199 protein-coding genes, 2 tRNA genes, 3 pseudogenes and 1 riboswitch (2 of these 205 cut by a window edge) are annotated in these 228388 nt (G+C 72.0%); of the genes and pseudogenes, 88 read left to right on the top strand and 116 right to left on the bottom strand.

The genetic code is table 11. From position 1 onward, the window contains the following. On the top strand, window positions 1-1359 hold the 3' portion of the coding sequence (locus DC008_RS29905) for a hypothetical protein (protein WP_244221442.1). Its footprint begins 63 nt before the window's first position; the window shows 1359 of its 1422 coding nt (coding positions 64-1422); its start codon lies off the left edge, out of view; its stop codon occupies window positions 1357-1359. A gap of 44 nt (window positions 1360-1403) precedes the next feature. Here DC008_RS29905 and DC008_RS29900 read toward each other — a convergent pair whose 3' ends face one another. Both DC008_RS29900 and DC008_RS29895 read right to left on the bottom strand, forming a co-directional pair. Beyond that, entirely contained in the window at window positions 1404-2177 is a 774-nt protein-coding gene (locus DC008_RS29900; RefSeq protein WP_108709634.1) for a sulfite exporter TauE/SafE family protein, read from the bottom strand. A gap of 102 nt (window positions 2178-2279) precedes the next feature. Continuing rightward, window positions 2280-3467 carry a thiolase family protein gene (locus DC008_RS29895; protein WP_108709633.1) on the bottom strand — a complete coding sequence of 396 codons (1188 nt, stop codon included), beginning with the start codon at window positions 3465-3467 and terminating at the stop codon, window positions 2280-2282. Window positions 3468-3766: 299 nt separating this feature from the next. Here DC008_RS29895 and DC008_RS29890 point away from each other — a divergent pair, with 299 nt between their 5' ends. The 8 genes from DC008_RS29890 (at window position 3767) to galE (DC008_RS29850) (ending at window position 11221) form a co-directional block, all read left to right on the top strand. Next, entirely contained in the window at window positions 3767-4249 is a 483-nt protein-coding gene (locus DC008_RS29890) for a Dps family protein (protein WP_108710929.1), read from the top strand. 77 nt (window positions 4250-4326) lie between these two features. After that, window positions 4327-4659 (top strand): DUF3140 domain-containing protein, encoded by a 333-nt coding sequence (locus tag DC008_RS29885; RefSeq protein WP_108709632.1) that lies wholly within the window; start codon window positions 4327-4329, stop codon window positions 4657-4659. A gap of 357 nt (window positions 4660-5016) precedes the next feature. Continuing rightward, on the top strand, window positions 5017-5874 hold the full coding sequence (locus DC008_RS29875; RefSeq protein ID WP_108709630.1) for a hypothetical protein: 858 nt from the start codon (window positions 5017-5019) through the stop codon (window positions 5872-5874). Between the two features lie 132 nt (window positions 5875-6006). Continuing rightward, window positions 6007-6816, top strand: coding sequence for an SAM-dependent methyltransferase (locus tag DC008_RS29870; RefSeq protein ID WP_108709629.1), 810 nt, complete (start codon window positions 6007-6009; stop codon window positions 6814-6816). 53 nt (window positions 6817-6869) lie between these two features. Continuing rightward, window positions 6870-8273 carry a type I glutamate--ammonia ligase gene (locus DC008_RS29865; RefSeq protein WP_108709628.1) on the top strand — a complete coding sequence of 468 codons (1404 nt, stop codon included), beginning with the start codon at window positions 6870-6872 and terminating at the stop codon, window positions 8271-8273. Window positions 8274-8313: 40 nt separating this feature from the next. Continuing rightward, window positions 8314-9471: an amidohydrolase family protein gene (locus DC008_RS29860; protein WP_108710928.1), complete on the top strand. Its 1158-nt coding sequence runs from the start codon at window positions 8314-8316 to the stop codon at window positions 9469-9471. Between the two features lie 16 nt (window positions 9472-9487). After that, entirely contained in the window at window positions 9488-10015 is a 528-nt protein-coding gene (locus DC008_RS29855) for an NUDIX hydrolase family protein (protein ID WP_164492474.1), read from the top strand. A gap of 123 nt (window positions 10016-10138) precedes the next feature. Continuing rightward, the gene (gene galE / locus DC008_RS29850; RefSeq protein WP_108709626.1) at window positions 10139-11221 is read left to right on the top strand and encodes a UDP-glucose 4-epimerase GalE; all 1083 of its coding nucleotides are present in this window, start codon (window positions 10139-10141) and stop codon (window positions 11219-11221) included. On the opposite strand, the gene DC008_RS29845 is transcribed toward galE (DC008_RS29850), so the two are convergent. After that, window positions 11160-12938 (bottom strand): glycoside hydrolase family 15 protein, encoded by a 1779-nt coding sequence (locus DC008_RS29845; RefSeq protein WP_108709625.1) that lies wholly within the window; start codon window positions 12936-12938, stop codon window positions 11160-11162. The two genes, galE (DC008_RS29850) and DC008_RS29845, sit on opposite strands and share 62 nt — an antisense overlap. Window positions 12939-13096: 158 nt before the next feature. Here DC008_RS29845 and DC008_RS29840 point away from each other — a divergent pair, with 158 nt between their 5' ends. The 3 genes from DC008_RS29840 (at window position 13097) to DC008_RS29830 (ending at window position 17534) form a co-directional block, all read left to right on the top strand. Further along, window positions 13097-13804, top strand: coding sequence for a TetR/AcrR family transcriptional regulator (locus tag DC008_RS29840; RefSeq protein ID WP_108709624.1), 708 nt, complete (start codon window positions 13097-13099; stop codon window positions 13802-13804). Between the two features lie 323 nt (window positions 13805-14127). Further along, on the top strand, window positions 14128-16332 hold the full coding sequence (locus DC008_RS29835; protein ID WP_108709623.1) for an RICIN domain-containing protein: 2205 nt from the start codon (window positions 14128-14130) through the stop codon (window positions 16330-16332). Window positions 16333-16412: 80 nt separating this feature from the next. Continuing rightward, the gene (locus DC008_RS29830) at window positions 16413-17534 is read left to right on the top strand and encodes a chitinase (protein ID WP_108709622.1); all 1122 of its coding nucleotides are present in this window, start codon (window positions 16413-16415) and stop codon (window positions 17532-17534) included. A gap of 64 nt (window positions 17535-17598) precedes the next feature. On the opposite strand, the gene DC008_RS29825 is transcribed toward DC008_RS29830, so the two are convergent. The 11 genes from DC008_RS29825 to DC008_RS29775 form a co-directional block, all read right to left on the bottom strand. Beyond that, window positions 17599-17672: transfer RNA gene (locus DC008_RS29825), tRNA-Pro, on the bottom strand. 81 nt (window positions 17673-17753) lie between these two features. Beyond that, window positions 17754-19085, bottom strand: a complete 1332-nt coding sequence (locus DC008_RS29820; RefSeq protein ID WP_108709621.1) for an MFS transporter — start codon at window positions 19083-19085, stop codon at window positions 17754-17756. Between the two features lie 81 nt (window positions 19086-19166). After that, window positions 19167-19526, bottom strand: coding sequence for an MmcQ/YjbR family DNA-binding protein (locus DC008_RS29815; RefSeq protein ID WP_164492397.1), 360 nt, complete (start codon window positions 19524-19526; stop codon window positions 19167-19169). 30 nt (window positions 19527-19556) lie between these two features. After that, window positions 19557-20090 carry a GNAT family N-acetyltransferase gene (locus DC008_RS29810; RefSeq protein WP_244221441.1) on the bottom strand — a complete coding sequence of 178 codons (534 nt, stop codon included), beginning with the start codon at window positions 20088-20090 and terminating at the stop codon, window positions 19557-19559. Beyond that, window positions 20087-20665 (bottom strand): helix-turn-helix domain-containing protein, encoded by a 579-nt coding sequence (locus tag DC008_RS29805; RefSeq protein WP_108709619.1) that lies wholly within the window; start codon window positions 20663-20665, stop codon window positions 20087-20089. Before DC008_RS29805 ends, DC008_RS29810 begins: the two co-directional genes overlap by 4 nt. Before the next feature lie 46 nt (window positions 20666-20711). Continuing rightward, on the bottom strand, window positions 20712-21611 hold the full coding sequence (locus DC008_RS29800; RefSeq protein ID WP_108709618.1) for a LysR family transcriptional regulator: 900 nt from the start codon (window positions 21609-21611) through the stop codon (window positions 20712-20714). A 71-nt stretch (window positions 21612-21682) separates the two neighbouring features. Then, window positions 21683-22876, bottom strand: coding sequence for a glycine C-acetyltransferase (locus DC008_RS29795; RefSeq protein WP_108709617.1), 1194 nt, complete (start codon window positions 22874-22876; stop codon window positions 21683-21685). A gap of 19 nt (window positions 22877-22895) precedes the next feature. Then, window positions 22896-23924 carry an L-threonine 3-dehydrogenase gene (gene tdh / locus DC008_RS29790; RefSeq protein WP_055619124.1) on the bottom strand — a complete coding sequence of 343 codons (1029 nt, stop codon included), beginning with the start codon at window positions 23922-23924 and terminating at the stop codon, window positions 22896-22898. Between the two features lie 200 nt (window positions 23925-24124). Next, entirely contained in the window at window positions 24125-24499 is a 375-nt protein-coding gene (locus DC008_RS29785) for a YybH family protein (RefSeq protein ID WP_108709616.1), read from the bottom strand. 33 nt (window positions 24500-24532) lie between these two features. Further along, window positions 24533-25246: an SDR family NAD(P)-dependent oxidoreductase gene (locus DC008_RS29780; protein ID WP_108709615.1), complete on the bottom strand. Its 714-nt coding sequence runs from the start codon at window positions 25244-25246 to the stop codon at window positions 24533-24535. 142 nt (window positions 25247-25388) lie between these two features. Next, window positions 25389-26336, bottom strand: a complete 948-nt coding sequence (locus tag DC008_RS29775) for a LysR family transcriptional regulator (RefSeq protein WP_108709614.1) — start codon at window positions 26334-26336, stop codon at window positions 25389-25391. 225 nt (window positions 26337-26561) lie between these two features. Here DC008_RS29775 and DC008_RS29770 point away from each other — a divergent pair, with 225 nt between their 5' ends. Then, entirely contained in the window at window positions 26562-27191 is a 630-nt protein-coding gene (locus tag DC008_RS29770) for a GPP34 family phosphoprotein (protein ID WP_108709613.1), read from the top strand. A gap of 32 nt (window positions 27192-27223) precedes the next feature. Here the strand turns inward: DC008_RS29770 and DC008_RS29765 are convergent. From DC008_RS29765 to DC008_RS29740, 6 genes and pseudogenes are all read right to left on the bottom strand, one after another. Next, window positions 27224-27611, bottom strand: a pseudogene (locus tag DC008_RS29765) (TetR/AcrR family transcriptional regulator); the annotation flags it as partial. Window positions 27612-27666: 55 nt separating this feature from the next. After that, on the bottom strand, window positions 27667-28245 hold the full coding sequence (locus tag DC008_RS29760) for a GAF domain-containing protein (RefSeq protein ID WP_108709612.1): 579 nt from the start codon (window positions 28243-28245) through the stop codon (window positions 27667-27669). Window positions 28246-28306: 61 nt separating this feature from the next. Then, complete coding sequence (locus DC008_RS29755; protein ID WP_108709611.1) at window positions 28307-28906, bottom strand: GTP-binding protein; 600 nt, start codon at window positions 28904-28906, stop codon at window positions 28307-28309. Continuing rightward, complete coding sequence (locus DC008_RS29750; RefSeq protein ID WP_055619132.1) at window positions 28884-29255, bottom strand: DUF742 domain-containing protein; 372 nt, start codon at window positions 29253-29255, stop codon at window positions 28884-28886. Before DC008_RS29750 ends, DC008_RS29755 begins: the two co-directional genes overlap by 23 nt. Before the next feature lie 2 nt (window positions 29256-29257). Beyond that, the gene (locus DC008_RS29745; RefSeq protein WP_055619133.1) at window positions 29258-29692 is read right to left on the bottom strand and encodes a roadblock/LC7 domain-containing protein; all 435 of its coding nucleotides are present in this window, start codon (window positions 29690-29692) and stop codon (window positions 29258-29260) included. Window positions 29693-29784: 92 nt separating this feature from the next. Next, window positions 29785-32112 carry an ATP-binding protein gene (locus DC008_RS29740; RefSeq protein ID WP_108709610.1) on the bottom strand — a complete coding sequence of 776 codons (2328 nt, stop codon included), beginning with the start codon at window positions 32110-32112 and terminating at the stop codon, window positions 29785-29787. Window positions 32113-32715: 603 nt separating this feature from the next. On the opposite strand from DC008_RS29740, the gene DC008_RS29735 reads away from it, so the two are divergent. Then, on the top strand, window positions 32716-33405 hold the full coding sequence (locus DC008_RS29735) for a YoaK family protein (RefSeq protein ID WP_244221439.1): 690 nt from the start codon (window positions 32716-32718) through the stop codon (window positions 33403-33405). A gap of 42 nt (window positions 33406-33447) precedes the next feature. Here the strand turns inward: DC008_RS29735 and DC008_RS29730 are convergent, their stop codons facing one another. Continuing rightward, window positions 33448-34641 (bottom strand): MBL fold metallo-hydrolase, encoded by a 1194-nt coding sequence (locus DC008_RS29730; protein WP_108709609.1) that lies wholly within the window; start codon window positions 34639-34641, stop codon window positions 33448-33450. A gap of 273 nt (window positions 34642-34914) precedes the next feature. Here DC008_RS29730 and DC008_RS29725 point away from each other — a divergent pair, with 273 nt between their 5' ends. Both DC008_RS29725 and DC008_RS29720 read left to right on the top strand, forming a co-directional pair. Beyond that, complete coding sequence (locus DC008_RS29725) at window positions 34915-36093, top strand: Glu/Leu/Phe/Val dehydrogenase dimerization domain-containing protein (RefSeq protein ID WP_108709608.1); 1179 nt, start codon at window positions 34915-34917, stop codon at window positions 36091-36093. Between the two features lie 71 nt (window positions 36094-36164). Further along, window positions 36165-36776, top strand: coding sequence for a TetR/AcrR family transcriptional regulator (locus tag DC008_RS29720; RefSeq protein WP_108709607.1), 612 nt, complete (start codon window positions 36165-36167; stop codon window positions 36774-36776). Window positions 36777-36842: 66 nt separating this feature from the next. On the opposite strand, the gene DC008_RS29715 is transcribed toward DC008_RS29720, so the two are convergent. Both DC008_RS29715 and DC008_RS29710 read right to left on the bottom strand, forming a co-directional pair. Then, window positions 36843-37628: an SGNH/GDSL hydrolase family protein gene (locus DC008_RS29715; protein ID WP_108709606.1), complete on the bottom strand. Its 786-nt coding sequence runs from the start codon at window positions 37626-37628 to the stop codon at window positions 36843-36845. Window positions 37629-37931: 303 nt separating this feature from the next. Continuing rightward, window positions 37932-38852 (bottom strand): LysM peptidoglycan-binding domain-containing M23 family metallopeptidase, encoded by a 921-nt coding sequence (locus DC008_RS29710; protein WP_108709605.1) that lies wholly within the window; start codon window positions 38850-38852, stop codon window positions 37932-37934. A 4-nt stretch (window positions 38853-38856) separates the two neighbouring features. Continuing rightward, a riboswitch (cyclic di-AMP (ydaO/yuaA leader) is annotated at window positions 38857-39018 on the bottom strand. A gap of 569 nt (window positions 39019-39587) precedes the next feature. Between DC008_RS29710 and DC008_RS29705 the strand changes: the two genes are divergently transcribed. After that, a complete protein-coding gene (locus tag DC008_RS29705) occupies window positions 39588-40385 on the top strand; it encodes a tyrosine-protein phosphatase (RefSeq protein ID WP_108709604.1) in 798 nt (265 codons plus the stop codon). Between the two features lie 37 nt (window positions 40386-40422). Here DC008_RS29705 and DC008_RS29700 read toward each other — a convergent pair whose 3' ends face one another. The 20 genes from DC008_RS29700 to DC008_RS29610 form a co-directional block, all read right to left on the bottom strand. Next, window positions 40423-40545: a DUF6126 family protein gene (locus DC008_RS29700; protein WP_108709603.1), complete on the bottom strand. Its 123-nt coding sequence runs from the start codon at window positions 40543-40545 to the stop codon at window positions 40423-40425. Beyond that, window positions 40542-41177 carry a helix-turn-helix domain-containing protein gene (locus tag DC008_RS29695; RefSeq protein ID WP_108709602.1) on the bottom strand — a complete coding sequence of 212 codons (636 nt, stop codon included), beginning with the start codon at window positions 41175-41177 and terminating at the stop codon, window positions 40542-40544. Before DC008_RS29695 ends, DC008_RS29700 begins: the two co-directional genes overlap by 4 nt. Before the next feature lie 72 nt (window positions 41178-41249). Continuing rightward, window positions 41250-42635 carry an aspartate aminotransferase family protein gene (locus tag DC008_RS29690; protein ID WP_108709601.1) on the bottom strand — a complete coding sequence of 462 codons (1386 nt, stop codon included), beginning with the start codon at window positions 42633-42635 and terminating at the stop codon, window positions 41250-41252. Beyond that, window positions 42632-44605 (bottom strand): 1-deoxy-D-xylulose-5-phosphate synthase, encoded by a 1974-nt coding sequence (gene dxs / locus DC008_RS29685; protein ID WP_108709600.1) that lies wholly within the window; start codon window positions 44603-44605, stop codon window positions 42632-42634. The genes DC008_RS29690 and dxs overlap by 4 nt, the downstream gene beginning before the upstream one ends. A gap of 31 nt (window positions 44606-44636) precedes the next feature. Next, window positions 44637-45812 (bottom strand): flavodoxin-dependent (E)-4-hydroxy-3-methylbut-2-enyl-diphosphate synthase, encoded by a 1176-nt coding sequence (gene ispG / locus DC008_RS29680; protein ID WP_108709599.1) that lies wholly within the window; start codon window positions 45810-45812, stop codon window positions 44637-44639. Between the two features lie 4 nt (window positions 45813-45816). Continuing rightward, window positions 45817-46839 (bottom strand): adenosyl-hopene transferase HpnH, encoded by a 1023-nt coding sequence (gene hpnH / locus DC008_RS29675; RefSeq protein WP_055619147.1) that lies wholly within the window; start codon window positions 46837-46839, stop codon window positions 45817-45819. A 5-nt stretch (window positions 46840-46844) separates the two neighbouring features. Continuing rightward, entirely contained in the window at window positions 46845-47486 is a 642-nt protein-coding gene (locus tag DC008_RS29670; protein WP_108709598.1) for a 5'-methylthioadenosine/S-adenosylhomocysteine nucleosidase family protein, read from the bottom strand. Further along, window positions 47483-49501, bottom strand: a complete 2019-nt coding sequence (gene shc / locus DC008_RS29665; protein ID WP_108709597.1) for a squalene--hopene cyclase — start codon at window positions 49499-49501, stop codon at window positions 47483-47485. Before shc ends, DC008_RS29670 begins: the two co-directional genes overlap by 4 nt. 143 nt (window positions 49502-49644) lie before the next feature. After that, the gene (locus DC008_RS29660) at window positions 49645-50709 is read right to left on the bottom strand and encodes a polyprenyl synthetase family protein (protein ID WP_079033398.1); all 1065 of its coding nucleotides are present in this window, start codon (window positions 50707-50709) and stop codon (window positions 49645-49647) included. A gap of 71 nt (window positions 50710-50780) precedes the next feature. Continuing rightward, entirely contained in the window at window positions 50781-52208 is a 1428-nt protein-coding gene (gene hpnE / locus DC008_RS29655) for a hydroxysqualene dehydroxylase HpnE (protein ID WP_108709596.1), read from the bottom strand. Next, window positions 52205-52345 carry a DUF6380 family protein gene (locus DC008_RS36360; protein ID WP_341867304.1) on the bottom strand — a complete coding sequence of 47 codons (141 nt, stop codon included), beginning with the start codon at window positions 52343-52345 and terminating at the stop codon, window positions 52205-52207. The genes hpnE and DC008_RS36360 overlap by 4 nt, the downstream gene beginning before the upstream one ends. After that, the gene (gene hpnD, locus DC008_RS29650; RefSeq protein ID WP_108709595.1) at window positions 52345-53295 is read right to left on the bottom strand and encodes a presqualene diphosphate synthase HpnD; all 951 of its coding nucleotides are present in this window, start codon (window positions 53293-53295) and stop codon (window positions 52345-52347) included. The genes DC008_RS36360 and hpnD overlap by 1 nt, the downstream gene beginning before the upstream one ends. Continuing rightward, window positions 53292-54191 carry a squalene synthase HpnC gene (gene hpnC / locus DC008_RS29645; protein ID WP_108709594.1) on the bottom strand — a complete coding sequence of 300 codons (900 nt, stop codon included), beginning with the start codon at window positions 54189-54191 and terminating at the stop codon, window positions 53292-53294. The genes hpnD and hpnC overlap by 4 nt, the downstream gene beginning before the upstream one ends. A 384-nt stretch (window positions 54192-54575) precedes the next feature. Beyond that, window positions 54576-55355 carry an ABC transporter ATP-binding protein gene (locus DC008_RS29640; protein WP_108709593.1) on the bottom strand — a complete coding sequence of 260 codons (780 nt, stop codon included), beginning with the start codon at window positions 55353-55355 and terminating at the stop codon, window positions 54576-54578. Continuing rightward, on the bottom strand, window positions 55348-56277 hold the full coding sequence (locus tag DC008_RS29635; protein ID WP_108709592.1) for an ABC transporter permease: 930 nt from the start codon (window positions 56275-56277) through the stop codon (window positions 55348-55350). Before DC008_RS29635 ends, DC008_RS29640 begins: the two co-directional genes overlap by 8 nt. A 94-nt stretch (window positions 56278-56371) precedes the next feature. Further along, window positions 56372-57244: a glycosyltransferase family 2 protein gene (locus tag DC008_RS29630; protein WP_108709591.1), complete on the bottom strand. Its 873-nt coding sequence runs from the start codon at window positions 57242-57244 to the stop codon at window positions 56372-56374. 5 nt (window positions 57245-57249) lie between these two features. After that, the gene (locus DC008_RS29625) at window positions 57250-58029 is read right to left on the bottom strand and encodes a CDP-alcohol phosphatidyltransferase family protein (RefSeq protein WP_079033399.1); all 780 of its coding nucleotides are present in this window, start codon (window positions 58027-58029) and stop codon (window positions 57250-57252) included. Continuing rightward, window positions 58007-59068, bottom strand: coding sequence for an iron-containing alcohol dehydrogenase family protein (locus DC008_RS29620; protein ID WP_108709590.1), 1062 nt, complete (start codon window positions 59066-59068; stop codon window positions 58007-58009). Before DC008_RS29620 ends, DC008_RS29625 begins: the two co-directional genes overlap by 23 nt. Beyond that, entirely contained in the window at window positions 59056-59808 is a 753-nt protein-coding gene (locus DC008_RS29615) for a phosphocholine cytidylyltransferase family protein (protein ID WP_108709589.1), read from the bottom strand. The genes DC008_RS29620 and DC008_RS29615 overlap by 13 nt, the downstream gene beginning before the upstream one ends. Continuing rightward, window positions 59805-61658, bottom strand: a complete 1854-nt coding sequence (locus DC008_RS29610) for a DUF5941 domain-containing protein (protein ID WP_108709588.1) — start codon at window positions 61656-61658, stop codon at window positions 59805-59807. The genes DC008_RS29615 and DC008_RS29610 overlap by 4 nt, the downstream gene beginning before the upstream one ends. A 280-nt stretch (window positions 61659-61938) precedes the next feature. Here DC008_RS29610 and galE (DC008_RS29605) point away from each other — a divergent pair, with 280 nt between their 5' ends. The 3 genes from galE (DC008_RS29605) (at window position 61939) to idi (ending at window position 64723) form a co-directional block, all read left to right on the top strand. Next, complete coding sequence (gene galE, locus DC008_RS29605; protein WP_108709587.1) at window positions 61939-62910, top strand: UDP-glucose 4-epimerase GalE; 972 nt, start codon at window positions 61939-61941, stop codon at window positions 62908-62910. 156 nt (window positions 62911-63066) lie between these two features. Next, window positions 63067-64002, top strand: coding sequence for a cation diffusion facilitator family transporter (locus DC008_RS29600; RefSeq protein WP_108709586.1), 936 nt, complete (start codon window positions 63067-63069; stop codon window positions 64000-64002). Window positions 64003-64129: 127 nt separating this feature from the next. Continuing rightward, complete coding sequence (idi, locus tag DC008_RS29595; protein WP_055619163.1) at window positions 64130-64723, top strand: isopentenyl-diphosphate Delta-isomerase; 594 nt, start codon at window positions 64130-64132, stop codon at window positions 64721-64723. 29 nt (window positions 64724-64752) lie between these two features. Here idi and DC008_RS29590 read toward each other — a convergent pair whose 3' ends face one another. Beyond that, a complete protein-coding gene (locus tag DC008_RS29590) occupies window positions 64753-65268 on the bottom strand; it encodes an ATP-binding protein (RefSeq protein ID WP_108710925.1) in 516 nt (171 codons plus the stop codon). 280 nt (window positions 65269-65548) lie between these two features. Here DC008_RS29590 and DC008_RS29585 point away from each other — a divergent pair, with 280 nt between their 5' ends. Beyond that, window positions 65549-66304: an enoyl-CoA hydratase/isomerase family protein gene (locus DC008_RS29585; protein WP_108709585.1), complete on the top strand. Its 756-nt coding sequence runs from the start codon at window positions 65549-65551 to the stop codon at window positions 66302-66304. Here the strand turns inward: DC008_RS29585 and DC008_RS29580 are convergent. Beyond that, entirely contained in the window at window positions 66291-66926 is a 636-nt protein-coding gene (locus tag DC008_RS29580; RefSeq protein WP_108709584.1) for a DJ-1/PfpI family protein, read from the bottom strand. The genes DC008_RS29585 and DC008_RS29580 overlap by 14 nt on opposite strands. A gap of 27 nt (window positions 66927-66953) precedes the next feature. Next, window positions 66954-67913, bottom strand: a complete 960-nt coding sequence (locus DC008_RS29575) for a GlxA family transcriptional regulator (RefSeq protein WP_108709583.1) — start codon at window positions 67911-67913, stop codon at window positions 66954-66956. Between the two features lie 112 nt (window positions 67914-68025). On the opposite strand from DC008_RS29575, the gene DC008_RS29570 reads away from it, so the two are divergent. From DC008_RS29570 to DC008_RS29565, 3 genes are all read left to right on the top strand, one after another. Next, window positions 68026-68895 carry an SCO6745 family protein gene (locus DC008_RS29570; protein ID WP_108709582.1) on the top strand — a complete coding sequence of 290 codons (870 nt, stop codon included), beginning with the start codon at window positions 68026-68028 and terminating at the stop codon, window positions 68893-68895. 98 nt (window positions 68896-68993) lie between these two features. Continuing rightward, window positions 68994-69125, top strand: a complete 132-nt coding sequence (locus tag DC008_RS35550) for an LPFR motif small protein (protein WP_256959483.1) — start codon at window positions 68994-68996, stop codon at window positions 69123-69125. Window positions 69126-69223: 98 nt separating this feature from the next. Then, window positions 69224-71611 carry a Tex family protein gene (locus tag DC008_RS29565; RefSeq protein WP_108709581.1) on the top strand — a complete coding sequence of 796 codons (2388 nt, stop codon included), beginning with the start codon at window positions 69224-69226 and terminating at the stop codon, window positions 71609-71611. A gap of 46 nt (window positions 71612-71657) precedes the next feature. On the opposite strand, the gene DC008_RS29560 is transcribed toward DC008_RS29565, so the two are convergent. The 5 genes from DC008_RS29560 to DC008_RS29540 form a co-directional block, all read right to left on the bottom strand. Beyond that, entirely contained in the window at window positions 71658-73298 is a 1641-nt protein-coding gene (locus DC008_RS29560) for an ABC-F family ATP-binding cassette domain-containing protein (protein WP_108709580.1), read from the bottom strand. Between the two features lie 61 nt (window positions 73299-73359). Continuing rightward, window positions 73360-74382 carry an oxidoreductase gene (locus DC008_RS29555; RefSeq protein WP_108709579.1) on the bottom strand — a complete coding sequence of 341 codons (1023 nt, stop codon included), beginning with the start codon at window positions 74380-74382 and terminating at the stop codon, window positions 73360-73362. A gap of 154 nt (window positions 74383-74536) precedes the next feature. Further along, a complete protein-coding gene (locus DC008_RS29550) occupies window positions 74537-76243 on the bottom strand; it encodes a BCCT family transporter (protein ID WP_108709578.1) in 1707 nt (568 codons plus the stop codon). 88 nt (window positions 76244-76331) lie between these two features. Further along, the gene (locus DC008_RS29545; RefSeq protein WP_108709577.1) at window positions 76332-77591 is read right to left on the bottom strand and encodes a M14 family metallopeptidase; all 1260 of its coding nucleotides are present in this window, start codon (window positions 77589-77591) and stop codon (window positions 76332-76334) included. Next, window positions 77588-79543 (bottom strand): Xaa-Pro dipeptidyl-peptidase, encoded by a 1956-nt coding sequence (locus tag DC008_RS29540; RefSeq protein ID WP_108710924.1) that lies wholly within the window; start codon window positions 79541-79543, stop codon window positions 77588-77590. The genes DC008_RS29545 and DC008_RS29540 overlap by 4 nt, the downstream gene beginning before the upstream one ends. A gap of 226 nt (window positions 79544-79769) precedes the next feature. Here DC008_RS29540 and DC008_RS29535 point away from each other — a divergent pair, with 226 nt between their 5' ends. Next, a complete protein-coding gene (locus tag DC008_RS29535) occupies window positions 79770-81260 on the top strand; it encodes a M1 family metallopeptidase (protein ID WP_208646026.1) in 1491 nt (496 codons plus the stop codon). Window positions 81261-81264: 4 nt separating this feature from the next. Here DC008_RS29535 and DC008_RS29530 read toward each other — a convergent pair whose 3' ends face one another. Both DC008_RS29530 and DC008_RS29525 read right to left on the bottom strand, forming a co-directional pair. Next, window positions 81265-82203: a PfkB family carbohydrate kinase gene (locus DC008_RS29530; protein WP_108709576.1), complete on the bottom strand. Its 939-nt coding sequence runs from the start codon at window positions 82201-82203 to the stop codon at window positions 81265-81267. Window positions 82204-82242: 39 nt separating this feature from the next. After that, entirely contained in the window at window positions 82243-83679 is a 1437-nt protein-coding gene (locus tag DC008_RS29525) for an amino acid permease (protein ID WP_108709575.1), read from the bottom strand. Window positions 83680-83951: 272 nt separating this feature from the next. Here DC008_RS29525 and DC008_RS29520 point away from each other — a divergent pair, with 272 nt between their 5' ends. After that, on the top strand, window positions 83952-84683 hold the full coding sequence (locus tag DC008_RS29520) for a MerR family transcriptional regulator (protein WP_108709574.1): 732 nt from the start codon (window positions 83952-83954) through the stop codon (window positions 84681-84683). 69 nt (window positions 84684-84752) lie between these two features. On the opposite strand, the gene DC008_RS29515 is transcribed toward DC008_RS29520, so the two are convergent. From DC008_RS29515 to DC008_RS29495, 5 genes are all read right to left on the bottom strand, one after another. Beyond that, entirely contained in the window at window positions 84753-86933 is a 2181-nt protein-coding gene (locus tag DC008_RS29515) for a 3-hydroxyacyl-CoA dehydrogenase NAD-binding domain-containing protein (RefSeq protein WP_108709573.1), read from the bottom strand. A 44-nt stretch (window positions 86934-86977) separates the two neighbouring features. Then, window positions 86978-88192, bottom strand: a complete 1215-nt coding sequence (locus DC008_RS29510; protein ID WP_108709572.1) for an acetyl-CoA C-acetyltransferase — start codon at window positions 88190-88192, stop codon at window positions 86978-86980. Between the two features lie 23 nt (window positions 88193-88215). Continuing rightward, window positions 88216-89358, bottom strand: coding sequence for an acyl-CoA dehydrogenase family protein (locus tag DC008_RS29505; RefSeq protein WP_055619181.1), 1143 nt, complete (start codon window positions 89356-89358; stop codon window positions 88216-88218). Beyond that, on the bottom strand, window positions 89355-90503 hold the full coding sequence (locus DC008_RS29500; protein ID WP_108709571.1) for a CaiB/BaiF CoA transferase family protein: 1149 nt from the start codon (window positions 90501-90503) through the stop codon (window positions 89355-89357). The genes DC008_RS29505 and DC008_RS29500 overlap by 4 nt, the downstream gene beginning before the upstream one ends. Before the next feature lie 140 nt (window positions 90504-90643). After that, window positions 90644-91024, bottom strand: a complete 381-nt coding sequence (locus tag DC008_RS29495; RefSeq protein ID WP_208646024.1) for an MmcQ/YjbR family DNA-binding protein — start codon at window positions 91022-91024, stop codon at window positions 90644-90646. 91 nt (window positions 91025-91115) lie between these two features. On the opposite strand from DC008_RS29495, the gene DC008_RS29490 reads away from it, so the two are divergent. Beyond that, window positions 91116-92294 (top strand): saccharopine dehydrogenase family protein, encoded by a 1179-nt coding sequence (locus tag DC008_RS29490; protein WP_108709569.1) that lies wholly within the window; start codon window positions 91116-91118, stop codon window positions 92292-92294. 3 nt (window positions 92295-92297) lie between these two features. On the opposite strand, the gene mmpA is transcribed toward DC008_RS29490, so the two are convergent. The 4 genes from mmpA to DC008_RS29475 all read right to left on the bottom strand — a co-directional run bounded on the left by mmpA (window position 92298) and on the right by DC008_RS29475 (window position 94893). Continuing rightward, on the bottom strand, window positions 92298-92444 hold the full coding sequence (gene mmpA, locus DC008_RS35545; protein WP_164492396.1) for a morphogenic membrane protein MmpA: 147 nt from the start codon (window positions 92442-92444) through the stop codon (window positions 92298-92300). 116 nt (window positions 92445-92560) lie between these two features. Further along, the gene (locus DC008_RS29485) at window positions 92561-93256 is read right to left on the bottom strand and encodes an endonuclease V (RefSeq protein WP_108709568.1); all 696 of its coding nucleotides are present in this window, start codon (window positions 93254-93256) and stop codon (window positions 92561-92563) included. 182 nt (window positions 93257-93438) lie between these two features. Next, on the bottom strand, window positions 93439-93762 hold the full coding sequence (locus DC008_RS29480; protein ID WP_108710922.1) for a plasmid stabilization protein: 324 nt from the start codon (window positions 93760-93762) through the stop codon (window positions 93439-93441). Between the two features lie 45 nt (window positions 93763-93807). Further along, on the bottom strand, window positions 93808-94893 hold the full coding sequence (locus DC008_RS29475) for a WD40/YVTN/BNR-like repeat-containing protein (protein ID WP_108709567.1): 1086 nt from the start codon (window positions 94891-94893) through the stop codon (window positions 93808-93810). Window positions 94894-95133: 240 nt separating this feature from the next. Between DC008_RS29475 and ssgD the strand changes: the two genes are divergently transcribed. The 4 genes from ssgD (at window position 95134) to DC008_RS29455 (ending at window position 99633) form a co-directional block, all read left to right on the top strand. Continuing rightward, entirely contained in the window at window positions 95134-95550 is a 417-nt protein-coding gene (ssgD, locus tag DC008_RS29470; RefSeq protein ID WP_108709566.1) for a spore wall synthesis regulator SsgD, read from the top strand. Between the two features lie 321 nt (window positions 95551-95871). Continuing rightward, a complete protein-coding gene (locus tag DC008_RS29465) occupies window positions 95872-97497 on the top strand; it encodes an ABC-F family ATP-binding cassette domain-containing protein (RefSeq protein ID WP_108709565.1) in 1626 nt (541 codons plus the stop codon). Between the two features lie 164 nt (window positions 97498-97661). Beyond that, a complete protein-coding gene (ddaH, locus tag DC008_RS29460) occupies window positions 97662-98438 on the top strand; it encodes a dimethylargininase (protein ID WP_055619188.1) in 777 nt (258 codons plus the stop codon). A 220-nt stretch (window positions 98439-98658) separates the two neighbouring features. After that, window positions 98659-99633 carry an acyl-ACP desaturase gene (locus tag DC008_RS29455; RefSeq protein WP_055619189.1) on the top strand — a complete coding sequence of 325 codons (975 nt, stop codon included), beginning with the start codon at window positions 98659-98661 and terminating at the stop codon, window positions 99631-99633. Between the two features lie 46 nt (window positions 99634-99679). Here DC008_RS29455 and DC008_RS29450 read toward each other — a convergent pair whose 3' ends face one another. Then, the gene (locus DC008_RS29450; RefSeq protein WP_108709564.1) at window positions 99680-99949 is read right to left on the bottom strand and encodes a WhiB family transcriptional regulator; all 270 of its coding nucleotides are present in this window, start codon (window positions 99947-99949) and stop codon (window positions 99680-99682) included. Window positions 99950-100176: 227 nt separating this feature from the next. On the opposite strand from DC008_RS29450, the gene DC008_RS29445 reads away from it, so the two are divergent. Further along, a complete protein-coding gene (locus tag DC008_RS29445; protein ID WP_108710921.1) occupies window positions 100177-100962 on the top strand; it encodes a VOC family protein in 786 nt (261 codons plus the stop codon). A gap of 160 nt (window positions 100963-101122) precedes the next feature. On the opposite strand, the gene DC008_RS29440 is transcribed toward DC008_RS29445, so the two are convergent. Beyond that, window positions 101123-102157 carry a LacI family DNA-binding transcriptional regulator gene (locus tag DC008_RS29440; protein ID WP_108709563.1) on the bottom strand — a complete coding sequence of 345 codons (1035 nt, stop codon included), beginning with the start codon at window positions 102155-102157 and terminating at the stop codon, window positions 101123-101125. A gap of 95 nt (window positions 102158-102252) precedes the next feature. Continuing rightward, on the bottom strand, window positions 102253-103248 hold the full coding sequence (locus DC008_RS29435; protein ID WP_108709562.1) for a multicopper oxidase domain-containing protein: 996 nt from the start codon (window positions 103246-103248) through the stop codon (window positions 102253-102255). Window positions 103249-103426: 178 nt separating this feature from the next. Between DC008_RS29435 and DC008_RS29430 the strand changes: the two genes are divergently transcribed. Both DC008_RS29430 and DC008_RS29425 read left to right on the top strand, forming a co-directional pair. Next, window positions 103427-105904, top strand: coding sequence for a ThuA domain-containing protein (locus DC008_RS29430; RefSeq protein ID WP_208646023.1), 2478 nt, complete (start codon window positions 103427-103429; stop codon window positions 105902-105904). Between the two features lie 35 nt (window positions 105905-105939). Further along, window positions 105940-108099, top strand: a complete 2160-nt coding sequence (locus tag DC008_RS29425; RefSeq protein ID WP_108709561.1) for an OmpL47-type beta-barrel domain-containing protein — start codon at window positions 105940-105942, stop codon at window positions 108097-108099. Here DC008_RS29425 and ligD read toward each other — a convergent pair. After that, entirely contained in the window at window positions 108086-109135 is a 1050-nt protein-coding gene (gene ligD / locus DC008_RS29420) for a non-homologous end-joining DNA ligase (protein WP_108709560.1), read from the bottom strand. The two genes, DC008_RS29425 and ligD, sit on opposite strands and share 14 nt — an antisense overlap. Window positions 109136-109209: 74 nt before the next feature. On the opposite strand from ligD, the gene DC008_RS29415 reads away from it, so the two are divergent. After that, window positions 109210-110280, top strand: coding sequence for an ATP-dependent DNA ligase (locus tag DC008_RS29415; protein ID WP_108709559.1), 1071 nt, complete (start codon window positions 109210-109212; stop codon window positions 110278-110280). A 22-nt stretch (window positions 110281-110302) separates the two neighbouring features. Here the strand turns inward: DC008_RS29415 and DC008_RS29410 are convergent, their stop codons facing one another. After that, window positions 110303-111493, bottom strand: coding sequence for a zinc-dependent alcohol dehydrogenase (locus tag DC008_RS29410; protein WP_108709558.1), 1191 nt, complete (start codon window positions 111491-111493; stop codon window positions 110303-110305). A 239-nt stretch (window positions 111494-111732) separates the two neighbouring features. Between DC008_RS29410 and DC008_RS29405 the strand changes: the two genes are divergently transcribed. Beyond that, complete coding sequence (locus DC008_RS29405; RefSeq protein WP_425276557.1) at window positions 111733-112707, top strand: DUF3048 domain-containing protein; 975 nt, start codon at window positions 111733-111735, stop codon at window positions 112705-112707. A 23-nt stretch (window positions 112708-112730) separates the two neighbouring features. Here the strand turns inward: DC008_RS29405 and DC008_RS29400 are convergent, their stop codons facing one another. Further along, window positions 112731-113195, bottom strand: coding sequence for a MarR family winged helix-turn-helix transcriptional regulator (locus DC008_RS29400; protein ID WP_055619198.1), 465 nt, complete (start codon window positions 113193-113195; stop codon window positions 112731-112733). Between the two features lie 245 nt (window positions 113196-113440). On the opposite strand from DC008_RS29400, the gene DC008_RS29395 reads away from it, so the two are divergent. From DC008_RS29395 to DC008_RS29365, 7 genes are all read left to right on the top strand, one after another. Continuing rightward, window positions 113441-114223: a CoA transferase subunit A gene (locus tag DC008_RS29395; RefSeq protein WP_108709556.1), complete on the top strand. Its 783-nt coding sequence runs from the start codon at window positions 113441-113443 to the stop codon at window positions 114221-114223. Then, a complete protein-coding gene (locus tag DC008_RS29390; RefSeq protein WP_108709555.1) occupies window positions 114223-114882 on the top strand; it encodes a CoA transferase subunit B in 660 nt (219 codons plus the stop codon). Before DC008_RS29395 ends, DC008_RS29390 begins: the two co-directional genes overlap by 1 nt. Beyond that, window positions 114879-115652 (top strand): protocatechuate 3,4-dioxygenase subunit beta, encoded by a 774-nt coding sequence (gene pcaH, locus DC008_RS29385; RefSeq protein WP_108709554.1) that lies wholly within the window; start codon window positions 114879-114881, stop codon window positions 115650-115652. Before DC008_RS29390 ends, pcaH begins: the two co-directional genes overlap by 4 nt. A 3-nt stretch (window positions 115653-115655) precedes the next feature. Next, window positions 115656-116261 (top strand): protocatechuate 3,4-dioxygenase subunit alpha, encoded by a 606-nt coding sequence (pcaG, locus tag DC008_RS29380; RefSeq protein WP_108709553.1) that lies wholly within the window; start codon window positions 115656-115658, stop codon window positions 116259-116261. Next, a complete protein-coding gene (pcaB, locus tag DC008_RS29375) occupies window positions 116258-117556 on the top strand; it encodes a 3-carboxy-cis,cis-muconate cycloisomerase (RefSeq protein WP_108709552.1) in 1299 nt (432 codons plus the stop codon). The genes pcaG and pcaB overlap by 4 nt, the downstream gene beginning before the upstream one ends. Then, entirely contained in the window at window positions 117553-118686 is a 1134-nt protein-coding gene (gene pcaDC, locus DC008_RS29370) for a bifunctional 3-oxoadipate enol-lactonase/4-carboxymuconolactone decarboxylase PcaDC (RefSeq protein WP_108709551.1), read from the top strand. The genes pcaB and pcaDC overlap by 4 nt, the downstream gene beginning before the upstream one ends. A 63-nt stretch (window positions 118687-118749) precedes the next feature. Next, window positions 118750-119541: an SDR family NAD(P)-dependent oxidoreductase gene (locus DC008_RS29365; RefSeq protein ID WP_108709550.1), complete on the top strand. Its 792-nt coding sequence runs from the start codon at window positions 118750-118752 to the stop codon at window positions 119539-119541. Between the two features lie 7 nt (window positions 119542-119548). On the opposite strand, the gene DC008_RS29360 is transcribed toward DC008_RS29365, so the two are convergent. Beyond that, on the bottom strand, window positions 119549-122218 hold the full coding sequence (locus tag DC008_RS29360) for an ATP-binding protein (protein ID WP_108709549.1): 2670 nt from the start codon (window positions 122216-122218) through the stop codon (window positions 119549-119551). Window positions 122219-122534: 316 nt separating this feature from the next. Between DC008_RS29360 and DC008_RS29355 the strand changes: the two genes are divergently transcribed. After that, window positions 122535-123485: a DUF2510 domain-containing protein gene (locus tag DC008_RS29355; protein WP_108709548.1), complete on the top strand. Its 951-nt coding sequence runs from the start codon at window positions 122535-122537 to the stop codon at window positions 123483-123485. Between the two features lie 156 nt (window positions 123486-123641). On the opposite strand, the gene DC008_RS29350 is transcribed toward DC008_RS29355, so the two are convergent. Beyond that, entirely contained in the window at window positions 123642-124256 is a 615-nt protein-coding gene (locus tag DC008_RS29350) for a TetR/AcrR family transcriptional regulator (RefSeq protein ID WP_108709547.1), read from the bottom strand. Between the two features lie 233 nt (window positions 124257-124489). Here DC008_RS29350 and DC008_RS29345 point away from each other — a divergent pair, with 233 nt between their 5' ends. Both DC008_RS29345 and DC008_RS29340 read left to right on the top strand, forming a co-directional pair. Further along, window positions 124490-125296: a phosphatase PAP2 family protein gene (locus DC008_RS29345; protein ID WP_108709546.1), complete on the top strand. Its 807-nt coding sequence runs from the start codon at window positions 124490-124492 to the stop codon at window positions 125294-125296. Beyond that, window positions 125293-126258 carry a DMT family transporter gene (locus tag DC008_RS29340; protein WP_108709545.1) on the top strand — a complete coding sequence of 322 codons (966 nt, stop codon included), beginning with the start codon at window positions 125293-125295 and terminating at the stop codon, window positions 126256-126258. Before DC008_RS29345 ends, DC008_RS29340 begins: the two co-directional genes overlap by 4 nt. Before the next feature lie 35 nt (window positions 126259-126293). On the opposite strand, the gene DC008_RS29335 is transcribed toward DC008_RS29340, so the two are convergent. Then, complete coding sequence (locus tag DC008_RS29335; protein WP_108709544.1) at window positions 126294-128345, bottom strand: phosphocholine-specific phospholipase C; 2052 nt, start codon at window positions 128343-128345, stop codon at window positions 126294-126296. Between the two features lie 251 nt (window positions 128346-128596). Between DC008_RS29335 and DC008_RS29330 the strand changes: the two genes are divergently transcribed. The 3 genes from DC008_RS29330 to DC008_RS29320 are packed head-to-tail and all read left to right on the top strand — an operon-like array spanning window position 128597 to window position 130769. Beyond that, a complete protein-coding gene (locus tag DC008_RS29330; RefSeq protein ID WP_108709543.1) occupies window positions 128597-129667 on the top strand; it encodes an aromatic ring-hydroxylating oxygenase subunit alpha in 1071 nt (356 codons plus the stop codon). Then, window positions 129664-129834, top strand: coding sequence for a hypothetical protein (locus DC008_RS29325; RefSeq protein WP_107096642.1), 171 nt, complete (start codon window positions 129664-129666; stop codon window positions 129832-129834). Before DC008_RS29330 ends, DC008_RS29325 begins: the two co-directional genes overlap by 4 nt. Next, complete coding sequence (locus DC008_RS29320) at window positions 129831-130769, top strand: PDR/VanB family oxidoreductase (protein ID WP_108709542.1); 939 nt, start codon at window positions 129831-129833, stop codon at window positions 130767-130769. The genes DC008_RS29325 and DC008_RS29320 overlap by 4 nt, the downstream gene beginning before the upstream one ends. Before the next feature lie 15 nt (window positions 130770-130784). Here DC008_RS29320 and DC008_RS29315 read toward each other — a convergent pair whose 3' ends face one another. Further along, the gene (locus DC008_RS29315) at window positions 130785-131573 is read right to left on the bottom strand and encodes an IclR family transcriptional regulator domain-containing protein (protein WP_108709541.1); all 789 of its coding nucleotides are present in this window, start codon (window positions 131571-131573) and stop codon (window positions 130785-130787) included. A gap of 157 nt (window positions 131574-131730) precedes the next feature. Here DC008_RS29315 and DC008_RS29310 point away from each other — a divergent pair, with 157 nt between their 5' ends. Genes DC008_RS29310 through DC008_RS29295 form a run of 4 tightly spaced genes read left to right on the top strand, consistent with a single transcriptional unit; the run spans window position 131731 to window position 135095 of the window. Continuing rightward, complete coding sequence (locus tag DC008_RS29310; RefSeq protein ID WP_108709540.1) at window positions 131731-132699, top strand: ABC transporter substrate-binding protein; 969 nt, start codon at window positions 131731-131733, stop codon at window positions 132697-132699. Window positions 132700-132712: 13 nt separating this feature from the next. After that, on the top strand, window positions 132713-133486 hold the full coding sequence (locus DC008_RS29305) for an ABC transporter permease (protein ID WP_108709539.1): 774 nt from the start codon (window positions 132713-132715) through the stop codon (window positions 133484-133486). Then, window positions 133483-134262, top strand: a complete 780-nt coding sequence (locus tag DC008_RS29300; RefSeq protein ID WP_108709538.1) for an ABC transporter permease — start codon at window positions 133483-133485, stop codon at window positions 134260-134262. Before DC008_RS29305 ends, DC008_RS29300 begins: the two co-directional genes overlap by 4 nt. 20 nt (window positions 134263-134282) lie before the next feature. Continuing rightward, window positions 134283-135095, top strand: a complete 813-nt coding sequence (locus DC008_RS29295; RefSeq protein ID WP_108709537.1) for an ABC transporter ATP-binding protein — start codon at window positions 134283-134285, stop codon at window positions 135093-135095. Here DC008_RS29295 and DC008_RS29290 read toward each other — a convergent pair. From DC008_RS29290 to DC008_RS29230, 13 genes are all read right to left on the bottom strand, one after another. Continuing rightward, window positions 135064-137241, bottom strand: coding sequence for a discoidin domain-containing protein (locus DC008_RS29290; RefSeq protein ID WP_108709536.1), 2178 nt, complete (start codon window positions 137239-137241; stop codon window positions 135064-135066). The genes DC008_RS29295 and DC008_RS29290 overlap by 32 nt on opposite strands. Before the next feature lie 48 nt (window positions 137242-137289). After that, window positions 137290-138891, bottom strand: a complete 1602-nt coding sequence (locus tag DC008_RS29285; RefSeq protein WP_108709535.1) for a glycoside hydrolase family 13 protein — start codon at window positions 138889-138891, stop codon at window positions 137290-137292. A 55-nt stretch (window positions 138892-138946) separates the two neighbouring features. Further along, the gene (locus DC008_RS29280) at window positions 138947-139807 is read right to left on the bottom strand and encodes a carbohydrate ABC transporter permease (RefSeq protein ID WP_108709534.1); all 861 of its coding nucleotides are present in this window, start codon (window positions 139805-139807) and stop codon (window positions 138947-138949) included. Continuing rightward, a complete protein-coding gene (locus DC008_RS29275) occupies window positions 139804-140760 on the bottom strand; it encodes a carbohydrate ABC transporter permease (RefSeq protein ID WP_108709533.1) in 957 nt (318 codons plus the stop codon). Before DC008_RS29275 ends, DC008_RS29280 begins: the two co-directional genes overlap by 4 nt. A 6-nt stretch (window positions 140761-140766) precedes the next feature. Continuing rightward, on the bottom strand, window positions 140767-142116 hold the full coding sequence (locus DC008_RS29270; protein WP_108709532.1) for an extracellular solute-binding protein: 1350 nt from the start codon (window positions 142114-142116) through the stop codon (window positions 140767-140769). Between the two features lie 143 nt (window positions 142117-142259). Then, window positions 142260-143258 (bottom strand): LacI family DNA-binding transcriptional regulator, encoded by a 999-nt coding sequence (locus DC008_RS29265; protein WP_208646021.1) that lies wholly within the window; start codon window positions 143256-143258, stop codon window positions 142260-142262. Window positions 143259-143346: 88 nt separating this feature from the next. Continuing rightward, window positions 143347-144051: a GntR family transcriptional regulator gene (locus tag DC008_RS29260; protein WP_108709530.1), complete on the bottom strand. Its 705-nt coding sequence runs from the start codon at window positions 144049-144051 to the stop codon at window positions 143347-143349. A gap of 76 nt (window positions 144052-144127) precedes the next feature. Next, entirely contained in the window at window positions 144128-145129 is a 1002-nt protein-coding gene (locus DC008_RS29255; RefSeq protein WP_108709529.1) for a proline racemase family protein, read from the bottom strand. A gap of 6 nt (window positions 145130-145135) precedes the next feature. Further along, window positions 145136-146032 carry a dihydrodipicolinate synthase family protein gene (locus DC008_RS29250; protein WP_108709528.1) on the bottom strand — a complete coding sequence of 299 codons (897 nt, stop codon included), beginning with the start codon at window positions 146030-146032 and terminating at the stop codon, window positions 145136-145138. Next, a complete protein-coding gene (locus DC008_RS29245) occupies window positions 146029-147468 on the bottom strand; it encodes an FAD-dependent oxidoreductase (protein WP_108709527.1) in 1440 nt (479 codons plus the stop codon). Before DC008_RS29245 ends, DC008_RS29250 begins: the two co-directional genes overlap by 4 nt. Next, window positions 147461-147763, bottom strand: coding sequence for a (2Fe-2S)-binding protein (locus tag DC008_RS29240; RefSeq protein WP_108709526.1), 303 nt, complete (start codon window positions 147761-147763; stop codon window positions 147461-147463). Before DC008_RS29240 ends, DC008_RS29245 begins: the two co-directional genes overlap by 8 nt. Beyond that, the gene (locus DC008_RS29235) at window positions 147760-148911 is read right to left on the bottom strand and encodes an NAD(P)/FAD-dependent oxidoreductase (protein ID WP_108709525.1); all 1152 of its coding nucleotides are present in this window, start codon (window positions 148909-148911) and stop codon (window positions 147760-147762) included. Before DC008_RS29235 ends, DC008_RS29240 begins: the two co-directional genes overlap by 4 nt. A 113-nt stretch (window positions 148912-149024) precedes the next feature. Further along, window positions 149025-149687: an MmyB family transcriptional regulator gene (locus DC008_RS29230; protein ID WP_164492394.1), complete on the bottom strand. Its 663-nt coding sequence runs from the start codon at window positions 149685-149687 to the stop codon at window positions 149025-149027. 223 nt (window positions 149688-149910) lie between these two features. Between DC008_RS29230 and DC008_RS29225 the strand changes: the two genes are divergently transcribed. From DC008_RS29225 to DC008_RS29215, 3 genes are all read left to right on the top strand, one after another. Continuing rightward, complete coding sequence (locus DC008_RS29225; protein WP_108709524.1) at window positions 149911-150561, top strand: helix-turn-helix domain-containing protein; 651 nt, start codon at window positions 149911-149913, stop codon at window positions 150559-150561. A 38-nt stretch (window positions 150562-150599) separates the two neighbouring features. Then, window positions 150600-151124 carry a toxin-antitoxin system, toxin component gene (locus DC008_RS29220; RefSeq protein ID WP_108709523.1) on the top strand — a complete coding sequence of 175 codons (525 nt, stop codon included), beginning with the start codon at window positions 150600-150602 and terminating at the stop codon, window positions 151122-151124. Between the two features lie 129 nt (window positions 151125-151253). Next, on the top strand, window positions 151254-151478 hold the full coding sequence (locus DC008_RS29215; protein WP_108709522.1) for a hypothetical protein: 225 nt from the start codon (window positions 151254-151256) through the stop codon (window positions 151476-151478). 184 nt (window positions 151479-151662) lie between these two features. Here DC008_RS29215 and DC008_RS29210 read toward each other — a convergent pair whose 3' ends face one another. Together DC008_RS29210 and DC008_RS29205 are read right to left on the bottom strand one after the other, a co-directional pair. After that, window positions 151663-152337 (bottom strand): 4'-phosphopantetheinyl transferase family protein, encoded by a 675-nt coding sequence (locus DC008_RS29210; RefSeq protein ID WP_108709521.1) that lies wholly within the window; start codon window positions 152335-152337, stop codon window positions 151663-151665. Continuing rightward, window positions 152334-153203 carry a metallophosphoesterase family protein gene (locus DC008_RS29205; RefSeq protein ID WP_108709520.1) on the bottom strand — a complete coding sequence of 290 codons (870 nt, stop codon included), beginning with the start codon at window positions 153201-153203 and terminating at the stop codon, window positions 152334-152336. Before DC008_RS29205 ends, DC008_RS29210 begins: the two co-directional genes overlap by 4 nt. Before the next feature lie 262 nt (window positions 153204-153465). Between DC008_RS29205 and DC008_RS29200 the strand changes: the two genes are divergently transcribed. Together DC008_RS29200 and DC008_RS29195 are read left to right on the top strand one after the other, a co-directional pair. Next, on the top strand, window positions 153466-154593 hold the full coding sequence (locus tag DC008_RS29200) for an ATP-grasp domain-containing protein (RefSeq protein WP_108709519.1): 1128 nt from the start codon (window positions 153466-153468) through the stop codon (window positions 154591-154593). Window positions 154594-154704: 111 nt separating this feature from the next. Beyond that, window positions 154705-155112, top strand: a pseudogene (locus tag DC008_RS29195) (glycoside hydrolase family 18 protein); the annotation flags it as partial. A 241-nt stretch (window positions 155113-155353) separates the two neighbouring features. Here DC008_RS29195 and DC008_RS29190 read toward each other — a convergent pair. The 3 genes from DC008_RS29190 to DC008_RS29180 are packed head-to-tail and all read right to left on the bottom strand — an operon-like array spanning window position 155354 to window position 160541. Next, window positions 155354-158401: an alpha-mannosidase gene (locus DC008_RS29190; protein WP_108709518.1), complete on the bottom strand. Its 3048-nt coding sequence runs from the start codon at window positions 158399-158401 to the stop codon at window positions 155354-155356. 35 nt (window positions 158402-158436) lie between these two features. Continuing rightward, window positions 158437-159780 (bottom strand): 6-phospho-beta-glucosidase, encoded by a 1344-nt coding sequence (locus DC008_RS29185; RefSeq protein WP_108709517.1) that lies wholly within the window; start codon window positions 159778-159780, stop codon window positions 158437-158439. Next, on the bottom strand, window positions 159777-160541 hold the full coding sequence (locus DC008_RS29180; protein WP_108709516.1) for a DeoR/GlpR family DNA-binding transcription regulator: 765 nt from the start codon (window positions 160539-160541) through the stop codon (window positions 159777-159779). The genes DC008_RS29185 and DC008_RS29180 overlap by 4 nt, the downstream gene beginning before the upstream one ends. Window positions 160542-160695: 154 nt before the next feature. Here DC008_RS29180 and DC008_RS29175 point away from each other — a divergent pair, with 154 nt between their 5' ends. The 7 genes from DC008_RS29175 (at window position 160696) to DC008_RS29145 (ending at window position 170331) form a co-directional block, all read left to right on the top strand. Then, complete coding sequence (locus DC008_RS29175; RefSeq protein WP_108709515.1) at window positions 160696-161715, top strand: carbohydrate kinase family protein; 1020 nt, start codon at window positions 160696-160698, stop codon at window positions 161713-161715. A gap of 62 nt (window positions 161716-161777) precedes the next feature. Next, window positions 161778-163064: an extracellular solute-binding protein gene (locus tag DC008_RS29170; RefSeq protein WP_108709514.1), complete on the top strand. Its 1287-nt coding sequence runs from the start codon at window positions 161778-161780 to the stop codon at window positions 163062-163064. Continuing rightward, complete coding sequence (locus DC008_RS29165; protein ID WP_108709513.1) at window positions 163064-164023, top strand: carbohydrate ABC transporter permease; 960 nt, start codon at window positions 163064-163066, stop codon at window positions 164021-164023. Before DC008_RS29170 ends, DC008_RS29165 begins: the two co-directional genes overlap by 1 nt. A 12-nt stretch (window positions 164024-164035) precedes the next feature. Next, complete coding sequence (locus tag DC008_RS29160; protein ID WP_108709512.1) at window positions 164036-164875, top strand: carbohydrate ABC transporter permease; 840 nt, start codon at window positions 164036-164038, stop codon at window positions 164873-164875. After that, window positions 164872-167799 (top strand): glycoside hydrolase family 2 TIM barrel-domain containing protein, encoded by a 2928-nt coding sequence (locus DC008_RS29155; protein WP_108709511.1) that lies wholly within the window; start codon window positions 164872-164874, stop codon window positions 167797-167799. Before DC008_RS29160 ends, DC008_RS29155 begins: the two co-directional genes overlap by 4 nt. Before the next feature lie 152 nt (window positions 167800-167951). After that, window positions 167952-168713, top strand: coding sequence for an IclR family transcriptional regulator (locus DC008_RS29150; RefSeq protein WP_108709510.1), 762 nt, complete (start codon window positions 167952-167954; stop codon window positions 168711-168713). Between the two features lie 220 nt (window positions 168714-168933). Further along, a complete protein-coding gene (locus DC008_RS29145; RefSeq protein WP_108709509.1) occupies window positions 168934-170331 on the top strand; it encodes a glycoside hydrolase family 16 protein in 1398 nt (465 codons plus the stop codon). A 57-nt stretch (window positions 170332-170388) separates the two neighbouring features. Here the strand turns inward: DC008_RS29145 and DC008_RS29140 are convergent, their stop codons facing one another. After that, entirely contained in the window at window positions 170389-170787 is a 399-nt protein-coding gene (locus tag DC008_RS29140) for a GerW family sporulation protein (RefSeq protein WP_108710918.1), read from the bottom strand. 94 nt (window positions 170788-170881) lie between these two features. After that, window positions 170882-171751, bottom strand: a complete 870-nt coding sequence (locus DC008_RS29135) for a helix-turn-helix transcriptional regulator (protein ID WP_108710917.1) — start codon at window positions 171749-171751, stop codon at window positions 170882-170884. A gap of 363 nt (window positions 171752-172114) precedes the next feature. Between DC008_RS29135 and tkt the strand changes: the two genes are divergently transcribed. The 7 genes from tkt to DC008_RS29100 all read left to right on the top strand — a co-directional run bounded on the left by tkt (window position 172115) and on the right by DC008_RS29100 (window position 181943). Next, the gene (gene tkt / locus DC008_RS29130; protein ID WP_108709508.1) at window positions 172115-174190 is read left to right on the top strand and encodes a transketolase; all 2076 of its coding nucleotides are present in this window, start codon (window positions 172115-172117) and stop codon (window positions 174188-174190) included. 18 nt (window positions 174191-174208) lie between these two features. Beyond that, window positions 174209-175357 (top strand): transaldolase, encoded by a 1149-nt coding sequence (gene tal / locus DC008_RS29125; RefSeq protein ID WP_108709507.1) that lies wholly within the window; start codon window positions 174209-174211, stop codon window positions 175355-175357. Next, window positions 175354-176883 (top strand): glucose-6-phosphate dehydrogenase, encoded by a 1530-nt coding sequence (gene zwf, locus DC008_RS29120; RefSeq protein WP_108709506.1) that lies wholly within the window; start codon window positions 175354-175356, stop codon window positions 176881-176883. Before tal ends, zwf begins: the two co-directional genes overlap by 4 nt. Beyond that, window positions 176880-177815: a glucose-6-phosphate dehydrogenase assembly protein OpcA gene (gene opcA / locus DC008_RS29115; RefSeq protein WP_108709505.1), complete on the top strand. Its 936-nt coding sequence runs from the start codon at window positions 176880-176882 to the stop codon at window positions 177813-177815. The genes zwf and opcA overlap by 4 nt, the downstream gene beginning before the upstream one ends. Further along, window positions 177808-179490: a glucose-6-phosphate isomerase gene (pgi, locus tag DC008_RS29110; RefSeq protein WP_108709504.1), complete on the top strand. Its 1683-nt coding sequence runs from the start codon at window positions 177808-177810 to the stop codon at window positions 179488-179490. The genes opcA and pgi overlap by 8 nt, the downstream gene beginning before the upstream one ends. A 1-nt stretch (window position 179491) precedes the next feature. Then, entirely contained in the window at window positions 179492-180367 is an 876-nt protein-coding gene (gene gnd / locus DC008_RS29105; RefSeq protein WP_108709503.1) for a phosphogluconate dehydrogenase (NAD(+)-dependent, decarboxylating), read from the top strand. A gap of 109 nt (window positions 180368-180476) precedes the next feature. After that, window positions 180477-181943, top strand: a complete 1467-nt coding sequence (locus DC008_RS29100; RefSeq protein ID WP_108709502.1) for a membrane-associated oxidoreductase — start codon at window positions 180477-180479, stop codon at window positions 181941-181943. 4 nt (window positions 181944-181947) lie between these two features. On the opposite strand, the gene DC008_RS29095 is transcribed toward DC008_RS29100, so the two are convergent. Further along, window positions 181948-182358 (bottom strand): VOC family protein, encoded by a 411-nt coding sequence (locus DC008_RS29095; RefSeq protein ID WP_108709501.1) that lies wholly within the window; start codon window positions 182356-182358, stop codon window positions 181948-181950. A gap of 121 nt (window positions 182359-182479) precedes the next feature. Here DC008_RS29095 and DC008_RS36110 point away from each other — a divergent pair, with 121 nt between their 5' ends. Together DC008_RS36110 and DC008_RS29085 are read left to right on the top strand one after the other, a co-directional pair. After that, window positions 182480-182764 (top strand): hypothetical protein, encoded by a 285-nt coding sequence (locus tag DC008_RS36110; RefSeq protein ID WP_425276556.1) that lies wholly within the window; start codon window positions 182480-182482, stop codon window positions 182762-182764. A gap of 64 nt (window positions 182765-182828) precedes the next feature. Next, on the top strand, window positions 182829-184061 hold the full coding sequence (locus tag DC008_RS29085) for a serine hydrolase domain-containing protein (RefSeq protein WP_108709500.1): 1233 nt from the start codon (window positions 182829-182831) through the stop codon (window positions 184059-184061). A gap of 7 nt (window positions 184062-184068) precedes the next feature. Here DC008_RS29085 and DC008_RS29080 read toward each other — a convergent pair whose 3' ends face one another. The 4 genes from DC008_RS29080 to ribA all read right to left on the bottom strand — a co-directional run bounded on the left by DC008_RS29080 (window position 184069) and on the right by ribA (window position 188204). Further along, window positions 184069-185226, bottom strand: a complete 1158-nt coding sequence (locus tag DC008_RS29080) for a saccharopine dehydrogenase family protein (protein ID WP_108709499.1) — start codon at window positions 185224-185226, stop codon at window positions 184069-184071. Next, window positions 185219-186280: a saccharopine dehydrogenase gene (locus tag DC008_RS29075; protein WP_108709498.1), complete on the bottom strand. Its 1062-nt coding sequence runs from the start codon at window positions 186278-186280 to the stop codon at window positions 185219-185221. Before DC008_RS29075 ends, DC008_RS29080 begins: the two co-directional genes overlap by 8 nt. Next, window positions 186277-187422, bottom strand: coding sequence for an NAD(P)/FAD-dependent oxidoreductase (locus DC008_RS29070; RefSeq protein ID WP_108709497.1), 1146 nt, complete (start codon window positions 187420-187422; stop codon window positions 186277-186279). Before DC008_RS29070 ends, DC008_RS29075 begins: the two co-directional genes overlap by 4 nt. A gap of 113 nt (window positions 187423-187535) precedes the next feature. After that, window positions 187536-188204 carry a GTP cyclohydrolase II gene (gene ribA, locus DC008_RS29065; protein ID WP_108709496.1) on the bottom strand — a complete coding sequence of 223 codons (669 nt, stop codon included), beginning with the start codon at window positions 188202-188204 and terminating at the stop codon, window positions 187536-187538. A gap of 41 nt (window positions 188205-188245) precedes the next feature. On the opposite strand from ribA, the gene DC008_RS29060 reads away from it, so the two are divergent. Continuing rightward, the gene (locus DC008_RS29060) at window positions 188246-189034 is read left to right on the top strand and encodes a creatininase family protein (RefSeq protein WP_079033403.1); all 789 of its coding nucleotides are present in this window, start codon (window positions 188246-188248) and stop codon (window positions 189032-189034) included. A 152-nt stretch (window positions 189035-189186) separates the two neighbouring features. On the opposite strand, the pseudogene DC008_RS36105 reads toward DC008_RS29060, so the two are convergent. The 5 genes and pseudogenes from DC008_RS36105 to DC008_RS29035 form a co-directional block, all read right to left on the bottom strand. Continuing rightward, window positions 189187-190134 (bottom strand): annotated as a pseudogene (locus tag DC008_RS36105) (lysylphosphatidylglycerol synthase transmembrane domain-containing protein); the annotation flags it as partial. After that, the gene (locus DC008_RS29050; RefSeq protein WP_382107142.1) at window positions 190131-191084 is read right to left on the bottom strand and encodes a class I SAM-dependent methyltransferase; all 954 of its coding nucleotides are present in this window, start codon (window positions 191082-191084) and stop codon (window positions 190131-190133) included. The gene DC008_RS29050 and the pseudogene DC008_RS36105, both read right to left, overlap by 4 nt. Before the next feature lie 116 nt (window positions 191085-191200). Continuing rightward, complete coding sequence (locus tag DC008_RS29045) at window positions 191201-192400, bottom strand: glycosyltransferase family 4 protein (protein ID WP_108709493.1); 1200 nt, start codon at window positions 192398-192400, stop codon at window positions 191201-191203. Then, window positions 192397-192795, bottom strand: coding sequence for a 6-pyruvoyl trahydropterin synthase family protein (locus tag DC008_RS29040; RefSeq protein WP_055619267.1), 399 nt, complete (start codon window positions 192793-192795; stop codon window positions 192397-192399). The genes DC008_RS29045 and DC008_RS29040 overlap by 4 nt, the downstream gene beginning before the upstream one ends. Window positions 192796-192946: 151 nt before the next feature. Further along, the gene (locus DC008_RS29035; protein WP_108709492.1) at window positions 192947-193927 is read right to left on the bottom strand and encodes a zinc-dependent alcohol dehydrogenase; all 981 of its coding nucleotides are present in this window, start codon (window positions 193925-193927) and stop codon (window positions 192947-192949) included. A 108-nt stretch (window positions 193928-194035) separates the two neighbouring features. Here DC008_RS29035 and DC008_RS29030 point away from each other — a divergent pair, with 108 nt between their 5' ends. Together DC008_RS29030 and DC008_RS29025 are read left to right on the top strand one after the other, a co-directional pair. Next, window positions 194036-194809 carry a CDP-alcohol phosphatidyltransferase family protein gene (locus tag DC008_RS29030; RefSeq protein WP_108709491.1) on the top strand — a complete coding sequence of 258 codons (774 nt, stop codon included), beginning with the start codon at window positions 194036-194038 and terminating at the stop codon, window positions 194807-194809. Between the two features lie 42 nt (window positions 194810-194851). Then, on the top strand, window positions 194852-195457 hold the full coding sequence (locus DC008_RS29025) for an HD domain-containing protein (protein ID WP_108709490.1): 606 nt from the start codon (window positions 194852-194854) through the stop codon (window positions 195455-195457). Window positions 195458-195471: 14 nt separating this feature from the next. Here the strand turns inward: DC008_RS29025 and betT are convergent, their stop codons facing one another. Genes betT through DC008_RS29010 form a run of 3 tightly spaced genes read right to left on the bottom strand, consistent with a single transcriptional unit; the run spans window position 195472 to window position 200733 of the window. After that, on the bottom strand, window positions 195472-197595 hold the full coding sequence (betT, locus tag DC008_RS29020; RefSeq protein WP_108709489.1) for a choline BCCT transporter BetT: 2124 nt from the start codon (window positions 197593-197595) through the stop codon (window positions 195472-195474). A gap of 45 nt (window positions 197596-197640) precedes the next feature. Further along, complete coding sequence (locus DC008_RS29015) at window positions 197641-199203, bottom strand: GMC family oxidoreductase (RefSeq protein WP_108709488.1); 1563 nt, start codon at window positions 199201-199203, stop codon at window positions 197641-197643. A gap of 48 nt (window positions 199204-199251) precedes the next feature. Further along, window positions 199252-200733, bottom strand: a complete 1482-nt coding sequence (locus DC008_RS29010) for an aldehyde dehydrogenase family protein (protein WP_108710916.1) — start codon at window positions 200731-200733, stop codon at window positions 199252-199254. Between the two features lie 233 nt (window positions 200734-200966). Here DC008_RS29010 and DC008_RS29005 point away from each other — a divergent pair, with 233 nt between their 5' ends. From DC008_RS29005 to DC008_RS28985, 5 genes are all read left to right on the top strand, one after another. Continuing rightward, window positions 200967-201314 carry a hypothetical protein gene (locus tag DC008_RS29005; RefSeq protein WP_244221437.1) on the top strand — a complete coding sequence of 116 codons (348 nt, stop codon included), beginning with the start codon at window positions 200967-200969 and terminating at the stop codon, window positions 201312-201314. 59 nt (window positions 201315-201373) lie between these two features. Next, a complete protein-coding gene (locus DC008_RS29000; protein ID WP_108709487.1) occupies window positions 201374-201766 on the top strand; it encodes a WXG100 family type VII secretion target in 393 nt (130 codons plus the stop codon). 106 nt (window positions 201767-201872) lie between these two features. Beyond that, on the top strand, window positions 201873-203468 hold the full coding sequence (locus tag DC008_RS28995; protein WP_108709486.1) for a peptidoglycan-binding protein: 1596 nt from the start codon (window positions 201873-201875) through the stop codon (window positions 203466-203468). 12 nt (window positions 203469-203480) lie between these two features. Beyond that, complete coding sequence (locus DC008_RS28990; protein ID WP_123954042.1) at window positions 203481-203954, top strand: protease inhibitor I42 family protein; 474 nt, start codon at window positions 203481-203483, stop codon at window positions 203952-203954. Further along, complete coding sequence (locus DC008_RS28985; protein ID WP_108709484.1) at window positions 203951-204364, top strand: hypothetical protein; 414 nt, start codon at window positions 203951-203953, stop codon at window positions 204362-204364. The genes DC008_RS28990 and DC008_RS28985 overlap by 4 nt, the downstream gene beginning before the upstream one ends. 272 nt (window positions 204365-204636) lie before the next feature. Here the strand turns inward: DC008_RS28985 and DC008_RS28980 are convergent, their stop codons facing one another. Further along, entirely contained in the window at window positions 204637-205224 is a 588-nt protein-coding gene (locus DC008_RS28980) for a hypothetical protein (protein WP_164492393.1), read from the bottom strand. Between the two features lie 461 nt (window positions 205225-205685). Between DC008_RS28980 and DC008_RS36100 the strand changes: the two genes are divergently transcribed. Beyond that, window positions 205686-205814 carry a DUF6408 family protein gene (locus tag DC008_RS36100; protein ID WP_108709483.1) on the top strand — a complete coding sequence of 43 codons (129 nt, stop codon included), beginning with the start codon at window positions 205686-205688 and terminating at the stop codon, window positions 205812-205814. 54 nt (window positions 205815-205868) lie between these two features. On the opposite strand, the gene DC008_RS28970 is transcribed toward DC008_RS36100, so the two are convergent. The 6 genes from DC008_RS28970 to DC008_RS28945 all read right to left on the bottom strand — a co-directional run bounded on the left by DC008_RS28970 (window position 205869) and on the right by DC008_RS28945 (window position 214972). Further along, complete coding sequence (locus DC008_RS28970; protein WP_164492472.1) at window positions 205869-207983, bottom strand: DUF2075 domain-containing protein; 2115 nt, start codon at window positions 207981-207983, stop codon at window positions 205869-205871. A 177-nt stretch (window positions 207984-208160) separates the two neighbouring features. Continuing rightward, the gene (locus DC008_RS28965; RefSeq protein WP_108709481.1) at window positions 208161-210071 is read right to left on the bottom strand and encodes a DUF2075 domain-containing protein; all 1911 of its coding nucleotides are present in this window, start codon (window positions 210069-210071) and stop codon (window positions 208161-208163) included. A 297-nt stretch (window positions 210072-210368) separates the two neighbouring features. Further along, window positions 210369-211733 carry a GH1 family beta-glucosidase gene (locus DC008_RS28960; protein ID WP_108709480.1) on the bottom strand — a complete coding sequence of 455 codons (1365 nt, stop codon included), beginning with the start codon at window positions 211731-211733 and terminating at the stop codon, window positions 210369-210371. Window positions 211734-211780: 47 nt separating this feature from the next. Then, complete coding sequence (locus DC008_RS28955) at window positions 211781-212620, bottom strand: carbohydrate ABC transporter permease (RefSeq protein WP_055619272.1); 840 nt, start codon at window positions 212618-212620, stop codon at window positions 211781-211783. A 37-nt stretch (window positions 212621-212657) separates the two neighbouring features. Then, on the bottom strand, window positions 212658-213647 hold the full coding sequence (locus DC008_RS28950; RefSeq protein ID WP_108709479.1) for a carbohydrate ABC transporter permease: 990 nt from the start codon (window positions 213645-213647) through the stop codon (window positions 212658-212660). A 5-nt stretch (window positions 213648-213652) separates the two neighbouring features. Then, window positions 213653-214972 carry an ABC transporter substrate-binding protein gene (locus DC008_RS28945; RefSeq protein WP_108709478.1) on the bottom strand — a complete coding sequence of 440 codons (1320 nt, stop codon included), beginning with the start codon at window positions 214970-214972 and terminating at the stop codon, window positions 213653-213655. Window positions 214973-215179: 207 nt separating this feature from the next. Between DC008_RS28945 and DC008_RS28940 the strand changes: the two genes are divergently transcribed. Together DC008_RS28940 and DC008_RS28935 are read left to right on the top strand one after the other, a co-directional pair. After that, window positions 215180-216979, top strand: coding sequence for a coagulation factor 5/8 type domain-containing protein (locus tag DC008_RS28940; protein ID WP_108709477.1), 1800 nt, complete (start codon window positions 215180-215182; stop codon window positions 216977-216979). 143 nt (window positions 216980-217122) lie between these two features. Beyond that, the gene (locus tag DC008_RS28935) at window positions 217123-218985 is read left to right on the top strand and encodes a TerD family protein (RefSeq protein WP_108709476.1); all 1863 of its coding nucleotides are present in this window, start codon (window positions 217123-217125) and stop codon (window positions 218983-218985) included. A gap of 98 nt (window positions 218986-219083) precedes the next feature. On the opposite strand, the gene fusA is transcribed toward DC008_RS28935, so the two are convergent. Continuing rightward, on the bottom strand, window positions 219084-221132 hold the full coding sequence (gene fusA / locus DC008_RS28930; protein WP_108709475.1) for an elongation factor G: 2049 nt from the start codon (window positions 221130-221132) through the stop codon (window positions 219084-219086). Between the two features lie 550 nt (window positions 221133-221682). Here fusA and DC008_RS28925 point away from each other — a divergent pair. Beyond that, on the top strand, window positions 221683-223116 hold the full coding sequence (locus DC008_RS28925) for an MFS transporter (protein WP_108709474.1): 1434 nt from the start codon (window positions 221683-221685) through the stop codon (window positions 223114-223116). Between the two features lie 142 nt (window positions 223117-223258). Beyond that, on the top strand, window positions 223259-224137 hold the full coding sequence (locus tag DC008_RS28920; RefSeq protein ID WP_235073123.1) for an ABC transporter substrate-binding protein: 879 nt from the start codon (window positions 223259-223261) through the stop codon (window positions 224135-224137). An 18-nt stretch (window positions 224138-224155) separates the two neighbouring features. Here DC008_RS28920 and DC008_RS28915 read toward each other — a convergent pair whose 3' ends face one another. The 3 genes from DC008_RS28915 to DC008_RS28905 all read right to left on the bottom strand — a co-directional run bounded on the left by DC008_RS28915 (window position 224156) and on the right by DC008_RS28905 (window position 227295). Further along, entirely contained in the window at window positions 224156-226882 is a 2727-nt protein-coding gene (locus DC008_RS28915) for a SpoIIE family protein phosphatase (RefSeq protein WP_244221436.1), read from the bottom strand. Between the two features lie 84 nt (window positions 226883-226966). After that, the gene (locus DC008_RS28910) at window positions 226967-227206 is read right to left on the bottom strand and encodes a hypothetical protein (protein ID WP_108709471.1); all 240 of its coding nucleotides are present in this window, start codon (window positions 227204-227206) and stop codon (window positions 226967-226969) included. A gap of 4 nt (window positions 227207-227210) precedes the next feature. Then, a tRNA-Leu gene (locus tag DC008_RS28905) sits at window positions 227211-227295 on the bottom strand. A 140-nt stretch (window positions 227296-227435) separates the two neighbouring features. Here DC008_RS28905 and DC008_RS28900 point away from each other — a divergent pair. Then, window positions 227436-228388, top strand: partial view of a DUF2254 domain-containing protein gene (locus DC008_RS28900; protein WP_108709470.1) — the 5' portion only. It continues 382 nt past the right edge of the window; the window shows 953 of its 1335 coding nt (coding positions 1-953); its start codon is at window positions 227436-227438; the stop codon falls past the right edge of the window.

The following is a 228388-nucleotide window of genomic DNA, read 5'->3' as shown; positions in this document are numbered from 1 at the left end:
CTGGCCGGGGCCTCCCAGGCGCGCGGGGAGACCGCCGCGCCGGTCCGCGCCGCCTGCCCGGACGAACTCGCCGGGCGGGCCGACTGCTACACCGGCAGGGACGCGAACGGCGCCCACTACGCCCTCGCGGTGCCCACCGACTGGAACGGCTCGCTGGTGGTGCACGCGCACGGCGGCCCCGACCTCGGCGCGGAGTCCGACCCGGCGCGCAGCCTGGACGACCTGGGCCGCTGGTCGGTGATGGTGAAGGAGGGGTACGCCTGGGCGGGCTCCTCGTACCGCCGGGGCGGCTACGGGACGCGGATGGCGGCCGCCGACACGGAGAGCGTGAGGAAGGTGTTCGTCGGGGAGTTCGGGCGGCCCCGCCGCACCTTCGTGCACGGCCAGTCGTGGGGCGGCGACGTCGCCGCGAAGGTCGTGGAGACGTACGGCCGCCGGGGCGGCGCCTACGACGGGGCGCTGCTCACCAACGGCGTCCTCGGCGGCGGGTCGCGCGGGTACGACTACCGGGTCGACCTGCGCGTCGTCTACCAGTACTACTGCGCCAACCACCCCCGCCCGACCGAGCCGCAGTACCCGCTGTGGCAGGGGCTGCGGGCCGGGTCGACCATGACGTCGGCGGGGCTGCGCGCCCGGCTCCAGGAGTGCACCGGGTACGCCTCCGCGCCGGCCGAGCGCACCGCGCTCCAGCAGCGCAACCTCGACGACATCCTCGCGGTCACCGACGTCCCGGAGCGCACGCTGGAGTCGCATCTGCGGTTCGCGACCTTCACGTTCCGCGACATCGTGCACGAGCGCCTCGGCGGCCGTAACCCGTTCGGGAACCAGGGGGTGCGCTACTCCGGTTCGCACGACGACGCGGCGCTGAACGCCGGCGTGGAGCGCTTCTCCCCCGACCCGACGGCCGTACGCGATCTGTCGTACGACAGCGATCTGACCGGGCGGGTCGGGGTGCCGGTGCTGACGATGCACGCGATCGACGACCCGACGGCGTTCGTGGAGCACGAGGCGGCGTACCGGGACACGCTGCGGGGCGCGGGACGGGACCGGTTCCTGGTGCAGTCGTTCACGCGGGAGCACGAGCACAGCGCGCTGAGCGACGCCGAGTACGCCACGTCCGTCACGGCGCTGGACGCCTGGGTGCGTACGGGGCACCGGCCGACGCCCCGGTCCCTGGCGGCGTCGTGCGCGGCGTTCGACCGGACGTACGGCACGGGCTGCTTCTACGATCCGGCCTTCCGTCCGGGGCCGTACGCCTCGCGGGTGGAGCCGCGTCCGGGCGGTCTGCGGTGGCCGGCCATGACGGCGGCTCAGGAGCGGGCGTGGAGCAGGGTCGAAGGGGTCGGAATCGCGCCCTGAGCCCCTGGGCCCCTGAGCCAGCCCCCTGGGCCGACGGGCGGGCGTCAGCGCAGCAGCAGCTGGAGCCCGCCCACGACCGTCGCCGCGATCACCAGCTGTTCGAAGAGCCGCTGGTTGATCCGGCCGACGGCCCAGGTGCCGAGCAGCGCGCCGGGGACGACGAACAGCACCAGTGCGGCGTCCAGCAGCAGCGAGGAGCCGTCGATCAGGCCGAGCCCGGCGCTGAACGGCACCTTGGAGGTGTTGACGATCAGGAAGAAGAAGGCGGAGGTGCCGAGGAAGCCGAGCTTGCGGAAGCCGGCCGACAGCAGGTACATCGACATCACCGGGCCGCCCGCGTTGGCGACCATCGTGGTGAAGCCGCCGAGGACACCGTAGGAACGGGCCTTGAGGCGGCCGGAGCGGGTGGTGACGGCGTCGGGGTCGGCCTCCCGCTCGGCGGCGCGGCGGCGCCACACGGTCACGGCCGCCATCATCAGCAGGATCACGCCGATCGAGGTGCGGACGGCGCCGTCGTCGGCCCACACCAGGAACAGCGTGCCGCACACGACGCCGGCCGCGACCGCCGGGAACAGGCGCCACAGCGTGGGCCAGTGGGCGTGCCGCCGATAGGTGAGGACGGCGAGCACGTCACCGGCGATCAGGATCGGCAGCAGGACCCCGGTGGAGGCGCGGGCGGGCAGTACGGCGGCGAAGATCGCCAGACTGACCGTGTTGGCGCCGCTCACGGCGGTCTTGGAGAAGCCGACCAGGAGGGCCGCGCCGGCGAGGGCGGCGAACTCCCAGCCGGTGATCTGCCACAGCGTCATCGTGTCCATGCGGGGACCGATGGTATGTGCGGACATCAGGTCCTGGTAGTCCGTCTCGCCTGCTGGGAGACCGCTTGCCGGGAGACCGCCGGCCGGGAGACCCGGGCCGGCTCAGTGCCGTTCGACCAGTACCGCGCTGCCCTGGCCGACGCCGACGCACATCGTGGCCAGGCCGCGCTCGGCCCCGGTGCGGCGCATCCGATGCAGGAGGGTGGTCAGGATGCGGGCGCCGGAGCAGCCCAGCGGGTGCCCGAGGGCGATGGCGCCGCCGCTCGCGTTGACCAGGTCGAGGTCGATACCGAGGGCGTCGACACCGGCCAGGGCCTGTGCGGCGAACGCCTCGTTGAACTCGGCCTCCTGGACGTCGGCGACGGTCCAGCCGGCCCGGTCGAGGACCTTGCGGGTGGCGGGGACCGGGCCGATGCCCATGACGTCGGGGTGGACGCCGGCCGAGCCGCCGGCGACATAGCGGCCGAGGGACTCCAGGCCGAGGTCGTTCAGCGCCTCCTCGCTGACCAGGAGGAGTCCGGCGGCCCCGTCGTTCATCGGGGAGGCGTTGCCGGCGGTGACCGTGCCGTCCGCGCGGAAGACGGGCTTGAGCCGGGACAGCTTCTCGTAGGAGGTGTCCTCGCGGATGCACTCGTCGCTGTCGACGACCACGCCGTCGGGGCGCTCCACGGGCTGGATCTCGTCGTCGAAGTGCCCGTTCTTACGGGCCTCGGCGGCCCGCTGGTGGCTGCGGAGCGCGAACTCGTCCTGGCGTTCGCGGGAGACGCCGTGGCGCCGGGCGACCTCCTCGGCGGTCTCGCCCATGGACAGCAGTCCGTGCAGGTCCTTCATGGCCGGGTTGACCAGCCGCCAGCCGAGGCGGGTGTCGACGGTCTCGATGCGGTGGGGCAGCGCCTCGTCGGGGCGGGGCAGGACGAAGGGGGCACGGCTCATGGACTCGGAGCCGCCGGCGAGCACGATGTCGGCCTCGCCCGCCGCGATGGTCCGGGCGGCCGTCGTGACCGCCTCCAGTCCGGACGCGCACAGACGGTTCACGGTGGCGCCGGGCACCGAGTCGGGCAGTCCGGCCAGCAGGGCCGCCATCCGGGCCACGTTGCGGTTGTCCTCACCGGCCTGGTTGGCGGCACCCCAGTACACGTCGTCGACGCGCGCGGGGTCCAGCGCGGGGACGTCGGCGACGATGCCCCGGATCACGGCGGCGGCGAGGTCGTCGGGGCGGACGGACGACAGGGCTCCGCGCAGTTTGCCGATGGGGGTGCGGCGGGCGGCCGCGAAGTGGACGGGACGCACGACTGGACTCCTGACCGGGCGGGTGGCAGCGGCACCCCGTTAATTAGCACCGCTAGTTTCGGACTATAGACCGACTGTCGCCCCGCTGGGAAGATACGCCGCCCCGGGGCCGTACGACCACGATGGGCGGCCCGCGCGACCACCGGGCCGTCGTACGTTTTGCACCGGTTCGCTCGGGGCACCCGCGCACGCAGGGAGTGGTCGCGGCATCGCTGTGACGGAAGGTGCCGCACCGCTCCGCCGGCCGCACCGCTCCGCCGGCCTCGACCACGCTCGACCACGCCAGAGAGGGGCTCGACATGGCCATGGTCACCAGCACCCTTCCGGAGGCGGCCCGCAAGGTCGCCGGGGACGCGCTCCAGGACACCCTCGTCGATCTTCTCGGACTCTCCCTGATCGGGAAGCAGGCGCACTGGGCCATCGTCGGCCCGCGCTTCCGCTCCATCCACCTCCAGCTCGACGAGGTGGTGACGCTGGCCCGGACGCACGCCGACACGGTCGCCGAGCGCTGCGCCGCGATCGGGGTGGCTCCCGACGGCCGCCCGGAGACGATCGCGGGCGCCTTCGCGCTGCCCGGTCCCGAGGCGGGCTGGCTGCGGGACACCCGGGTCGTGCAGCTGGTCGTGGACGCCCTCGGCTCGGCCGTCACACGGCTGCGCGAGCGCGTCGCGGCGACCGCCGAGCCGGACCCGGTGACCCAGGACCTGCTCATCACCGTCACCGGCGACCTGGAGAAGCAGCGCTGGATGTTCGACGCCGAGAACTGGCCGAGCGACGGCTGAGACACCCGGCAGGCGTCGGCTGAGACAGGCGACGAACGACGGCCGGGACAGGCGACTCAAGGAGAAAGGAACACCCCGTGACGGACGCCCTCGAACTCGACGCGCTGTGGGAGGACTTCCACCGCGTCGTGAACATGACCTCGCAGGAACTCGCGGCCTGGCTGCGGGTCAGCGACGCGGGCGAGACGGCCGAGCCGCTGCCGGACCAAGCGGGCAACCCGACCGGGCAGCATGTGCTCGCGATCCTCCAGAAGCGCCGCACCGACCTCACGGACGACGACATCCAGGTGATGTACGACGTCGTGGACACCGTGTCCGAGCGCACCGACCTGGAGAACGAACCCGAGCCGGAGCAGACCCGGCATCGGCACGAGCTCATGACCATCGGGCACGACCCACTGAAGCCCTAGGTGTATCGATCACGAGCGTTGCCGAAGCCGCTAGGTCGTGTCCGTAAAGTCGCGTCGTCCGCCCGGAGGGCGGGCCGAGCGGCGTCCGGTGCGTGCTCTCGGCGCGCCGGACGGGCTCCCGCGTACTGGTTGTACGCGGGTGGCCGGCCGGTGCGGCGAGTGGGGGTCCCCCCTGCTCGAAGAGCTTGGGGGAGTGCCGGGCGTCGAACGGCAGGCGGGACTTTGCGGACACGGCCTAGGAACTGATCACGGCCCGTCCGGGTGCTCTCACCCGAACGGGCCGTGGCCGATGGTGGGTGTGCGGGGCCGGTGATGGGCTGAACGGGACACGCGTCCCGACTTCAGGAGGCACTCCCGATGACCCGTCGTACCGTCCGACTCGCCCACGTCCTGTCGTCCACGGCCCTGACGGCGGGCACCCTGCTCGCCACCGCTGCCTGTGCCCAGGAGGGCGGCCGGGATGCGGGGGCCCCGGGCGTCAGCGCGTCACCCGCCGCCCGGCAGCAGACGGAGTCACCGACCGGTTCCCCGACGGGCTCGCCGTCCGGTTCGCCGACCGGCACCCTCACCGAGTCCGGCGCCGAGACCGCGCTGATCACGGCGGCGGACATCGAGGACGACTGGACGCAGGTGAAGGACACGGAGGCGGAGAACTGGCACGACGGGCTGCTGATCGGCAAGGTCGACGTCTCCGACTTCCTGTCCGCCAAGACGGACGCCGCCGACTGCCAGCGGCTGATGGACTCGCTCTTCGACGACGACCTGCTGGGCAAGCCGTCCGGCGCGAACGCGCTGCGCGGCTTCACCGAGGGCGACTCACGGCTGCTGTACCAGGTCGCCGCCTACGACCGGACGGACGTCCAGGACTCCCTGAACTGGATGGCCAAACTGCCGCAGGAGTGCGACCGGTTCACGATGACCGAGAACGGCGAGGAGCGGACCGTCCAGGTCACCGAGAGCTCCCTGCCCTCGGTGGGCGACGCCCGTGAGGGCCTGCGGGTCACGGTGCGCGGCCCGGTCGACGGCACGGACGCGACGCTGACCCTGGACGTGGCGGCGGTCCGGGTGGGCGACAACGCGATCACCGTCACGGCGGGCGGCCTCGACGGCGACGAGGACGACTCGGTGCGGTCGGCGGTGCAGCTGGGCACGCAGCGGCTCCAGGACGTCCTGGCCGGCAGGTCCCCGGCGGCCTCGCCCAGCCAGTTCGACTGACGCGTCGACGGCGCCCCGCCCGCACGCCGACGACGTACCGGCTGTGCCGATTCCCGGGACAACGTGATCAACGGAGCGGCACAATGGCGGTGATGGCCGGTTTCGGTCGTGCGTGCGAGGAGAGGACGAGTCGTGAGCGATGGCCACACCCCGTCGGGCGGGTCGGCGAGGCTGAACACCGGTGTGGCGCACAACGCGCGTGTGTGGAACTACTGGATCGGCGGCAAGGACAACTACGAGGTCGACCAGCAGGTGGGCGAGCAGGTGGCCGGGATGTTCCCGATCATCCGTGACATCGCGCGCGCGGACCGCGAGTTCCTCGGCCGGGCGGTCGCCCACGTGGCCGGGGAACGCGGCGTACGGCAGTTCCTCGACATCGGCACCGGGCTGCCGACGGCCGACAACACGCATGAGATCGCCCAGCGGATCGCCCCCGAGTCCCGGATCGTGTACGTCGACAACGACCCGATCGTGCTGGTGCACGCCCGGACCCTGCTGACCGGCACCCGGGACGGCGTCACCGCGTACATCGACGCCGACGTGCACGACGCGGACGCCATCGTGGAACGGGCGGGTGAGACGCTGGACTTCACCGAGCCGGTCGCCGTGATGATGCTGGGCATCCTCAACTTCGTGCTGGACTACGACCGGGCCCGGGACATCGTGCGGCGCGTCATGGCCGCCGTCCCCTCCGGCAGCCTGCTGGTGCTGACGCACCCCACGTTCGACGCGGAGCTCGGCGGCGAGGGCCAGATCCCGGCGATGAAGTTCTGGAACGAGAACGCCACCCCGCCGATCACGGCCCGCAGCGGCGAGGACATCGCCGCGTTCTTCGAGGGACTGGAGCTGCTGGAGCCGGGCATGGTCTCCTGCGCCCAGTGGCGGGCCGACGGCTCCCCCGCCCCGGTGCCGCAGTACGGCGCGGTGGCCGTGAAGCCCTGACCCGCCCCACCGCACCGCCCGCCCCCGGCGGCCGAGTTCGTCGAGGAGACCGTATGACCACCCTTGCCGACCCCGTCCCGGGAGGGCGTCCCGGGGACGTCGAACGGGCCACCGCACTGAGCGGCGAGCTGGCGGGCCGGGGTGTGCACGGGGTCGTGCTGGTGTACGTGGACACGGCGGGGATCGGCCGGGTGAAGACGGTCCCGACGGCCAAGCTGCCCTCGACGGCGGCCTGGGGCGTCGGGATGTCGCCCGTGTTCGACACGTTCCTCGCGGACGACTCCGTCGTGACCACGGACGTCCTCGGCTCCCCGGACGGCGATCTGCGCCTCTACCCGGATCTCACCGCGCTGGTCGAGCTGGCCGCGCAGCCCGGCTGGGCCTGGGCTCCGGTCGACCGGATCACCCAGGAGGGCGAGCCACACCCGGCGTGCGCCCGTACGTTTCTGCGTCGGACGGTCCGGGAGGCCGCCGAGCGGCACGGGGTGACGTTCCGGGCGGGCATCGAGATCGAGTGGGTCTTCGCCCGCCCGCCGGGCCCCGACGGGGCCTTCGTTCCCGCGGTCACGGCACCCGCGTACGGCGCCGCCCGGCAGGTGGAGCTGAGCGACTGCGCGGCGGAGCTGCTGGCGGCGCTGGCCCGGCAGGGGGTCGAGACCGAGCAGTTCCATCCCGAGTACGCGGCCGGGCAGTTCGAGCTGTCGGTGGCCGCGCTGGACCCGGTCGCGGCGGCCGACCGGAGTGTGCTGGTGCGGCAGACGATCCGCGCGGTGGCGCGGCGCCACGGACTCGCGGTGTCGTTCGCGCCCGCGCTGCTCGGGCGGGGCGTCGGCAACGGCGGTCACGTCCATCTGTCCGTCTGGCGCGAGGGCGTCAATCTGCATGCGGGAGGCGACCGCCGCCACGGGATGCGCGCCGAGGCCGAGGCGTTCGCCACCGGGGTGCTGGGCCGGCTGCCGTCGCTGACCGCGGTGACCGCGCCGAGCCCGGCGAGCTATCTACGGCTGCGGCCCTCGCAGTGGGCGGGCGCGTTCACGGCGTGGGGCAGGGAGACCCGGGAGGCCGGGCTGCGCCTGGTGACCGGCACCGTGGGCCGGCGCGAGCAGACCGCGAACATCGAGGTCAAACCGGTCGACCTGGCCGCCAACCCGTATCTCGCGCTGGGCTGTCTGATCGCCGCCGGCCTGGACGGCATGACGTCGGACGCGCGGTTGCCCGAAGAGGTCACCGGCGATCCCGCGCACCTGGACGCCCGGGAAGCGGCGACGCTCGGGGTGCGCCGGCTGCCCGTCTCGCTCGGCGAGGCCGTCGGGGAGTTCCGTACCGACGAGGTGCTGCGCGGCGCGCTCGGGCCGGTCCTCGCCGACGCCGTGACGGCCGTACGGGAGGGCGAGATCGCGCGGGTCGACGGGCTGGACGACGACGGGGTCGCGGCGGCCTACCGGTGGGTGTACTGACGTGGGCGGCACCGGACCGGTCCACGAGGCGCTCGCGGCCATGCCGCTGGTCGACCACCACTGCCACGGGGTGGTCACCGGGGACCTGGACCGTGCCGGCTTCGACTCCCTGCTCACCGAGGGCGAGCCGGGGCCCGGCGGCTCGGCCTTCGACACCCCGGTGGGGCTGTCCGTACGCCGGGACTGCGCTCCCCTGCTCGATCTGCCCCGGCACGCCCCCGCCGACGCCTATCTGGCCCGGCGCGCCGAGCTGGGCGCGGCGGAGGTGAACCGGCGGTTCCTGCGGGCGGCGGGTGTGGCGGCGCTCTGTGTGGACACCGGCTACACACCGGTGCCGCTCACCACACCCGGGCAGCTCGCGAAGGCGGCCGGGGCCACCGCACATGTGGTGGTCCGTCTGGAGGCCGTCGCCGAGTCGGTCGCGGCCTCGGGGGTCGAGCCCGACGAGTACGCCGACGCCTTCCACGCGGCCGTCGAGGACGCCGTCCGCCGTCCCGAGGTGGTGGCCGTGAAGTCGGTGGCCGCGTACCGCACCGGCCTCGACCTGGAGCCGGCCCGGCCCACCGACGCGCTGGTCACCGCCTCGGCCCGGCAGTGGCTGACGGACGGCGGACGCCTCTCCGACCCGGTGCTGACCCGGCACCTGCTGTGGACGGCGGTCGACCTCGGCCTGCCCCTGCAGCTGCACACCGGGTTCGGTGACGCCGATCTGCGGCTGCAGCGGGCGAACCCGGTCCTGCTGACCGACTGGCTGCACCTCATCAGGGGCGCGATCCCGGTGCTGTTCCTGCACTGCTGGCCGTACCAGCGCGAGGCCGCCTATCTGGCCGCCGTCCTCGACCATGTGTACCTGGACGTGGGGCTCGCCCTGCACCATGTCGGCCCGGCCCGGGCGCGGGCCGTGCTCGCGGAGGCGCTGGAGATCACGCCGTTCCGCAAACTGCTCCACAGCTCCGACGCCTACGGCCTGGCCGAGTTCCACACCCTGGGGGCCCTGGCGTTCCGCCGCGGCCTGGGTGAGCTGCTCCAGGACCGGGTGGACAGCGACGACCTGAGCCTGCCGGACGCGCTGCGCATCGCCGCGTGGACGGCCGGCGACAACGCCCGCCGCCTGTACGGTCTCTCCTCCGCCGAACCGTCCGCCGACCCCTCCGCCCACCCGACCACGACCGAGCGTCCGCACTCCCGGAAAGTATGATCAAGCAATGTCTGACATGACCGAAACCACGCCCGGCTGGCTGTCCACGGACGACCTGGAGCAGGCACGCGCCCGCATGCCGATCCTGTACGTCGAGGCGGTGCCCGTGCGCGTCGACGACAGCGGCGAGGTCACCAGCATCGGCCTGCTGCTGCGCATCGGACCCGACGGAACGGTCAGCCGGACCCTGGTCTCCGGCCGCGTGCTCCACCACGAGCGGGTGCGGGACGCGCTGCTGCGCCACCTGGAGAAGGACCTCGGACCGGTGGCGCTGCCCCGGGTGCCGACCGCGCTCCAGCCGTTCACCGTGGCCGAGTACTTCCCCACGCAGGGCGTCACGCCGTACCACGACCCGCGTCAGCACGCGGTGTCCCTCGCGTACGTCGTCCCGGTCAGCGGAGACTGCCGGCCCCGGCAGGACGCCCTCGACCTGGTCTGGTTCAGTCCTCAGGAGGCCCTGTCCCCGGCGGTGCAGAGCGAGATGCCGGGCGGGCACGGCGTGCTGCTGAAGCAGGCGCTGGCGCACGTGGGCTGCGTGGTCTGACGGGCGGGACGGCGGCCGCCGGGCGCGGTCGCCGGTTCGTTTGACGCTAACGGACGCGAGGCGCATAGTCGAGGTATACGTCGTAAATGTACGACGTTGTGAGCGATCCGGGAGCGGCTGCCCATGACGCGCGGCGTGCCGGTGAGTAAACCGTCGACGGTCCTCGTCACCGGCGGTGCGGGGTTCCTCGGCAGCCACGCCTGCGTCGATCTGCTCGACCACGGCTACGAGGTGATCGTGGTCGACGACTACTCCCACGGCAGCCCGCGGGTGCTGCAGCGGCTGGAGCGCATCGCCGGCCGGTTCGTCGGCGCCGTGTACGAGCTGGACGTCCGGGACCGCCGGGCGCTGTCGGCCGTCTTCGACCGGCACGCCGTGGACGCCGTGGTGCACTGTGCCGGCCTGCGTTCGGTGAGCGCGTCCACGCGCATGCCCGTCGAGTACTACGACAGCAACGTCGGCGCCACCACCTCCCTGTTGCAGGCCATGGACGAGCACGGGGTGCGCCGCCTGATCTTCTCGTCGTCGTGCGCGGTCTACGGCGACGCCGGCCCCGGTCCGCTCGACGAGTCGACGCCGGTGCGGCCGATGAGCCCGTACGCCGCGTCGAAGTGGGCGTGCGAGCAGATCCTGGCCGACGTGTGCCGCAGACGGCCGGACTACACGGTGCTGTGCCTGCGGTACGCCAATCCGGCGGGCGCCCACCCCAGCGGTCTGCTGGGCCCCGATCCGCCCGGTGAGCCCGACAATCTGCTGCCGTCGCTCGCACGGGTCGCCGGCGGCCGGCGGGAGCTGCTGCGGGTGTTCGGCGGCGACTATCCGACGCGTGACGGGACGACGGTCCGCGACTATCTGCACATCATGGACGCGGTCGGCGCGTACCGGCTGGCGCTGGACCACCTCGGCGACGCGACGGGCATGCACGTGTTCAACCTGGGCCTGGGCGAGGGCCGTTCCGTCCTGGAGGTCGTCGCCGCGTTCTCGCGGGCGACCGGCTGGCGGGTGCCGTACGAGATCGGGCCCCGGCGCCCCGGCGACGTGGCCGAACTGGTCGCGGACGCGGGCGCGGTGACGCGTGCCTGGGGCTGGCGGCCGACCCGCGGCCTGGACGACATGTGCCGGGACGCCTGGCGGTTCCAGCAGCTCAATCCGTACGGGTACGGGGAGTCAGGGCGGACGCCGTCTCCACCAGGGCGATGTGACTGAACGCCTGGGGCGCGTTGCCGAGTTGGCGGCCGGCGTCCGGGTCCCACTGCTCGGCGAGCAGACCGACGTCGTTGCGGATGGCGAGGACCCTCTCGAACGCCTCACGGGCCTGCCCGGTCCGGCCGGTCGCGGCGAGGGCGTCGGCGTACCAGAGCGAGCAGGCCACGAAGGTGCCCTCGGGGCCGTCCTCGGCGCCCCGGCCGGGCGTGTAGCGCCGCACGAAGCCGCCGTGGCCGAGGGAGCGCATCGCGGAGACCGTGCCGCGCACCCGTGGGTCCTCGGGCGGCAGGAAGCCGAGCCGGGGGATCAGCAGCGCGGAGGCGTCCAGGGTCGGGGAGCCGTAGGACTGGGTGAAGGTGCGGCGGGCGGGGTCCCAGCCCTCCCGGCAGACCTCGCGGTGGATCTGGTCGCGCATGGCCCGCCACCGTTCGCGCGCGCCGTCGCGGCCGAGCATCCGGCCCATCCGCTGCGCCCGGTCGGCGGCGACCCAGGCCATCACCTTGGAGTGCGTGAACTGCCGCCGTGGTCCGCGCAGTTGCCACAGGCCCTGGTCGGGTTCGCGCCAGTGCCGCAGCAGATGGCCCATCAGGGCCTCGACGAGGCTCCACACATGGCCGGGCAGGTCGATGCCGGCCCGCAGGGACAGACACAGGGCGTCCAGGACCTCGCCGTAGACGTCCAACTGGTACTGACCGGCCGCGGAGTTGCCGAAGCGGACGGGCTGGGAGCCCTCGTAGCCGGGCAGCCAGGGCGCCTCGGTCTCGGGCAGCAGGCGCTGGCCCCCGACCCCGTACACGGTCTGCAGATCGGCGGGGTCGCCCGCGACGGCGCGCACCAGCCAGTCGACCCAGGCCGTGGCCTCCTCGCGGTAGCCGTTGCGCAGCAGGCAGGACAGGGTCAGGGCGGAGTCCCGCAGCCAGCAGTACCGGTAGTCCCAGTTGAGGTCGCCGCCGATCCGGCCGGGCAGGGATGTCGTGGGCGCGGCGACGACCCCGCCGGTGGGCGCGTAGATGAGTGCCTTCAGTGTGATCAGGGACCGTACGACGGCGTCCCGCCAGGGGCCCTCGTAGCGGCACTGGGCGGTCCAGCGCCGCCAGAAGTCGGCGGTCTCCTTGAGCATCGTCTCGGCCGGGACGGCCAGCGGCGCGGGCGGTCCGGGCCGGTGGGACGGCGACCAGACCAGGGTGAGGGCGGCGCGCCGGCCGGCCGTGACGGTGAAGTCGTGAACCGTACGGTCGTCGGCGCCGGACCGCTCGACGGGGCCTTCGGTGCCGAGCCAGACGGCGTCCGGTCCGGCGATCGCCACCGAGCAGCCCTCTACGGCGCGGATCCAGGGCACGACCCGGCCCTGGTGGAACCGCAGCCGCAGCTCGCTGCGCAGGGAGACGGTCCCCGACACCCCTTCGACGAGGCGGACGACGCAGGGCAGCCCGGTGCGGGGCGGCATGAAGTCGGTGACCCGCACGGTGCCGGTGGGTGTCGTCCAGCGCGACTGGAGCAGCAGGGTGTCGTGCCGGTAGCGCCGGCCGGTGCAGCGGCCGGCGCCGAGCGGGGCGAGCCGCCAGGTGCCGTTGTCCCGGGTGCCCAGCAGGGCGGCCAGGGAGGCCGGCGAGTCGAACCGGGGCAGGCACAGCCAGTCGACCGAGCCGTCCCGGCCGACCAGGGCCGCTGTCTCCAGATCACTGATGAGGGCGTAGTCCTCGATGGGTGCGCTCATGACGGTCACTCGCCCATGTGTTTACGACACCCGTTTACGGCGTATATGTACATGTTACGCGGCCGTTCGGGCCCGGCAACCGGGCCGGACCGCCCCGGATCGCGTACGTTGACGTCGTAACCGTACGGTCGCCCGGGGTGACGGCGAGGAGGTCGGCCATGGCGAAGGAGCCCGGACCCGGACCGGCGCGGCGTGCCAGCGACCGGGGCCGCTACGGGCGGCTGAACCGCGAGCGCGTCCTCGGCGCGGCCCTGCGCCTGGTCGACCGGGAGGGCCTGTCGGCCCTGAGCATGCGCCGGCTCGGTGCCGAACTGGGCGTCGAGGCGATGGCCCTGTATCGCTACGCCTCCTCGAAGGACGCTCTGCTGGACGGCCTGGTGGAGGCTCTGCACGCGGAGCTGGAGGAGCGGCTGAGCGCCGGGGAGGCGGCCGACGGCTGGCGGGCCGAGCTGCGCCGGGTGGCGCTGGTGACGTACGACATCTGCCTGGACCATCCACAGGTCGTGCCGCTGCTCTCCACGCGGATGCTGGCCGTGCCGCTCGCCCGGCGCCCGGCGGCGACACTGCGGCATCACGAGCGGGTGCTGACGCTGTTCGAGGAGGCCGGGCTCGACACGGCCCGCTCGGCGCGGCTCTTCCGCGCCTTCACGGGGTGGGTGCTCGGCTATGTGTCGGTGGAGCTGCAGGCCATGGTGGACAACCCGCAGGAGCCGGAGTCCGGGTTCCGGCTGGGGCTGCACCACATGGATCCGCGGGAGCTGCCGCGGCTGCGTGCCACCGCTCCCGCGCTCGCCGAGCGGGCCGGGCGGGCGGATCTGACGGACGGCCTGGACGCGTTGATGGACCGGTTCGCGGGACCAGGCTGAGCGGATATCGCCACTTCCGCGCCCCCACTCCCTTCCGCCTGCTTCAACTCCCCCGCACGCATGCTTACTTCATGTCTTGACGAAAGTGGTCCATACCTTTAGGTTCACGGGTCAGCCAGACCGGCGCGTGCCGCGTTCACCGTTCACGGCATGAACGCGGCCATGGCCGCACACCCCCCCACGGAGGGCCACCCGCATGCCCGGAATCCCTGACCCCCGCACCGGCTGAGCCGCCTTTCCACCAGCGTCGGAACCACCCGGACCCCCGGCCCGGGACCCCCCAACCCGCCTTCGCCCGGCAAGGAGAGCCCGTGCACACCTTGATGCCCCGCGCCCTGCGGCGCCTGCGCAGATCCGGCGCGGCCACGCTCGTCACCGTGGCCGCCGCCTCGCTGCTCGGTTCGGCGCCCGCGCCCGCGAGCGCGGCGGCCGGCGCCGCCGCCGCGCTGCCCACCCAGTTCGCCACCGTGATGAACGCCGCGAGCGGCCGGTGCCTGGACGCCCGGGCGGCCGCCACCACCAACGGCACCGTCGTGCAGCAGTACGCCTGCAACAACACCACGGCCCAGCAGTGGAGTTTCACGACCACCAGCGACGGCTACGTCCGCATCAACAACCGCAACAACACCGCACAGGTCGTGGACGTCGCCGACGTCTCCACCGCCGACGGCGCGCCGGTGCATCTGTGGGCCTACGGGGGCGGCGCCAACCAGCAGTGGCTGCCGGTCGAACTGGGCGGCGGTGCCTACCGGTTCGTCAACCGGCACAGCGGCAAGTGCCTGGACGACCCCGGCGCATCCCTCGCCGACAGCGTGCAGTTCGTGCAGTACACGTGCAACGGCAGCGCCGCCCAGCGCTTCCAGGTGGTGCCGGTGAACCAGTCGACGGCGGCCCCGGACCTCGGTCCGAACGTCGCCGTGTTCGACCCGTCGATGTCCGCGTCCGCCATCCAGAGCAAGCTGAACTCGATCTTCCAGCAGCAGGAGACCAACCAGTTCGGCACCCAGCGGCACGCGGTGCTGTTCAAGCCGGGCTCCTACGACGCCGACGTCAACGTCGGCTTCTACACCCAGGTCGCCGGTCTGGGCCTCAGCCCGGACGCCGTCAACGTCAACGGCGCGGTGCATGTCGAGGCCGACTGGTTCCCGCCGCAGAACGCCACCCAGAACTTCTGGCGCGGCGCCGAGAACCTGTCCGTCAACCCGGCCGGCGGCCGTGACCGCTGGGCGGTCTCGCAGGCGGCCCCGTACCGCCGGATGCATCTGCGCGGCGACCTGGCGCTGGACGACGGCGGCTGGGCCAGCGGCGGCCTGTTCGCCGACACCAAGGTCGACGGGCAGGTCGACTCCGGCAGCCAGCAGCAGTGGCTGACCCGCAACTCCCAGCTGGGCAGCTGGACCGGCTCCAACTGGAACATGGTCTTCGTCGGCAGCCAGGGCGTACCGAACACCACGTTCCCCAGGCCCCCGTACACCACGGTCGCGCAGTCCCCGGTGACCCGCGAGAAGCCCTTCCTGTACGTCGACGGCGACAACGCCTACAAGGTGTTCGTGCCGTCGGTCCGGTCCAACTCCTCCGGTGTGAGCTGGGCGAACGGTGCGCCGTCCGGCACCTCGCTGTCGCTGGACACCTTCCACATCGTCAAGCCGGGCGCCAGCGCCTCCTCCATCAACGCGGCGCTGGCCGCGGGCAGGAACCTGCTCGTCACGCCGGGCGTCTACCACCTGGACCAGACGCTCCAGGTGAACCGGCCCGGCACGGTCGTCCTCGGCCTGGGTCTCGCCACCTTCGTCCCGGACAACGGCGTCACCGCGATGAAGGTCGCCGACGTCGACGGCGTGAAGGTCGCGGGCATCCTCTTCGACGCGGGCACCACCAACTCCCCCACCCTCATGGAGGTCGGCCCCGCGAACTCCTCCGCGTCGCACGACGCCGACCCGACCTCGCTGCACGACGTGTACTTCCGGGTCGGCGGCGCCGCCGTCGGCAAGGCGACCACCAGCCTGGTCATCAACAGCGACGACGTCATCGGCGACCACATGTGGATCTGGCGCGGCGACCACGGCAACGGCATCGGCTGGAACAGCAACACCGGTGACACGGGCCTGATCGTCAACGGCGACGACGTCACGGCGTACGGCCTGTTCGTCGAGCACTACCAGAAGCACCAGACCATCTGGAACGGCAACGGCGGCCGGACGTACTTCTACCAGAACGAGATGCCGTACGACCCGCCCAACCAGGCGGCCTGGATGAACGGTTCGACCCAGGGCTACGCCGCCTACAAGGTCGCCGACTCCGTCACCAGCCACCAGGCGTGGGGCCTCGGCAGTTACTGCTTCTTCAACGTCAACCCGAGCGTGACCGCCGAGCGGGCCATCGAGGCGCCGAACCGGACGGGGGTGCGCTTCACCAGCATGGTGACGGTCTCCCTCGGCGGCACCGGCACCATCCGGCATGTCGTCAACAACACGGGCGGCCCGTCCAACTCCACGACGAACGTGGCGAATCTGCCCAGCTACCCGTAAGGCGTGTTTCGAGACTCCGGCCGCCCCTCGTCCGAAGGGCGGCCGGTCCACCCCCCGACACCCGAGGAGTGTGCTCACCCATGTCCTCTTCCGTGCACAGACCCCGTCTCGCCGTCCTCACGGTGCTCGCCGCCGTGCTGGCCGCCCTGCTCACCGCGGCGCCCGAAGCCCGGGCCGCCGCGGGCTCGATCACCGGCCTCGCCGGGAAGTGCGTCGACGTGGCCGGCGCCAACAGCGCCAACGGCACGCCCGTCCAGCTCTACGACTGCAACGGGACCAACGCCCAGATCTGGTCCAACTCCGGTGACGGCACCCTGCGCGCGCTCGGCAAGTGTCTGGACGTCTCCGACCGCAGCACCGCGGACGGTGCCGCCGTCCACCTGTGGGACTGCACGGGCGGCTCCAACCAGCAGTGGGTGGTCTCCGGTGCCCGCGACATCGTGAACCCGGCGGCGGACAAGTGCCTGGACGTCCGGGGCAACAACAGCGCCAACGGCACCCCGCTGCAGATCTGGACCTGCACGGGCGCGGCCAACCAGAAGTGGAACGCCCCGGCGAGCGGCGGCGGAGGCGGCAACCCGTCCGGATTCGTGGTGAGCGAGGCCCAGTTCAACCAGATGTTCCCGGGCCGGAACTCCTTCTACACCTACAGCGGCCTGGTCGCGGCGCTCAGCGCCTACCCCGGCTTCGCGAACTCGGGCAGCGACACGGTCAAGAAGCAGGAGGCGGCCGCCTTCCTCGCCAACGTCAACCACGAGACCGGCGGCCTCGTCCACATCGTCGAGCAGAACACCGCCAACTACCCGCACTACTGCGACTGGGGTCAGCCGTACGGCTGCCCGGCGGGCCAGGCCGCGTACTACGGACGCGGCCCGATCCAGCTGTCCTGGAACTTCAACTACAAGGCGGCCGGCGACGCCCTCGGCATCGACCTGCTCAACAACCCCTGGCGGGTGCAGAACGAGGCGGCCGTCGCCTGGAAGACCGGCCTGTGGTACTGGAACACCCAGACCGGCCCCGGCTCCATGACCCCCCACAACGCCATGGTCAACCAGGCCGGCTTCGGCCAGACCATCCGCTCCATCAACGGCAGCCTGGAATGCGACGGCAAGAACCCCGCCCAGGTCCAGAGCCGCGTCGACGCCTACCAGCGCTTCACCCAGATCCTCGGCGTCACCCCCGGCGGCAACCTCTACTGCTGAGCACGCGCCGCAACACAGAGAAGGGCTTCCGTGGGTGTGAACCCGCGGAAGCCCTTTCGCACCGTCGGGACGACAGGATTTGAACCTGCGACCCCTTGACCCCCAGTCAAGTGCGCTACCAAGCTGCGCCACGTCCCGGTGCCCCGCTGACCTGGGGTTTCCCCTGGCCGAACGTGCAGGGAAACTCTACCGCACTCGGGTCGGTGGTCGCGCACCCGTTTACGGCCGCGGGCCCGGCTCCCCGGGGGCGTCGGCCCGGACCAGACCGCGGATCGCGGGTACGCAGAGCAGCGAGGCGGCTACGACGAAGCTCATGCCGCCCGCCGCCAGCAGCACGTGGTCCGGCCCGAACACCCCGGCGGCCGGACCCGCCAGGGACTGCCCGACCGGCATCATCGCCAGGGAGCCCGCAACGTCGTACGCGTGGATGCGGTTCAGGACGTCCGCAGGGACCTGCGTCTGCACGCTCGTCGCCCACATCACGCTCCAGAACGCCATGCCCACGCCGGCCACGGCCGCTCCGGCCGCCATGGCGGCGACGGACAGCCCCGCGCCGACCGTCACCGGGAAGGCCGCGAACGCGAAGACCCCGAACGCGCCGGCGCGCAGCATGCGGCGGGGACGCAGCCGCAGGGCGAGGAGACCGCCGACGACGGTGCCCGCGCCGAGCGCGGAGTTGACCAGGCCGTACGAGCGGGCCCCGTGGTCCTGGACGATCTCGGCGGCCACCAGCGGGGTCGTCGGGCCCCATACGGTGATCATGTAGAGGCACCACACGGCGATGACGCCCCAGAGCCAGGTACGGGACCGGAACTCGCGCCAGCCCTCGACCAGATCGGCCCGGAAGGCGCGGCCGCCCTTCAGGGCCCGGGCGGCGCCCCTCCGGACCCGCGGGGGCAGTCGCAGCAGCAGGAGGCAGACGGCGCTCACCGTGTAGGTGGTGGCGTGGGCCGCGAACACCCCGCCGGGCGAGGCGAATCCGACCAGTACGCCCGCGAGGGCCGGGCCGGCCAACTGGGCCACGGCCTCGGCGATGCGTATGGCGCCGTTCGCGCCCTGGACGTCGGTGGCGAGACGGGGCACGGTGCCGGCGACGCCGGGCTGGAACACCGCGCCCGCCACACCGTTGACGAAGCCGATCACGCAGATCTGCCAGAGCACGACGTGCCCGGAGAAGAACAGCGCGGCGGCCAGGGACTGGGTGCAGACGCGGACCAGGTCGGCGCCGATCATCAGCCGGCGGGTGTCGAAGCGGTCGGCGATGACCCCGCCGAAGACGATCAGCCCGGCGAAGGCGGCGGACGTCGAGGCCAGGGCGGCACCGACGGCACCGGCTCCGTGTCCGTGCTGGAGCAGCCCGGCCGCGAGGGCCACGGGCAGCATGGTGTCGCCGAGCTGCGCCACGGCCCGGGCGCCGAAGAACAGTGCGAAGTCACGGGACCAGACCGGCCGCTGCCGACCTCCGCCCGGCTCCTTCCTCGCCCCCGGTGACGGAGTCCGCGTCCCGCCCTGTGCCCCGCCCGGCGGTGTCCGCTGCGGCGTCCCGCGCATCCCCTCGATCCCTCCCCGAACCGCTTCCCCGTCCCCTCTCCGGATGATCGCACGCGGGACCGGCGACGCGGCAGGGCGATCTCATTCCCCCTGCGGCAGTCCCAGCTCCGGGTGGGCGTCCAGGAGACGCGTCGGGGCGGCCTGGCGCCAGGAGTCGGCGAGGATGGCGCGCAGTTCGTCCTCGTCGTCGAGGGCTGCGATACGGGCCCGTACCCATGCGAACTGGGCCTCGTGGTCGGCGATCCAGAACTTGTCCGGTTCGGCCAGGACCAGTTCGTCGCGCTCCTCCTTGGGGCAGCGCACGGCGAGGGACGTCTCGTCCTCGGGCAGCGTGGCGAACATCTTGCCCGCGACCCGGAACGTGGGCATGCTCCAGGCGATCTTCTCCGTCGTGTCCGGCAGGGACAGGGCGATACGGCGTACGTCTTCGGCGTCCGGCATAGCCGGAACCGTAGCGGCTGCCACTGACACTCAGCTGGTGGGAGCGGGTACGCCCAGTCGCTTGTAGTAGAGGGTCGTCGGCCGTGGCTCTCCGTACGGGGTCGTCGCGTAGTCGGGGATGACGCCTGCGCGGGTCCAGCCCGCCGAACCGTAGAGGCGCTCGGCGGGGCTGCCGGTCTCGGTGTCCAGGTGGAGCAGGGTGATCCCGGCGTCGGCGGCGGCCGTCTCCGCGGTCGTCAGCAGGGTGCGGCCCAGACCCCGGCCGCGGGCCCGGCCGTGCACCATCAGCTTGACCACTTCGGCCCGGTGCCGGCTGTTGGGCTTGTCGGCGAAGGCGAGGCCGATGGTTCCGACGACCCGCTCGCCGTCGCGGGCCACCCAGACGGCCAGGTCTCCGGCGGCCACGGCGTCCGCCCGGCCCGTCCACCAGGTCCGGGCCGCCGCGAGGTCGAGTGAGGAGAGGAAGCCGACCGAGGCTCCGCCCGCCACGGTGTCCATCAGCAGGGCAGCCAGGTCCCCGGCGCACTCGCGCAGCCGGTCGGCGTCCAGGCGGGTCACGATCACGGCAGCACCACCGCCAGCAGATAGCGGACCTCGCCGGGGCCGGGGCACCGGAAGCGCGTGGGCCCCCACACCCGGGTCCGCAGGCAGTCCCCCGCCTCCAGCCGGTATTCGCTCTCCTGCACCGTCACCTCCAGAACGCCGTCCAGCACCCACAGATGCTGCTCCAGGCCCGGTACGGGCGGCCGGTCGTAGGCGATGTCGGCGCCCGGGCCGAGCCGTCCCTCCACCAGTTCCGCCCGCAACCCCGTGTGCGGCGGCGACACCGACCGGCGTACGAAGCTCGAGGTGTGGTCGCGCCACACATGCTGGTCGGCCACCCGCACCACCGGGGCCGGGGCCGACTCGAACTCGACCTCGCCGAGCAGGCGGGACATGGTGCGGCCGTACACCTGGCACAGCCGGTTGAGCTGGGTCGCGGTGGGGCTGGTCTCGCCGCGCTCGGCCCGGGACAGGGTGGAGCGGCTGACTCCGCTGCGGGCCGCCAACTCCTCCAGGGACCAGCCGTGTTCGGCCCGCAGTTCGGCGAGCCGCGCGGCCAGCCGGGTACCGACCGCGTCTTCGGTCGTCTCTCTCATGTGCGGGACGATATCCCGGGGATGAGACGGCCGTGTTACGGCGGGCTCACTCCCGGGCGGCCGCGCCGAGCGCGTCGAGGACCGGGCTGATCAGAGGGTGCTCCTCCGCGCCGCGCCGTACGGCCGCGAAGACCCGGCGGGTGGGCGCGACGCCGTCCACGGGGCGGACGACGACCCCGGTGAGGTCCATGCCGCGCAGTGCCGAGCGCGGGACGAGCGCCACTCCGGCGTCGGCCGAGGCGAGGGCGACGACCGCGCGGAAGTCGTCGGAGGAGTGGTCGAGGCGGGGCTGGAACCCGGCGCTCTCACAGGCCAGCACGACCACGTCGTGGCACGGGTTGCCGGGGTAGGGGCCGATCCAGGTGTCCTTGGCGAGCTCGGCGAGCGGAACGACGTCGGCGCCGGCCAGCCGGTGGGCGACCGGGACGACCGCGTCGAAGGGCTCCGCGTACAGCGGAACATGGGCGAGCCGGGGGTCGTCGGCGGGCGCCCCGCGGTACTCGACGGCGACGGCCACGTCGATCTGCCGGTCCAGCAGCATCGGCAGGCTGGCGTCGCCCTCGGCGTCCAGGACCCGCAGGCGGATGCCGGGGGACGTGCGGGCGAGGTGGGCCACCGCCGGGGCGACGACCAGGGCGATGCCGGTGGCGAAGGAGGCGACGGTGACCGTGCCGGCCGCGCCGGAGCTGTAGGCGGCGAGCTCCGCCTCGGCCCGCTCCAGTTGGGCGAGGACGGCGTTGGTGTGGCTGAGCAGGATCTCCCCGGCCGGGGTCAGCCGCACGCCTTTGGCGCCGCGCTCCACCAGGCGGTGCCCTGTCTCCTGCTCCAAGGCCGTGAGCTGCTGGGACACCGCCGAGGGGGTGAGATAGAGCGCGGCGGCCGCCGCCGTCACGGTGCGGTGGTCGGCCACCGCACGGAGGATGTGGAGCCGCCGCGCTTCGATCATGGGATCGATTATCGCAAGATGTCGGACGCGCGCCGGACGCCGGTCTTCCGGCGCGCACCGGCAGTCCGGCGTCAGTCCTCCAGTTCCGCGCGTGCGGAGACGAAGGCGTCGACGGCGCGGTTCACGTCGTCCGTCGAGTGCGCGGCGGACAGCTGGACGCGGATCCGGGCCTGCCCCTGGGGCACGACCGGGTAGGAGAAGCCGATCACGTAGACGCCGCGCTCCAGCAGCAGCTCCGCCAGCCGGCCTGCCTTGGAGGCGTCGCCGATCATCACGGGTGCGATGGCGTGGTCGCCGGGGAGGATCTCGAAGCCCTCCTCGCCCATCCGGCGGCGGAACAGTTCCGTGTTCTCGCGCAGCCGCACCCGCAGGTCGTCCGCCGACTCCAGCAGGTCCAGGACCTTCAGGGAGGCCGCCGCGATCACCGGGGCGAGGGTGTTGGAGAACAGGTAGGGCCGCGAGCGCTGGCGCAGCAGGGCGACGATCTCGGCGCGGGCGGCCACATAGCCGCCGGACGCGCCGCCGAGGGCCTTGCCGAGGGTGCCGGTGATGATGTCGACGCGGTCCATGACGCCGTGCAGCTCGGGGGTGCCCCGGCCGCCGGGGCCGACGAAGCCGACGGCGTGCGAGTCGTCGACCATGACCATGGCGTCGTAGCGGTCGGCGAGGTCGCAGATCTCGCGCAGCGGCGCCACATAGCCGTCCATGGAGAACACGCCGTCGGTGACGATCAGCCGGCGGCGCGCGTCGGAGGCGTCCTTCAGCTGGGCCTCCAGGTCCGCCATGTCGCGGTTGGCGTAGCGGAAGCGGCGGGCCTTGGACAGGCGGATGCCGTCGATGATGGAGGCGTGGTTGAGGGCGTCGGAGATCACCGCGTCCTCGGGGCCGAGCAGGGTCTCGAAGACACCGCCGTTGGCGTCGAAGCAGGAGGAGTACAGGATCGTGTCCTCCTGGCCGAGGAACGCGGAGAGCCTGCCCTCCAGCTGCTTGTGCACCTCCTGGGTGCCGCAGATGAAGCGGACCGAGCCCATGCCGTAGCCCCAGCGGTCGAGCGCCTCGTGGGCGGCGGCGATCACGTCGGGGTGGTCGGCGAGGCCGAGGTAGTTGTTGGCGCAGAAGTTGAGGACCTCGCCGGGGCGGCCGCCCGCGGTGACGTTGACGGTCGCGGACTGCGGGGTGTCGATCACCCGCTCCGGCTTGTGCAGGCCGGCGGCGCGGATCTCGTCGAGGGTGGCGCGCAGGTCGTCGCGCACGGAGTCGAACATGGGACAGGCTCCTAGGGGGTTACGCGGTCCAGTCGAGGATGACCTTGCCGCCGCGGCCACTGGCGGCGTCGGCGAACGCCGCCTCGTGGTCGCGGTAGCCGTAGCGGCCGGTGATCACGGGGGCGAGGTCGAGGCCGCCCTCCAGCAGCACCGACATCGCGTACCAGGTCTCGAACATCTCCCGGCCGTAGATGCCCTTGATGGTGATCATCGAGGTGACGATGCGGGCCCAGTCGACCGGGAACTCCTCGGCGGGCAGGCCGAGCATGGCGATCCGGCCGCCGTGCGTCATGTTGGCGATCATGTCGCGCATCGCGACGGGGTTGCCGGACATCTCCAGGCCGATGTCGAAGCCCTCGCGCAGGCCGAGGGCGCGCTGGCCGTCGGCGATCGTGGAGCCGGCGACGTTCAGGGCGAGGCTGACACCGATCTTGCGGGCCAGCTCCAGGCGCTCCTCGCTGACGTCGGTGATCACGACGTTGCGGGCGCCGGCGTGCCGGGCCACCGCCGCCGCCATGAGCCCGATGGGGCCGGCGCCGGTGATGAGGACGTCCTCGCCGACCAGCGGGAAGGACAGCGCGGTGTGGACGGCGTTCCCGAACGGGTCGAAGATCGCGGCGACGTCCAGGTCGACGGGGACGCGGTGCACCCACACGTTGGCGGCGGGCAGGGCGACGTACTCCGCGAAGGCGCCGTCACGTCCTACGCCGAGACCAATGGTGGCCCGGCACAGATGGCGACGGCCGGCCAGGCAGTTGCGGCACTTCCCGCACACCAGGTGGCCCTCGCCGCTGACCCGGTCGCCGGGCTTGATGTCGGCGACGTCCCGGCCGGTCTCCACGACCTCGCCGACGAACTCGTGGCCGACGACGAGCGGGGTGCGGATCGACTGCTGCGCCCAGCCGTCCCAGGAGCGGATGTGCAGATCGGTGCCGCAGATACCGGTGCGCAGCACCTTGATCAGCACGTCGCCGGGCCCGATGGAGGGCTCCGGAACGTCCGTGAGCCAGAGTCCGGGCTCCGCCTTCTCCTTGACCAGCGCCTTCACGCGACGGCTCCTGAGGGTGAGTCCCGGACGCGGGCATGCCGAGAAGGCCCGGGCCCGGGAAGAGGGGTGGAATCGCGTAGCAATCTGCCGCACCGCGGCGCGCGGGTCCATCGAGGATTTCTTAAGCGGCGCCACAGCTCTTCTTCACACCCCCATGGGGGCGCGGCACATGTGCCGCGCCCCCATGAATTTGGGTCGTCTCACTGCCCCAGGCGGGAGACCTGGTAGTGCGCGAGGGACCAGCCGTCGCCCTGCCGCCGTGCGAGGACGGCGAGCTTGACGGCGACGGGGTCGCGGTCCGTGAAGGTGAACTCGACGTCCAGGTATCCGAGCACCAGGTCGTCCGCGAATCGCCGGGTCTCCAGGATCCGGTAGGCGGCGCGCATCCCCAGGGGCTGCGAGTCGTAGTACGCGGCGACCGCGTCCCGGCCCACGCCGTAGGGGTGCAGTCCCTGGAAGATCGCGTCCTCGGTGAAGACGGCGGCCACGTCCTGCGGCCGGTGGGCGTCCACGGCCGTCCGCCAGCGCTCCAGGACGTCGTGCAGGGCGGTCTCGTCATCGATGGTGCTTGGCATGGTCCGATCCTCTCCCGGTGTGCCGTCGGCCGCTCAGTGACCGGCGCTCATGCCGCCGTCGACGTGCAGGATCTCGCCGGTGACGAACGGCGCCGACTCCAGGTAGAGCACGGCGTCGACGACGTCGCTCACCTCGCCCATGTGGCCGACCGGGTGCAGTGCGGAGAGGAACTCGTGCGTCTCCTCCGGGTGCATCGGCGTCTTGATGGTCCCGGGCGACACGGCGTTGAAACGGATACCGCGGGTCGCGTACTCCACGGCGAGGGACTTGGTGGCGGCCTGGATGCCGCCCTTGCTCAGGGACGCCAGGACGGACGGGACGCGGGAGTCGGCGTTGTCCACCAGGCTGGTGGTGATGCTGACGACGTGCCCGCCGCCCTGGGCCAGCAGATGCGGTACGGCCTGCTGGGTGAGGTGGAAGACACCGTCGAGGTTGATGCCGGTCACCGCGATGTAGTCCTCCTCCGTGTAGTCCGTGAACGGCTTGGCGACGAAGATGCCCGCGTTGTTCACCACGGTGTCGATCCGGCCGAACCGCTCCAGGGCGGCCGTGACGACCCGCTCCGCGGTGGCCGGGTCGGCGATGTCGCCCCGTACGGTCACGATATCGGCGTCGCCGGACGGTTCGATCGTGCGGGAGGTGGCGACGACCGCGTAGCCGAGCTTGCGGTAGCCGTCGACGAGGGCGGCTCCGATGCCCTGCGAGGCGCCGGTGACGATCGCGACCTTCTGGATGCCTGCGCTCATGATGGGGACCTTCCGGGGTAATGACCGGTTACTAGCCGACCGGTCGACTATTTGCCTGTGTCTGGAAGGTAGGACGGGCGCACAGCCAAGTCAAAGGATCGGAGGGGGTTTCGCGGGACCCGTTCTCTCCCGCCTGGGAGGCTCAGGCTCCCAGTGCAGGCCGGCCGGGGAGCGCGTGCGGATCGTTGCCGGGCAGCCAGGCGTCCGGGGCGTGGACGCCGAGGTCCCCGACCCCGTCGCTCAGGGCCTCCACCACGCCCAGCACACCGGGGCGGACCTCGTTATCCCGCCACACCAGGGACCACGTCCAGTAGACCTTGGGGCCGACGACCTCACGGCGGACCAGATCGGACGGCAGCGGATCGGTCTGCCCCTTGGGCGAGTTCAGCACCGGTCGGGTGCAACGGCGTACGTGGTCGAAGAAGGCGGGTCCGGTGATCGCCCCGTCCGCGATGCGTACGGCGCGGGCCCCGACCTCCCGCGTCAGCCGCTCGGCGTACGCGTTCCACGAGGCCCAGGACGTGAGGTCGTCGTCGATGAGGACGTCGATGTCCCCGGCCGCCACCGCGCCGGTGTCCGTCCCCTTGGCCACGGCGTAGAGCCGGTCGGCCCCGAGGAGCCGGGCCCGCAGCCCCAGCCGTTCGAGGTCCTCGGCCGGCGCCCAGCAGACGGCCAGGTCCAGGCTGCCGTCGGCGACCCGGGCCGCCTGGGTGTGCGAGGGCGCCACCCACGCGTCGATGTGCAACCGGGCGACCGGGGCGGTGCGCACGGTCAGGTCCGGCGGGATCCAGTTGACGTATCCGAGCCGCACCGACTCCGAGCCGGACAGCCGCCCGGCCCGGCGCTTCAGCTCGTCGGCGCGCTCCAGCAGGTCGCGGGTGGGCGGCAGCAGCGCGGCACCCGCCGGGGTGAGGGAGACGGAACGCCGGTCCCGGTCGAACAGGCGCACCCCGAGGTCCCGTTCGAGCGCCTTGATCTGCTGGGAGAGGGAGGGCCCCGCGATCAGCAGACGCTCGGCGGCCCGCCCGAAGTTCAGTTCCTCGGCGACGGCGACGAAGTACCGCAACTGACGCAGCTCCACGCCGGTCATGCTACGCGGGCCGGGCGCTACACGGCCTACGAGGCTGTGGCTCCGAGTAGCGAGGACGCCGGTAGTGGCGGCGGCGGCACGCGCTGCCCATGCTGGAAACGGTCGGCCCTCGCATAAGGCCCCGCCATCCCCCGATCCCGGCGACAATCGAACGCAGGACACCCGGATCGCGGTGCCGGGCAGCACGCCTCGCACCTCGGCCGGCCGACCGACCAGGAGCCGCTCATGAACACCGCACGGGACCTCGCGATCGTCGCCCTGGACCTGGCGCAGGACCAGCGTGTGGAACAGGGCGAGCTGTCCCTGGCGCTGGCGGCGGCCGAGGTGTTCGACCTCCTCGACGCCGGGGCACTGACCCTCGCCGAGGACCGGATCACCCCGAACGCGCAGGCCCCCACCGGTGACCGGCTGCTGGACGAGGCGGCCACGGCGCTCGTACGGCAGGAGCCGTACGAGTCGGTCGAGGACTGGCTGTGGCGCCGGGGGCGTGGTCTGTCCGCCGCCTACGTCGCGGACCTGGGGCAGGCGGGGACCCGCCCCCGAGGCTCCCGTTTCTCGCTGCGCGCCGCACCCGCTGCGCCCGTCGACGCGGCGGCGCGACAGCGCGCGGAGGAGCGCTGGAGGGCGCACGAGCCGCTGCTCACCGCCCTGGGCACCGCCGCCGGAGTCGGCCTGGAGGAGAAGGACGGCACGGAGGACGCGGACGGCACGGAGGACGGGTCGGAGGCCCTCACCGACGACACGGCCGCGACGGTGCTGGCCGCGCTCGGCAACGCGGTGATGGAGCTGGAGGCCGTACGCCAGCGGCGGGCGATCGAGGACGCAGCGTTCGACAACGTGTGGCGGGGGTTCTAGGGCCGGGAGCGACTTAAACCAACATGGCCCGGCTCCTGGAGCCGGGCGCGCACCGCCTCGGTCTGATTGCTCAGCTCGAGCGTGAGGTTGCCGAACAGGCACCCGGAGACCGTGCCGCACCCCTCCTGCACCGCCCGCTGCCCGGCCTCGGTCTCCTCGAAGAGCAGCCACAGCCGCTCCAGCGGCTCGGCGTCGCTCTCCAGCACCCGGGCCCAGGCCCGGGTGCTGCGCCGCCCAGTGCTCGTCCACGACGGCGAGGGCCAGGGACTCCTTGGACTCGGAGAAGTAGTAGAAGCTGCCCTTGGGCACCCCCGCGGCCTTGCAGATCTCGGCCACGCCCAACGCCGAGTAACCGTGCCCCCCGATGAGCGAGCGCGCGGCGGCGAGGATCTTCTGCTTGGCGTCACTGGTGCGTCCCATAGGGGCAGTGCACGGCGATACTAGACCGGTCGGCTAGAGTGAGTGCGGCGACGTCTCACAGCAGGGGCAGCCCGTCCGCCTGCCGTCGCTCCAACCGCGTCACCAGGTCCACCGCCGACGCCTTGATGGTCTCCAGCCCGGCCTTCCCCCATGGCCGCGGATCCATGTCGACGACACACACGGTGCCGAGCACCATGCCCGTGGAGTCGATCAGTGGCGCCCCCAGATAGGAGCGGACACCGAACTCGTCGACGATCGGGTTCCCGGCGAACCGGGGGTAGTCGCGGACGTCCTCCAGCACCAGTGCCTTGCGGCGCACGACCACATGGGGGCAGAACCCATGGTCGCGCCCCATACGCCGGCCGAGCTGCGGCTTGCTGTCACCGGCCCGCGCGAGACTCACGGTGGGCCGCGCATGCAGCCCGGCGAAGAACTGCTGGCTCTCGCCGACGAAGTTCACCATGGCGTACGGCGCCCCGGTGAGCTCGGCCAGATGGTCCGCGAACACGTCCAGGGCCGGATCGGGCTGGTCCCCGAGGCCCATGTGGAGCAGCCGCTGTGCGCGGGCGGGGGCCTCCTTGTCCTCCGGGGTGAGCAGCAGGCGGGCGACCGGGTGCGGTGGGCCGTAGCTCATGGGCGGATTCCGTCGCTGTGGACGCGGGTCATATGCGGCTCCGTGCGGGTGTGTGCGGATGTCACCTGTGGGCGCCGTGGCTCGGTGCGTGGGCCGGCGCGTGGGCGAGGAGGTGCCGGACCAGGGTCAGCAGGGTCTGGACACCCGAACTCGAGATCCGGGCGTCGCAGCGGACGATCGGGATCTCCGGGTCGAGGTCGATGGCGGCCCGGACCTCCTCCGGGTCGTAGCGGTAACCGCCGTCGAACTCGTTGATGGCGACGATGAATCCCAGACCGCGCTGCTCGAAGAAGTCCACAGCGGCGAAGCAGTCCTCCAGGCGCCGGGTGTCGGCGAGGATGACCGCGCCGAGCGCGCCCTCGGAGAGCTCGTCCCACATGAACCAGAAGCGCTCCTGTCCGGGTGTGCCGAAGAGGTACAGGACGTGTTCGGGGTCGAGGGTGATGCGGCCGAAGTCCATCGCGACCGTCGTCTCGACCTTGTTCTCCACGCCCTCCAGGTTGTCGGTCGCGGCACTGACCGTGGTGAGCAGCTCCTCTGTGCTGAGCGGCGCGATCTCGCTCACCGCGCCGACGAAGGTCGTCTTGCCTACCCCGAACCCTCCCGCCACCAGGATTTTCAACGCGGTGGGGAACGGATCAGAGCTGTCGTCGTAGTCCATCGAGCACTGCCTCCAGAAGAGCCCGGTCTGTCGGGTTGTGGTGGAACTCGGGGGGCTTGGTGGTGAGCGCCCCGCAGTCGACGAGGTCCGACAGCAGCACCTTGGTGACCGCCGCCGGCAGCTTCAGGTGGGCGGCGACCTCGGCGATCGAGACCGGGGCGCGGCACAGGTCGAGGGCCTGTTCGTGCTCGGGGCCCAGATAGCCGAGGGGGGTCGCCCCGGTGGCCATGACCTGTGACATGAGGTCGAGCGCGACGGTGGGCCGGGTGCGGCCGTTGCTGACCGTGAACGGGCGCACCAGCCGTCCGGCCGCGTCGTCGAGCCAGGGCCCGTCGCCGGCCGCCGTCACGTTCAAGGCCTCAGCGCCGAGGGGTCGACGGCGTGCTGCCGGGGTGCGGTGACCAGGTACGGGCGGACGCTCTTGACGAGCATCGCCATCTCGTAACCCAGCACCGCCGCGTCGGCCTCCCGGCCTGCCAGGACGGCGAGACAGGTGCCGGAGCCGGCCGTGGTGACGAACAGCAGCGCGGAGTCGAGCTCGACGACGACCTGGCGCACGTCACCGCCGTCCCCGAAGCGGATGCCGGCGCTGCGGCCGAGGGAGTACAGGCCCGAGGCCAGGGCCGCCATGTGGTCGGCGCTGTCCGGGTCGAGCCCGTGCACCGATTTCACGAGCCCGTCGCAGGACAGCAGCACCGCGCTGGTGGTGTGCGGCACGCGCTGCACGAGGCCGCTCATCAGCCAGTCGAGGTCGGAGACATGGGCGGTCGGCGCTTCGCTCGCCATGATGGATCGACTCCTTGAGGTACGAAGGTCTGCGGGAGCGCTGGGTGCGGGGGTGGGGATCCGGGCGGACGCCGGGTGGGTCAGGGACGTGGTCATCCGGCCGGTGCGCTCCCGTCGGGCCAAGTGGGCTGGTCGGTACCGGACGCCTGTCCGGGGCCGGCCTCGGCCGTCGGGGCCGGGCCGGTGGGTGACGTGCCTGTGTCCCCGGAGGACGGGCCGAGGGGCGAGGCACCCATGGGTGGGACGCCCATGGTCGGAACGTCCAGGGACGGGACGCTCAGGGACGGGACGCTCAGGGAGGAGGCGCCGCCCATGGCGGACGCGTCCCCGGGGGACGTCTCTGTGGAGGACGCGTCCGTGGGTGATGACCCCATAGGCGTCGGACCCATGGGTGCCTCCCCCATGGGTGACGCACCCATGGGCGGCGCATCCAGGGACGGCAGGCTGGTCATGTGGCGCACCTCTGTGTGGCGTGCACCTGTGTGGTGCGCATCCAGCGGTGCCGGGGCCGGGCGTACGGAGGGCGACGGATCCGTGGGGTCCGCGCCCAGGGCGTCGGCGACCAGGTGGTGGCCGGAGCCCATAGAGCTCGCGTCCATATGGCCCGCCGCCGTGTGACCCGCCGACATGTGGCTGCCGGACATGTGGCTGCCGGACGTGTGCGTGGACTCCATGTGCTGCTGCGTCTCCGCGAGTCCGATACCGCGCTGGAACGCCGCCATCAGCCCCGGGTCGTGGCCGGCGACCTGGTCGGACTCCTGACGGGCCACGGGACCGTCCCGCAGCTGCGGCGCGATGTGCTCCTGGGCACGGCGCCGGGGCAGTTGGGGCTTGCCCATGGTGCCGCGCACGGCACCGCCGCGCGGAGTGAGCGGGGAGACGCTGTTCTCGGCGAGCTGCCTACGGTCCTCGGCGCTGATGCCGGGCACCGCCTCCGCCGGGTTGGCCCGGTCCCTGTGGGAGCCCCGCACGGGCAGCGGCGGACCGTCGCCCTTGGCCGGCGCGGGGACCGTGGTCCGCGCCCCGCCCGCGGCCGTGTCCGGAGCGGGCCGCCGGTGCTGCGGTGGCCGCTGCGCCGCCTGCGCCTGCCGTCCGGCCCGCTGCGGTACGGGTGCCGGGGTGGCGATCCCCGCGGGCGGGGTCGGCTGCCCCTGCGCCTCCCGTGTCCGGAGCTGGGGCTCCTGGCCCCGGGGCCCGCCCAGGGGGGCGCCGGGCTCCGTGCCCAGCAGTCCCTGCGGCACCACGAGGACGGCTTGGACACCGCCGTAGATGTTGGTCTGCAGCCGCACATGGATGCCGTGCCGCTTGGCGAGCTGCGACACGACGAACAGGCCGATGCGCCCGTCCGACAGCAGGCTGGCGACGTTGACCTGGTCGGGGTCGGCGAGCAGGGCGTTCATCCGGGCCTGTTCGCCGACGGGCATGCCGAGCCCGCGGTCCTCGACCTCGACGGCCAGTCCGGACGTCACCAGGTTGGCCCGCAGCAGCACTTGGGTGTGCGGGGCGGAGAACACCGTGGCGTTCTCGACCAGTTCGGCCAGCAGGTGGATGACGTCGGCGACGGCGTGGCCGCGCAGGGTGCCGTCGATGGGCGGCACCAGCTTGACCCGGGAGTACTGCTCGACCTCGGCGATGGCCGAGCGCAGCACCTCGGTCATCGGGACGGGGTTGCTCCACTGGCGCCGGGAGACGGCGCCGCCGAGCACCGCGAGGTTCTCGGCGTGCCGCCGGATGCGGGTGGCGAGGTGGTCGACGTGGAAGAGCCCCTTGAGCAGGTCGGGGTCCTCCATCTCGTTCTCCAGCTCGTCGAGGATGGAGATCTCCCGGTGCACGAGGGACTGCAGGCGCCGGGCGAGATTGACGAAGACCTCGAGCTTCTGTTCGCTGCCCGCCTGGCTCGACAGCTGGGAGGCCTGGACGACGGCCTGGATCGCCCCGTCGTGTGCGCGGGCCAGGTCGGCGGCGAGGAGGTCGAAGTCGTCGGCGTCGTCGGGCGGTCCGCCGCGCGGCTTGCGCTGCGGAGGCCCGTCGCCGCGCCGCAACGCCTCGACCAGGGCGCGCAGTTCGGCCTCGCCCCGGGCGCTGGCGCGGCGCAGGGCGCCGATGCGCCGGCTCACGGTCCGGGCGGCGCGGTCGGCGGCGACGGCCGCGATGACGATGCCCGCGAGGGTCACCGACAGCGCGCCGGCCAGGACGGTCCACAGGACCGGCGACGGCTGGGCTCCGGTGGAACGCACGACGAACAGCACGGCGGCACTGGCGCTCAGCGACACCGCCACGGGTGGCAGGACGGCCAGGCGCAGCAGTTGGGGCCGTATCTGGGTCTCGGGCAGCGCGGGTGCGGTACGGGCGGCGGGGCGCCCGTGCCTCCCGCCCTCACGGCGGTCAGCGCGTGTGGCCGGGGCGCGGAGTTGAGACATCGGGGTCCTCGTACTGGTCCGTCGGTCGGGGGCGTGGGGGTGCACGCGGTCTGCGCGGCCCGGGGCATGCGCCTTCTCGGTGCCGGCCGACGGAACCGAGGGAACTCGGCTGCGTGTCGCCCGACGGACACTCACAGTAGTCGCCTCCGCATCATGTGCGGTGGGCAGTTGACAAACTCCCGCAGACGGCGTCCCGCTCTGGTATGAGGGCTCGTACGACAGACCGATAACCGGTCACGAAACTCGCCCTGATTGCACCCCTGATCGATCAGACCTGGTCGGAAGCGGTCGTCACTGGCGAAGGCGCACGGCAGCCCGCGTCCACGACTCTCCCAGCCAACGTCACGACCTCCGCATCCGCGACGACCTCCCCGGACGCATCGAGGCACCCGGCGCACCGACCGCGCGCCCCCCAGAGCGTTACCGACCGTAGCGGCGCACGCGGTGATCCGAGCGCTCCCGAACACGTTCACGCGCCCGGCGCAATCCTCAGCGGTGCGCTGCTCGCCGCCTCATGCCAACTTGGAGAGAAGCGTCTTGGAAGGGTGATCGATGAGCTTCTCCGGCCGGCCGACGGCTTCTCCGACGAGAGCAGCCTGACCCGTGCGGTCGACCCCGCCCGCGACGCCGACCGCCGCTCCGACCACCCGTCTGTCCGTCATGGTCGTGATGCTGTCCTTCGCCACGGGAGCCGCCGACGCGTTCGCGTTCATCGAGCTCGGGGGCGTGTTCACCGCCAACATGACCGGCAGCGTCATCCTGTCGGGCCTGACGGGCCGACCGGGATACGGCGCCCTGATCGCGGGAGCGGGAACCGCGCTGGGCGCCTTCCTGATCGGCGTGTACCTGTCCTCCAGGGCGACACCGAAGCGCCCCGGCACAAGCTGGCGCCGGATCAGGACCGTGCTGCTGGCCGTGGTGGCGCTCCACCTCGTGGTGGTGGTCCTCAGATCGGTGCACTCGACACCGGGCACCACACTCCGGCTGCTGATGCTCGCGACGGCCGCGGCGGCGTTGGGCGCCCAGACCGCCGCCGCCAAACGGTCGGTGCACGGCACCGGAGTGACCACGACCTACGTCACCGGCACCCTGACCAGCCTGGCCCAGGACGCGGCCGACGGCAGCCGTCGGCATGCGGGCGTCCGCGTGGCCGTGGTGGTGACGCTGGTCCTGGGCGCCATGACGGCGTCCGGTGCCATGGCGATCGACGCCCGCCTGGGCCCGGTCGTGGCGGCGGTCAGCACCGCCGTCGCGATCCTCGCGCTCCCCAGGGCAGGCAGCCCCACGCCGTGACGACCGCCCGCCCACCCCCACCCGGGTCGGGTCAGACCGTCGTCAGCGCTCGCCGGCGAGGTCGAGGTCGCCCTTCGCGGTCGTGGACCCGCGCTCGGTGCTCCGCGGAGCCTGCCAGGTGCGCGGGACCCGGCCCGAGACCGTCCGCCACCACGCCTCGACCGGCACATCCCCCGCCGGCTCGAACGGCTGACCGGGCCGCGGGAACGCCACCGTCTGGCCGACGTCGTCACCGGCGTCCTTCATCCACTCCCCCGGCTCCGCCCACGCGTGCGGCGCGAGATTGAACGTTCCCCAGTGGATGGGCAGCAGCACCCCGCCCGGGACGCCCTTCTGCAGATCCAGATGGGTCTGGACGCCCTGGGCGGGCGTCATATGGATGTCCGGCCAGAAGTCGGAGTAGGCGCCGACCTGGATCATCGTGGCGTCGAACGGCCCGTGCGCGGCGCCGATGTCCTTGAAGCCGTCGAAGTAGCCGGTGTCGCCGCTGTGGTAGATCCGGTGCTCCTGCGAGGCGACCACCCAGGAGGCCCAGAGCGTGTGCTGTGTGTTGCGCAGACCGCGGCCGCAGAAGTGGCGGGCCGGGGTGGCGGTGAGGGTGAGGCCGCCGATCTTCGTCGTCTCGTGCCAGTCCAGTTCGCGCAGCCGCTCGGCGGGGACGCCCCAGTGTTCGAGATGGGCGCCGACGCCGAGCGGGACGGCGAACAGGGTGTCGGTGCCGGCCAGCGCCTTGATCGTGGGGAGGTCGAGGTGGTCGTAGTGGTCGTGCGAGATGACGACGACGTCGACCGGGCCGAGCGCGGCGAGCGGCAGCGGCGCGGGATGCAGCCGCTTGGGCCCGGCGAACGGGAACGGTGAGCAGCGCTCGCCCCAGACGGGGTCGAAGAGCACCCGGCGGCCGTCGATCTCGGCGAGCACGCTGGAGTGCCCCATCCAGGTCAGGCGCAGTCCGGTGGCCGGCGGTTTCGCCAGGTCGGCGTAGGTGGTGGGGTGGACCGGCACGGTGCCCTTGGGGACTCGGAGCGGCCGGGTGTCCTTGTCGAAGAAGACCTTGGCGAACTCCAGCATCGAGCCGGACGGTCTGGTCCGCGCGGTTCCCCCGGGGTTCTGGAACACTCCGTCGCCGAAGTGCGGCGATCTGCGGATGCGCTCCATGCGCTCACCGCTGGGGTCCACGCCGAACGCCGTGGGCCGCAGGACGTTCAGCCCGGAGCTCGAGAAGCGGGAACCGGCCACGGTACCTCCAGATGGAGTCGGTGAGGCTTCCATTATGGGCGGCCCCACCGACAGTCCCCCGCGGTGCGGGCCGACAGCCCCTGTCGTTGCGAACGCCGGGTCCGCGGTGTTCGTTCCCGTGTCCCGGTGAGTGCGCGTGCCGTTTGCGTTGACATGTCCTTGCCTTCCTCGTGATACTGACCCGTCGTTCAGGAGCGATGCGGCTCTCCCGGCCCGGGCGCCTCCGCCACCTCGCGGACGACCGCCCCAGCACCCGCCGACCCCGGAGTTCGCATGCCCTCGCCCTTCCTCTCGCTCACCTGGACCGACGACGTCACGGGCCGCCAGGGCTTCCTGGTCGTGGACCGGCTGGTGCGCGGCGTCTCCTCCGGCGGACTGCGGATGCGGCCGGGCTGCACGCTGGAGGAGATCGCGGGGCTGGCCGCGGGCATGACGCTCAAGGAGGCCCTGCACTACGACCCGGACGCCCGCTACGTCCCGCTGGGCGGCGCCAAGGGCGGTATCGACTGCGATCCGCGGGACCCGGAGGCGTACGGGGTCCTGGTGCGCTATCTGCGGGCGATGCGGCCGTACATCGAGACCATGTGGACCACGGGCGAGGACCTGGGGCTCAGCCAGGACGTGGTGGACCGGGCCGCCCGCGAGGTCGGGCTCGTCTCGTCCGTGCAGGCGGTCTATCCGCTCCTGGACGACGAGGCCGTGGCCCGCCGCCGGCTGGCGGAGGCGTTCGCGGTGGACGTCGACGGTATCGGGCTCGACGAGCTGGTGGGCGGCTGCGGCGTGGCCGAGTCGGTGCTCGCCGCGCTGGACCGGGCCGGGGCGCCGCGCTGGCGGACCCGTGTCGCGCTGCAGGGCCTGGGCACGATGGGCGGGGCCACGGCGCGGTTCCTCGCGCGCGCGGGGCTCACCGTGGTGGCCGTCGCCGACATCAAGGGGACCGTCGCCAACCCCGCGGGTCTCGACGTCGAGGCGCTGCTGGCGGCGCGGGACGCCTACGGGACGGTGGACCGCGCGGCGCTGCGCCCCGGGGACCGCGAGCTGCCGGGGGACGCCTGGCTGGCGACGGAGGCGGAGGTGCTGGTGCCGGCGGCCGTGTCGTACGCGGTGGACGCCGCCAACCAGGGGCGGATCACCGCCCGCTGGATCGCGGAGGCAGCGAACATGCCCGTCCGTCCGGAGGCGGAGGCGCTGCTGGCCGCGCGCGGCGTCACCGTGCTGCCGGACGTCGTCGTCAACTCCGCCACGAACGCCTGGTGGTGGTGGACGCTGTTCGGGGACATCGGCCCGGACGCGGACGAGGCGTTCGCGTACACGCGGCGCGCCATGCGGGCGCTGACCGACCTGACGCTGGCCCGCGCGGAGGCCGACGGGACGACACCGCGGGCCGCCGCGCACGCCCTGGCCGCCGACCGGCTCCCGGTGATCGCCGAACGGTTCGGCCGGCACCGCTGATCTCCGGGCAACCGGGGCCCACGGGCCGGGTCGGCGCGGGCCGTTAGGGTGACGGCGTGGCGAGGGCGAGAGTGCGGTTGAGTGTGGCGGAGCGGCGGGCGGACCTGCTGCGGGCCGCCGTGGAGCAGATAGAGGCGCGGGGCGTGGCGGCGGTCAGGATCGCCGACGTGGCCTCGGCGCTCGGGGTGAGCAACGCCCTGGTGCTCTATCACTTCGACACCAAGGAGAAGCTGGTCGCCGCCGCGTTCGCCCACGCGGCCGAGGGCGACCTGGCGCGGCTGCGCGGCATCCTGGGCCGCCGTACGACGGCGGTACGGCGGCTTCGGGCGGCCGTGCGGTGGTACGCGCCGACCGGTCAGGCCAAGGGCTGGCGGCTGTGGATCGAGGGGTGGGCGGCCGCGTTGCGCGAACCCGCCCTGCGGGAGGTCACCCGTGAGCTCGACCGGCAGTGGAAGAGCGCCCTCGCCGGGGTCCTCGCCGAGGGCGCGGAGGCGGGCGAGTTCGCGTGCCCGGACCCGGCGGCCGCCGCGCTGCGCCTGACCGCCCTCCTGGACGGGCTCGCCGTCCAGCTGACGTCGTATCCCGGGTCGCTGTCCCGCGCGCGGGCGCAGGAGTGGGTGGACGAGGCGCTGGCCCGGGAACTGGGCCTGGACCGGGCCGCGTTGACGGCCTCGCCGCGCTGAGCGGCCGCCGCCCGGGACCGGCGGGGCCCCCGGGCGGCGCCGCGCCCCCCCGTCCGTCCCCCCGGGTCAGGCCACCGACTCGATCCGCATCTTGATGTCGTACGGCGAGAGCGTGCCCTTGGCCGTCACATGGTCCCCCGAGGACTGGCCGCGCAGCCGCCGTCCGATCCACGGCACCAGGTACTCGCGCGCCCACTGGACGTCGTCGCGGCGGATCTCCAGCGTCCCCCGGGGTGGCAGCGGCGGCCAGGGCTGGTCCGGGTCGGCCGGGATCTCGAGGCCCAGGACCTGGCCCGCGCGCAGCGCCACGCGCGTGTGCCCCTCGGGAGAGAGGTGGAGCCGGTCGCTGTCCCAGGCCCGGCGGTCCTGGACGGTCCGCAGGGACCACAGGTCGAGCACCGGGCAGCCGTAGCGGTCGGCGATGGCGCGGACGTGCCCGTTGTAGGTGGCGATCTTGCCGCGCAGGTGCTTCAGCACGGGTACGCCACGGGTGTCGAAGCCCGTCGTCACCATCACGGTGCCGGCGGCCGAGGTGAGCCGGACGACGGCCCGCTCGAACCGTTCGGCGACCTCGTCGGGGTCGGTGCCGGGCCGCAGGATGTCGTTGCCGCCCGCGCAGAACGACACCAGGTCCGGGGCGAGTTCGACGGCCTTGGGGACCTGTTCCGCCACGATCTGGTCCAGCAGTCGCCCGCGCACGGCGAGGTTCGCGTACCCGAAGTCGCCCTCGGGACGCCGGTCGGCCAGAAGGACCGCGAACCGGTCGGCCCAGCCGACGAACGACCCGTCGGGGCCGGGGTCGCCGACGCCCTCGGTGAAGCTGTCCCCCACCGCGACGTACGACCCGATCACTGCTCTGCTGTCACTCTTCGAATCGTCTGTCACGTCGGGACATGATTCACCTTCCGATGTGACCTACGCGACCGTAGGAAGGGGTTGACGAGCGGTGAGATAAGCCACTGCCAAAGCCTTCACCAAGTCCGGAATACGGCTCCGCACAGGGGCGTTGACCGCCGAAACGCCCGCGCGTGCACCCGCGGGCCCACGACGACAGGCCGAAGGCCGGACCCGGGGGTGGGGTCCGGCCTTCGGCGTGCGTGTCAGGCAGGTGGTGCGCATGCGTGTCAGGGAGGTGGTGCGCGCCGTGTGCGGGGGTCAGCCGATGGCGACGCCCTTGGAGCGGAGGTAGGCCACCGGGTCCACATCCGAGCCGTAGCCCGGCGCGGTGCGGATCTCGAAGTGCAGGTGCGGACCGGTCACGTTGCCGGTCGCGCCGGAGAGGCCGATCTGCTGGCCCGCGGTCACCGTCTGGCCGCTGGAGACGGACAGCGAGGACAGGTGGGCGTACTGGGCGTAGTAGCCGTCGGCGAGCCGGATGACGACCTGGTTGCCGTACGCGCCGCCCCAGCCGGCGGAGACGACGGTGCCGGCACCGACCGCCTTCAGGGGGGTGCCGGTGGGGGCGGAGAAGTCCACACCGGTGTGGTAGCCGCTGGACCACATGCTGCCCGCGACCTTGTACGAGGTGCCGACGGCGGAGGCGGAGACCGGGGCGCTGAAGCCGTTGACGGTGCTCGCCTCGTCGGCGCTCTGGGCGGCCGGGGCGGCCTTCTGCGGCGCGGCGGGCTTGGCGGCGGGCTTCGCCGAGGACTTCGACGCGGACGGGGCCGGGGCGGACGCCTTCGGGGCGGCGCCCTCGGCCTTGGTGCCGATCGACAGCTTCAGACCCGGGTGGATGAGCGACGGGTCGGCGCCGACGGCCTCACGGTTGTCGGCGTAGAGCTTCTTCCAGCCGCCGCGGACGTCCTGCTGGTCGGCGATCTTCGCGAGGTAGTCACCGCGCTTCACCTCGTAGGTGCGCGTCTTCTGGGCGGAGGCCTTCTGCGCCGGGGCCTTCTTGGCGGCGACCTGGACGGACTGGACCGCCTTCTCCGGAACGGACTGGCCGGTCGCGGCGTTTGCGCCGGTGGCCCCGATCAGCGGCAGCGCGAGAGCGGCGCCACCGGTTCCGGCGACGGCGATCGTCCGGGTGAGGCGCAGGGACTTGGGACGGCGGTGCTTACCCTTCGCGGGCATGACGAATTCCTCTCCGGCGCCTGCGAGGTGAGCTGTCGGGTGCGGGCTGGAGATGCCCGGTCGCGTCGGGACGCGACTTGACCCCAAGCCTGTTCCGGAGACCGGAACAGGCGATGTACCTGTGGGTCCCCCGCTCCTGCCGTGTACGGGTGAGTGTGCGCGGATTCCGGTCGGCGGCAGGATTAGGCGTCCGTCCGGATTGGTGGCGAACGTAAGCGAGAGAGACGCAAGGGAACAAGTGAGGGGTTCCGCCCGAATGCGTTCACCTTGATCCCTTACGGCATTCAACGGTCACCCTGCGTGCATTTCGAAGGGACCTCTTTGCTCGAAGTCCCGGGAAAAGCACGATGATTACGTGGACATGACGGGCGACGCACCGTCACGGATATGACGCTCCTCACGTGACGCCGCTCCAGCTTTCCTTATTACGGAGCGAGTTGGAATGAAGGCATTAATTCGGACAGAAACCCCAGATGTGACTCCGATGGATATCCGACCCATTGAACCTTCCCGTCGATTCCGATCCGAATACGACATGAGGTGCCCGCAAAACCGGACGAAGTGCACGTTGACAAAGATGACATCAGCCGACTTTCGCCCGTTTCGACCCATTGCCACCGAGTCATCCCCTGTGGACAACTGAATGGCGCACGCAGCCATGTCGTATCGTCGGAGTCGCACCTCGCCGGCCTCATCGCCGAGCCGCGCCGGCGGGGCCGACCGGGAGGAGCCCCCGTGACGCAGCAGATCCCGTCGACCGAGCCCGAACTGGCCGGTGTGCGCAACTTCCGCGATGTGGGCGGCCTGCCCACCGTCGACGGACGACGGGTGCGGCACGGCGTGCTGTTCCGCAGCGGCCACCTCGCCCACGCCACCCCCGAGGACGCCGCCTTCCTCGACTCGCTGGGCCTGCACACGATCTTCGACTTCCGCAACGCGGCGGACCAGAAGCTGGAGGGCCCCGACGTCGAGCTGCCGGGCGTCCGCAATGTGAACCTGCCGCTGTCCGACCCGGCGGACGGCGCGGAGTTCTGGAAGATGGTCCGGGACGGCGACCTCGACCAGCTGCGGGAGATCCTGGCCGACGGCAAGGGCGCCGACCGGATGATCGCCTCCTACCGCTCGATGGTCACGGACCGGACCGCCGAGCACTCCCGGATCCTGCAGTCTCTGGTGGAGGACAGCGTCCCGGCCCTGATGCACTGCGCGGCCGGCAAGGACCGCGCCGGCCTGTCGATCGCGGTGACGCTGCTCGCCGTCGGCGTCGAGCGCGAGGCGATCGTCACCGACTACCTGAAGTCCAACGAGAAGCACCGCCGCTACAAGGTACGGCGCAGCGGCAGCAACCCCTCGGCCTACTCGCCCGAGGTCATGGAGCTGCTGAGCCCGCTGTTCGACGCGCGGGCGGAGTACCTGACGGCGGCCTTCGACACGATCGACGCGACCTGGGGCGACGTCGACACCTACCTGGGGCAGGGCCTGCGGCTCACGCCGGAGGCCCGGGAGCGCCTGCGGGAGCGCCTGATCGACTGAGGGACGCGGGGTACGGCCCGAGGGGCACGGGGTACGTCTACTGCCCGCCGCCCGCCTCGAAGAGGAAGTAGACGAAGGCGGCGAAGACGTGCCCCACCGCGATGTAGATGATGAGCCGCACCCACAGGGCGCGCGGGAACTTCTCCTCCATGTCGCTCATGGCGTCACTCCAGGGGTCGGGCCCAGGCACAGGGTGGCCGTGGGGCTCTGCAACAGGGTGTGGACGAACAGCAGCTCGACCCCGCCGTCGTCCTCGGCGGCGATGCGGTGCGGGGTGAGCGAGTCGAAGTGCGCGCTGTCCCCGGGGGCGAGCCGGTGGGTGGTGTCGCCGAGGCGCAGCCGCAGCCGCCCCTTGAGGACGTGGAGCCACTCCTCGCCGGGATGCACCCGCACGATGTCGCCCTGCGACCCGTACGGCACATGGACCCGCAGGGCCTGCATGGCGCGGCCGGAGACCCCGGCCTGCCAGTAGGTCCAGCCGCCGGCGGCGGTGGGTTCCATGTCCGCGGCGCGCACGACGGCGTCGCGGTCGGGGACCCTCTCGCCGAGCAGCTCGCCGACCGTCGTACCGTAGACACGGGCGAGCGCCAGCAGCATCGGCAGCGACGGCTGCCGCTGACCGGTCTCCAGCCGGGAGAGATGGGCGGGCGACAGCCCGGCGGCGCGGGCCGCGCTCTCCAGGGTGAGGGCCGCTTGGCGGCGCAGGGCCCGCAGCTGTGGCGCGACGGCCGGCAGGGCGGCCTCGGCCGGTCCGGCCGCCCCGTGAGGGGGCGGGTTCTCGGAGGAGCTCATGCTCCCATTCAGCCGCAGCCTTACCTCAGGGGCAAATTTGTTGCCCCAGAGGCAAAGCGCCGGAGTGGACCCTCATCGGTTGGCGACCGCCTGCTTGATCAGCGTCTTGCCGAAGTCCCACATCAGGCCTCCGCCGCTGTGCGCGTCGTCCATGACGTCCGTGAAGGCGTCGACGAACCGGTCCACCTCCCGTTCCCCGATGATCAGCGGCGGGATCAGCTTGATGACCTCCAGATGGTCGCCGGAGACCTGGGTGAGGATCCTGTGCCGCCGCAGCAGCGGCACGACCACCATCTGGGCGAACAGTCCCTTGCGGGCGGCCTGGAGCATCGTCCAGCGGCTGCGCAGCTTCAGCGAGTCGGGGCGGCCGAACTCGATGCCGATCATCAGGCCGCGCCCGCGTACGTCGGCGAGCAGTTCGTACTTGTCGGTGAGGGCGGCCAGCCGTGACTTCAGCAGCTCGCCGGTGGCCCGTACACTCGCGACGATCTGCTCGTCCTCCATGACGGACAGCACGGCGAGCCCGGCCGCCATGGCCTGCGCGTTGGAGCCGAAGCTCGCCGAATGGACGAGCACCCGGTCCATGGACGAGTAGACCTTCTTGAAGATCCAGTCCTTGCCGAGGGTGGCGCCGACCGGGACATAGCCGCCGGACAGGGCCTTGGCCACGCAGACCAGGTCCGGCTCGACGCCCTCCTCGTGCTGGTAGGCGTAGAAGTCGCCGGTGCGGCCGAGGCCGGTCTGCACCTCGTCGGCGATGAGCAGTGCCTTGTGCCGGTGCAGCAGCTCCTGGGCGGCGCGCAGATAGCCGGGCGGGGCCTCGTGCACGCCCTTGCCCTGGATCGGTTCGACGATCAGCGCGGCGACGTCGCCCTTCCTCAGTTCGCGTGCCAGGGCGTCGAGGTCGCCGAGCGGGACGGCCGTGTCGGGCAGCAGCGGCGCGAAGCCGTCCCGGAAGCCGGACTCGCCGTTGACGGACAGGGAGCCGGTGGTCAGCCCGTGGAAGGCGTGGTCGCAGTACAGCACCCTCGGCCGGCCGGTGACGAACCGCGCGAACTTCAGCGCGGTCTCCACGGCCTCCGTGCCACTGTTGCCGAAGAACACCCGGTCCAGGTGGGGGCTGTGGGCGAGCAGCTTCTCCGCCAGCAGCCCGGGCAGCGGCTGGCAGTCGAAGCGGGTGAGGTCGGCGAGCTGGGCGTCCAGCACGTCGTGCAGCGCCTTGCGGACGACGGGGTGATGGCGGCCCAGGCCCATCACCCCGAACCCGGCGAGCATGTCCAGGTAGTCCTCGCCGTCGGCGTCCCAGAAGTAGGCGCCCTCCGCCCGCTCGTACACCTTGTCGAAGCCGATGGTGTGCAGCATGCGCGGGAGCTGGTGGTTGAGGTACCGCGTGTGCAGCTCGTAGCGCTCGGCTCCGCGCTCGGCGAGCAGCCGTCCGAGGTCGAACTCGGTGGTCATTCGGCCTTCTCCTTGACTGACGCGACGGAACGGCCGGCGCTCGCCCGGCCGCCGGACGCCCCGTCGCCGTCGGACGGGTCGGACGAACCGCCCGCGGCTTCCTTCAGCGCCAGGCTGGCGCTGATCCGGCCGGCGACCTCGACGGGTGTGAGCCCGATGTCGGCCAGCACCTCGCCCCTCTTGGCGTGCGCGAGGAACTGCTCCGGGATGCCGAACCGCCGTACGGGCACGTCGACATCGGCGTCGCCGAGCGCGAGCGCCACGGCGCTTCCGACCCCGGCGGAGCGGCTGTTGTCCTCGACGACGGCCACCAGCCGGTGCTGTGCGGCCAGCGGCACGAGCGCCGGGTCGACGGGCTTGACCCATCGGGGGTCGACGACGGTGCAGCCGATACCGCGCGAGGCCAGCAGGTCGGCCGCCTGGAGGCAGACGGGGGCCATCACGCCGACGGCGACGAGGAGGACGTCCGGCTCCGGTCCGCCGCGGTGCAGGACGTCGAGCCCGCCCACCCGGTCGACGGCCGGGATCGTGGGTCCGACCGACTCCTTCGGGAACCGCACCAGCGTCGGGGCGTCGTCCACGGCCACGGCCTCCCGCAGCTGCGCCCGCAACTGGTCGGCGTCCCGGGGCGCGGCGATCCTCAGCCCGGGGACGACCTGGAGGACGGACATGTCCCACATGCCGTTGTGGGAGGGGCCGTCGACGCCGGTGACCCCGGCCCGGTCCAGGACGAACGTCACGCCGCAGCGGTGCAGGGCGACGTCCATCAGCAGCTGGTCGAAGGCGCGGTTGAGGAAGGTGGCGTAGACGGCGACGACCGGGTGCAGCCCGCCCGTCGCGAGGCCGGCCGCCGAGACGGCCGCGTGCTGCTCGGCGATCCCGACGTCCCAGACCCGGTCGGGGAAGCGCTCGGCGAACTTGCCGAGGCCGACGGGGTGCAGCATGGCCGCCGTGATCGCGACGACGTCCTCGCGCTCCTCGCCGATCCGGACGATCTCGTCACCGAACACGGAGGTCCAGGACGGCCCGTTGGACGGTGCGAGCGGCTCGCAGGTCAGCGGGTCCATCACGCCGACGGTGTGGAAGTGGTCCTCCTCGTGGGCGAGGGCGGGTTCGTAGCCGCGGCCCTTCTCCGTGAGGCAGTGGATCAGCACCGGGCCGTGGAAGCGCTTGGCGCGGCGCAGCGCGGACTCGACGGCGCCGACGTCGTGCCCGTCGATGGGGCCGACGTACTTCAGGCCCAGGTCCTCGAACATGCCCTGGGGCGCGAAGGCGTCCTTGAAGCCCTTCTTGGCGCCGTGCAGGGACTCGTAGAGGGTGTGGCCGACGAGCGGTGTGCGCAGCAGGACGTCCTTGCCCCAGGCCAGGACCTTCTCGTAGCCGTCGGTGGTGCGCAGGGTCGCCAGATGGTTGGCGAGGCCGCCGATGGTCGGGGCGTACGAGCGCTCGTTGTCGTTGACGACGATGATCAGCGGGCGGTCCTTGGCGGCCGCGATGTTGTTCAGCGCCTCCCAGGCCATGCCGCCGGTCAGCGCCCCGTCGCCGATGACCGCGACGACGTGCCCCTTCTCCCCCTGCACCTGGCGGGCCTTGGCGAGCCCGTCGGCCCAGCCGAGGGCCGTGGAGGCGTGGCTGTTCTCCACGATGTCGTGCTCGGACTCCTCGCGGGAGGGGTAGCCGGACAGGCCGCCCTTGCCCCGCAGCTTCGAGAAGTCCTGGCGTCCCGTCAGCAGCTTGTGCACATAGCTCTGGTGGCCGGTGTCCCAGACGATGCGGTCGACCGGCGACTCGAAGACCCGGTGGAGCGCGATGGACAGTTCCACCACCCCCAGGTTGGGCCCGAGGTGACCGCCGGTCCTGGCGACCGCGTGCACCAGGAACTCCCGGATCTCGTCGGACAGTTCACCGAGTTCCGCCTCGGACAGCGCCTTCAGGTCACGTGGTCCCCGGATGCTCTCCAGAATCGTCATGCTCGGGCCCCCTCTCGGTCCGTGCCGTGCTTCAACTCACCGTCACTGCCGGTTTCCCCGTGCCGGTGGGGACGCCCGATGCGGCGCCGTCCTGTTCCATCTGCTCGGCGATCTTCATCGCCTCCTCGATCAGGGTCTCGACGATCTTCGACTCGGGGACGGTCTTGACGACCTCGCCCTTGACGAAGATCTGACCCTTGCCGTTGCCGGAGGCGACCCCCAGATCCGCCTCCCGGGCCTCACCGGGCCCGTTGACGACACAGCCCATGACGGCCACCCGCAGGGGCACCTCCATGCCGTCCAGACCGGCCGTGACCTCTTCGGCCAGCTTGTAGACGTCGACCTGGGCACGGCCGCAGGACGGGCAGGAGACGATCTCCAGCCGCCGCTCCCGCAGTCCGAGCGATTGCAGGATCTGCGTGCCGACCTTGACCTCCTCCACGGGCGGAGCGCTGAGCGACACCCGGATGGTGTCGCCGATGCCCCGCGAGAGGAGCGCGCCGAAGGCCACCGCGCTCTTGACGGTGCCCTGGAACGCCGGGCCCGCCTCGGTCACACCGAGATGCAGCGGGTAGTCGCACTGGGCCGCGAGCTGCTTGTACGCCTCGATCATCACGACCGGGTCGTTGTGCTTCACGGAGATCTTGATGTCCCGGAAGTCGTGCTCCTCGAAGAGCGACGCCTCCCACAGCGCCGACTCCACCAGCGCCTCCGGCGTCGCCTTGCCGTACTTCTGCAGCAGCCGCCGGTCCAGCGACCCCGCGTTGACCCCGATACGGATCGGGGTGCCGTGGTCCTTCGCGGCCCGCGCGATCTCCTTCACCTTGTCGTCGAACTGCTTGATGTTGCCCGGGTTCACCCGCACCGCCGCACAGCCCGCCTCGATCGCCGCGAACACGTACTTCGGCTGGAAGTGGATGTCCGCGATCACCGGGATCTGCGACTTCCGCGCGATCGTCGACAGCGCGTCCGCGTCGTCCTGCGTCGGACACGCCACCCGCACGATCTGGCAGCCCGACGCCGTCAGCTCCGCGATCTGCTGCAGGGTGGCACCGATGTCCGACGTCCGGGTCGTCGTCATCGACTGCACCGAGACCGGGGCACCGCCCCCGACCGCCACCGGACCGACGTGGATCTGCCGCGACACACGCCGCTCGGCGATCGGCCGGGCCGGCACCTCGGGGACGCCCAAGGAGATGGCGGTCATGGCGTCACTCCCGGTTTCCGGAGACGGTCTCACGCATGGCGCGCAGCGACTCCTTGAGGGAGCCCATGGTCGCGAGGACGGCGGTGGGCTCGTAGCCGCAGTGCGCCATGCAGTTGGCGCAGCGCGGGTCCTTGCCCCGGCCGTACTTGTCCCAGTCGGTGTCCTCGATCAGCTCGCGGTACGTCGGGACGTAGCCGTCGCTCATCAGATAGCAGGGGCGCTGCCAGCCGAAGAGGGAGTAGTTGGGGATCGCCCAGGCCGTGCAGGGGAAGTCGACCTTGCCCTCGAGGAAGTCGAGGAACAGCGGCGAGTGGTTGAGCCGCCACTTGCGGCGGTTGCCGCCGGCGAATGCCTTCTTGAACAGTTCGCGGGTCTGCTCGACGCCGAGGAAGTGCTCCTGGTCCGGGGCCTTCTCGTAGGCGTAGGCGGGCGAGATCATCATCTCGTCGACCTGGAGGTCGTCGTTGAGGAAGTTGAGCACCTCGATGATGGTCTGCGGGGTGTCGGTGTTGAAGAACGTCGAGTTGGTGGTGACCCGGAAGCCGCGCCGCTTGGCCTCCTTGATGGCCTCGACGGCCTCGTCGAAGACGCCCTCCTTCGCCACGGACTCGTCGTGGCGCTCCCGCAGGCCGTCGATGTGCACGGCGAACGCGAAGTACGGCGAGGGCGTGAACTTGTCCATCTTCTTGCGCAGCAGCATGGCGTTGGTGCACAGGAAGACGTACTTGCGCTTGGCCACGAGCTGCCGCACGATCTCGTCGATCTGCGGGTGCATCAGCGGCTCGCCGCCGGCGATGGACACCATCGGCGCACCGGACTCCAGCACCGCGCCCACGGCCTGCGCCACGGGCATGCGCTGCTTCAGGACCCCCGCCGGGTGCTGGATCTTGCCGCAGCCCTCGCATTTGAGGTTGCAGGCGAACAGGGGTTCCAGCTCGACGATGAGCGGGAACTTGTCACGCCTGCGGAGCTTCTGTTCGGCCAAGTAAGTAGCGACCTTGATGGACTGGCGCAGCGGCATGGCCATCTGGCTCACCTCCTGGGGAGCAGCAAGGAACGGTGCCATTCGTAGAAAGCAGGCAGAACGGAACGAAGAACGCGGAAGGCCGATATTCCACCGCGCAATGTGCCGATCCGGACGAGTTCATGTTCTGGAGCGTCCACGACCACCCGGACGGCCGCAACCGGGCGCTCGCCCGCGCGGACGGCGCTCAGGAGCGTGGCCGCGGACTCCATGTCGACCGCGATCGCGCCGGTCGTGAGCAGATCGGACCGTTCCTGACCGCGGACCACATGGTCCGAGCCGGTGAGCGGTCCGGTGTGGACGGTGCGGCCCGGGACGGACCGCGTGAGTGCTTTGACCAGGAAGTCGCTTCCGGTGCACGGAACGGTTCCCGCCGGATCCCGGATCTCCTCGGCGACCACGAGGTCGCCGGGGTGCATCCCGGGGGCGAGGCCCGCGCAGAAGCCGGTGGCGAGGACGGCGGCGCCGGCCAGCGCCGGGTCGGCCAGCAGACGGGTCACCGCGCGCTCGGCCGAACGGGGGCCCATGCCGGTGCGCACCACGGTGACCGGCCCGCCGGCCCCGCCCCGGTCGCCGGTGCGCAGGGCGATCTGCTCGATGCCGAGCGCGCAGGCGATCAGCAGCGGGGCCGGGGCGGGCTGTGGGTTCATCCGCTCCCCTCGGCCTCGGTCGCCATCACGGTCGCCTTGCCGGCGAAGGGCTCCCCGTGCAGGTACCGGCCGAGCGCGGTCAGCGGGAAGACCTGCCGGTACAGGTGGTAGTTGATCGAGAAGTCCCAGGGGAAGCCGGTGCCGGTGAAGTACGGCTCGTCCCAGGAGCCGTCCGGCCGCTGGGTGGTCGCCAGCCACTCGATGCCGCGTTCGACGGCCTTGGAGTCCCTCTCCCCCGCCGCGAGGAGCGCCATCAGCGCCCAGGCCGTCTGCGAGGCCGTCGAGGCCCCCTTGCCGCTCCACTCCTCGACGTACTTGTAGGAGCGCAGGTCCTCGCCCCAGCCGCCGTCCTCGTTCTGGACGGACTCCAGCCAGGCGACGGCCCGGCGGATCGCCGGGTGGGAGCCGGGGAGGCCGGCGGCCGTCAGGGCGGGGATCACGGACCCGGTGCCGTAGACGTAGTTGACGCCCCAGCGTCCGAACCATGCGCCGTTCGGCTCCTGTTCGGCGAGGAGCCAGGCGATGCCCCGCCGGGTGCGCGGGTCGTGGGCGAGGCCCTCGACGGCGAGCATCTCGACGACGTGCGCGGTGACGTCCGCCGACGGCGGGTCGATGACCTCGCCGAAGTCGCAGAACGGCAGCCGGTTCGGGAAGGGGCTGGTGTTGTCGACGTCGAAGGCGCCCCAGGCCCCGTCGCGGGACTGCATGCCGAGGTTCCAGCGCACCCCGCGGCCGATCGCGCGTTCCATCCGCTCGGGCTCGGGATGGCGGACCCGGCGCAGCGCGAGGACCACCTCGGCGGTGTCGTCGATGTCGGGGTAGTTGTCGTTGTGGAACTCGAACGCCCAGCCACCGGGCGGGAGTTGGGGGCGCCGGACCGCCCAGTCGCCGGGCCGGACGATCTCCTCGCCCAGCATCCAGTCGGCGGCCTTGACGAGTTGCGGATGGTCGACGGGCAGGCCCGCGTCGACCAGTGCGATGGTGGCCAGACAGGTGTCCCACACCGGTGACTGGCACGCCTCGATCATCCGGGCGCCGTCCTCGCGCCACACGGCGAAGCGGTCGAGCGACGCCAGGCCCTCGCGCATCACCGGGTGCTGGAGGTCGTAGCCGAGCAGATGGAGCGCGATGATCGAGTACACCGCCGGGGGCTGGATGCCGCCCCAGCAGCCGTCGTTCTCCTGGCGTTCGATGATCCAGCGGGCGGCGGTGTTCATCGCCGCCCTGCGCAGTCTGCGCGGGGCGACCTTGCGCAGCTGGTGCAGGGCCTTGTCCAGCCGCTGGAAGGCGCCGTCCCAACTCCTCACCGGCGCGAGGGGCTTGGGAGGATTGGGGTTCGCCGGATCGGTGTGGAGCTCGTCGAGCGGGAAGGGCGCGGGCCGTACCGGGCGCTTCGCGGAGACGATCGTCAGCGGGACGATGGTCTGCCGGGCCCAGCAGCCGAAGTCGTAGATGTTGAGCGGCACCCAGGTGGGGAAGTAGATGAGTTCCGGCGGGAGTTCGGGCAGGTCCTCCCACTTCCACCAGCCGAACAGAGCCAGCCAGATCCGGGTGAAGACGCGGGACGCGGCGATGCCGCCCTGGTCGCGGATCCAGGCGGAGGCCTTCGCCATGTGGGGGGCGTCGGGCGCGTCACCGGCCAGCCGCAGGGCGACGTACGCCTCGATGGTGGTGGACAGTTCGCCGGGCCCGCCGTAGAAGGTGGCCCAGGTGCCGTCGTCGCGCTGTTCGCCGCGGATGAAGAGGGCGGCGGCCTGGGTGGTCTTCTCGTCCCGGATGCCGAGGAACTGACGCAGCAGCAGATCCTCGGCGTCCATGGTCACGTTGGTCTCGAGGTCGCCCTTCCACCAGCCCGCGGGGTCCTGGCGGGCCAGCAGGAAGTCGGTGGCGCGCCGGGCGGCGCGTTCGGCGGCCTCGTGCACCCCGGCCGCCAGGGGGGTCTCGCTGTGGATGTCACTGGCCGCGGCGGCCCGGGGCGGCAGGGCCCCGGTGCTTCCGTCGGTCGTCGCTGTCATGGCTTCCCCTTCGTGCAGTGCTGCAAGCGGTGCGTCTGCTGTGGGTCCGCCGTCGGCCGGGGCGCTGCGTCCAGCGCCGCCGGCCGGCGACTACGCGAGGACTATTCGACCGATATGGATCATCTCTCTTCCCCCGACGGTGTTCATCTCTTGCGGACGACGACGAAGTCGGCGAGCGCTGTGAACTGCGCCCGCACGCGCTCGGGCATGTCGACGGCGTCGAGGGCCTCGACGGCGACGGTGTGCTGGCGGCGGGCCTCCTGGGCCGTCCACTCGCGGCCGCCGGCCTCCTCGATGAGGGCGGCGCGGGCGGCGAACTCCTCCTCGGAGAAGTTCGCGAAGTCGCTGCTCTTGGCGTCGGCGGCGAGGATCTCGCCGAGCCGCTCGGAGGCGCTGCCGCCCGCCGCGAGCGCGGCGACGACCGGCAGGGACTTCTTGCGCTGACGCAGATCGCTCCAGGTCTGCTTGCCGGTGGCGTCCGGGTCGCCCCAGATGCCGAGGAGGTCGTCGACGGCCTGGAAGGCGAGACCGAGGTGGTAGCCGTACTTCTCCAGGGTGTCGGCGGTGCGCTCGTCCGCGCCGCCGAGCACGGCGCCGATCGAGCTGGCGCAGGCCAGCAGGGCGCCGGTCTTGTTGCCCTCCATCTCCAGGCACTCCTCGACGCTGACGCGGTCGCGGTGCTCGTAGGAGATGTCCTGCGCCTGACCGTCGATCAGGGCGCGGGTGGCGGTGGTGAGCCGGCGGGTCGCGCGGCCGGCCTCGACGGTGCCGAGCTCCAGCAGGACCTCGTTGGCGAGGGCGAACAGGGCGTCGCCGACCAGGATGGCCTGTGCGGGGCCGTGCACCTTCCACACGGTGTCGCGGTGCCGGCGCTGCTCGTCGCCGTCCATCAGGTCGTCGTGCAGCAGCGAGAAGTTGTGGACCAGTTCGACGGCGACGGCGCCGGGGACGCCGACCTCGGGCGCGGCGCCGGTGACCTCGGCGGACAGCACCGCGAGGGCGGGGCGTACGGCCTTGCCGCCGTCGCCGGCCGTGGGGTTGCCGTGGGCGTCGATCCAGCCGAAGTGGTAGGCGGAGACGGTGTCCATGGGAGGGGCCAGACGGTCGATCGCCGTCCGCAGCACCGGTGTGGCCAGGGTCCTCCCGCGCTCCAGGAGCGCGGTCACGTCGACCGCGGTCTCTCGAGCGGCCTTCTCGGCCGGGGGCACAGTGGGCACGGTCTCTCCTCTTGTTGCGGTACCGGGGGTGCGGGGGCCTGCCACCGCGTGCTCGGCCGCCATCAGGCCGCCTCCTCGACGGCGAAGAGATGGCGGGGGCGGGGCCGGCCGAGGGCGCCGAGCGCGGCCTCGGCCGCACCGACGCCGCTGCGGACCGCACTCTCCATGGTCGCGGGCCACCCGGTGGCGGTCCACGCTCCGGCCAGGTACAGGCCGGGTGCCTTGGTACGGGCGCCGGGCCGCAGCCGCCCGACGCCGGGGGTGGGGGCGAACGTCGCGGTGCGTTCGCGGGTGACGAAGAAGTCGAGCACCCGGGCGTCGCGGGCCCGGGGCAGCAGCCGCTCCAGCTCGGGCAGATAGCGCTCGCGCAGGGTGGCCACGGGGGTGTCGATCTCGTCCTGGGCGGCCGACTGGGAGACGGCGAGGTACTGGCCGGAGCGGAGTCCGGAGGCCTCGGTGCGGTCGAACACCCATTGCAGCGGGGTGCCGAGGGCGGTCAGGAAGGGCGCGGCGAGCACCTGGCGGTCGTAGACGACGTGGACGTTGAGGATCGGCGCGGTGCCGATGCGCAGCAGCCGGTCGGGGGCGTCGAGGGCACCGGCGGGCAGCAACCGGTGGGCCTCGTGCTGGGGTACGGCGAGCACGACGGCGTCCGCGCGGAGCGTCTCGCCGGGCACCTGGACGCTCCAGCGTCCGTCGGCGTCACGGGAGAGCGAGCCGGCGCGGGTGCGCAGCTCGGTGCGGACGCCCGCGGAGTCGAGGGCCTTGCGGGCGAGCCCGTCGTGCAGGTCGCCGAGGGGGACGCGGGCCCAGCCGATGTCGGCGGCGCCCGGATCGGACAGCAGCCCGGTCTTGAACACCATGGCGGCGAGCCCCAGGGAGGCGTCGCCCGCGACGGCGTTGAGCGTCGCGACGCCGACCAGGTCCCACAGGGCCTCGACGGCGCGCGGGGACTGGCCGTGCACGGCCAGCCAGCTGCCGAAGTCCTGCTCGTCGAGGGCGGGGTCGGCCGGGTCGAGACCCTTGAGCGCGAGCGCGGCGCGGCCCACCCTGGCGCGTTCGGCGAGCGTCAGGTGCGGATAGGCGGCGAGGCTGCGGCCGAGGTGCAGGGGGACGGGCAGCGGGTCGCGGCGCAGCCGGCCGAGCCGGCGGCCCTCGGGCTTGCCGAGATCGACGACGGGCACGTCGAGACGTTCCTGCAGAGGCGCGAGCGCGGCCCCGTCGATCCGGTCGAGGAACCAGCGGTAGGCGGTGCAGCAGCGCAGGTAGACGTGCTGTCCGTTGTCGACGGTCAGCTCGCCGCGCCGGAAGGAGAAGGCGAGGCCGCCGAGCCGGGGCCGGCCCTCCAGCAGGGTGACGCGTACACCGGCGTCGGCGAGGGCGAGCGCGGCGGTGACGCCGGCGAGCCCGCCGCCGATGACGACGGCGTCCCGCCCGGAGCGGTCCGGGGTACCGGCGAGCGGCCCGTCGGGCCGTGTGCCGTCGGTCATGGCGCGCCCTCCCCCGTGCGACCGCCGTGGCATCCGGATGCCGTTCGGCCGGTCGTCGTGGTCAGGGACGCGGTACGGGCGCGGAGGGTTGCCCGCCGTTTTTCGCCGAGCGCGTCACCTCGGAACGCAAGCTCCATCAGGCACGCCTCCTGACCGCTCGGCGCGTCACATGCCGGGTGTCGAGACCGGACAGGCCGCGGACGGCGACGTAGGCCTTCTCCCGGCCGGGCAGGGAGACACGGCCGCGCAGCACGGCCTCCGGGTCGCGTTCGATGCGGTCCAGGAGACGGCGGTAGATGCCGGCCATGGCGGCGACGCAGGCGCCGCTGCGCCGGTCGAGCATGGGGAGCAGCCGGTAGCCCTCGGCGAACAGGGCGCGGGCCCGGCGTACCTCGAAGTGCACGAGTCCGGCGAAGTCGGAGCCCTCCGGCGGGGTCGGCCCGTGGAAGCCGGCCGAGCAGCCGAACTTGGCCAGGTCGTCCGAGGGCAGATAGGTACGGCCGCCCTCGCCGTCCTCGCGGACGTCCCGCAGGATGTTGGTGAGCTGCAGGGCGAGGCCCAGGGTGTCGGCGTACTCGGGGGCGCGTTCGGCGCCGCGCGCGTGCGGTTCGGTGCCGAAGACGCCGAGCGAGAGGCGGCCGATGGCGCCCGCGACACAGCGGCAGTAGACCTTCAGGTCGTCCCAGGTCTCGTAGGTCTCGCCCCGGACGTCCATCAGCACGCCGTCGATCAGCTCGTCCAGACCGCCGAGCGGGATCGGGAAGGTGGCGGCGGCGTGCGCGAGCGCGACGGCGACGGGGTCGGTGTCGTCCTCGTCGATCTCGCCCTCGCGGATCCGGGTCAGCACGCCGCGGGTGTCCTCGAGCCGCGCGGTCTTGACGTCGCCGGGCAGAACGCCGTCGCCGATGTCGTCGACCCGGCGCGAGAACGCGTAGAGCGCCGACATCGCCCGGCGCTTGGGCGTGGGCAGCAGCCGGATGCCGTAGGCGAAGTTCCGGGCCTGCCGTCCGGTGACGGCCTCGCAGTAGCTGTAGGCGGCGAGTACCGGTGCGGACACGTGTGGTGCAGACTCCACGGTCCGGATCACCCCTCTCCTCGCAGGGTCCCGCCCACCTCGCGCAGCAGCCGGAGCTTGCCGGCCTTGGGCGGGCCTGTGAGTACGTCGTATTCGGCGGCGGCGATCGCTTCGACGGCCGCCCTTCCCCCCGCCACGAAACCCGCCAGCAGCAGCTTGAGCCTGCCGTGGACGCTACCCACGAGGGGAGTGCCTTCATTCAGGAGGTTCCGGGCGCGTTCGGCTTCGTATGCAACCAGTGCGCGCACCGATGCGCCCGCCGTTTTCGCGGCCAGGTCGGTTTCGTCGACGTGGAAGCGCTTCATGTCCTCGGCGGGCAGATAGATCCGGTCGCGCCGGAGGTCCTCGGCGACGTCCTGGAGGTGCTCGACGATCTGCAGTGCGGTGCACACCGCGTCGGAGCGGCGGACGCGCTCGGGCGTACCGGTCCCCGTGACGGCGAGGACGAGCCGGCCGACGGGGTTGGCGGAGAGTTCGCAGTAGGCGAGGAGGTCGTCGTAGGTCTCGTACCGGCCGACGAGCTGGTCCTGGCGGTTGGCGGCGATCAGGCCGAGGAAGGGCCCGGGGGTCAGCGCGTGTCGGCGGACGGTCGGCTGGAGGCGGCGCAGCAGGGGGTGGCTCGGGGTGCCGTCGAAGACGCGGCGCAGGTCGGCCTCGAAGGCGTCCAGGAGGACGAGGCGGTCCTCGGCGTCGGCGCCGCTCACGCCGAGCAGGCGGGCGTCGGCGCCACCGGGTGCGAGATCGCCGTCGCCGATGTCGTCGACGAGGCGGGCGAAGCCGTAGACGGCCATGAGGTCGGTGCGCCAGGCCCTGGGCAGGAAGAACGGCGCCACGGGGAAGTTCTCCGCGGCGGCCTTGTCGAGGGTGGTGCGCTCCGGATCGGCGGTGAGCGCGTCGGCACCCGTCATCGAGGACTGCCCGGCGCGAGGACGGCGCACGCTGCGTGGAGCTGGGGAGTTTCCGTAGCCATTGCCGTCACATCTCCCGTTCTACACCGCAGAGCCGATGCGCACTATTTCGGACACGCCGCCCGGGCCTCCGTGCCGCGGCCCGGAGGCGGGCATCACGCCTTATCGCCCCACTTGCGTGTTTCGGTACCGGTACAGCTTACGTTGTACAACACTGCACGGCCCCTGGGGGTGTCCCGCACATCACGAGAACACACCGATCGGCGCCAAGATTCCTCGCGCCAGGCGGAGTTGACGTTTCCTTTGCAGACGCGGGCCCCGCCGGAGCAGTTCCGGCGGGGCCCTGCGAAGCGTTCTGGGCCGCACGGCCCACCACGGGGTGGACTACTTGCCCGTGAACTTCTCGTACTCCTTGAGGACCTCGTCCGTCGGTCCGTCCATCCGGAGCTCGCCGCGTTCCAGCCACAGGACGCGGTTGCAGGTGTCGCGGATCGACTTGTTGTTGTGGCTGACGAGGAAGACCGTGCCGGCCTCCTTGCGCAGCTCGCGGATGCGGTTCTCGGAGCGCTTCTGGAACTTGCGGTCGCCGGTGGCCAGCGCCTCGTCGATCATGAGGACGTCGTGGTCCTTGGCGGCGGCGATGGAGAACCGCAGCCGGGCCGCCATGCCGGACGAGTAGGTGCGCATCGGCAGGGTGATGAAATCGCCCTTCTCGTTGATCCCGGAGAAGTCGACGATGTCCTGGTAGCGCGCCTTGATCTGCTCGCGGGTCATGCCCATGGCGAGCCCGCCCAATATGACGTTGCGCTCGCCGGTGAGGTCGTTCATCAGGGCGGCGTTCACCCCGAGCAGCGAGGGCTGCCCGTCGGTGTAGACCCGGCCCTTCTCGGCCGGGAGCAGCCCGGCGATGGCCCGCAGCAGCGTGGACTTGCCGGAGCCGTTGGAGCCGATGAGGCCGATGGCCTCGCCCCGGTAGGCGACGAAGGAGACACCGCGCACGGCGTGCACCTTGCGCACCCCGCGCTCCTCGCCGCGCTTGAGGATGCGGCTCAGGGCGGCGGTGGCGCTGCCCTTGCCGGACTTGGCGCCGTTGACGCGGTACACGATGTGCAGCTCGTCGGCGATGACGGTGGGGATCCGCTCCCCCGGGTTCTGCTCAGCCACGGCCGTACCTCTCCTCCGCCTTCCAGAAGTACACGAAGCCGCCGACGGCGAACAGCAGGGACCAGCCGAGCGCGACCATCCAGACGTGGTCCGGCAGGTTGGAGGAGCCGTAGCCGTCGATGAGGGCGAAGCGCATCAGGTCCATGTAGATCGCCGCCGGGTTCCACTGCAGGACCGTGGCGATCCACTCCGGCTTGCCCTCCAGCATGATCGGGATGGAGAACATCACGCCGGACGCGTACATCCAGGTGCGCATCACGAACGGCATCAGCTGGGCGAGGTCCGGGGTCTTGGCGCCCGCGCGGGCCATGATCATCGCGAGGCCGGTGTTGAAGAAGAACTGCAGCACCAGGACCGGGACGATCAGCAGCCAGGACAGCGAGGGGTAGCTGCCGAAGGCGACCGCCACCACGAACAGCACGATCATCGAGAACAGCAGCTGCTGGAGCTGCTGCAGCGCGAAGGAGATGGGCAGCGAGGCCCGCGGGAAGTGCAGGGCGCGGACCAGCCCGAGGTTGCCGGAGATCGCGCGGACGCCCGCCATCACCGAGCTCTGGGTGAAGGTGAACACGAAGACGCCCGTGACCAGGAAGGGCACGTACACCTCGCGGGACATGCCCCGGTCGGCCTGGAGGATCAGACCGAAGATGAGGAAGTAGACGGCCGCGTTCAGCAGCGGGGTGGCCACCTGCCAGAGCTGCCCGAGCTTGGCCTGGCTGTACTGGGCGGTCAGCTTCGCCCGCGAGAACGCGAGGATGAAGTGCCGGCGGTCCCGGAGCTGGCGGACGTACTCGAACAGCGAGGGCCGGGCGCCGCTCACGGACAGCCCGTACTTGGCGGCCAGCTCGGCCGCCGTGAGTCCCTCGTCGGGCGACGGCGGCGCGCTCACCGCGACCGGGCCGTCGTGCGTTGTCTCACTCACCAGTTGAAACTTTCGTCATCGAGATGCGCAGCCTGTGGGTCTGGCATGTACCTGCGGCCGGGGTGCGGGCCGGTGGTCCTCGGGGCCGGGCCTGTCAGATGACAGGAGGCCGGCCCAGTCGGGTCAGCCGCCACACCGTACGCCACTTCATGGGCCGGCGGGGACCGCACGAAGTCGTCCATCCTTCCCGGAAACCCCCGAACCATGCCTTCAGCGCGGCCCCCGAGGGGCGCCGCAGAAGGGTGAGCAGCATCCACACGCCCAGATAGACCGGGACCAGCGGCGCGGGCAGGTTGCGGCGGGCGAGCCAGACCCGGTTGCGGGCGACCATGCGGTGGTAGACCGCGTGCCGGGAGGGCGCGGTCGTGGGGTGGTACAGCACCATGTCGGACCGGTAGTCGATCATCCAGCCCGCGTCGAGGGCCCGCCATGCCAGATCGGTTTCCTCGTGCGCGTAGAAGAATGCGTCCGGCAGGCCGCCGACTTCCGCGAGGACCTGGGTGCGTACGGCGTTGGCGCCGCCGAGGAAGGTGGTGACCCGGGAGGAGCGCATCGGGTCGGAGGCGCGCAGCCGCGGCACATGACGGCGCTGGGTGACCCCGGTCTCCGGGTCGGCGATGCGGAAGCTGATGATGCCCAGCTTCGGGTCGGCCTCGAACGCCTCGCGGCACAGCTCGGCGGTGTCGTGCCGGGCCAGCAGGCCGTCGTCGTCGAGGAAGAGCAGCACGTCGACGTCGCGGCCGCTCGGGCCGAACGCCTCGATGCCGACGTTGCGGCCGCCGGGGATGCCGAGGTTCTCGGGCAGCTCGATGGTGCGGACGCCCTCGGGGACGTCCGGCACGGGTGAGCCGTTGCCGACCACGACGACCTGGACCCGGTCGCCGTCCTGCTTGGCGACCGAGTCGAGCAGGGCGCGCAGTTCCTCGGGCCGGTTGCCCATGGTGATGACGACCGCGCCGACCTTCATGGCGCTCACTTCAGCCTGCTCGACGCGAGGATGGAGACCAGGTGCAGCAGGGTCTGCACGAGGGCGATGCCGGCCAGCACGGCGACGCCGAGCCGCGAGAAGAACAGGTCGCCGCGGACCTGGTCGGCGATGGCGAGGACCAGGATGAGCAGCGACGCCTCGATGCCGAGGATCAGCCGGTGGAACTTCAGGGCGGCGGCGGCCTTGCGGGCCAGCGCCATGCCCGAGGAGCGCATCTCGGCGGCGGCCTCCTTGACGGGCTCCTTGCCGGTCTGGTGGCGGGCGACGCCGACGAGGTCGGTCTCGGCCTTGATCAGGATGGCGCCGAGCGCGGCGAGCGTGCCGAGGAAGGCCCACAGCCAGTCGATACGGCCGCTGCCCCACAGGTCGGCGGCGCGCAGGCCGAAGCCGGTGAGCACCGCGGCGTCGGTGAGGTAGGCGCCGACCCGGTCCAGGTAGACGCCGCTGAGGGAGTACTGCTTGCGCCAGCGCGCGATCTCGCCGTCGACGCAGTCGAGCAGCAGGTACATCTGGACGCAGACGACGCCCAGCACGGCGCCCGGGATCCCCGGCACGAGAAGTGCCGGGGCCGCGAGCACACCGAATACGGTCATCAGGTACGTGAGCTGGTTGGGCGTGACCCTGGTGTTCACCAGGTAGCGGTCGACCCGCAGGGACACCTCACGCATGTAGAGGCGTCCCATCCAGTGCTCACCGCTGCGCCGGTCCTTCACCCCCGCGGGGTGGACGACGGGGCGTAGTTCAGCTACCGATGGCCTTGACATAGTCGGCGTAGACGTCCTTGATCTGGTCGGTTGTCAGGTCGAGGTGTTCGAGGATCGTGTACCGGCCGGGCCGGGTCTGCGGAGCGAACTCCACGGCTTGCACGAACTCGGCGTCCGTGAAGCCGATCTCCCGCGGCAGCACGGGCAGGCCGTGCCGGCGCAGCACCTCGGCCATGAAGGCCGACTCCTCGTGCGCCCCGCGCAGGTACATGGCGAAGGCCGCGCCCAGTCCGCACTGCTCGCCGTGGGCGGCGGCGCGCTTCGGGAACAGCAGGTCGAAGGCGTGGTTGATCTCGTGGCACGCGCCGGAGGAGGGGCGGGAGTCGCCCGACACCGACATGGCGATACCGCTGAGCACCAGCGCCTCGGCCAGTACCTGGAGGAAGCCGGTGTCCCCTATGCCGCCGGGGTGCCGCAGGACCGCCTCGCCGGCCTGGCGGGCGATCGCGGCGGCGAGGCCGTCGATCTTCTCGCCCTTGACACGGTGGGCGAGCTCCCAGTCGGCGATGGCGGAGATGTTGGAGATCGCGTCCCCGATGCCGGCGCGCACGAAGCGGGCCGGGGCCTCGTGGATGACGTCGAGGTCGATGACGACCGCGATCGGGTTCGGCACGCCGTAGGAGCCGCGGCCTGCGTCGTTGTCCAGCGTGGCGACCGGCGAGCAGAGACCGTCGTGCGCCAGGTTCGTCGGGACGGCGACCAGGGGCAGGCCCACGCGCGCCGCGGCGAACTTGGCGCAGTCGATGATCTTGCCGCCGCCGAGCCCGACGACGGCGTCGTAGTGGCCGGCCTTTATGTCGCCGGCCAGCCGGATCGCGTCGTCCAGGGTGCCGCCGCCGACCTCGTACCAGGAGGCGCCGGGCAGCGCCGGAGCGAGCCGCTCCCGCAGCCGGGCGCCGGAGCCGTTGCTGACGGCGACGGCGAGCTTGCCGGAGTGGGAGATGCGTTCGTCGGCGAGGACGCAGGCCAGATCGTCGAGGGCACCCGGGCGGATGTCCACGACGACCGGCGAGGGGATCAGCCGGGTCAGTACTGGCACGCGATCTCCCGTCCACGGGCGAGGTCGTCGTGGTTGTCGATCTCCACCCACTTGACGTCGCCGATCGGCGCCACGTCGATCCGGAAGCCGCGGTTCACGAGCTCCTGGTAGCCGTGCTCGTAGAACTGCTGCGGGTCGGTCTCCCAGACGGTCTTCAGGGCGTCGGCCAGCTCGGGGGCGGCGTCGCCCTCGATGAGGGTGACACCGATGTACTCGCCGGTGGCCTCGGCGGGGTCCATCAGCTTGGTGATCTTCGTCATCCCCTTGGCGGGGTCGACGACGACCTTCATCTCCTCGTCGGCCAGCGACTTCACCGTGTCCAGGGCGAGGATGATCTTCTTGCCCTCGCCGCGGGCGGCGAGCAGCGTCTTCTCGACGGAGACCGGGTGCACGGTGTCGCCGTTGGCGAGGATCACGCCGTCCTTGAGGGCGTCACGGCCGCACCACAGGGAGTAGGCGTTGTTCCACTCCTCGGCCTTGTCGTTGTCGATGAGGGTGAGCTTGAGGCCGTACTTGGCCTCCAGCGCCGCCTTGCGCTCGTACACGGCCTCCTTGCGGTAGCCGACGATGATCGCGACCTCGGTGAGGCCGATCTCGGCGAAGTTGCCGAGGGTGAGGTCGAGAACCGTCGGTTCGCCCTCTATACCCGCGGGGCCCACCGGCACCAGAGCCTTGGGGAGGCTGTCGGTGTAGGGGCGCAGACGCCGTCCGGCGCCGGCCGCCAGCACGAGGCCGATCATGCGGGTTCTCCTTCATCGTGTACGGCGGGTGCGCCGCCCTTGTGGGCGGTCACCCAGAAGCGGATGCTCTCGACGAGCACCACCAGGGCCACGGCCACGGCGAGAGCCGTGAGCGCGACCGTGAACTGCGAGGCGCTGAGCACCGCGGCGAGGAGGGTGACGAGCAGGGTCCGTCCTTCGTGCCCCCCGATGGTGCGCACCAGCCAGGCCGGGGGCGCGCCGGCGCCACCGCGGATGCGGTACACCGTGTCGTAGTGATGGTAGGCGACGGCCGCCACCAGGCCGAAAGCCGCGGGAAGGGCTCCGTTCACGTCCGCCTTGGCGGCCAGGACGAGGACGGTGCAGTACTCCGCGGCGCGGAAGACGGGCGGGACCAGCCAGTCGAGGGCGCCCTTGAGGGGGCGGGCGACGGCGATGCCCGAGGTCACGGTGTAGGCGAGGGCGGCGAGAGGCGGCCAGGGGGTGCCGGGTCCGGCCGCGGCGGCCACGGCGACGACCAGGGCCCCGCCGAGGAGTGCCACGGCCGGGACGGCGAATCCGGGGAGCCGCCGGGCGGGCTTCGCCAGTACGGCGGCGAAGCCGAGGCCGCGCGGCCCGGAGTCGGCGAGGTCGGCGAGCGCCTGGGCGGCCCGGTCGGTGCGGCGGGCCTTGCGGGTCAGGGAGCGCAGCACGCGTCCGGCCGTGGTGTAGGTCGCCGCGAAGGCGCACCCGATGAGCAGCGCGTAGAAGGTGATGCGGGGCGTGGTGACGGCCGTGAGGATCGCGATCATCGCCCAGCGCTCGCCGATGGGCAGCACGATCATCCGGCGCAGCCACACCGTCCAGCCGACGCTGTCGAGCTTGTCGGAGAGGGCGGCGGTGGGGCTGGTGTTCGCGGTGGCGTCGTGGTTGGCCTCGTTGAAGGAGAAGTCCACGACGTGCCGGCAGGTCTGGAGGATCATCGCGCCGAGGGCGAGCGCCCACACGTCGTCGCCGCCGCGGGCCGCGCCGAGGGCGAGGCCGGCGTAGTACGCGTACTCCTTGGCCCGGTCGAACGTGGCGTCGAGCCAGGCGCCGAGCGTGGAGTACTGCAGCGAGTAGCGGGCGAGCTGCCCGTCGGTGCAGTCGAGCACGAACGAGAAGATCAGCAGCAGGCCGGCCGCGACGAACCCGCCGCGGGTGCCGGTGGCCGCGCAGCCCGCCGCGATCAGCGCGGTGATCAGGGACGCGGTGGTGACCTGGTTGGGGGTCAGGCCGCGCCGTGCGCACCAGCGGGCGATGTAGCGCGAGTAGGGGCTGATGCAGAAGGTCGTGAAGAAGCCGTCGCGGGCCTTCACGGCCGACTTCAGGCGTATGGCCTCGTCGTCGACGGAGGCGACGGCCTGCCGGGCCTCGTTGCGGGCCTGCGGGTCGGCCGGGACGGCGGCGACGAGGCTGCCGAGCTCGGGGCGGTGCACATCGGTGCCCTCGCCGTCGAGGGCCATGGCGGCGCGGTCGGCGAGGCTGTCGACATCCCCCACGCTCGACTGCGCTCGCACGGGGGCACCCCCATCCGCGGTGCCGCCGCCGGCGGACGTCTCGCGGGCCACGGCGCGGGTGAGCGCCTGCCGGCCGGCGGGCTGCGCGGTGACGGCGCCCGGGATCGCGGCGAGCGGGAAGCGGGGGTCGGTCAGGCCGAGACGCAGGGCGTGCACGTGGCCGACGAACCGGGCGTCGACCAGGGCGACCCGCTGGTCACCGGGGACCTGGGCGAGAAGGGTCTCGGCGTCGGCCGGGTCCGAGGCGGTCCGGACGTCGTAGCCGAGGGACCGCAGATCGCCCTCGATCGACGATCCGGGGACCGGCTGACCGGTGAGGATGGCGGTCGGCAACCGAACTCACTCCCTGGGTGCCGGCGTGCTCGCGCCGGTCATGTGCATGGTGGCGGCGCCCCTTGCCGGTGGCGTCCGGGCGGCGTGTCGGCAGAGGCTATCGGATGACGGGAAGCCGACGTTCACCGGCCGTTCGGCGTGATGATCGACGTGGTTCGCCCTCTGCCGCGCCGCGATCATCATCGGGGATCGCGGGGGCCGCCCACAAACCCGGCCGTCCAGACCGGGGCAACGGGGACATTGCACGGGGTCGCCGCGCCTCGGCATAGGGTGGACGACCATGACATGGCTGATCACAGGCGGGGCCGGCTACATCGGAGCACATGTGGCGCGGGTCATGACGGACGCCGGGGAGCGGGTCCTCGCCCTGGACGACCTCTCGGCCGGGTACCCGGCGCGGCTGCCGGCCGAGGTGCCCCTGGTGCGCGGTTCGTCGCTGGACGGCGACCTGCTCAAGCAGGTCTTCGCCGAGCACGAGGTGACCGGTGTGGTGCATCTCGCGGCCCGTAAGCAGGTCGGAGAGTCCGTGGCGCAGCCCACGCGCTACTACCGGGAGAACGTGGGCGGTCTCGCCACGCTCCTGGACGCGGTGGCGGAGGCCGGGATCCGCAGGCTGCTGTTCTCGTCGTCCGCGGCCGTGTACGGCAACCCCGATGTGGACCTCATCACCGAGCGGACCCCGTGCGCCCCGGTGAACCCGTACGGCGAGACCAAGCTCGCCGGGGAGTGGCTGGTGCGGGCGGCGGGGCAGGCGCACGGCATCGCGACGGTGTGCCTGCGCTACTTCAACGTGGCGGGCGCCGCCGCACCGGAGCTCGCGGACACCGGCGTCTTCAACATCGTGCCCATGGTCTTCGACCGGCTCACCCGCGACGAGGCGCCGCGGATCTTCGGCGACGACTACCCGACGCCGGACGGCACCTGCATCCGGGACTACATCCATGTCGCCGATCTCGCCGAGGCACATCTGGCGGCGGTCCGGCGGCTTTCCTCGGCGGACGCGGGCGGCGATCTCACGCTGAACATCGGCAGCGGCGAGGGGGTCTCCGTGCGGGAGCTGATCGAGGTGATCGGCGAGGTGACCGGCGACCGGCGGACGCCCGTGGTCGAGGGGCGCCGGCCCGGGGACGCGCCGCGCGCGGTGGCCTCGGCCGAGCTGGCCGCCCGGGAGCTCGGGTGGACGGCCCGGCGCGGGGTACGCGAGATGGTCGAGTCGGCGTGGCGGGGCTGGCAGCACCACCACGAGGGCTGAGCGCTGTGCGCGGCGCTGACCTGCGGATCGTTTACGCAGGTCAGCGCATATGACAACGGTTTTCGACGCCGCGTTGCCCGATACCCCCGCCCCGTAGTTGACTGTCATCCCGGACGGGCGGCTGCGACCGCCGTACGACCAGAAGGGCGGCTTCCCATGGGGGCTGGGCACGACCACGGGCACGCGCACGGGCCCCCGACCGGTACGGCGGCCGCCGCCTACCGGGGGCGGCTGCGGATCGCGCTGGGGATCACGCTCGCCGTCATGGTGGTGCAGATCGTCGGCGGGGTGGCCGCGGACTCGCTGGCCCTGGTCGCGGACGCGGCGCACATGGCGACGGACGCGGTGGGCCTCGCCATGGCCCTGCTCGCGATCCACTTCGCGAACCGGCCGGCGAGCACGACCCGCACCTTCGGCTTCGCCCGCGCGGAGATCCTCGCCGCCCTCGCCAACTGCCTGCTGCTGCTCGGCGTCGGCGGATACGTCCTGTACGAGGCGATCGAGCGGTTCTTCACACCGGCCGGCACCGAGGGCGGTCTGATGATCGTGTTCGGCGCGGTCGGCCTGGTCGCCAATCTGATCTCGCTGTCCCTGCTGATGCGGGGCCAGAAGGAGAGCCTGAACGTACGCGGCGCCTTCCTGGAGGTGGCCGCGGACACTCTCGGTTCGCTGACGGTGATCGTCTCCGCTGCTGTGATCCTGGGCACGGGCTGGCAGGCCGCCGACCCGATCGCCTCCCTGGTCATCGGCGTGATGATCGTGCCGCGCACGCTGAGGCTGCTGCGCGAGACCCTGGACGTCCTGCTGGAGTCGGCGCCGAAGGGTGTCGACATGGACTCGGTGCGGGCCCACATCCTGGACGTGGACGGGGTCGAGGACGTCCACGATCTGCACGCGTGGACGATCACCTCGGGGATGCCGGTGCTCTCGGCCCATGTGGTGGTGCGCTCCGACGTCCTGAACGCCATCGGTCACGAGAAGGTGCTGCACGAGTTGCAGGGCTGCCTCGGCGACCACTTCGACGTGGAGCACTGCACCTTCCAGCTGGAGCCGGCGGGGCACGCGCAGCACGAGTCCCGGCTCTGTCGCTGACCGGTCGGAACAGGCGTACGGCCCCCGGCGGGCGGTTCCCCGGCCGCCGCGCCGGGCACGATCACTTGCCGGGAGTGTCTGATTCGTACGGCACACTTGGGGCGCAACACCGATGTGAAGGATGGGTATGCCGATCACACCTGCCACCTCGACGCAGAGCCCGTCGAAGGGCGCCGCTGACGCGATTCTGCTGGAACTGGTCGACGAGAACGGTGTGACGATCGGCACCGCGGAGAAGCTCGCCGCCCATCAGCCGCCCGGGCAGCTGCACCGCGCCTTCTCCGTGTTCCTCTTCGACGAGCACGGCCGGCTGCTGCTCCAGCAGCGGGCGCTCGGCAAGTACCACTCCCCCGGTGTCTGGTCCAACACGTGCTGCGGTCACCCCTACCCCGGGGAGGCACCCTTCGCGGCGGCGGCCCGGCGTACGTTCGAGGAGCTCGGCGTCTCGCCGTCGCTGCTGGCCGAGGCGGGCACGGTCCGCTACAACCACCCGGACCCCGAGTCGGGCCTGGTGGAGCAGGAGTACAACCACCTGTTCGTCGGCCTGGTGCAGGCCGCGCCCCGGCCGGACCCGGAGGAGATCGGGGAGATCGCCTTCGTCACGGCGGCCGAGCTGGCCGAGCGGCACGCCAAGGAGCCGTTCTCGGCCTGGTTCATGACCGTGCTGGACGCGGCCCGTCCGGCCGTCCGCGAGCTGACGGGCCCGTCGGCCGGCTGGTGACACCCCCGCCGGGCCCGTCGGGGCCCGGCCTAGAGGTAGCGCTCCGGGACCGGTTTGAGGGGGACGGCGGCCCAGATCACCTTGCCGCCGGTCGCCGTGTGCTCGACGTCGCAGACGCCGCCCGCCTCCCGGGTGATCTCACGGACCAGGAGCAGCCCCCGGCCCCCGGTCTGGCCGTGGTCGGCCTCCAGGGCGGTCGGCCGGTAGGGGTGGTTGTCCTCGACGGACACCCGCAGCCACTCCGCGCCGACGGCGACCTCCACGGCGAGCATCGGGGACAGCAGCGCCGCGTGCCGTACGGCGTTCGTCACCAGCTCCGAGACGATCAGCAGCAGCCCCTGGACCAGATCGTCCGGGACCGGTACGCCCTGGCGGTACAGCAGGTCCCGCACGGCGTGCCGTGCCTGCGGGACCGACGCCTCCACGGCGGGGGCGGTGAACCGCCAGACGCCTTCGTACGGCAGTGGGTCCGGCGGCCGCGGCTCGAGGGAGTCCTCCGCGCCGCCCGCTGGGCGTGGGCCGGACCCGCGCCCGTGGTTCTCCATCGTCCGGTCGCCACCCTTGCGCTCGATTGTCACCACACGTCGAGTGTTGGGAACGCATCGGTCCGGACCGTACTACTGAACAGAAGTCAGCAGGTATCGAGCGTTTGTGACCGTTGGCGTATGACACGGTCAGATGTGGGACCACTGTTGACCCACCGGATGCCGACTTGGCGAACTATTCGGGTTGTACGGGTTTGGGCACGTGCGCGGCGCCGGCCGTCCCCCGGTCGCAGGACCCTCCGCGCGGGGCCGTCCGGCGCCGGTGGATAGCATCCGGCGCATGGAGCCCCAGCTGCTGCACCGTGTCGCCGACGCGGTCGCCACCGTCGTCGTCCACCATCCGGCCAAGCGCAACGCGATGACGGCCGGGATGTGGCGGGCGCTGCCCCCGCTGCTCGACTCCCTGGCCGCCGACCCGGCCGTCCGGGCACTGGTGCTGACCGGCGAGGGCGGCACCTTCTGCGCGGGCGCCGACATCTCGACACTCCAGGGGTCTCCGGAGGAGGCGCAGGAGCTGGCCGTGGCCGCCGAGGAGGCGCTGGCGGCCTTCCCCAAGCCGACGCTGGCGTCGATCCGCGGGCACTGCGTGGGCGGCGGGTCCCAGCTTGCGGCGGCCTGCGACCTGCGGTTCGCGCAGGAGGGCGCCCTGTTCGGGGTGACGCCGGCGAAGCTCGGGATCGTCTACCCGGCCTCCTCCACCCGGCGGCTGGTGTCGCTGCTGGGGCCGGCCACCGCCAAGTACCTGCTGTTCTCGGGTGAGTTGATCGACGCGGACCGGGCGCTGCGCACCGGTCTGGTCGACGAGGTGCTGCCCGAGGGCGAACTGGACGCGCGGGTCGCGGAGTTCTGCCGGACCCTGGTGTCGCGGTCGCAGCTGACGCAGGCCGCCGCCAAGGAGTTCGCGAACGGGCGCGCCGACCGCGACGGCCACTGGGCGCAGCGGGCGCGCGAGAGCGGCGACACCGCGGAGGGGGTCGCCGCCTTCCTGGAGCGCAGACAGCCGCGCTTCACCTGGACCGTGCCTACACCAGGGTGAACCGGCTGTCGGTGCGGAACTCCTCGACGAGGTGCGCGGGCGCCTTCAGCGGCGAGCCGGCGTCGTAGGGCGGCTGCGGGTCGTACTCGGTCAGCAGCTGGACGGCCTGCGCGTGCTCGTCGCCGGCGACCCTGCCGACCAGGGTGAGCGCCATGTCGATGCCGGCGGAGACGCCGGCCCCCGTGACGTACTTGCCGTCGACGACGACCCGGTCGGCGGTCGGTTCGGCGCCGTACTGGGGCAGGAAGTCCAGGGTCAGCCAGTGCGAGGCGGCACGGCGGCCCCGGAGCAGTCCGGCGGCGGCCAGGAGCAGCGAGCCGGAGCACACGGAGGTCGTCCAGACGGTCGTGGCGTCGGCGGTCCTGAGCCAGTCCAGCAGCTTCTCGTTCTCGAGCTCGGTGAAGGTGCCGGGGCCGCCGGGTACCACGACGACGTCGGGGTGCGGCACGTCGGCCAGCGCCCGGTCTGCCACGAGGCTGAGGAAGCCGGTGTCGGCGCGGACCGGTCCCGCCGTCTCGGCGACGAATTCGACCCGGGCGTCCGGGATGCGGCTCAGCGCCTCGTAGGGGCCGACGATGTCGAGGGCGGTGAAGCGGTCGTACAGGACCATCGCGATGTGCATGACGTTTCCTTTCGGGTGGGGCGCGGTTCAGGGCGTGGACGCGGGGCGGAAGCGGCGGCGGTACTCGGCCGGGGACACCCCGAGGGTGCGGACGAAGGCGCGGCGCATGGCCTCGGGGGTGCCGTAGCCGCCGGCCCGGGAGATCTCCTCGATGCCGTCCGTGGTGTCCTCAAGGAGCCGGCGGGCGTGTTCGAGGCGGACCCGGTCGACGTACCGGCCGGGTGTCGTGCCGGTCTCGTGCTGGAAGGCGCGGGCGAAGTGGCGCGGGGAGAGGCTGGCGCGGGCGGCGAGCGTCTCGACCGCGAGGTCGGCCTCGGGGTGCTCGGTGATCCAGCGCTGGACCTCGCGCAGCGGCTCGCGGCGGGCGGTCTGGGCGGCGAGCTGGGCGCTGAACTGCGCCTGGTTGCCGGGCCTGCGCAGGAAGACGACGAGGTGGCGGGCGATGGCGAGGGCGATGTCCCGGCCGAGGTCCTCCTCGACCAGCGCGAGCGCGAGGTCGATGCCGGAGGTGACCCCGGCGGAGGTGGACACCTGCCCGTCGCGCACGTAGATGGGGTCGGGCTCCACGGCGACCGCCGGATGGTCGCGGGCGAGCTTGTCGCAGTACGCCCAGTGGGTCGTGGCCCGGCGCCCGTCCAGGAGGCCCGCGCCGGCCAGCAGCAGGGAGCCGGTGCAGACGGAGACGAGGCGCTCGGCGAGGCGGGCGTGGGCGCGCAGCCAGTCGATGAGCGCGGGGTCGGGGTCGCGGGTGCCCTGACCTCCCGGGACGACGAGGGTGTGCGCGTCGAGCCCGTCGCCGAGCGCCTGGTCCGGTACGAGGGTCAGGCCGCCGGAGGTGCGGACGGGGCCGCCGTCCAGGGAGGCCGTACGGAGGCGGTAGGTGCCCGGACGGTAGGTCTCGGCCCCGGCGAAGACCTCCAGCGGACCGCTGACGTCCAGGCTCAGGACCCCGTCGAAGAGGACGAAGAGAACGGTTCGCTGGTCCATGCCCTCGATTCTTCGGGGCCCGGTGGACGTCCGCAATGACGAGGAACCCACCTTTCCGGCCATGGCGGACACGCCTCTCGGCGACGTACCAAGCGGTTGGTAACCTCGGGCCATGACTACTGCCGCCCTGGAGCCGCGTGCCGGCCGCCGCTGCCAGAACATGCTCAACTCCCTGCACTCGACGCTGTACTTCGCGCCCGAGACGCGTGAGGAGCTGGGCGCGCTCGGGATCACGCACCCCAAGGCCGTCAACTTCGCGGTGCGGGCGGCGGCGATGGGCCCCGTCGGCGCGGGCCCGGTCACGGCGGCGTTCTACAACTACAAGTACGAGGCCGTCGCCCGGCATGTGCCCGCCGTGTGGGAGGTCGCCTCGCCCGAGGCCGTCCTGGCGGCCCGCTCGCGCGCGGTGGACCGGACGCTGCGCCGCCTCCTCGGCGAGGACGTGGTGACCTCGGCGGAGATGGCCGAGGCGGCCCGGCTCGCGCTGCGCGCCGGCGAGGCGTGCTCCCGCAGCGCCCGGCCGCTGTACTCGGCGTACGCGGACCTGCCCGTGCCCGAGCAGCCGCATCTGGCGTACTTCCACGCCACGACGCTGCTGCGCGAGCACCGGGGCGACGGGCATCTGGCCATGCTGATGTCGGCGGAGCTGGACGGCCTGGAGGCGGTCGTGACCCACACCGCGACCGGCAAGGGCATGACGCCGAAGTGGGTGTTCGCCACCCGGGGCTGGTCCCAGGAGGACTGGGACGCCGCCTGCGGACGGCTGCGGGAGCGCGGTCTGCTCGACGACGCGGGCGAGCTGACGCCCGAGGGGGTCGCCCTGCGCACGGAGATCGAGGCCGGCACGGACCGCCTCGACCGGGCACCGTACCGGCACCTCGGGGCCGAGGGCGTGGCACGGCTGACGGAGCTGGGCGCCGGATTCGCGCGCGCGGCGGCCGGCGCCGGGGCGTTCCCGGCGGATCTGCTCGGCAAGGGCTGAGGCACCCGGAGCCGCCCCGCGGGCATGACGCGCGCGCAGCGAGGTACCCGTGCACCCGACGGCCGACCGGCGGCCGCCTGAGGAAGGGTGTGAACACCGTGTTCCGTGCCATCGCAGACGTCCTGCGCCAGATCGGCGGCGCCATCGCCACCGTGGTGACGCTTCCGTTCCGGGCGCTCGCCCGGCTGTTCGGCGGGGCGTCGGGCAGCGCCCGCGGCCGCCGGGCCTGACCCCGCCACGACGGGCCCGGGGCCCGCCCTGATCCCCGGTTGTCGGCGTCACCTGCCACAATTGCCGCGCAACCTCAGTCAGAAGGCGGGACGGGATCGTGACGACACCCCTCGTAGGGTCCATCGAAGGCAGGATCGCCGCGGAGCTCGGCGTACGGGAGCGGCAGGTGAAGGCTGCCGTGGAGCTGCTCGACGGCGGTTCGACGGTGCCTTTCATCGCCCGCTACCGCAAGGAGGCGACCGAGACCCTCGACGACGCGCAGCTGCGCACGATCGAGGAGCGGCTGCGCTATCTGCGGGAGCTGGAGGAGCGGCGGACGGCGATCCTCGACTCGGTGCGGGAGCAGGGCAAGCTCACCGAGGAGCTGGAGGCGCGGATCCGCGGCGCGGAGACCAAGGCCCGCCTCGAGGACATCTATCTGCCGTTCAAGCCCAAGCGGCGCACCAAGGCGCAGATCGCCCGTGAGGCCGGTCTCGAGCCGCTGGCGGAGGGGCTGCTCACCGATCCGACGGTCGACCCCCTGGCCGCCGCGTCCGCGTTCGTGGACGCCGACAAGGGCGTGGCCGACCCGCAGGCCGCCCTGGACGGCGCCCGGGCGATCCTGACGGAGCGCTTCTCCGAGGACGCCGACCTGATCGGCGAGCTGCGCGAGCGCATGTGGACGCGCGGGCGGCTGGCCGCGAAGGTCCGCGAGGGCAAGGAGGAGGCGGGCGCCAAGTTCGCCGACTACTTCGACTTCGCCGAGCCGTTCACCGAGCTGCCCTCGCACCGGATCCTGGCGATGCTCCGCGGTGAGAAGGAGGAGGTCCTCGACCTCGTCCTGGAGCCGGAGGAGCCGGCGGACGGACCGTCCTCGTACGAGGGGATGATCGCGCACCGGTTCCAGATCGCCGACCGGGGCCGCCCCGGCGACAAGTGGCTGCTGGACACGGTCCGCTGGGCCTGGCGCACCCGCGTCCTCGTCCATCTCGGCATCGACCTGCGGCTGCGGCTGCGCACGGCGGCCGAGGACGACGCCGTCGGGGTGTTCGCCGCCAACCTCCGCGATCTGCTGCTGGCCGCCCCGGCCGGCACCCGGGCCACGCTGGGCCTCGACCCCGGCTTCCGCACCGGTGTGAAGGTCGCCGTCGTGGACGCCACCGGCAAGGTCGTCGCCACCGACGTCATCCACCCGCATGTCCCGGCCAACCGCTGGGACGAGGCCATCGCCAAGCTGGCCCGGCTGGCGAAGGAGCACGCGGTCGAACTGGTCGCCATCGGCAACGGCACGGCGTCCCGCGAGACCGACAAGCTCGCCGGTGAACTCATCGTCAAGCACCCTGAGCTGAAGCTGACGAAGGTGATGGTGTCCGAGGCGGGCGCATCCGTGTACTCGGCGTCCGCCTTCGCCTCGCAGGAACTGCCCGACATGGACGTGTCGCTGCGCGGCGCGGTGTCGATCGCCCGCCGGCTGCAGGACCCGCTGGCCGAGCTGGTGAAGATCGACCCGAAGTCGATCGGTGTCGGCCAGTACCAGCACGACCTGTCCGAGGTGAAGCTGTCGCGCTCGCTGGACGCGGTCGTCGAGGACTGTGTGAACGGCGTGGGTGTGGACGTCAACACGGCGTCGGCGCCACTGCTCGCGCGGGTCTCCGGCATCACCTCGGGACTCGCCGAGAACATCGTGTCCCACCGGGACGCCAACGGCCCCTTCACGTCGCGTTCGGAGCTCAAGAAGGTGGCCCGGCTGGGCCCGAAGGCGTACGAGCAGTGCGCGGGCTTCCTGCGCATCCGCGGCGGCGACGACCCGCTGGACGCGTCCAGCGTCCACCCCGAGTCCTACCCGGTGGTGCGGCGGATCGTGAAGACGTCCGGCCAGGACGTGGCCGCGCTGATCGGCAACACCGGGGTGCTGCGCTCGCTGCGGCCCGACGACTTCGTGGACGAGACGTTCGGTCTGCCGACGGTGACGGACATCCTCAAGGAGCTGGAGAAGCCCGGCCGCGACCCGCGCCCGGCCTTCCGGACGGCCACCTTCAAGGAGGGCGTCGAGAAGATCTCCGACCTCACCTCGGGGATGATCCTGGAGGGCGTCGTCACCAACGTGGCGGCGTTCGGGGCGTTCATCGACATCGGCGTCCACCAGGACGGCCTCGCGCATGTCTCCGCGCTGTCGAAGACGTTCGTGAAGGACCCGCGGGACGTCGTGAAGCCCGGCGACATCGTCAAGGTGAAGGTCCTCGACGTGGACATCCCGCGCAAGCGGATCTCGCTGACGCTCCGGCTGGACGACGAGGCCTCCCCGCAGGACCGGCAGGGCGGCGGTGAGCGCCGGCAGCGCGGCGGGCGTCCGCCGCAGCAGCGTCAGCGTCAGGGCGGCGGCGGCCAGAGCGGCCGCGGTGGCCAGGGCGGTGGCTCGCGGCAGGCTCCGCCCCCGGCCAACAGCGCGATGGCGGACGCCCTGCGCAAGGCGGGTCTCCTCGGCGGGAAGAACGGCAAGCGCTGAGCGGCGGGTGCCGGGGTGGGCGGGACTTCCGCCCACCCCGGACCGCTCAGCGTTCCGTCACCTTGCCGTCGGCGACCTCCAGGCGGCGGGTGACGTGGACCGCGTCGAGCATGCGGCGGTCGTGGGTGACCAGCAGCAGGGTGCCCTCGTAGGCGTCCAGGGCCTGCTCCAGCTGTTCGATGGCCGGCAGGTCGAGATGGTTGGTGGGCTCGTCCAGGACCAGGAGGTTGACCCCGCGGCCCTGGAGGAGCGCCAGCGCGGCGCGGGTCCGCTCCCCCGGTGAGAGGGTGACGGCCGGGCGCAGGACGTGCTCCGACTTCAGGCCGAACTTCGCCAGCAGGGTGCGCACGTCGACCGGATCGGTGTCGGGGACGGCCGCGCGGAAGGCGTCCAGCAGGGACTCCTCGCCGTGGAACAGCTTGCGTGCCTGGTCGACCTCGCCGATCAGGACGCCCGCGCCGAGGTGGGCCTGCCCGGCGTCCAGCGGGACCCGGCCGAGCAGGGCGGCCAGCAGGGTGGACTTGCCCGCGCCGTTGGCCCCGATGACCGCCACCCGGTCCGCCCAGTCGATCTGGAGGGAGACCGGGCCCAGGGTGAAGCCGGAGCGGCGGACCTCGGCGTCGCGCAGGGTCGCGACCACCGCGCCGGAGCGGGGCGCCGACGCGATCTCCATGCGCAGTTCCCACTCCTTGCGCGGTTCCTCGACGACCTCCAGGCGCTCGATCATGCGCTGGGTCTGCCGGGCCTTCGCGGCCTGTTTCTCGCTGGCCTCGCTACGGAACTTGCGGCCGATCTTGTCGTTGTCGTTGCCCGCCTTGCGCCGGGCGTTCTTCACGCCCTTGTCCATCCAGGACCGCTGCGTCTGGGCGCGGTCGTGGAGGGCGGCCTTCTTGTCGGCGTACTCCTCGAAGTCGTCGCGGGCATGGCGGCGGGCCACCTCGCGCTCCTCCAGGTAGGCGTCGTAGCCGCCTCCGTAGAGGTTGATCTGCCGCTGCGCCAGGTCGAGTTCGAGGACCTTGGTGACCGTGCGGGTGAGGAACTCGCGGTCGTGGCTGACGACGACCGTGCCGGCGCGCAGGCCGGTGACGAAGCGTTCCAGCCGCTCCAGGCCGTCCAGGTCGAGGTCGTTGGTGGGCTCGTCGAGCAGGAAGACGTCGTAGCGGGAGAGCAGCAGCGAGGCCAGTCCGGCGCGGGCCGCCTGGCCGCCGGACAGGGACGTCATGGGCTGGTCGAGGTCGACGGCGAGGCCGAGGGAGTCGGCGACCTCGTCCGCCCGCTCGTCGAGGTCGGCGCCGCCGAGGCCGAGCCAGCGCTCCAGGGCGGTCGCGTACGCGTCGTCGGCGCCGGGCGCCCCGTCGACGAGGGCCTGGGTCGCCTCGTCCATCACACGCTGGGCCTCGGCGACCCCGGTGCGGCGGGCCAGGAACTGCCGGACGGTCTCGCCGGGACGGCGCTCGGGCTCCTGCGGGAGGTGACCCACGGTCGCGGCCGGCGGGGACAGGCGCAGTTCGCCCTCCTCCGGGGTGGCGAGGCCCGCGAGCAGGCGCAGCAGAGTGGACTTGCCGGCGCCGTTGGCCCCGACCAGACCGATCACGTCGCCGGGAGCCACGACGAGGTCGAGCCCGCTGAACAGGGTGCGGTCGCCGTGGCCGGCGGCGAGGTTCTTGGCGACGAGGGTGGCGGTCACAGGGAGCGATCCTAACGGCCCGGCCCGGCAGGGGGCGCCGGGATGATCCCGCCGGGGTGCGTCAGCGGGCCATCGGCTCCACGAGGACGCTCCCCGACGTCCGGGCGACCACGAACGCCTCGCCCTTCACGGCTTTCGCGTCCAGCGGGATGCGGTGGCGGCCCGGCTCCAGGACTCCGTCGAAGACCTCGTGGGTGTGGGCGCGGTACAGGCGGTCGAGGCGGTACGCGGTGAGCTGGACCCGGCACGGGGAGGTGACCTCGACCCCGGCCTCCCCGTCGGCGGCCACCAGGCGGGTCAGCCGGCGCCGGTCGAGCGGACTGCGGTCCAGGGCGTGCTCGATCTGTGCGACGAGCAGCGGCACGATCGGCGCGAGCCCGTCGACGTACGTGACGTCGACCCCGGCGTCGGTGAACGCCCGGCGGATCCGGGCGCGCTGCTCCTCGCCGACCGCGCGCCCGAAGGCCACGGCGCCGTAGGCGCGCAGTTCGTCGGCGGGTACGCCGTCGACGTCGTCGGTGATGTCGGCGCCGACGCCGATGGTGCGCAGGGCGGCGGCGAGCCGGGCGAGCAGGGCGACCCGGGCGCCGACGAGGAGCACCCGGCGGCGGGGTGCCTCGGCCGCCTCGCGCAGCAGGGCGCCGAGGGCGGCGCGGTACTCGTCGCCCTGGAAGCGGAACGGGCCTATGCCGTGGTAGCCGTTGAGCTCCAGGTCGGCGTGTTCGTCGGTCTGCCAGGCGAAGTCCTGCCAGATGTAGTCGTCGCCCTCCCGGGCGATGGCCGCGGTGACGGCTCCGCAGGCGAGGTCGGCGCAGTCGGGGCAGCCGTAGATGACGTACCGCCCGCCGGGCAGCGGGGCGTCGGCCTCCAGCAGCAGGCTGCGGACCTGGGCGGTGAAGATGGCGGGCGGGACGTCGGAGGCGAGCGGGGAGACGGCGTCGAGGTCGGAGAGCTGGAACAGCAGCGGGCGCCCGTCGACGATGAAGTCGACGAAGTCCCGGTGCACCTGGAAGACCCCGTTGGCGAGGACGCCACCGGCACGCATCGCCGGTGCCAGGCCGAAGGTCGCGTACGCGGCAGACATGGTGTGAGTATCCCCAGAGCGGGACCGGTATGAGCGCGGCATGACATATTCCGCTCTGTCCGGTTCGGGGGGCCGAACGCACGCGCGGGCGTGAGGGGTTGGGCGGGGGCGCGCGGGAGGCGGACGGGCCGCCTCCCCCACGTCGATGCGCCCCTCAGCCGTGGTCGTGACCCAGGGGGTCTCCGCTGGTCTCGGTACCGGGGCCCGGGCCCACCTTGATCTCGAACTCCCCGTCGTACCGCTTGTGTCCCTCGATCACCGCGAGGTCGACGGCCTCGGAGCCGATCTCGCCGCGCACGATGACCGGGTCCTGCCGCAGATCGCGCATGAGGGCCACACACATCCCGATCATCACCAGGACGAAGGGTGCCGCCGCCAGGATCGTGAGGTTCTGGAGTCCCGTCAGGGCGTCGCCCTGGCCGCTGCCCACGAGCAGCATGATGGCCGCCACGGCACCGGTGACAACACCCCAGAAGACGACGACGAAGCGGCCCGGCTCCAGGGCGCCCTTCTGGGAGAGCGTCCCCATCACGATGGACGCCGCGTCGGCTCCGGACACGAAGAAGATGCCGACCAGGATCATCACCAGCAGGCTGGTGACGGTGGCGATCGGGAACTCCTGGAGGAGGCCGAAGAGCTGGCCCTCGGGGGTGTCCTTCCCGGCGAGACCGCCGCCCTCCTTCACCTTCATCGCGGAACCGCCGAAGATCGCGAACCAGACGAGGCTGACCGTGCTGGGCACGAGGATGACACCGCCGACGAACTGCCGGATGGTGCGCCCGCGGCTGATGCGCGCGATGAACATGCCGACGAACGGCGTCCAGGAGATCCACCACGCCCAGTAGAAGACCGTCCAGCTGCCGAGCCACGCGGCGACCCCCTCGCCGCCGCTGGCCTCGGTGCGCCCGGCGAGCTGGGGCAGATCGCCGAGGTAGGAGAAGACGGAGGTGGGCAGCAGGTCCAGGACGATGATCGTCGGGCCCGCGATGAACACGAACACGGCGAGGATCAGGGCGAGCACCATGTTGATGTTCGACAGCCACTGGATGCCCCGCTCGATGCCGGAGACGGCCGAGGCGACGAAGGCCAGCGTCAGCACCGCGATGATCGCGACGAGCAGACCGGTGCTCACGTCGTCCATCCAGTCCAGCTCCTGGAAGCCGGAGCCGATCTGCAGGGCGCCGAGGCCCAGGGAGGCGGCGGAGCCGAAGACGGTCGCGATGATCGCGAGGATGTCGATCACGCGTCCCGTGACACCGTTCGCGTGCCGTTCCCCGATCAGGGGGATGAAGACCGCGCTGATCGTCTGGCGCCGGCGCTTGCGGAAGGTGCTGTAGGCGATGGCGAGCCCGACCACCGCGTAGATCGCCCAGGGATGCAGTGTCCAGTGGAAGAGGGTGGTGGCCATCGCCGTCTCCATGCGCTCACCGGAGTTGGCGGGGTCGGTGCCCGGGGGCGGTGTCGTGTAGTGCGCGAGCGGCTCGCTGACGCCGTAGAACATCAGGCCGATGCCCATGCCGGCGCTGAACATCATGGCGACCCAGGACACCGTCTTGAACTCGGGCTCCTCGCCCTCGGCACCCAGGTGGATCCGCCCGTACCGGCTGATGGCGAGCCAGAGCGCGAACACCACGAACGCGGAGGCGGCCAGCATGAACGCCCAGCCGCCGTTGTGGATCAGGCCGTCGAGGAGCGTCGAGGACGCGCTCTCCAGCGAGTCCGTCCCCGTCGCTCCCCAGATCACGAAGGCCAGGGTGATGGCCGCGGTGACACCGAACACCACTCGGTCGGTACGGCGGGCGGAAGCGCCCGCGGGCGTTTCCGGACCCTCACCGCCTCTCTGCTTCAGATCGTCAGTCATCTGCGGCACCTTCCCCTGGAAACGGTGGATACGCCGGTCACCACGTGTTTTCCAGGACCTACCACAGAAACCGCCACGCGGACCCCGTTCAGCAGCCGGTGTCGGGCTCACCCTCCGTGAGGTGGTACGGCGCACGCTCGTCCAGGAGCAGCGGGACGAGCGCGCGCAGCGGCTGCCTCAGCGGCACATAGGTGCCCCGGGTGCGCACCCCGTGGAGCGCGAGCTCGTCCGCGACCTGCGCGTACTGGGCCTCGGTCAGCCGGTAGCCGCAGGGCGGGTCCGCGATCACCTCCGCCGGTCCGGGCGGGTCGTTGTCGGCGCCACCCACGTACACCGGGCCTCGGTCGGCCCAGCCGGCGAGCCGGGCGGAGGTGGTGGCCCGTTCGACGCGCCCGCGCTCCTCGCCGGCGAACCGGAACAGCCCGCCGAGCGCCGCGATCTGCGAGCCCACCCGGCGCCGGTGGTTCAGGGCCGGGTCGTCCCGCTCGGCGTCGGTGAGGGCGTCGACCCGGCTCTCGATGAGCAGGCCCACGGCGTGCTTGACGCCGGTCATGTTCCGCAGGATGCGTTCCTGGCCGTCCCCGGCGACCTGCCGGACCGGTTCGCCGGTCACCGGGTCGGTCCAGATGCCGTACGTCCCCGTGGTGTGGCCGGCGCGTGCCGCCGCGGGGCGCACATACGCCTCGGACAGGGTGCGGGCGGCGTCGTGGACCGCGCCGTCCGTGTTGAGGTTGCGCGGCCACAGGTCGAACAGGTCCTTGTCGTAGTACGGCGGGGTGGCGCCGTACTCGTGCAGGTCGTAGACGATGTCGGGCCGTTCGTCGCGGACGACGGCGGCCATGGCGCGGCCCTCGGCGGTGGCGAGGGCGAGATGGTCGCGGTTGACGTCGACGCCGTCGCCGTTGCCGCGGGTGTCGGCGGCCCGGCCGTCGGGGTTGGCGGTGGGCACGACCAGCACGGTGGTGCGCTCCAGGAACCGGCGGGTGGCGCGGTCGTTGGCGTAGGCCAGGTCTCGGACGGTGGAGAGGCAGGCCTCGCGGCCCGACGGTTCGTCACCGTGCTGGCTGCACACCAGCATCACCTTGTGCGCGGCCCTGCGGTCCCCGATACGGACGAGCTGGAGGGGGCGGCCCTGGCCGGTGGTGCCGATCCGGGCGACGGAGACCCGGTCGCTCGCCCGGTCGACGGTGGCCAGCAGGGACTGTTCCTCGGGCTGGGTGGTCCAGCGGGCCCCGTTCGACTGCTCGAAGCCGGTGCGGGGCGGCGAGGGGGTGGCGTGGGCGGGGCCGGCCACCAGGCAGGCGGCGAGGGCGGCCCCGGTCAGGACGAGTGCTCCGGCGCGGCTCATCGGCCTCCCTCCGGAATCCGCCCGGCGCGCTGGGACGGACCCGACACCCCGTCGAGGTGCCCGGTGGGCGAGGCGCCGGGCGAGCCGGCGGTGGCGCGGGCGAACGCGGCGGCGCCGCCGACGAACGGCACCCGGGCCTTCGTGCGGGACAGGTCGAGGGTGAGGGTGGGCCTGGTCGACGGCGGGTCGATGAGGTCCTTGTCGGTGCCGGCGACGATCAGGGCGAGCCGGTGGCCGGCCGGGACGACATGGTCGGTGGCCGCCAGGTCGAGGGTGATCGTGTACGCCTTGCCCGGGGTGAGCGGCCCTCCCTGATGGGCGGAGGCGTGGTTGCCGAGGTCGGCCCAGCCGCGGCTGACGACCGTGTGCTCGACGTCGGTGGTGTCGGCGGCGGTCCGCAGGAAGCAGGCGCTGTCGCCGGTGGTGCTCGCGCCCCAGCAGTCACGGTCGGTGAGCGTGGTGACGCCCTCCCCGCTCGCGGCGTAGTCGCGGATCGTGTCGGGGCCGAGGTCGACCAGGACGGCGGACAGATGGGCCGTGGCGGTGCTCGGGGTCGCGGTGACGGTGACCCTCGAGGAGCCGGACAGCCGCAGATCGCGGGTGAGCGGGCCGGTCACGAAGCCGGCCTTGTCGGCGGTGGGGCTGTCGATCCGGGCGGCCCAGTCGGTCTCGCCGCGCCGCGGGTCGTCCGTGAACGTCTCGGTGCCGCGGCCCTCGCGCAGGCCCAGGGTGCCGACGCCGGGTTGCTCGCCGTGCGCGGGGCGCAGGGTGGTGGTGGCGGTGCCGCGCGGCGGCCAGACCGGGGAGGTGACCCACTGGTCGGGGGCGCGCTCGACGTCGGCCATCGGCTCGCGGTCGATGCCGTTGTCGTAGCCGAGGAGTTCGTGGTCGAACCAGCGGTGCAGAGTCCTCACCCACTCGGCGCGGCGGAAGTCGAACGGGTCGACGTGACCGGTCTGGGCGAGCCAGATCTTGCGCTCGACGCCGTTCTTCGCCAGGGCGTCCCACCACTGGCCGACGTGCTTCATCCGGACGTTGAGGTCCTGTGTGCCGTGGACGAGGAAGACGCTCGCCCGCACCTTGCGCGCGTCCTTGACGTAGTCGCGCTCGGTCCACAGGGGCGTCCAGTCGCCGGTGCGCGGGGCCCCGTCGACGAGCTTCTGCTGGACGGCGGCGCACTTGGCGCGGGCGTCGGGGCTGTTCACGTAGTCGGAGAGCCAGTCGGGCCCGGAGTCGTAGAGCGGGGCGCCCTGCTGGAAGTAGTAGTCGTACCAGGAGGAGATCGCGCTGATCGGGACGATCGTCTTCAGGCCTTTCACACCGGTGGCGGCGACGCCGTTGGCGATGGTGCCGTCCCAGCTCTTGCCGATCATGCCGGTGCGGCCGTTGGTCCAGGTCGCCTTGGCGCGGGTGGTGCCGGTGCGGGTCGTGTACGCGGTGGCGCGGCCGTTCAGCCAGTCGACGACGGCCTTCGCGGAGAGGATGTCGGAGCGGCCGCCGACGTCCACGCAGCCGTCGGAGCGGTTGGTGCCGGCGAGGTCGACGCCGACGACGGCGTAGCCGCGCGGCACGAAGTAGTTGTCGTAGAACAGCGGCATCCGTACGACGTCGCCGTTCGCGTCGTACGTCTTCTTCTGGCTCTCGTTGCCGCGCCCGCAGCACGAGTAGTACGGGCTGGCGTCCATGATGACGGGCACCTTGCGGCCCTGGGCGGCGGCCTCGCGGGGCCGGACGATGTCGACTGCGACCCGGTCGGGGCGGCCGTCGCGGTCGGCGTCGAGTCCGGTGTCCACCCAGACGGCCTCGCGGACGGCGTTCTCGTAGGAGTGGACGGGTCGGCTCTCGCGCGGGGCCGGGTGGGCCGTCGTGGGCGCGAGGAACGTCGCCAGGAGGGCGGCGGTGGCCGCCGTCGTGAGCGGTCTCCAGATCGTCGAGCGCGTACGGTTCGGCATGCGCGGACGGTACATCGGTCAACTCCCATGCAGAAGAGGGCGACTGACGACACGTGAGGACCGGGGTGCCCCGAGCGGCCTCGGGTGGCCGATAACCGCCCCCGGGCGGTGCGGCACGTGTCGGCCGGATGGCGATCGTGTGACGGCGGTGGCCATGGACACACCGGGGGCACAGAGGGTGAATAGGCTCCCGACAGACTTCGGTCCCCTACGACTTGGAGCTTTCGTGCACCGCAGATTCATGGCGCCGGGCGCCCTCGCGGCCGCCTCCCTGATGCTGGTGATCCCGGCCTCGGCGGCGAGTCACGCCCCTGGCGCCCCGGGCATCGGCGACCCCTACTACCCGGCCTACGGCAACGGCGGATACGACGTCTCCCACTACGACCTCCGGCTGACGTACCGGCCGGCCACGGACGAACTGGAGGGCACGGCGACCCTGCTCGCGCGTACCACGCGGGACCTGTCCCGGCTGAACCTGGACTTCCTGCTGGACGTGGGAGAGGTCCGCGTCAACGGCGCGAAGGCGGCGTTCGCCACCTCCGGGGAGCACGAGCTGGAGATCACGCCGAAGAAGCCACTGGACAAGGGCACGGACCTCACGATCGTCGTGCGCTACAAGGGTGTGCCGTCCTCGAAGAAGGCCTACGGCTTCACCAGTTGGCACCGCACCCCGGACGGCGGGGTCGCCGCGAACGAGCCGGAGGCCGCCTGGTGGTGGTTCCCCGGCAACGACCATCCGCTGGACAAGGCGACCTACGACGTCTCGGTGCAGGTCCCGGACGGCACCCAGGCCATCTCCAACGGCACGCTGCAGTCGACGAGTTCACGCCTGGGCTGGACCCGCTACAACTGGCGGTCCAGCAAGCCGCAGGCGACCTATCTCGCCACGCTCGCCGTCGGCCGGTTCGACGTGACGACGGGGACGAGCGACAGCGGCATCCCGGTGGTCAACGCGTACAGCAAGGACCTGGGGCCGCACTACGGCGCCGCGCGGGCCAGCGTCGAGCGGACCGGTGAGATCGCCGACTGGCTGAGCGAGTTCTTCGGGCCGTATCCCTTCGACGCGCTCGGCGGCTATGTGCCGAACACCAACACGGGCTACGCGCTGGAGACGCAGACCCGGCCGTTCTACAGCCCGCGGCAGTTCGCGAACGGGTCGAACACCAGCGTCGTCGTGCACGAGCTGGCCCACCAGTGGTACGGCGACTCGGTGTCCGTGAAGGGCTGGAAGGACATCTGGATCAACGAGGGCTTCGCCCGGTACGCGCAGTGGCTGTGGTCGGAGCACGAGGGCGAGGGGACGGCGAGCGAGATCGCCGCGTACACGTACGCCTCCCGGCCGGCCGACGACCCCTTCTGGACGGTGAAGCCCGGTGACCCGGGCCCGGAGAACCAGTTCCACGGGGCGGTCTACGACCGGGGCGCGCTGGCCCTGCAGGCACTGCGCGACACGATCGGCGACGACGCGTTCTTCACGATCCTGAAGGGCTGGACCGCGAAGCACGCCTACGGCAACGCGTCGGTGGCCGACTTCCGCCGGTACGCGGAGGAGGTGTCCGGGCAGCCGCTCGCTGCGCTGTTCGACACCTGGCTGTTCCAGCCGTCGAAGCCGTCCGCGGCGGTGGCGCGGGCCGCCTCGGTCGCCGGACCGCAGGCCCCGGAGCGGCCGAAGTCGTGGAAGAAGATCGCCGCGACGAACGGGGTGCACGCGCACTGACCTTCTAGAGGTCTGCGGCGCGGACGCGCAGCTCGTCCAGGCCTATCGCCGTCGTCTCCGTGGCCGGCACCGTGCAGGCGTGGGCGCCGGCGATCGTGCCGAACAGGGCGCTGCGCAGCGGTGTCTCGCGGTTCAGCCAGGCGTGCAGGAACGCGGCCGCGAAGGCGTCGCCCGCGCCGTTGGAGTCGACCACCGGCGCGGGCGGCGTGACGGCGGGCAGCCGCGTCAGCTCGTCGTCCGCGAGGACGAGGGCGCCCCGCGCGCCGGCCGTGGCGACGACGACCTCGGCCCTCCCCCGCTCGGCGATCCGGCGCATGGCGCGCTCCGGGTCGCCGAGTGCGGCGGCGGAGAGGAACACCACGTCGGCGGCGTACGCGAAGGGCTCGTGGTACGGGTTCTCCCCGTCCCAGTCGTGCAGGTCGGTGGAGAGCGTGACGCCCGTTTCGCGCAGGACGGGCAGGGCGTGCGCGCAGGGCTGGGTGAGGGAGACGTGCGCGTGGCGGCTCGCGCCGGCGAGGGCGCGCAGCGTGTCCTCGGGGAACCGGTCGTCGGAGTGCGACCTGCTGGTGTCGTACAGGGAGAGCCGGCGGCCGTCGGGCCCGACGAGATTGACGGCGCGCTTGGTTCCGGCGGGCTGCGGCACTGCGGTGAGGGGGATGCCGTGGTCGCGGTGCAGGGCGCGGACGAGGTCGCCCTCGGGGTCGTCGCCGAGGAAGTCGAGGTGGTGGGTGCGCAGGCCGAGGGCGGTCAGGGCGACGGCCACGAAGTCCCCGGTCTGCCCGGCCCGGGTCCGGATACCGCTGTCGATCATGTAGCTGTCGGCGTACGGGAGCGGCAGCTCCGGCACCCGCACGATGGTGTCGACCCCGGCGCCGCCCAGCACCAGGACGTCGATGGCGCGGCCGGCGGTGGCGTCACCCGGGACATACGTGATCTCCGACATGACGCCACCGTAGCGGCCACTACCGACAGTGCGGCCCTCCTAGGAAGCAGCCACCCGGCGGCGGACCGTGAACCAGCCCGCGACGAGCACCGCGGCGATGACGGGGATGAGGAGGAGGGTCTTGCGGCCGACCTCGGGGTCGTTGGCCATCATGCCGAGGCAGACCAGCAGGAAGGCGATCGTGGCGATCTCCGTGACCGGGCTGCCGGGGAGCCGGAAGGACGGGCGGCGCAGCAGGCCCGCCCGGGCCCGGCGGACGAGGACCAGGTGGCAGATCATGATGATCACCCAGGTGGAGATGATGCCCAGGGACGCCACGTTCAGGACGATCTCGAACGCCTTGCTCGGCACGAGGTAGTTCAGGCCGACGCCGAGCACGCAGACGGCGCAGGTGAGCAGGATGCCGCCGTAGGGGACCTGGCTGCGGTTCATCCGGGCGGTGAACTTCGGGGCGGAGCCCGCCGTCGCCATGGAGCGCAGGATGCGGCCCGTGGAGTACAGGCCGGAGTTCAGCGAGGACATCGCGGCCGTCAGGACGACGAGGTTCATCACGTCACCGGCCGCCGGGACGCCGATCTTCGACAGCACGGTGACGAAGGGGCTCTCGTCGGCCGAGTACACCGAGCCGGGCAGCAGCAGGGCGAGCAGGACGACGGAGCCGCAGTAGAAGAGGCCGACCCGCCACATGATCGAGTTCACCGCGCGTGGGACGACCTTCTCCGGTTCCGCGGTCTCGCCCGCGGCGACGCCGACGAGTTCCAGGGCGGCGTACGCGAAGATCACGCCCTGCATGACCAGGACGACGGGCATCGCGCCGTGCGGGAGGATGCCGCCGTTGTCGGTGATCACGCCGAGGCCGGGGGTGGTGCCGCCGACCTCGTGCCGGGTGGCGAGCAGGAAGACGCCGACCAGCATGAAGGCGACGAGGGTGGCGACCTTGACGATCGCGAACCAGAACTCCATCTCGCCGAAGATCTTCACCGAGATCAGGTTCACGGCCAGGACGACCGCCAGGGCGGCCAGGGCCAGCAGCCACTGCGGGATGTCGGTGAACAGGCTCCAGTAGTGCGTGTAGAGCGCGATCGCGGTGATGTCGGCGATCCCGGTCGTGGACCAGTTCAGGAAGTACATCCAGCCGGCGACGTAGGCGCCCTTCTCACCGAGGAACTCGCGCGCGTACGACACGAAGGACCCGGACGAGGGCCGGTACAGGACGAGCTCGCCGAGCGCGCGCACCACGAAGAAGGCGAAGACGCCGCAGACGAGGTAGGCCAGGGCGAGCGCGGGTCCCGCGCTCTGCAGGCGTCCGCCCGCGCCGAGGAAGAGGCCGGTGCCGATGGCCCCGCCGATGGCGATCATGTTGACGTGGCGGGCCTTGAGGTCCTTGCTGTAACCGGCGTCGCCCGCGTCCGCGGGCGTCTTGGCCGCGGGTTCGGGGGTCGCGGCCACTGCCGTGTTCACGGCGTCCTTGCTCACGGGAGGATCCACTCTCTGGTGCGCCCGAGCAGACCTCACTCGGGTTCCGGACGTACGAGCGGCCCGTGCACCGGTGCGGGCGCGGACCGACGGGGCGCCTTCCCACGCGCGAACCGATCACACGGTGGCGTGTCTCACAGAGCGTGACGTCTCCCCGGCCGGGACCGTCCGGTGCGTCACGGAAGGTGTCACGACACGAGAGGTGTTACAGCGCAGGAGGTGTTACAGCGGGGAGGTGTCACAGCATTGGTGAGACAGCGATACTGCTGCACATGACGACCGGCACCGGGGATTCGACCCTCACGATCGACGAGCTGGCCGCGCGCGCGGGGACGACGGTCCGCACGGTGCGGTTCTACGGCACCAAGGGATTGCTGCCGCCCCCGGTGCTCGGCCCCCGCCGGGTCGGGCGCTACGGACGCGAGCATCTGGCCCGGCTGGCGCTGATCGAGGAGCTCCAGCACCAGGGCATGACGCTGGCGGCCATCGAGCGGTACCTCCAGCAGCTCCCGCCGGATCTGGACGCGCACGATCTCGCCGTGCACCGGGCCGTCGTGACCTCGTGGGCGCCGGAGAGCGTGGAGACGGTCGCGCGGGCCGAGCTGGAGCGGCGGGCCGGGCGCACGCTCGGCGACACGGAGCTGGAGCGGCTGACCGCGATGGGCGTCGTCCTGGACGGCGACGGCGACACCTACCGCGTGGACCCGGGGCTGCTGCGGCTCGGGGTGCAGCTGCTGGACGTGCCGCTGTCCTCGGAGGCGATCCTCGCCTCGCGCAAGGTCCTCATCGAGCACGCGCGCGAGGCGGCGCGGGAGCTGTCGCGGCTCTTCCGGCAGGAGGTCGAGCAGCGGGCCGCGCAGGACGTGAAGTCGCTGTCCGCGTCGATGCAGCCGCTGGTGGTGCAGGCCATGCTGACGGCCTTCCAGCGGTCGCTGCGCGAGGACCTGCGGGAGTGGCTGGGCGGCGGCACCCGGACGGACGGGGAGGCACCGGCGGACGGCTGACGGCGCCGCCCGGCCGGCCGGGGTCCCCGGGCCCAGCGCCCGGGGACCCCGTATCCGAAGAGTGGGACGTCACCGTCCGTCGGTGAACGTCTCCCCCTTCTCCGCCTTCTCCACCAGCAGCGCCGGCGGCGTGAACCGCTCGCCGTAGGCCTCCGCCAGCTCGCGGGCGCGGGCGGTGAAGCCGGCCACCCCGCCCTCGTAGCCGTTGATGTACTGGAGCACGCCGCCCGTCCAGCCGGGGAAGCCGATGCCCAGGATGGAGCCGATGTTGGCGTCGGCGACGGACGTCAGGACGCCCTCCTCCAGCAGCCGCACGGTGTCCAGCGCCTCGGCGAACAGCATGCGCTCCTGCATGTCCCGGAACGGGATCTCCGCGCCCTCGCGGGTGAAGTGCTCGCGCAGCCCCGGCCACAGACCGGCCCGCTTGCCGCTCTCGTCGTAGTCGTAGAAGCCCTTGCCGCCGCTGCGGCCCGGCCGGTCGAACTCGTCGACCATACGGTCGATGACGGCCTCGGCGGGGTGCGGTGTCCAGGTGCCGCCCGCCTCCTCCACGGCCCGCTTGGACTCGTTGCGGATCTTGCGCGGGAGCGTCAGGGTCAGTTCGTCCATCAGGGACAGGACCTTGGCGGGGTAGCCGGCCTGCGCCGCCGCCTGCTCGACCGACGCGGGCTCGACGCCCTCGCCGACCATGGCCACGCCCTCGTTGATGAACTGGCCGATGACGCGGGAGGTGAAGAAGCCGCGGGAGTCGTTGACGACGATCGGCGTCTTGTTGATCTGCCGGACCAGGTCGAACGCGCGCGCGAGCGCCTCCTCCCCCGTCTTCTCGCCCTTGATGATCTCGACGAGCGGCATCTTGTCGACGGGCGAGAAGAAGTGCAGCCCGATGAAGTCGGCCTGGCGCTCCACGCCCTCGGCGAGGACGGAGATCGGCAGCGTCGAGGTGTTGGAGCACAGCAGCGCGTCCGGCTCGACGATGTGCTGGATCTCCCGGAACACCTTGTGCTTGAGCTCGGGGTTCTCGAACACGGCCTCGATGACCGCGTCGCAGCCGGCCACGTCCTGCGGGTCGGCCGTCGGGGTGATGCGGGCCAGCAGGGCGTCGGCCTTCTCCCGCGTCGTACGGCCCCGGGAGACCGCCTTGGCGCACAGCGTCTCCGAGTAGCCCTTGCCCTTGACGGCGGCTTCCGGCGTCACGTCCTTCAGGACGACCTCGATGCCGGCGCGGGCGCAGGAGTAGGCGATGCCCGCGCCCATCATCCCGGCGCCGAGGACGGCGACCTTGCGGATCTTGCGGGGCTCGACGCCCTTGGGCCGGTTGGCGCCGGAGTTGACGGCCTGGAGGTCGAAGAAGAACGCCTGAATCATGTTCTTGGAGATCTGGCCGGCCGCCAGCTCCACGAAGTAGCGCGCCTCGATGACCTGCGCGGTCTCGAAGTCGACCTGGGCGCCCTCGACGGCCGCCGCGAGGATGTTGCGGGGCGCCGGGTAGGGGGCGCCGCCCGTCTGCTTGCGCAGGTTGGCCGGGAAGGCGGGCAGGTTGGCCGCGAACTTGGGGTTCGCGCGGGTGCCGCCGGGGATGCGGTAGCCGGGCCGGTCCCAGGGCTGCTGGGACTCGGGGTGGGCGTCGATGTAGGCGCGGGCCTTGGCGAGCAGTTCCTCGCGGGTGCCCGCGACGTCGTCGACGAGGCCGTTCTCCAGGGCGCGCTTCGGGGTGTACTGGGTGCCCTGGAGGAGGACCTTCAGCAGGGCGTCGGCGATGCCGAGCATCCGGACCGTGCGGACGACGCCGCCTCCGCCGGGCAGCAGGCCGAGGGTGACCTCGGGGCAGCCGATCTTGGAGCCGGGCGCGTCGAGCGCGATGCGATGGTGGCAGGCGAGGGCGATCTCGTAACCGCCGCCGAGGGCCGCGCCGTTGAGGGCGGCGACGACCGGCTTGCCGAGGGTCTCGATACGGCGCAGCCGGCGCTTGATCGCCATGCCGCCCTCGAACAGGTCCTGCGCGGTCTCCGGGGTGACCCGGATGAGGTCGCGCAGGTCGCCGCCCGCGAAGAAGGTCTTCTTGGCGGAGGTGACGATGACACCGCGGATGGTGTCCTTCTCCGCCTCCAGCCGGTCCGTGACTACGGCGAGCGAGTCGCGGAACGCCTGGTTCATGGTGTTGGCGGACTGGCTGGGGTCGTCCAGGACGAGGGTGACGACGCCGGTGTCGTCCTGCTCCCAGCGGATGGTGGTGGATTCAGTGCTCATGTGAGGAGTGCTCCGTGTGATCCGTCGTATCCGTCGGGAGGGGGTCAGATGCGCTCGACGATGGTGGCGATGCCCATGCCGCCGCCGACGCAGAGCGTGGCGAGGCCGTACCGCTTGTCCTGGCGCTCGAGTTCGTCGACGAGCGTGCCGAGGATCATGGCGCCGGTGGCGCCGAGCGGGTGGCCGAGGGCGATCGCGCCGCCGTTGACGTTGACCTTGTCCAGCGACAGGCCCATGTCCTTGACGAAGCGCAGGACGACCGCCGCGAACGCCTCGTTGATCTCGACGAGGTCGATGTCGTCGATGGTCAGGCCGGCCTTGGCGAGTGCCTTGCGGGTGGCGGGCGCCGGGCCGGTGAGCATGATGGTGGGCTCGGAGCCGGAGACGGCGGCGGAGACGATCCGCGCGCGGGGCGTGAGGCCGTGGCGCTCGCCGACCTCCTTGCTGCCGACGGCGACGAGGGAGGCGCCGTCCACGATGCCGGAGGAGTTGCCCGCGTGGTGGACGTGGTCGATCTTCTCCACCCAGTGGTACTTCTGCAGGGCGACGGCGTCGAAGCCGCCGAGGTCGCCGATGTCCGCGAAGGACGGCTTGAGCTTGCCGAGGGAGTCGGCGGTGGTGCCCGGGCGCATGTGCTCGTCGTGGTCGAGGACGACGAGGCCGTTGCGGTCCTTGACCGGGACGACGGACCGGTCGAAGCGGCCCTCCTTCCAGGCCGTCGCCGCCCGCTCCTGGGAGAGGGCCGCGTACTCGTCGACGTCGCGGCGGGTGAAGCCCTCGATGGTGGCGATGAGGTCGGCGCCGATGCCCTGGGGCACGAAGTTGGTGTCCAGGTTGGTCATCGGGTCGTTGAACCAGGCGCCGCCGTCCGAGGCCATCGGCACCCGGGACATGGACTCGACGCCGCCCGCGAGGACCAGGTCCTCCCAGCCGGAACGGACCTTCATCGCGGCCAGGTTGACGGCTTCCAGGCCGGAGGCGCAGAAGCGGTTCTCCTGGACGCCCGCCACCGTGTCGGGCAGGCCGGCCGCGATGGCGGCGATCCGGGCGATGTCGGAGCCCTGGTCGCCGACGGGGCCGACGACGCCGAGCACGATGTCGTCGATGGCCGCCGGGTCCAGGTCCGGGAAGCGGTCGCGGATCTCGTGGATCAGCCCGACGACCAGGTCGACGGGCTTGGTGCCGTGCAGGGCGCCGTTCGCCTTGCCACGGCCGCGCGGGGTGCGGATCGCGTCGTACAGATACGCTTCGGTGCTCACAGTCAAGCCTTTCGGGGTGAGGGTCAGCCCAGCAGGGAACGGCCGATGATCTCCTTCATGATCTCGGTCGTCCCGCCGTAGATGGTCTGGATGCGGCCGTCCGTGAAGGCCCGTGCCACCGGGTGTTCGTTCATGTAGCCGTACCCGCCGTGCAGTTGCAGACAGCGGTCGGCGACGCGCTTCTGGAGCTCGGTCGCCCACCACTTGGCCATCGAGGCGTGCACGGCGTCGAGCTCACCGCGGTCGTGGTCCGCTATGCAGCGGTCCAGGAAGGTGCGGGTGACCGCGCACTCGGTGGCCATCTCGGCCACTTCGAAGCGGATGTGCTGCTTGGTCGCCAGGGGGCGGCCGAACGCCTCGCGCTCCTTGACGTACGCGGTGGTGATCTCCAGCAGGTGCTCGGCGGCGGCGATCGCGGAGACGGCGATGCTGAGGCGCTCCTGCGCGAGGTTCGTCATCAGGTGCACGAACGCGCCGTCGAGCTCGCCGAGCAGGTTCTCCTTGGGGACGCGGACGTCGTGGAAGAACAGCTCGGCGGTGTCCTGGGCCTTCTGGCCGATCTTGTCGAGGTTGCGGCCCCGTTCGAAGCCCTCCATGCCGCGCTCGACCACGAGCAGCGACAGCCCGCGCGCGCCGCCCTCGGGGGTGGTCTTCGCGACGACGATCACCAGGTCGGCGAGGATGCCGTTGGAGATGAACGTCTTGGAGCCGTTGAGCAGCCAGTGGTCGCCGTGGTCCTCGGCGTGGGTGCGGATGCCCTGGAGGTCGGAGCCGGCGCCCGGCTCGGTCATGGCGATGGCCGTGATGAGCGTGCCGTCGCAGAAGCCGGGCAGCCAGCGGCGCTTCTGCTCGTCGGTGGCGAGGCCGGTCAGATAGGGGCCGATGATGTCGTTGTGCAGTCCGAGGGCGAGGCCGGGGGTGCCGGCGCGGGTGAACTCCTCGGCGAGGACGGCGCTGTAGCGGAAGTCGTCGGTGCCGCCGCCTCCGTACTCCTCGGGGACGGCGAAGCCGAGCAGGCCCTGCTTGCCGGCCGCGCGCCAGGCGTCCCGGGAGACGACGCCGTCCTTCTCCCACTGCGCGTAGTGCGGCAGCACCTCCCTGGCGAGGAAGGCCCGCACGGTCTCCCGGAACGCGTCGTGCTCGGGGGCGAAGATCTGCCGCTTCATGCGAGGCCTTTCGTGGGTTCGGGGTGCGGGGCCGGGGCGGGCAGGTCCCAGTCGCGGGCGACGTCCGCCGCGTCGGCGCCCGGCCGCGCCGGTCCGGTGCGTACGGCGGTGGGGGTGGCCGAGAAGCGGGGTGCCGGGGCCGGCTGGGTGATGCCGCCGTGGTCGGTGAAGGTGCCGCGGGCGGCGAGGTGCGGATGGTGCGGGGCCTCGCCCAGGGTGAGGACGGGGGCCACGCAGGCGTCGGTGCCCTCGAAGACGGCCGTCCACTCGTCGCGGGTACGGGTCCGGAAGCGGGCGGCGACCGCCTCGCGCAGCTCGCCCCAGCGGCGGACGTCCGTACGGGCGCCGATGTGCTCGGGCAGGCCGAGCAGGGTGACGAACTCCTCGTAGAACTGCGGCTCGAGGGCCCCGACCGCGATGTACCGGCCGTCGGAGGTCTCGTAGGTTCCGTAGTAGGGGCAGCCGCCGTCGAGGAGGTTGGCGCCGCGCCGGTCCTGCCAGCCGCCGGCGGCCAGCATGCCGTGGATCATCGCGGAGAGGTGGGCGGTGCCGTCGACGATGGCGGCGTCGACGACCTGTCCCTCGCCGGTCGCGCGCGCGTGGTGCAGGGCGGCGAGGAGGCCGACGACGAGGTAGAGGGAGCCGCCCGCGTAGTCGCCGAGGAGGTTGGCGGGGACGACGGGCGGTTCGCCGGGGGCGCCGATCATGCCGAGGGTGCCGGTGAGCGCGATGTACCCGATGTCGTGGCCGGCGCGGTCGGCGAGCGGGCCGTCCTGGCCCCAGCCTGTCATCCGGCCGTAGACCAGCCGGGGGTTGCGGGCGTGGCAGTCCTCGGGACCGACACCGAGACGCTCGGCCACGCCGGGGCGGTAGCTCTCGATGAGCAGGTCGGCGCGTTCGACGAGGGCGAGGACGCGGGCGGCGCCGTCGGGGGCCTTGAGGTCGACGATCACCGAGCGCTTGTTGCGGTTGGTGATGTCGTGGGCGGGGTCGATCCCCAGGCCGGGGCCGCCGGGGCGGTCCACCCGGACGACGTCCGCGCCCAGGTCGGCGAGGAGCATGGCGGCGAACGGGCCCGGCCCGATCCCGGCCAGCTCGACCACGCGCACGCCGGTGAGCGGGCCCTGTCCTTCTGTCGTCCCCATCCTGCCCTCACTTGCGTGTGACACAACTGCTGTAACACCAGCGATGCTAAGAAGGTGCGCCGGTCGGCACAAGAGCAAGCGCTTAGAAAGTTTGCCGCCGCTCATAGCCACCGGCCCGGCCACCGGGCCGCCCGGCACGGTCAGCGCGCGTCGAGCTCCGCCGTCAGCCGTTTCGGGGCGATGACGCGATAGCTCTCCTCCACCCACTCGCACAGCAGCCCGGCCGCCGGGGCGCCCGCCGGCTCCAAGGGCACCCGCACCCAGCCCGACCGGCCCAGCCCGTATCCGGCGGGCTCCGCGCCCGGGCTGGTCAGGGCGTGGGCGTGGACCGCCTCGTCCGTCAGCTTCACCGTCACCCCCAGGGGGTAGCCGCTGTCGGGGGCGCCGAGGAAGACGAACACCTTCTTGCTGACCTTCGCCACGGTGTCCCCCCAGGGGAAGTCCTCCGTCGCGCCGGGCAGGCCGAGGGCGAACTCGCGCACTTTTTCCCACTTCTTCAGGGCAGTCCTGGGCACGGTCACGCCCTCACCTCCGGGCTCGTCGTCGGGCTCCGCGTCCCTCACGCTAGCCTCGGCCACCGACAACGGCGCGTGGTGCGGAACGAGGGGTGTCATGAGCAGGCTGAGCAGGTCGGATCGTCCGTACGACATCGTGCTCTTCGGGGCGACGGGGTTCGTGGGGGTGCTGACCGCGGAGTACCTCGCCGCGCACGCGCCCGAGGGACTGCGGTGGGCGATCGCGGGGCGCAGCAAGGCGAAGCTGGAGGCGCTGCGCGCGGCACTGCCGGACGCGGCGGGGGTCGACGTGCTGGAGGCCGACGTGGCCGACCCGGCGTCGGTGCGCCGGCTCGCCGGGCAGGCGCGTGTCGTGGCCTCGACGGTCGGGCCGTACGTGCCGTACGGCGAGGACCTGGTCGCTGCCTGCGCGGACACCGGCGCCGACTATCTCGACCTGTGCGGCGAGCCGGAGTTCGTGGACCTGACGTACGTCCGGCACGACGCACGCGCGCGCGAGACGGGCGCCCGGCTGGTGCACGCCTGCGGGTTCGACTCGGTCCCGCACGACCTCGGGGCGTACTTCACCGTGCGGCAGCTGCCGGAGGGGGTGCCGCTGACGGTCGACGCCTATGTGACGGCCGACGCCGCCTTCTCGGGCGGTACGTTCGCCTCGGCGCTCGGCCAGTTCGCGCGCGGCCGCCAGATGGCCGCCGCCGCCCGGGACCGCGCCCGGCACGAGCCGCGCCTGATGGGGCGGCGGGCGCTGGCGCCGACGGGGGCGCCCCGGTTCGCCGGGGAGGTCGGCGCGTGGGCGCTGCCGCTGCCGACGATCGACCCGCAGATCGTGAAGCGGTCCGCCCGGGCGCTGGAGCGCTACGGCCCCGACTTCCGCTACCGCCACTACGCGGCCGTACGGCGGCTGCCGATCGCGGTGGGCGGGGTCGCGGCGACGGCCGCCCTGCTCACGGCGGCCCAGTTGCCCCCGGCCCGGCGCTGGCTGTCCGACCGGCTCAAGCCGGGTGAGGGGCCGGGCCCGGCGAAGCGGGCGAAGAGCTGGTTCTCGGTGCGGTTCGTCGGCGAGGGCGGCGGGCGGCGGGTGTTCACGGAGGTGGCCGGGGGCGACCCGGGCTACGGCGAGACGGCCAAGATGTTCGCCGAGTCGGCGCTCTGCCTGGCCTTCGACGAGCTGCCGGAGACGGCCGGGCAGGTCACCACGGCGGTCGCGATGGGCGACACCCTGATCGAACGGCTGCGCGCGGCGGGCATCACGTTCCGGGTGGCAGCCACGCGCTGACCCTCAGACCGGCCAGCTCACCAGCGTCCAGACCATCCCGACGATCCACCCGAGCCCCGCGAGCACCCCCACGACGAGCGCGGCCGTCACGGCCCGCTCGACGGGACGCTCGGGATCGGCAAGCGGCTTGTGCGCACGGTGAGTCGTCATGCACCCCACCCTGCCGAGCCCCCTGGGACGACCACATCCGTACGGGTACTCAGTCGGGCTACTCAGTGTTCACGTCCGGCGGGGAGTCCGGCTGCACGCCGGTCCCAGTCCTCGTCCTACCCGGAGGCCGTCGCCTCCTTCAGAGCCCGGCGGCACAAGGTGTCCGCGTGGCGGGTCGTTTCCGGGAGGCGGTACTTGGGGGTCAGGGTGAGGACGTGGGCGCGGGCCGTGGGCAGGGTCGTGCGGTGGCCCACCGAGACGAAGACCGGTTTGACACCGTCCCGGGTTCGCAGGGCGCTGCCCACCTCCTCGGAGCCGGCCAGGAGTGGGGTGGCCGAGCCGCGTCGGGTGGCCGGGGCGTCGTAGGTGAAGGTGAAGGGGTTCTTGGCGACGCCGATCGTGGGGAGGCCGGTGAGGACGCCGAGGTGGCTGGCGAGGCCGAAGCGGCGGGGGTGGGCGAGGCCGTAGCCGTCGCAGACGACGAGGCCGGGCGGGCACGGCAGGGCGTCCAGGGCCGCCAGCACCGTCGGCAGCTCGCGGAAGGCGAGCAGACCGGGGACGTACGGGAAGGAGATCCGCCCGACCGCGGTGGACTCGGCGACGACGTCCAGGGTCGCCGCGTCCAGGACGACGGCCGCCGCAGCCACCACGTCCCGCTCGTCGTCGTAGGCCACGTCCACCCCGGTGACATGCCCGGTGCCGGGCGCCGGGCCCGGTTCGTCGAGCACGACCCGGCGCCGCAGCTCGTCCTGGACGGCGCGGGCCTCTTCCTCGGTCGCGGGCCAGCCCGCGGGCACCCTCACGGTCGTCATGCGGAGAAGCGTACGAGCGCGGTGATGACCCCCGTGACGGCGGAGGCTGGTTGGCCGTCGCGGGGGTCGGTCCAGGGGGGCGAACGACGGGTCGTGTGCGGTGCGTTCGCCCGGTCACCGGGTCCGTCGCCAGGAGGACGGGGCCCGGACGCGCACGGCCCCGTGGGACGCGGCGCGCAAGCTCACTTGCCCAGTGCCTGCTTGAGCTGGCTCTTGTTCATGTCCGAACGCCCGTGGATGTTCTTCTTCTTCGCCTCCTCGTACAGCTGGTCCCGGGTAGGGCCCTGCGGCCCCTTCCCGGACCGCTCGCCGCCCCGCTGCCCCGAGGACTTGTCCTGGATCGAGGTGCGGCTCGCCGTCCTGGACTCACCGGAGCGGGCACGCTCCTTGTTCACCGTCCGCGAGGCCATCTCCTTGGCGCGCGAGGGGCTCTCGCCCCGGTCCTGGGCGCTCTTCTTGATGTGCTCGTACTGGCGTTCCCGCTTCTGGCTCGAACCGGCCGGCATGGTCATCTCCTCTCGCCGTCCGGTTCCGGGTACCCCGATTTCGTCTCATCTCTCCAGCCGCGCGACCCTGCCCTTCTCGCCGGCGGCCCAGCAGCCTCCGTCGGGCGTGCAGTCCACCGTGTCGAACGAGCCGGTGTCGACCGTCCGCCAGGTGCGGCCGCCGTCCGTGGTCAGGTCCGTGCCGGTGGGGCCGACCGCGAGGGCGGCGGAGCGGCTGTGCGGCAGCCAGGCGACGCCGGAGCGGTAGGCCGGCGGGGGCGTGCCCGCGGGACGCCAGTGCCGTCCGCCGTCGCCGGTGCGGGCGGCGGCCCGCGGGGAGGGCCGGTCGGGGCGGTAGTCACCGCCGACCGCGAGGCCGTGCGCCCGGTCGCGGAAGGCGAGCGCGAACACCCCGCGGGCCGGGTCGCCCGCCGGGATGGGCGCGTCGGCGGCCGTCCAGGTGAGCCCCCGGTCGGCGGAGTGCAGCACACGCGCGCGTGCCGCCCCGCCGGTCGCCAGCCAGACGTCCTTGCCGCCGGCGGAGGTCAGGCACTGCCCGCTCGCCGCGAACCCGGCCTCACCCTCCAGCGCGGGCGGCATCCCGGCGTCGGGCAGGACCGTCCACGAGCGGCCGCCGTCCTTGGTGGACAGGATGCGGAACCGGCCGTCGACCGGGTCGCTCATGGCCAGGCCGTGGTGGTGGTCGAAGAAGGTCATGCAGTCGTAGAAGGCGCGTGCGTCGGTGTTGCGGAAGGTCTCCGTCCAGGTCGTGCCGCCGTCGTCGGTGCGGTACACCCGGGACGCCTCGCCCTCGCCGATGGCCAGCGCCACGGCACGCCGCGCGTCGAACGCCTCGACGTCCCGGAACTGCAGCTCCCCGGCGCCCGGCGGAGACACGTTCCGCCAGTTCCGCCCGCCGTCGGTGGTGCGCAGGACGGTGCCCGCGGTTCCGGCCAGCCACGCCGTGCTCCGGCTGACCGCGGCCAGCCCCCGGAAGCGCACCTCGGGCGCGCCGCTGTCCTTCACTTCCCAGTGCGGCTGCCGGCCCCGCGGTTCCCGCGCCTGCGCGGGCGCGGCCGTCAGCGCGGCCAGCACCGCCCCGCACACCGCCGTCGCCGCCAGAGCCCAGCCCGTACGTCCCGGCCGTCGCATGCTCCCCGTACGCCTCATGGCGCGCGAAGCTAGTCCACCGTCATCCCCGCGTCCAGACCGCCTCATCGGGCATGGACGACCTTCCGGGCACGGCGGGGCGAAGGCGGCACCCCGCTGCATGAAGGCGGTGACAGAGGTCACTCGCCTTCCGGGTGCACGGAATGGCCGATTCCATCGTCTCTACAAGTGCCGTCCCCGCCCGCCCGTATCTCCGTCCCGCCGTCACAAGGGAGCAAGGCGTTGTCCACCGTCATCGAGCAGCCCGTAGAGGCCCGCCTCGTCGCCGCCGCGCCGCGGATGCAGCGCATCCCCGCGACCCTGCACTACGACCGGCGCGACCCGTTCGCCATCCGTATGACCTTCCCGGCCCCCGCCACCCTGGAGGGGGTCGAGGTCTGCTGGGCCTTCAGCCGGGACCTGCTGCTGGCCGGCCTGGAGGAGCCCCAGGGCGACGGCGACGTCCGCGTGCGGCCGTACGGCTACGACCGTACGGTCCTGGAGTTCCACGCCCCGGAGGGCACCGCCGTCGTGCACATCCGTTCGGGCGAGGTGCGCCGCTTCCTGCGCGCCACGAGCGAGCTGGTCCCCCTCGGCCTGGAGCACCTCCAGCTCGACATGGACCGCGATCTGGCGGAGCTGATGCGCGACGCCTGCTGAGGCGGGCCGCCGCCGGGCCCCTCGTGAGAGCTCAGCACCGCGCCTCGTTATTCCGTTGACACCGTCGGCAGCCCCTCGTACGGTGTACAGCGGTCCTGTTGCCGTCGATTGGAGAAGGACGTTGCTCGTCTGAGGTCCTGAGACACCGCGTCACACCACACGTGTGTGCACGCAGCGTGCGACCTCGGCGTTCGAGCCGTCCCAGCCGTCCTCACGGAACAGGGCTTTTCCATGCCCAGGGCCTCTCACCGCCCGTTGGTCGCCGGTGTCTCGATACGCGTTTGCCCTTGAAGATCCGAGCAACCGCGGAGGCGCCCCCTCATGTCCACTTCCATCAGCTGTACCTCCCTGTCCTTCTCCTGGCCCGACGGCTCCCCCGTCTTCGAGGCCCTGGACGTCGCGTTCGGTCCCGGCAGGACCGGGCTCGTCGGCGTCAACGGATCGGGTAAGTCCACCCTGTTGAAGCTCATCGCCGGTGAGCTGACCCCGGCCGACGGCGTCGTGCGCGTCACGGGCGAGATCGGCTATCTGCCGCAGAACGTCACCCTCGACACCGCGCTCCGGGTCGACCAGGCGCTCGGCATCGCGGGGAAACGGGCCGCGCTGCACGCCATCGAGGCGGGCGACGTGGCCGAGGAGCACTTCGAGACCGTCGGCGACGACTGGGACGTGGAGGAGCGCGCCCTCGCCACCCTCGGCGAACTCGGGCTCGGCCATGTCGAGTTGGACCGCACGATCGGCGAGGTGTCGGGCGGCGAGTCGGTGCTGCTGCGGCTGGCCGCGCTGCTGCTGCGCCGCCCGGACGTCCTGCTCCTGGACGAGCCGACCAACAACCTCGACCTGTACGCCCGTCGGCGGCTCTACGCGGCCGTCGAGTCCTGGCCGGGAGTGATGGTGGTGGTCAGCCACGACCGTGAACTCCTCGACCTGGTCGACCAGATCGCCGATCTGCGCTCCGGGGAGATCAGCTGGTACGGCGGCAACTACTCGGCGTACGAGGTGGCTCTCGCCACCGAGCAGGAGGCGGCCGAGCGCATGGTGCGGGTCGCCGAGGCCGACCTGAAGAAGCAGAAGCGCGAACTGATCGACGCCCAGGTCAAGTTGGCCCGCCGCAAGCGGTACGGCCAGAAGATGTGGGACCAGAAGCGTGAGCCGAAGATCGTCATGGGGGCGCGCAAGCGGGCGGCGCAGGAGTCCGCCGGCAAGCACCGCATCATGCACGAGGAGAAGCTCGCCGAGGCCAGGGAGCGCCTGGGCGACGCGGTGGACGCCGTGCGGGACGACGACGAGATCCGCGTCGACCTGCCGTACACGGCCGTCCCCCCGGGCCGGAGCGTGCTCGCGCTGCGGGAACTGGAGGTGAGCTACGGGGCACGGGTGCCCGGCGGTCTCGATGTGCACGGTCCGGAGCGGATCGCGCTGGTCGGGCGCAACGGCGCGGGCAAGACGACGCTGCTGCGGACGATCGCGGGTGAACTGGCGCCGGTGGCGGGCGAGGTGACGGCCCATGTGCCGCTGCGCTTCCTGCCGCAGCGGCTGGACGTCCTGGACGACACGGTGTCCGTCGTCGACAACGTCGCCCGGTTCGCGCCGGGCGCCGGCAACAACCGGATCCGGGCGCAGCTGGCCCGCTTCCTGTTCCGGGGCGCCCGCGCGGACCAGCTCGCGCAGACGCTCTCGGGCGGCGAGCGGTTCCGGGCGGCGCTGGCCGCGCTGATGCTGGCCGAGCCCGCGCCACAGCTGCTGATGCTGGACGAGCCGACGAACAACCTGGACATGGCGAGCGTGCGGCAGCTGACCTCGGCGCTGGAGTCGTACGAGGGGGCGCTGATCGTGGCCGGCCACGACCTGCCGTTCCTGGAGTCGATCGGCGTCACGCGCTGGCTGATGATCGAGGAGGGAGAACTGAGGGAGACCACGCCGGAAGCCCTCGGGGATCCCGCCTAGCCCGCAAGGCCGTGCCTCTCCCGAGACCTGCCCCCGTGCGTCTCAGGAGGGGCACGACCTGGCCACGGGGGGTTTTCTACGGACGGGTAACCCCTGCATGATGGCCGTCCGGCGCTCCCTGCATCATGGGCCCGGAACCTGCCACCGATCCGAAAGATCCCGTCGTGCCCAGCAAGAAGGCCCTCATCCGCCGCCCCGGCCCGCGTCTCGCCGAGGGGCTGGTCACCCATGTCGAGCGGGCGGAGGTCGACGTCGACCTCGCGCTCGAGCAGTGGGAGGCGTACGCGGAGGCCCTGCGCGCGCACGACTGGGAGACCGTCGAGGTGGACCCGGCCGACGACTGCCCCGACGCGGTGTTCGTCGAGGACACCGTCGTGATGTACCGCAACGTCGCCCTGATCACCCGGCCCGGCGCCGAGTCCCGGCGGCCGGAGACGGAGGGCGTGGAGGAGGCCGTCGCCTCGCTCGGCTGCTCGGTGAACTGGATCTGGGAGCCGGGCACCCTGGACGGCGGCGACGTCCTCAAGGTCGGCGACACGATCTACGTCGGCCGGGGCGGCCGTACCAACGCGGCCGGCGTGCAGCAGCTGCGGGCCGCCTTCGAGCCGCTCGGGGCCCGGGTCATCGCCGTACCGGTCAGCAAGGTGCTGCATCTGAAGTCGGCCATCACGGCACTGCCCGACGGGACGATCCTGGGCCGTATCCCGCAGCTCGACGTGCCCTCGCTGTTCCCGCGCTTCCTGCCGGTGCCGGAGGAGTCCGGGTCGCATGTGGTGCTGCTCGGCGGGGACCGGCTGCTGATCGCCGCGAGCGCCCCGAAGACGGCCGAGATGCTCGCCGATCTCGGCCATGAGCCGGTCGTCGTCGACATCAGCGAGTTCGAGAAGCTGGAGGGATGTGTGACATGCCTCTCGGTGCGGATGCGCGATCTGTACGCCTGACGCGCTGAGCGCGTCTCTCGTCCGGCCCTGGGACCTGCGGGTCCCGGGGCTTTTCGCATTCCGGGCAGTCCCGGCGGAACACCCCGCTGATCAGCGGTCTTTACGGCGTTCTTAACCTACGGCTTCGTAACCTACGGATTCGTAGCCTACGATTCCGTAGGTTGCCGGCATCCGCTCGCCGGTGTTTTCCGCTCAGCCAGTCCGTCCCCCTGGAGTTCCTGTGACGATCGCTTCCCCGCACCTCGGCAGCCCCGCCGTCTGGACCGACGCCCGCCTGCTGTACGCCCTGGAGGAAGTGGTCGAGAAGGAGCTGAACCGGCATCTGCAGGTCGCCAAGGACTGGATGCCGCACGAGTACGTCCCGTGGACGGACGGCCGCAACTTCCCCGGTCTCTTCGACGACGGCGAGGCCTGGGACAAGGAGCAGTCCAAGGTCACCGAGATCGGCCGGATCGCCCTGGTCGTGAACCTGCTGACCGAGGACAACCTCCCCAGCTACCACCACGAGATCGCCTCGCTGTTCGGCCGCGACGGCGCCTGGGGCACCTGGGTGCACCGCTGGACCGCCGAGGAGGGCCGCCACGGCATCGTGATGCGCGACTACCTGCTGACCTCGCGCGCGGTGGACCCGGACAAGCTGGAGCAGTTCCGGATGGCCCACATGAGCGAGGGCTTCGAGTCCGACAACCGGCACTCGATGCTGCACTCGGTGGCCTACGTCGCCTTCCAGGAGCTCGCGACCCGTATCTCGCACCGCAACACCGGCCACCAGTCCGGCGACCCGGTCTGCGACCGCATGCTGGCGCGGATCGCGACCGACGAGAACCTCCACATGGTCTTCTACCGGAATCTGCTGAAGGCCGCCTTCGAGCTGGCGCCCGACCTCACCATGCAGGCGGTGCGGGACGTCGTCGTGAACTTCCGTATGCCCGGCCACGGCATGCCCGGCTTCGAGCGGTTCGCCGCGCAGATGGCGATCGGCGAGGTCTACAACCTGCGCATCCACCACGACGACGTGATCCAGCCCGTGCTGCGCTTCCTGAAGATCATGGAGATGGACGGTCTCGGCCCCGAGGGCAAGCAGGCGCAGGAGGAGCTGGGCCTGTTCATGGGCGGCCTGGACGCCGAGGCGTCGAAGTTCGACGAGAAGCTGGCGGCCCGCAAGGCCCGTATGGCGGCCCGCGCCGCCGGCTGACCCGGCCGCGCGACGGGCTCGGACCGGCGGACTCGGCCCGGCGGGCTCAGGCCTGGCGCGCGGTGCGCCTGATCTCCAGGCGCTCCTTCTCGGACAGTCCGCCCCAGACACCGAAGCGCTCGTCGTGGTCGAGCGCGTAGTCCAGGCAGGCGGAGCGGATCGGGCACAGCCCGCAGATCCGCTTCGCCTCCCGGACGGAGCTGCCCGGCTCGGGGAAGAAGAAGTCCGCCCCGGTCTGCGCGCACAGCGCCTCCTCCTGCCAGGCCAGGTCGGCAGGGGTGATCGGCGGGATCGCCGTGGTCGTGTCGAAGTGCATGGGCCAGATCGTGCCGGGCGGCGAAAAACGTTCGATGAACGTGCGATCAACGCGGTGTCGCGGGGCCTCCGGCCGCCTCGATGGTGCCGCTCCGCGCGGCCCGGCGCACGGCGGCGCGCGGGGCCGGGCCCACGCCCCCGCAGAAGGCGGTGTTCCGGCGGCGCTCGCCCGGACACGGTGGAAGACTCGGCGGTGCAGACCCCGGGTCCCTTCCGAGGAGGGCGATGATGCTCACCACCCGCTATGTGACCGGAGCGCCGAACTGGATCGACCTCGGCACCCCCGACCTCGACGGAGCCGGCGCCTTCTACGGCAACCTGTTCGGCTGGCGGTTCCGGCCCGGCGGTCCGGAGACCGGCGGCTACGGCTTCTTCCAGCTCGACGGCAGGACGACGGCCGGCGGGATGCAGACCTCCGAGGAGCAGGGGCCGCCCTCCTGGACGGTGTACTTCCGGACACCGGACGCGGACGCCACGGCGAAGGCGGCCGAGGAGGCGCACGGGTCGGTGCTGATGCAGCCGATGGACGTGCTGGACCAGGGCCGCATGGCCCTCCTCGCGGACAAGTCGGGGGTGCGCTTCGGGCTCTGGCAGCCCGGCGCGAACAAGGGCCTCGACGTCGTGCGGGAGCCCGGTTCCCTGCGCTGGCTGGAGCTGTACACGACGGACGTACCGGCCGCAGCGGGCTTCTACAACGCCACGCTCGGCCTGGAGACCTTCGCCCTGGACTTCTACGGCGGCACCTATACGACCCTCAGCCCGAGCGGGCAGGGCGAGGACGCCATGTTCGGCGGTCTCGTCGACAAGGCCGACGATCCGGCGGAGGCGCGGGCCCCGTCGTACTGGCTGCCGTACTTCGAGGTCACCGACACCGACGCGGCCGTCGAGACGGCCCTGGAGGCGGGCGGGACCGTGCGGATGCCGGCCACGGACCTCCCGGACGTCGGCCGGATCGCCAAGCTCGCCGACCCCTACGGCGCCCGCTTCGCGGTGATCAGGAGCGCGTCCCGCTAAGGGCCGTCCCGTCATTCCCGGCGGGCGGGCGACGCCGGCTACGGCACCTCGCCGCGTTGCCGGATCGTCCGCATACATCCAGTATGCGGACGACCCTCCGCCTTGCGATGCACCGCATCCGACGCCGCACGCCGATCCACCGGGAATGACGGGACAGCCCTCAGGCCGACGCACGCCGGACCAGGGTGGTCGGCAGGACCACGCTGGACGGGGCGGCGACGGGCTCGTCGGCGGGGCGGCGGTCGAGCTCGCGCAGCAGCAGCCGGGCCATCAGACGTCCCATCTCCTCTATGTCCTGACGGACCGTGGTGAGGGCCGGGTCGGTCTGTTCGGCCACCGGCAGCATGTCGTCGAACCCGATCACGGCCACGTCGTCCGGGACCCGCCGGCCGGCCTCGCGCAGCACGCGCATGGCGCCCGCCGCGGTCAGGTCGTTGGCGGCGAACACGGCGTCGACGTCCGGGCAGCGCTCCAGCAGCTCGCGCATCGCGCGCTCACCGCCGGCCGGGGTGAAGTCGCCCTCGGCGATGAGCCGCGGGTCGGCGTCGACCATGACGTCCCGGTACCCGTCCAGCCGGTCCACCGCGGACGTCTGGTCGAGGGCGCCCGCGATGTGCGCGATCCGGGTGCGGCCGAGTCCGGCGAGATGGCGCACGGCGTCGCGCGCTCCGCCCCGGTTGTCGACGTCGACGTAGACGACTCCGCGGGTCTCGCCGCTCCAGCCGGGCCGGCCGCCGAACACGGTCGGCACCCCGGCGTTCTGGATCAGCCCGGGCAGCGGGTCGTCGAGGTGCAGGGAGAAGACGAGCGCCCCGTCGACATGCCCGCCGGCCAGGTAGCGGGCGACGCGGGCGTGGTCGTCGCGGCCCTCGGTGAGCAGGAGTACGAGCTGGTTGTCGTGGGCGGTCAGCTCCTTGCTGATGCCCCGCAGCTGGAGCGCGAAGAACGGGTCGGCGAAGACCCGGGTCTCCGGTTCGGCGACGATGACCGCGACGGCGTCGTGCCGGCGGGTCACCAGGCTGCGCGCGGCCTGGTTGGGGACGTAGCCGAGTTCGTCGACCGCCTTGCGGACCCGTTCGACGAGGCGTTCGCGGACGCCGTCGCCGCCGTTGACCACACGGGACACGGTGGCCCGTGAGACCCCGGCCCGGGCGGCCACGGCCTCCAGCGTGGGGCGCGGGGCGGTTTCGGTCACTTCACGGCTCCTCGTCGGCGGTTGCCGATCAGGATAGCCATGGCCGGGGCCGTTTGTGAGAGCGCTCTCGTCACCGTCTCCCCCGGCGACGTCGCTCAGTGCTCGTGCGCCGTCCCCGAACCCCCCGTGGACGCCCCCTGCCCGTGGTCGTGCGGGTCGTATCCGGGGATCGTGCCGTCCTTCTTCCTGACCAGGAACAGCCCGACCATCCCCATGTCGGAGTGGCTCTGGACATGGCAGTGGTACATCCAGGCGCCCGCGCCGACGCCCTCACCCGCGATCACCTGGAACCCGAACGAGTCGGCCGGGCCGACGATCTTGTTGTCGATCACCTGGCTCGGGTCGTCGGGGCCGGTCAGCAGGCCGGTGCGATTGTCGGCCCAGCGGTGACCGTGCATATGGAACGTGTGGTAGTACTCGCCGTGCGTGATCACCACGAACTCGACGCGGTCGCCCACCGTGGCCTCGAAGTCCGGGCCGCTGTGCGCCGGTTTGTTGTTGATGAGCATGTCGTTGAAGACGATGGTGTGCGTCCTGTCCGGCAGGACGTCGCCCTTGCGCCGGACGACGACCGGCCCGTACAGGCCCTTGCGGATGCCGCCCGTGCCGTGTTCGGTGCCGACGACATGGTCGTGGTAGTGCCAGTAGCCCGCGCTGCCCGCCCGCCAGGTGCCGTCCGCGCGGCGGCCCGGGGCATGGGTGCGCCAGGTGTAGGTGCGGGTGGCACCGGGCTCGACATGGCTCCTGTTGAGCTTGGTGCCGTCGCTGGTGATCTCGTAGTCGAGTCCGTGGACGTGCAGGCTCGCGGGGACGTCCAGGGTGTTCTCGACCTCGATGTGCGCGGTGTCGCCCTCGTTGAGCTCGATCAGCGGGCCGGGGACCGTCGCCTTGCCCTTCTCGAAGCCGTAGCCGAGCTGACCGTCGGCCAGTTTCTCGATGTAGAGCTTGAGATGGCGGACCTCGCCTCCGGCCGGGGCGGTCCGCGCCGGTGATGCCGCGCCCGCCGCCTCGGGTACGGACGCCAGGGACAACGATGTCGCGACGGTCGCGCCGCCGAGCAGTACACGTCGGTTGAAACTACGTCTGTCCATGCCGAACTCCCCACGGCGTTACGGAATTTACGGGGGTGAACCGGAGCGACGGTACCGGTCGCCCTCGCGTTTATCCACACTCAGGACAAAGTTCGTCCGAGTCCGGTCATAGGTATTGGCGAGTCGTTCAAAGCGGTCTAACTTCCTAGTCGCTGTTGCTGTGACCGTGGAGGTGCCCATGCACTTACGAGGGTTGAGCACGAGAAGACGTACCTGGGTGGCCGGTGTGGCTGCCGGGGCCGTCGCCGCCGGGCTGATGTCCGCGCCGGCGGCGACCGCGCGCCCGGCGCCGGATCCGCCCCTGACAACGATGTCCATCAAGTCGCCGCCGGGCGGCGCGAATGTGCGGGTGCTCATCTTCTACGGGTCCGCGGCGGCCGGCGAGGAGTCGCCCGTCGTGAACGCCGGTATCGAGGCGATCGAGAAGATCGGTCTGTCCGGCCCGGCGGAGCAGCGCTTCGCGGTCACGGCGACGAAGGACGCCTCGGTCTTCACCAATGAGACCAAGCTGAGCCGCTTCAACGCGGTCGTGTTCCTCACCGGCGGCGGTGACGTCCTCGACCCCGAGCAGGAGGCGGGTCTCGAGGCGTACATGGAGGCGGGCGGCGGTTTCGTCGGCATCCATGACGCGGCGCGCGCCGAGCCGTACTCGGACTGGTTCACCGGACTGATCGGGGCGCGTCCCGCGAGCGCGAGCCCGGCCACCGCGCAGCGCGCGGTCGTCGAGGTGGGCGACCGGCGGCACCCGGCCACCAAGGAGCTGCCGGTCCAGTGGAAGCGGCCCGACAAGTGGCTGAACTGGGCGAAGAACCCCTCCGGCGAGGTGCACACGGTCGCGCGGGTGCGCGAGTCGTCGTACCAGCCCGGGACCGGTGCCAACGGCTGGGACCACCCGGTGAGCTGGTGCCGTGACTACGACGGCGGCCGCTCCTTCTACACCGGCATGGGCGGCACGGTCTCCTCCTACGACGAGACGGACTTCCGCTCCCATCTGCGCGGCGCCCTGCTGTGGACGACACGGCTGGTCCAGGCCGACTGCAAGGCCACCATCACCGGCAACTACAAGGCGGAGCGGCTCACCCAGCCCAACCAGCCGGGCCGGAACGACCAGATCGGCGAACCGCACGGCCTGGTCACGGCCCCCGACGGCCGCGTCTTCTACATCGGCCGCGGCGGCGCCGACTCCTCGCAGCCCGTGATCACGGACTGGAACAACCCGGACGTCGGCAAGGGCAAGGGCGAGATCCACGTCTACGACCCGAAGACGAAGCAGGTCACCCTCGCGGGGGCGCTCACCGTCTTCGGCAACAAGGGCGGCGGGGACGAGCTGACCAAGGTCGAGGAGGGGCTCCTCGGCATCGAGCTCGATCCGCGCTTCGAGGACAACGGCTGGGTGTACCTGCACTACACCCCGCACGCACGGATCGACCGCGACAAGCGGATGGCCGAGCGGCGCGTCTCGCGCTTCACCCTCGACCGGGCGACGGACAAGCTGGATCTGGGGAGCGAGAAGGTGCTGCTCAAGTGGCCGGTGCAGATCCACAGTTGCTGCCACGCGGGCGGCGGGATGGCCTGGGACTCCAAGGGCAACCTGTACATCGCGACCGGCGACAACAACTCCAGCGGGTTCAGCGGCGGTTACTCGGGCAACAACCCCGAGCCCAACTACAAGGGCGTGTCCTTCGCCGACGCGCGCCGCACCGCCGGCAACACCAACAACCTCAACGGCAAGATCCTGCGGATCCACCCGGAGCCGGACGGCACGTACACCCTGCCGGAGGGGAACCTCTTCACCGGCGAGGAGACCGCCGAGGGCGGCGGCAAGACCCGCGGCGAGATCTATGTGATGGGCGTCCGCAACCCGGCGCGCATCTCCGTCGACCAGCAGACCGACGTCCTCTACGCCGGCTGGGTCGGCCCGGACGCCGGGGCGCCGTCGACGACCTGGGGGCCCGCCAAGTACGACACGTTCGCCGTCATCACCAAGGCGAGCAACCGGGGCTGGCCGTACTGCATGGGCAACAAGCAGCCCTACCGGGACCGCAATCTGCCCGACCCGAGCAAGCCGCTGGGCTGGTACGACTGCGACCACCCGAAGAACGAGTCGCCGAACAACGACGGTCTCGTCAACCTGCCGCCGGTCACCGGCAACAACATCTGGTACTCGCCGCAGGGCGGCGCCCCGGACTTCCCGCGCGACGCGAACGGCGTGCCGTCGTACAAGCAGGAGGAGGCCACCTACGCGCTGCCGTGGCTCAAGGGCGGCGGGCAGGCGGCGATGAACGGGCCGGTGTACCGCTACGACGCGGAGAGCTCCAGCGCCGCCAAGTGGCCGGCGTACTGGGACGGCAAGTGGTTCGTCGGCGACTTCTACGACTCCGACCAGCCGCGCAACGCGGTGATCACCGACCCGAAGAACCACGGGGACGGCGGTCTGCCGGTGCACTCGGAGTCGCTGAAGAAGATCGTGCCGATCGGCAACGACGGCATCAAGAACCTCATGGACTGGAAGTTCGGTCCGGACGGTGCGCTGTACGTGCTCGACTACGGCCGCGGGTTCTTCACCTCGGACGCCAAGTCGGCGCTGTGGCGCGTCACCTACACGGGCGGCGGGCCCACGCCGGCCGCCGGTCAGCTGGCGAGGGGGACGCAGTGACACGAAGAGCATGGGCGGCCCTGCTGGCCGCGCTGATGGTGGTGCTCGGCCTCCAGGCCCTGCCCGCGGCAGGACAGCCGCGGGCGGGGGCGGAGGCGGCCGCCGCCCAGGTCCTCACCTGGACCGCGGGCGACGACATCACGAAGTACGCCTCGGCGCCCACGACGGCCGTGGCGGGCCCGACGACGATCGTCTTCGAGAACAGCGCGGCGACCGGCAACACCACCGGGATGCCGCACACCCTGACGTTCGACACGTCGGACGTCGAGTACAACGACGACGTGCAGCTCAACATCCTGGCGAACCCGAACGACGACCAGGGCGGCCGGCACACGGCGGAGGTCACGCTCACCCCCGGCCGCTACCGCTACTACTGCACGATCCCCGGCCACGGGCAGATGCAGGGCACCCTGATCGTCACCGAGGGCACCGGCGAGGACACGACGGCCCCCGAGGCGTCGGCGCACGTCAGCGGGACGCAGAACACGCAGGGTGAGTACGTCGGTTCGGCGAGCGTGGCCGTCCACGCCACCGACGAGGAGGGCGGTTCCGGCGTGGACCGCGTCGAGTACGCGCTCGGCGACGGCGCCTGGCAGCCGTACACCGCTCCGGTCGTGGTCGACCAGGTCGGCGACCACACGGTCCGCTACCGGGCGCTGGACAAGGCGGGGAACGTCTCGGCGGAGAAGAGCGTCACGTTCACGGTGGTGGCGCCGCAGTCCGACGACACCACCCCTCCGGAGACATCGGCGACCGTCAGCGGTGACAAGGACGCCGACGGGGCGTACATCGGCATGGCGACCGTCACGGTCTCCGCGTCCGACACCGGTTCCGGGGTCAACGGCGTCGAGTACGCGCTCGGCGACGGCGCCTGGCAGCCGTACACCGCGCCGGTGATGGTGCACGAGCCGGGCGAGCACATGGTCCGCTACCGGGCGGCCGACAAGGCGGGCAATGTGGCGCCCGCCAAGGACGTGCGCTTCACGGTCGTGCCGGCGCCGGAGGACGACACGACGCCACCGGTGACGGGTGTGACGGTCGAGGGCACGAAGAACTCGTCCGGGGCCTATGTCGGCAACGCGAAGGTGACGGTCACGGCGACCGACGAGCACCACGGTTCGGGCGTCGACCGGATCGAGTACTCGATCGACGCCGGTCCGTACCTGGCGTACACCGCGCCGGTCGTCGTGGACCGGGCCGGCACCCACACACTGGCGTACCGGGCGACCGACAAGGCCGGCAACACCTCCGCCGCCCGCACGGTGGCCTTCACGGTGGTCTCCAGTCAGGTCCCGGCGCCCAACTGCCCGGAGTTCGACGAGCGGCTGACGGTGATCGTGGGCACGGTCGACTCGGGCGTCCCGAACCGGCTCACCAACAGCCGGTGCCGGATCAACGAGCTGATCGAGGACGAGAAGGAGTGGACGTCGCACGCGCTGTTCGTCAAGCACGTGACCTCCGTCCTGGACAAGCTCCTCAAGGAGGGCGTCGTCGACCAGCGCGAGTACCGGGCGATCCGCAAGGCCGCCCGGCAGTCGGGCATCGGTGAGCCGGGCCAGACCGAGGGGTACCGCACGATCCTCGACGGCAGCCCCGAGTCGTTCGCCAAGTGGCAGCAGGTGGGCGGTGGTTCGTTCGCGCCGAACGGCGACGGGTCGATCACCAGCGGCACCAGCCGGTCCGGCCTGGGCATGCTGTGGTTCCCGGAGCGCAAGTACGGCGACTTCTCGCTGAAGCTCCAGTGGCGGGACGACGCACCGGGCACCGGCAACGCCAACTCCGGTGTGTTCGTGCGCTTCCCGTGGATCCACGACCACCCCGAGGAGCCACGGCCGGAGTGGGCCGCCATCAAGTACGGGCACGAGATCCAGGTGTTCGACTCGCCCACCGGCGACATGTACAAGACCGGGTCGGTCTACGGCTTCGACCGGGTGGGGCTGGCCGGTGCCGGCGTCACCCAGAAGGGCACGTGGAACGACTACGAGATCCGGGTGGTCGACCAGCACTACTCGGTCTACCGCAACGGCGTGCTGATCAACGAGTTCGACAACACCGGCGGCCAGGTCTTCGAACCGCCTCGCTCGGACGACCCGGGCACGGACGGGCGGCGGTTCGCCTCCGGCTACATCGGGCTCCAGGTGCACAGCACGACGGACGTGGTCTCGTACCGGGACGTCCGGATCAAGGAGCTGTAGGCTCCGGCGGCGTCTCCTCGTGGGGCGCCGCCTTCCTGGCCCGGCTCGGCTGTACCCGCTTGGGTTCCCCCGGCATCTTCGGATACTCGGGCGGGTACGGCAGATCGCCGAGGCCATGGTCGCGCTCGTCCTTGTTCGCGAGGTCCAGCAGCGCGTCCAGCGAGAAGCGGTGGTCGTCCATGTCGGCATGCACATCGCCGAGTTCGGCGAACCGGGCCGGCATGGTGGCGATGTCGAAGTCACGCGGGTGGGCGGTGCCCACCTCCTCCCAGCGCAGCGGCGCCGAGACGGGGGCGTGCGGCCGGGCCCGTACGGAGTAGGCGGACGCGATGGTGCGGTCCCGGGCGGTCTGGTTGTAGTCGATGAAGATGCGCTCGCCGCGCTCCTCCTTCCACCACTTGATCGTGACCCGGTCCGGCATCCGGCGTTCCATCTCCCGGCCGACCGCGATGGCGGCGCGCCGGACCTGGGTGAAGGTCCAGCGCGGCTCGATCGGCACGAAGACATGCAGCCCGCGCCCGCCGGACGTCTTGGGCCAGCCCCGCAGGCCCCCGAACTCGTCGAGCACGGACCGCAGTTCATGGGCGGCGCGCACGGCGTCGTCGTAGTCGGTGCCGGGCTGCGGGTCGAGGTCGATGCGCAGTTCGTCGGGGTGGTCGACGTCGTCGCGGCGGACCGGCCAGGGGTGGAAGGTGAGCGTGCCGTACTGGGCGGCCCAGACGACGGCCGCCTCCTCGGTGGGGCACATCTCGTCGGCGCTGCGCCCGCTGGGGAACGTGATGTGGGCGGTGGGGATCCAGTCGGGCATGTTCTTGGGGGCCCGCTTCTGGTAGAACCACTCGCCGTTCACCCCGTCGGGGTAGCGCTCCAGGGTGGTGGGCCGGTCGCGCAGGGCGCGCAGGATGCCGGGGCCGACGGCGGCGTAGTACTGGGCGAGGTCCAGCTTGGTGAAGCCGCGCTCCGGGAAGAAGATCTTGCCGGGGCTGGACAGCCGTACGGTCCGCCCGCCCGCCTCCAGCTCCACCGCTTCGCCCATGGCCGCCACGGTAGGCGTCGCACGGACGCCTCGCACATCGGGCGGGTGCGGCCGGTGCCCCGCAGAATCGGACCATGGACCTGCCGGTGATGCCGCCCGTGAAGCCGATGCTCGCCAAGTCGGTGGCGAAGATCCCGCCGGGCATGCAGTACGAGGCGAAGTGGGACGGCTTCCGGGCGATCGTGTTCCGCGACGGGGACGAGATCGAGCTCAGCAGCCGTACCACCAAACCTCTGACCAGGTACTTCCCCGAGCTGGCGACAGCGCTGAAGGAGCGGCTGCCCGAGCGGTGCGTGGTGGACGGGGAGATCGTGATCGCCCGGGAGGGGCGGCTGGACTTCGACGCGCTCACCGAGCGCATCCACCCGGCGGACTCCCGGGTGCGCACGCTGGCAGAGCGGACCCCGGCGTCTTTCGTGGCGTTCGACCTGCTGGCACTGGACGACGCGTCCCTGATGCGGGCGCCCCTGACGGAGCGCAGGGAGCAGCTGACGTCGGCGCTGTCCGGGGTGACGGCACCCGTGCACGTGGCGCCGGCGACGACCGACATCGAGACGGCCCGGGGGTGGTTCGAGCAGTACGAGGGGGCCGGTCTCGACGGGGTCGTCGCCAAGCCGCTCACCCTGCGCTATCTGCCCGACGAACGCGCCATGTACAAGATCAAGCACGAGCGGACGGCGGACGTCGTCGTCGCCGGCTACCGCCTGCACAAGAGCGGCCCGGTCGTCGGCTCGCTGCTGCTCGGCCTGTACGACGACCGGGGCGCCCTGCAGCATGTGGGGGTGTCGGCGGCGTTCCCGATGAAGCGGCGGGCCGAGCTGATCGACGAGCTGGAGCCGCTGCGGATGGACGACGTCTCCGGGCACCCGTGGGCGGCCTGGGCCGAGGAGGCGGCCCATGAGTCGGCCCGGCTGCCGGGGGCGCCGAGCCGCTGGTCGGGCAAGAAGGACCTGTCCTGGGTGCCGCTGCGGCCGGAGCGGGTCGCCGAGGTGGCGTACGACCACATGGAGAACGGCGCCCGGTTCCGGCACACGGCCCGCTTCCGCCGCTGGCGCCCGGACCGCACCCCCTCCAGCTGCACGTACGAGCAGCTGGAGGAGCCGGTGCGCTACGACCTCGCGGAGATCTTCGCGCCGCCGACGTGACCGGGCGCCTCGCTGGTACGGGTCAGGGCTTCATCAGCACCTTCACCGCGCCGTCCTGCTTGCGCTGGAACATCTCGTAGGCGTGCGGGGCGTCGCTGAGCGGTACCCGGTGCGTGGCGAAGTCGTCGACGCCGAGCGGGTCCTCGTCCGTGAGGTACGGCAGGATCTCGTCGGCCCAGCGGCGCACGTTGGCCTGGCCCATCCGCAGCTGGATCTGCTTGTCGAACATGGTGAGCATCGGGATCGGGTCGGCCATGCCTCCGTACACGCCGGACAGCGAGATGGTGCCGCCGCGCCGCACCAGGTCGATCGCGGTGTGGAAGGCGGCCAGCCGGTCGATGCTGAAGCGCTCGGCGAACGGGCCGCTGATCTTGCGCGGCATGATCGCGGCGGCCGACTGCGCCAGCTTGGCGGCGGCGCTGCCGTGTGCCTCGGTGCCGACCGCGTCGATGACGGCGTCCGGTCCGCGCCCGTTCGTGGCGTCGCGGATGGCGGTGACGAGTTCCTTCTCGTCGTCGAAGCTGCGCAGGTCGTACGTCTCGACGCCCCGCTGCCGCACCCGCTTCAGGCGCTCGGGCACCAGGTCGACGCCGAACACCTGGCCGGCGCCCAGGAGCCGGGCGACCCGGCAGGCCATGTCGCCGATGGGGCCGAGGCCGAGGACCGCGACGCTGCCGCCCTGGGGGACGCCCGCGTACTTGACCGCCTGCCAGGCGGTGGGCAGCACGTCGGAGAGGTAGACGAACCGGTCGTCGGCGGGCCCCTCCGGGATCTTGATGGGGCCGAACTGGGCCTGCGGGACGCGCAGGTACTCGGCCTGGGCGCCCGGCACCGCGCCGTACAGCCGGGTGTAGCCGAACAGGGCGGCGCCCATGCCCTCCCCGGTGACCTGGGTGGTCTCGCACTGGGTCGGCAGGCCGGTCAGGCACATCCAGCAGTCGCCGCAGGCGATCTGGAAAGGCACCACGACCCGGTCCCCCGCCTGGAGGTCCGGCACCCCGGCGCCGACCTCCTCGACGATGCCCATCGGTTCATGACCGAGGATGTCGCCGGGTGTCATGAACGGCGTCAGGACTTCGTACAGGTGCAGGTCGGAACCGCACAGTCCGGACGACGTGATGCGGATGACCGCGTCGGTGGGTTCCTCGATCCTGGGATCGGGCACGTTCTCCACGCGGACGTCCCGCTTCCCCTGCCAGGTCACTGCCCTCATCGCCCCGCACTCCCTCCGTCGCCTGTGCGCGTTCGTGCGTGGCGCCCGGGTACCCCTGGCTCCTCCACCGAACCGCACGCCGGGCCCGGGCCGGTCCCGGGCGAGAGGGGTGGGCCGTCCGGCCGCCCGGGTGATGGGCCGATCGACGGACGGACGCACAGGAAGGCCTCCGACCGGGTATGGCCCCTATGAACCGATAAGCGCACTATTTATGGCATGGACAGGGTGGGTGGGCCCGGGTGACGACGGTGAGCGGACGACAGGCGCGCGGCCGGCGCGTCACGAGCGTGGCGGCCCTGGTGGCCGCCGCCCTGACGGCCTCCCTGGCGGCGGGCTGTACATCCGGGCCGGGCGACGACGGCCGCGGCCGCACACGGTCACCGGACATGAGCGCGGGCCGGGCGTCGGTCCTCGCCGTGAAGATCGACAACGTCCGTGCCGCCCGCCCGCAGACCGGGCTGAACACCGCGGACGTCGTGTACGTCGAGCAGGTCGAGGGGGGCTTGAGCCGGCTGATGGCGGTGTACGCGACCCGGCTGCCGAAGAGCGTCGGTCCGGTGCGCAGCGCGCGGGAGTCCGATCTGGAACTGCTCGCGCAGTTCGACCGGCCGACGCTCGCCTTCTCCGGGGCGCAGAGCAAGCTGTTGCCACTGATCGACAAGGCGCCCGTGAGGGCGCGGCCGCCCGGCACGGCGTCCGGCGCGTACGTCAGGGACCCGGACCGGCGCTCCCCGCACAACCTGTATCTGCGGCCGGACCGGCTGATGCCCGCAGCGCCGGGCGCGGACGCCCTGACGACCGGCTTCCGCTTCGGCGCCGCCCCGGACGGCGGCCGGGCGGCGGCCTCGCAGACGGTGCGCTACCCGGCCGCCCGGTACACCTTCACCTGGTCCCCGGACCGCGGGCGCTGGCTGGTCGGCATGGACGGCAGGGCCGCCGCGACGACGGACGGGGGCCGGATGGCGGCCGCGACGGTCGTGGTGCAGGAGGTGAAGGTACGGCCCTCCGCGTACCGCGACTTCCTCGGCAACAACACGCCGTTCACCGAGACGGTGGGCTCCGGGAAGGCGCGGGTGCTGCGCGACGGACGCGCCTACGACGTGCGGTGGAAGCGCCCGAAGGCCACGGACGGCACGACGTTCACGACGAAGGACGGCGAGCCCGTGAAGTTCCGGCGGGGCCAGGTGTGGGTGCTGTTCACGAAGGCGTCCTGAGCGGTCGCGCGCGTCCGCGTTGCTCAGGGCTGCCGTACGGCGGGCTCCCCCGGGTTGCGCAGTCCCTCCGCCGCGTCCGCGACCCGCCGGATCAGGTCGAGGAACAGGGTCTGCTCCTCCGCGGAGAGCGGGGCGAGGAAGACCTGGTTCATCCGCGCGGTGCGTACGGTCAGCCTCTTGTGCGTGCGCAGCCCCTCGTCGGTGAGCCGCAGCAGCGAGCGGCGCCCGTCCTGCGGGTCACGCACCTTGTCGAGCAGTCCGCGGCGCCCGAGCCGGCTGATCACCTCGGCGATGGTGGACCGGTCGAGCCCGACGCGCTCCCCCACCGTCCGCTGGTCGAGGCCGGGCTCGGCGACGAGGGTGTTCAGGACGGCGAACTGGGGCGAGGTGATCTCCTCGGAGACCATCGTGTTCCACAGCAGGTGGTGCGCCTGCTGGAGCCGCCGGGCCAGATGCCCGGGGTGGGTGCCGAGGTCCACGGCGGCCATGCGCGCTCCCTGACGTCTCGTCCCGGCTGGGTTCGTCGGTTGTGTTTGTCGGTGCACTGAACGATACCGGATCGCCTCAGCTGCGACCCCCTTCCGGGGAGCCGCCGAATCGGCTCAGGGGCGGGGTATTGACGTCCTCTCCCCCACGGTGGCAGCGTGAGTCGCACCTCGTGAAGATACTCAGTGCGCTGACTACCTCGCTGCTTTCAGGCGGGCAGGCGCTCGGAAGAGATGGGGCTTCCCGGATGGACAAGGTGGTCGCCACGGCCCTGGAGGCGGTGGCCGACGTGGGCGACGGGGCGTCGCTGGCCGTGGGCGGCTTCGGCCTGAGCGGTGTGCCGAACGTACTGATCCACGCGCTGTACGAGCGCGGTGTGTCCGGCCTCGCGGTCGTCTCCAACAACTGCGGCGCGATGGAGTCCGGGCTGGCCGTACTGCTGGCGGCGGGACGGATCGCCCGGGTCACCGGCTCCTACATCGGCGCGAACAAGGAGTTCGCCCGGCAGTACCTGTCCGGGGAGCTGGAGGTGGAGATGATCCCGCAGGGCACGCTGGCCGAGCGGCTGCGGGCCGGCGGCGCCGGCATCCCCGCCTTCTACACCCCGGCGGGTGTCGGCACCCAGGTCGCCGACGGCGGACTGCCCTGGCGCTACGACGGTTCCGGCGGGGTCGCGCTCGCCTCGCCGCCGAAGGAGATCCGCGAGTTCGACGGCACCGAGTACGTACTGGAGCGCGGTATCCGCACCGACTTCGCGCTGGTCCGCGCCGCCCGGGGCGACCGGCACGGCAACCTGGTGTTCGCCAAGTCCGCCCGGAACTTCAACCCGCTGGCCGCGATGGCCGGGCGGATCACGATCGCCGAGGTCGAGGAGCTGGTCGAGCCCGGCGGTATCGACCCGGACGCGGTCCACCTCCCGGGGATCTTCGTCCAGCGGGTCGTGGCGCTTACCCCGGAGCAGGCGGCGGACAAGGGCGTCGAACGGCGCACGGTGGCACCGCGTACGGCGCGCGGGACGGTGGACGGCTGATGGCGTGGACACGCGAGGAGATGGCCGCGCGGGCCGCCCGCGAGCTGCGGGACGGGCAGTACGTCAACCTGGGCATCGGGCTGCCGACACTGATCCCGAACCATCTGCCGCCGGACGTCGAGGTCGTCCTGGAGTCCGAGAACGGCATCCTCGGCACGGGGCCGTACCCGGACGAGGACGAGGTCGACCCGGATCTGATCAACGCCGGCAAGGAGACCGTGACGGTGCTGCCGGGCGCCTCCTTCTTCGACTCGGCGCTGTCGTTCTCGATGATCCGGGGCGGGCACATCGATGTGGCCGTGCTGGGCGCCATGCAGGTGTCCGAGCGCGGCGACCTGGCGAACTGGGCCGTCCCCGGCCGGATGATCACCGGCATCGGCGGCGCCATGGACCTGGTGCACGGCGCCCGCACGGTCATCGTCGTGATGACCCACACCGCCAAGGACGGCTCCCCGAAGATCCTGCGGGAGTGCACGCTGCCGCTGACCGGCCGGGCCTGCGTGGACCGGATCGTCACCGACCTCGGCGTCCTGGACGTGACCCCGGACGGGCTGCGGCTCGTCGAGACCGCGCCCGGTGTCGGCGCGGAGGAGATCACCGCCCGCACCGGTGCCGCCTTGATCACGGACGCCGACGACCCCCGAGGAACGACCCCATGACGCTCACCCAGCACGACATCGACCAGGAGATCGCGGCCGAACGCGCCGCCTATCAGAAGCGGATCGCGGACGGAGCGCCCGTCGAGCACCATCCGCGCCGGGACTACGCGCCGTACCGCTCGTCGCTGCTGCGCCACCCGAAGCAGCCGCCGGTCACCATCGACGTGAGCAGCGACCCGGAGCTGGTCGAGCTGCACTCCCCCGCCTTCGGCGAGCGGGACGTCACCGAGATCGACAACGACCTCACCCGGCAGCACACCGGCGAGCCCCTCGGGGAGCGGATCACCGTCTCGGGGCGGCTCCTGGACCGTGCCGGGCGCCCCGTGCGCGGCCAGCTCATCGAGATCTGGCAGGCCAACGCGGCCGGCCGCTACGCCCATCGGCGCGAGCAGCACGACGCCCCGCTGGACCCGAACTTCACCGGGGTGGGCCGCACCCTCACGGACGCCGACGGCCGGTACCACTTCACGACCATCCAGCCGGGCCCGTACCCGTGGCGCAACCACCTCAACGCCTGGCGGCCCGCCCACATCCACTTCTCGATGTTCGGCTCGGCCTTCACCCAGCGGCTGGTCACCCAGATGTACTTCCCGGGCGACCCGCTGTTCCCCTACGACCCGATCATCCAGTCCGTGACCGACGACGCCGCCCGGCAGCGGCTCGTCGCCACCTACGACCACAGCCTGTCCGTGCCGGAGTTCTCGATGGGCTACCGCTGGGACATCGTGCTGGACGGGCCGAACGCCACCTGGCGGGAAGAGGGGCACTGAGCCGTGACGACGACCGACACGAACGGACCGGGCGGCGTCCTGCCGACGCCCTCCCACACGGTGGGCCCCTTCTACGGCTACGCGCTGCCCTTCCCCGGCGGCGAGGACATCGCCCCGCTCGGGCACCCGGACACCATCACCGTGCACGGGTACGTCCTCGACGGCGCGGGCGCGCCGCTGCCGGACGCGTTCCTCGAACTGTGGGGCGCCGACCCGGGCGGGAACATCCCGACCGCCGACGGCTCGATGCGGCGCGACCCGGCGAGCGGCGGCCATCTGGGGCGCAACGGCGTGGAGTTCACCGGCTGGGGCCGGACGCAGACCGACGCGGACGGGCACTGGTACGCGCGCACCCTGCGCCCCGGCGCCCGCGGCGCGAGCGCCCCGTACCTGAGCGTCTGCGTGTTCGCGCGGGGGCTGCTGGTGCACCTGTTCACCCGGCTCTATCTGCCGGAGGACACGGCCGGGCACGCCGCGGACCCGCTGCTCGCCGGGCTGCCCCCGGAGCGACGCGCCACGCTGGTCGCGCGGGACGAGGGCCGTGCCACGTACCGTTTCGACATCCGCCTTCAGGGCGAAGGCGAGACGGTCTTCCTGGAGTACCAGTGACTTCTGCCGAAACCGGTGACAGCGGTCTGCTCGCCCCCGGGTGGACGGGTTCGGCGGCGGCCCGCGCGACCGGCGACACGGCCTTCCTGCAGGCCCTGCTGGACGCGGAGGCCGCCCTGACCCGCGCCCAGGCGGCCCTGGGCCTCGCCCCGGAGGAGGCCGCCCGGGCGGTGACCGGCGCGGCGGACGCGGACCGCTTCGACACACGGGCGCTCGCCGAGGAGGCACGCGCGGGCGGCAACCCGGTCATCCCGCTCGTCGGCGCGCTCACCCGGGCCGTCGGCGAGGAGCACGGCCCCTACGTCCACCGGGGCGCGACCAGCCAGGACATCATGGACACCGCCCTGATGCTGGTGGCCGTGCGCGCCCTCGGCCCGGTCCTCGCCGACCTGGAGCGCGCCCAGCGGGCGTTCGCCCGGCTGGCCGCCGCGCACCGCGACACCGCACTGCCGGGCCGCACCCTCACCCAGCACGCCGTCCCGACGACGTTCGGTCTGAAGGCAGCCGGGTGGCGCGCGCTGGTCCTCGACGCGCGGGACCGGACGACGGCCGTACGGGACACGCTGCCCGCCCAGCTCGGGGGTGCCGCCGGGACGCTGGCGGTGTTCGGGGCGTACGGGGCGGCCGACCCGATCGCGCTGCCGGCGGGCTACGCCCGCGAACTCGGGCTGCGGGTCCCGGAGTTGCCGTGGCACACGCTGCGCACCCCGGTCGCCGACCTAGCGGGCTGCCTGGCGTTCACGGCGGGCGCCCTCGGGAAGGCCGCCGTGGACGTGCTGACCCTGTCGCGCACCGAGATCGCCGAGGTCGCCGAGGGCAGCGGCGGCGGCTCCTCCGCGATGCCGCACAAGTCCAACCCCGTACGGTCCACCCTGATCGTCGCCGCCGCCCGGCGGGCGCCGCAGCTCGCGGCCACCCTGTACGGGTCGCTGGTCGCCGAGGACGAACGGCCGGCCGGCGCCTGGCACGCGGAGTGGGAGCCGCTGCGGGACCTGCTGCGCCTGGTGGGCGGCGCCGCCCGGGACGCCGCCGAGCTGGCGGAGGGGCTGCGGGTGCGCCCGGACGCGATGCGCGCGAACCTCCATCTCACCGGCGGGGCGGTCGTCTCGGAGCGACTGTCCGCCGAACTGGCCCCGGAGCTGGGCCGCGCCCGCGCCAAGGAGCTGCTGACCCGGCTGGCCGCGGAGGGACGCCCGCTCGCCGAGGCGCCCGAGCTGGCGGACGCCGACCTCGACCCGACGCACTACACCGGCTCCGCCGGAGCCCTCACCGACCGTGCCCTGGAGCGACGTTGACCCTTCTCCACCACCGCGCCGACGGCCCCGCCTCCGCGCCCCCGCTGCTGCTCGGACCCTCGCTCGGCACCTCGTACGCGCTGTGGGACGCGGTGGCGCCCGAGCTGTCGCCCACCCACCGGGTGATCCGCTGGGACCTGCCCGGGCACGGCGGCTCACCCGCCGGTCTGCTCAGTCCCAAGGCGACGGTCGCCGACCTGGCCGGCCTGGTGCTCACGCTCGCCGACTCCCTCGGCATCGAGCGGTTCGCCTACGCGGGTGTCTCGCTCGGCGGTGCCGTCGGGCTGCATCTGGCCGTCCACCACCCGGAGCGCGTCACCTCGCTGGCCGCGATCTGCTCGTCGGCGCACTTCGGCGGCTCCGCGCCCTGGGAGGAGCGGGCCGAGCGGGTACGGCGGGAGGGGCTGGCGGGACTCGCCGACACCGCGGACGCCCGCTGGTTCACCACCGGCTTCACCGTGCCCCGGCTGGTCCGCGACCACCGGGAGGCCGACCCCGCCGCCTACGCCGCCTGCTGCGACGCGCTGGCCGCGTTCGACCTGCGCGATCTGCTGGACCGGATCACCGCGCCCACCCTGCTGGTCGCCGGCCGCGATGATCCGGCGACCCCGCCCGCGCATCTGCGGGAGATCGCGGACGCCGTGCCGGGCGCCGCGCTGGTCGAGATCCCGGGCGCCTCGCATCTGGCCCCCGCCGAACGGCCGGAGGCCGTGCTCACCGCCTTGCGCGCCCACCTCGGCGGCGACGGGCGGCGGGGCATGGCGGTGCGCCGCGAGGTGCTGGGCGACGCGCACGTGGACCGGGCGCAGGCCCGCCAGACCGCGTTCACCGCCCGCTTCCAGGACTTCATCACGCGCTACGCCTGGGGCGAGATCTGGACCGACCCGACACTCAGCCGGCGCGAACGCAGCATGATCACCCTGACGGCGCTGGTCGCGCACAGCCACCACGAGGAGCTGGCCATGCACGTCCGCGCGGCCCGGCGCAACGGTCTGACGCCGGACGAGATCGGCGCCGTGCTGCTCCAGACGGCCGTGTACTGCGGGGTGCCGGCCGCGAACGCCGCGTTCGCCGTCGCCCAGCGGGTGCTGTCCGAGAAGTCCGACGCGGACGCCGGCACCGCCGGGTGACCCGGGCGGCCGTACGCCGGGCCGCGGCGCGCGTGTGCCGTCCGGCGTGCCTACGGTGAGGTCATGTCCACGCTGCTGCTCACCGGCGCCACCTCGGGCCTCGGCCGGTACGTCGCCTTCGAACTGGTCCGCGCCGGGCACCGGGTGCTCGCCCACGGGCGGGACGCCGACCGCACGGAACGGCTCGTCGAGGAGCTGCGCGCGCACGGGGAGGCCGACGGGTACGTGGCCGATCTGGCCTCGCTCGCCCAGGTGCGGGAGCTGGCCGCGCATGTCGCCGGCGACCACCCGGAACTGGACGTCCTCATCAACAACGCGGCGGTCGGGGGCGGTCCGGACCTCACCCGCCGGGAGCTGAGCGCCGACGGCCACGAACTGCGTCTCGCGGTGAACTGCCTGGCGCCGGTGGTGCTGACCCGCGCGCTGCTGCCCGTGCTGCGCGCGAACGCCCCGGCCCGGATCGTGAACGTCGGCTCGGCGGGCCAGGAGCCGCTGGACCCCGCCGACCCGGAGATGACCCGCGGCTACGACGGCGTGGCCGCGTACTGCCGCAGCAAGTTCGCCCTGGCGGTGCACACGTTCGTCCTCGCCGACGAGCTGGCCGGCACCGGTGTGTCGGTGAACGTGGTGCACCCGGCGACGCACATGGACACCGCGATGGTCCGCGACAGCGGCTTCACGCCCTTCCACACGGTCGCCGACGGCGCCCCCGGTGTCGTCGCGCTCGCCACCCGGGACCGGGGCTCGGGCGGTTACTTCGAGGGGACGTCACCGGCCCGGGCCCATCCGGCCGCCTACGACCCCGGCACGCGGGCGCGGCTGACGGCGGTCACCGAGCAGTTGCTGAGCCTGTGACCGGGTCTCAGAGCAGACCGGTGGCCAGCGCGGCCTCGGCCTGGAGCACCAGCCCGTCCGCGCCGCAGGAGCGGGCCAGCGTCAGACCGCGCCGCAGTTCCGCGGCGGAGCGGGCGGCCAGGCCGTACTCGACGCGGGCGACGGCGTGCTCGTACTGGCAGGGCGACGCCTCCAGATAGGTGACGGCCCGCTCGGCCAGACGCACGGCCCGCTGCCCGGTCTCCAGCGCCGCCGCGCAGCGCAGGGCCTCGCCGATCGCGGTGTCGGTGCCCAGGCGCTCGGCGTGCCGGCGGAGCTCGGCGGCCAGCCGGGCGGCCCGCGCGGGGTCCTCGTTGGCGAGGGCGCGGGCGAGGTCCACCGCCCAGGGGACCAGGACGGGGTTGTGGTGGCCGCGGACGGCCGCCGCCTTCTCGGCCGCCTCCAGTTCGTTGATGCCGTCCTTGGTGCGGCCCACGGCGAGCAGCAGCCGGCCGCGGACCGAGCGCGGGTCCGGCAGCACGATGGTGGACGGGTAGGGCGGGGCGAAGCCGTACCGCTCGGCGATGTCCCAGGCCTCCTCGACATGGCCGCGGGCGAGCAGCGTGTCGACGAGGTTGCAGGTCGCGGACCAGTGCAGCGGCAGCCGCCGGCCGACGCGCTCGGCGAACGCCAGCGACTCGCGCAGGGACTCCTCGGCCTCCCGGAGCCGCCCGCGTCTGCGGTGACCGAGCCCGACATAGGCGTGCGCGAGGGCGAGGTGGCCGCCGCTCCAGCCGACCGACTCGTAGGCGCGCAGCGCCTCGTTGTAGAGGGTCTCGGCGCGGTCGAGGCGGTCGGTGAAGGCGTAGGCGCTGGCCAGCATCATCGGCAGCTCCAGGCCCCACTCGGGGTCGGTCCAGCCGAGGCCGGGGGCGAGGCGGCCGTTGACGAGGGCGCGGTCGCACAGCTCGGCGACCTCCTCGGCGTTCTCGCCGCGCGCCATGGCGTCGAAGCCGCGCAGGATGAGCAGGGCGCGCTCGGAGTTGTCCCGCCCGGTGCAGGTGGCGGCCAGGTCGGCGAGGCGCGCGGAGCGTCCCGGTGAGGCGGCCTCGCCGTGGATGCCCTCCCACATGAACTGCACGGCCTGGAGCCGCAGCCGGGTGGGTCCGCTCTGCCGGGCGGCCTCCGCCTCGACGGTGCGGACGGCCTCCTCCAGCTGGTCGTTGTGGAGCAGGGCCTGGGACAGGCGGTAGACGGCGTCGACGCGTTCGTCGCCGTCCAGGCCTGGCAGGGCGAGGGCCCGCTGCAGATGGTCGATGGTGACGGCGGGCGCGGTCAGCAGGGTGGCGCAGCCGAGTTCGTGCAGCACATGGGCGTGGATCTCGGGGCGGGGCGGCTCCACCAGGGCGCGCTCCAGACAGCGGCGGGCCGCGTCGGGGGCGCCGACGGCCAGATGCTCGCGGGCGGCCTCGCGCAGTTGCTCGACGAGTTCCTCGTCGCCGTCGGGGTGGACCTCCAGGAGGTGGCGGGCGGCGACGGCGGCACCCCGGCCGTTGTCGGTGACGACGCGGGCGGCGATGCCGTGCATGGCGGTGCGCAGCGCGTCCGGGATGGAGTTGTAGACGGCGGTGGCGATCAGCGGGTGGACGAACTGGAACTCGCCGTCGTCGGGCTGCACCCCGGCGGGGTCGGGTTCGGTCAGTATGCGGGCGCTGCGCAGGAGTTCGGCGCAGCGCACGGCGTCGTCGACACCCATCGTGGCCAGTTCGGCGACCAGGTCGACGGTGATGCCGGTGCCGAGGATGGCGGCGGCCCAGGCGAACCGGGTGGCCTCGATGCCGAGGGTCTCCAGGCGGGCGACGAGGCCGCCGCCGCGCGCCGCGCGGTTCAGGGCGCGCAGCTCGCCGGCGGCCGCCTCGGTCGGCTCGAACTCGTTCTCCTGGACCTTGGCGAGGAGTTCGACGGTCTCGTACGGGTTGCCGCCGGTGACGGCCCAGACCTCGCGGCAGAACGGCCCGTCGGCGTGGGCGCCCAGGGTGGCGCGGGTGAGACCGGCGGTGGCCTCCGGGGTGAGGGCGCTGAGCGTGGAGACGGAGTCACCGGCGTCGGCGATGGCGTCGAGGTGGCGGGCGCTGTCGCCGCTGACCTCGCCGGGGCGGCGGGCCACGACCACTAAGACGTTCTGCTCGGCGAGGCGTTCGCTGAAGGCGGCGAGCCAGCGCAGGGTCTCCTGGTCGGCCCAGTGGGCGTCGTCGATCAGCAGCACCAGCGGCCATTCGCGCCGGGCGAGCCGGCGGACGGCGGCGACCAGTCCGTCGCACACACCCTGCGGGTCGGCCTGGCGGTCGCCGGGGTCCGCTATCCCGAGGGCGGGCCCCGCGATGTCGTACCAGTCGCCGAGGTACTCGCGGGCCTCCTCGGGCATCAGCGACAGGAGCGCGGGCTGGAGCAGCTGCCGTACGACGTTGAAGGGCACGGAGCTGAGGGTCTCGCCGCCGCGGGCGGACCAGACGGTGCAGCCGCGGGCCTCGGCGATACGGCGGGTTTCGGCCAGCAAGGCGGTCTTGCCGAGGCCGGCCTCGGCCCGCAGCACCAGCAGGCTGCCCGAGGAGGTCTCTTCGGCGCACAGCCGGTCGAGGGCCCGCCCGATGGCGGCGACCTCCTCGTCGCGCTCCCAGAGGGAGGCCGAGGCGGCCTGCGTGGGCCGTACCTCCGTCATCCCGCTACCTCCCCAAGTCGCCCGGACGTACCGAACCCGAGCGTAGTCCTCCGGCGGACCGAATGGAGAGCGGTCGGGGGACCTGTTGCCGCGACGGGTGACGGCGGGTGCGGGCGGGCGACGCGCAGGGCCCGCGACATGGCCCGTATCGACTGAATGACAGTCAAATTCCGGTCACGGAGGGGCAGTCGGGGATCGGCGGCGTGGGTGGAGGGCCGGGCTCCCCGGGCTCGTCGCGGAGGTTCCGGACCGGGCGGGGCGGCGCGGGGGCGGGCCCTCTCATCCGGCTTTCACCCGCACCTCATACGGTGGGCCCATGACGCAGGTGACTCCTCCCGGCTGGTACCCCGACCCAGGCCGGCACAGTGACGGCCCGCCCACCGAGCGCTGGTGGGACGGCAACGCGTGGACGGACCAGGTCCGGGCCGCCGGAACCGCCGCCACGGCAGGCCCGCCGGCCGGCGGGGCGTATCCGCCGTACCCCGTGCACCCCGGCTATCCCGGCGTGCCCGCGCCCGGCGCGCGGCGGGGGCTGCGCACCGGGATAGCCGCCGGCGTGGCGGCGGTGGTCCTGGCGTGCATAGGCGTCGGCGTGTACGCGCTGACGGCCGAGGACGGCCCGGACGGCACGGCGGCCGGTTCCCGGGAGGTGCCGGGCCGCCCGGACCTGCCCGAGGGCCCCGGCGGGGAGTCGGGCGGGCCGTCGCAGGCTCCGGAGGGGTCCGGGCCACCCAGGGTGGAGAGCGGTTCGGTCGCCGACCCGCTGAACGGCATCAGCCTTCCGGTGCCGGACGGCTGGTACGGGCAGCAGATCCGCTTCGGCGCGCAGGTGGCGTCGAAGGACACCTACCCGTGCCCGGCGCAGACCTCCGAGACCTGTATGAAGGGCGGCGCCTACTCGGCCCCGGCCCGGGAGCTGGGCACGGCGGGCGACACCCCCGAGAAGGTCGCCGAGGCGGACATCGCGGAGAACGCGAAGGAGTCGTACGGCACCGGCTACGGAAAGATCACCTCGCACAAGGTGCTGGCGTCGAAGGCGGTGACCGTGGCCGGACGCAAGGGCTATCTGGTCCGCTGGCAGGCGGTCACCAGCAAGGGCTCGGACGGCTATGTCGAGTCGCTCGCCTTCCCGTCGCCGGCCTCGGACGGCAAGGAGATCGTCGTGGTGCGTCTCGGTGTCGACGCCGACGAGGGCCAGGCCGTCCTCGACGAGATCGTGAAGGGCATCGAGGTGTCCTCGGGCGGCGGCCCCGGCCAGGACGTGTGAGCCCGGCCCGGATGGTCCGGACGTGACTCGGCCGGGTGGGGCGGCCCCTCCGCTCAAGGGGCACCCCACCCGGCCGGGTGGTGCGCGCCGCCCCCGTCCCCACGGTGCGGCGCTTCAGGTCGCCGTCCAGTCATCCCGCGGACGGCGGCCTGGGTCTCAGGTGAGTCCGAGCGTGGGCAGCACGGCGGCCTCCACGAACCGGACGATGTACTCGGGGTCGGCGTCCTTGCCCTCCAGGACGGGACGAGCCCGCAGCACGCCGAAGATCTGCGCGGGGATGTAGTCGAGCGCCGGGTGGTCGGCGGGCACCTCGCCCCGCTCGACCCCGCGCTGCAGGATCTGCCGGAGCGCGTCGATCTCGGGGTCGATGAGCGCTTCGCGCAACGCCGTGCGCAGCTCCTCGTCCTCGGTGACGGCGTGGCCGAGGGCCTGCAGCAGCCGGGTGTCCTTGGCCGACCAGGCGCCCGTCGCGCGGGCGGCCTCCCTCAGGTCGTCGGCGAGGGAGCCGGTGTCGATGCCGTCGAAGCGGGTCTGCCGGCTGGCCCGCAGGGCGGCCGCGACGAACTGCGGCTTGGTCCGCCACTGCCGGTAGAGCGTGGCCTTGCTGCACCGTGTGCTGGCGGCGACGCCCTCCATGGTCACGGACTCGTACCCGCAGGCGCGGATCTGGTCGAGGACGGCGTCGAAGAACTCCTGTTCACGCTCGCGCGTGAGCTTGGAGCGGCGCGAGGCGGCGACCGTGTCCGGTCCGTCCGCGGCCTGCGACGTCATCTGCTCGTCTCCTCGGTCCGGGTGCGGCTCCCGCGGTCGGCGGGGCCCGCCTTCCAGTGTGTCGCACGTCTATCGATACGCCACTGTACCGGAACGCTGGCGTATCGGTACAGTGGCGTATCGGTACAGCCCCGTTTCGGAACGGGCACGTATCGATGAGTTCGCCGAGCCGGAGCAGTCCCCAGCCCGACAAGCTCGCCCAGCACCACCTACGTCAGCGAAGGGGCCGGGGGATGAATGCCCGCACCGAGCCTTACCGGAAGGAGGCCGCGCCACCGCGGCCACCACTGGTCCGCGAGCTGCTGCTCGTGGCCGGGTTCTTCCTCGCCTACAAGGCCGGCCGCCAACTGGCCACCGGCCACACCGGCGAGGCCTTCCGCAACGCGGACCGGCTGTGGGACCTCGAACGCGCCGTCCGCCTCCCCGGCGAGGGCGCCGTGCAGCACCTCCTGCTGCACGGCGACGCCCTCATACGCCTGGCCAACACGTACTACGCGACCGTCCACTTCCCGGCGACCCTGGCCTTCCTGGTCTGGCTCTACCTGCGGCGCCCCGCGCACTACGTCTGGGCCCGACGTGTCCTGACGGCCGTCACCGGCGCCGCCCTGCTGCTGCATCTGGCGTTCCCGCTCGCCCCGCCGCGTCTGCTCGCCGCGACCGGCCTGCTGGACACCGCCCGCCTCTACGGCCCCTCGGTCTACGGCCCCCCGCAGACCGACCAGCTCTCCAACCAGTTCGCGGCGATGCCGTCGCTGCACTTCGGCTGGGCCCTGATGCTCGCCGTCGGCCTGATCGCGGCGACCCGGTCCCGGTGGCGCGTGCTGTGGCTCCTGCACCCCGCGCTGACCCTGCTGGTGATCGTCGGCACGGCCAACCACTACTGGCTCGACGCGATCGCGGCGACGGCCCTGCTGGGCCTCGCGCTCGCGCTGATCCCCCGGCCCGGACGCACGGCCACCACGGCCGGCCGGCTCCTCCCGGCACAGCGCCGGGGGGAGACCGCGTCCCGCGACGCCGTCCTCGCGGGAGCGGGACGATGACCGCCACGCTGCTCGCCGTCGTGCTCTCCCTGGTCTCGGCCGTCGCCTACGCCGCCGCAGCCGTCGCCCAGGAGCGGCTCGCCTCTCGCAGCGCCGGCACCGGCCTGGTACGGCTGCTGGGCTCGGGCGCCTGGTGGGGGACGGTGCTGCTCAACGCCACCGGCGCCCTGCTGCACGTCATAGCCCTCAAGTACGGCCCACTGACGGTGGTGCAACCGCTCGGCGCGCTCACCCTGGTCGCCGCCGTACCGCTGGGCGCGCGGCTCGCGGGCCGCCGGGTCCGCGCGGTGGAGTGGCGGGGCACGGCACTGACGCTGACCGGTCTCGCCGTGATCCTGGTGATGGCGTCCGCTCCCGCGCCCGACGACGTGCTGAGCACGCCGGAGGCGATCGGGGTCGCGGCGGTGACGGTCGCCCTGACCGGGATGCTGGCGTGGCCGGGCGCCCGGCCGGGACTGCGGCACGCGACCGCGTCCGGTTTCGCCTCCGGGGTCGCCTCGGCCCTCACCCAGACGGTGACGGTGGCCGCCACCGACCACTCCGCCCCGGTGCTCAGCCTCCAGGTCACCGGGGTGGCCGTCCTGGTCGCCGCGCTCGCGGCGGGAGGGCTGCTGCTGTCCCAGACCGCCTACCGGGGCGGCCTGGGCGCCCCGCTCGCGGTGGTCACCCTCGCCAATCCGCTCGCAGCCGCCGTGATCGGCCTGGTCCTGCTCGGCGAACGGCTGCGGGGCGGCCCGGCCGGTGTGCTGGCCGCCGTGGCCGGGGCGGGCCTGGCGTCCTGGGGCGTGGTGCTCCTGACCCGCGCCACACCCACGCCGGCCGTCCCCGCGGAACCCGCATCCTCGATGGCGGACGACGCGCACCCGGTGGCCGCCGTCCTGGCCCTGGAACCGGAGTCGGCGGCCCCGGAACGGGTGGTGGTGCCCCGGCAGCCGGACCCGGGACACCTGACGCCGCTCTGACCCGACCGCTCGGTGAGAGTCGCTCTCTGGTCGATCTACTCGGTGAGCGTCGCCGGGTCGCTCACCCCCGGCCGCCCGTTCTCCACGTGCCCGGCGAACCGCCGCAGGAACGGCCGGTCGCCGTCGGCGGTCACCGTCAGGTCGTACCAGCGGCGGCTGGCCGCGAGGCCGAAGACCCGGCGGACGGTGGCGCCGGCCCGTACGGTCACCGTCGCGGTACGCCCGCCGTACCCGTCGGCGATCCGCAGCCTGACGCTCGACCGGCCCGCGTTGGTGAACCTCAGCTCGATGTCGTCGCCCCGGTGCCGGGCGGTGACCTCGGGCCCGGCGACCGCGTTCGCGCCCCGGAAGGCCCGGAAGAACCCGGCCGGCCCGTGCACGGTGAGGTCGTAGGAGCCGTTCGAGTACGCCGAGTTCCAGGTGTCGGCGATGTCCTTGCCCGCCTCGGTGGTGTACGTCCACGGGCCGTCGGCGCGGTTGCCGGAGGTGACGTGGAAGGCGGCGCCCGCCGTGGCGCCGGAGGCGAACGCGAGCCGGAAGGTGCCGGCCGCCGCGTCGACGCGGCCGTCCACGTACGGGGCGTACTTCAGCGGGCGGCTGGGGCGCAGCCCGCGCTCCTGCCGGGGCATACCGCCCTCGGCCGGAGGCGTCGGCCGATAGTCGGGGTGCCGCTCCCGGTCCGGCGGCTCGTAGGCGTCCGTGTCCGGCAGTCCGGCGGGGCGGCTGTCCTTGCGGGAGAAGTCGAACGCCGAGGTCAGATCGCCGCAGACGGCCCGCCGCCAGGGTGAGATCTGGGGCTCCTCGACCCCGAAGCGGCGCTCCATGAACCGGAGGATCGAGGTGTGGTCGAACGTCTCGGAGCAGACGTAGCCGCCCTTGCTCCAGGGTGAGACGACCAGCATCGGCACGCGCGGGCCGAGGCCGTAGGGCCCGGCCGTGCGGGTGGCGTCGCCCGGGTAGAGGTCGAGCGTGACGTCGACCGTGGAGCGGCCCCGGGACGCGTCCCGCGGCGGGAGCGGCGGCACGACGTGGTCGAAGAAGCCGTCGTTCTCGTCGTAGGTGATGAACAGCGCGGTCCGCGACCAGACCTCCGGGTTGGAGGTGAGGGCGTCCAGGACCCGTGCGATGTACCAGGCGCCGTAGTTGGACGGCCAGTTGGAGTGCTCGGAGAACGCCTCCGGGGTGGCGATCCAGGAGATCTGCGGCAGGGTGCCGGCCTGGACGTCGGCGCGCAGCCGGTCGAAGTAGCCGTCGCCGGCCTTGGCGTCGGTGCCGGTGCGGGCCTTGTCGTACCAGGGGTCGCCGGGCCGGGCCTCGCGGTACTTGTCGAAGTACAGCAGGGAGTTGTCCCCGTAGTTGCCACGGTAGGCGTCGCTGATCCAGCCCCAGGAGCCGGCCGCGTCCAGTCCGTCGCCGATGTCCTGGTAGATCTTCCAGGAGACGCCGGCCTTTTCCAGACGCTCGGGGTACGTCGTCCAGCCGTAGCCGAGTTCGTCGTTGCCGAGGACGGGGCCGCCGCCGGTGCCGTCGTTGCCGGTGTGACCGCTCCACAGGTAGTAGCGGTTGGGGTCGGTCGAGCCGATGAACGAGCAGTGGTAGGCGTCGCAGACGGTGAACGCGTCGGCGAGGGCGTAGTGGAAGGGGATGTCCTCGCGGGTGAGGTACGCCATCGTGGTGGTGCCCTTGGCGGGGATCCAGCGGTCGTACTTCCCGCCGTCGTACGCCTGCTGGCCGTCGGACCAGCCGTGCGGAAGCCCTTCCAGGAACTGCATGCCGAGGTCGTCGGCGTCCGGGTGGAACGGCAGGACGTCCTTGGTGCCGTCGGACTGGTACCAGATGGGCTTGCCGTCGTCCCGGCGCACCGGCCGGGGGTCGCCGAACCCGCGGACGCCGCGCAGGCTGCCGAAGTAATGGTCGAAGGAACGGTTCTCCTGCATCAGGACGACGATGTGCTCGACGTCTTCCAGGGAGCCCGTGCGATGGTGGGCCGGGATCGCGGCGGCCCGCTGGATACTGCTCGACAGAGCGCTGAACGCCGTCGTGGCGCCCGCGATCTGCAGAAATCTGCGCCGGTTGACTTCGGGCATGGGTGGAAGACCTCTTCCCATCGTGAGGGGTGATCCGGCCGGTCGGTGACAACGCGCGCGACAGGAGTGTTCCAGGGGCACCGAACGAGGGGGAAGGGTGCGATGGCGTCGGCGTGAAGGCCGGAGGTACGTGGGGTGCGGCGGCGCGGTGTCCTCGCCCTGTCCTCCTTCCGTGAGGCGGAAGCCGTGTTGCCTCCGCCCGGGCCCCTTCCCGACGATGTCGCCACGACACCTAGACGGGAGCCGCTGCCATGCCGCACATGACCGCGTATGCCAGGAACCAGTGGTACGTAGCCGCCCACAGTCACGAGGTGGGGCGGGAGTTGCTCGGGCGGAGTGTCTGTGGGGAGACGCTCGTGCTGTACCGGACCGAGGACGAGGGGACGCCGGTCGTGCTGCACGACCGGTGTGTGCACCGCCGGTATCCGCTGTCCGAGGCGCCGACGCGGCTCGACGGGGACCGGATCGTGTGCGGGTACCACGGCTTCACGTACGACACGACCGGGACGTGCGTGTACGTGCCCGGGCAGAAGCGGGTGCCGCGGACGGCGCGCGTCGCCTCGTACCCGGTGGTGGAGCAGGACTCGCTCATCTGGGTGTGGATCGGGGACCCCGAGCTCGCGGACCCGGCCGGCGTCCCGCGGGCCCGGCATCTGGACGCGCCGGGCTGGGTCACCGTGCGCGGGATGGAGCCCATCGACTGCGACTACGGACTGCTGGTCGACAACCTCCTCGACCTGTCCCACGAGACGTATCTGCACGGCGGGTACATCGGCACCCCCGAGGTCGCCGAGACGCCGATCACCACCGAGGTGGACGAGGGCGCGGGCATCGTACGGGTGAGCCGGCACATGGACGACGCCGAGTGCCCGCCGTTCTACGCCAGTTCGACCGGGATCTCGGGCCGGATCACCCGCTGGCAGGACATCGAGTACCACGCGCCCTGCCTGTACGTGCTGCACAGCCGGGTCGCGCCGGTCGGCGTGGTGCCGAACCCCGACGGCAGCGACCCGGACGCCTTCCACACCGAGGTCACCTACGCCATCACGCCCTCCGGCGACGGCACGGTGTACGACTTCTGGGCGGTGTCCCGGGACTGGGCGACCGAGGACGACGAGGTCACCGAGTTCCTGCGCGCCAACAACCACACCGTGGTGATGCAGGACGTCGACGCCCTCAACCTCCTCCAGCGGACCCTCGGCACCGAACGCCACGGCTACCAGGAGCTCAGCATCAACATCGACACCGGCGGCCTCGCCGCGCGCCGCATCCTCGCCCGGCTGGTCGAGGAGGGCGCGAAGCCCGAGGAGAAGGTCAAGTGAGCGGCCGCACCGGGGAGGTGTACCGGGTCGACTGGGTGCCGGGCACCGACCTGCTGCACGGGACCTGTCACTGCGGCCGCGAGCACCGCGCCGAGGACCCGGTGCGGATGTGGGAGTGGATGCTCGCCCATCCGCAGGGCCACCGGATGCCGGAGGACGACTCGTGACGGAGGCGTACGAGGCCGAAGTCGTCGTCGAGGGAGTCGAGTTCGCAGCCGACGGCGTGCTCGTCCTTCTGCTGCGCGACCCGTCGGGTGAGCCGCTGCCCGGCTGGCAGCCCGGCGCCCACGTCGACCTGTTGCTCGGGCCGGGGCTCGAACGGCAGTACTCGCTGTGCGGTGACCCGGCGGACCGGACGCGGTGGCGGATCGCCGTCCTGCGCGAGCCCGCCGGGCGCGGTGGGTCCGCCCATGTGCACGAGCGACTGGGGCCCGGCGACAAGGTGCGGGTGCGCGGTCCGCGCAACCACTTCCGGCTGGAGCCCGCCCGCGCCTACCGGTTCGTCGCGGGCGGTATCGGCATCACCCCGATCCTGCCCATGCTGGCCGCGGCCGAGGCGGCGGGCGCCGAGTGGAGCCTGCTGTACGGCGGCCGCACCCGCCGGTCCATGGCGTTCACCGGCGAACTGGCCGCGTACGGCGGGCGGGTCACCCTGGCGCCCGAGGACGAGTGCGGGCTGCTCGACCTCGGCTCGGTGCTGGACGGCCTCCCCGAGGGCGCGCTCGTGTACTGCTGCGGTCCCGGTCCGCTGCTGGACGCCGTGGAGGGGCTCTGCCCCGCCGACGCCCTGCGCGTCGAGCGGTTCCAGCCGGGCGGCCAACCGAACGAGGCCGACGCGGAGTTCGAAGTCGAGCTGGCCCGCAGCGGGCTGACCGTCACCGTCGGGCCGGGCGTCTCCGTGCTGGACGCCGTGCGGGCCGCGGGTGTCGAGGTGCTGTACTCCTGCACCGAGGGCACGTGCGGCACCTGCGAGACCGACGTGCTCGACGGCACCCCCGACCACCGGGACTCCGTGCTCACCGCCGAGGAGCAGGCGGGCGGCGAGACGATGATGATCTGTGTGTCCCGGTGCCGGGGGCGGCGGCTGCTGCTCGATCTGTGAGCCGCCGGCCGGGCGCTACGGCCGGTGCGCGGGGGCCATCCTGAGATCGGCCTCGATCGCGGCGGCCGTCGCGCGCAGCGGCGGCAGGAGGTCTCGGCGTACGGCGTCGACGGAGTGCCGGCCCGCGTGCACGGCGATGTTGACGGCGGCGACGACCGTGCCGTCGCGGTCCCGCACCGGGGCGGCGACCGACCGCAGCCCCTCCTCCAGCTCCTGGTCGACGAGGGCGTAGCCCTCTGCGCGGACCCGGCGCAGTTCCGCGCGCAGGGCCGCCCGGGTCGTGAGGGTGCGGACCGTCAGGGGTTTCAACTCGGCCCGTTCCAGCAGCCGTTCGGACTCACTCGACGGCAGGTGCGCCAGGATCACCCGGCCCACCGAGGTGACGTGGGCGGGGAAGCGGGTGCCGACCGTGATGGACGCCGTCATGATGCGCCGGGTGGGGACCCGGGCGACGTACACGATGTCGTCGCCGTCGAGGACGCACAGCGACGACGACTCCCGTATCCGGGCGACGAGTTGCTCGAGGTGCGGCTCGGCGATCTCGGGCAGGGTGTAGCTCGAGAGGTAGGAGTAGCCGAGTTCCAGTACCCGCGGGGTGAGCCGGAAGTGGCGGCCGTCCTGGTGGACATAGCCGAGGTCGGCGAGGGTCAGCAGCAGCCGGCGGGCGGCGGCGCGGGTGAGGTCGCAGGTCTGGGCGACCTCGCTGAGCGTACGGACGGGGTGGCCGGCGTCGAAGCTGCGGATCACGGCCAGGCCGCGCTCGAAGGACCTCACGAAATGCGGTGCGCGGGCGTCGGCTTGCACAGCGCCACCTCCAAAATGTCAACAATGTCGTCAGCAACCCATTGACCGGATCCGGTGGAAGCTTCTACCTTCCCGCTGGGTGAGGTCGCGCACTACTGTGCGCCGTGCGCACAACCTGTCGGAACACCGTTGCACCGTTGTCTGTACAGGAGGAGCCATGCGTCGTCTGTCCGCCGGTCTCACCGCCGGCGCCCTGCTGCTCGTCGCGACGGCCTGTGGCTCGTCCGGCGACGAACCGTCCAAGGGGGGCGGGTCGTCCGGCGGGATCACGACCGTGAAGGTCGGCCTCATCCCCATCGTCGATGTCGCCCCGCTGTATCTGGGCCAGAAGAAGGGCTTCTTCAAGGAGCAGGGCCTGGAGCTGGAGTTCACCACGGCGCAGGGCGGCGCAGCGATCGTGCCCGGGGTGGCGAGCGGTCAGTTCCAGTTCGGGTTCAGCAATGTGACGTCCCTGATGGTCGCGCAGTCCAACGGCGTTCCGGTGAAGGCGGTCGCCAACGGCATCGCCTCGACCGGCGAGTCCGGCGAGGACTTCGGCGCGCTGATGGTGAAGAAGGGCAGCCCTCTGAAGTCCCCGAAGGAGCTGGAGGGCAGGAAGGTCGCCATCAACACGCTGAAGAACATCAACGAGACGGCCGTCCGCGCCTCGGTGCGCTCGGCGGGCGGCGACCCCGACGAGGTGGAGTTCGTCGAGCTGCCCTTCGACCAGATGCCGGCCGCCCTGGACAAGGGGCAGATCGACGCCGCCATGGTGGTGGAGCCGGCGACCGCCACCATCAAGAACCAGGAGGGTGTGGAGATCGCCTCGCCGCTGGTCGACGTGGCGCCCGACCTCACCGTCGCCCTGTACTTCACGTCCAAGCAGTACGCGGAGCGCAATCCGGAGGTGGTCGAGAAGTTCCAGAAGGCCGCCGCGCAGTCGCTGGCCTACGCCGACGCCCACCCGGACGAGGCACGCGAGACCATCACGACGTACACGAAGATCCCGGCGGACGTGCTGGCGAAGGTCACCCTGCCGAAGTGGCCCGCCGAGCCCAACCGGGCGTCGATCGAGGCCCTGATGAAACTCGGCCGGTCGGACGGCCTGTTCAAGACCGACCCGAACCTCGACGAGCTGCTGCCGTGAGGGACACGGACCGGTGAGGGGGACGAACGCCGCACTCGGCGTGGCGGGGCTCGCCGGCTTCCTGGCGCCGGCGGAGGCGGCCCCCCGGCTCGGCCTGGTGGACGAGGAGTATGTGCCGCCGGCCAGCCGGATCGCGGTCGCGCTCGGCGAGGAGGCCGGCGACCCCGCGTTCTGGACCGCGCTCGGCGACACGCTCACGGGCTGGGCCCTGGGGCTCGCGATCGCGTCCTGCGCGGGCGTCGTGCTGGGCGTCGTCCTGTCGGTCGTGCCGTATCTGCGGCAGGCCACCGCCTCCACCATCGAGTTCCTGCGGCCCATCCCCTCCGTCGCCCTCATCCCGCTCGCGGTCCTGCTCTACGGCTCCGAACTGCGCTCGGTGCTCCTGCTCGTCGTCTACGCGTCCTTCTGGCAGGTCCTGATCCAGGTCCTCTACGGCGTCCAGGACGTCGACCCGGTCGCCGAGGAGACGGCACGGTCGTACGGTCTGGGCACCTGGGCGCGGATCCGGTACGTGCTGTGGCCGACCGCGCTGCCGTATGTGATGACCGGGGTGCGGCTCGCCGCCGCCGTCGCGCTGATCCTCGCCATCACCGCCGAACTCGTCATCGGGGCGCCGGGTCTGGGTCAGCGGATCGGGGTGGCGCAGACCTCGCAGGCGGTGCCCGAGATGTACGCGCTGATCGTGGTGACGGGCCTGCTGGGGCTCGTGATCAACGTGGGAGCGCGGGCGGTGGAGCGCCGGGCGCTGGCCTGGCACCAGTCGGTGCGCGGGGAGGTGGCGGTGTGACCCGGGTGCTGCTGCGGCTGGTCCTGGCGGGCGCGCTGCCCGTCCTGCTGGTCGTCGTGTGGTGGGTGGCGTCGGCGGGCAGCACGGACGTGTACTGGCCGCCGCTGCGGACGATCCTCACGGCCTTCCCCGATGTGTGGATGCCGGAGCGGCTGCGCGCCGACGTGCTGCCCAGCGTGTGGCGGCTGGCGGCCGGTTACGCCCTGGCGGCGGTCGCCGGGGTGGCGCTGGGCACGGTGATCGGCTCGCACCGGCGGGTCCGGGCGGTGTGCGAACCGGTGCTGGAGTTCCTGCGTGCGGTGCCGCCGCCCGTACTGGTGCCGGTCATCATGCTGTTCGCGGGGATCGGCGACACGATGAAGGTCGCGGTGATCGCGAGCGGCTGCGTCTGGCCGGTGCTGCTGAACACCGTCGAGGGCGTCCGCGCGGTGGACCAGGTGATGGCGGAGGCGGCACGGTCGTACGGGATCACGGGGGCGGCCCGGCTGCGGAGCCTGGTGCTGCCGTCGGCGAGCCCGCAGATCTTCGCGGGACTGCGCCAGGCGCTGTCCATCGGGATCATCCTCATGGTGATCAGCGAGATGTTCGCCGCCAGCAACGGGCTCGGGTTCACCATCGTGCAGTTCCAGCGCGGTTTCGCGATCCCCGACATGTGGACCGGCATCCTCCTGCTCGGGACGCTGGGGGTCGTGCTGTCGCTGCTCTTCCGGCTGGTCGAGCGGCGGATGCTCGGCTGGTACCACGGCCTGCGCGACGCGGCCCGGCGGTCGCCGTGAACCTTCAGAAAGGGCGTTCCATGCTGGACGTACGGGGTCTGCGGAAGGTCTACGAGGGCTCGGGACGGCGGGTGGAGGCGGTCCGCGACCTGACCTTCACCGTCGACCCGGGCGAACTGGTCTGTCTCGTCGGCCCGTCGGGCTGCGGCAAGACCACCCTGCTGAAGTGCATGGCGGGGCTGCTCGCGCCGACCGGCGGCGAGGTGCTGCTGGAGGGGCGGCGGGTCGACGGGCCGCCTCGCGGGATGGCGTTCGTCTTCCAGGAGTACGGCCGCAGTCTGTTCCCGTGGATGCGGGTCGGCGAGAACGTCGAACTGCCGTTGCGTCAGAAGGATCTGGGCAAGGCGCGGCGTCGGGCGCTGGTGCGGGACGCGCTGGAGTCGGTGGGGCTCGCGGACGCGGCAGGGGCCTACCCCTGGCAGTTGTCCGGCGGGATGCAGCAGCGGGTCGCGATCGCGCGGGCGCTGGCGTACGAGCCCCGGGTACTGCTGATGGACGAGCCGTTCGCCGCGGTGGACGCGCAGACCAGGGCCGATCTGGAGGATTTGGTCCGGCGGCTGTGGCGGGAGCGCGGCATCACGATCCTGTTCGTCACCCATGACATCGACGAGGCCGTCTATCTCGGTGAGCGGGTGATCGTGCTGTCCGCGTCCCCGACGGTCGTACGTGAGCAGCTGACGGTCGATCTGCCCGTGGAGCGGGACCAGTTGCACACGCGGGTGGACCCGCGCTTCGCCGGTCTGCGCACCCGCGTGTACGAGCAGATCCAGGCGGCGAAGCGCGGGGACGTGCCGGACGTGCTCACGAAGTCGAGTACGCCTCCACCTCGCTGAACTGGGCGGCGGGCCAACCGGTGTTGGCGCTGACGGACAGCCGCAGATGGCGCAGGCTGGTGCCGGCGGGCAGGGGGATGGTGACCGTGTTGCCGGTGGCCGGGTCGAAGCGGTGGCCGGTGGCGCCGACGACCGTGGAGTACGTCGAGCCGTCGGTGCTGCCCAGGACCGTGACGGTCTGGGTGCGGGCGCCCCAGGCGGCGGACGGGGGCAGCTTCAGCACGAGCCTGCGGACCGTCCGGGACGAGCCGAGGTCGACGGTGAGGGCCTGCGGGAAGGCGTGGTTGGCGGACTCCCAGTAGCTGGCGGCGTCGCCGTCGACGGCCTTGCCGGGTGTGTAGACGTCCTGTGAGCCGGTGGCGGTGGCCGGGCGGCCCTTGGCGAGGTTGCCGGACTCGCCGGGGTCCGGGTCCGGGTTGCCCTGGCCGGGCTGCGGCCAGGTGGAGCAGTCCGACCAGGTGCTGCTCCAGCCGGAGTTGCCGCCTCCGTCGGTGAGGGTGAAGGTGCCGGAGCCGGCCGGGTAGGGGCAGTTGTAGACGCCCGCGGCGCCGACGCCGGTCGCCGTGACATTGCGGAAGGCGGCGGCGCCCGGGGTCTCGGCCTGGACGACGACCGTGCCGGTGTTGCGGACGGTCGCCCCGTCGACGGTGATGTTCTTCGCCGCGAACCCGCGTCCGCCGCCGGAGACGAACTCGAAGGCGCTGTACGGACTGTCGGTGACGGTGGTGTTCGTGATCCGGACCTGTGCCTCGATGGCGCTGTCGTAGGAGTCGACCCGCAGGGCGCCCATCGGGTGGTTCCAGTTGGGGTTCATGGCGCCGGTGCGGACCAGGGTGTTGCCGTCGACGGTGATGGTGCCGGACAGCGGGTGGAAGGGGTCGAGGAATTTCTGGTTGGAGATCGCTATGCCGCTGCCGAGGGCGTTGGTGTCGGAGATCAGGTTGCCGCGGACGGTGATGTCGGTGCCGCCGTAGATCGCGATGCCGTTGGCGAGGTTCGGCTGGGTGATGGTGTTGTTCTCGAAGCTGCTGCCGACGTCCGGCGCGTTCAGCGACCACATGGCGAGCGCGTCGTCGCCCTGGTTGCGCAGGAAGTTGTGGCGGACCTTCACTCCGCGGGCGTTGCCGTTGAGGTTGAGGCCGTCGGCGGTCATGTCGAGGAAGCGGTTGTTCTCCACGACGAGGTTGTCGTTGGTGCCGGTCAGCCAGAGGCCGACCTTGAGGTGCTGCAGCCACATGCCGGACACGGAGCTGTTCGGCCCGAGCGAGCCGTTGACGAAGTTGTCGGGGTTGGAGTCGACGCGCTCGGTGACCTCGCCGATCACGGCGAAGTCCTTGATGTGGACGTTGCCGGAGGAGCCCGTCTGGTCGATGAACCGGGAGGAGCGCACGACCGAGTGCCAGTGCCCGGCGCCCTGGAGGGTCACGTCCTGCACGCCACTGAGCGACGACGTCAGCCGGTACTCCCCCGGCGGAATCCACACCACCCCGCCCCGCGCGGCGGCGACGGCGTCCCGGAAGGCCTGCGTGGAGTCGCCCTGGCCCGTGGGGTCGGCCCCCTTGGAGACGACGGACACCGATCCGGCGGGCTGCCCTGCCGCGCCGGCGACCTGCTCGAAGTCGGCGACATCCACGGTGACCTGGACGCCGGTCGCCTGGAAGGCCACCTTGTCGCCGGCCCGCACGTCCCGGCCGAGGAGCAGCCGCGCGTTGTCGTAGAAGTGGTGGGTCTTCGAGCCGGTGATCCAGCCGGTGTCGACGTAGGAGTACTTCGAGGTGACCGGGAGAGTTCTGGTGAGCTTCTGGCCGTTGACGTAGACGTCGAGCGTGCCCGACTGGCCGTCCGGGACGCTGTAGGCGAGGTTCACGGCGTTGGCGGCGTGCGGGACGGTGAACTCGACGCGCTGACCGACGCCGAGGCGTACGGCTCGGCGTCCGGACGCCTCGGAGGCGAGCGTGCCCTGGGTGAAGTCCGGTCCGATCGCGGTGCCGGTCGTGGTGGCGGACTCGGCCTCCACGGAGGTGAACGGCATGTCGGCCCCGGCCGCCGCGTGGGCGGCGGGGGCGGTGGCCGTGACCAGGCCGGCGGCCAGCGCGACGGCCACCGCCATTGGCATGAGCCTGACACTCGTGCGGGTGGGGTGCATGGGCTGATCCCTTCGTGGGGGAAGGTGACGGGACAGCGGGACGCGGTCTCAGACGCGCAGCCAGACCGCGGTGTCCTGGGGCAGCCGGCCGTCGGCGTCCAACGGGGCGCTGGCCAGGAGGAGTTCGGTGTGCGCGGGCAGGTCGGCGGGGGTGTCCGACAGATTGACCACGCACAGGGCGCCGGAGGCACGGGCGAAGGCGAGCACACCGTCGGACGACGGCAGCCAGGTGAGGGGCCCGTCGCCGAACTCGGGACGCAGGGCGATGGCCCGGCGGTACAGGGTGAGCATGGAGCCGGGGTCGTCCGCCTGGCGGTCGGCGGCGTAAGCGTCCCAGCCCTCGGGCTGCGGCAGCCAGGGCTCCGCCTGGGCGCCGAAGCCCGCGTACGGCTCCCCCGCCGCCCAGGGCAGCGGCACCCGGCAGCCGTCGCGCCCCGGGTCGGTGCCACCGGAGCGGGCGTGCATCGGGTCCTCGATGCGGTCGAGGGGGATGTCGGCCTCGGGCAGGCCCAGTTCCTCGCCCTGGTAGAGGTAGACGGACCCGGGCAGCGCCAGGGAGAGCAGCGCGGCGGCGCGGGCACGGCGGGTGCCGAGGGCCAGGTCGGTGGGGGTGCCGAACGCCTTGGTGGCGAAGTCGAAGCCGGTGTCGGCGCGGCCGTACCGGGTGACCGTGCGGGTGACGTCGTGGTTGCACAGCACCCAGGTGGCGGGGGCGCCGACCGGGGCGTGCTCGACGAGGGTGGTGTCGATCGAGGTCCGCAGCCGCTCCGCGTCCCACGGGCAGGACAGGAAGGAGAAGTTGAAGGCGGTGTGCAGTTCGTCGGGGCGCAGATAGCGGGCGAACCGCTCGGCGTCGGGCAGCCAGACCTCGCCGACGAAGACGCCGTCGTAGGCGTCGGCGACGGCCCGCCAGGAGCGGTAGATGTCGTGCAGCTCGTCGCGGTCGACGTAGGGGTGCGGGTCGGGGGCGGAGGCGAGGTCGGGCAGCTCCGGGTCCTTGGCGAGCAGGGCGGCGGAGTCGATGCGGACGCCGGCCACGCCCCGTTCGAACCAGAAGCGCAGGATGTCCTCGTGTTCCTGGCGGACGGCCGGGTGGGCCCAGTTGAGGTCGGGCTGTTCGGGGGTGAACAGGTGCAGGTACCACTCGCCGTCGGGCAGCCTCGTCCAGACGGGGTCGGTGGAGCCGACGAACTCCGACGGCCAGTCGTTGGGCGGGAGGGCGCCGTCGGGGCCGCGTCCGGGCCGGAAGTGGAACAGCTCGCGCTCGGGGCTGCCGGGTCCGGCCTCGCGGGCGGCGCGGAACCAGGGGTGCCGGTCGGAGACGTGGTTGGGCACGATGTCGACGATCGTGCGGATGCCGAGTTCACCGGCCTCCGCGATGAGCTTCTCCGCCTCGGCCAGGGTGCCGAAGGCCGGGTCGATGGCCCGGTAGTCGGCGACGTCGTAGCCGCCGTCCTTCAGCGGGGAGACGTACCAGGGGGTGAACCACAGGGCGTCCACGCCGAGTTCGGCGAGATACGGCAGCCGGGCGCGGACGCCCGCGAGGTCGCCGGTGCCGTCGCCGTCGCCGTCCGCGAAGCTGCGGACGTAGACCTGGTAGATGACGGCGGAGCGCCACCACGGTGCGGCGTCAGGACGGGACTGTGCCACGGTGTGGCCCTTTCTGTCGGGAGGGAGTGGACGTCCGGGGGGTGGGTGGGGGACGTCAGCCCTTGGTGCTGCCCGCGCCGATCCCCGCGATGATGTGCCGCTGGAAGGCGAGGAACATCGCGACCATGGGGATGCTCGCGATGACCATCGCGGCGATGAGCACGGTCAGCGGGATGTTCTGCGACAGCTGGACGAGGGCGACGCTGATGGGCTGCTTGTCGGTGTCGGAGAACACCATCAGCGGCCAGAGGAAGTCCTGCCAGACGGCGACCAGGGCGAAGATCGACACCACGCCGAGGACGGGCCGGGACATCGGGAGCACGATCGACCACAGGGTGCGCAGCCGGCCGGCGCCGTCCATCTCGGCGGCCTCCAGCACATCGCGCGGCAGCTGGTCGAAGAACCGCTTGAGCAGATAGAGGTTGAAGGCGTTGGCGACGGCCGGCAGCCAGATCGCGACGGGGTCGTTGAGCAGCCCGAGGTCGGCCACGGTCAGGTACTTCGGCACGACCAGCGCCTGGGCGGGGACCATGAGGGTGGCGAGGATGCCGCCGAGGATCACGTTGCCGAAGGCGGGCCGCAGCTTGGACAGGGCGTAGGCGGCGGCCGTGCAGAACACCAGCTGGAACAGCCAGGCGCCGGCGGCCTGCACGACGGTGTTCCACAGATGGGTGGGCAGCTGCATCAGGTCCCAGGCGTCGGTGTAGCCGCTGACCTGCCAGCGCTCTGGGACCAGGGTGGGCGGGGTCCTGGCGACCTCGTCCGCCGACTTCATCGCGCCCGTGACCATCCAGTAGACGGGGAAGAGGAACGCGATCACGAACAGCAGGACGGTGCCGGTGAACACGGTCCAGTAGGCGGCCTTGCCGCGGGGCCGGGCCAGGGCGGCCGGCGAGAGGAGGGTCCGGGTGCTCATGCGCTCTCCCCTTCGGTGCGGGTCAGTCGCAGGTACACGGAGGAGAAGGCGCCGAGGAGCACGAGGAGCATCACGCTCAGGGCGCAGGCGCCGCCGAAGTCGTTGTAGAGGAAGGCGTACTTGTAGATCAGGTAGAGGACGGTGACCGTGGCGTTCTCAGGGCCGCCGCCGGTGATGACGAACGGTTCGGTGAACACCTGCATGGTGGCGATGATCTGAAGGAGCATCAGCATCAGGATCACGAACCGGGTCTGCGGGATCGTGACGTGCCGGACGCGCTGCAGCACGTTGGCGCCGTCGAGTTCGGCCGCCTCGTACAGCTCTCCGGGGATGGCCTGGAGCGCCGCGAGGTAGATCAGCACGGTGCCGCCCATGTTGGCCCAGGTGGCGACGATGACGAGGGAGACCAGCGCGGTGTCGGCGCCGTTGGACCAGTTCGAGGTCGGCAGGTGCAGGAAGCGCAGCGCCTCGTTGGCGAGCCCGGTGCCCGGGTCGTAGAACCACTTCCACAGCAGGGCGCTGACCACCGGCGGGATCATCACCGGCAGATACACCACGACCCGGAAGAACGCCTTGGCGTGCCGGAGTTCGTTGAGGACCAGGGCGAGCACGAAGGGGATCGCGAAGCCGATCAGCAGGGCGAGCAGGGTGAAGGTGAGCGTGTTGCGCCAGGCCGCCGTGAACTCCGGGTCGGCGAACACACGGGTGAAGTTGGCGGTGCCGACCCACTCGGGCTCGCCGCCCGGCGTGTACTTCTGGAAGGCGATCACGACCGCGCGGATCGCCGGGTACCAGGAGAACAGGGCGAAGCAGACGAGCCCGCCGACGAGGAAGCCGTAGGCACGGGCCTGGTCGGCGAGGCGGCGCCGCCTCCGGTCCCCTGCCGGGGGCGGCGCCTGCACGGGGTGCACCGCGACCTTCGCGACGGTCCGTCGCTGAGCCGTGTCGGTCATGACGGGTCAGCCCCGGTCCAGGATTCCGTCGATCTTGCCGGACGCGTCCTTCAGGAGCTGGTCGATGTCGGCGTCCTCCTTGGTGAGGACGGCGGAGACGACCCCGTCGAGGACGGAGTAGATCTGCTGGGCACTCGGCGGCTCGATCTTCATGTCGAGGCTCTGGTTGCCGTCGAGGAACGCCTGGTAGTTCTCCACCGGGACGTTGGCGTTGGCCTTCTTGACCTTCTGGTCCTCGGTGTCGGCGGCGCCGGTGAACAGGCGGGGTTCGGGCAGGCCCACGGGGGCGTCGTTCCTCTTGGCGCGGGCGTAGTCGCCGAGGAAGCCGTCTCCGGGGGTGAGGAACATGTGGTCGAGCCACTTCAGGCCGGCGCGGATCTGCTCGGGGCCGGCCTTCTTGTTGAACATGTAGCCGTCGCCGCCGATGAGGGTGCCCTTGCCGCCGGGCATGGGGGCGAGGGCGAGGTCCTTGTAGTCGCCGCCCTTCTCCTTGACCAGGATCGGGATGTTGTCGGGGGCGGCCAGATACATGCCGAGCTTGCCCGAACCCATCATCTGCTGGACGTCGTTGATGACGAGCAGCTGCTTGCTGCCCATCGAGTCGTCCTTCCACCGCATGTCGTGGAGGGTCTGCAGGACGGCGCGGCCCTCGGGCGAGTCGACGGTGGCCTTCTTCCCGTCGGGGCTGACGACGTCGCCGCCCTGGGAGTACAGCTCGGCGGTGAAGTGCCAGCCGCCCTGGTTCTGGGCGCTGTAGTCGGCGTAGCCGACGGTGCCGCCGCCGAGACCGGCGATCTTCTTTGCCGCCGTGCGGACCTCGTCCCAGGTGGCCGGGGGCTTCTCGGGGTCGAGGCCGGCCTTCTCGAAGAGCGCCTTGTTGTAGATCAGGCCCATCGAGTAGCCGGTGCGCGGGACGCCGTAAATCTTGCCATCGACGGTGTAGATGTCGCGCAGCTGCTGCTGGATGGTGCCGTAGCTCTTCAGTTCCTTGACGTACGGCGTGATGTCCGCCGCCTGGTTGATGTCGACGACGTGGCGGGCGTCGGTGAAGTACGTGTAGAACACGTCCTCCATCTGCCCGCCGGCGAGCTTGGCGTCGAAGGTCTTCGGGTCCTGGCAGGGGAACGCGTCGTGCGGCACGACGTCGATGTCCGGGTTCTGCCGCTCGAAGTCGGCGACGTCCTGCTCGAAGAACTGGCGGTCGACCTTGGCGCTCTTGGGCGGCATGCAGTTGACCGTGATGCGGGTCTTGCCGCTCGCCGAGTCGTCCTCGCCCGAACCGCAGGCGGAGGCGGCGAGGGCGAGCGAACAGGCGCTCAGCGCGGCAAAGGTACGGCGGAACCCGGTGCTTCTCATCGGTGGACCCCTCTGGGCATGGAGCGGTGGGCGCCGCACACTCAAGCACCGACGACATCCGAGCGCAAGATGTCGCGCGAGATTTGCAATTTTTGAACAGCGGGTCGGTTGCCGGTGATGTGCCTTTCGCGGGGGGTCCTCCGTCAGGGGCGCGGCGCCTGCGCCGTGGAGCCCCGGACGACCAGCTCGGGCTCGAAGAGCAGTTCCTCCGCGGGGACCGGGGTGCCCGCGATCTGGGCGTTCAGCAGTTCGACGGCGGCCCGGCCCATGGCCTCGATCGGCTGGCGGACGGTGGTGAGCGGGGGCTCGGTGCAGTTCATGAACGCGGAGTCGTCGTAGCCGACGACGGAGATCTGTGACGGCACGTCGAGCCCCTTGCGGCGCGCGGCCCGTACGGCGCCGAGGGCCAGCGGGTCGCTCGCGCAGATGATGCCGGTGACGCCCCGGTCGATCAGCCGGGAGGCGGCCGCGTGCCCGCCCTCGATCGAGAAGATGGCCCGCGCCACATGCTCCTCGGGCAGTTCCCCGGCGATCTCCCGCGCGGCCGCCAGCTTGCGCGCCGACGGCACATGGTCGGCCGGACCCAGCACCAGCCCGATGCGCTCGTGGCCCAGCGAGGCCAGATGCCGCCACGCCTGCTCCACCGCCACCGCGTCGTCACAGGAGACGGCCGGGAAGCCCAGGTGCTCGATGGCCGCGTTGACCAGCACCACCGGGATGTTCCGGCCCGCGAGTTCCTTGTAGTGGTCGTGCGGCGCGTCCGCCTGCGCGTACAGGCCGCCGGCGAAGACCACCCCGGAGACCTGTTGCTGCAGCAGCAGCGTGACGTAGTCGGCCTCGGAGACCCCGCCCTTGGTCTGCGTGCACAGCACCGGGGTCAGGCCGAGCTGGGCGAGCGCCCCGCCGATCACCTCGGCGAACGCCGGGAAGATGGGGTTCTGCAGCTCGGGCAGGACCAGGCCGACCAGACGCGCGCGCTCGCCGCGCAGCTGGGTGGGGCGCTCGTAACCGAGCACGTCGAGGGCGGAGAGCACCGCCTGCCGGGTGGCCTCGGAGACACCGGGCTTGTCGTTGAGCACCCGGCTGACCGTGGCCTGGCTGACCCCGACCTTCTTCGCCACTTCAGCAAGTCGTCGCGTCATGAACGCAAGAATAGCGCAAGGAATGCAAACTGCTTGCGTACGGGTCGGGCCTCGTTCCGCGCCGCGTCAGCCCTCGCCTCGCGCCCCGTCAGCCTTCGTTCCCCGCCGCCCACAGACCGCGGACATGCCCCAGATGACGGGTCATGACCTCCCCTACGGCCCGCTCGTCCCGGGTGAGCAGCGCGTCGAGCAGTTCCAGGTGCTCCTCGGCGGACGCCAGCAGCCGCCCGGCCTCGACCAGCGCCGTGAGCCCGTACAGCCGCGAGCGCTTGCGCAGGTCGCGGACGACCTCCACGAGGTGGGCGTTCCCGGCGAGGGCGAGCAGGCCGAGGTGGAAGCGCGTGTCGGCCTCGACGTACGCGATGAGGTCACCGTCGGCCGCCGCCCGCACGATCTCCCGGGCGGCGGGCCGAAGCGCCTCCAGGGACACCGGGTCGGCGGTGGCGGCCAGTTCCACGACGGTCGGGATCTCGATGAGCGCGCGGATGTGCTTGTACTCGTCGAGCTGCTTCTCGGAGACCGCCGTGACGCGGAACCCCTTGTTGGGCACCGTGTCGACCAGCCCCTCCTTGGCCAGGTCCAGCATGGCCTCGCGCACCGGGGTCGCCGAGACGCCGAAGCGGGCGGCGAGCCCGGGCGCCGAGTACACCTCGCCGGGCCGCAGTTCCCCCGCGATCAGAGCGGCCCGCAGAGCGTCGGCGACCTTCTCCCGGTAGCTGCTCCTGCGCCCGCCCAGGGAGGGCAGCGCGGGAGCGGCGGCGGTGGACGGGGCGCCGGTGCGCTGGGCGGCCATACGGTGTCTCCTCGGGCTGTGCAATGTCACGCGGTACTGAGCTCATTATCCTCGTGGCGTCCGCCCCGCCCCGCCGCTACAGCACGAACCCCTCCGGGAACGGGTCCGCGGGATCGAGCAGGTACTGGGCGGTGCCCGTGAGCCAGGCGCGGCCGGTGAAGCTGGGCAGCACGGCGGGGTGGTCGCCGACCCGTGTGGTGCCGAGGAGGCGGCCGGTGAACCGGGTGCCGATGAACGACTCGTTCACGAACTCGGTGTGCAGCGGGAGTTCACCGCGCGCGTGGAGCTGCGCCATGCGCGCGCTGGTGCCCGTCCCGCACGGCGAGCGGTCGAACCAGCCCGGGTGGATGGCCATGGCGTGCCGGGAGTGCCGGGCGGTGGAGCCGGGCGCGAGCAGATGGACGTGGTGGCAGCCGCGGATGGAGGGGTCCTCCGGGTGGACGGGCTCGTCCTCGGCGTTGACCGCCTCCATGAGCGCGAGCCCGGCGGCGAGGATGTCGTCCTTGCGGGAACGGTCGAAGGGCAGCCCGAACTGCTCCAGCGGCAGGATCGCGTAGAAGTTGCCGCCGTACGCCAGGTCGTACGTCACCGTGCGGCCGTCGGCGAGGGTGGCGCGGCGGTCGAGGGCGACCGCGAAGGACGGCACGTTCCGCAGGGTGACCTCCTTCGCGGCGCCGTCCTCGACGGCCACCTCGGCGACGACGACACCGGCCGGGGTGTCGAGCCGGATCGTGGTGACCGGCTCCACCACCTCGACCATGCCGGTCTCCACCAGCACGGTCGCCACGCCGATGGTGCCGTGCCCGCACATCGGCAAGTAGCCCGACACCTCGATGTAGATCACGCCCCAGTCGCAGTCGGGGCGGGTGGGCGGCTGGAGGATCGCGCCGCTCATGGCGGCGTGCCCGCGCGGCTCGTTCATCAGCAGCCGCTTGACGTGGTCGCGGTGCTCACGGAAGTACAGGCGCCGTTCGTTCATCGTCGCGCCGGGCACGGTGCCGACGCCGCCGGTGACGACCCGGGTGGGCATGCCCTCGGTGTGCGAGTCGACGGCGTGCAGGACGAGCTTGCTCCGCATGGTCCCCTACGCCCATCCGGCCGCGACGGCCTTCTCCGTGGCCGCCCGTACGGCGGCCTCCTGCTCGGGCAGCAGCGGGACGCGCGGCGGGCGTACGGGTCCCCCGTGGCGGCCCACGACGTCCATGGACAGCTTGATGGCCTGGACGAACTCCACCCGGGAGTCCCAGCGCAGCAGCGGATGCAATCGCGCGTACAGCTCCTTGGCCGTGTCCAGATCACCCGAGACGGCGGCCCGGTACAGCCGTACCGACTCCCGGGGCAGCGCGTTCGGGTATCCGGCGACCCAGCCCTTGGCGCCGGCCAGGGCGAGTTCCAGCAGGACGTCGTCCGCGCCGATCAACAGGTCGAGTTCAGGGGCGAGTTCGGCGATGCGGTAGGCGCGGCGGACGTCACCGGAGAACTCCTTGACCGCGTGGATGTGCCCCTCGGCGTGCAGCCTGGCGAGGAGTTCGGGCACCAGGTCGACCTTGGTGTCGATGGGGTTGTTGTACGCCACGATCGGCACGCCCGCCGTCGCGACCTCCGCGTAGTGCGCGAGCACCGAACGCTCGTCGGCGCGGTACGCGTTGGGCGGCAGCAGCATCACGGAGGCGCAGCCCGCGTCACGCGCCTGCTCGGCCCAGCGCCGGGCCTCGGCCGAGCCGTACGCGGCGACTCCGGGCATCACCCGTGCGCCGCCGACGGCCGACACCGCCGTCTCGACGACCTTCGCGCGTTCCTCGGGGGTGAGGACCTGGTACTCCCCCAGCGAGCCGTTGGGGACGACGCCGTCGCAGCCGTTCTCGACGAGCCAGGCGCAGTGCTCGGCGTACCGGCCGTGGTCGACGCGCAGATCGTCGTCGAACGGCAGCGCGGTGGCGACGAGGACGCCGCGCCAGGGGCGGTGCTCGGTGACGGTCATCCGGATTCCCTCCCAGTGGGGTCTGACATGTCATCGCGTCGGTCCGGCCGGCCCGCGAGCACCCCGAGGGGGACGGGGCGGGCGAACGGCCTGCGGTTCGGGGTGAGGGCGCAGCCGGTCAGTCCGGCGACCGCGGGGGCGCACATCCGGCCCTGGCACCAGCCCATTCCGGCCCGGGTCAGCAGCTTCACCGTGCGGACGTCTCCCGCGCCGAGTTCGGTCCCGGCTTGGCGGACGGCGCCGGCGGTGACCTCCTCGCAGCGGCAGACGAGCGTGTCGTCGGTGATCTGCTCGGTCCAGTGCGCGGGCGGCGTGTACACGGACTCCACCGCGGCGGCGAAGCCCCGCAGCCGGTCCCGTGCCCGCGCGGCCCGCGCCAGGCCGGCGGGGTCGGGCCGGGCACCACGCAGCCGGGCCGCGGCGGACCGGCCGGCGATATGCCCCTCGGCGAGAGAGAGTTCGGCGCCGCCGATACCGGTGGTCTCCCCGGCCGCCCACACGCCGGGCACGTCCGTGCGCTGCTCGGCGTCGACGCGTACGGCGAGGCCGTCCATCCGGCAGCCGAGGGTCTCGGCGAGGTCGGTCTGCGGCAGCATGCCGTGGCCGACGGCGAGCGTCGCGCACGGGATGCGCCGCCCGGTGCCGGGGCGGACGCGTCCGCCGGCGTCGAGGGCGGCGACGGTGACGGCCTCCAGCCGGTCGGTGCCGTGCGCCTCGACGACGGTGTGCCGGGTCAGGACCGGTACGCGCCGGCGCAGCAACGCGGCCGCGTATCCGGCGCCTTCGGCGAGCTTGGCGGGGTGGGCCGCCCAGACGGGCGTGCGCCGCAGGAGGGCCTTCGGGTCGGCGGACTCCACGAGCGCGGCCACGCTGACACCGGCCGCCGCGAGCCCGGCTGCGACCGGGAGCAGCAGCGGGCCGGTGCCGGCGACGACGGCGGTACGGCCGGACACGGTCAGGGTGCCCTTGAGCATGGCCTGGGCGCCGCCCGCGGTGACGACTCCCGGGAGCGTCCAGCCGGGGAACGGCAGGACCTTCTCGTAGCCGCCGGTGGCGAGGACGAGGGCGTCGGCGCGCACCTCGGCGGGCTCGCGCTGCTCGGGGCCGTACAGGGCGTGGACGGTGAATCCGGTGCCGGGTCCGGGCTCGGCGCACCAGACGTGATGGTCCGTCAAGTACCGTACCCGGCCCGCCTGTACGTGCGCCTCCAGGCTCTCCCTGAGTCGCTCCGCCGTGCGCCACGCGTGGTGCAGTGCCTGGGGTCTGCGGGCGCGGAGCGCGGCGGCGGGCCTGCGGTGGAACTGGCCGCCCGCCTGCGGTGCCGCGTCCAGCAGCGTGACCCGTACGCCCCGTGCGGCGGCGGCGAGGGCCGCGGCGAGCCCGGCGGGTCCGGCGCCGACGACGGCGAGGTGCGGGGCGGTGGCGCGGTCAGTCATCGTGGCCCGTCCCGTCCTGGGTGCGGATCGCGTCGCCGGGGTTCAACGGGACCAGGCAGGCCCGCTGGTTGGGGCGGTCGTTGACGGTGACCAGGCAGTCGAAGCAGACGCCGATGCCGCAGAACACGCCGCGCGGGCGGCCCTGGGCGCGGGTGGTGCGCCAGGAGGTGACGCCGGCCGTCCACAGGGCGGCGGCGACGGTGTGGCCGGGCAGTGCCTGGATCTCCCGGCCGTCGAGGGTCACCGTGAAGGCGGGTCCGGGGTGGGCGTCGGCGAGGTCCAGGGGGCTGGTCACACGGCCTCCTCGGGGAAGCGGTCGGGGCGGAACGACGTCAGGTCGAGCGCGGGGGTCCGCCCGGTCAGGGCCTGGGCGATCAGGTGACCGGTGGCGGGGGCCAGTCCGATGCCGGCGCCCTCGTGGCCGCAGGCGTGGTGGAGCCCGGGGACACGGGGGTCGGGGCCGACGGCGGGCAGATGGTCGGGGGTGTACGGGCGGAAGCCGAGGTAGGCGCGCATCGCGTGGACGTCCCGCAGGAACGGGAAGAGCCGGGTCGCACCCGCGGCCAGGGCCCGCACGACGGGCAGCGAGAACGTCCGGTCGAAGCCGACGCGTTCGCGGCTCGCGCCGATCAGGACGGGGCCCGCGGCCGTGCCCTCGACGACCGGGGAGGTCTGCAGCGCGGCCGAGTCGCTGGCGACGTCGGCCACGTAGTCGGCGGCGTACACCTTGTGCCGGATCCGGCGCGGCAGGGGTTCCGTGACGAGGACGAAGCCGCGCCGGGGCAGGACGGGGAGGTGGACGCCGGCGAGCGCGGCGAGGTCGCCGCCCCAGGTGCCGGCCGCGTTGACGACGGCGGGCGCGTGCAGGTCGCCCCGGTCGGTGCGCACCCCGCGGACCGCTCCGTCGCGGGTGCGGAGGACTCCGGTCACGGTGACGCCGGTCAGGAGGCGGGCCTTCGAGGCGCGGACCAGGGTGGCGGCGGCGAGGGCGGGCATGACCTGGCTGTCCTGCGGATAGTGGACGCCGCCGGGAAGACCGGGGGCGAGGTCGGGTTCGAGGTCGTACAGGCGCCCGTCCACGACGGGTTCGGCGGTGACTCCGGCGGCGCGCTGCGCTGCGGCGAACCGCTCCAGGGCGGCGAGCCCGTCCGGGGTGGACGCCACGACGAGGCCGCCCTTCGCCTCGTACTCGACGGACGGCCCGAACTCCTCGGCCAGCTCCCGCCACAGGCGCCCGGAGAGCAGCGCGAGGTCGAGCTCGGGTCCCGGTTCCTTGTCGGAGACGAGGATGTTGCCCTCGCCGGCACCGGTGGTGCCGCTCGCGACCGGGCCGCGGTCGACGAGGATCACGTCGAGGCCGGCCCGGGCGGCGTACAGGGCGCAGGCGGCACCCGTGATACCGGCTCCGACGACCACGACGTCGCAGGTCAGTCCCTGGGTCACATCAGTACTATGTCACACACCACTGCGGGACGGAACAGTGCGGAACCTGGGTGAATGCAGGGTGGCGTGCTGACGGGGCGCCGTCGGCGACCTGAACGCCGACGGTGCCCCGTTCAGTCCTCGGGCGTGGGCACCACGCGTAGATACGAGGCGTCACGACGCGCCCCGCGCGCCCTGCCCCGCTCACGGCGCGCCTCGCGCAGCACCAGCGTCAGCCGCGTGTAACCCAGTTCGCGCAGGGTCGCGGGCGTCTCGTCGACGACCCGGCACTCGGTGGAGCCCCAGCGGGGGTCGGGGTGGTGCAGTGGGCGGACCGCGCCGTCCTCCTCGACGGCCCGCTCCCCCACCGCGCGGATCCAGTGCGGCAGGCCCTGCCGGTAGGCGGCCTCCATCAGGGGGTCCTGGGCGATGTCCCGGCGGACGGCCTGGAGCGCGTGGTCGTGGCCGTGCCGCTCCAGCGCCTCGGAGAGGTGCGCCAGCATCGGCAGGCACCAGCCGGTCTCGTGGTCGCCGAGGACGGCGGCGGCGTCCGGGTGGAAGAGGACGAAGCGCAGGAGGTTGTCGTGCGGCATGGCGGTGGGGTGCGGGCCCACGGCCATGAAAAGTGACGCGAAAGCGCTGTTCGCCAGGACGACGTCCCAGCGGTGGTCGACGACGACGGACGGGAAGGGCACGGCCTCCACGAGGGCGGCGTAGTCCCGGAGGTACGCCTGGGCCTCGGGGCGGTCGGGGACGGGCCGCGGTACGGACCGCTGCCCACCTGCCTGATATGCCATCGGGAGGTCACCCCTCTTGCCTATGCGGCCTTCACGCGGCGCCCCGATCCTGATGCCCACGCCCGAGCCATGTCAACTATCGTGGCATTCCCTGCCTGTTGACGGCTGAAATTGGCCACAGTTGTGGCGGAACCTGGATGCGCGTTCGAACCACCCGGTAATCTTCGTCGAGTTCACGGCAACAGGTTGTGAGAAGCCTGTGAGAGACGTAGGAGATCTGTCGGTGACGGATGGCTTCGAGGGCCCTGGCGCCACGGTGACGGCCGCGCTGCCCGCCGTCGTCGCCCGCGTCACCGCGCTCGCCGACCGGCTCGACGTCCCGCACACGGAGGTCTTCGACACCGGCCGGCTGTCCGTCGCCTCCGGAGTCCCGGAGTCCGTGGTCAAGGCCCTGCTGAGCGGCCGGCCCGCGGGCGAGCCCGATGTGCAGGCCCGGTTCCTCCAGCGGCTCGACCTCCTGCGCCGCACCCGCCTCAAGCCCAACGGCCGCCGGTACACCCAGCAGGAGATCGCGGACGGCGCCGGCATGTCCCGGCAGCAGGCGGGCGCCCTCATCAACGGCGACCGGCGGCCCACCATGGAGCACTGCGACGCCATCCAGCGCTTCTTCCGCGTGCACGCCGGCTTCCTGACCGCCGAGGACCCCGAGGCGCTGGCCGGGGCGCTCCAGCGCACCGAGCAGGACCTGCTGCAGAGACTCGCGGAGCGCGAGGCGGCCCAGCCCGCCGAGGACCCGCTGGAAAGGCTCCTGCAGGACCACGGTGTGCGCGGCATCGCCTGGCGGGCCGCCCAGCTCCCCACCGACCAGCACCGCGACAAGGTCGCCGAGTGGCTGGACATGCTCCTGGAGAGCGTCAAGCGGCCCGAGTCGTGACCGGGAGGAACGGGAGACCATTGGGCATCGGTAGGGAAATGCGCCGCCTGTGCGGCGAATTGGTCGCGGAGCTGAGGCTTCCCGCGCCCGCGGCGCCCGAGACGCTGTACGGCGCGCTGTGCGACGCCATGGGCAGACGCCGCGGCCGCCCCGTCCACTTCCGTACGGCCGCCTTCCCGCCCGGCACCGCGAGCGGGCTGTGGCTCGACATGGCCGACCAGGACCTCGTGGTGATCGAGGAGCGCACCGCGCCCGACCACCAGCTGGTGATCCTCGGCCATGAGCTGTGGCACATGAAGGCCGGTCACTGCAGCCACAGCATCGAGGGCGCCTCCGTGGCGGCCCGGATGCTGGGCAGCGAGGCCGACCTGCGCTCGGCGGTCCTGAAGGTCGCCGCCCGCAACCACTTCGACCAGGCGGAGGAGAAGGAGGCCGAGGCCTTCGGCCTGCTGCTGGCGAGCAAGTGCCGCGCCTGGCTCGCGGTTTCCTCGGAGCGGGGCCGGCGCGACCATCTGGCGGGCCGGATCGAGGCGTCGCTCGGCTATCTGGGTCCGCAGAGCTGACCGTCCGACCTGCGCCTATCCGGTGAACGGACGGCCGGTCCGGACCCGTTGTCAGTGGTGGACGGCAAGCTGGTGGGTGGCGCCCCTGCGTGCGGGGCGCGACGACGCCGACCCGGGGAGAGCCGACCGATGCCCACCGCCGTACTGACCGACCGCGAGCGCACCGCCGTCCAGGCCTACCTGCGGCTGCTGCACACCGTGCGAGCCGCGTTCGACGGTGCCTCAGGACCGGGCCGGCCGCCCGTCGTGCCGCCCTCCGTCCTCGCCGAGGCCGAACAGGCCCTGGCGGACGCGGGGCTGACGGGCCACGAGGAGGAGTTCTTCCACCTCCTGCGGACCTGGTGCCCGGACTAGGGCGCCTTTCGTTTGGGTCAGGCCGGATCAGGGAGCGGGGCCTGAGGCCGTGCACCGCAAGGCGGAGGAGGGCGCCATGGCGGAGCCATGGCAACCGACGACCCCGCGGCAAGGTGCGGCACCAGACCCCGCGAGCCCGGCCTGACCCGAACGAAAGGCCCCAGGGAGCGGCCGACGCCGGGGGTCAGGTGTGCGGCACGGTCACCGCTGTCGCCATCAGCCCCCGCCCGACGGTCCAGCGGCCCTCGAACCGCTCGATCCGGCGCCCGCCGACCACCGGTCCCGGCACGAGGAGCCGGGCGCCGAACCGGCCCGCGCGCGGATCGGTGTCTCCGGCCGAGATGTCGATGTCGGCCTCGGAGAAGTCCAGCCACCGTCCGGTGAGGGGGAACCACGCCTTGTAGACGGACTCCTTGGCGCTGAACAGGAGCCGGTCCCAGTGGATCGCGGGGTGCTCGGCGGCGAGCCGGCGCAGCCGCTCCGTCTCAGCGGGCAGCGCGACGGCGTCCAGCACCCCGTCCGGGAGCGGCTGGTGGGTCTCGGCGTCGATGCCGAGCGAGGCCAGGTCGGCGGCGCGGGCCAGCGCGGCGGCGGCGTACCCGTCGCAGTGGGTCATGCTGCCGATGAGACCGGGCGGCCAGCCGGGGGCGCCGCGCTCGCCGGGGAGCACGGCCCGCGGGGGCACCCCGAGCTTCACCATGGCGCGGCGCGCGCAGGAGCGTACGGCGGTGAACTCGCGGCGGCGCTTGTCGACCGCGCGGGCGACGACCGCCTCCTCCTCGGGGTAGAGCGGCGGGTGCTCCTCGTCGCCGTACGTCTCGACGCCGACCGTGTCGTCCGTCAGCAGTTCCTCGATCAACGGGCCGTGCCCTCCCCGGCCGGTGCGGGCAGCACACGGCGCAGCCGGCCCGGTGGTTCCGGTCGGCGGCGCCACTCGCGGGGGTAGCCGACGGAGACCTCCTCGAAGCGGACGCCCTCGTGCCAGGTGGTCCGCGGGATGTGGAGGTGGCCGTACACCATGGCGGCGACGCGGAAGCGGCGGTGCCAGTCGGCGGTCCGGGTGGTGCCGCACCACATGGCGAACTCGGGGTACCAGAGGACGTCGGTGGGGTGCCGGTGCAGCGGATAGTGGTTGACGAGGACGGTGGGCAGGTCCTCGGGGAGGGCGGCGAGCCGGCGTTCGGTCGCGGCGACCCGGGCCTCGCACCACGCGTCCCGGGTCGGGTAGGGGTCGGGGTGCAGCAGGAACTCGTCGCTGCAGACGACGCCGGTGCCGTGCGCGTACTCCAGGCCCTCCTCCTTGGTCGCGCAGCCGGCGGGCAGGAAGGAGTAGTCGTAGAGGAGGAAGAGCGGGGCGACGGCGACCGGGCCGCCGGGGCCGTCCCAGACGGGGTAGGGGTCCTCGGGCGTGGTCACGCCGAGGTCCCGGCACACCTCGACGAGGTGCTCGTAGCGGGCGGTGCCGCGCAGCGTGACGGAGTCCTTGGGGTGCGTCCACAGCTCGTGGTTGCCGGGGACCCAGACGACCCGGCGGAAGCGGCCGGCGAGCGTCTTCAGCGCCCAGGTGACGTCGTCCACGGTCTCCGCGACATCGCCGGCGACCAGCAGCCAGTCGTCGTCGGTGCCGGGGCGCATGCCCTCCACGAGGGCGCGATTCTCCTCGTACCCGATGTGCAGATCGCTGACGGCCAGCAACTGCCCCATCCCCGCGGCCGTCGACGTCACCCTCGCCCCTCCCCCGATCACCCGATGGACACCACGAGAACACAGGCTGTGCACCGCCGACAAGGCCGGGCCGGCCGCCCGCCCGGGCGGTGGCGGAATCCGTAACACGTACGTTGCACGCGGCACCCGTTGAAGGTCGTATGATCGCCCCGACACCACCGCCGCGACACCCTTCGCCAGGGGCGGTTCGGTGTACCTCCATCCTCCCTGCCCGGGCACGGGCCGCTTCGCCGTGCCCGCGAACCCCGAAAGGACGGCCTGCATGGTCTCTCGCGTACGCGTCTGGCTCAACCGCACGTACGCGGAGAACGTGTTCTTCATGGATCAGCTCCGCAGAAATCCCAGCGACAGAGCGGTGGAGATCCATGCGACGCACGGGGACGCCGACTCCCCCGTGCTGGCCGCCGCCGACACCGCGGAGCTGGAGCCCGAGGGCCTGTCCCCCGCCGGATACGTCGAGTACGCCCTCGCCCAGTGCCGGCGCCGCGGCATCGACGTCTTCGTGCCGCGGCTGCACCAGTCGGCGATCGTCGCGCATCGCGCGGAGTTCGAGGCGATCGGCACCGCGCTGCTGGCGCCGCCGCCCGAGGCCGTGGCCGTCTTCCAGGACAAGGTCGTCGCGTACGAGGCCGTCCAGGCGGTCGGGGTGCCGGTGCCGCCGTGGTTCCGGGTCCGTGACGCCGACGAACTCCTCGCCGCCGTCGAGGAGTTGGAGGCGGGCGGGCACCGGGCGTGCTTCAAGCCGGCGTCCGGCGCGGGCGGTGTCGGCTTCCGGATGATCACCCGCTCCCCGTTCTCGCTGACGCACCTCAGCGGCTTCCCGACGCCCTATGTGCAGCTGGACCTGGTCCTGGACGCGCTGCGGCGGTCCGAGGAGCCGGTGGACTGGCTGGTGATGCCGCGCCTGGAGCAGCCGGAGGTGTCGGTGGACTGCCTGACCGGCCCGGACAACCGGGTGCGGCTGGCGATCGGCCGGGTCAAGAACGGGCGCCGGCGCGGCTTCACCCTGCAGGACCAGTGGCTGGAGCCGGCACGGCTGGTCGTGGAGGGCTTCGGGCTGCACTATCTGTCCAATGTGCAGTTCCGGATGTTCGGCGACACCCCGGTGCTGATGGACGTCAACACCCGTCCGGCGGGCGGGCTGCACCAGCTGTCGCTGTGCGGGGTGAACGTGCCGTGGCTGGCCGTGCAGCTGGCACTCGGTGAGGACCCGGGCACGGTGACCCCGCCGTTCCTGGGTCAGGACTACACGGTGGTCGCGGGTCCGCGTCCGCTGCGTCCGGTGTCGATCCCGCAGCAGCGCCCGGAGACGGAGGCGCCGCTGCTCCCCGCGGTGCCCGCGCCCGCGCAGCCCGGCTCCGTCCAGACCGGGGCGGCTCTGCCTCTGTAGGACGCCTGCAGGACCCCGGCGGTATGCCATCGGTATGGACCAATCCCGCGTGAGTGCTTGACAGCGGAATTGGTCCATACCATTTTGTTCAGCGCACCTCTCAGCACCTGCGGCAACCGGCTGATCGAGCAGGCCAAGGCGCTGAACGCGGACATCGACGTCTTCACGATCATGCCGTTCGACTTCGGCGGCGGCGCCGACATGTACGGCAGCACCGTGAGCGCGGCCGAGGGGCTGAAGACCAAGCTGAAGTCGACGTTCGGCTGGGACGACGCCACCGCCTCCGCCCACCTCGGCATCTCCGGCATGAACGGGCTGTCCGACCAGCAGGAGCTGACCTCGCCCGGGACCTGGACGCTGATCCGCGACTGGGCGAACTCCAAGCACATCGCGCGGCTCGCGTTCTGGTCGGTCAACCGCGACCGGCCCTGCCCGGGCGGCGGTGTGACGAGCAACTGCTCCGGCATCAGCCAGAGCACCTGGCAGTTCACGTCGATCACGGCCGGCTTCACCGGCTGAGTCCCGATCACCCACACCGATCGCCCACGCGAGATCACCCACGCCGGAGAAAGAATCTTCCGGCGTGGGTGTATCAGACGGCCCCTCGCGCGCTCATGACACTGAGCAAGGCCGACGGGGGGTCCTACGGGGGAATCACGGGGGATCACGGGGGACCGACGGGGGGAAGCACGGGGGCTTCGGGCCGGCCGGCGCTGTCACGGGGGTGGCGGCCGGCCGGCCCGAAGGTGTTTCCCAGAGGTCAGCCCTCGGCGCCCCGCCGGAGCCGCAGGGTCAGCACCTGGAAGGGGCGCAGGGAGACCGGCACCCCGCCGTCCGTGCCGACCGTCTCCAGGGGCCGCTCCAGCAGATCCGTGATCTGCGCGCCGGCCAGCGGGAAACCGGTGCGCAGCACACCCTCCGCCCGTCCGCCCCGGGACTCGTAGAGCCGGACGACGACGTCGCCGGAGCGGTCGTCGGCCAGCTTGACGGCCTCGACCGTGATCCCGTCGCCGTCCACGGACACCACCGGCTCGGGCGCGCCCGCCGCGCCCGCCACCCGCAGCGGCAGGTTGAGGGCGTAGCCCTCGGCGACGGCGTCCTCGATGCTCGCGCCGGGCAGCAGCGCGTAGGTGAACCGGTGCATGCCCTGGTCGGCCTCGGGGTCGGGGATGCGCGGGGCGCGGACCAGGCTGAGGCTGACGCGGGTCGTCGTACCGCCGTCTTCGCGGACCGTGCGGGTCACATCGTGCCCGTACGTCGAGTCGTTGACGACGGCGACGCCGTAGCCGGGCTCGGCGAGGTGCACCCAGCGGTGACCGGAGACCTCGAAACGGGCGGCCTCCCAGGTGGTGTTGGTGTGCGTGGGCCGCTGGACGTGCCCGAACTGGATCTCGGCGGAGGAGTGCGGGGCGCGGATGTCCACCGGGAAGCCCGCCTTGAGGATCTTCTCGGCCTCGTGCCAGTCGATCTCGGTGGCGAAGTCGATCCGCGGGCTGCCGGCCCGCAGCGTGATCGTCTGGGTGATCGTGGAGCCCTTGCCGAAGGCGCGGGTGACCCGGACGGCGCCGAGGAGGGGGCCGTCCTCGACGACGGTGACCGACTCGGTCTCCCGCAGCTCGCGGTAGCGGTTGCGGTAGTGCTTGTCGATGTCCCAGGCGTCCCAGTAGTTGGGCAGGTCGGTGTGCAGGCGCAGCAGGTTGCCGGCACCGGCGAGCACCTCGCGGTCGGCCCGCAGGTCGAACACGGAGGACAGGGTGCCGTCCTCGGCGATCTCGACGCGGACCAGGCCGTTGTCGAGGACGCGCCCGGAGACGGTGACGGGCCGCTCGGGCTCCGTCGCCTCGAGGGGCGCGCTGCCGTTCGCGGGGACGGTGACGTAGGCGGGCGTGCCCTCGGGGGTGCGGACCACCTCGGCGCGGTCGAACGGGCTCGTGTTGAAGACGCGGGCCCCTCCCCCGCCGAGCGCGGCCACCGCCTCGGCGGTCAGCTCCTCCAGCTCCCGGGCGACCCGGGCGTACTCGGCCTCGGCCTCGCGGTGCACCCAGGCGATCGAGGAGCCCGGCAGGATGTCGTGGAACTGGTGCAGCAGGACCGTCTTCCAGAGCCGGTCCAGCTTCTCATACGGGTAGGTGTGGCCCGGCGCGTGCAGAGCGGCCGTCGTCGCCCACAGCTCGGCCTCGCGCAGCAGGTGCTCGCTGCGCCGGTTGCCCTGCTTGGTGCGGGCCTGAGAGGTGTAGGTGGCGCGGTGCAGCTCCAGGTAGAGCTCGCCGTTCCAGACGGGGGCGTCCTCGTACTCGGCGCGGGCCTTGGCGAAGAACGCGTCCGGGTGCTCGACGACGACCTTGGGCGAGCCCTCCAGGTCGGCGAGCCGGCGGGCCCGCTCCATGATCTCTCGGGTGGGGCCGCCACCGCCGTCGCCCCAGCCGAACGGGGCGAGGGAGCGGGTGCCGCCGCCCTTCTCCTGGTAGTTGCGGACGGCGCGGTCCATCTCCTCGCCGCTGAAGCAGGCGTTGTAGGTGTCGACGGGCGGGAAGTGCGTGAAGATGCGGGTCCCGTCGATGCCCTCCCACCAGAAGGTGTGGTGGGGGAACTTGTTGGTCTGGTTCCAGGAGATCTTCTGGGTGAGGAACCACTCGTTGCCGGCGAGCTTGGCGAGCTGCGGGTAGGCGGCGGTGTAGCCGAAGGAGTCGGGCAGCCACACGCCCTTGGTCTCGACGCCGAAGTGCTCGATGAAGAACCGCTTGCCGTGGATCAGCTGGCGGGCGAGGGCCTCGCCGCCGGGCAGATTGCCGTCGGCCTCGACCCACATGCCGCCGACCGGCGCCCACTGGCCCTTCTTCACCGACTCCTGGATACGGGCCCACACGTGCGGGTAGTTGTCGCGCACCCACTCGTACTGCTGGGCCTGCGAGCAGGCGAAGACGAACTCCTCGTACTCGTCGGCGAGAGACGTGACGTTGGAGAAGGTGCGGGACGTCTTGCGCTTGGTCTCGCGGATGGGCCACAGCCACGCGGAGTCGATGTGCGCGTGCCCGACGCCGGAGACGGTGTGCGCGCTGGCGTGCGCGGGCCTGGCCAGGACCGGTGCGAGCACCTCGCGGACGGCGGGCGCGCTGCCGGACACGTCGTCCAGGTCGAGGGTGTCCATGGCGCGGTCGAGGGCGTGCAGGATCTCGTGCCGGCGCGGCTCGTGCTCGCCGAGGTGGACCATGAGTTCACGCAGCACCGCGAGGTCGAGGTCGAGGTGCCAGACCTCCTCGTCGAGGACGGCGAGGTCGGCGCGCCGGAAGGTGTAGAGGGGCTGGTCGCCGGCGGTGCGGACGTCGCCGAGCGGGGTGGGGTGGGCGAAGCCGTCGGCGAGGATGTCGGGGTTGGAGGCGGCCTCGACGAGGTAGTGGACGTCCTCGCCGCCCGCGGCCGGGTTGCCGATGGGCACGTACTGGTTGAGCGGGTTGACGGCCTTCAGGGGGCGGCCGTCGGCGAGGTGCACGAGGCCCTCGGCCTGGTTGCCGGGCCAGTCGCCGACGAAGCCGAGGTCGATGACCGCCTCGACGCGCCGCCCGGCCCACTCGGCGGGCACCCGGCCGCGCATCCGGAACCAGGTGGTGCCCCAGGGCGGCCCCCACGGGGTGCCGGTGGCGAAGGGCGTGTAGGGCGCGGCCGCGGCCTCCTCGAAGGGGACCGGCTCGCCCGGGGCCTGCCAGGCCTCCACCTCGAACGGGACGGCGGCCGCGTAGATCGCGGGCTTGATGCGCTGGGTGTGGACGCGCTCGACGCGCTCCTCGATCCGGCGGCGTTCGTCGTGCATCAGGGTCTCCAGGGAGGCAGAGAACGGGGGCGGAATTATTGGGTGAGGTAGGCGAGGCCCGGGTGGACGGAGGTGTAGCCCTCGACCAGGCGGCGGGCCACGCCCACCGAGTCGACCAGGGGGTGCAGCGCGAACGCCTTGACGGCCGTGGTGCGCGAGCCGGACTCGGCGGCGGCCAGCACCTCGCGTTCGACGGCCTTGACCGAGCAGACGAGGCCGGTGGCGTGGTCGGGCAGCGGGGCGACGGCGACCGGGTGGGCGCCGTTGGCGTCGACCAGGCAGGGCACCTCGATGACGGCGTCGGCGTCGAGCACCGACAGGGTGTGCTGGTTGCGGACGTTGAGGATCAGGGTGGTGCGCTCGTCCCGCGCGATGGCCCGCATCAGCGCGAGCGCCACCTTCTCGTACCCTCCGGACAGGTCGTCGGCGTCGCGTTCGCCGGCGCCGGCCGTCTCCCGGTTCTCCGCCATGTAGGTGGCCTCGCGCTCGGCGCGGGTGCGGTCCCAGACCTCCAGGGCGGGGGCGTCCGGGTCGCGCATGCGGTCGTAGAACCCGGCCTGCTGGTCGCGCAGGAAGGCGCCGCGGGTCCGCTCGGCCTCCTGATAGGCGCGCACGGCCTCCCGGTTGAAGTAGTAGTAGTGCAGATACTCGTTGGGGATGGCGCCGAGCGAGCGCAGCCAGTCGGTGCCGAAGAGCTTGCCCTCCTCGAAGGAGCCGAGCAGCTCCGTATCGGCGAGCAGGCGCGGGAGTTCGTCCCGGCCGGCGACGCGCAGGCCGCGCACCCAGCCGAGGTGGTTGAGGCCGACGTAGTCGATCCACGCCTCACCGGGGTTCTTCACGCCGAGCACGCGGGCGATACGGCGGCCGAGGCCGACCGGGGAGTCGCAGATGCCGATGACGCGGTCGCCGAGGTGGCGGGACATGGCCTCGGTGACCAGTCCGGCGGGATTGGTGAAGTTGATGACCCAGGCGTCGGGCGCGAGCCGGGCCACGCGGCGCGCGATGTCGACGGCGACCGGGACCGTGCGCAGGCCGTAGGCGATGCCGCCCGCGCCGACCGTCTCCTGGCCGAGGACGCCCTCGGCGAGCGCGACCCGTTCGTCGTTCGCGCGGCCCTCCAGGCCGCCGACGCGGATCGCGGAGAAGACGAAGTCGGCGCCGCGCAGCGCCTCGTCGAGGTCGGTGGTGGCGGTGACCTCGGGGGCGTCGGGCACCCCGGCGGCCTGTTCGGCGAGCACCCGGGTCACGGCGTCCAGCCGGCCGGCGTCCAGGTCGTGCAGCACGACCCGGGTGACCCGGCCCTCGGCGTGGTCCGTCAGGAGCGCGCCGTACACGAGCGGTACGCGGAATCCTCCGCCGCCCAGAATCGTCAGCCTCACGTCTGCACCTTTCCCGCCACGACGACCTCGACGCCGGCCTCCTCGAAGGAGGACCGTGTCGCCGTGTCGACCGGCGCGTTCGTCACCACCACGTCCAGGTCCTCGGGACCGCACACCTTGGCCATGCCCTGGCCGGGGAACTTCGTCGCGTCCGCGAGCAGGACGACCTTGGCGCCGGCCTTGATCATGGCCCGTTTCACCGGTACCTCGACGACGGTCGTGTCCATCACCTGCCCGCCGGGCCGCACTCCGCTGGTGCCGAGGAAGACCCAGTCGGCGTGGAGCTGGCGGAGGTTGTCCTCGGTGAGGAAGCCGACGAGGGAGCGGTACTCGCGGCGGACCATGCCGCCGAGCAGCACCAGCTCGATGCCGTCGTCGTCGGCGAGTTCCTCGTAGACCACCAGATTGCTGGTGATCACGGTGAGGCGGCGGCCGTGCAGCTGCCGGGCCAGCCGGAAGGCCGTGGTGCCGATGTCCAGCAGCACCGACTGACCGTCCTCGACCATCGCGGCCGCGTGCGCCGCTATGGCGTCCTTCTCGGGCACCCGCACCTCGGCGACCTCGGCGAAGGGCTGGTCGCCCTCGTCCGCCACGGCGCCGCCGTGCACCCGGGTGAGCAAGCCGTCCTCCTCCAGCTTGACCAGGTCGCGCCGGACGGTGGCGGGGCTGACGCCCAGTTGCTCCGAGAGATCGGTCACGGCCGCGGGCCCGCCGGAGCGCAGGGCCCGCAGGATGAGTTGGTGTCGTCGTTCTGCCAGCACGGCGTGAACACTACTCGTCATTTTCAATCAACGCCATGCTCATTTCTGCTCGGGTATTGACCAATCGCGCCGAGCGGCGCACGATTCCGGTCACCGAAATGAACAGTTCTGACGATCTCTCCTCCGGGGGAGCTCCGAGCGAGAGGACGCATCCGTGGACGACGACCGGCCCGATGTGCTGCTGACCGGGCTGCTCTTCTACGACCTCGTCCTCACCGGGCTCGGCGGACCGCCCACCCCGGGCGAGGAGGTCTGGACGGAGGGCATGGGCTGCGGCCCCGGCGGCATCGCCAACCTCGCGGTCGCCGCCGCCCGCCTCGGTCTGCGCACCTCGCTCGCGACCGTCTTCGGCGACGACCTGTACGGCGTCCACTGCCGGGACGTCCTCGGCGCCCAGGAGGGCATCGACCTCTCGCTGTCCCGCACGGCCGGCGGCCGGCCCACCCCGGTCACCGTCTCCCTGGCCTACGGCGGCGACCGGGCCCTCGTCACGCACGGCCAGGAACCCCCGTACAGCCAGGACGCGCTGATGGCCGACCCGCCCCCGGCGCGCACGGCCCTCGTGCATCTGGAGCCGGAGCCCCGCGCCTGGCTCGCCGAGGCCGCCGCGCACGGCACCCAGGTGTACGCCGACGTCGGCTGGGACGCCACGGGACAGTGGCCCCGGGATCTCCTCGACCAGCTCTCCCTGTGCCACGCGTTCCTCCCCAACGAGGCCGAGGCCATGGCGTACACCCGCACCGGCAGCGCGTCCGCCGCGCTGAAGGAGCTCGCCGAACTGGTGCCGGTGGCCGTGGTGACCCGCGGCGGCCGGGGCGCCGTCGCCGTGGACCAGACGACCGGCGAGTACGCCGACGTGCCCGCCCTTGACATCGATGTCCTCGACCCGACGGGTGCCGGGGACGTCTTCGGGGCGAGCTTCGTCGCGGCCTCCCTCGGCGGCTGGCCGCTGGAGGAGCGTCTGCGCTTCGCCGTCCTCGCCGCCGGCCTCTCGGTCGGCCACCCGGGCGGGGCGCTCGCGGCGCCCGGCTGGTACGGCGTCGACCGCTGGTGGCGCTCCCTGACCGACCCCGGACTGCGGAAGGCGTACGGCTTCCTCGCCGACCGGCTCCCGGACGACCCCGGGCCGCCGGTCGCGTATCCGCCCGTCACCCCGCCCGCACCGCGGCACTGACCCACCCACCCCACACCCCCTCCCTGCGAAGTCCCGAACAGATCCGAAAGGCGGTGGGAGCTGTGCGGCTCTCACGAAGAGGCCTGCTGCGCGCGGGCCTGGCCGGTACGGCCGCCACCGCGCTGGGCGGCCTGGCGTCCGGCTGTGCCGTACCGACCGGCTCCACCGGCCGGAACATGGTCCTGTGGTACTGGAGCGGCGGCCTGAGCGACACGGTCGTGAAAAAGGCCAAGGCGCGGTACGGCGGCTCCGTGGACCTCGACGCCATCCAGATCGGCGGCTACTACCGCTCCAAGCTGATCACCACGCTGGCCGGCCGGGCCCACATCCCGGACATCGCCGGGCTGCGGGGCGAGGACATGGCGTCCTACCTCCCGAACGCCGACCAGTTCGTGGACCTGCGCACACTCGGCGCCGAGAAGCTCAAGGACCGGTACCTGGACTGGAAGTGGCAGCAGGCCGTCGCGCCGGACGGCAGCCTCATCGGTCTGCCCATCGACGTCGGCCCGGTCGTGCACTACTACCAGCCCGCCGTCTACGAGCGGGGCGGCCTGCCCCACGAAGCCGCGGACGTCTCGCGGGAGCTGGACACCTGGGAGAAGTTCTTCGCGGCCGGTGAGCGGCTGAAGAAGCGACTGCCCGGCACCTACATCCTGACCGACGTCGTCAGCGTCTTCGAGATGTCGATCGGGCAGGGCACCACCCGGTTCGTCGACGAGGACCGGCACTTCATCGGGGACGGCCCGCATGTGCGCGCCTGCTGGGACCGGGCCGTGGAGGCCAAGCGGCGCGGCATCGTGTCGGACATCGTGGCGGGCACCCCCGACTCCATCTCGGCCACCGAGAAGGGCACGCTGCCCAGTCAGCTCAACGCCTCCTGGGCCGCGGGCGACCTCAAGCTCGCCTATCCGAAGACGAAGGGCCGCTGGCGGGTGGCCGACTGCCCGGGCGGCCCGTCCAACGTCGGCGGCTCCTTCCTGGCGATCACGAAGGCGTGCCGGGAGCCCGAGCGGGCGTTCGAGATCATCAGCTGGATGCTCGACGCGCGGAACCAGGCGCAGGGCTTCGTCGACGCCGGTCTGTTCCCGTCGACCCCGGCGTCGTACGGGATGCCGAAGCTGCGGGAGCCGGACCCGTTCTTCGGCGGGCAGATCACCATGGACGTCTTCGGGCCGGCCGCGGAGAAGATCCCGGTCGCCTTCAACAGCCCCTACGACATCGCGCTCGGGCAGCCGATCCGGGACGAGATCAAGAACGTCGGCGTCCTCGGCAAGGACCCCGCGAAGGCCTGGGAGGACGCCATGGGCAAGTGCCGGCGCATCGCCAAGCACCTGGGGGTGACCTTCTGATGGTTGTCGCCGAGCAGACCCCGCCCGCCGTGGACCGGCCACGCCCCGCCACAGCCCCGCCGCGAACCGGCTGGCGCAAGCACTGGCACCTCTACGCCGCGATCTCCCCCTTCTATCTGCTCTTCCTGGCCTTCGGCCTGATCCCCGTCGGCTTCTCGCTCTATCTCTCCCTGCACCGCTGGGACGGCCTGGGCTCGATGGAATGGGCGGGCCTGACGCAATATCAGTACCTGTTCACCGACACCGACTTCTGGCAGTCGATCGGCACCACCCTGATCATCTGGGCGCTCGCCACCTTCCCCATGATCTTCCTGGCGATGGTGACGGCCGTGATGCTCAACTCGGCGGTCCGCTTCAAGAACGCCTACCGGTTCGCGTACTTCCTGCCGAACGTCACCTCCGTCGTCGCCGTCGCCATCGTGTTCGGGTCGGTCTTCTCCACCAACTTCGGCCTGGTGAACGCCCTTCTGCAGGCGGTCGGCCTGGACCAGGTGGCCTGGCTGAACACCCCGTGGGGCATCAAGGTCGCCATCGCCACCCTGATGACCTGGCAGTGGACCGGCTACAACGCGATCATCTTCCTCGCCGGGCTCCAGACGATCCCCGGCGACCTGTACGAGGCGGCCCGTATCGACGGCGCCGGTCCCGTGCAGACCTTCTTCCGGATCACGCTGCCGCTGCTGCGGCCGACGCTGCTGTTCGTGCTCGTCGTCTCGACGGTCACCGGACTGCAGAGCTTCTCCGAACCGCAGGTGCTGCTCCAGACCACCGCCAACGAGTCCACGTTCTCGGGCGGCCCGGACCACGCCGGCCGGACGATGGTCCTCTACTTCTTCCAGCAGACCTTCGACAACAACGACTTCGGGTACGGCGCCGCCGTGGCGTGGGGCATCTTCCTGGTCGTCGTCCTCTTCTCCATCATCAACTGGCGCCTGGTGCAGCGCCGGGGCGAACAGTAGGAAGGCCGCGACATGGCATCCATCAAGGGCTCCGGACGCCGGGGCATCGCGCTGCACACGTCCCTGATCGCCGGTGTGCTGCTGTCGGCCTTCCCGTTCTACTGGGCCGTGATCATGTCGACGCACACCTCGTCGGAGATCTTCTCGTACCCGCCGAAGCTGCTGCCGGGCTCGCACTTCACGGAGAACGTCCGCCACCTGTTCGACACGGTCGACTTCTTCGGGTCGATGGCGAACTCGCTGCTGGTCGCCACCGTGGTGACGTTCCTGGTGCTGTTCCTCGACTCGCTCGCCGCCTTCGTCTTCGCCAAGTTCGAGTTCCCCGGCAAGAACGCGCTGTTCGCGCTGCTCATGCTGATCTTCATGGTCCCGGCGCAGATGGCCGCGATCCCGCAGTTCGTGATCATGGCGAAGCTCGGCTGGATCGGCTCGATGACCTCGCTGATCGTGCCGGCCGCCGCCAACGCCTTCGGCATCTTCTGGATGCGCCAGTACATGCGCAGCGCCATCCACGACGAACTGCTCGACGCCTCCCGGCTGGACGGCGCGAACTTCCTGCGGCAGTACTGGCACGTCGCGCTCCCGGTGGTCCGCCCCGGGCTCGCGTTCCTCGGCATCTTCACCTTCATGAGCCAGTGGAACGACTACGCCTGGCCCCTGATCGCCCTCACCAACCCGGACAACGTCACCCTCCAGGTCGCGCTCTCCCAGCTCAACGGGACCCACGGCACCACCGACTACGGCATGGTGATGACCGGCGCCGTCCTCGCCCTGATCCCGCTGCTGATCGTCTTCGCGGTCGGCGCCCGGCAGATCATCGGCGACCTCGCCAAGGGAGCCGTCCGCGGATGACCTCCTCCCCCGATCCCTTGATCGCGCTGCGCCCCTGGGAGGCGCCCGAGCTGACCTCCTGGAACCGCCTCCCCATGAACGCCGTCGACCGGCGTGCCGAAGCCATCCCCTTGGACGGCGACTGGCGTTTCCAGTTGCTGCCCGCTCCGGACGCGCCGGTCGGCGGTGCCTGGTCGACGGCGTACGTGCCGGGCGCCTGGACCGTCCAGGACAGCGGCGACCTGCCGCAGTACACCAACGTCACGATGCCGTTCCCCGACATCCCGCCACACTCCCCCGCCGCCAACCCGACCGGGGTGTACGAGCGTGAGGTGGACGTGCCGGCCGGCTGGGCCGGACGCCGGATCGTGCTCCAGGTCGGCGCGGCCGAGAGCGTGCTGCTGGTCCACGTGGACGGCCGGCCCGTGGGCGTCTCCAAGGACTCCCACCTGGCCGCCGAGTTCGACCTGACGGCACTGGTGCGTCCCGGCGCGCGGACGACCGTACGACTGACCGTCGTCAAATGGTCCGACGCCTCGCACATCGAGGACCAGGACCAGTGGTGGCACGGCGGCCTCACCCGCTCCGTCCTGCTGTACGCCACCGACCCGCTGCACCTGGCCGACGTCACGGTGCGCGCGCGGCGCGACGGCGAACTCCGCGTCGACTGCCAGGTGCGGGACGCGCGGGGCACGCTCCCGGACGGCTGGTATCTGACCGGCGACCTCGACGGCCTTTCCCTCGCCCAGGACGCCGAGTTCGACCGGCTCAACGCCGAGGACGAGCGGGTCTCGACGTTCCTGGGCGAGGCCCGCCTGACGACGACGGTGCCGGAGGTACGCCCGTGGACGGCGGAGACCCCCGCCCTGTACCCCCTGACCATCCGACTGCACCGAGCCGACGGCACGGTCGCCGACACCTCCCGGCACCGGGTCGGCTTCCGGGACGTGGAGATCGTGGGCAGGGACCTCCTGGTCAACGGGGAACGGATCTACGTCCGAGGCGTGAACCGACACGACTTCCACCCCTCGACCGGCCGAACGGTGTCCCCCGACGACATGCGCGCCGACCTCTTCCTCCTCAAACGCTTCGGCTTCAACGCGATCCGCACCGCCCACTACCCGAACGACCCCGCGCTGTACGGCCTCGCCGACGAACTCGGCTTCTACGTCGTCGACGAGGCCGACATCGAGTCACACGACCACGCGCACGAGATCGCCGACGACCCGCGCTACTTGAACGCCTTCGTCGACCGGGTATCGCGCATGGTGCTGCGGGACAAGAACCACCCGTCGGTCGTCGTCTGGTCGCTGGGCAACGAGTCCGACTACGGCGCCCACCACGACGCGGCGGCCGGCTGGGTCCGCCACCACGACCCGACGCGCCCGCTCCAGTACGAGGGGGCCGCGAAGCTCGACTGGGCGGCGACGGACGACGCCTCCGACATCGCCTGCCCGATGTACGCACCGATCGAGGAGTGCGTGGCGCACGCCCGCTCGGGCCGCCAGACCCGGCCGCTCATCCAGTGCGAGTACTCCCACGCGATGGGCAACAGCAACGGCACGCTCGCCGACTTCTGGGCGGCCGTGGAGTCCACACCGGGCCTCCAGGGCGGCTTCATCTGGGAGTTCTGGGACCACGGCATCCTGCAACACCTGAGCGACGGCCGCCCGGCCGGCCGCACGGGCCCGGCGCTCCGGGGCGACGGCGTCGCCCCACCCGGCCACCGCTGGGCCTACGGCGGCGACTTCGGCGAACGCGTCCACGACGGCCCGTTCATCGCGGACGGCGTGGTCTTCCCCGACCGCGCCCCCAAGCCGGCCCTGTACGAGCACCGTGAGACAGCGGCGCCGGTACGGATCGAGGGCGTGGAGCAGGAGGGTGTCGTGATCGGCAACCACCAGCACTTCCGAACCCTGGACTGGCTGACGGGCGAGTGGCGCCTGGACCTGGCCGACGGCACGACGCTGTACCCCCCGGCGGACCTGCCCGATCTGCGCCCCGGCCGGACGGCCGCCGTACCCCTGCCCTTCGAACTGCCGGAGGAGGGCGGCGAGGCGTGGCTGACGCTCCGGGTGACGGTGGCGGAGGACCAGCCGTGGGCACCGAGCGGCACGGAACTGTGTGTGCCGCAGGTGTGTCTGCGCGGCCCGGCCCCGGTGTCCGTGCCACCGGTGAGCGGGGTGGTGCAGGTGGACGACGAGGGCTTCCTCCGCCACCCCCTGCTGACGGCACCCCCCACCCTCACCCTCCGGCGGGCGCCCACCGACAACGACGAGATCGGCGGCATGGCCGACCGCTGGCGCGCCTGGGGCCTGAACGCCCTGTCCCGCAAGGTCGTCTCGGTCCGCGAGGAGCACGGCCGGATCACGGTGGAGGCCGTCTACACGGGAGGCCCGGCCGACGTACGGCACCGACAGGTGCTGACGCCGGTGGCGGGCGGCGTACGGGTCGAGGAGGAGGCGGAACTGCCACCGGAGTTCGCCGACGTGGCGAGGGTCGGCACGGTCTTCGAGACGGTCGCCGGGCTGGACCGCCTGGAGTGGTTCGGCCAGGGCCCGTGGGAGTCGTACCCCGACCGCGCGGCGGGGGCGCCGGTGGGCCACCACGCCCTCCCCGTGGACGAGTTGTTCACGCCGTACCTGCGCCCCCAGGAGAGCGGCGGCCGGCACGGTGTCCGCCACTTCACCCTGTCGGGCCCGGAGTCGGGCGGGCTACGGATCAGGCTGGACGAGCCGCGCCAGGTGTCGGTGACCCGCTACCGCGCCACCGACCTCTCGGCGGCCGCCCACCACGACGAACTGGTCCCCCGCCCGGGCTGTGTGGTCCACGTCGACGCGGCCCACCGAGGGCTGGGGACGGCGTCGTGCGGCCCCGACACGTCACCGGGCTATCTGGTGGCGCCGGGGGTGCATCGGTGGAGCTGGGTGCTGGGCGAAGGCTGACCGCGTGTGCGGCGGGCCGGCCTCCGTGACCTTCACGGCGGCCGGACCGTCGGCCAGGATGGGGCTCTCGGGCAGTCGGCTCCCACGGCCCGCTCCGTGACGGTCGCGCGCCCGGACTCCACCCGCCCGGGACCTCGACCAGGGAGCCCCTCATCGTCACGCCTGACAGCCCCCGTTCCGCCCCCGCCCGTCTTCTTTCCGTCCTGGGGGCGTTCGATCTCGAGCATCCCGCGCTGAGTCTCACGGATATCGCGCGGCGGGCCGGGCTGAGTCTGAGTACCGCGCATCGGCTGGTGGGCGCTCTCGCGGAGTGGGGGGCGTTGGAGCGGGACGAGCGGGGGCTTTATCACGTGGGACTGCGGCTGTGGGAGCTCGCGGCGATCGCGCCGCGCGGGCCGGCGTTGCGGCAGATCGCGTTGCCCTATCTGGAGGACCTGTACGAAGCGACGCACGAGAACGTGCAGTTGGCGGTGCGCGACGGGGGCGAGGTCGTCTACATCGAGTGGTTGTCGGGGCGTTCGGCGGTCGGAGTGCATATCCGGGTCGGCGCGCGCTGGCCGTTGCACGCCACCGGCGTCGGGCTCGCGCTGCTCGCGCACGGCGGGGCGGAGGACCAGGAGGCGTACTGTGCCGGACCGCTCGCCTCGTTCACGCCGTACACCGTCACCGAACCGGCGCGGCTGCGCCGCATGTTGGCCGAGGTGCGCCGTACCGGGGTGGCGGTGAGCAGTCGCCAGGTCACCGAGGACGCCCTGTCCGTCGCCGCCCCGGTCCGTGATCCCGCCGGTGCGGTGGTCGCCGCCGTGTCGGTCGTCGTGCCGTACGCCGACGCGCAGGTCCCGGTGCTGGCCCCCGCCGTACGGCTGGCGGCGCGCGGGATCTCCCGGGGGCTCGGGTGGCGGCCGGAGCCGTAGGGGTCGTCCGGCAGCCGGTCGGAGCCAGTACGGCGCCGCCGAGTCCGTGTCACGGCTTCACACAGTGAACCTGGCCGTGGTGCCTGGGATTTGCGTGCTTCATCTCTTGACGACCCGCACTCCGGAGAGCACATTGACCTCACCCTCACCGTGAGAGCGCTCTCAGGGTGAGATTCAGCCACCTCTCCACTCCCCACTCCTCACCCGAGAGGCACCCCCCATGAGCGAACTCTCAGGCATGCCCCCAAGACGCCGCTCCGTCCGGCGGGCGGTCGTGGCCGTGCTCGGCACCCTCGGTCTGGCGGCGGCCGCCGCCGGTGTCGTCGTCCCGTCCGCCAGCGCCTCCGCGCCCACGCCCCCGTCGGGCTGGACCCAGGTCTTCCTCGACGACTTCACCGGCCCCGCCGGCTCCGGTGTGAACACCTCGAACTGGCGCTACGACACCGGCACGGGCTACCCCGGCGGCCCCGCCAACTGGGGCACCGGCGAGATCGAGACGATGACGAGCAGCACCGACAACGTCTCGCTCGACGGCAACGGCAATCTGCGCATCACACCGCGCCGGGACGGGGCGGGCCGCTGGACCTCCGGGCGGATCGAGACCAACCGCACCGACTTCCAGCCCCCGTCGGGCGGCAAGCTCCGCGTCGAGGCCCGGATCCAGGTGCCGAACGTGACGGGGGCCGCCGCCAAGGGCTACTGGCCGGCGTTCTGGATGCTGGGCGCGCCCTACCGGGGCAACTACTGGAACTGGCCCGGCGTCGGCGAGCTGGACATCATGGAGAACACCCAGGGCATGAACACGGTGTTCGCCACCATGCACTGCGGCACCGCTCCGGGCGGCCCGTGCAACGAGAACAGCGGGATCGGCGGCAACACGACCTGTTCCGGTACGACCTGCCAGGCGGGCTTCCACACCTACCGGCTGGAGTGGGACCGCTCCACGAGCGTCGAGGAGATCCGCTTCTACCTCGACGGCGTCAACTTCCACACCGTGCGCGCCCACCAGGTCGACGCGACGACCTGGGCCAACGCCACCAACCACGGGTACTTCATCATCCTCAACGTGGCCATGGGCGGAGGCTTCCCGGACGCCTTCGGCGGGGGCCCGGACGGCGGGACGCAGCCGGGGCACTCCATGGTCGTCGACTACGTCCAGGTGCTGACGTCCGGCGGGGGCGGTACGACACCGCCGCCGACGGGCAACCGTGACGCCTACAGCGCCATCCAGGCCGAGTCGTTCGACGGACAGAGCGGCGTCTACACGGAGTCGACGTCGGACACGGGCGGCGGACAGAACATCGGGGCCCTCGCCAACGGGGACTGGGCGCTCTACCGAGGCGTCGACTTCGGGTCGTCGGCGGCACGGCAGTTCGTCGCGCGGGTGGCGAGCGGTGCGGCGAGCGGGGTCAGCGGTCTGGTGGAGGTGCGCCTGGACAGCCGTGCGAACGCGCCTGTCGGCAGTTTCGCGGTGGGCAGCACCGGCGGGTGGCAGTCGTGGCGGACCATTCCCGCGAACATCGGTGCGGTGACCGGTACGCACGACGTGTATCTCACCTTCACCAGCGGACAGCCCGCCGACTTCGTCAACGTCAACTGGTTCAACTTCGGGCATTAGTCGTGTGTCGGTGCCGCCCCGCGAGGTCCCGTCCGGTCTCGCGGGGCGGCTGTGCGTTCAGCGGTGGCGGCGCAGCGCCCTGATCAGTTTGGGGAGGGCGGCGCCCAGCAGCAGGCCTCCGGCGACGGGCGCGGCCATGGCCCAGGGGTCGCGGATCGGTTTGTAGGTGGTGACGCCGTCGCGGATCTCGATGTAGCCGAGGGGGCGGGCCTCCACCCCTCCCCCGCCGCCTCCGCCGTCGTTCGTCCTGGCGCCCTCCACCGAGTGTCCGGTGCCGCCGCCGAGGCCGAAGGCGACCCGGGCGACGGGGACGACGGTGACGCCTTCGGCGGTGACGGGTTCGCCGTAGACGGCGGTGACCGTCGCCCGGCCGCCCAGCTTCTCGGCGAGGCGTTCCAGGAGGCTCACGGTGGGGTGGGGGGCCGGTTCAGGTGTGGGTGCTTGAGGGTCGGTCATGCAGGACTCGTAGGCGCGGGCGGCGTTCCCGTCAACCCGGCGCGCCGGTCCGGTGCCGGACGACCCCACGACGGGCTCCACCGCCAGGCGTCCGCTAGCGGAGCTCCGCCCGGAACGCCGCCGGTGTCGTGTCCGTGTGCTGCTGGAAGTACTTGGAGAAGTTCGCCGCGTCCGAGAAGCCGACGGCCGCGCCGATCCGGCCGATCGGCATGTCCGTGTGAGCCAGGAGGCGCTTCGCCTCCAGGACCACGCGCCGGTCGATGAAGCCCTTCGGAGTCTGGCCGGTGGCGGCCCGGACCGCGCGGACGAGGGTGCGGCGGGAGTAGCCGAGTTGGTCGGCGTAGGCGCTGACGCTGTGGTTGGTGGCGAAGCCGCGTTCCACGGCGTCCCGGAACAGCGTGAACGTGGTGTCGCCCTGCCGGGGCGTGGCCGCCGAGCTCACGGCGAGGTGGGAGAGGCGCAGCAGCAGCGCGGTCAGGGAGTGGCGCAGGACGGCGGTGTGCAGGCTCAGCGGCAGGGTCGTGGAGTCCTCGTACTCGCGGCGGAGCTGGGCGAGGGCCGCGCGCAGGGCGGCGAGCTGGGCCTCGTCGGGGCGCAGCAGGGGCGGCAGGTCGTAGCGGTAGAGGCCGGTGGCCTCGACGGTGGAGCGGGGCAGGAAGCCGGGCTGCATCGTCAGGACGGTGCCGCGGTAGTCGGCGTTCGCCGCGAACCGGTGGACCTGGCCGGGGCGGATCCACAGCAGGTCGCCGGCGTGCGCCTCGTGCTCGGTGAAGTCGACCATGTGCCGGACGGGTCCCTCGTCGAAGAGCATCACGACGTGGAAGTCGATGCGGTGCACCCGGCCGAGGGGCGCGTCGGCGTGCCAGGTGCGGCCCTCGCCCATCGGGCCGACCTGGATGCCGACGCCGAGGACGCTCAGATCCACCGGGAAGGGGAAGGTGCGGATCGCGTCCCCGGTCCGCATCGTGTCCCCGGTCCGCACCGTGTCCCCGGTCCGCACCGTGTCCCCGGTCCGCACCGTGTCCCCGGTCCGGATCGCGTCCCCGGTCTCCCCGGTCCGGACCGCCTCCCCGGCACGGATCGAGCCCACCGCCCCACCCGGGCCGGTTCTCCCGGCGCCTGGCCCGCCTTCGGCCGTTGTGTCCACCATGTCCGTCTCATGCCGTCTCAGTCGTGCGGGGCGGCCGCTCAGCCGTGCGCCGCGGCCCGCGCGGTGTCCCACTTTCACCACAGCGTGACACACGCCGACCTTCCCAGTGAAAAGTCAGACTTTTAGTTTTGAACGCGTTGGACCAGCCACTTCCACCGCGATCGAGGACTTCTTCAGATGAGCACGCAGACACCGGACAGCTTCGAATGGACCGAACTCGACCGGCGTGCCGTCGACACGGCGCGGCTGCTGGCGGCGGACGCCGTGCAGAAGGTCGGCAACGGGCACCCGGGCACGGCGATGAGCCTGGCCCCGGCCGCGTACACGCTCTTTCAGAAGGTGATGCGCCATGACCCCGCCGACCCGGAGTGGACCGGCCGGGACCGCTTCGTCCTGTCCCCCGGGCACACCTCGCTGACCCTCTACACCCAGCTCTTCCTCGCCGGGTACGAACTGAGCCTCGACGACCTCAAGTCGTTCCGTACGCACGGGTCGAAGACCCCTGGCCACCCCGAGTACGGGCACACGGCGGGCGTCGAGACGACGACCGGTCCGCTCGGCCAGGGCGTCGCCAACGCCGTCGGAATGGCCATGGCCGCCCGCTACGAGCGCGGCCTGTTCGACCCGGAGGCACCCGAGGGCGAGTCCCCGTTCGACCACACCGTCTGGGCGATCGTCTCCGACGGCGACCTCCAGGAGGGCGTGTCCGCCGAGGCGTCGTCGCTCGCCGGCCACCAGCGGCTCGGCAACCTGGTCTTCCTGTACGACGACAACCACATCTCCATCGAGGGCGACACCGCGACCGCCTTCTCCGAGGACGTCCTCAAGCGCTACGAGGCGTACGGCTGGCACGTGCAGCGCATCACGCCGGCCGAGAACGGCGACATCGACGTGGCCGCCCTGTACGGGGCCCTGCGCGCGGCCAAGGCCGAGACGGGCCGCCCCTCGATCATCGCGATGCGCACGATCATCGCCTGGCCCGCCCCCAACGCCCAGAACACGGAGGCCTCGCACGGCTCCGCGCTCGGCGCCGAGGAGATCGCCGCCACCAAGCGCGTCCTCGGTTTCGACCCGGAGCAGTGCTTCGAGGTGGCCGACGACGTCCTCGCGCACACCCGTCGCGCCCTGGACCGGGGCGCCGAGGCGCACGCCGCCTGGGACAAGGAGCTCGACGCGTGGCGGACCGCGTCGCCGGAGCGCGCCCGCCTGTTCGACCGCATCGTCGCGGGCCGGCTGCCCGACGGCTGGGAGGACGCGCTGCCGGTGTTCGAGGAGGGCAAGGCGGTCGCCACGCGTGCCGCGTCCGGCAAGGTGCTGCAGGCGCTCGGCCCGGTCCTGCCGGAGCTGTGGGGCGGCTCGGCCGACCTGGCCGGCTCCAACAACACGACGATCGACAAGGCCAGTTCGTTCCTGCCGGTGGGCAACCCGCTGCCGGAGGCGGACCCGTACGGCCGTACCGTCCACTTCGGTATCCGCGAGTTCTCGATGGCCGCGGAGATGAACGGCATCGCGCTGCACGGCAACACCCGTGTCTACGGCGGCACGTTCCTGGTGTTCTCCGACTACATGCGCAACGCCGTGCGCATGTCCGCGCTGATGCAGCTGCCGGTGACGTACGTGTGGACGCACGACTCCATCGGTCTCGGTGAGGACGGCCCGACGCACCAGCCGGTCGAGCACCTGGCCGCGCTGCGCGCGATCCCGGGTCTGAACGTGGTCCGGCCCGCCGACGCCAACGAGACCTCGATCGTGTGGGCGGAGATCCTGCGCCGGCACTCCACCGACCCTGCCCCGCACGGCCTGGCGCTGACCCGCCAGGCGGTGCCCACCTATGCCCCCGACGAGGATGCCGCGAAGGGCGGTTACGTCCTGCGGGACGCCTCCACCGGGACCCCTGAGGTCGTCCTCGTCGCCACCGGCTCCGAGGTGCAGCTGGCCGTCGCCGCGCGCGAGCTGCTGGAGGCGGAGGGGGTCGGCACCCGGGTGGTGTCGATGCCGTCCGTGGAGTGGTTCGAGCAGCAGCCGCGCGAGTACCGCGACAGCGTGCTCCCGCCGGCCGTCAAGGCCCGGGTCGCCGTCGAGGCCGGGATCGGCCTGACCTGGTACCGGTTCGTCGGGGACGCCGGCCGCATCGTCTCCCTGGAGCACTTCGGCGCCTCCGCCGACGCCAAGACCCTGTTCGGCGAGTACGGCTTCACGCCCGAGCGCGTGGCCGCCGCCGCCCGGGAATCCCTCGCCGCCGCCCGCGGTTGATCCGCACGCAGAAAGAAGATGATCGCAGTGACCACCGAAGCCACCATCGCCGCGGCGAACTTGAAGCGCCTGTCCGACGAGGGCGTCTCCATCTGGCTGGACGACCTGTCGCGCCGCCGCATCGAGTCCGGCAACCTCGCCGCGCTCGTCGCGGAGAAGAACGTCGTGGGCGTCACCACCAACCCGTCCATCTTCCAGGCCGCGATCGGCTCCGGCGAGGGCTATGAGGAGCAGCTGACCGACCTCGCGGTGCGGGGCGTCACCGTGGACGAGGCCGTACGGATGATGACGACGGCCGACGTACGGGCCGCCGCGGACGTCCTGCGGCCCGTGTACGACGCCACCGGCGGCCGGGACGGCCGGGTCTCCATCGAGGTCGACCCACGTCTCGCGCACCAGACGGCGGCCACCGTCGCCGAGGCCCGCCAGTTGGCCTGGCTCGTCGACCGCCCCAACGTGATGATCAAGATCCCGGCGACCAGGGCGGGGCTGCCCGCCATCACCGAGGTCGTCGCGGCCGGCATCAGCGTCAACGTCACGCTGATCTTCTCGCTGGAGCGCTACCGCGAGGTCATGGACGCCTACCTGGCCGGCCTGGAGAAGGCGGCCGCGAAGGGCCTGGACCTGTCCGTCGTCCACTCGGTGGCGTCGTTCTTCGTCTCCCGCGTCGACGCCGACATCGACCGCCGGCTCACGGAGATCGGCACCGACGAGGCCCTGGCGCTCAAGGGCCGGGCGGCGCTCGCCAACGCGCGGCTCGCCTACGAGGCCTATGAGCGGGTGTTCGCCTCGGAGCGCTGGACGGCCCTCGAGACCGCCGGCGCGAACCGGCAGCGCCCCCTGTGGGCGTCCACGGGCGTTAAGGATCCCTCCTACAAGGACACTCTGTACGTGGACCAGCTGGTCGCACCGGGCACCGTGAACACGATGCCCGAGGCCACGCTCGACGCCACCGCCGACCACGGCGAGATCACCGGTGACACGGTGACCGGCGGCTATGAGCGGGCCCGCGCCGACCTGGCCGCGGTGGAGGCCCTCGGGGTCTCCTACGACGACGTCGTCACCCGGTTGGAGGACGAGGGCGTCGCCAAGTTCGAGGCGGCGTGGCAGGACCTGTTGGACGCCGTGAAGAAGTCGCTCGGCAGCAAGGGAGCTGACGCAGAATGACCTCCGACTGGGACAACCCGCTTCGCGACCCCCGCGACCGCCGCCTCCCCCGGATCGCGGGCCCGTCCGGGCTCGTCATCTTCGGGGTCACCGGCGACCTGTCCCGCAAGAAGCTGATGCCGGCCGTCTACGACCTCGCCAACCGCGGCCTGCTGCCGCCGGGCTTCTCCCTGGTCGGGTTCGCCCGGCGGGACTGGGAGGACCAGGACTTCGCACAGGTCGTGCACGACTCGGTGCGCGAGCACGCCCGGACCGAGTTCCGTGAGGAGGTCTGGCAGCAGCTCGCCGAGGGCATGCGGTTCATCCCGGGGGACTTCGACGACGACACCGCCTTCAAGCAGCTGCGGGACACCGTCCACGAACTGGACGCGGCCCGCGGGACCAGCGGGAACTACGCCTTCTACCTGTCCGTGCCACCCAAGTTCTTCCCGAAGGTCGTGCAGCAGCTCAAGCGGCACGGCCTGGCGGACGCCCCGGAGGGGTCGTGGCGGCGCGCGGTCATCGAGAAGCCGTTCGGACGCGACCTCGCGAGCGCCCGTGAGCTGAACGCGATCGTGCACGACGTGTTCGACCCGGAGCAGGTCTTCCGGATCGACCACTACCTGGGCAAGGAGACCGTCCAGAACATCCTGGCGCTGCGCTTCGCCAACCAGATGTTCGAACCGATCTGGAACCGCTCGTACGTCGATCATGTGCAGATCACGATGGCCGAGGACATCGGCATCGGCGGCCGCGCGGGCTACTACGACGGCATCGGGTCGGCCCGGGACGTCATCCAGAACCATCTGCTGCAGCTGATGGCGCTCACCGCGATGGAGGAGCCGGCCGCGTTCGACGCGGCGTCGCTGCTCACCGAGAAGCTGAAGGTCCTCAAGGCGGTCAAGCTGCCCGAGGACCTGGGCCGGCACACCGTGCGCGGCCAGTACGCGGCGGCCTGGCAGGGCGGCGCGAAGGTGCGCGGCTACCTCGAGGAGGAGGGCATCGACCCGGCCTCCAAGACCGACACCTATGCGGCCGTCCGGCTGAACGTGGACAACCGGCGCTGGGCGGGCGTGCCGTTCTATCTGCGCACCGGCAAGCGGCTGGGCCGGCGTGTCACGGAGATCGCGGTGGTCTTCCAGCGGGCCCCGCACTCCCCGTTCGACTCCACGGCCACCGAGGAGCTGGGCCAGAACGCCATCGTCATCCGGGTGCAGCCGGACGAGGGCATGACGGTCCGCTTCGGTTCCAAGGTGCCGGGCACGTCGATGGAGATCCGGGACGTCACGATGGACTTCGCGTACGGCGAGTCCTTCACGGAGTCCTCGCCGGAGGCGTACGAGCGGCTCATCCTGGACGTCCTCCTCGGGGACGCCAACCTGTTCCCCCGCCACCAGGAGGTGGAAGAGTCCTGGAAGATCCTCGACCCGATCGAGGAGTACTGGGACACGCACGGCAGGCCGGCGCGGTACGCGGCCGGGAGCTGGGGACCCGAGGAGGCGGACGAGATGCTCGCACGAGACGGACGGAGCTGGCGCAGGCCATGAAGATCGACCTGACCGACACCACGGCAAGCAAGATCAACAAGGCGCTGGTCCAGGGCCGCCGGGCGATCGGCACCCCGGCCGTGGGCATGGTCCTGACGATGGTCATCGTCACGGACGAGGAGAACGCCTACGACTCGATCAAGGCGGCCGAGGAGGCCTCGCACGAGCACCCCTCGCGCACCCTGGTCGTCATCAAGCGGCACGCCCGTACCCCGCGCGACCGCACCCGCTCCCACCTCGACGCCGAGGTCCGGGTGGGCGCCGACGCGGGCACCGGCGAGACGGTCGTCCTGCGGATGTACGGCGAGGTGTCCGAGCACGCCGACTCGGTGGTACTGCCGCTGCTGCTGCCGGACGCCCCGGTCGTGGTGTGGTGGCCGGTGGACGCGCCGGAGAACCCGGCGAAGGACCCGCTGGGCGCGCTCGCCCAGCGCCGGATCACCGACCTGTACACCTCCGAGAACCCGCTGGCCGACATGGAGGCCCGCGCCCGCAACTACGCGCCCGGCGACACGGACCTGGCCTGGACCCGGCTCACACCGTGGCGTTCCATGCTGGCCGCCGCCCTGGACCAGGCGCGGGTGCCGATCGTGTCCGCGGTCGTGGAGGCCGAGGCCGACAACCCGGCCGCGGAGCTGCTGGCCCGCTGGCTGGAGGCCCGGCTGCACGTCACCGCCGAGCGGGTCGTCACGGCCGGCCCGGTCGTCACGGGCGTCCGGCTGGGCACCGAGAACGGCGAGATCGTCATCGACCGCCCCGAGGGCCCGCTGGCCACGCTGCACCTTCCGGACCAGCCGTCGCGCACCCTGGCGCTGAAGGTCCGCACCACCTCCGAACTCATCGCCGAGGAGCTGCGGCGCCTCGACGCCGACGAGATGTACGCCATCGCCCTGCGGGGCGAGGCCGGCAAGGAGACGCCCTCCCATGTCTGAGACCCCCCGGCTCACCCGGCGCCCCGAGTGGGTGGCCCTGGAGGACCACCGCGCGGAGGCCTTCCAGCAGCCGAGTCTGCGGGAGCTGTTCGCCGCGGACCCCGCACGCGCGGAGCGGTACGTCCTGCGCGTCGGTGATCTGCGCATCGACTACTCCAAGCACCTGGTGAACGACGAGACGCTCGCCCTGCTGCACGAACTGGCCGCCGCCACCGATGTGTTCGGGCTGCGGGACGCCATGTTCCGCGGCGAGCGGATCAACGTCACCGAGGACCGGGCGGTGCTGCACACCGCGCTGCGCGCGCCCCGGGGCGCGGTGATCGAGGTCGACGGCGAGAACGTCGTGCCGAAGGTGCACGCCGTGCTCGACAAGATGGCGGACTTCGCCGGACGGGTCCGCTCCGGGGCCTGGACCGGCCACACCGGCAAGCCGATCCGCAACGTCGTCAACATCGGTATCGGCGGCTCCGACCTCGGGCCCGCGATGGCGTACGAGGCCCTGCGCCCGTTCAGCGCACGGGAGTTGACGTTCCGGTTCGTGTCGAACGTCGACGGCTCGGATCTGCACGAGGCGATCCGGGACCTGGACCCGGCCGAGACGCTGTTCATCGTCGCGTCGAAGACGTTCACCACGATCGAGACGATCACCAACGCCACCTCGGCCCGCTCCTGGCTGCTGGCCGGCCTCGGGGGCGACGAGAAGGCTGTGGCCAAGCATTTCGTGGCGCTGTCGACGAACGCCGAGAAGGTCACCGGCTTCGGTATCGACCCGGACAACATGTTCGAGTTCTGGGACTGGGTCGGCGGCCGCTACTCGTTCGACTCCGCCATCGGGCTGTCCCTGATGATCGCGATCGGCCCGGACCGGTTCCGGGAGATGCTCGACGGCTTCCACACCGTCGACGAGCACTTCCGCACCGCGCCCGCCGAGTCCAACGCCCCGCTCCTGCTCGGCCTGCTGGGCATCTGGTACGGCAACTTCTTCCACGCCGAGTCGCACGCGGTCCTGCCGTACTCGCACTACCTGTCGAAGTTCACGGCGTACCTCCAGCAGCTGGACATGGAGTCCAACGGCAAGTCCGTCGACCGGGACGGGAACGTCGTGGGCTGGGAGACCGGGCCGGTGGTGTGGGGCACGCCCGGCACCAACGGGCAGCACGCCTACTACCAGCTGATCCACCAGGGCACCCGGCTGATCCCGGCCGACCTGATCGGCTTCGCCCGCCCGGTCGCCGAGCTCAGCGACGAACTGAAGGCGCAGCACGACCTGCTGATGGCCAACATGTTCGCGCAGGGGCAGGCGCTCGCGTTCGGCAAGACGGCGGACGAGGTCCGCGCGGAGGGCGTGCCCGAGGAGCAGGTCCCGCACCGCACCTTCCAGGGCAACCACCCCACGACCACGATCCTCGCCCCGGAGCTGACCCCGTCGGTCCTCGGCCAGCTGGTCGCCCTCTACGAGCACAAGGTGTTCACACAGGGCGCCGTGTGGAACATCGACTCCTTCGACCAGTGGGGCGTGGAGCTCGGCAAGGTCCTGGCCAAGCGGGTCGAGCCCGCCCTCACGGACGGCGCCGAGGTCCCCGGCCTCGACCCGTCGACCGCCGCCCTCGTGGCCGCGTACCGCTCACTCAAGACCGCGTCGGACGCGCAGGGCGTCCAGGAGGAAGTGAACTGACATGCAGATCGGCCTTGTTGGTCTCGGCAAGATGGGCGGCAACATGCGCGAGCGTCTGCGCGCCGCCGGCCACACCGTCGTCGGCTACGACACCAACCCGGACCTGTCCGATGTGCCCAGCCTGGCCGACCTCGTCGAGCGGCTCGACGCGCCGCGCACGGTGTGGGTGATGGTGCCGGCCGGGCACGCCACGCAGACGGTGATCGACCAGCTGGGAGGCCTGCTCAAGCCGTACGACACGGTCGTCGACGGCGGCAACTCCCGGTGGACGGACGACGAGAAGCACGCCAAGGAGCTCGCCGCGCACGGCATCGGGTTCGTGGACGCCGGTGTGTCCGGCGGCGTGTGGGGCCTGCAGAACGGCTACGCCCTGATGGTGGGCGGCGAGAAGGAGCACGTCGACCGGCTCCGGCCGATCTTCGAGGCGCTCAAGCCGGAGGGGCCGTACGGCTTCGTGCACGCGGGCCGGGTCGGCGCCGGGCACTTCTCGAAGATGGTCCACAACGGCATCGAGTACGCCATGATGCAGGCGTACGCCGAGGGCTGGGAGCTGCTGGAGAAGGTGAACTCGGTGGACAACGTCCGCGAGGTCTTCCGCTCCTGGCAGGAGGGCACCGTCATCCGCTCCTGGCTGCTGGACCTCGCGGTGAACGCGCTGGACGAGGACGAGCACCTGCAGAAGCTGAAGGGCTACGCGCAGGACTCCGGTGAGGGCCGCTGGACCGTCGAGGCCGCCATCGACAACGCGGTGCCGCTGCCCGCGATCACGGCGTCCCTGTTCGCGCGGTTCGCGTCCCGGCAGGACGACTCCCCGCAGATGAAGATGGTCGCGGCGCTGCGCAACCAGTTCGGCGGGCACGCCGTCGAGTCGAAGTAGCGGCTCACCCTTTCCTCGGGCCGGGGCGGCACGTCAGCCGTCCCGGCCCGAACCTGTTCGGCGGGGCGCGAGTTGACAGCGGCGGCGGCCGGCGTCAGAGTCCCCGCTGATGGAGATCGACGAGCTGACACCGGCCGAGCGCACCGTGTGGGAGGCCTTCCCCAAGGGGCGGCCCGTGGACTTCCGCCGGACGGCGGACGAGCGCCCCGCCGACGGCGCCGGATGGGGGCCGGAGCGGGCCGTGCGCGCCGTCGTGCTCAAGGCGCTGCTGCTGGACGGCCCCGAGGAGCGCGGCGAGGTGCCGGCCCTGAAGCTGGCGGGCGCCCGGATCACCGGTGTGACGGACCTGCGGTACGCGACCGTCGACCACATCGTCCGGCTGAGCGACTGCTTCTTCGACGGCGTCCTGAACATCTCCGGCACCCAGCTGAGATACCTCAACCTGTCCGGGTCGCATCTGCCCGGGCTGACCGGCGCGCGCACCCGGGTCGACGGCGGACTGCGGCTGACGGGCTGCCGGTTCCGCGGTCCCGTACGGCTGGGCGGGGCGCAGATCGCGGGCGCGCTCTATCTGGAGGACGCCGAGCTCACGGCGGACGGGGAGTGGTCGGGGCCGGTCCTCCAACTTCACCAGGTGACCGTCGGCGAGGACCTGTGCGCGAGCCGGCTGCGCACCCGGGGCGAGATCCGGCTCAACGGGGCCACGATCAGCGGCTCGATCCGGCTGGAGGAGGCCCGGCTGAGCGGTCCCGGCGACTTCGTGCTCAACGCCGAGGCGCTGGAGGTGGGGGCCAACGTACTCGGCCGGCGGCTGAGCACGGACGGCCGTATCGATCTGCGCGGCGCCCGTATACCCGGCCGCCTCGACCTGCTGTACAGCAGGCTGTCCAACCCCGGGGGCACCGCCCTGCGGGCGAGCAGCTGTGTCATCGGCGAGGTGTGGCTCCGCGACGGCGAGACGATCCGGGGCCGGCTCAATCTGCGCCGCTCGCAGATCGACCATCTCGATCTGGCGCCGGAGATGCTGCCGGAGCAGGTGCGCCTCCTCGACCTCACCTACACGTCCCTGACGCCGCACGAGCCGCCCGAGCGGCGGCTGCCCATGCTGGAGCGGGACGAGGACACCTACGACCCGCACGGCTTCGAGCAGTTGACGGCCGCGTACCGCCGCACCGGCGACGACCACGCCGCCCGCCTTGTCCAGCTCGCCAAGCAGCGCCGCCACCGCACCACCCTGCCCTGGTACGGCCGTTGGTGGGGCCGGGTGCAGGACGCGACCGTCGGCTACGGATTCCGGCCGATGCGGGCGCTGGGCTGGCTGCTGTCCCTGCTCGCGGTCGGCTCGGTCGCCTTCGCGCTGGACGCGCCACCCCCGCTGAAGGCGGACGAGGCGCCGCCGTTCGACCCGGTCTTCTACACGCTGGACCTGCTGCTGCCGGTGATCTCCTTCGGCCAGGAGGCGGCGTTCGCCCCGCGGGGCTTCCAGCAGGCTCTCGCGTACATCCTCGTCCTGACCGGCTGGATCCTGGCCACGACGGTCATCGCGGGCGTGACCCGAACCGTCTCCCGCCAGTAGCCCCTCACGCGTTGGACCAGGCCCGGGTGCACAGCACCAGCCGGTAGCCGTCCGGGTCCTCGACGGTGACACCCCACTCGTTCCAGTACGGGTTCGGGGAGACGACCCGCCGGCCCCCGCACTCCTCCAGCCGGGCCACCAGGTCGTCCGGCACGGGCCCGTCGAGGTAGATCACGAGGAGGTCCTCCTCGGTGGGCCGGGGCTCGACCGGGCGGGCGGGCTCATGGACGAGTTCCAGATGCCAGTCGGCGTCGGGCCAACCGAGCATCAGCAGGTCGTGCTCGCCGGGTTCCGGCCCGCCGGCCGCCCGCCACACGATCGTCAGGCCGAGCCCGTCGGCCCAGAAACGCTCGGCCGCCACGAGATCGCGGGAGGGGCGGGCGATACGGATGTGACTGCGGCCGCTGACGGACACGGGGCCTCCGGGGTGAGGTGGGAACGTCCGGCAGCCTAGGCGGCCGGTGCGACGCGGTCATCGGGCCTCGGCCCTGGGTCCGAGGTCCTGGTCCCGGGCCGCGAGGAGCTTCGGGACGGTGATGACGGCGGCCACGCACGGTGTCGTACGGCAGGCAGCCGTCGAGTCGGCCGGGGTGGCCGGCGGGCTCCAGCAGACCGCGATGAACGTCGGCCCGGTGCTCGGGGTCGCCGTCGCGACCGCGCTCATGGCGAGCGAGGGCGATGTGGCCGGACCGACGGCGGCCCTGTCCGCCCTGGTCCTGGCCGGTGCGTTCCTCGGCCGTCTCCTCCCCGGTCCGGACGGCGACGAGTGGAATGATCATCGCCGTTCCGAGGACCGTCCGCCGGTTCCTGAGCGACGATGAGAGCGGAGGCCGCCGCGGTGGGACACCGGGGCGCACCTCGTCGTACGCACGCGAAGGAGAGCCGATGGCACTGCTGACACAACAGATCGACCCGGGCGAGGCCGGGCTGGACGTCAAGGCGCTGGACCGCCTCGACCAGCACTTCGCCCACCGGGTCGACGAGGGGCGGCTGCCCGGCTTCCTGGTGTCCGTCGCCCGTGGCGGACGCGTCGCGCATCTCACCGCGTACGGGATGCGGGACGTGGCCGCCGGTCTGCCGGTCGAGGCCGACACCCTGTGGCGCGTCTACTCCATGACCAAGCCGATGACCTCGGTCGCCGCCCTGATACTGGTGGAGGAGGGCAGGCTCTCCCTCGACGACCCGGTGGGCCGGCACATCCCCGCGTTCGCCGAACCCCGTGTGTACGTGAGCGGATCGGGGGCCGACATGGTGACCCGTCCCGCCGAGGGGCCGATGACGGTACGGCATCTGATGACCCACACCGCCGGGCTCACGTTCGCCTTCTACCACCAGCATCCCGTGGACGCCCTCTACCGGGACGCGGGCCTGCACTCGGCGGTGCTGCCCGGCTCGGACCTGGCCACCACGGTCGACGTGTACGCGGGCCTGCCGCTCCAGTTCGAGCCCGGCACACAGTGGAACTACTCGGTGGCCACCAACGTCCTCGGCCGGGTCGTCGAGGTGGTGTCCGGGCAGCCGCTCGACGTGTTCCTCGGCGAGCGCGTGTTCGGACCGCTCGGCATGACGGACGCCGGGTTCCACGTGAGCGGCGAACAGGAGGACCGGCTGGCCGAGTTGTACGGCGACACCGAGTCCGGCGGGATCGAGCCGATCGCCGGTCTGCCGCTGCACGGGCGTCCCCGGTTCCTGTCCGGCAGCGGCGGTGTGGTGGCCTCCGCCCACGACGTGCACCGCTTCATGGAGATGCTGCGGCGCCGCGGCGAACTGGACGGCGCCCGGCTGCTGAAGCCCGAGACGGTCGCGCTGATGACGTCCAACCACCTGCCCGGCGGCGCCGATCTGCGGTCCTGCGGCAGCCGGCCCGCGCACGACGAGCCCGGCAACGACGGTGTCGGCTTCGGCCTCGGGGTGTCCGTGGTGATCGACCCCGACCGCACCCGTGACCCGTCCGTGCGGGGCGCCTTCGGCTGGAGCGGAGTCGCCACGACCACCTTCTGGGTCGACCCGCGCCACGACCTCACCGTGCAGTTCATGACGCAGGTGCGGCACCGGACCTCGCACACGGTCTTCCAGGACCTGAAGCGGTTCGTGCACGAGGCCCTCACCGGGGACTGACGGTTCCTCAGGTGTCCGTGTGCCGCGTGAACCGCACTCCGTCGGCGGCGAGTTCACGTAGCCACTCCTCCGAGCGGGCCGCCGTCCCCGCGGACCGGTGCAGGCCCGCCGGCAGGGAGCCGTCCAGGATGTGGCCTACGCCCAGGGCGAGCGGGCGGGAGACGCAGCGGGCCATCGCGCTCTCCTCCGCGTCGCCCACCAGGTCCAGCAGACAGCTCCCGGACCAGGACCGGCCCCTCTCGCCGCGCACGTCGAGGGAGACGGCCAGGACGACCCGGTCCCGGTCGGCGTCCGTGGTCGGGTGGGCCCGCGCCAGTTCCCCGGCCAGGGCGGCGATCCGGGCGTCGTCCCCCGCCCTCAGCTCCTCGAACACGCCGGCCCAGGCGTCCAGCCAGCCCTCCAGGCGCAGGGTGCCGCGTACGAAGGTGTCCGGGCGCCAGGCCTCGGGCAGCCCGTACTGCCCGATGAAGGGGACGCTGTCGCGGTTCGGGTACGCCTCGAACGTCTCGCCGTCGACGTCGTGCCGCCGGGTCGCCTCCCAGGGCCGTTCCGCGACCCGTTCGGCGCCGTCCTCGATGTACCGGGCGGGGGCGCGCAGCGCGTTGAGCACTCCGGCGGGCGCCCAGCTGAAGCGGTACCGGAAGTCGTCGGGGACCGCGGGGACGCCGCCGCAGTACGAGGTGAGGGTGTAGGTGGCCGGTGTGTCGTCGCCGACGGCCTCGCGGGCCCGGCCGACCAGGCTGTGGGCGAAGAGGTGGTCGATGCCGGGGTCGAGTCCGGCCTCGGTGAGGACGGCCAGCCCGGCCGCGCCGGCCGCGGGGACCTGCTCCAGGACCGCGTCGGAGACATAGCTGGAGCAGGCGAAGTGGGCGCCCTCACGGACGCAGGCCGCCGGCAGCGCGGCGTGCTCGGTGGCGGGCAGCATCGACACGACGACGTCGCCGGGCGCCAGCTCGGCGGTGAGCGCGTCGGGGGTGTACGCCCGGGGTGCGGCCCGGCCGGAGAGGCCGAGCCGGTCCAGGGCGTCGGCGGCCCGCCGCTCGGTGCGGTGCCACAGCCGTACCCGTGCGGCGGTGTCGCACAGACGGGCGAGGCCGCTGCCGGTGGAGAGCCCGGCGCCGACCCAGTGGACGGTGCCGCTCGCGGGGACCCGTGTGTCAGGCATCCTTCGACTCCTCCTTGTCCAGGCCGAGTTCACGCAGGGCCTGGTGGAACCGGTCGAAGCTGCGGTCCCACGCCGGGTCCGTGCCGAAGGCGAGCAGCAGGGGTGTCACGGCGGACGAGAAGTCGGCGCTGGACTCACGGGGCAGCAGGGACGGCAGGTTGTCGATGGCGATCAGGTCGAGCGGCGGGTCCTCGCGCAGCCGGCGTACCGGGGCGGTCCAGTCGGTGACGCGGTCGTAGACCGGCAGCACGTTCAGCGGCGAGCCGACGTCGACGGTGACGTCGCAGACCGTGCGCAGCCGCCGGTCCGGGGCGTCGAGGTCCTGCGGGCGGAGGAAGGGCGGCACGGGCGTGGTGGCGAGGACGGCGTTCACCAGGACGTCGTGCGCGAGCAGGACCCGGCGGTCCAGGTCGCGGGTCTCGGCGACGTCCCACGCGGTGGCCTCGACGCCGGCGGTGAGCAGGGCGAGCCGTGCGCCGCGTCCGCTGCGGCCGAGGGCGCCGATCACGAGCGCGGTGAACTCCGCGTCCCCTTCCCGGGGCCGGAGCAGGCGGTCCAGCTCGTCCTTGGTCGTCGGGGTCAGGGGTGCGGCGAGGCGGCCCCGGTGCTGGAGCACGGCGAGTGCGGCCCCGAGGTAGCCGGCCCAGAACCCGAAGGCGGCGAGCCGGCGGCCGGAGTCGTCCACCAGGTACTCCAGGTCGAGCAGGGCCCCGCCGCCCGCCGCGAACCGGCGCAGCAGGTCCCCGGCGCCGGGCTGCCCCTTGTAGGCGTGCCCGAAGTAGAGGTGGCGATGGGTGAGTTCGGCCGGTTCGGGCGGGAGTTCCTTCAGTCCGGTGACGACGGCGGTGGCGGGCGCGGACGTCCAGGAGCCGGCGGGTGCGATCCGGCAGCCGGCGGCCTCGTACTCCTCGACGGGGTGGAACCGCTGCGGGGACTCCTCCACGGTCACGGTCGCCCCGCTGTCGACGAGGCGCCGCGCGTCGGACGGGACGATCGGGGTGCGTCGCTCGGTGGATCGGATCTCGTGGCGCAGCCACAGGTGCAGCTCGGTCATACGCGATGGGCCTCCGGTCGCGGGGCACCGGCCGCGAACCGGCCGGCGCTCAACGGGCTGACGTCCACGAAGGGTACGCGGCCGAGGTACAGGTCCCGGACGACCTCGCCGACGGCCGGGCCCTGGAGGAAGCCGTGGCCGGAGAACCCGGTCGCGTACAGGAACCGGGACACGGAAGTCGCCTCGCCGATCAGCGCGTTGTGGTCGGGGGTGACCTCGTACAGTCCGGCCCAGCCTCCGGTGCGGCGCAGGTCGAGCAGGGCCGGTGCGCGGTGCCGCATGGCCTCGGCGAGGCGGGGGATCCAGCGGTCGTGGGTGCTGGTGTCGAAGCCGGGGCGTTCGTCGGGGTCGGACATGCCGAGCAGCAGTCCGGGGCCCTCGGTGTGGAAGTAGAGGCTGGTGGTGAAGTCGATCGTCATGGGCAGCCGGGGCGGCAGTGCGTCGACGGGCGCGGTGACGGCGATCTGGCGGCGCAGCGGCTCCACCGGGAGGTCGACGCCGGCCATCGCGCCGACGGCCCGTGACCAGGCGCCGGCCGCGCAGATCACCGTGTCGGTGGCGATCCGGCCGGTGCCGGTGGTGACGCCGGTGATGCGGTCGCCGTGCCGTTCGATGCCGGTGACGGTGGTGTGCCGCAGGATGCGGGCGCCGTGCCGGCGGGCGGCGGCCGCGTAGCCGTGGACGACGGACTCGGGGGTGCAGTGGCCGTCGTCCGGGGAGTACGCGGCGGCCAGCAGTCCGTCGGTGCTGATCAGCGGGGACAGCTCGCGCGCCTCGGCCGGGTCGATCATGCGGCTGGGTACGCCGAGGGAGTTCTGCAGGCGGACGGCCGCCTCGAACGCGGTGACGTCCTTCTGTGTCGACAGCAGGAACAGGTAGCCCACGCGGTGCAGCCCGATGTCGTACCCGGTGTCCTGTTCGAACCGGGCGAACGCCTCCAGGCTTCGGGCGCCGAGCCGGATGTTCAGTTCGTCGGAGAACTGGGCGCGCACCCCGCCGGCCGCCTTGGAGGTGGAGCCGGACGCCAGTTCGTCCCGCTCGACCAGGACGACGTCGGGGACGCCCGCCCGGGCCAGGTGGTAGGCGATGGCGGCGCCGATCACACCGCCCCCGACGACGACGGCGCTCGCGTGCGCGGTCATGGCCGGGGGCCTTCCGTCCGCGCCCGCGTCCGCGCGCCCCGGTCACCAGCCGGTCCGGTCAGGAAGAGGTCGTCGGTCATGCCCTCTTCCTGTCCGGGCGGGCCGTCCCGCAATCAGGTCAGCTGGCCGACGGCGTCCAGGTGGGGCAGATGGTGGTCCATGCGCTCCCGCTTGGTGCGCAGATAGGTGATGTTGCTCTCGCACGGCTGGATCAGCAGCGGGACCTGCTCGGTCACCTCGATGCCGTGCTCGATCAGCGCCTCGCGCTTGCGCGGGTTGTTCGACATCAGACGGACGCTGCGGACGTCCAAGTCGCGCAGGATGCCCGCGGCGGCACCGTAGTCACGGGCGTCGACGGGCAGTCCGAGCGCGAGATTGGCCTCGACGGTGTCCAGGCCCTCCGCCTGCAGGGCCATGGCGCGCAGCTTGGCGAGCAGGCCGATGCCGCGGCCCTCGTGGCCCCGCAGATAGACGACTATGCCGCTGCCCTCGGCGACGACGGCGCGCAGGGCGGCCGCGAGCTGGTCGCCGCACTCGCAGTGCTGGGAGCCGAACGCGTCGCCGGTCAGGCACTCGGAGTGCAGCCGGACCAGGACGCCGTCGGTGCCGGGTTCGCCGTGGACCAGGGCCACCTGTTCGTCGCCGCGGTCGTGGTCGATGTAGCCGATCGCCCGGAATTGCCCGTAAACGGTGGGCAGGGGAGCGTTCACCACGCGTTCGACTCCGGAACGCTGCGTCCGCTGGCCGGACTTCTTGCCGAGCACGCCAATCTTGTCTGTCATGATTCTTCAGTTCCTATGCAGAGACGAAAGGCCGGTAAAAGATGAGTGATGCGCAGACGCGGCCGGCGGCACACTCGCTGGTGCCGGCGGACACCACCGAGGATGTACGGGCGCGAGGAGCTGGCGTCTCACGACAGGTCGCGGTCCTTCCCGTCGGGAGCTTCGAACAGCACGGCGCTTTCCTGCCGCTGGCCACCGACACCCTCGTGGCGTGCGCGATCGCGCGCGAGGTGGCCGCCGTGCACCCCGTACACCTGCTGCCGCCGGTGACGATCTCGTGCTCGCACGAGCACGCGGCCTGGCCGGGGACCGTCAGCATCTCTTCGGTGACCCTTCATGCGGTGATACGGGACATAGCGGATTCGCTCCGCCGTTCGGGCGTCGACGCCCTGGTGCTGGTCAACGGACACGGCGGCAACTACGTACTGGGCAACGTCGTTCAGGAGTCCTCCGCGCGCGGTGAGCGGATGGCGCTGTTCCCGGCTCCGGAGGACTGGGAGACGGCGCTGGAGCGTGCGGGTGTGGAGACCTCGCTGCTCACCGACATGCACGCGGGGGAAATCGAGACCTCCATCCTTCTGCACGCTCATCCCGAATTGATCCGACCCGGTTATGAGACTTCCGATTTCGTCGCGGACGACCGGCGTCATCTGCTCACCCTCGGCATGTCCGCCTATACCGATTCCGGGGTCATCGGCCGTCCGTCGCTGGGTTCCGCGGAAAAGGGGAAGCGGCTGCTGGAGAGCCTCGCGGATTCCTTCGGCGCGTATGTGTCACTGCTGACCTCCGCGGGCGACTCCGTCGCGGACACGACGGACGGACGAAAATAGCCGCCGGCGACCGGGTCCGCCACGGTCTCGACGGATCCGGTGCCCCGGGTCCGCAGACCCGTGCACCAGCGGGCGACGAGGACGAGGGCGCCCGGCAGGGCGGCCACGAAGCTGAGGACGCCGTACACGACGGCGACCGCGAGACCGGTGTCGGCACCGAGCCCCGCGGCGGCGAACGCCCAGGCGGTGACACCCTCCCGGGGCCCGAACCCGCCGACGTTCAGGGGCAGTCCCATCGCGAGCAGCGCCAGCACCGCCAGCGGCACCAGCGTGGCGACGGAGGCGGCCGAGCCGGCGATCCGCGCGGCCAGCACGAACATCGCGAGGTGACCGGCCAGGACGACCACCGAGGAGACGGCGACGCCGGGTCCGTTGCGGCGTGACAGCAGGCTCTCGCGGGCCTGCGCGAGCGCGGTGCGCAGGGCGGAGGGCTTCGCCCCGGCCCGGCGGGAGGGCGCCCGGTTCATGCGGACGGCGGCGACGACGGCGAGCGTCCCGGCCGCCGCGAACAGCAGGAGCGGGGTGAGGTCGCGGGCCTGGTCGAGCACCGGCGACGGCATCGTCAGCAGGACGACCGCGCCGACGGCGGCCAGGGCGACCTGTCCGGCCGTACGCTCCAGGACGACCGCGCGGACACCGCGTCCGAGGTCGCCGGCGCTCTGCCCGTGCCGCACCGCCCGGTGGACGTCGCCGAGGACGCCGCCGGGGAGCGCCGCGTTGAGGAACAGCGCCCGGTAGTAGTCGGCGACGGCCGGCCCGAACGGCAGCCGGATCCGCAGCCCGCGCGCCACCAATTGCCAGCGCCAGGCGCTGAACACGGTGGTGACGAGCCCGATGCCGAGCGCCCCGAGCAGGGCGGGCCCGTCGATGCGGCGCAGCCCGTCGAGGAACACGCCGGTGCCGAGCCGCCAGAACAGCACGGCGAGGATGAGGACTCCGGCGGCCGTGCCCAGATGGGTGCGGACCTTCGGGTTCCCCAGGAGTGCCTTCACCCGGGAGACGGGGGCGTCCGCGGTCTCCCCCGTACGGTCCGCGCGCCGGGCGCGCGGGGTGAGGCCCTCGCGCCCGGTGTGCGTCCGCGCCACCGTCTCCACGGTCATGACGCCCCGCCCGTCGGCCGGGCGAGGGCCAGCAGGTCGGTGTGGTGGACGACGACCCTCAGCTCGCCCGCCTCACACGCGGCGAGGCGTTCGCGCAGATAGCGGTCGGCGCGCTCGCGCAGTTCGGGCCGCTGTTCGACGGCCGCGCCGACCCAGCCGCGCAGCCACTGCGCGGTGAGCGCCGCCTCGTCGGGGCCCAGCCGCCAGGGGCTCGGGTGCAGCTGGACGGTCGCGCCGTGCTCGGAGAAGACCTCGGCGGCCACCGTGCCGGCGTCCGGGCCGAGCAGTCCGGTGCGCTTCTGGTGCGCGTTGAACGCCTCGGTGATCTCCTCGTCCAGCGGGTCGGACGGGGTGAGTTCGACCCGGCCGGCGACGGACAGGGTCAGCAGCGCCGTGCAGCCGGCGCCCGCGCAGGCGGCGGCGAGCGTGGCGATCTCGTCGCGGGTGAGGACGTCCAGCAGCGCGGACGCCGTCACCAGGGAGGCGCCGTGCAGGGCGTCGGGCGTGAGCCGGCCGACGTCGCCGCGGCGGGTCTCGACGGTGACGCGGCTGCCGTCGGCGGAGGAACGCGGGGAGGCGACGGCGGCGAAGTGCAGCAGATAGGGGTCGCGGTCGTGCAGGACCCAGTGCTGGGCGCCGTCCAGGTGGGGGGCGAGCCAGCGGCCCATGGAGCCGGTGCCGCAGCCCAGGTCGTGGATGACGAGTCCGGAGCGGCCCGGCAGATTGGCGAGCCGGATCCGCAACGGGTCGAGCAGGTCGTGCGCCCGGGCGGCGGCGTCCGCGCCCTCGCGCAGCTCCAGCCACTCGGGGGCGTAGCGCGGCGGGTCGTCCGGCGCGGCCTCCCGCAGCCGTACGGTGGCCCGCTCGCCCGGCCGGCCGGTGGGGCCCGCGCCGAGGATCACGACGTCGGAGTCGGCGCGGTGCGCCTCGGGTCCGGACGCGTCGCTCATGTCACCCTCCGCCGAGACGATCCCGCTGTCGGGTCCCCGGCGCGCCGGGCCGGCCGCGTCCCTGGGTCCCGGCTGGGCCGGGATCGTGCCCCCGCCCTGTGTCGTCGCCGTCTTGCTCATGCCGCCCTCCGCGGTTGGTCAGGCAGTCGGCCCAGTACCGCGGCCAGGCTGCGGGCCGTGCCGGCCCAGCCGTTCAGAGCGGCCCGGCGTCCCCGGGCCGCCGCCTTCAGCCGGCGTCTTACGTCCGCCTCGCCGAACCAGCCGCGCAGTTCGGCGGCGATCGCGGCGGGGTTCTCCGGCGGCACGAGGATGCCGGGGACACCGCCGTCGGGGGCCCGGCCGACGGCCTCCGGGACCCCGCCGACGTCGGTGGCGAGCACCGGGATGCCGCGCGCGAGCGCCTCGGTCACCGCCATGCCGTACGTCTCGGCGTAGGAGGTGAGGACCATCAGGTCGGCGGAGTTGTAGCTGGCGTCGAGTTCGGCGCCGGTCTGCGGGCCCGCCAGGATCAGACGGTCGGTCAGACCGTGCCGGGCGATCAGCGAGCGCAGTTCGTCGACGTACTCGGGGTCGTGGTTGAGGCCGCCGACGAGAGAGCAGCGCCACGGCAGGTCGGTCACCGTCGCCAGTGCCTCGACCAGCCGGTGCTGGCCCTTGCGCGGGGTCACGGCGGCCACGCACAGCAGACGGGAGACGCCGTCGGTGCCGGACGCGAGGGGCGCGATGTCGGCGCCGGGGGCGGCGACATGGACCCGCTCGGGGGCGAGGCCGTGATGGGAGACGAGCCGGCGGACCGCCCAGTCGCTGGTGGCGACGACCGCGTCGACGGCCCGCAGCACCGTGCGCTCCCGGGCGTCCAGGTCGGCCGCGACGGACGGCTCCAGGCCGGTCTCGTCACCGAGCGGCAGATGGACGAGGACGGCGAGCCGCAGCCGCTCCGCCTCCGGCACGACGATCTCGGGCACCCCGCAGGCGACCAGGCCGTCCAGCAGGACGACGGTCCCGTCCGGGAACTCGCCCAGGGTCCGCGCGAGTTCGGCGCGGGCCGCGGCCTCGGGGCGGGGCCACGCGCCGGCCACCGCGTGCTTGTGGACCTGCCAGCCGAACCCGGGCAGGTCCAGGCTGACCCGCCGGTCGTAGGCGTTGCCGCCGCTGGGGGCCGCCGGGTCGTCGACGCCGCCCGGCATGACGAAGTGCACGGAGCGCAGGGACATCGGGATGATCTCCGCGTTCTTCAGGACGGAGTGCTGCGCCGGCACATAGCCGAGCGTCACCTTCTCGGGCCGCGGCTGCTTCTCCAGGGTCACGTCGGTCACAGGGCACGCTCGTAACTCGCCCAGGCGACGTGCGACTCGTGCAGGGTGACGGTGATCCCGGCGAGACCCCGCGCGCCCTCGCCCAGCGCGCCCTTCTCGACGCGCTCCGCGAGCCGGTCGGCGATGACCTTCGCCAGGAACTCGGTGGAGGTGTTGATCCCGGCGAAGTCGGGTTCGTTGTCGAGGTTGCGGTAGTTCAGCTCGGCGACGACGGCACCGAGCTCCTGGGTGGCCAGTCCGATGTCGACGACGATGTTGTCGTCGTCCAGCTGCTCACGCCGGAACGTGGCGTCCACGAGGAACGTCGCCCCGTGCAGACGCTGCGCGGGCCCGAAGACCTCGCCGTGGAAGCTGTGGGCGATCATGATGTGATCGCGGACGGTGATGCTGAACAACGGACGACCCTCCAGGTGCGGTGCGCCTAGTCCCCGGCCGATCGGCGCCGGGGATGCCGTGTAGTACGGCTCTTCGGTTCCCCTTGTTCAGCGCCTCCTCACTCTTTTCTCAGGTCAGGCGCTCTTGCCGGCCCGCGGGGAAGGACGGGCGTCAGGGCGTGTCCGGATACCTGACACGGTGACAGAGCGCCGGGATGTGCCCGGACGCCAGCTTCGGCAGCACGTCGGGCAGCTCCTCGAAGGCGCTCTCCCCGGTGACGAGCGCGTCCAGCGCGGGGTCGGCCAGCAGGTCGAGGGCGAGCGCGAGACGGTCGGCGTAGGTGCGGGAGGCGCGGTTCGGTGAGACGGTGCCGACCTGGCTGCTGCGGATGACGAGGCGCCGGGAGTGGAACGCCTCGCCGAGGGGGACGGCCACCTGCCGGTCGCCGTACCAGCTGAGTTCGAGGACGGTGCCCTCGGGGCGCAGCAGTTCGAGGGAACGGGCGAGTCCCCGCTCGCTGGCGCTGGCGTGCACGACGAGGTCGCAGTCGCCGCGCGCGTCCTCCGGGGACGCGAAGTCCACGCCGAGGGCCTTGGCGACGTCGGCGCGGGACGGATCGGCGTCGACGAGCTGCAGCCGTACGCCGGGGAAGCGGGCCAGCAGGGCGGCCACCGAGCAGCCCACCATGCCGCCGCCGACCACGGCGATCCGGTCGCCGACCAGCGGCGCCGCGTCCCACAGGGCGTTGACGGCGGTCTCGACGGTGCCGGCGAGGACGGCCCGTGCGGCGGGCACGGTGTCCGGGACGACGGTCACCGCGCTCGCGGGGACGACGTACCGCGTCTGATGCGGATACAGGCAGAAGACCGTACGTCCGGCCAGGTCGTCCGGCCCCTCTTCCACCACCCCGACGCTGAGATAGCCGTACTTCACCGGGGCGGGGAAGTCGCCCTCCTGGAACGGCGCCCGCATGGCCGCGTGCTGGCTCTCCGGGACGCCGCCGCGGAACACGAGTGTCTCCGTGCCCCGGCTGACCCCCGAGTACAGCGACCGCACGACCACGTCGCCCTCGCCGGGCTCGGGCAGGGTGACCTCCCGGATCTCCCCGGCGCCCGGGGAGCTGAGCCAGAACGCACGTGCGGTGCGGTTCATCGGGATCCTCCTGAACGATCTGCAAGCTGTTCCCGTACCGAGGTGTGCACAGGCCGCGCACAGTACGCGGCCTTGATCGACTCTGTCATCTGGCCGGAGGAATGTGCGGTGGCCCTGAACAACACGTACGAAGCAAGGCTGGTCCAGCAGGAGACCGCGGTGGGAGCGGGCGTGCAGATCCTGTTGCTGGCCCTGCTGGGATCGGCGATCGGCATGGGTCCGGCGGGCTGGCTCACCGGCCTCGTCTTCGCCGTCGCCTCCTGGGCGCTGCTCTCCCTGGCCCTGCACCGGTCCAGGCTCCGCTCTTTCGGCCCGGCCAACCGGGTCACGCTCGGCCGCGCCACCCTGGTCGGCGGGGTGACGGCCCTGGTCGCCGACTCCTTCCAGGACTCGCCGCCCCTCACACTGTTCGTCGGCCTGACCGCGGTCGCGCTGATCCTCGACGGCGTGGACGGCAAGGTGGCCCGCCGCACCGGCACCTCCACGGCGCTGGGCGCCCGCTTCGACATGGAGGTGGACGCCTTCCTGATCCTGGTGCTCAGCGTGTACGTGTCCATGTCGCAGGGCCCGTGGGTCCTGCTGATCGGTGCCATGCGCTACGGCTTCGTCGCCGCCGCGCGGGTCTGGCCGTGGCTGAACACGCCGCTGCCGCCGAGCACGGCCCGCAAGACGGTCGCCGCCCTGCAGGGGGTGCTGCTGCTGGTGGCGGCCTCCGGGCTCCTTCCGCATCTGGCGAACGCCGGTGTCGCGGCGCTGGCCCTGGGCCTGCTGGTGTGGTCGTTCGGCCGTGATGTGCTGTGGCTGTGGCGCACGCACCGGGCGACGCGGGTGGCGCCGGCGGTCGTGGAGCCCGTGCCCCGGCGGGAACTGGTCACGAGCTGAGAGACCGCTCCCGTGCTCACCTGCGGTTGTTACGCTCGCCGGATGCACATACCGGGACCGGAAGAGATCCGCGCGCTGCACGAGGAACACGCGCCGACGGCCGAGGCGTTCGCCTCCGTCCACCGCCACTGCGAGATCGTCTGGAGCGTCGCCGAGCAGCTGCTGGCGTCGCCGCACCTCGCCCATCTCGACACGGAGCTGGTCCGGGCCGGCTGCCTTCTGCACGACGTCGGCGTCTACCGCCTCTACGAAGCCGACGGGCGGCTGGACCACAAGAACTACATCCGGCACGGCCTGCTCGGTCAGGAACTCCTGAAGAGCGTGGGCCTGCCCGCCGTCCTGTGCCGCTTCTGCGCCCACCACACCGGCGTCGGAGTGACCCGGGAGGACGTCGTGCGTCAGAACCTCCCCGTGCCGCCCGCCGACTATCTGGCGGAGACACCGGAGGAACGGCTGGTGATGTACGCGGACAAGTTCCACTCCAAGTCGCGGCCCGACCGGTTCCTCTCCCCCGACGCCTTCGCCGCCCGCGTCCGCCGCTTCGGCGAGGAGAAGGTGGCCGCCTTCCAGGCCCTGCGCGACGAGTTCGGCGACCCGGACCTCACTCTTCTCACACCGGACGTGACACGGCCGCCCGTCGCCGGCTGAGGGACGGTCCGTCCTCATTCCTCCGGCAGGTGCGCGTCCGGGGCGTCCGGGCGGTGGTCGGGCAGGTTCGAGCGGGTGGACGCGTCGTGGCGCACCCGGAGGAACTCCAGGTAGCGCTCGTACTGGTCGAGGGCGTCGGCGATGAGCTGCTCCCTGCTGTAGCCCATCACGTCGTAGTCCTGGTTGCCCTCGGCGAGCCGCACCTCGAAGCGCACATAGGTGTCCCGCGCCTCCACCGAGCGCAGGGCGAACGCGGGAGTGGGCCGTTCCACGGGCCACACCTCGTAGACGAACACGTCGCCCTCGCCGACCGGTACGCGCAGGCCGACGTGGGGCAGGCCGTTCTCCTCGACGATCCCCTCCAGCACCTCCGCCGCCGCTCCCTGCTGCCGCAGTTCGGACGCCACCTCCTGGAACGCGGGCCGGGCCGCGTGGTCCACGAACCGCTCCGCCGCCCGCCGGCCGGGGAACGACATCGCCCGCGCCAGCCGGTGCCGCCAGTTGGGCGCTGCCGCCGGCCCCTGGTGCACCGTGCGCCCGGAGAGCGACCCGGGCAGCGTGGTCGCCCGCGCCTCGACCTTCATCCGCTCGGTCCGCAGGGCGAGGAAGAGCCCCGCCATGATCAGGAACATCACGAAGGAGAAGGGCAGGCCCATGATGATGGTGGCGTTGGTGAGCGCCTGCACACCGCCGACGATGAGCATGGCGAGGGTGAGCAGCCCGGTCGCCACCGCCCAGAAGATGCGCAGATACGTCGGCGCGTCGGTCATCGGGGTGGGCAGGTCGGCGCTGAGGTTTCCCATCACCAGCGCGCCGGAGTCCGCGGAGGTGACGTACAGCAGCAGTCCGACGAACGTGGCGAGTCCGGCGCTGAACGTGAAGCCGGGGAACTGCTCGAGCAGCGTGTAGAAGCCTTGCTCGGGGACGTTCATGGCGGTCTCGCCGAACTCGGTGTTGCCGTCGCGCACCAGGAACAGGGCGCTGTTGCCGAAGATCGCCAGGAAGAGCCCGGTGAAGAGGAACGGGATGACGAGCGTCGCCCCGACGAACTCCCGCAGGGTGCGGCCCCGTGAGATACGCGCCAGGAACAGCCCGACGAACGGCGCCCAGGCGACCCACCACGCCCAGAAGAACAGCGTCCACGCGTCGAGCCACTCGGTGGGCTGGTCGTAGGCGAAGGTGTTCAGGGTCATCGACGGGAAGCCGCTGACGTAGTCCCCGACGTTCTGGACGATGGCGTTGAGCAGCCGGAACGGCTGGCCCACCACGAGGATGTAGAACATCAGCAGGGCGGCGAGCAGGATGTTGAGCTGCGACAGCCGGCGGATGCCCTTGTCGACGCCCGACACGGCGGAGATGGTGGCCATGGCCACCGCGATGACGATGAGCGCGATCTGCGCGGTCAGCCCCTCGGGGATGTCGAACAGCGCCTTGAGGCCGTAGTTGAGCTGTACGACACCGATGCCGAGGGTCACGCCGATACCGAAGACGGTGCCGATGATGGCCGCGAGGTCGACGGTGTCGCCGATCCGGCCGTGGATACGGCGCCCGATGATCGGGTAGAGCGCGGAGCGGATGGCGAGCGGCAGCTTGTACCGGAAGGAGAAGTAGCCGAGCGCCATGCCCATCAGGGCGTACATGCCCCAGCCGGTGATGCCGTAGTGGAACAGCGTCCACACCACGGCCTGCCGGGCCGCCTCGAGCGTCTTCGGGTCGCCCTGCGGCGGTGCGAGGTAGTGGCTGACGGGACCCGAGACCGAGAAGAACATCAGGTCGATCCCGATGCCGGCCGCGAACAGCATCGAACCCCAGGTGAACAGGCCGTAGTCGGGCTTGGAGTGTTTGGGGCCGAGCTTGATCGCGCCATACTTGGAGGCGGCGACGAACACGACGAAGACGAGGTACAGGGTGGCGGCGACGAAGTAGTACCAGCCGAACCAGTGGGAGATCTTGCCGACGACCACGCCGATGGTGTCCTCGGCACCCTCGGGGGTGACGATCGCCCAGAGGGAGATCGCGAGGACGAAGAGGGCGGACCCGAAGAAGACCACGGGCTTGAGCCGTACGGTGCCCGGGGTCTCGTCGGGCAGCGGCTCCTCGGGCGCTCCGGGGGTGCCCTTCTCACCAACGGTCGGCACGTCGCACTCCTCTCCGGCCTCTTCGGTGGACCGGCCGTGGACCGGTCACCGAGTCGCCGCCGGACCGGGGCGCCCTGTGATCAGGTCGGCCGCGCGCTCGGCGGCGAGCAGCACCGTCACCATGGGGTTGATGGTGGGCATCGTCGGGAACACCGACGCGTCGACGACCCGTACGCCCTCGGCGCCGCGCAGCCGCATCTCCGGGTCGCACACGGCCGTCGGGTCGTCGGCGGCGCCCATCCGGCAGGTGCCCGCCGGGTGGTAGACGGTGTGGGCGACGCGGCGGCCGTACTCCGACAGGTCGGCGTCGGAGGTGACGTTCGGGCCGGGCGCCACCTCGCGGACCAGCCAGTCCTTCAGCGGATCGGTCGCGGCGACCTCGCGGGCCACCTTGAGCCCTTCGACGATGGTGCGTTCGTCGTGGCCCTCGGGGTCGGTGAAGTACCGGAAGTCCAGGGCGGGTTTCTCGGACGGGTCCGAACTGCGAAGCCACATACGGCCGATGGAGCGGGCGCGGGGCACGTTCGGCGTCATGCACACCCCGTGCTCGGGGACCGGGTAGCCCAGCCGTTCGGTGTTGACGGTGAACGGCACCTGGTAGAAGTGGAACATCAGGTCGGGCCGCGGCTGGTCCTTCTCCATCCGCAGGAACAGACCGGCGTCGGAGTCCATCGCGGAGTTGGGCGGCAGCGGGCCGCGGGTCTCCCAGACGATCACCGACTCGGGGTGGTCCAGCAGGTTCTCGCCCACACCGGGCAGGTCGATGTGCACGTCGATGCCGAGGCGCCGCAGGTCGTCGGCCGGTCCGATGCCGGACAGCATCAGCAGCCGCGGGGTGTCGATCGCCCCGGCGCACAGCAGCAGTTCCCGGTTGGCGCGTACGGTGGCGGGCTCGCCGTCGGCGCCGCGTACCGCGACCCGGGTGAGCCGCCCCTTCTCGTCGTCGAGCAGCCGGTGGGCCCAGGTCTCCAGCTTCAGCGTGAGGTTGGGGCGGTCGAGGACAGGATGCAGATACGCCACGGACGCGGAGGAGCGCTTGTTGCCCTCCGGCTCGTAGGCGAGGGAGAAGAAGCCGGTGCCGTCGGCGAACGGCTCGGCGTTGAAGTCGTCGACGACGGGGACGCCGGTGGCGCGGGCGGCGGCGGTGACGAAGTCCTTGGCGATGGGGTTACGGTCGGCCTCTGCCACCGGCACGATGTTCGTCTGCAGCCGGTCGCGGTACGGCAGGATCGTGCCCGGGTCCCAGCCGGTGCAGCCGGCGGCCACCCAGTCGTCGAGGTCCTGCGGCAGCGGCAGGAAGCTGATCAGGGTGTTGTGGGAGGAGCAGCCGCCGAGGACGCGGGCCCGCGAGTGCAGGATGTGGGAGTTGCCACGCGGCTGTTCGACGGTGGTGTAGCCGTAGTCGAACTCGGAGCCGAGCAGGTTGATCCAGTTGCGCAGGCGCAGGATGCGGTCGTCGCCGACATCGGTGGGTCCGCCCTCGACGACGCAGACGCGGCAGTCGGGGTCCTCGCTGAGGCGGGCGGCGAGCACACAGCCGGCGGTGCCGCCGCCGACGATGACGTAGTCGTAGTCCGACTCCGCGCCGTGAGGGGTGGTGGAGGCCATGGGCTGCCTTTCTTCGGAACCGGGGTTGAGGGGCTGATGTGAGGCGGCTCAGCTGTCGCCGCTCCTGCCCTTGAACCAGCCGGAGGGTCCCGGGTTGAGGTTCTGGTAGATGTGCTTGGCCTCCTGGTACTCGCGCAGGCCCGTGGGCCCGAGTTCGCGCCCGACGCCGGAGCGTCCGAAGCCGCCCCATTCGGCCTGCGGCACATAGGGGTGGAAGTCGTTGATCCAGACGGTGCCGTGCCGCAGCCGCTGCGCGACCCGCTGGGCGCGGCTGGCCTCGGAGGTCCAGACCCCGCCGGCCAGCCCGTAGGGAGTGTCGTTGGCGAGTTCCACGGCCTCGTCCTCGGTGCGGAACCGTTCGACGGTGACGACCGGCCCGAACACCTCCTCCTGCACGATGCGCATGGAGCGGTCGCAGTCGGCGAAGATCGTCGGCAACAGGAAGTAGCCGCGGCTCAGGGCGGGGTCGTCGGGGCGGGTGCCGCCGGTGACGAGGCGGGCGCCCTCCTCCTTGCCGAGGGCGATATAGCTCTCGACCTTCTCCCGGTGCTGGGCGGAACTGAGCGGCCCGCTTTCTGTACCTTCCTCGAGACCGTTGCCCAGCCGGATCTGCTGGGCGCGTTCGGCGAAGGCCTCGACGAACCGGTCGTGGATCGAGTCCTCCACCAGCAGGCGTGACCCGGCGGAGCAGACCTGCCCGGCGTGCAGGAAGGAGGCGTCGAGGGCGTAGTCGACGGCGGCCTCGAAGTCGGCGTCGGCGAAGACGATGTTGGGGTTCTTGCCGCCGAGTTCCAGGGCGATGTTCTTCGGCCCCTCGGCCGCGGCGGCCATGATGGCCCGCCCGGTGGCGAGACCGCCGGTGAAGGACACCAGGTCGACCTCGGGGTGGGAGGTCATGGCGGCGCCGACGGTCGCGCCGGAGCCGAGGACCAGGTTGGCGACACCGCGCGGGGCACCGGCCTCCTCGATCAGCCGGAACAGGGCGATGGTGGTGAGCGGGGTGATCTCGCTGGGCTTGAGGACGATGGTGTTGCCGGCCGCCAGCGCGGGCGCGACCTTCCACGAGGCCTGCAGCAGCGGGTAGTTCCAGGGCGCGATGAGCGCGCACACCCCGACCGGGTGATAGACGACGCGGCTGAGGACGTCGGGGCCGACGTCCACGACCCGCCCGCCGTCCTTGCCGGCCAGCTCGGCGAAGTAGCGGAAGGCGTTGGCGACGTCCTCCACGTCGAAGCGGCCCTCGGCGAGGGTCTTGCCGGTGTCGAGGGTCTCGGTGCGGGCGATCTCGTCGATGTCCCGCAGCAGCAGGTCGTGCACCCGCATCAGCAGGTCGGCACGCTGCCGGGTGGGGGCGTTCGCCCAGTCCTCCTCGTCGAAGGCCCGGCGGGCGGCCCGCACGGCCCGGTCCACGTCGGAGGCTCCGGCCTCGTCGACGGTGGTGATGACGGAGGCGTCGTAGGGATTGATCACCTCCCGCCGCTCTCTGCCGGCGGCGTTCGTCCACTTCCCGTCGATGTACAGCTCACCCACGCTGGGTGCCTCCTTCGCCTCCGACCGGTACCGGGTCGGGCTGCCGGCCGGCAGCACGCCCATGGTGCGGGGGGATGCGGCGGGGCGCGCGGTGATCGCCGCGGACGGGTGGCGGAGTGGGCGGAGCGGGTGACGTGGGGGGCGGGCCGGACCGTCGCACTGTTAGGGTGCTGGGCCGCACGGGGTGGGGTCGAGCGGGGACGGTGTCGAGGCGACCAGGGCGGGGAGCCGGGATGAACATCCGGGAGCGGATAGAGGACGTCGGCGACCTGCCGCCCGCGCTGGCCGCGGTCCTCGGGATCGTCGTGATCGCCCTGCTCGTCGGGGTGGTGTGGGGGCTGCTGTGGCTGCCGGACCACACGAAGCTCCGAAGCCCGGAGGCCCGCGAGCGGGCGCGCCGCCGCACGGAGAGCCAGAAGCGGCAGAGGGCACTGCGCCGACGCCGGGAGTCGCTGCGGCGCAAGAAGGGCCCACGCACCGCCTCGTCCCTTCGCGGGCACGTCCCTGCGGCCCGGCACGTCAGCCACGAAGACCGGACAGCCCGGCACCGTGCTCATGACACACGTTCGGTAGGGTCCTGACCCAGCGGCTCCGGATCGCCACGGGGGTGTTCGGCCGTGCGGAACAGGGGGCGACCAGCATGACCGGTGCGGGATCGGGCGGTTACCGGGTCCAGGCGAGCGGCATGGGCGGCGAGGCCGGAAAGCTCGACCGGGCGGCGGAGGACGTCGGCGGCATACGCAAGGCCGTCGAGGACCAGATGTGCTACACGCAGGACACGCTCGGCGGTTCGGACTCCGGCCCCGCCTACGACAACTTCGCCGCCGCGTGGCAGGCCGAGGCGAAGACACTGGAAGCCGCGCTGCACGAACTCGCCGACAAGGTCGGCGTCTCCCAGCAGAGGTACGAGGGCGCCGAGCACGAGACCGTCCTGTCCCTGCACTCCGCGGGGGCGAACGCCGGCCCCACGACCATGCCCGCACCCGCCGCCCGCCCCGGCACGCCGGGCGCCGGCCTCGCCGACTTCGACTGACCGACCGGCACACCCTCCAGCACCGCACCCGGTGACCGCGCGCATCAGGATGCCCTCGTGCGCGCCTCCCACGACCCCGAACGAGCAAGGACGGCGGGACTCCCCCATGGCCGACGCAAGCGGATCCACCACCGACCGCAAGGAGGAGATCGACCGGTACACCGGCGACCTCGCGAGAGCCGACAGCAAGAACGAGGTCCTGGCGGCCATCGGCCGTCTTCTCGGTGTGCCCGCACCCGTCGGTTCCCCGAGCACGCTCGACGCCATCGCCCGGCGTTACAAGAGCCAGGCCGACGACGCGGCGGACGTGCAGGACCGCGTCGAGAAGATCTCGGCATCGGGGCTTCCGTCGGTGTGGGTGGGCAGCACCGGCGCCAAAGCCGCCGAGGTGGTGGGGGCGGCCGGCCGGTCCGCCGAGCAGATGGCCGAGGCGTTCCGCAAGGCGGCCAAGGCTCTCTTCGCCCTCGCCGACGCGATCACCTCCGCCCGGAGCACGGACGAAGAGGGACGCCGGCACCTGCGCAAGGCCCGCGACATGCTCGGCGGCGAGGACGGCTTCTTCGACGACCTGGTCGAGAAGGATGCCGAGGAGGCCGAACGGCGACGCGCCCAGGACACCGCGGGAGCGGGAGCCAACCTGCTGTACGCCGCCGCGCAGGAGGTCGACGACGCGGCGCGGACGGCGGCCCGGGAGCTGAACAAGTACGCGGCCGAGGCCCGTGCGGGGCAGATGCACACCGACACCATCTCCGCGGCCGACCGCCTCGTGCTCGCCGACGTCGGCGTGTACGGAGGGCCGCAGGAGCAGAACGAACTCCTCACCGCCAACGACCTCGAACGTGCCGGCCGGTTCATGGAGAGGATGAACGCCGAGGACGAGGCCCGTTTCGAGCGGATGCTCGCGGACGCCAAGTCGCCGCAGGAGCGGGCCTATCTGGTCAAGGCTCTGGCAGCCGGCTACGACGTGGACGAGGTCGGCCGCTTCCGCGACAAGATCCACGGCAAGGACCCGGCCTGGCTCCAGCAGCACCTCAGCCCGGTGGTCACCGCCGGCGACAGCAAGAAGGACGAGGGGCTCAACGCGGACGGGTCGAACCGCAACACCGACTACCAGTGGTTCGGCGACGAGAAGTGGTCCCAGGAGGGCAGCACCTGTGTGCCCTCCAGCACGGTGACGGCCCGTGCCATGGTCGACCCCGTCTACGCACTGGAGTTGACCGGCGGACCCTCCGGGCAGGAGGACGACCCCGACGCCTTCCGTGACCGCATGCATGACGAGCAGCTGCGCCTGCACGAGGAGGGCGACGGCGCCTACACGCACTGGTGGTCCGACGTCCCGGACGGCATGGACAGCGACGGGCAGAACAAGATCGCCAACTCGGAGATCAGCCCTCACACGGGCAGTTCGTACGAGTACCAGCAGGTCAGGGACGCGGACGCGCGCCGTGACGTGCTGCCGGACATCGAGAAGTCCGTCGCCGAGGGCAAGCCGGTCCCCATCGAGGTGGAGGGGTACGACAAGGACGGCCGGCACGGGCATCAGATGATGGTGATCGGCCAGGAGGGCGACATGCTGCAGATCTACAACCCGTGGGGCCAGACGACGTGGGTCAGCGAGGACGACTTCGTCAACGGGCACATGGACAAGGCCTCCGACTCCCGGATGCCGGACGCCTTCGCCGTCCACCTGCCCGCCGAGTGAGAAGTGGACGCCATGACCAGCACCTTGCGCCGACTCGCCCTCCCCGCCCTGCTGACGACCGTGCTCGCGGGCTGCGGGGATCCGGGGCCCGACACCTACGAGCTGGGTGAGAACCGCATACAGGTCGAGGTGGGCGAGGAGTTCACGCTGTCCGTCCCGGTCGACACGGCGATGGGCGAATGGTGGTATACGACGACGCCCGATCCCGACCCCGACGTGGTCCGCAGGACGGACAAGCGGGAGGAGATCGAGGCCGACGACGACGCCGTGGGCAGCGGGAGCGGAACGGACCTGTTCGAGTTCAAGGCCGTCGGCCCCGGCACCACGCGGATCAGGCTCATCCAGTGCCCGCGGGGCGCCTGCGCCGGCGGGGGAAGCGCCGGCGGTCCGGTCACCCCCTCCCCCGTCCCGAGCGGCAGCCCCACACCCGGCAAGAAGTACCGCGCCACCATCCACACCTACACCGTCACCGTGAGGACGTCATGAACCCCGCGCCGCTGACCCCGCCCACCGGCCGCACCGACGACGAGCTGGCGCAGCAGGACATCCCGTCGATGCTGCGCTACGGCCTCTCCTTCGCCGGACCGCACCGCGGCGCCCTCTTCGGCGACGGCGCGGTGGGCGCCGCCGTCCTGCTGGACCGGCTCGGAGTGCAACCGCGGGCGGTGGCGTTCCTCGCCGAGGTGGTCCGCAGCGGGGGCGCCCGGTACGCGGCCGACCTGCCTGAACCGGTACCGGGAGCCGAGGCGGTGACCGTGGTGCGCTCCTGGCTGGAGGCCGCGGCCACCACCGCCCGCGGGATCGACGGAGACGAGGAGACCGCCCGCTGGCTGGACGCGGTCGCGGAACTGCTGGGCCTGCGGCACGTGTACCGGTTCCGCTCCGCGGGGGAGTGAGGGGGCGCGGCCGCGGAGGGCCGACCCGCCCGGCGATCCGGCCACGGGCGGGCCGGCCTCACGCCGTCGGGTGGGCCGGGCAGCAGCTCCGAAACGATCCGGGATCGGAAGTGGAGCACGGGCACCCATGGCAGACCAGGGGCCCTCAGCACAAGACCCGCTTCTCATTCACACACGATCACCATAGAATCCGCTCGTCCGTGGGGGGCGTGTGCGACATGGCAACCATGTCGCACACGGGGATTCCATGACAGATGCAGACAAAGCGCCGTTCAAGTGGCGCTGTAAGCCAGTTCAGCCAGAGCGAGCGCCTGCTTCAGGGTGCTTTCGCCATGGATTTGGATGTTCACCCGGTATTGGTAGTTCCCCTTGGTGAGCGGGTAGGCGTTCGGCGCCAGCCGCCCGATCTCATCGCTGTACTGCAAACGGGAATTGATCAGGCCCGTCGACGGGAAGGCGTACACGAAGCCGCCATACTGGCTACCCCTGCGGCGAAGTCGGAGGTACCCCGTGTAGTCCAGCGGATCGCCCTCCTGCCACGTCTTGCGCTTGATGCCGTGGACTCCCACGCCCTCCCAGGACGTGGCCTCCGACATGAAGTCGAGGAACTGCTGAACAGCGGGGTTGAAGGCGAGTTGCGCCTTCACTGCGCTCTGCCCCTCCTCGGCAACCCCCGGCACGTCACCCTCGACGAGCCATCCGCCGTCGAATTCCTCGTCACTCACGGGATCCACGACCACCCGAGGTGCCGGGCGAGCGATGTCGACCGGCCCGGGCTGCCGCTGGACAAGCTGACGGATCACCTCGGACGAGTCGAGCTCCTGCGGCGTGCCCTCAACGCAGACATAGACGAGTTTCATGGGTCCCCCTCCCTTGGTCGAACCGCGCCACGCAGGTCAGGTCTCGTCGGTGAACATCCCGAACCGGACCCAGCCGTCTTGGCCCACGGCGAATCGTGGAGGCCCACTCAAACAGCACCCGGAGGCTTCGGAGTGCAGAGCCTCGACGGCAGTGTGGCACAACGCAGTTGTGACTTCGGTGGATCGATTGCCATCCACCCACCTTCGGCTGACTCGTACGGGGGCAAGTCATACTGCCGGCGGCTGCATGCCTTCGAACGGCAGACCGTGCAACTGTGTGTGAAGTAGGGTGACTTGTGCTGCGCACGCTCCCGGAGGGGTACGAGTGCGAAGTCCATGTGCCTCTCTGCGGCATGTGAGCAGTGGTGGTGAATCGCCGTACGCATGCGTGCGGTGTGTGAGCGGATGCCCGGTGGGCCGTCCCCCCACCATTCCTGCTCACCACCAAGGAGTGGTCATCCATGGACCCTGTCGAGTACCAGCCTGCGCGTTACGCCCGGTTCCGCAAGATCCTGGCGGACGTCGCCATCAATGTAGTCGCCAACCTGTTGGTGGCCGCCATGATGTCGGCAGCACACCTGCTCTTCTGAAGCAGGCCGGTGGTGGGCTCCCGGGGGCCCACCACTCCACTGCGAACTGAAGCCTCAGAACAACATCATCTCGTTCTTCCGCCTCGCTTTGTTCCGCGCCCGCCGCGCCCTGCGGCCCCGCGCACCCCCGACATGCCGGGCGATCCTCAGTTCGGGCGGGATGGATTCCTGGGACGGCCGGAGCCCCTGCACATCTGTCTCCCCGACCAGTTCCCTGAGGTGGTGCCGAGTCTCCTCGTCGGTGGAGTAGAGCACGGTCGCCCGGCTCGCCCTGGTCAGGAGGACGTGGTAAGCGTGGCGAACGCAGCGAGCGAAGGCATCGTCCTCAAGGGTGCTCGTGCGCACCTTGGGGTCGAACGATCCCGGTCTCGCCACCCGCATCACCCCGGCATGCGGGTCCTTGCGCTGCTTCCCTCGCTGGAACACCCAGCGGTCGGTGCGCCACACCATGTCATCGCCCATGATCACCCCGCACCAGTCCCACTCGAGACCCTGCGCGGTGTAGACGCAGCCGATCTGTCCGATGCCCGCGTCATGCACGGGCCAGAGCCGCGACGGAGGCTCGCCGTTCGCACAGAAGGACTCGCTCGAAGCGTTCCACGGGCGGTGCCAGTCGCCGATACGGACGTCGTTCTCAAGGTTTTTGTCCTTGTCCGGCTTGTTCCATGGCCAGCAGTATCCCGCCACCATCCTGGCGGTGGCACCAGCCTCGAACTCGGTGCGGACGATGTACTCCATCTCGTCCGGCGTATCGACGACCTCGATGTGCATGAGTCCGTCCGGGACCCAAGCCTGCGGCTCCTGCGGTGAGACACCGAGCAGTGCACGGACCCAGCGGATGTAGGCGTCACTGCCCCCGCACCTGTACTGCTCCACCAGACGGTAGTGGCGGAAGACGGCCCCATGCCGTCGCGCGGCGTCCTCGATGAGTTCTGCCGTGCCCACCTCGTAGGGACGCACAGTCTGAGCTCCGTCGAGGAAGAACACGGTCAGGCGGGACGCCTCGATGAGCTCGTCCACCTGCGGCTTGGTACCCCGCTTCTCCGCGGGCAGCCGCCAGTGCGTGGTCCTGTCCCGCAGCCGGTGCGCCTCGTCGCAGATCAGCACGTCCAGCGGTGGCTCCGGTGGGGTCACGAAGTTGCTGAAGTATGCGAAGCGCTCCCGGAACTCGGTTTCGGTGTATCCGACGTTCTCCTTGATCGCGGCATTGAAGGCCCGCGATCCGCTCGCGTACTTCACCGTTCGGCCGGCGGCTTCCAGATCGGCTCGCAGTTGCAGACCGATGGCGCTCTTGCCAGTGCCGGCTCCACCGGTGACCAGGAAGACGGCACGCTGCGGACGGGGGACGAGCGCCTCCCGGTCTGGGGCGTCGAGGATCAGTTCGGAAGCCTCGAGGACGTCGTCGGCGACCTTCTTCTGCCGTCCTCTCAGGGTGAAGACCGTGTCCTCACCGCTCGACTTGACCATGGCGTCGAGAAGCGGTGTGTTGCGGAGGTTCATCCGGTGCAGGATGTACTCGGCGGCCGAGTAGTCGTCCTCATCGGTGAAGTGGCACCGCAGATCCTTGAGAAGGCTGGCCCGGGTGTCACTCGTGTACATGCGGGCGTACGGCCCTGTGGGTGCATCGACGCTGAGCAGCGGCCGGACGGACTCGTCCGTCGCGTTGTGCAGGTAGGCGAATCCACCGCATTCGAACTGTAATCCGTAGAGCGGACCGGTAGGACCGGTGAACAGCGCGTGGTACTCACCGAGCTGAAGGGCAGGATGAAGGAAGGGCTTCTCTTCCCCCGGCACGTAGACGAGATCAGCCGTCGCGGCCTCCACCCTCGTCACGGACGACCACTGCTTCAGCTCGACGAGTTGCACGGAGAGAGTCCCTTCCATGGGGTGCCTGCCCACGAGGACCACATCGATCTGACCGTGCTTCCTCGCTACCCCCTCGGTCGCGGCCACGGTGGGCGAACACTCGACGATCATCTCGACGTTGCCGCGACCGGCTGCGACCAGGTCTTCCGCCAATGAGACGAGACTGCGCGCCCAGGCCGAGCGCTCGCCATCGGAGGACTCACCTCGTTGGAAGTGCACCCAGCGGGCCGCGAGGTGGGGCACCAGGCGGCGCCGTGCGTTCACAGCGAGCAGATCCCGCGCCGCCAATCGCAGCAGGAGCATGGACACGAGGTGGAACCCCCAGGGCACGAGTGACTCGTGCGGATGGGGGCATGTCCGCTTAGGGAAGCCCGTCGGGCCGCAATGACGTATCGGATCCTAGGGAGGCGACTCCCCACCTGCCCCACTGGACGCGTCGGACGGCCGGAAGCACGGGGATCATGGCTCGATACCGCACTCTCATCGCGGCCGAACAGGCTCCTGGGCCGCGGCAGGCCGTGTCTGCGTCTGGTCGGAGACCAGGTCCCGCAATTTCTCCCGCGTCTCGGGGTCGGTCGAGTACACGATCGTCCCGACCATGCCCCGCGTCAGCAGCACTTTGTACGTGTTGCGGATGAGACGGTCCACATCTGCGTCAGGCGTGGACTTCTTGAAGATCGGATCCTTGGATGCCGTGCGGTCCGTGACCCACCGGTCGCGCCGCCAGACGAGGTCCGGGCCGATGATGACGCCGGACCAGTCGTACTCGAAGCCTTGGGCGGTGTAAACGCAGCCAACCTGACCGAAACCGGCGGGGTCGGTGGCCCACAGCGCGGCCGGGGGCGCACCCGAGACCGAGCGGTCGCCGCGCAGGTTCCAGGGGCGCGCCCAGTCGCCGATGACGACGTCGAGCGGGAGCGGGTTGCCCGGCTTGGGCTCCGGGGACCAGCGCCAGCAGTAGCCGGCGGACAAACGGGCTCCATAGCCCTGTGTCCTGCGAGCCTCGAGGAGCGCCTCCATCTCCTGCGGACTGTCGGCGACCAGCAGCTGCATGCGGTCGTCGGGCTCCCAGACGACCGGACCGCCGGGTTCGAGTCCGAGGAGCCGGACGACCCAGCGCAAGTAGGCATCGCTGCCACCGCAGCGGAACTGGCTCTCCAGCGGGACGACGTGGCAGGGGATGTCCCGTTTGGCCGCTGCCGCCTTGATGTCGGCCACGGTGCCCATCTCGCCGGGCCGCACCACCTGATGCTCATCGAGGAGGAAGACGGGCACGTGGGCGACGTCGATGAGTTCGTCGATCTGGGCCTTGCCGGTGCGGTGCTCGGCACGCGTGTAGCGGTTCGCCGAGGTCTCCCGGATGCGGTGGGCCTCGTCGCAGATCAAGACGTCGAGGCTGTTCTTCTCAGTGGTCATGAAGCTGTTGAAGTACTTGAAGAGGTCCTGCACCTCTCGCTTGCGTGAGCCCGCGATCTTCCTCATCGTCTTGGTGAACGACTGGGAGCCGGTGGCGTGCAGGGCCGGCATCCCCCGCCGGTACAACTCGCCGAGCAGTTGGAGAGCGATCACGCTCTTGCCGGTGCCGGGGCCGCCGGTCACGACGACGATCTCCTTGCGGTCGGCACGCTTGGCCCTCTCCACCGCGTTGAGCACCATCCGGTAGGCGACCTGCTGCTCGTCGAGGAGGACGAACTGCTGGCGTTCACGTACTTCCTCGGCGGCCACGGACATGAGCTGCTTCGACGGCACCGTGGCACCCGAGAGCAGTTCGTCCGCCGCCCGGGCGCCGGGATGCCTGTCGCTCAGTTTCGAACGGAGATGGTCGAGGAATTCGCCGCGGCGTTGCCCCGTGAACAGCAGTCCGCGGCCGTCACGCTCGATCTCCCGCAGGCCGGCGACACCGAACTCCGTGGCGTTGTGCAGAAACGCCACGCCGCTCACCCGGTGTCCGTGCTCGGCCACCGCCCCGTTGAAGTTCACCAGGTAGTCGCAGTAGCGACGCACCTGCTCGATGGGGTTCAGGACGGAGTGGGCGTAGCGCTCGACGTGGCACAGCGTGGGATCGTCCTCGTCGGGCAGGGCCTCGCTCCACTGCTTCAGTTCCACCACGACGTACGACGGTTCCCCGGTGGAGGGGTGCACGCCCGCGAGGACGACGTCGGCGCGCTTGCTGTTCAGCGGGAGCGCGTACTCCATCATCATCTCGACGTCGCCCAGGCCTGCGTCGTTCAGCGCGGCGGTCAGTACGGGAAGACTGCGCTCCCAGGAGCGCACCTCCGAGGTGCCGGGCCGGTAGCCGTGCATATGGACGAACTGGTCGATGAGGTGCAGGAACAGCGAACCGTCGAGCGCCATGACGGCGACCGTTTTCGCGGACGCGCGGAACAGCAAGAACTTCCCCCAGGCAGCACGAAGTGACTCGTGCGGGTGGGGGCATGTCCTTCGAGACCCCACCGAAGTGGGGCGGAAGCCCGTCGGGCCGCGTTGACGATGTGTCCGAGGTTACCTCCCGCCACGCGGGGCCGTAATGGTGACCTGGGGCGGAAGCAACCGGCGCCGGCGCACCGAAGTGGGACCGGGTCCTGCCCGGTCCCACTCACGGTTGATCGCTTCTAGCTGGCGACGATGCCCGGTGCTGGACTGCTGTCCAGCGCGCAGCAAGCTCCGCCCCCCCCCGCACTCGAGAGGTCACGCCGCCCGCCGCACCCTCCCCCCATGCGCCCGCACGATGTCCGCGTACAGATGGCCCGTGCCCTTGATCGTCCGTACCTGGGTGTCGTAGTCCACGTGGATCAGGCCGAAGCGCTTCGCATAGCCGTACGCCCATTCGAAGTTGTCGAGGAGCGACCACGCGAAGTAGCCGGCGAGGGGGGCGCCCTTGCGGGCGGCCGAGGCGCAGGCCGCGAGATGGCTGACCAGGTAGTCCTGGCGTTCCGGGTCGTCGACCGTGCCGTCGGGGCGGACGACGTCCGGGAAGGCGGAGCCGTTTTCGGTGACGTAGATCTTGCGGGCGCCGTACTCCTCGGTCAGGCGCAGCAGCAGGGTCTCGATGCCGCTCGCGTCGATCTCCCAGTCCATGCCGGTGCGCGGTACGTCGGGGCGGCGGACCGAGCGGGCGTACGGGGCCGGGCCCTCGGGGTCGTCGACGACGTACGCCGGGAAGTAGTAGTTCAGGCCGAGCCAGTCCAGCGGGGCGGCGATCGTCTCCAAGTCGCCCGGGCGTTGCGGGAGTTCGACGCCGTAGGTCTCGACCATGTCGGCCGGGAAGCCGCGGCCGTGGATCGGGTCGAGCCACCAGCGGTTGACGTGGCCGTCCTGGCGGCGGGCGGCGGCCGCGTCCTCGGGGCGGTCGCCGGCCGCGTACACCGTGGAGAGGTTGTTGACGATGCCGACCTCGGCGCCGGGTGCGGCGGCCCGGATCGCCTGGGTGGCGAGGCCGTGGCCGAGGAGGAGGTGGTAGGAGGCGCGGACGGCGGCCGTGAGGTCGGTCAGGCCGGGGGCCATCGTGCCCTCCAGGTGCCCGATCCAGGCCGAGCAGGAGGGTTCGTTGAGGGTGGCGAAGTGGCGTACGCGGTCGCCGAGCCGGGCGGCCACCACCGAGGCGTACTCGGCGAAGTGCTCGGCCGTCGCCCGCTCGGGCCAGCCGCCCCGGTCCTGGAGGGCCTGCGGCAGGTCCCAGTGGTAGAGGGTGACGGACGGGGTGATGCCCGCCTCCAGCAGGGCGTCGACCAACTCGTCGTAGAAGGCCAATCCCTTGGGGTTCACGGGGCCGTCGCCGCCGGGCAGGACGCGAGGCCAGGCGACGGACAGGCGGTAGGCGTTGGTGCCGAGCGTGCGCATGAGGGCGATGTCCTCGCGCCAGCGGTGGTAGTGGTCGCAGGCGATGTCCCCGGTGTCGCCGTTGTCGATCTTTCCGGGGGTGTGCGAGAACGTGTCCCAGATCGACGGGGAACGGCCGTCCTCCGCCACGGCTCCCTCGATCTGGTACGCCGCTGTGGCGGTGCCCCAGAGGAAGTCGTTCGGGAGTGCGGCGAGGTCGATACGGTCGGGCACGGAGTTCCTTTCGGGGCGGGAGTGGCACTCGGGGCGGAGCTGCTCGGTCACTTGACGGCGCCCGCGGTCAGTCCGGCGACGAGGTAGCGCTGGAGGAGGAGGAAGCCGGCCACCACGGGGACGCTCACGACGAGGGAGGCGGCCATGATCTGGTTCCAGTACACGTCGTTGAGCGTGGAGTAGCCCTGGAGGCCGACGGCGAGGGTGCGGGTGGTGTCGTTCGTCATGACGGACGCGAACAGCACTTCGCCCCACGCGGTCATGAAGGCGTAGACGGCGACGGCGACGATGCCGGGGACGGCGGCCGGGACGACGACCCGGAACAGCGCGCCGAGCGGGCCGCATCCGTCCACCAGGGCGGCCTCGTCCAGGTCGCGCGGCACGGAGTCGAAGTACCCGATCAGCATCCAGATGGAGAACGGCAGGGAGAAGGTCAGATACGTCAGGATCAGACCGCCGCGGGAGCCGAACAGGGCAATGCCGGTGGCTTGTCCGATGTTGACGTAGATGAGGAAGAGCGGGAGCAGGAAGAGGATGCCCGGGAACATCTGCGTGGACAGCACGGTGACGGTGAAGACGCGCTTGCCGCGGAAGTCGTACCGGCTGACGGCGTACGCGGCGAAGACCGCGATCACCACCGAGCAGACGGTCGCCGCGCCCGCCACGATGAGCGAGTTCACGAAGTACGTCGCGAGCGGGACCGTCGACCAGATGTCGATGTACGGGCGGATGGTCAGGTCGCTGGGCAGCCAGCGGAAGGTGCCCGACACGTCGGCCAGCGGCTTGAGCGAGCTGGAGACCATGACGTAGACGGGGACCAGGACGAAGCCGGTCAGCAGGGTGAGGAAGATCCGCCGGGACCAGAGGAAGGACCGGGGCGGTGCCATCGGGGACCTGTGCGCCCCGGCGAGGGAGGGTGCGGGCTCAGACATCGGCGGTCCTCCGTCCGCGCGAGGTGATCACGAGGTAGACGCCGGTCACCACGAGCAGGAACAGCAGCAGGAGCACGGACATCGCCGAACCGGTGCCGAAGTTCCAGGTGACGAAGGACGCCTGGTAGATGTGCACGGAGATCAGGTCGGCGGCCTCGGGCGCGGTCTTGCCGAACAGGACGTACGGCGTGTTGAAGTCGTTGAACGTCCACAGGAACAGGACGAGGACGAGCACCTGGTTGACGGGGCGCAGCGACGGCAGGGTGATCCGGCGGATCTGCTGCCAGAGGCCGGCACCGTCGAGGGACGCGGCCTCGTACAGCTCCTTCGGGATGTTCTGCAGGCCGGCCATGACGATGAGGAAGGCGAACGGCCAGCCCTTCCACACCGACACGGTGAGCAGGGCGATGAAGCTGTTGTCGCCGATGAGCCAGAACGACGGCTTGTCGGTGAGGCCGAGCTGGTCGTGCAGGACGTGGTTCACCAGGCCGTTGTCGTGCTGGAACATGAAGACCCAGGTGATGACGGCGGTGTAGACGGGCAGCGCGTACGGCACCAGGAAGAGGGCGCGCAGCAGGCCCCGGCCGCGGAAGGTGTCCTGCATGAAGATCGCGGCGGCGGTGCCGATGAGCCAGCACAGGGCGACGGACAGCAGCGTGAAGGCGACCGTGACCAGGAACGAGTGGAGCAGCGCCGCGCCGACCGGGGCGTCGAAGTCCACGGAGACGCTGTAGTTGTCGAGGCCGTTCCAGGGCGCGGTGGTCCAGTCGCGGATGTAGAACTGCGTGAGCTCCTTGAAGCTCATCACCATGCCGATGACCATCGGCACGAGATGGACGAGGAGTTCGAGGAGCAGGGCGGGCAGGAGGAGCAGGTAGGGCAGGCCGATGCGGCGGATCCGCCCGGGACGGCGGCGAGGGCCGCTCGCCGTCCCGGGGGAGATCTGACGCACCGCGGCCTCGGTGGGGACCGTGGTCGTCATCGTGCTCACTTCGCCGGCATCTGCTGCTGGGCCTTCTCGAGGGCGGCCTTCACCGACTCCTCCGTGACCTTGCGTCCGGCGGCGGCTTCGGCGAACAGCCCCTTGATGGCCGTACCGACGGCGGTCTCGAACTGGGACTCGTCGGCGACCTGCGGGGCGGCGACGGCGCTCTTGGCGAGGGTGTCCTTGAGGACCGCGTTGGCCGGGGTGTTGAAGGCGGCGTCGGCCTGGGCACCCTTGACCGGCGGTATGGAGCTGTAGGCCTGGTTGAGGAGCTTCTGCTCGGCGTCGCTCGTCATGAACTTCACGAACTTCGTGGCGCCGTCGATGTTGTCGGTGTTCTTGAAGACGGCCATGTTGATGCCCATGACCATGGAGTTGACGCCGGTGCCGGTGCCCGGCGTCCCGGACTGCACGGGCACCGGGGCGATGCCGTAGGCGTCCTCGCTCATGCCCTGGGACTTGAGGTTGGCGGAGGCGGACTGCCAGAGCAGCATCGCCGTCTTGCCCTTGGCGAAGTCGCTGACGGACTGGTTCTGCGCGTACTCGGCGTTGCCGGGCGCGACGATCCTGTCCTTGGCCATCAGGTCGACGAACTGCTTGACGCCGGCGACGGCCTTGTCGGAGGTGAAGTCGGGCTTGCCGTCGGCGGTGAAGAAGTCGGCGCCGTGCTGCTTGGCGAAGACGACGGCGTGGTGGATGTTCTCGGAGGGGTTGGAGCCCTCGACTCCGAGGGCCCACTTGCCGTCGCCGGTGAGCTTCTTGCCGTCGGCGACGAGTTCGTCCCAGGTGGCCGGCGGCTCGGAGATGCCCGCGTCGGCGAACGCCTTCTTGTTGTAGTAGAGCGCGTACGCCATCGAGTACAGCGGGACGGCGGCCGGGTCCTGTCCTTCGGCGCCGGTGGAGCCGAGCGCGGAGTCGACGAAGCGGTCCTTGCCGCCGATCTTGTCGAACTGCGCCTTGTCCCACGGCAGGAGGGCGCCGGTGGCCTGGAGCGAGGCGGACCAGGTGTTGCCGATGTTCAGCACGTCCGGGCCCTGGCCGGAGGTGGTGGCGGTGAGGATGCGGTTGAGCAGGTCGGACCAGGGCACGACCTCCAGCTTCACCTCGATGCCGGTCTCCTTCTCGAACTTGTCGAGTTCGGGCTGGAGGACCTTCTTGTCGACCTCGATGCTGGCGCCCTGGTTCGAGGCCCAGTAGGTGAGGGTCTTCGGGGAGTCGTTCGACCCCCCGCCGTCGGTCGACGAACCGCCTCCGCAGGCCGTGGCGGCCAGGGCGAGAGACATGGTGACGGCAGCTACGGCCGCGGCTCGCGTTGTGCGCATGGCTCCGGTGTCCCTTCCGGGGGTTTCACTGCTTAATTTAGAGCGTGAGTTAAGCCCTTGGGCGGGGCGGCGTCAAGGCTTTGGACGCACTTACCGGACCTCTGTCCAACCTCTTGACTCTTTCATTTCGGGGTTGAACCATTCAGCGGCGAGAGAGCGCTCCCGTACCCCCACCACGTTCACTTCCTGAACCAGGAGAGCCGCCCCATGCCTGATTCCTCCCCGTCCTCGTCACGCCCGCCCCAGGTCGGCCGCCGCACTCTGCTGGGCGCCGCCGCGGCCGCCACCGCCGCACCCGTGGTGCTGGGTTCGGCGACCCGCGCCGCCGCCGCGCCGGCGCCCCGCAAGAAGCCGCGCGCCCTGCCCGGCGGTGGCGACCTCGGCCCCAACGTCCTCGTCTTCGACCCGTCGACGCCCGGCATCCAGGCCCGCCTCGACGAGGTGTTCCGGCAGCAGGAGTCCGCCCAGTTCGGCACCGGCCGCTACGCCCTGCTGTTCAAGCCCGGCACCTACAGCGGCCTCAACGCCCAGCTCGGCTTCTACACGTCCATCGCGGGCCTCGGCCTCTCCCCCGACGACACGACCATCAACGGGGACGTCACCGTCGACGCCGGCTGGTTCGACGGCAACGCCACGCAGAACTTCTGGCGTTCGGCGGAGAACCTCGCCCTGGTGCCGGTCAACGGCACCAACCGCTGGGCCGTCGCGCAGGCGGCCCCCTTCCGCCGGATGCACGTGCGCGGCGGCCTCAACCTCGCCCCCAGCGGCTACGGCTGGGCCAGCGGCGGCTACATCGCCGACAGCCGGATCGACGGGCAGGTCGGCCCGTACTCGCAGCAGCAGTGGTACACCCGCGACAGCACGATCGGCAGCTGGCTCAACGGCGTCTGGAACATGGTGTTCTCGGGCGTCGAGGGCGCCCCCGCGCAGAGCTTCCCCAACCCGCCGTACACCACCCTGGCCACGACGCCGATCTCGCGGGAGAAGCCGTTCCTCTACCTCCAGGGCAGCGAGTACCGGATCTTCCTCCCCGAGAAGCGTACGAACGCGAGAGGCGTGACCTGGGGCAACGGCACCCCGCGCGGCACCTCACTGCCGCTCACCCGGTTCTACGTCGCCCGCCCCGACGTCTCGGCGGCCACCCTCAACCAGGCGCTGGAGCAGGGCCTGCACCTGCTCCTGACCCCCGGCATCTACCACCTGTCGGAACCTCTGCGGATCAACCGGGCGAACACGGTGGTCCTGGGCCTCGGCTACGCGACCCTCATCCCGGACGGCGGTGTCACGGCGGTCAAGGTCGCGGACGTCGACGGCGTCCGGCTGGCCGGCTTCCTGGTGGACGCCGGACCGGTCAACTCCCCCACCCTGCTGGAGATCGGACCGCGCGGCGCGTCCCGCGACCACTCCGCGAACCCGACCACCGTCCAGGACGTGTTCATCCGCATCGGCGGCGCGGGCCCCGGCAAGGCCACCACGAGCCTGGTCGTCAACAGCCGCCACACGATCATCGACCACACGTGGGTGTGGCGCGCCGACCACGGCGACGGCGTCGGCTGGGAGACCAACCGCGCCGACTACGGCGTCGTCGTCAACGGCGACGACGTCCTGGCGACCGGCCTGTTCGTCGAGCACTTCAACAAGTACGACGTGCAGTGGTTCGGCCAGCGGGGCCGCACGATCTTCTTCCAGAACGAGAAGGCGTACGACGCCCCGAACCAGGCCGCCATCCAGAACGGCTCGACCAAGGGCTACGCCGCCTACCGCGTCGGTGACGCCGTGACCTCGCACGAGGGCTGGGGCCTGGGCAGCTACTGCTATTACAACGTCGACCCGACGATCGTCCAACACCACGGCTTCGCCGCCCCGGTCAGCCCGAACGTCCGCTTCCACAACCTGCTGGTGGTCTCCCTGGGCGGCCAGGGCCAGTACGAGTGCGTCATCAACGACACGGGTTCCCCGACGTCGGGGACGTCCACGGTGCCTTCGACGGTGGTGTCGTATCCCTGACCCGTCCGGGCCGGAACCCGCGATGTGGTCGGCTGGCGGCCACATCGCGGGTTCCGGCACCGCGCCAGCGGCCTCACAAGTCGTGTGTGGAAAATCGCGATGTAGGTTGAATGAGGGCCGTATGTCGAATCATCCTTGGCACCATGAGTCTCGCCTCTCCCTTCATCGACGTCTCGACCACGCGTGATTACGCCTATGACTGGGCTTTGGTCGATGTGGAGACCTCGGGACTCATGGCCCGGCGGGACCGTGTGCTGTCCATCGCCGTGATCACGCTCGGTCCGGACGGTGAGCAGACCGGGGAGTTCTCGACGCTCCTCGATCCGGGGTGCGATCCGGGGCCGGTGGACGTCCACGGGCTCACCGCCGAGCGGTTGCGGGGTGCGCCCACCTTTGACCAGGTGGCGGGACGGATCGGGGCGCTGCTCCAGGACCGGGTCCTGGTGGCCCACAATGCCCAGTTCGACTACGACTTCCTCGCCCATGAGTTCGCTCGCGCACGGATGTGGCTGCCGGTGTCACAGCGACTGTGCACCCTGGCTCTGAACCGTCAGGTGGATCCCCCCACGGCGGACATGAAGCTGAGGTCTCTCGCCGCCCACTACGGCGTCGCCCAACGGCGGGCGCACGACGCGCTGGACGACACTCGGGTCCTCGCCGGTGTGCTGCGGGCGTCACTGCGTGAAGCAGCTCGGCTGGATCTGCCCTTGCCCCTGGTGGCCTGCCCGCCGCGAGCGGAGTCTCAGTTCACGCCGAGTCCGCCGAAGACCCCCTGTGCCTACCGGAATCCGGGACGTCTGGCACCCGGCGGACCGCTCCAGCAGGGCATGAAGGTCGCGATCACAGGTGAGACCGCCCATGCCCGGGCGGAGTTGGTCGGGCGCGCGGTCGCCGCCGGGCTGAACATGATGACGTCCGTCAGCCGGCACACCAGCGTGCTGGTCACGAACGAGACGGCGTCCCGTTCGACGAAGGCTCGTCGTGCCCTTGCCGAGGGCGTCCCGGTCATCGACGAGCAGACTTTCCTGCGCCTGCTGACGGACGTACGGCCTGGCACGGAGCACGAAGCGCCGCCAGTCAGAGTCGCCCCCGTGACCGAGCCGGAAACAGAACGGATCGAGCCCGTGGAGCCGGCGCCGAGCACGACGTCCGCCTCCGCGCCTGTCCCGTCGCAGCGATCGGGCCCCGTCACCGGCACCGCGGACAAGCCGCTGCAAGGACGTCGGGTACTGGTGCTCGGGGGCGTCCATGCCGACGCCGCGGCAGCCCGCCTCCGAGTCGTCGAGCTGGGCGGATCCGCGGCGATCAATCTCTCCGCCAGCGTCACCGACGTCGTACTCCTGCCAGGAGGAGAAGGCGACCGGCGCATCAAGCGCATCACCGCTCTTGAACTCCCCGTTCACGACCTCCAGTGGCTGGTGTCACCGACCGCCACGGATCAGAAGCCGTCGACTCTCCGCGCGCTGGAACCACACGTGCTGCCGAGAGGCGGTGTCATCGACCTGCCCATGCCGCACCGTGGCCCCGCGCCGGAGTGGTACGTCACCGCCGGCTGGGCGCCACGGTCCGACTGCGAGATCGACGTGGTCGCCTTCCTCCTCGACGAGGACGAACAGATCACCTCCGACGAGGACTTCATCTTCTACAGCGCCCCGGAACACCCCGCCGGGACGGCACGCCTGCTGACCGGTGGCCCGGCCGAACAGACCATCGCCCTGGACCTGGCATCCCTGCCACGTGCGACGCGGAAGATCGTCATCGCCGCCGCCATCGACGGCGCCACCACGTTCGGGTCTGTCGGCGCCGTGCAGATCGGTGCGGCGCCCGGCAGCAGCGGGGCGCCTCTCGCCCGGGCCACGCTGGACGCCGCCACCACCGAGCGCACGATGCTGCTCGCGGAGATCTACCGCAGGGGTCCGCTGTGGCGGCTGCGCGCCGTCGGTCAGGGGTACGACCACGGACTCGACACCCTCGCTCGTGGGTACGGGGTCGAGGTCGCCGACTGACCTACGGTGCCGAACACTTCCACGTCGGCCGTGCGGTTCTCCCTCCTTCTCATGCGGTGGCCCCACCCGCGAACTCACGGGTGGGGCCACCGCCGTGCTCACCGGGTGGCCGGTGCGGTCGGGGCCGGGGCGTAGCCCGTCGGGCGGGTCGTGAAGGTGCCTCGGCCCTGGGTGCGGCTGCGCAACCGGGTTGCGTAGCCGAAGAGTTCGGCCAGGGGCACCGTCGCCGTGACGACCGCCGCGCCCGCCCGGGTCACGGAACCCGAGACGCGGCCGCGGCGTGCCGCCAGGTCGCCGAGGACGGTGCCGACCGCGTCCTCCGGCACGGTGACCGTCACCTCGGCGACCGGCTCCAGCAGCACCATCGCGCAGGAGCGCAGCGCGTCGCGCAGGCCCAGGCGCCCGGCGGTGCGGAACGCCGTGTCGGACGAGTCCTTCACATGCGTCGCCCCGTCGGTGAGGGTGACCCGCACCCCGGTGACCGGGTGCCCGCCGAGCGGGCCCTCGCCGAGGGCGTCCCGGCAGCCGGCCTCCACGGCACGGACGTACTCCTGCGGCACCCGGCCACCGACCACCGCCGAGCGGAACTCGAAGCCGGAACCCGCCTCCAGCGGCTCGACGTCGAGGACGATGTGCGCGAACTGGCCCGCACCGCCGTCCTGTTTGACGTGCCGGAAGACGAACCCGCGCACGCCGCCGCCGACGGTCTCGCGGTACGACACCCTCGGGCGCCCGACAGCGACGTCCAGGCCGGTCTCGCGCCTGATCCTCTCCACCGCGACCTCCAGGTGCAGTTCGCCCATCCCGGACAGCAGCGTCTGCCCGGTCTCGGGGTCGGTGCGCACGACCAGCGACGGGTCCTCCTCCGCCAGCCGGGCCAGCGCGCCGGCCAGCCGGTCGGTGTCGGTGGACCTGCGTGCCTCCACCGCGACCGACACCACCGGGTCGGCCACCCCAGGCGGTTCGAGGACGAGAGGGGCCTGAGGCGCGCACAGCGTGGAGCCCGCGCGCGCCGACTTCAGCCCGACGACCGCGACGATGTCCCCGGCGACGGCCCGGTCGACCTGGGCGTGCCGGTCGGCCTGCACACGCAGGACGCGCCCGATGCGCTCGGTGCGCCCGGCGTTCGTGTCGAGCACGGTGTCCCCCTTTCCGATCGTTCCCGAGTAGACGCGCAGATACGTCAGCCGTCCGGTCGGCGTGGCGCTCACCTTGAACGCCAGCCCGGCGAACGGCGCCGACGGGTCGGCCGGGCGCTGTTCCTGTGTGTCATGCGTGTCGTGGACCGGCGGTACGTCGAGCGGCGACGGCAGATACGCCACCACCGCGTCGAGCAGCGGCTCGACACCGCGGTTGCGGTACGCCGAGCCGCAGAGCACGACCACGCCCTCGCCCGTGCGGGTGACCACGCGCAGGGCCGCCGTCAGCGTCCCGGGCGACACTGTCCCCCGCGCGCAGAACTCCTCCAGCGCCTCGGCGTGCAGCTCGGCCACTGCCTCCTCCAGCAGGCGCCGGCGTCGTACGGCTTCCGCCCGCAGGTCCTCCGGCACGTCCGCGACCGTGCGGGTGCCGTCGTCGGCCCAGAGCAGCGCCCGCATGCGTACGAGGTCGACGACCCCGCGGAAACCGTCCTCGGCGCCGATCGGCAGCTGCACGACCAGGGGGACCGGGTGCAGCCGTTCCCTGATCGACGCCACCGCCCGGTCGAGGTCCGCGCCGGCGCGGTCCAGCTTGTTGACGAAGGCGATCCTCGGCACACCGTGCCGGTCCGCCTGCCGCCACACCGACTCGCTCTGCGGCTCGACCCCGGCGACGGCGTCGAACACGGCGACCGCGCCGTCCAGCACACGCAGCGCCCGCTCGACCTCGTCGGCGAAGTCGACGTGGCCGGGGGTGTCGATGAGGTTGACGCGATGCCCGTCCCAGTCGCAGCTCACGGCCGCGGCGAAGATCGTGATGCCCCGGTCGCGCTCCTGCGGGTCGAAGTCGGTGACGGTGGTGCCGTCGTGGACCTCGCCCCGCTTGTGGGTGGTGCCGGTGGCGTACAGGATCCGCTCGGTGACGGTGGTCTTGCCGGCGTCGACGTGGGCGAGGATGCCGAGGTTGCGGACGGCGGCGAGGGTCTGGGTGAAGGTGTGCGTGCGCACGGCCGTTGGCCTTTCGGATGGTCCGGAAGAGGGCGGCGCGATGTCCCGGGCGCACGGCAGCGCGGGCCCACGGCGGGCGGGGGCGCTGAAGTTCAGACGTGCGTCACGGGGTCCGGTGCCGGGCGCGCAGCGGGCACCGGGCGGCCGGAGACACCAGGATCACCTCGGTCCGGCGGGACCGGGAACGGGGAGCGGCGGTGGCGGTGTGCGCACGCACGGCCTGTCTCCCCTCGTCGTCGGTCGTGACGGCGCCGCCCGTCGCGGGCGGCGTCCTGCGGTGAGTGTAGGGAGGGGGGTGGGGGCGGTGCCATGGGTTTTCCCGGGGGCCGGCGCCCCAGCCAGTCCCCCTCACAGCGACCCACGGCGACCCACGGCGACCCACGGCGACCCGCAAGCGTCTCACATGGCGAGATGCGCTTCCTGAGTCATGAGATGTCTGCGAGTGTTGATCTACCTGCACTGTGCACCTATCCCCTGGCGGGGACGGGTGCCACCGTGCGGGCCGGCCGGCATGCGCCGCCGCGACCGTCCCCCCTCGAAAGACCGAGTGATGTCCGCACCCACCAGAAGTCCCGCCGGCAGTCCTGTCGGCAGCCCCGCCGGAACGCCCGTCAACTCACGGTCCCGTGTCCTCGTCGCCAGCCTCATCGGCACGACGATCGAGTTCTACGACTTCTACATCTACGCGACCGCGGCCGTCCTGGTGTTCCCGAAGCTCTTCTTCCCGAGCAGCGACCCGACGACGGCCCTGCTGTCGTCGTTCGCGGTGTTCGGCGCCGCGATGGTCGCCCGCCCGATCGGCGCCGTCGTCTTCGGGCACCTCGGTGACCGCCTCGGCCGCAAGGGCACGCTGGTCACCTCGCTGCTCACGATGGGCATCGCCACCTTCCTGATCGGCGTACTGCCCACCTACGCGCAGGCCGGCTGGGTCGCCACCGCCCTGCTGGTGCTGATGCGGCTGGCGCAGGGCTTCGCGCTCGGCGGCGAGTGGAGCGGCGCGGCGCTGGTCGCCACCGAGAACGCCCCGAGCGGCAAACGCGCCCTCTTCGGCACGTTCCCGCAGCTCGGCGCGCCGCTCGGCTTCATCATCGGCAACGGCCTCTTCCTCGTCATGGGCGCGCTGCTGCCGTCGGCGGCGGGCACCGACCCGTCCCAGCCCTCGGACGCCTTCCTGAGCTGGGGCTGGCGGGTGCCGTTCCTGTTCTCGGCCGTGATGGTGGCGATCGGCCTGTGGGTGCGGATGCGCCTGGTCGAGTCGCCGGTGTTCGCGAGGACCCGTGAGGCCGGTCTGGTGCGCAAGATGCCGCTGGTGGCCGTGGTGCGCACGCACGGCAGGCAGCTGGTCCTCGGCACCTTCTTCATGCTGGCGACGTACGTGCTCTTCTACCTGATGACCACGTTCTCGCTGAGCTACGGCCGCACCGCTCGGGACGCCGCCGTGCCCGGCCTGGGCTACAGCTACACGACCTTCGTCCTGATGATGATCTTCGGTGTGGTGTTCTTCGCGGTGTTCACCCTGGTCTCCGGCCCGCTCGCCGACCGCTACGGCCGCCGCACCACCCTGGCCTGGGTCACCGCGGCGATCGCCGTCTTCGGACTGGTGTGGGTGCCGCTGATCGGCCTGGGCACGCTCGGCGTGGTCCTGTGGCTGGTGCTCGGCTTCACCCTGATGGGCATGACGTTCGGGCCGATGGGCGCGCTGCTGCCGGAGCTGTTCCCGACGAGCATGCGCTACACCGGGTCCGGCATCTCCTACAACGTCAGCTCGATCCTCGGCGCGGCCGTCGCCCCGTTCATCGCGGTGGCCCTGTGGGAGGCGGGCGACGGCTCACCGTGGCTGGTCGGCGTCTACCTCTCCGCGATGGCGGTGCTGACGCTGGTCGCGCTGCTGGTGGGCAAGGAGACGAAGGACGTACGGCTGGAGGAGGGCGAGTCGGCCTCGCCTCCGGCCCAGGACGAGACGCCCGTCACCGTGGCCCCCTGAGCGACCGCCCAGGCCCCCGCATCCGTCGCCGGGTGCGGGGGCCTCCGTCTGCGCGGCGGTGGGCCGGTCGGCGCTGTCGTACAGTCCGGGACGGGGTGATTTATGGTGAATCCAGCAGTTTGCCCCTACCGGAGGTGCAATGATGCGCGCCGCGGCAGCGATCGTCTCTCTGGCTGTCAGCGGGGCGCTCATCGTCGTGACCTCGGCTTGCGACCAGGACGGATCGAAGTCGTCGAACATCCGCTACGGCGACTGCGAGGTCTCGGGGCGGCACGGGCAGTTCCACCTGACGCCCGAGACGGCCGGGGCCCTGACCGTGAAGACGACCCTGCCCGCCCCGGGCTGGTGGAACGGCGACACCCCGGAGTCCGTGAAGAGCGGATACGAGTACTGCATGGCCGCGAACATCGCCTACCGGTCCGGACTCGACCGGGTCGAGGTGAAGAACGCGCCCTTCCCCGAGGTCGTGTCCGGGAAGACCAAGGACTTCGATCTCGCCCTGGCCCAGATCACGATCACACCGGAACGGAGCAAGGTCGCCGAGTTCTCCCCGCCGTACCTCTCCTCCACCCTGGGTCTGCTGATCCGGCACGGCGAGAACATCGACGGGGGCAACATCGGCGACGTCCGCATCGGCGTGGCCGAGGGCACCACGGGCGAGGAGTTCGTGAAGAACCGCATCAAGCCGGCCCAGCCCGTCACCGCGTACGCCAACGACCCGGAGATGATCAGGGCACTGGAGGACGGCCGTATCGACGCGGTCGTCCACGACACCACCATCCTGCTGCCGTACGCCCAGAAGGAGGGCAGCAGAGTGAGCCTGGTGGGCCAGTACCGGACCGACCAGGGCTACGGCGCCCTGTACCCGATGGGTTCGCCCAACCGGGCGGAGCTGGACCGGGTCATCAGGCAGCTGATCGACGACGGGACGCTGGCCAAGCTGTCGGCCGTCTATCTGGGGGCTGCCTTCGGCCGTGACCCGGCCAAGATCCCGTACATCACGGTCGACGACAACTCCTGAGGGGCGCTGAGCAGTGCTTCACAGGTCCAGCAGACCGCTCAGATCCCCGGCGGCCTCCCGGTCGAGCGACTGCTCCGCCCAGATGATCTTGCCGCGGTCGGTGTAGCGGGTGCCCCAGCGCCGGGACATCTGCGCGACGAGGAACAGGCCGCGGCCCCCCTCGTCGGTGAGGGTCGCGCGGCGCAGGTGCGGGGAGGTGCTGGTGCCGTCGGCGACCTCGCAGATCAGACTGTCGTGGTCGCGCAGCAGCCGCAGTCCGATGGGGCTGCGTCCGTACCTGATGGCGTTCGTGACCAGCTCGCTGAGGATCAGCTCGGTGGTGAAGGCCGCCTCGCCCAGCCCCCAGGACTCCAGCCTGCGGCCGGCCTCGGCCCGGATGCGAGGGACGGCGGCGGGGTCGTCGGGGACGTCCCACTCCGCGACCTGATCGGGGTCGAGCAGCCGGGTGCGGGCGACGAGGAGGGCGACGTCGTCGCTCGGCCTGGTACGGAGCATGGTGTCGAGCACCGTCCGGCAGGTGTCGTCCAGATCGGCGTCCCGGGTGGCGGCGAGCGCCTCCCGCAGCATGCCGAGGCCGACGTCGATGTCCCGGTCCCGGGCCTCGACCAGGCCGTCGGTGTAGAGGACCAGCCGGCTGCCGGCGGCCAGCCGCAGCTCGGCGGTCTCGACGGGCAGGCCCGCGCCGACGCCGAGCGGCGGGGCGACGGGGATGTCGGGGAAGGTCACGGAGCCGTCGGGCGAGACCAGCGCGGGACCGGGGTGCCCGGCCCGGGCGAGGACGCACAGCCCGGACACCGGGTCGTAGATCGCGTACAGGCAGGTGGCGCCGGTGACGGCCTCGGTGTCGCCCTCGGCCGCCGCGTCGGTGTCGATCCGGGCGATGAGGTCGTCCAGGTGGGCGAGCAGTTCGTCCGGGGGCAGGTCCAGGGCGGCGAAGTTGTGGACGGCGGTCCGCAGACGCCCCATGGTCGCGGCGGCGTGGAGCCCATGACCGACGACATCGCCGACCACCAGGGCCACCCGGGCGCCGGGCAGCGGGATGACGTCGTACCAGTCGCCGCCCACACCCGCCTGGGCGGGCAGATAGCGGTGCCCGACCTCCAGGGCGGACAGTTCGGGGAGCGTGCCGGGCAGCAGGCTGCGCTGGAGGGTGACGGCGGTGGTGTGCTCGCGGGTGTAGCGGCGCGCGTTGTCGATGCAGACGGCCGCCCGGGTGGCGAGCTCCTCGGCCGGAGAGAGGTCGTCCGGTTCGAAGGGGGCCTGCTCCGAGCGCCAGAACTGTACGACCCCCAGCAGCTGACCACGGGCCCGGAGCGGCACGGAGATCATGGAGTGCATCCCGTAGGCGATGAGCCGCCGCGAGCGCTCCGGATCCTGGGCCCGCCAGCCGTCGGAGGCGGCGAGGTCCGCGACCAGGACCGGGCGGCCGGTGGTCACCCCGGTGGTCACGGGGTTGCCGGGGCGGTAGCGCAACTGCGTTCCGACCGGGCGGAAGGGCGCGTCGTCGTGGATGCCGGCGACGGCGATCCTGCGCATCTCGGTGCTCGCGCCGGTGGGCTCGTCGCCGTGCAGGACGGACTTCACGAGTTCGACGGTGGCGAAGTCGGCGAAGCGCGGGACCGTCACCTCGGTCAGCTCCTCGGCGGTACGGCCGATGTCGAGCGTGGTGCCGATGCGCGTGCCGGCCTCGTAGAGCAGTTGCAGGCGCCCGCCCGCCACGTCCGCCCGGCCGGCGAGCGCGCGGAGCTCGGTGGTGTCGCGCAGGGTGGCCACACAGCCCTCGCGGGGGCCGACCGGTCGTACGTTGACCGCGAGCAGGGTGTCCCCGGCGAGAACGACGTGGTCGGTGACGGCCCGGCTCGCTCCCAGCAGTTCGGCGAGGGCGGGGCTGAGCCCGAGCTCGGTGACGGGCCGGCCCTCGGCGTCCGGCGGCAGGGCGAGCAGCCGACGGGCCTCGTCGTTGGCCAGCAGCAGCCCGCCGTCGCCGTCGAGGATGAGCACGCCTTCGCGGACGGCGTGCAGCACCGCGTCGTGGTGCTCGTACATACGGGTCATCTCCACCGGCCCCAGCCCTCGGGTCTGGCGCCGCAGACGCCCGCTGACCAGCGCGGACCCGCCGGCGGCCAGCAGCAGCGCGACACCGCCGGCGGCGAAGATCACCGGCAGCTGGTCCTGGACCACGCCGGTCACCTTGTCGACGGTAACCCCGACGGTGACGAGTCCGACCGCCGTGCCCTTGTCGTTGAAGACGGCCACCGTCGAGTCGACCGCCTTGCCGAGGCTGCTGTCGAAGGTGGTCTGGTGGGGCTCCCCCTCGAGCGCGTTGCCGTAGGAGGTGGAGACGTGTTTCCCGATCTGGTCCTCGTCCGGATGGGTCCACCGGAAGCCGTACGGGCTCAGGGCCACGACGTAGTCGACGCCGGTTCTCTTGCGCACGGCCTCGGCATGGGGCTGCAGCTCGGCGGTCGGGTCGTCGCTCTCCATGGCCTCCGCGGTGCCCCGGGCGTTCGCGAACGACTCGGCCACCACCAGCGAGCGGTCCTTGGCCTCCTGGAGCGCGCGATTGCGGTCCTGGATCACGAGCGCGGCCACGGCCGTGGCGATGAGCAGCAGGACGACCACCAGCTGCAGCAGGAAGACCTGACCGGCGACGCTGCGCGGCTTGCGCCAGGACAGCAGACGTCGACGGGCCGAAGGGTGACGCGCCTTCGGGCCGGCTTCCGGTGGCCCGGCCTCGGAAGGCACGCGGTCGCCCTGTCGGCTCGCTGGGGCGAATCGCCCTAGTTTGCCCATTTCCTCAGTATCAGTGACCGGGGAAGCGGGCGCGGCTCAGGGCGGGGCGATCGAGTTCAGCGGCCGGCGGGCCTCGTCGAGGACGTCGTCCACCAGCACCGCGGTGATCTCGGGGATACCGACCAGGGCGAGGAACTCGGTGACGGTGACCCGGGCCGGGCCGAGGCCACCGAGGCGGAAGGCCTCGTCGCGGGGGTGGGTGACTGGCGCGGCTCGAAACCTCTCGGAAACGACGAAACCGGTCGAGTCGCGCGACTCGACCGGTATCGGTCTCACTGTGTGTCCGAGGGGGGACTTGAACCCCCACGCCCGATAAAGGGCACTAGCACCTCAAGCTAGCGCGTCTGCCATTCCGCCACCCGGACTAGGTGTGTGTCACCGCGCCGGGGTGTCCCGTCGGCGACATGGACAACAATACCAAGCTTTCGGAGTGCCTTTCACCTGCGTTTCCTTCCGTCGGGCGGGGGCCCCGGACCTCATAGCCCGGCGCGCCTAGGGTCGCACCATGAGTGACTGGCTGATTACGCAGAGCCCGGCCGCGGGGCGACGGCGGCCGAGGGCGTTGTCGCCGTTCCGGGAGCATCTGCGGGACACGTTCTGGTTCGCGCCGACCGTCGCGATGGTGAGTGTCTTCTTCGTCTGGGTGGCGGCGGAGGCGCTGGACGCGGCGATCGTGGACGCGCTGCGGGAGGAGGGCGACTACGCCTCCCTCGAGGAGCTGCTGCGGTTCTCGGAGGACGCCAAGACCGTCGTGAACGCCGTCGGGTCGGCCATGATGACCTTCATCGGCGTGGTCTTCAGCATCTCGCTGGTGGCCGTCCAGATGGCGAGCGGGCAGTTCACCCCGCGGGTCGTACGGCTCTTCGTGCGCAGCCGGATCACCAAGGCGACGTTCGCCGTCTTCCTGGCGACCTTCGTGCTCAGTCTGCTGGTGCTGACGTCGTTCGACACGACCGACGATCCGCGGAAGGTGACGACGCTGCCGCTGGTGCAGTCGGTGCTCACGCTGTGCATGGTCGCGCTGAGCCTGCTGCTGTTCGTGCTGTACGTGAACGGCACGCTGCGGCTCATGCGGATCAGTCATGTGATCGCGCGGATCGCCGCGGAGTCCTTTCGGATGGTGGCGTCGATGGCGTCCTCGACCAGCGGTACGGACGCTTCCGGGCTCGGTGAGCCGACGGCGTGGGTGGCGTACGACGGGCGGGCCGGGGTGCTGCGGGACGTGCACATCACGCGGCTGGTACGGGTGGCCCGGCGGCACGGGGTCGTGCTGCGGCTGGTCCCGCGGATCGGGGACTTCGTGGTGCCGGGCACGCCGCTGCTCGCCGTGCACGGCGGGGCCGCCCCGCCGGTGGGCGCGCTGCGTCGCACCGCGTCGGTCGGTGTGGAGCGGACGTACCACCAGGACCTCGGTTTCGGGCTGCGGCAGCTGTGCGACATCGCGCTGCGGGCCCTGTC

The organism is Streptomyces nigra (assembly GCF_003074055.1).
In the GTDB taxonomy this organism is placed as follows: domain Bacteria; phylum Actinomycetota; class Actinomycetes; order Streptomycetales; family Streptomycetaceae; genus Streptomyces; species Streptomyces nigra.
The sequence above is the reverse complement of the archived record's forward strand: the minus strand, read 5'-3'. Positions and strand labels throughout refer to the sequence as shown.

What these genes read in the sequence shown, in the direction of transcription:
- DC008_RS29900 (WP_108709634.1), bottom strand. Translation starts at nt 2,177, where the DNA reads ATGGACACGATGACGCTGTGGCAGATCACCGGCTGGGAGTTCGCCGCC.
- DC008_RS29890 (WP_108710929.1), top strand. Translation starts at nt 3,767, where the DNA reads ATGGCCATGGTCACCAGCACCCTTCCGGAGGCGGCCCGCAAGGTCGCC.
- DC008_RS29875 (WP_108709630.1), top strand. Translation starts at nt 5,017, where the DNA reads ATGACCCGTCGTACCGTCCGACTCGCCCACGTCCTGTCGTCCACGGCC.
- DC008_RS29865 (WP_108709628.1), top strand. Translation starts at nt 6,870, where the DNA reads ATGACCACCCTTGCCGACCCCGTCCCGGGAGGGCGTCCCGGGGACGTC.
- DC008_RS29860 (WP_108710928.1), top strand. Translation starts at nt 8,314, where the DNA reads ATGCCGCTGGTCGACCACCACTGCCACGGGGTGGTCACCGGGGACCTG.
- DC008_RS29855 (WP_164492474.1), top strand. Translation starts at nt 9,488, where the DNA reads ATGACCGAAACCACGCCCGGCTGGCTGTCCACGGACGACCTGGAGCAG.
- galE (WP_108709626.1), top strand. Translation starts at nt 10,139, where the DNA reads ATGACGCGCGGCGTGCCGGTGAGTAAACCGTCGACGGTCCTCGTCACC.
- DC008_RS29845 (WP_108709625.1), bottom strand. Translation starts at nt 12,938, where the DNA reads ATGAGCGCACCCATCGAGGACTACGCCCTCATCAGTGATCTGGAGACA.
- DC008_RS29840 (WP_108709624.1), top strand. Translation starts at nt 13,097, where the DNA reads ATGGCGAAGGAGCCCGGACCCGGACCGGCGCGGCGTGCCAGCGACCGG.
- DC008_RS29835 (WP_108709623.1), top strand. Translation starts at nt 14,128, where the DNA reads ATGCCCCGCGCCCTGCGGCGCCTGCGCAGATCCGGCGCGGCCACGCTC.
- DC008_RS29830 (WP_108709622.1), top strand. Translation starts at nt 16,413, where the DNA reads ATGTCCTCTTCCGTGCACAGACCCCGTCTCGCCGTCCTCACGGTGCTC.
- DC008_RS29820 (WP_108709621.1), bottom strand. Translation starts at nt 19,085, where the DNA reads ATGCGCGGGACGCCGCAGCGGACACCGCCGGGCGGGGCACAGGGCGGG.
- DC008_RS29815 (WP_164492397.1), bottom strand. Translation starts at nt 19,526, where the DNA reads ATGCCGGACGCCGAAGACGTACGCCGTATCGCCCTGTCCCTGCCGGAC.
- DC008_RS29805 (WP_108709619.1), bottom strand. Translation starts at nt 20,665, where the DNA reads ATGAGAGAGACGACCGAAGACGCGGTCGGTACCCGGCTGGCCGCGCGG.
- DC008_RS29800 (WP_108709618.1), bottom strand. Translation starts at nt 21,611, where the DNA reads ATGATCGAAGCGCGGCGGCTCCACATCCTCCGTGCGGTGGCCGACCAC.
- DC008_RS29795 (WP_108709617.1), bottom strand. Translation starts at nt 22,876, where the DNA reads ATGTTCGACTCCGTGCGCGACGACCTGCGCGCCACCCTCGACGAGATC.
- DC008_RS29785 (WP_108709616.1), bottom strand. Translation starts at nt 24,499, where the DNA reads ATGCCAAGCACCATCGATGACGAGACCGCCCTGCACGACGTCCTGGAG.
- DC008_RS29780 (WP_108709615.1), bottom strand. Translation starts at nt 25,246, where the DNA reads ATGAGCGCAGGCATCCAGAAGGTCGCGATCGTCACCGGCGCCTCGCAG.
- DC008_RS29775 (WP_108709614.1), bottom strand. Translation starts at nt 26,336, where the DNA reads ATGACCGGCGTGGAGCTGCGTCAGTTGCGGTACTTCGTCGCCGTCGCC.
- DC008_RS29770 (WP_108709613.1), top strand. Translation starts at nt 26,562, where the DNA reads ATGAACACCGCACGGGACCTCGCGATCGTCGCCCTGGACCTGGCGCAG.
- DC008_RS29760 (WP_108709612.1), bottom strand. Translation starts at nt 28,245, where the DNA reads ATGAGCTACGGCCCACCGCACCCGGTCGCCCGCCTGCTGCTCACCCCG.
- DC008_RS29755 (WP_108709611.1), bottom strand. Translation starts at nt 28,906, where the DNA reads ATGGACTACGACGACAGCTCTGATCCGTTCCCCACCGCGTTGAAAATC.
- DC008_RS29745 (WP_055619133.1), bottom strand. Translation starts at nt 29,692, where the DNA reads ATGGCGAGCGAAGCGCCGACCGCCCATGTCTCCGACCTCGACTGGCTG.
- DC008_RS29740 (WP_108709610.1), bottom strand. Translation starts at nt 32,112, where the DNA reads ATGTCTCAACTCCGCGCCCCGGCCACACGCGCTGACCGCCGTGAGGGC.
- DC008_RS29725 (WP_108709608.1), top strand. Translation starts at nt 34,915, where the DNA reads ATGCCCTCGCCCTTCCTCTCGCTCACCTGGACCGACGACGTCACGGGC.
- DC008_RS29710 (WP_108709605.1), bottom strand. Translation starts at nt 38,852, where the DNA reads ATGCCCGCGAAGGGTAAGCACCGCCGTCCCAAGTCCCTGCGCCTCACC.
- DC008_RS29700 (WP_108709603.1), bottom strand. Translation starts at nt 40,545, where the DNA reads ATGAGCGACATGGAGGAGAAGTTCCCGCGCGCCCTGTGGGTGCGGCTC.
- DC008_RS29695 (WP_108709602.1), bottom strand. Translation starts at nt 41,177, where the DNA reads ATGAGCTCCTCCGAGAACCCGCCCCCTCACGGGGCGGCCGGACCGGCC.
- DC008_RS29690 (WP_108709601.1), bottom strand. Translation starts at nt 42,635, where the DNA reads ATGACCACCGAGTTCGACCTCGGACGGCTGCTCGCCGAGCGCGGAGCC.
- dxs (WP_108709600.1), bottom strand. Translation starts at nt 44,605, where the DNA reads ATGACGATTCTGGAGAGCATCCGGGGACCACGTGACCTGAAGGCGCTG.
- ispG (WP_108709599.1), bottom strand. Translation starts at nt 45,812, where the DNA reads ATGACCGCCATCTCCTTGGGCGTCCCCGAGGTGCCGGCCCGGCCGATC.
- hpnH (WP_055619147.1), bottom strand. Translation starts at nt 46,839, where the DNA reads ATGGCCATGCCGCTGCGCCAGTCCATCAAGGTCGCTACTTACTTGGCC.
- DC008_RS29670 (WP_108709598.1), bottom strand. Translation starts at nt 47,486, where the DNA reads ATGAACCCACAGCCCGCCCCGGCCCCGCTGCTGATCGCCTGCGCGCTC.
- shc (WP_108709597.1), bottom strand. Translation starts at nt 49,501, where the DNA reads ATGACAGCGACGACCGACGGAAGCACCGGGGCCCTGCCGCCCCGGGCC.
- hpnE (WP_108709596.1), bottom strand. Translation starts at nt 52,208, where the DNA reads ATGACCGACGGCACACGGCCCGACGGGCCGCTCGCCGGTACCCCGGAC.
- DC008_RS36360 (WP_341867304.1), bottom strand. Translation starts at nt 52,345, where the DNA reads ATGGAGCTTGCGTTCCGAGGTGACGCGCTCGGCGAAAAACGGCGGGCA.
- hpnC (WP_108709594.1), bottom strand. Translation starts at nt 54,191, where the DNA reads ATGACGGGTGCCGACGCGCTCACCGCCGATCCGGAGCGCACCACCCTC.
- DC008_RS29630 (WP_108709591.1), bottom strand. Translation starts at nt 57,244, where the DNA reads ATGAAGGTCGGCGCGGTCGTCATCACCATGGGCAACCGGCCCGAGGAA.
- DC008_RS29625 (WP_079033399.1), bottom strand. Translation starts at nt 58,029, where the DNA reads ATGTCAAGGCCATCGGTAGCTGAACTACGCCCCGTCGTCCACCCCGCG.
- DC008_RS29615 (WP_108709589.1), bottom strand. Translation starts at nt 59,808, where the DNA reads ATGATCGGCCTCGTGCTGGCGGCCGGCGCCGGACGGCGTCTGCGCCCC.
- galE (WP_108709587.1), top strand. Translation starts at nt 61,939, where the DNA reads ATGACATGGCTGATCACAGGCGGGGCCGGCTACATCGGAGCACATGTG.
- DC008_RS29600 (WP_108709586.1), top strand. Translation starts at nt 63,067, where the DNA reads ATGGGGGCTGGGCACGACCACGGGCACGCGCACGGGCCCCCGACCGGT.
- idi (WP_055619163.1), top strand. Translation starts at nt 64,130, where the DNA reads ATGCCGATCACACCTGCCACCTCGACGCAGAGCCCGTCGAAGGGCGCC.
- DC008_RS29590 (WP_108710925.1), bottom strand. Translation starts at nt 65,268, where the DNA reads ATGGAGAACCACGGGCGCGGGTCCGGCCCACGCCCAGCGGGCGGCGCG.
- DC008_RS29585 (WP_108709585.1), top strand. Translation starts at nt 65,549, where the DNA reads ATGGAGCCCCAGCTGCTGCACCGTGTCGCCGACGCGGTCGCCACCGTC.
- DC008_RS29580 (WP_108709584.1), bottom strand. Translation starts at nt 66,926, where the DNA reads ATGCACATCGCGATGGTCCTGTACGACCGCTTCACCGCCCTCGACATC.
- DC008_RS29575 (WP_108709583.1), bottom strand. Translation starts at nt 67,913, where the DNA reads ATGGACCAGCGAACCGTTCTCTTCGTCCTCTTCGACGGGGTCCTGAGC.
- DC008_RS29570 (WP_108709582.1), top strand. Translation starts at nt 68,026, where the DNA reads ATGACTACTGCCGCCCTGGAGCCGCGTGCCGGCCGCCGCTGCCAGAAC.
- DC008_RS29555 (WP_108709579.1), bottom strand. Translation starts at nt 74,382, where the DNA reads ATGTCTGCCGCGTACGCGACCTTCGGCCTGGCACCGGCGATGCGTGCC.
- DC008_RS29550 (WP_108709578.1), bottom strand. Translation starts at nt 76,243, where the DNA reads ATGACTGACGATCTGAAGCAGAGAGGCGGTGAGGGTCCGGAAACGCCC.
- DC008_RS29545 (WP_108709577.1), bottom strand. Translation starts at nt 77,591, where the DNA reads ATGAGCCGCGCCGGAGCACTCGTCCTGACCGGGGCCGCCCTCGCCGCC.
- DC008_RS29540 (WP_108710924.1), bottom strand. Translation starts at nt 79,543, where the DNA reads ATGCCGAACCGTACGCGCTCGACGATCTGGAGACCGCTCACGACGGCG.
- DC008_RS29530 (WP_108709576.1), bottom strand. Translation starts at nt 82,203, where the DNA reads ATGTCGGAGATCACGTATGTCCCGGGTGACGCCACCGCCGGCCGCGCC.
- DC008_RS29520 (WP_108709574.1), top strand. Translation starts at nt 83,952, where the DNA reads ATGACGACCGGCACCGGGGATTCGACCCTCACGATCGACGAGCTGGCC.
- DC008_RS29515 (WP_108709573.1), bottom strand. Translation starts at nt 86,933, where the DNA reads ATGAGCACTGAATCCACCACCATCCGCTGGGAGCAGGACGACACCGGC.
- DC008_RS29505 (WP_055619181.1), bottom strand. Translation starts at nt 89,358, where the DNA reads ATGAAGCGGCAGATCTTCGCCCCCGAGCACGACGCGTTCCGGGAGACC.
- DC008_RS29500 (WP_108709571.1), bottom strand. Translation starts at nt 90,503, where the DNA reads ATGGGGACGACAGAAGGACAGGGCCCGCTCACCGGCGTGCGCGTGGTC.
- DC008_RS29490 (WP_108709569.1), top strand. Translation starts at nt 91,116, where the DNA reads ATGAGCAGGCTGAGCAGGTCGGATCGTCCGTACGACATCGTGCTCTTC.
- mmpA (WP_164492396.1), bottom strand. Translation starts at nt 92,444, where the DNA reads ATGACGACTCACCGTGCGCACAAGCCGCTTGCCGATCCCGAGCGTCCC.
- DC008_RS29485 (WP_108709568.1), bottom strand. Translation starts at nt 93,256, where the DNA reads ATGACGACCGTGAGGGTGCCCGCGGGCTGGCCCGCGACCGAGGAAGAG.
- DC008_RS29480 (WP_108710922.1), bottom strand. Translation starts at nt 93,762, where the DNA reads ATGCCGGCCGGTTCGAGCCAGAAGCGGGAACGCCAGTACGAGCACATC.
- DC008_RS29475 (WP_108709567.1), bottom strand. Translation starts at nt 94,893, where the DNA reads ATGCGACGGCCGGGACGTACGGGCTGGGCTCTGGCGGCGACGGCGGTG.
- DC008_RS29465 (WP_108709565.1), top strand. Translation starts at nt 95,872, where the DNA reads ATGTCCACTTCCATCAGCTGTACCTCCCTGTCCTTCTCCTGGCCCGAC.
- DC008_RS29450 (WP_108709564.1), bottom strand. Translation starts at nt 99,949, where the DNA reads ATGCACTTCGACACGACCACGGCGATCCCGCCGATCACCCCTGCCGAC.
- DC008_RS29445 (WP_108710921.1), top strand. Translation starts at nt 100,177, where the DNA reads ATGCTCACCACCCGCTATGTGACCGGAGCGCCGAACTGGATCGACCTC.
- DC008_RS29435 (WP_108709562.1), bottom strand. Translation starts at nt 103,248, where the DNA reads ATGGACAGACGTAGTTTCAACCGACGTGTACTGCTCGGCGGCGCGACC.
- DC008_RS29430 (WP_208646023.1), top strand. Translation starts at nt 103,427, where the DNA reads ATGCACTTACGAGGGTTGAGCACGAGAAGACGTACCTGGGTGGCCGGT.
- DC008_RS29425 (WP_108709561.1), top strand. Translation starts at nt 105,940, where the DNA reads ATGGTGGTGCTCGGCCTCCAGGCCCTGCCCGCGGCAGGACAGCCGCGG.
- ligD (WP_108709560.1), bottom strand. Translation starts at nt 109,135, where the DNA reads ATGGGCGAAGCGGTGGAGCTGGAGGCGGGCGGGCGGACCGTACGGCTG.
- DC008_RS29415 (WP_108709559.1), top strand. Translation starts at nt 109,210, where the DNA reads ATGGACCTGCCGGTGATGCCGCCCGTGAAGCCGATGCTCGCCAAGTCG.
- DC008_RS29410 (WP_108709558.1), bottom strand. Translation starts at nt 111,493, where the DNA reads ATGAGGGCAGTGACCTGGCAGGGGAAGCGGGACGTCCGCGTGGAGAAC.
- DC008_RS29400 (WP_055619198.1), bottom strand. Translation starts at nt 113,195, where the DNA reads ATGGCCGCCGTGGACCTCGGCACCCACCCCGGGCATCTGGCCCGGCGG.
- DC008_RS29395 (WP_108709556.1), top strand. Translation starts at nt 113,441, where the DNA reads ATGGACAAGGTGGTCGCCACGGCCCTGGAGGCGGTGGCCGACGTGGGC.
- DC008_RS29390 (WP_108709555.1), top strand. Translation starts at nt 114,223, where the DNA reads ATGGCGTGGACACGCGAGGAGATGGCCGCGCGGGCCGCCCGCGAGCTG.
- pcaH (WP_108709554.1), top strand. Translation starts at nt 114,879, where the DNA reads ATGACGCTCACCCAGCACGACATCGACCAGGAGATCGCGGCCGAACGC.
- DC008_RS29365 (WP_108709550.1), top strand. Translation starts at nt 118,750, where the DNA reads ATGTCCACGCTGCTGCTCACCGGCGCCACCTCGGGCCTCGGCCGGTAC.
- DC008_RS29360 (WP_108709549.1), bottom strand. Translation starts at nt 122,218, where the DNA reads ATGACGGAGGTACGGCCCACGCAGGCCGCCTCGGCCTCCCTCTGGGAG.
- DC008_RS29355 (WP_108709548.1), top strand. Translation starts at nt 122,535, where the DNA reads ATGACGCAGGTGACTCCTCCCGGCTGGTACCCCGACCCAGGCCGGCAC.
- DC008_RS29350 (WP_108709547.1), bottom strand. Translation starts at nt 124,256, where the DNA reads ATGACGTCGCAGGCCGCGGACGGACCGGACACGGTCGCCGCCTCGCGC.
- DC008_RS29345 (WP_108709546.1), top strand. Translation starts at nt 124,490, where the DNA reads ATGAATGCCCGCACCGAGCCTTACCGGAAGGAGGCCGCGCCACCGCGG.
- DC008_RS29340 (WP_108709545.1), top strand. Translation starts at nt 125,293, where the DNA reads ATGACCGCCACGCTGCTCGCCGTCGTGCTCTCCCTGGTCTCGGCCGTC.
- DC008_RS29335 (WP_108709544.1), bottom strand. Translation starts at nt 128,345, where the DNA reads ATGCCCGAAGTCAACCGGCGCAGATTTCTGCAGATCGCGGGCGCCACG.
- DC008_RS29330 (WP_108709543.1), top strand. Translation starts at nt 128,597, where the DNA reads ATGCCGCACATGACCGCGTATGCCAGGAACCAGTGGTACGTAGCCGCC.
- DC008_RS29310 (WP_108709540.1), top strand. Translation starts at nt 131,731, where the DNA reads ATGCGTCGTCTGTCCGCCGGTCTCACCGCCGGCGCCCTGCTGCTCGTC.
- DC008_RS29295 (WP_108709537.1), top strand. Translation starts at nt 134,283, where the DNA reads ATGCTGGACGTACGGGGTCTGCGGAAGGTCTACGAGGGCTCGGGACGG.
- DC008_RS29290 (WP_108709536.1), bottom strand. Translation starts at nt 137,241, where the DNA reads ATGCACCCCACCCGCACGAGTGTCAGGCTCATGCCAATGGCGGTGGCC.
- DC008_RS29280 (WP_108709534.1), bottom strand. Translation starts at nt 139,807, where the DNA reads ATGAGCACCCGGACCCTCCTCTCGCCGGCCGCCCTGGCCCGGCCCCGC.
- DC008_RS29275 (WP_108709533.1), bottom strand. Translation starts at nt 140,760, where the DNA reads ATGACCGACACGGCTCAGCGACGGACCGTCGCGAAGGTCGCGGTGCAC.
- DC008_RS29270 (WP_108709532.1), bottom strand. Translation starts at nt 142,116, where the DNA reads ATGAGAAGCACCGGGTTCCGCCGTACCTTTGCCGCGCTGAGCGCCTGT.
- DC008_RS29265 (WP_208646021.1), bottom strand. Translation starts at nt 143,258, where the DNA reads ATGACGCGACGACTTGCTGAAGTGGCGAAGAAGGTCGGGGTCAGCCAG.
- DC008_RS29260 (WP_108709530.1), bottom strand. Translation starts at nt 144,051, where the DNA reads ATGGCCGCCCAGCGCACCGGCGCCCCGTCCACCGCCGCCGCTCCCGCG.
- DC008_RS29255 (WP_108709529.1), bottom strand. Translation starts at nt 145,129, where the DNA reads ATGCGGAGCAAGCTCGTCCTGCACGCCGTCGACTCGCACACCGAGGGC.
- DC008_RS29250 (WP_108709528.1), bottom strand. Translation starts at nt 146,032, where the DNA reads ATGACCGTCACCGAGCACCGCCCCTGGCGCGGCGTCCTCGTCGCCACC.
- DC008_RS29245 (WP_108709527.1), bottom strand. Translation starts at nt 147,468, where the DNA reads ATGACTGACCGCGCCACCGCCCCGCACCTCGCCGTCGTCGGCGCCGGA.
- DC008_RS29230 (WP_164492394.1), bottom strand. Translation starts at nt 149,687, where the DNA reads ATGGCATATCAGGCAGGTGGGCAGCGGTCCGTACCGCGGCCCGTCCCC.
- DC008_RS29220 (WP_108709523.1), top strand. Translation starts at nt 150,600, where the DNA reads ATGCGCCGCCTGTGCGGCGAATTGGTCGCGGAGCTGAGGCTTCCCGCG.
- DC008_RS29215 (WP_108709522.1), top strand. Translation starts at nt 151,254, where the DNA reads ATGCCCACCGCCGTACTGACCGACCGCGAGCGCACCGCCGTCCAGGCC.
- DC008_RS29200 (WP_108709519.1), top strand. Translation starts at nt 153,466, where the DNA reads ATGGTCTCTCGCGTACGCGTCTGGCTCAACCGCACGTACGCGGAGAAC.
- DC008_RS29190 (WP_108709518.1), bottom strand. Translation starts at nt 158,401, where the DNA reads ATGCACGACGAACGCCGCCGGATCGAGGAGCGCGTCGAGCGCGTCCAC.
- DC008_RS29165 (WP_108709513.1), top strand. Translation starts at nt 163,064, where the DNA reads ATGGTTGTCGCCGAGCAGACCCCGCCCGCCGTGGACCGGCCACGCCCC.
- DC008_RS29160 (WP_108709512.1), top strand. Translation starts at nt 164,036, where the DNA reads ATGGCATCCATCAAGGGCTCCGGACGCCGGGGCATCGCGCTGCACACG.
- DC008_RS29155 (WP_108709511.1), top strand. Translation starts at nt 164,872, where the DNA reads ATGACCTCCTCCCCCGATCCCTTGATCGCGCTGCGCCCCTGGGAGGCG.
- DC008_RS29145 (WP_108709509.1), top strand. Translation starts at nt 168,934, where the DNA reads ATGAGCGAACTCTCAGGCATGCCCCCAAGACGCCGCTCCGTCCGGCGG.
- DC008_RS29140 (WP_108710918.1), bottom strand. Translation starts at nt 170,787, where the DNA reads ATGACCGACCCTCAAGCACCCACACCTGAACCGGCCCCCCACCCCACC.
- DC008_RS29135 (WP_108710917.1), bottom strand. Translation starts at nt 171,751, where the DNA reads ATGCGGACCGGGGACGCGATCCGCACCTTCCCCTTCCCGGTGGATCTG.
- tkt (WP_108709508.1), top strand. Translation starts at nt 172,115, where the DNA reads ATGAGCACGCAGACACCGGACAGCTTCGAATGGACCGAACTCGACCGG.
- tal (WP_108709507.1), top strand. Translation starts at nt 174,209, where the DNA reads ATGATCGCAGTGACCACCGAAGCCACCATCGCCGCGGCGAACTTGAAG.
- zwf (WP_108709506.1), top strand. Translation starts at nt 175,354, where the DNA reads ATGACCTCCGACTGGGACAACCCGCTTCGCGACCCCCGCGACCGCCGC.
- opcA (WP_108709505.1), top strand. Translation starts at nt 176,880, where the DNA reads ATGAAGATCGACCTGACCGACACCACGGCAAGCAAGATCAACAAGGCG.
- pgi (WP_108709504.1), top strand. Translation starts at nt 177,808, where the DNA reads ATGTCTGAGACCCCCCGGCTCACCCGGCGCCCCGAGTGGGTGGCCCTG.
- gnd (WP_108709503.1), top strand. Translation starts at nt 179,492, where the DNA reads ATGCAGATCGGCCTTGTTGGTCTCGGCAAGATGGGCGGCAACATGCGC.
- DC008_RS29100 (WP_108709502.1), top strand. Translation starts at nt 180,477, where the DNA reads ATGGAGATCGACGAGCTGACACCGGCCGAGCGCACCGTGTGGGAGGCC.
- DC008_RS36110 (WP_425276556.1), top strand. Translation starts at nt 182,480, where the DNA reads ATGACGGCGGCCACGCACGGTGTCGTACGGCAGGCAGCCGTCGAGTCG.
- DC008_RS29085 (WP_108709500.1), top strand. Translation starts at nt 182,829, where the DNA reads ATGGCACTGCTGACACAACAGATCGACCCGGGCGAGGCCGGGCTGGAC.
- DC008_RS29080 (WP_108709499.1), bottom strand. Translation starts at nt 185,226, where the DNA reads ATGCCTGACACACGGGTCCCCGCGAGCGGCACCGTCCACTGGGTCGGC.
- DC008_RS29075 (WP_108709498.1), bottom strand. Translation starts at nt 186,280, where the DNA reads ATGACCGAGCTGCACCTGTGGCTGCGCCACGAGATCCGATCCACCGAG.
- DC008_RS29070 (WP_108709497.1), bottom strand. Translation starts at nt 187,422, where the DNA reads ATGACCGCGCACGCGAGCGCCGTCGTCGTCGGGGGCGGTGTGATCGGC.
- ribA (WP_108709496.1), bottom strand. Translation starts at nt 188,204, where the DNA reads ATGACAGACAAGATTGGCGTGCTCGGCAAGAAGTCCGGCCAGCGGACG.
- DC008_RS29060 (WP_079033403.1), top strand. Translation starts at nt 188,246, where the DNA reads ATGAGTGATGCGCAGACGCGGCCGGCGGCACACTCGCTGGTGCCGGCG.
- DC008_RS29050 (WP_382107142.1), bottom strand. Translation starts at nt 191,084, where the DNA reads ATGAGCGACGCGTCCGGACCCGAGGCGCACCGCGCCGACTCCGACGTC.
- DC008_RS29035 (WP_108709492.1), bottom strand. Translation starts at nt 193,927, where the DNA reads ATGAACCGCACCGCACGTGCGTTCTGGCTCAGCTCCCCGGGCGCCGGG.
- DC008_RS29025 (WP_108709490.1), top strand. Translation starts at nt 194,852, where the DNA reads ATGCACATACCGGGACCGGAAGAGATCCGCGCGCTGCACGAGGAACAC.
- DC008_RS29015 (WP_108709488.1), bottom strand. Translation starts at nt 199,203, where the DNA reads ATGGCCTCCACCACCCCTCACGGCGCGGAGTCGGACTACGACTACGTC.
- DC008_RS29005 (WP_244221437.1), top strand. Translation starts at nt 200,967, where the DNA reads ATGAACATCCGGGAGCGGATAGAGGACGTCGGCGACCTGCCGCCCGCG.
- DC008_RS29000 (WP_108709487.1), top strand. Translation starts at nt 201,374, where the DNA reads ATGACCGGTGCGGGATCGGGCGGTTACCGGGTCCAGGCGAGCGGCATG.
- DC008_RS28995 (WP_108709486.1), top strand. Translation starts at nt 201,873, where the DNA reads ATGGCCGACGCAAGCGGATCCACCACCGACCGCAAGGAGGAGATCGAC.
- DC008_RS28990 (WP_123954042.1), top strand. Translation starts at nt 203,481, where the DNA reads ATGACCAGCACCTTGCGCCGACTCGCCCTCCCCGCCCTGCTGACGACC.
- DC008_RS28985 (WP_108709484.1), top strand. Translation starts at nt 203,951, where the DNA reads ATGAACCCCGCGCCGCTGACCCCGCCCACCGGCCGCACCGACGACGAG.
- DC008_RS28980 (WP_164492393.1), bottom strand. Translation starts at nt 205,224, where the DNA reads ATGAAACTCGTCTATGTCTGCGTTGAGGGCACGCCGCAGGAGCTCGAC.
- DC008_RS36100 (WP_108709483.1), top strand. Translation starts at nt 205,686, where the DNA reads ATGGACCCTGTCGAGTACCAGCCTGCGCGTTACGCCCGGTTCCGCAAG.
- DC008_RS28970 (WP_164492472.1), bottom strand. Translation starts at nt 207,983, where the DNA reads ATGCTCCTGCTGCGATTGGCGGCGCGGGATCTGCTCGCTGTGAACGCA.
- DC008_RS28955 (WP_055619272.1), bottom strand. Translation starts at nt 212,620, where the DNA reads ATGGCACCGCCCCGGTCCTTCCTCTGGTCCCGGCGGATCTTCCTCACC.
- DC008_RS28950 (WP_108709479.1), bottom strand. Translation starts at nt 213,647, where the DNA reads ATGACGACCACGGTCCCCACCGAGGCCGCGGTGCGTCAGATCTCCCCC.
- DC008_RS28945 (WP_108709478.1), bottom strand. Translation starts at nt 214,972, where the DNA reads ATGCGCACAACGCGAGCCGCGGCCGTAGCTGCCGTCACCATGTCTCTC.
- DC008_RS28940 (WP_108709477.1), top strand. Translation starts at nt 215,180, where the DNA reads ATGCCTGATTCCTCCCCGTCCTCGTCACGCCCGCCCCAGGTCGGCCGC.
- DC008_RS28935 (WP_108709476.1), top strand. Translation starts at nt 217,123, where the DNA reads ATGAGTCTCGCCTCTCCCTTCATCGACGTCTCGACCACGCGTGATTAC.
- DC008_RS28925 (WP_108709474.1), top strand. Translation starts at nt 221,683, where the DNA reads ATGTCCGCACCCACCAGAAGTCCCGCCGGCAGTCCTGTCGGCAGCCCC.
- DC008_RS28920 (WP_235073123.1), top strand. Translation starts at nt 223,259, where the DNA reads ATGCGCGCCGCGGCAGCGATCGTCTCTCTGGCTGTCAGCGGGGCGCTC.